The 226,115-nt window shown below is 72.9% G+C and carries 187 protein-coding genes and 9 pseudogenes (1 of these 196 running past the window's edge); 104 read left to right on the top strand and 92 right to left on the bottom strand.

Going from position 1 to position 226,115, the window contains the following annotated elements:
• The 3 genes from AC4OXY_RS43075 to AC4OXY_RS43065 all read left to right on the top strand — a co-directional run.
• On the top strand, positions 1 to 1,141 hold the 3' portion of the coding sequence (locus tag AC4OXY_RS43075) for an APC family permease (RefSeq protein WP_356037019.1). Its footprint begins 332 nt before the window's first position; only the last 1,141 of its 1,473 coding nucleotides appear in the window; the start codon falls outside the window, past its left edge; its stop codon occupies positions 1,139 to 1,141.
• Between the two features lie 45 nt (positions 1,142 to 1,186).
• Positions 1,187 to 2,758 carry an amidohydrolase gene (locus AC4OXY_RS43070; protein ID WP_491992428.1) on the top strand — a complete coding sequence of 524 codons (1,572 nt, stop codon included), beginning with the start codon at positions 1,187 to 1,189 and terminating at the stop codon, positions 2,756 to 2,758.
• 131 nt (positions 2,759 to 2,889) lie between these two features.
• Positions 2,890 to 3,282, top strand: coding sequence for a VOC family protein (locus AC4OXY_RS43065; RefSeq protein ID WP_491994730.1), 393 nt, complete (start codon positions 2,890 to 2,892; stop codon positions 3,280 to 3,282).
• A gap of 12 nt (positions 3,283 to 3,294) precedes the next feature.
• Here AC4OXY_RS43065 and AC4OXY_RS43060 read toward each other — a convergent pair whose 3' ends face one another.
• Entirely contained in the window at positions 3,295 to 3,987 is a 693-nt protein-coding gene (locus AC4OXY_RS43060; RefSeq protein ID WP_491992427.1) for an NAD(P)-dependent oxidoreductase, read from the bottom strand.
• Between the two features lie 195 nt (positions 3,988 to 4,182).
• Here AC4OXY_RS43060 and AC4OXY_RS43055 point away from each other — a divergent pair, with 195 nt between their 5' ends.
• Positions 4,183 to 5,178, top strand: a complete 996-nt coding sequence (locus AC4OXY_RS43055; protein WP_491992426.1) for a sigma-70 family RNA polymerase sigma factor — start codon at positions 4,183 to 4,185, stop codon at positions 5,176 to 5,178.
• Between the two features lie 5 nt (positions 5,179 to 5,183).
• On the opposite strand, the gene AC4OXY_RS43050 is transcribed toward AC4OXY_RS43055, so the two are convergent.
• Positions 5,184 to 6,380 (bottom strand): right-handed parallel beta-helix repeat-containing protein, encoded by a 1,197-nt coding sequence (locus AC4OXY_RS43050; RefSeq protein ID WP_491992425.1) that lies wholly within the window; start codon positions 6,378 to 6,380, stop codon positions 5,184 to 5,186.
• A 220-nt stretch (positions 6,381 to 6,600) separates the two neighbouring features.
• On the bottom strand, positions 6,601 to 7,539 hold the full coding sequence (gene bla / locus AC4OXY_RS43045) for a class A beta-lactamase (RefSeq protein WP_491992424.1): 939 nt from the start codon (positions 7,537 to 7,539) through the stop codon (positions 6,601 to 6,603).
• Positions 7,540 to 7,669: 130 nt separating this feature from the next.
• On the opposite strand from bla, the gene AC4OXY_RS43040 reads away from it, so the two are divergent.
• Both AC4OXY_RS43040 and AC4OXY_RS43035 read left to right on the top strand, forming a co-directional pair.
• A complete protein-coding gene (locus AC4OXY_RS43040) occupies positions 7,670 to 8,650 on the top strand; it encodes a LysR family transcriptional regulator (protein WP_491992423.1) in 981 nt (326 codons plus the stop codon).
• A gap of 8 nt (positions 8,651 to 8,658) precedes the next feature.
• A complete protein-coding gene (locus AC4OXY_RS43035) occupies positions 8,659 to 9,570 on the top strand; it encodes a serine hydrolase (RefSeq protein WP_491992422.1) in 912 nt (303 codons plus the stop codon).
• Positions 9,571 to 9,630: 60 nt separating this feature from the next.
• On the opposite strand, the gene AC4OXY_RS43030 is transcribed toward AC4OXY_RS43035, so the two are convergent.
• Positions 9,631 to 10,284, bottom strand: coding sequence for a response regulator (locus AC4OXY_RS43030; protein ID WP_356036999.1), 654 nt, complete (start codon positions 10,282 to 10,284; stop codon positions 9,631 to 9,633).
• On the bottom strand, positions 10,281 to 11,423 hold the full coding sequence (locus tag AC4OXY_RS43025) for a sensor histidine kinase (protein ID WP_491994729.1): 1,143 nt from the start codon (positions 11,421 to 11,423) through the stop codon (positions 10,281 to 10,283). The genes AC4OXY_RS43030 and AC4OXY_RS43025 overlap by 4 nt, the downstream gene beginning before the upstream one ends.
• A gap of 285 nt (positions 11,424 to 11,708) precedes the next feature.
• Between AC4OXY_RS43025 and AC4OXY_RS43020 the strand changes: the two genes are divergently transcribed.
• On the top strand, positions 11,709 to 12,284 hold the full coding sequence (locus tag AC4OXY_RS43020) for a GlcG/HbpS family heme-binding protein (protein WP_356036997.1): 576 nt from the start codon (positions 11,709 to 11,711) through the stop codon (positions 12,282 to 12,284).
• A gap of 89 nt (positions 12,285 to 12,373) precedes the next feature.
• Here AC4OXY_RS43020 and katG read toward each other — a convergent pair whose 3' ends face one another.
• The 3 genes from katG to AC4OXY_RS43005 all read right to left on the bottom strand — a co-directional run bounded on the left by katG (position 12,374) and on the right by AC4OXY_RS43005 (position 16,649).
• Positions 12,374 to 14,584: a catalase/peroxidase HPI gene (gene katG / locus AC4OXY_RS43015; protein WP_356036994.1), complete on the bottom strand. Its 2,211-nt coding sequence runs from the start codon at positions 14,582 to 14,584 to the stop codon at positions 12,374 to 12,376.
• Between the two features lie 33 nt (positions 14,585 to 14,617).
• A complete protein-coding gene (locus AC4OXY_RS43010) occupies positions 14,618 to 15,055 on the bottom strand; it encodes a Fur family transcriptional regulator (protein ID WP_071371518.1) in 438 nt (145 codons plus the stop codon).
• Between the two features lie 433 nt (positions 15,056 to 15,488).
• The gene (locus AC4OXY_RS43005; RefSeq protein ID WP_491992421.1) at positions 15,489 to 16,649 is read right to left on the bottom strand and encodes an abortive phage infection protein; all 1,161 of its coding nucleotides are present in this window, start codon (positions 16,647 to 16,649) and stop codon (positions 15,489 to 15,491) included.
• A 256-nt stretch (positions 16,650 to 16,905) separates the two neighbouring features.
• Here AC4OXY_RS43005 and AC4OXY_RS43000 point away from each other — a divergent pair.
• The 3 genes and pseudogenes from AC4OXY_RS43000 to AC4OXY_RS42990 form a co-directional block, all read left to right on the top strand.
• Positions 16,906 to 17,469 (top strand): annotated as a pseudogene (locus AC4OXY_RS43000) (Gfo/Idh/MocA family oxidoreductase); the annotation flags it as partial.
• 59 nt (positions 17,470 to 17,528) lie between these two features.
• Positions 17,529 to 17,990 (top strand): annotated as a pseudogene (locus tag AC4OXY_RS42995) (sugar phosphate isomerase/epimerase family protein); the annotation flags it as partial.
• 328 nt (positions 17,991 to 18,318) lie between these two features.
• Positions 18,319 to 19,485: an acyltransferase family protein gene (locus AC4OXY_RS42990; protein ID WP_356036988.1), complete on the top strand. Its 1,167-nt coding sequence runs from the start codon at positions 18,319 to 18,321 to the stop codon at positions 19,483 to 19,485.
• Between the two features lie 111 nt (positions 19,486 to 19,596).
• On the opposite strand, the gene AC4OXY_RS42985 is transcribed toward AC4OXY_RS42990, so the two are convergent.
• The 6 genes from AC4OXY_RS42985 to AC4OXY_RS42960 form a co-directional block, all read right to left on the bottom strand.
• Positions 19,597 to 19,848, bottom strand: coding sequence for a chaplin (locus AC4OXY_RS42985; RefSeq protein ID WP_491992420.1), 252 nt, complete (start codon positions 19,846 to 19,848; stop codon positions 19,597 to 19,599).
• 159 nt (positions 19,849 to 20,007) lie between these two features.
• Positions 20,008 to 22,191, bottom strand: a complete 2,184-nt coding sequence (locus AC4OXY_RS42980) for a pectate lyase-like domain-containing protein (RefSeq protein ID WP_491992419.1) — start codon at positions 22,189 to 22,191, stop codon at positions 20,008 to 20,010.
• A 144-nt stretch (positions 22,192 to 22,335) separates the two neighbouring features.
• Positions 22,336 to 23,691 carry an FAD-binding protein gene (locus AC4OXY_RS42975; RefSeq protein WP_356034103.1) on the bottom strand — a complete coding sequence of 452 codons (1,356 nt, stop codon included), beginning with the start codon at positions 23,689 to 23,691 and terminating at the stop codon, positions 22,336 to 22,338.
• Positions 23,692 to 23,735: 44 nt separating this feature from the next.
• Positions 23,736 to 24,551, bottom strand: a complete 816-nt coding sequence (locus tag AC4OXY_RS42970) for an inositol monophosphatase family protein (RefSeq protein ID WP_376292139.1) — start codon at positions 24,549 to 24,551, stop codon at positions 23,736 to 23,738.
• 56 nt (positions 24,552 to 24,607) lie between these two features.
• Entirely contained in the window at positions 24,608 to 26,404 is a 1,797-nt protein-coding gene (locus AC4OXY_RS42965) for an RICIN domain-containing protein (protein WP_376292142.1), read from the bottom strand.
• 122 nt (positions 26,405 to 26,526) lie between these two features.
• Positions 26,527 to 27,708 carry an FAD-dependent monooxygenase gene (locus AC4OXY_RS42960; protein ID WP_491992418.1) on the bottom strand — a complete coding sequence of 394 codons (1,182 nt, stop codon included), beginning with the start codon at positions 27,706 to 27,708 and terminating at the stop codon, positions 26,527 to 26,529.
• 264 nt (positions 27,709 to 27,972) lie between these two features.
• Between AC4OXY_RS42960 and AC4OXY_RS42955 the strand changes: the two genes are divergently transcribed.
• The 5 genes from AC4OXY_RS42955 to AC4OXY_RS42935 all read left to right on the top strand — a co-directional run bounded on the left by AC4OXY_RS42955 (position 27,973) and on the right by AC4OXY_RS42935 (position 33,991).
• Positions 27,973 to 28,980 (top strand): Ppx/GppA family phosphatase, encoded by a 1,008-nt coding sequence (locus AC4OXY_RS42955; RefSeq protein WP_362823023.1) that lies wholly within the window; start codon positions 27,973 to 27,975, stop codon positions 28,978 to 28,980.
• Positions 28,981 to 29,066: 86 nt separating this feature from the next.
• Complete coding sequence (locus tag AC4OXY_RS42950; RefSeq protein ID WP_491992417.1) at positions 29,067 to 30,035, top strand: ABC transporter substrate-binding protein; 969 nt, start codon at positions 29,067 to 29,069, stop codon at positions 30,033 to 30,035.
• Complete coding sequence (locus AC4OXY_RS42945; protein ID WP_356034087.1) at positions 30,032 to 31,612, top strand: ABC transporter permease; 1,581 nt, start codon at positions 30,032 to 30,034, stop codon at positions 31,610 to 31,612. Before AC4OXY_RS42950 ends, AC4OXY_RS42945 begins: the two co-directional genes overlap by 4 nt.
• Positions 31,609 to 33,216 (top strand): benzoylformate decarboxylase, encoded by a 1,608-nt coding sequence (mdlC, locus tag AC4OXY_RS42940; RefSeq protein WP_356034084.1) that lies wholly within the window; start codon positions 31,609 to 31,611, stop codon positions 33,214 to 33,216. Before AC4OXY_RS42945 ends, mdlC begins: the two co-directional genes overlap by 4 nt.
• A 4-nt stretch (positions 33,217 to 33,220) precedes the next feature.
• Positions 33,221 to 33,991 carry an ABC transporter ATP-binding protein gene (locus AC4OXY_RS42935; RefSeq protein WP_376292153.1) on the top strand — a complete coding sequence of 257 codons (771 nt, stop codon included), beginning with the start codon at positions 33,221 to 33,223 and terminating at the stop codon, positions 33,989 to 33,991.
• Positions 33,992 to 34,034: 43 nt separating this feature from the next.
• Here the strand turns inward: AC4OXY_RS42935 and AC4OXY_RS42930 are convergent, their stop codons facing one another.
• The 3 genes from AC4OXY_RS42930 to AC4OXY_RS42920 all read right to left on the bottom strand — a co-directional run bounded on the left by AC4OXY_RS42930 (position 34,035) and on the right by AC4OXY_RS42920 (position 38,918).
• Positions 34,035 to 36,668, bottom strand: coding sequence for a WD40/YVTN/BNR-like repeat-containing protein (locus AC4OXY_RS42930; protein WP_491992416.1), 2,634 nt, complete (start codon positions 36,666 to 36,668; stop codon positions 34,035 to 34,037).
• Positions 36,669 to 36,778: 110 nt separating this feature from the next.
• Positions 36,779 to 37,870, bottom strand: a complete 1,092-nt coding sequence (locus tag AC4OXY_RS42925) for a GNAT family N-acetyltransferase (protein ID WP_376292339.1) — start codon at positions 37,868 to 37,870, stop codon at positions 36,779 to 36,781.
• A 193-nt stretch (positions 37,871 to 38,063) separates the two neighbouring features.
• Complete coding sequence (locus AC4OXY_RS42920) at positions 38,064 to 38,918, bottom strand: helix-turn-helix transcriptional regulator (protein ID WP_356034073.1); 855 nt, start codon at positions 38,916 to 38,918, stop codon at positions 38,064 to 38,066.
• A 168-nt stretch (positions 38,919 to 39,086) separates the two neighbouring features.
• On the opposite strand from AC4OXY_RS42920, the gene AC4OXY_RS42915 reads away from it, so the two are divergent.
• The 9 genes from AC4OXY_RS42915 to AC4OXY_RS42875 all read left to right on the top strand — a co-directional run bounded on the left by AC4OXY_RS42915 (position 39,087) and on the right by AC4OXY_RS42875 (position 48,394).
• A complete protein-coding gene (locus tag AC4OXY_RS42915; protein WP_491992415.1) occupies positions 39,087 to 39,842 on the top strand; it encodes an SDR family oxidoreductase in 756 nt (251 codons plus the stop codon).
• Positions 39,843 to 39,909: 67 nt separating this feature from the next.
• Positions 39,910 to 40,818 (top strand): SDR family NAD(P)-dependent oxidoreductase, encoded by a 909-nt coding sequence (locus AC4OXY_RS42910; protein ID WP_491992414.1) that lies wholly within the window; start codon positions 39,910 to 39,912, stop codon positions 40,816 to 40,818.
• Between the two features lie 26 nt (positions 40,819 to 40,844).
• Positions 40,845 to 41,060, top strand: coding sequence for a tautomerase family protein (locus AC4OXY_RS42905; RefSeq protein WP_356034064.1), 216 nt, complete (start codon positions 40,845 to 40,847; stop codon positions 41,058 to 41,060).
• Positions 41,061 to 41,101: 41 nt separating this feature from the next.
• Positions 41,102 to 41,518, top strand: coding sequence for a PaaI family thioesterase (locus tag AC4OXY_RS42900; RefSeq protein ID WP_356034062.1), 417 nt, complete (start codon positions 41,102 to 41,104; stop codon positions 41,516 to 41,518).
• A 283-nt stretch (positions 41,519 to 41,801) separates the two neighbouring features.
• Positions 41,802 to 44,423, top strand: coding sequence for a glycoside hydrolase family 31 protein (locus AC4OXY_RS42895; protein WP_491992413.1), 2,622 nt, complete (start codon positions 41,802 to 41,804; stop codon positions 44,421 to 44,423).
• 128 nt (positions 44,424 to 44,551) lie between these two features.
• Entirely contained in the window at positions 44,552 to 45,760 is a 1,209-nt protein-coding gene (locus AC4OXY_RS42890) for a carbohydrate-binding protein (protein WP_376292166.1), read from the top strand.
• A gap of 114 nt (positions 45,761 to 45,874) precedes the next feature.
• Positions 45,875 to 46,651: a polysaccharide lyase family 7 protein gene (locus AC4OXY_RS42885; protein ID WP_356034058.1), complete on the top strand. Its 777-nt coding sequence runs from the start codon at positions 45,875 to 45,877 to the stop codon at positions 46,649 to 46,651.
• A gap of 103 nt (positions 46,652 to 46,754) precedes the next feature.
• Complete coding sequence (locus AC4OXY_RS42880; protein ID WP_356034056.1) at positions 46,755 to 47,216, top strand: hypothetical protein; 462 nt, start codon at positions 46,755 to 46,757, stop codon at positions 47,214 to 47,216.
• A gap of 200 nt (positions 47,217 to 47,416) precedes the next feature.
• On the top strand, positions 47,417 to 48,394 hold the full coding sequence (locus AC4OXY_RS42875) for an SMP-30/gluconolactonase/LRE family protein (RefSeq protein ID WP_356034054.1): 978 nt from the start codon (positions 47,417 to 47,419) through the stop codon (positions 48,392 to 48,394).
• A gap of 66 nt (positions 48,395 to 48,460) precedes the next feature.
• Here AC4OXY_RS42875 and AC4OXY_RS42870 read toward each other — a convergent pair whose 3' ends face one another.
• Complete coding sequence (locus AC4OXY_RS42870; protein ID WP_491992412.1) at positions 48,461 to 51,835, bottom strand: pyruvate carboxylase; 3,375 nt, start codon at positions 51,833 to 51,835, stop codon at positions 48,461 to 48,463.
• A 156-nt stretch (positions 51,836 to 51,991) separates the two neighbouring features.
• Entirely contained in the window at positions 51,992 to 52,915 is a 924-nt protein-coding gene (locus AC4OXY_RS42865) for a hypothetical protein (RefSeq protein WP_356034050.1), read from the bottom strand.
• Positions 52,916 to 53,545: 630 nt separating this feature from the next.
• On the opposite strand from AC4OXY_RS42865, the gene AC4OXY_RS42860 reads away from it, so the two are divergent.
• The 4 genes and pseudogenes from AC4OXY_RS42860 (at position 53,546) to AC4OXY_RS42845 (ending at position 55,636) form a co-directional block, all read left to right on the top strand.
• Entirely contained in the window at positions 53,546 to 53,986 is a 441-nt protein-coding gene (locus AC4OXY_RS42860; RefSeq protein WP_491994825.1) for a hypothetical protein, read from the top strand.
• Positions 53,911 to 54,135: pseudogene (locus AC4OXY_RS42855) on the top strand (cytochrome P450); the annotation flags it as partial. The gene AC4OXY_RS42860 and the pseudogene AC4OXY_RS42855, both read left to right, overlap by 76 nt.
• A gap of 139 nt (positions 54,136 to 54,274) precedes the next feature.
• A pseudogene (locus tag AC4OXY_RS42850) lies at positions 54,275 to 54,496 on the top strand (cytochrome P450); the annotation flags it as partial.
• Between the two features lie 150 nt (positions 54,497 to 54,646).
• On the top strand, positions 54,647 to 55,636 hold the full coding sequence (locus AC4OXY_RS42845) for an aldo/keto reductase (protein WP_491992411.1): 990 nt from the start codon (positions 54,647 to 54,649) through the stop codon (positions 55,634 to 55,636).
• A gap of 46 nt (positions 55,637 to 55,682) precedes the next feature.
• Here the strand turns inward: AC4OXY_RS42845 and AC4OXY_RS42840 are convergent, their stop codons facing one another.
• From AC4OXY_RS42840 to AC4OXY_RS42830, 3 genes are all read right to left on the bottom strand, one after another.
• Positions 55,683 to 57,086 (bottom strand): MFS transporter, encoded by a 1,404-nt coding sequence (locus AC4OXY_RS42840; RefSeq protein ID WP_362823007.1) that lies wholly within the window; start codon positions 57,084 to 57,086, stop codon positions 55,683 to 55,685.
• Positions 57,087 to 57,134: 48 nt separating this feature from the next.
• Complete coding sequence (locus AC4OXY_RS42835) at positions 57,135 to 58,613, bottom strand: NAD-dependent succinate-semialdehyde dehydrogenase (protein ID WP_491992410.1); 1,479 nt, start codon at positions 58,611 to 58,613, stop codon at positions 57,135 to 57,137.
• Positions 58,614 to 58,742: 129 nt separating this feature from the next.
• Entirely contained in the window at positions 58,743 to 59,531 is a 789-nt protein-coding gene (locus AC4OXY_RS42830; protein ID WP_491992409.1) for an IclR family transcriptional regulator, read from the bottom strand.
• Between the two features lie 236 nt (positions 59,532 to 59,767).
• Between AC4OXY_RS42830 and fae the strand changes: the two genes are divergently transcribed.
• The 6 genes from fae (at position 59,768) to AC4OXY_RS42800 (ending at position 66,366) form a co-directional block, all read left to right on the top strand.
• Complete coding sequence (gene fae / locus AC4OXY_RS42825) at positions 59,768 to 60,331, top strand: formaldehyde-activating enzyme (protein ID WP_491992408.1); 564 nt, start codon at positions 59,768 to 59,770, stop codon at positions 60,329 to 60,331.
• Entirely contained in the window at positions 60,328 to 61,440 is a 1,113-nt protein-coding gene (locus AC4OXY_RS42820; protein ID WP_356034038.1) for a mandelate racemase/muconate lactonizing enzyme family protein, read from the top strand. Before fae ends, AC4OXY_RS42820 begins: the two co-directional genes overlap by 4 nt.
• Complete coding sequence (locus AC4OXY_RS42815; RefSeq protein WP_491992407.1) at positions 61,437 to 62,957, top strand: aldehyde dehydrogenase; 1,521 nt, start codon at positions 61,437 to 61,439, stop codon at positions 62,955 to 62,957. The genes AC4OXY_RS42820 and AC4OXY_RS42815 overlap by 4 nt, the downstream gene beginning before the upstream one ends.
• An 80-nt stretch (positions 62,958 to 63,037) precedes the next feature.
• Positions 63,038 to 63,973: an NAD(P)-dependent oxidoreductase gene (locus tag AC4OXY_RS42810; RefSeq protein ID WP_491992406.1), complete on the top strand. Its 936-nt coding sequence runs from the start codon at positions 63,038 to 63,040 to the stop codon at positions 63,971 to 63,973.
• Positions 63,974 to 64,003: 30 nt separating this feature from the next.
• A complete protein-coding gene (locus AC4OXY_RS42805) occupies positions 64,004 to 65,161 on the top strand; it encodes an iron-containing alcohol dehydrogenase family protein (protein WP_402063729.1) in 1,158 nt (385 codons plus the stop codon).
• Between the two features lie 53 nt (positions 65,162 to 65,214).
• The gene (locus AC4OXY_RS42800) at positions 65,215 to 66,366 is read left to right on the top strand and encodes a PP2C family protein-serine/threonine phosphatase (RefSeq protein ID WP_362823000.1); all 1,152 of its coding nucleotides are present in this window, start codon (positions 65,215 to 65,217) and stop codon (positions 66,364 to 66,366) included.
• Positions 66,367 to 66,426: 60 nt separating this feature from the next.
• On the opposite strand, the gene AC4OXY_RS42795 is transcribed toward AC4OXY_RS42800, so the two are convergent.
• Together AC4OXY_RS42795 and AC4OXY_RS42790 are read right to left on the bottom strand one after the other, a co-directional pair.
• Complete coding sequence (locus AC4OXY_RS42795) at positions 66,427 to 66,939, bottom strand: hypothetical protein (protein ID WP_362822999.1); 513 nt, start codon at positions 66,937 to 66,939, stop codon at positions 66,427 to 66,429.
• A gap of 56 nt (positions 66,940 to 66,995) precedes the next feature.
• Complete coding sequence (locus AC4OXY_RS42790) at positions 66,996 to 67,184, bottom strand: hypothetical protein (RefSeq protein WP_491992405.1); 189 nt, start codon at positions 67,182 to 67,184, stop codon at positions 66,996 to 66,998.
• Between the two features lie 308 nt (positions 67,185 to 67,492).
• Here AC4OXY_RS42790 and AC4OXY_RS42785 point away from each other — a divergent pair, with 308 nt between their 5' ends.
• Together AC4OXY_RS42785 and AC4OXY_RS42780 are read left to right on the top strand one after the other, a co-directional pair.
• Positions 67,493 to 68,290, top strand: a complete 798-nt coding sequence (locus AC4OXY_RS42785; protein ID WP_362822997.1) for an SAM-dependent methyltransferase — start codon at positions 67,493 to 67,495, stop codon at positions 68,288 to 68,290.
• A 22-nt stretch (positions 68,291 to 68,312) separates the two neighbouring features.
• A pseudogene (locus AC4OXY_RS42780) lies at positions 68,313 to 68,675 on the top strand (GNAT family N-acetyltransferase); the annotation flags it as partial.
• Positions 68,676 to 68,830: 155 nt separating this feature from the next.
• Here the strand turns inward: AC4OXY_RS42780 and AC4OXY_RS42775 are convergent.
• Positions 68,831 to 69,289 (bottom strand): flavodoxin family protein, encoded by a 459-nt coding sequence (locus tag AC4OXY_RS42775; protein ID WP_356034022.1) that lies wholly within the window; start codon positions 69,287 to 69,289, stop codon positions 68,831 to 68,833.
• 121 nt (positions 69,290 to 69,410) lie between these two features.
• On the opposite strand from AC4OXY_RS42775, the gene AC4OXY_RS42770 reads away from it, so the two are divergent.
• Positions 69,411 to 70,127: a lipoprotein gene (locus tag AC4OXY_RS42770; RefSeq protein ID WP_491992404.1), complete on the top strand. Its 717-nt coding sequence runs from the start codon at positions 69,411 to 69,413 to the stop codon at positions 70,125 to 70,127.
• Between the two features lie 45 nt (positions 70,128 to 70,172).
• On the opposite strand, the pseudogene AC4OXY_RS42765 reads toward AC4OXY_RS42770, so the two are convergent.
• Positions 70,173 to 71,471 (bottom strand): annotated as a pseudogene (locus tag AC4OXY_RS42765) (DUF1996 domain-containing protein); the annotation flags it as partial.
• Positions 71,472 to 71,913: 442 nt separating this feature from the next.
• On the opposite strand from AC4OXY_RS42765, the gene AC4OXY_RS42760 reads away from it, so the two are divergent.
• Positions 71,914 to 73,875 (top strand): C40 family peptidase, encoded by a 1,962-nt coding sequence (locus AC4OXY_RS42760; protein ID WP_491992403.1) that lies wholly within the window; start codon positions 71,914 to 71,916, stop codon positions 73,873 to 73,875.
• A 9-nt stretch (positions 73,876 to 73,884) separates the two neighbouring features.
• Here the strand turns inward: AC4OXY_RS42760 and AC4OXY_RS42755 are convergent, their stop codons facing one another.
• Positions 73,885 to 74,949, bottom strand: coding sequence for an NAD-dependent epimerase/dehydratase family protein (locus AC4OXY_RS42755; protein WP_491992402.1), 1,065 nt, complete (start codon positions 74,947 to 74,949; stop codon positions 73,885 to 73,887).
• 216 nt (positions 74,950 to 75,165) lie between these two features.
• Between AC4OXY_RS42755 and AC4OXY_RS42750 the strand changes: the two genes are divergently transcribed.
• The 4 genes from AC4OXY_RS42750 (at position 75,166) to AC4OXY_RS42735 (ending at position 79,210) form a co-directional block, all read left to right on the top strand.
• A complete protein-coding gene (locus AC4OXY_RS42750) occupies positions 75,166 to 76,530 on the top strand; it encodes an FAD-dependent oxidoreductase (protein WP_491992401.1) in 1,365 nt (454 codons plus the stop codon).
• Between the two features lie 367 nt (positions 76,531 to 76,897).
• Positions 76,898 to 78,139: a hypothetical protein gene (locus tag AC4OXY_RS42745; RefSeq protein ID WP_491992400.1), complete on the top strand. Its 1,242-nt coding sequence runs from the start codon at positions 76,898 to 76,900 to the stop codon at positions 78,137 to 78,139.
• A 40-nt stretch (positions 78,140 to 78,179) separates the two neighbouring features.
• Positions 78,180 to 78,467 (top strand): DUF1232 domain-containing protein, encoded by a 288-nt coding sequence (locus tag AC4OXY_RS42740; protein ID WP_356034012.1) that lies wholly within the window; start codon positions 78,180 to 78,182, stop codon positions 78,465 to 78,467.
• 29 nt (positions 78,468 to 78,496) lie between these two features.
• On the top strand, positions 78,497 to 79,210 hold the full coding sequence (locus tag AC4OXY_RS42735; protein WP_491992399.1) for a 2-phosphosulfolactate phosphatase: 714 nt from the start codon (positions 78,497 to 78,499) through the stop codon (positions 79,208 to 79,210).
• A gap of 1 nt (position 79,211) precedes the next feature.
• On the opposite strand, the gene AC4OXY_RS42730 is transcribed toward AC4OXY_RS42735, so the two are convergent.
• Positions 79,212 to 80,837, bottom strand: coding sequence for a hypothetical protein (locus tag AC4OXY_RS42730; RefSeq protein WP_491992398.1), 1,626 nt, complete (start codon positions 80,835 to 80,837; stop codon positions 79,212 to 79,214).
• 229 nt (positions 80,838 to 81,066) lie between these two features.
• Between AC4OXY_RS42730 and AC4OXY_RS42725 the strand changes: the two genes are divergently transcribed.
• Positions 81,067 to 83,568 (top strand): PP2C family protein-serine/threonine phosphatase, encoded by a 2,502-nt coding sequence (locus tag AC4OXY_RS42725; protein ID WP_491992397.1) that lies wholly within the window; start codon positions 81,067 to 81,069, stop codon positions 83,566 to 83,568.
• Positions 83,569 to 83,765: 197 nt separating this feature from the next.
• On the top strand, positions 83,766 to 86,390 hold the full coding sequence (locus tag AC4OXY_RS42720; protein ID WP_491994728.1) for a SpoIIE family protein phosphatase: 2,625 nt from the start codon (positions 83,766 to 83,768) through the stop codon (positions 86,388 to 86,390).
• 225 nt (positions 86,391 to 86,615) lie between these two features.
• On the opposite strand, the gene AC4OXY_RS42715 is transcribed toward AC4OXY_RS42720, so the two are convergent.
• Positions 86,616 to 88,469 (bottom strand): glycoside hydrolase family 15 protein, encoded by a 1,854-nt coding sequence (locus AC4OXY_RS42715; protein WP_356034004.1) that lies wholly within the window; start codon positions 88,467 to 88,469, stop codon positions 86,616 to 86,618.
• A 153-nt stretch (positions 88,470 to 88,622) separates the two neighbouring features.
• On the opposite strand from AC4OXY_RS42715, the gene AC4OXY_RS42710 reads away from it, so the two are divergent.
• Positions 88,623 to 88,826 (top strand): hypothetical protein, encoded by a 204-nt coding sequence (locus tag AC4OXY_RS42710; protein ID WP_356034002.1) that lies wholly within the window; start codon positions 88,623 to 88,625, stop codon positions 88,824 to 88,826.
• Positions 88,827 to 88,910: 84 nt separating this feature from the next.
• On the opposite strand, the gene nicT is transcribed toward AC4OXY_RS42710, so the two are convergent.
• From nicT to efeU, 3 genes are all read right to left on the bottom strand, one after another.
• Positions 88,911 to 90,062 (bottom strand): Nickel transporter NicT, encoded by a 1,152-nt coding sequence (nicT, locus tag AC4OXY_RS42705; protein WP_376292208.1) that lies wholly within the window; start codon positions 90,060 to 90,062, stop codon positions 88,911 to 88,913.
• A 175-nt stretch (positions 90,063 to 90,237) separates the two neighbouring features.
• Entirely contained in the window at positions 90,238 to 91,509 is a 1,272-nt protein-coding gene (gene efeB, locus AC4OXY_RS42700; RefSeq protein ID WP_356039372.1) for an iron uptake transporter deferrochelatase/peroxidase subunit, read from the bottom strand.
• A gap of 59 nt (positions 91,510 to 91,568) precedes the next feature.
• A complete protein-coding gene (efeU, locus tag AC4OXY_RS42695) occupies positions 91,569 to 93,605 on the bottom strand; it encodes an iron uptake transporter permease EfeU (RefSeq protein ID WP_491992396.1) in 2,037 nt (678 codons plus the stop codon).
• A 238-nt stretch (positions 93,606 to 93,843) separates the two neighbouring features.
• Here efeU and AC4OXY_RS42690 point away from each other — a divergent pair, with 238 nt between their 5' ends.
• The 6 genes from AC4OXY_RS42690 to AC4OXY_RS42665 all read left to right on the top strand — a co-directional run bounded on the left by AC4OXY_RS42690 (position 93,844) and on the right by AC4OXY_RS42665 (position 98,832).
• A complete protein-coding gene (locus AC4OXY_RS42690) occupies positions 93,844 to 94,506 on the top strand; it encodes a DedA family protein (protein WP_356039361.1) in 663 nt (220 codons plus the stop codon).
• A complete protein-coding gene (locus AC4OXY_RS42685) occupies positions 94,503 to 95,105 on the top strand; it encodes a phosphatase PAP2 family protein (RefSeq protein WP_356039359.1) in 603 nt (200 codons plus the stop codon). Before AC4OXY_RS42690 ends, AC4OXY_RS42685 begins: the two co-directional genes overlap by 4 nt.
• Entirely contained in the window at positions 95,102 to 95,857 is a 756-nt protein-coding gene (locus AC4OXY_RS42680) for a phosphatase PAP2 family protein (RefSeq protein ID WP_491992395.1), read from the top strand. Before AC4OXY_RS42685 ends, AC4OXY_RS42680 begins: the two co-directional genes overlap by 4 nt.
• Positions 95,811 to 96,476 carry a response regulator transcription factor gene (locus AC4OXY_RS42675; RefSeq protein WP_356039353.1) on the top strand — a complete coding sequence of 222 codons (666 nt, stop codon included), beginning with the start codon at positions 95,811 to 95,813 and terminating at the stop codon, positions 96,474 to 96,476. Before AC4OXY_RS42680 ends, AC4OXY_RS42675 begins: the two co-directional genes overlap by 47 nt.
• A 44-nt stretch (positions 96,477 to 96,520) precedes the next feature.
• The gene (locus tag AC4OXY_RS42670) at positions 96,521 to 97,894 is read left to right on the top strand and encodes a sensor histidine kinase (RefSeq protein ID WP_491992394.1); all 1,374 of its coding nucleotides are present in this window, start codon (positions 96,521 to 96,523) and stop codon (positions 97,892 to 97,894) included.
• A gap of 278 nt (positions 97,895 to 98,172) precedes the next feature.
• On the top strand, positions 98,173 to 98,832 hold the full coding sequence (locus AC4OXY_RS42665) for a formylglycine-generating enzyme family protein (protein ID WP_491994727.1): 660 nt from the start codon (positions 98,173 to 98,175) through the stop codon (positions 98,830 to 98,832).
• 40 nt (positions 98,833 to 98,872) lie between these two features.
• On the opposite strand, the pseudogene AC4OXY_RS42660 reads toward AC4OXY_RS42665, so the two are convergent.
• A pseudogene (locus tag AC4OXY_RS42660) lies at positions 98,873 to 99,055 on the bottom strand (IS630 family transposase); the annotation flags it as partial.
• 794 nt (positions 99,056 to 99,849) lie between these two features.
• Between AC4OXY_RS42660 and AC4OXY_RS42655 the strand changes: the two are divergent.
• Positions 99,850 to 100,035 carry a hypothetical protein gene (locus tag AC4OXY_RS42655; protein ID WP_356039344.1) on the top strand — a complete coding sequence of 62 codons (186 nt, stop codon included), beginning with the start codon at positions 99,850 to 99,852 and terminating at the stop codon, positions 100,033 to 100,035.
• A gap of 821 nt (positions 100,036 to 100,856) precedes the next feature.
• Here AC4OXY_RS42655 and AC4OXY_RS42650 read toward each other — a convergent pair.
• Complete coding sequence (locus tag AC4OXY_RS42650) at positions 100,857 to 101,726, bottom strand: trypsin-like serine peptidase (protein WP_356039341.1); 870 nt, start codon at positions 101,724 to 101,726, stop codon at positions 100,857 to 100,859.
• Positions 101,727 to 102,527: 801 nt separating this feature from the next.
• On the opposite strand from AC4OXY_RS42650, the gene AC4OXY_RS42645 reads away from it, so the two are divergent.
• Together AC4OXY_RS42645 and AC4OXY_RS42640 are read left to right on the top strand one after the other, a co-directional pair.
• Entirely contained in the window at positions 102,528 to 103,868 is a 1,341-nt protein-coding gene (locus tag AC4OXY_RS42645) for a S53 family peptidase (protein ID WP_362819533.1), read from the top strand.
• A 75-nt stretch (positions 103,869 to 103,943) separates the two neighbouring features.
• Positions 103,944 to 104,102: a hypothetical protein gene (locus AC4OXY_RS42640; protein WP_356039336.1), complete on the top strand. Its 159-nt coding sequence runs from the start codon at positions 103,944 to 103,946 to the stop codon at positions 104,100 to 104,102.
• Positions 104,103 to 104,108: 6 nt separating this feature from the next.
• Here AC4OXY_RS42640 and AC4OXY_RS42635 read toward each other — a convergent pair whose 3' ends face one another.
• Complete coding sequence (locus tag AC4OXY_RS42635) at positions 104,109 to 104,645, bottom strand: transglycosylase SLT domain-containing protein (protein WP_491992393.1); 537 nt, start codon at positions 104,643 to 104,645, stop codon at positions 104,109 to 104,111.
• Positions 104,646 to 105,099: 454 nt separating this feature from the next.
• Here AC4OXY_RS42635 and AC4OXY_RS42630 point away from each other — a divergent pair, with 454 nt between their 5' ends.
• Complete coding sequence (locus tag AC4OXY_RS42630) at positions 105,100 to 105,558, top strand: RNA polymerase sigma factor (protein ID WP_356040238.1); 459 nt, start codon at positions 105,100 to 105,102, stop codon at positions 105,556 to 105,558.
• Positions 105,555 to 106,004: a hypothetical protein gene (locus AC4OXY_RS42625; RefSeq protein ID WP_491992392.1), complete on the top strand. Its 450-nt coding sequence runs from the start codon at positions 105,555 to 105,557 to the stop codon at positions 106,002 to 106,004. Before AC4OXY_RS42630 ends, AC4OXY_RS42625 begins: the two co-directional genes overlap by 4 nt.
• A 4-nt stretch (positions 106,005 to 106,008) precedes the next feature.
• Here the strand turns inward: AC4OXY_RS42625 and AC4OXY_RS42620 are convergent, their stop codons facing one another.
• The 6 genes from AC4OXY_RS42620 to AC4OXY_RS42595 form a co-directional block, all read right to left on the bottom strand.
• The gene (locus tag AC4OXY_RS42620; protein ID WP_356040233.1) at positions 106,009 to 106,914 is read right to left on the bottom strand and encodes an alpha/beta fold hydrolase; all 906 of its coding nucleotides are present in this window, start codon (positions 106,912 to 106,914) and stop codon (positions 106,009 to 106,011) included.
• 108 nt (positions 106,915 to 107,022) lie between these two features.
• The gene (locus tag AC4OXY_RS42615) at positions 107,023 to 107,571 is read right to left on the bottom strand and encodes a hypothetical protein (protein WP_491992391.1); all 549 of its coding nucleotides are present in this window, start codon (positions 107,569 to 107,571) and stop codon (positions 107,023 to 107,025) included.
• A gap of 151 nt (positions 107,572 to 107,722) precedes the next feature.
• Positions 107,723 to 108,166, bottom strand: coding sequence for a DUF6114 domain-containing protein (locus tag AC4OXY_RS42610; RefSeq protein ID WP_356040228.1), 444 nt, complete (start codon positions 108,164 to 108,166; stop codon positions 107,723 to 107,725).
• Positions 108,167 to 108,203: 37 nt separating this feature from the next.
• Positions 108,204 to 108,896 carry a DUF6230 family protein gene (locus AC4OXY_RS42605; protein ID WP_356040226.1) on the bottom strand — a complete coding sequence of 231 codons (693 nt, stop codon included), beginning with the start codon at positions 108,894 to 108,896 and terminating at the stop codon, positions 108,204 to 108,206.
• A 228-nt stretch (positions 108,897 to 109,124) separates the two neighbouring features.
• The gene (prcB, locus tag AC4OXY_RS42600; protein ID WP_356040223.1) at positions 109,125 to 109,979 is read right to left on the bottom strand and encodes a proteasome subunit beta; all 855 of its coding nucleotides are present in this window, start codon (positions 109,977 to 109,979) and stop codon (positions 109,125 to 109,127) included.
• Between the two features lie 74 nt (positions 109,980 to 110,053).
• Complete coding sequence (locus AC4OXY_RS42595) at positions 110,054 to 111,064, bottom strand: lysylphosphatidylglycerol synthase domain-containing protein (protein ID WP_356040220.1); 1,011 nt, start codon at positions 111,062 to 111,064, stop codon at positions 110,054 to 110,056.
• 215 nt (positions 111,065 to 111,279) lie between these two features.
• On the opposite strand from AC4OXY_RS42595, the gene AC4OXY_RS42590 reads away from it, so the two are divergent.
• Entirely contained in the window at positions 111,280 to 111,663 is a 384-nt protein-coding gene (locus tag AC4OXY_RS42590) for a BlaI/MecI/CopY family transcriptional regulator (RefSeq protein WP_356040217.1), read from the top strand.
• A complete protein-coding gene (locus tag AC4OXY_RS42585; protein WP_356040214.1) occupies positions 111,660 to 112,553 on the top strand; it encodes a M56 family metallopeptidase in 894 nt (297 codons plus the stop codon). Before AC4OXY_RS42590 ends, AC4OXY_RS42585 begins: the two co-directional genes overlap by 4 nt.
• A 46-nt stretch (positions 112,554 to 112,599) precedes the next feature.
• Here the strand turns inward: AC4OXY_RS42585 and AC4OXY_RS42580 are convergent, their stop codons facing one another.
• Both AC4OXY_RS42580 and AC4OXY_RS42575 read right to left on the bottom strand, forming a co-directional pair.
• Entirely contained in the window at positions 112,600 to 114,963 is a 2,364-nt protein-coding gene (locus tag AC4OXY_RS42580; protein WP_356029574.1) for a glycoside hydrolase family 65 protein, read from the bottom strand.
• A complete protein-coding gene (locus AC4OXY_RS42575) occupies positions 114,960 to 115,700 on the bottom strand; it encodes an HAD family hydrolase (protein ID WP_356029572.1) in 741 nt (246 codons plus the stop codon). The genes AC4OXY_RS42580 and AC4OXY_RS42575 overlap by 4 nt, the downstream gene beginning before the upstream one ends.
• Positions 115,701 to 115,807: 107 nt before the next feature.
• On the opposite strand from AC4OXY_RS42575, the gene AC4OXY_RS42570 reads away from it, so the two are divergent.
• Positions 115,808 to 116,470, top strand: coding sequence for a nucleoside/nucleotide kinase family protein (locus AC4OXY_RS42570; RefSeq protein ID WP_491992390.1), 663 nt, complete (start codon positions 115,808 to 115,810; stop codon positions 116,468 to 116,470).
• Between the two features lie 3 nt (positions 116,471 to 116,473).
• Here the strand turns inward: AC4OXY_RS42570 and AC4OXY_RS42565 are convergent, their stop codons facing one another.
• The 6 genes from AC4OXY_RS42565 to AC4OXY_RS42540 all read right to left on the bottom strand — a co-directional run bounded on the left by AC4OXY_RS42565 (position 116,474) and on the right by AC4OXY_RS42540 (position 124,774).
• Positions 116,474 to 118,303 (bottom strand): hypothetical protein, encoded by a 1,830-nt coding sequence (locus AC4OXY_RS42565; protein WP_491992389.1) that lies wholly within the window; start codon positions 118,301 to 118,303, stop codon positions 116,474 to 116,476.
• A gap of 71 nt (positions 118,304 to 118,374) precedes the next feature.
• The gene (locus tag AC4OXY_RS42560) at positions 118,375 to 120,093 is read right to left on the bottom strand and encodes a hypothetical protein (protein WP_491992388.1); all 1,719 of its coding nucleotides are present in this window, start codon (positions 120,091 to 120,093) and stop codon (positions 118,375 to 118,377) included.
• A gap of 2 nt (positions 120,094 to 120,095) precedes the next feature.
• Positions 120,096 to 120,998, bottom strand: a complete 903-nt coding sequence (locus tag AC4OXY_RS42555) for a carbohydrate ABC transporter permease (RefSeq protein ID WP_356029567.1) — start codon at positions 120,996 to 120,998, stop codon at positions 120,096 to 120,098.
• Positions 120,995 to 121,906 (bottom strand): carbohydrate ABC transporter permease, encoded by a 912-nt coding sequence (locus AC4OXY_RS42550; RefSeq protein WP_376292255.1) that lies wholly within the window; start codon positions 121,904 to 121,906, stop codon positions 120,995 to 120,997. The genes AC4OXY_RS42555 and AC4OXY_RS42550 overlap by 4 nt, the downstream gene beginning before the upstream one ends.
• A gap of 117 nt (positions 121,907 to 122,023) precedes the next feature.
• A complete protein-coding gene (locus AC4OXY_RS42545) occupies positions 122,024 to 123,352 on the bottom strand; it encodes an extracellular solute-binding protein (RefSeq protein WP_402063693.1) in 1,329 nt (442 codons plus the stop codon).
• Positions 123,353 to 123,628: 276 nt separating this feature from the next.
• Positions 123,629 to 124,774, bottom strand: coding sequence for an ROK family transcriptional regulator (locus tag AC4OXY_RS42540; protein WP_491992387.1), 1,146 nt, complete (start codon positions 124,772 to 124,774; stop codon positions 123,629 to 123,631).
• Between the two features lie 248 nt (positions 124,775 to 125,022).
• Here AC4OXY_RS42540 and AC4OXY_RS42535 point away from each other — a divergent pair, with 248 nt between their 5' ends.
• From AC4OXY_RS42535 to AC4OXY_RS42515, 5 genes are all read left to right on the top strand, one after another.
• The gene (locus tag AC4OXY_RS42535; protein ID WP_491992386.1) at positions 125,023 to 125,922 is read left to right on the top strand and encodes an N-acetylglucosamine kinase; all 900 of its coding nucleotides are present in this window, start codon (positions 125,023 to 125,025) and stop codon (positions 125,920 to 125,922) included.
• Positions 125,923 to 126,151: 229 nt separating this feature from the next.
• Positions 126,152 to 128,059: a phosphatase PAP2 family protein gene (locus AC4OXY_RS42530; protein WP_491992385.1), complete on the top strand. Its 1,908-nt coding sequence runs from the start codon at positions 126,152 to 126,154 to the stop codon at positions 128,057 to 128,059.
• 92 nt (positions 128,060 to 128,151) lie between these two features.
• A complete protein-coding gene (locus AC4OXY_RS42525) occupies positions 128,152 to 129,858 on the top strand; it encodes an ArnT family glycosyltransferase (protein ID WP_491992384.1) in 1,707 nt (568 codons plus the stop codon).
• 78 nt (positions 129,859 to 129,936) lie between these two features.
• On the top strand, positions 129,937 to 130,854 hold the full coding sequence (locus AC4OXY_RS42520) for a MurR/RpiR family transcriptional regulator (protein WP_362819550.1): 918 nt from the start codon (positions 129,937 to 129,939) through the stop codon (positions 130,852 to 130,854).
• Between the two features lie 429 nt (positions 130,855 to 131,283).
• Positions 131,284 to 131,664: a hypothetical protein gene (locus tag AC4OXY_RS42515; RefSeq protein ID WP_079173186.1), complete on the top strand. Its 381-nt coding sequence runs from the start codon at positions 131,284 to 131,286 to the stop codon at positions 131,662 to 131,664.
• 30 nt (positions 131,665 to 131,694) lie between these two features.
• On the opposite strand, the gene AC4OXY_RS42510 is transcribed toward AC4OXY_RS42515, so the two are convergent.
• On the bottom strand, positions 131,695 to 132,414 hold the full coding sequence (locus tag AC4OXY_RS42510; protein WP_491992383.1) for a peptidoglycan-binding domain-containing protein: 720 nt from the start codon (positions 132,412 to 132,414) through the stop codon (positions 131,695 to 131,697).
• 229 nt (positions 132,415 to 132,643) lie between these two features.
• Between AC4OXY_RS42510 and AC4OXY_RS42505 the strand changes: the two genes are divergently transcribed.
• Positions 132,644 to 132,778, top strand: coding sequence for a hypothetical protein (locus AC4OXY_RS42505; RefSeq protein ID WP_491992382.1), 135 nt, complete (start codon positions 132,644 to 132,646; stop codon positions 132,776 to 132,778).
• On the opposite strand, the gene AC4OXY_RS42500 is transcribed toward AC4OXY_RS42505, so the two are convergent.
• The 3 genes and pseudogenes from AC4OXY_RS42500 to AC4OXY_RS42490 form a co-directional block, all read right to left on the bottom strand.
• Positions 132,765 to 133,616 (bottom strand): ATP-grasp domain-containing protein, encoded by an 852-nt coding sequence (locus AC4OXY_RS42500; RefSeq protein WP_491992381.1) that lies wholly within the window; start codon positions 133,614 to 133,616, stop codon positions 132,765 to 132,767. The two genes, AC4OXY_RS42505 and AC4OXY_RS42500, sit on opposite strands and share 14 nt — an antisense overlap.
• Before the next feature lie 187 nt (positions 133,617 to 133,803).
• A pseudogene (locus tag AC4OXY_RS42495) lies at positions 133,804 to 134,030 on the bottom strand (hydroxyacid dehydrogenase); the annotation flags it as partial.
• 191 nt (positions 134,031 to 134,221) lie between these two features.
• Positions 134,222 to 135,331, bottom strand: coding sequence for a substrate-binding domain-containing protein (locus AC4OXY_RS42490; RefSeq protein WP_491992380.1), 1,110 nt, complete (start codon positions 135,329 to 135,331; stop codon positions 134,222 to 134,224).
• A gap of 234 nt (positions 135,332 to 135,565) precedes the next feature.
• On the opposite strand from AC4OXY_RS42490, the gene AC4OXY_RS42485 reads away from it, so the two are divergent.
• The 4 genes from AC4OXY_RS42485 (at position 135,566) to AC4OXY_RS42470 (ending at position 140,303) form a co-directional block, all read left to right on the top strand.
• Positions 135,566 to 136,306 carry a TetR family transcriptional regulator gene (locus AC4OXY_RS42485; RefSeq protein WP_356029552.1) on the top strand — a complete coding sequence of 247 codons (741 nt, stop codon included), beginning with the start codon at positions 135,566 to 135,568 and terminating at the stop codon, positions 136,304 to 136,306.
• Positions 136,307 to 136,467: 161 nt separating this feature from the next.
• Positions 136,468 to 136,929: a Zn-ribbon domain-containing OB-fold protein gene (locus AC4OXY_RS42480; RefSeq protein ID WP_362819503.1), complete on the top strand. Its 462-nt coding sequence runs from the start codon at positions 136,468 to 136,470 to the stop codon at positions 136,927 to 136,929.
• A 253-nt stretch (positions 136,930 to 137,182) separates the two neighbouring features.
• Positions 137,183 to 137,293, top strand: coding sequence for an FAD-dependent oxidoreductase (locus AC4OXY_RS42475; RefSeq protein WP_356029550.1), 111 nt, complete (start codon positions 137,183 to 137,185; stop codon positions 137,291 to 137,293).
• Positions 137,294 to 137,501: 208 nt separating this feature from the next.
• The gene (locus tag AC4OXY_RS42470; RefSeq protein WP_491992379.1) at positions 137,502 to 140,303 is read left to right on the top strand and encodes an alpha/beta hydrolase; all 2,802 of its coding nucleotides are present in this window, start codon (positions 137,502 to 137,504) and stop codon (positions 140,301 to 140,303) included.
• A 30-nt stretch (positions 140,304 to 140,333) separates the two neighbouring features.
• Here the strand turns inward: AC4OXY_RS42470 and AC4OXY_RS42465 are convergent, their stop codons facing one another.
• Together AC4OXY_RS42465 and AC4OXY_RS42460 are read right to left on the bottom strand one after the other, a co-directional pair.
• Entirely contained in the window at positions 140,334 to 140,720 is a 387-nt protein-coding gene (locus AC4OXY_RS42465) for a PPOX class F420-dependent oxidoreductase (RefSeq protein ID WP_356029547.1), read from the bottom strand.
• Positions 140,721 to 140,730: 10 nt separating this feature from the next.
• Positions 140,731 to 141,927 (bottom strand): MalY/PatB family protein, encoded by a 1,197-nt coding sequence (locus tag AC4OXY_RS42460; RefSeq protein ID WP_491992378.1) that lies wholly within the window; start codon positions 141,925 to 141,927, stop codon positions 140,731 to 140,733.
• 140 nt (positions 141,928 to 142,067) lie between these two features.
• Here AC4OXY_RS42460 and AC4OXY_RS42455 point away from each other — a divergent pair.
• A pseudogene (locus AC4OXY_RS42455) lies at positions 142,068 to 142,286 on the top strand (SAM-dependent methyltransferase); the annotation flags it as partial.
• Between the two features lie 278 nt (positions 142,287 to 142,564).
• Positions 142,565 to 143,947, top strand: a complete 1,383-nt coding sequence (locus tag AC4OXY_RS42450) for a S1 family peptidase (RefSeq protein WP_491992377.1) — start codon at positions 142,565 to 142,567, stop codon at positions 143,945 to 143,947.
• Between the two features lie 84 nt (positions 143,948 to 144,031).
• On the opposite strand, the gene AC4OXY_RS42445 is transcribed toward AC4OXY_RS42450, so the two are convergent.
• Together AC4OXY_RS42445 and AC4OXY_RS42440 are read right to left on the bottom strand one after the other, a co-directional pair.
• The gene (locus AC4OXY_RS42445) at positions 144,032 to 144,226 is read right to left on the bottom strand and encodes a hypothetical protein (RefSeq protein WP_071371440.1); all 195 of its coding nucleotides are present in this window, start codon (positions 144,224 to 144,226) and stop codon (positions 144,032 to 144,034) included.
• Positions 144,227 to 144,326: 100 nt separating this feature from the next.
• On the bottom strand, positions 144,327 to 145,475 hold the full coding sequence (locus tag AC4OXY_RS42440) for an ROK family protein (protein ID WP_376292281.1): 1,149 nt from the start codon (positions 145,473 to 145,475) through the stop codon (positions 144,327 to 144,329).
• A gap of 165 nt (positions 145,476 to 145,640) precedes the next feature.
• Here AC4OXY_RS42440 and AC4OXY_RS42435 point away from each other — a divergent pair, with 165 nt between their 5' ends.
• Positions 145,641 to 146,843 carry a Gfo/Idh/MocA family protein gene (locus tag AC4OXY_RS42435; RefSeq protein ID WP_362819497.1) on the top strand — a complete coding sequence of 401 codons (1,203 nt, stop codon included), beginning with the start codon at positions 145,641 to 145,643 and terminating at the stop codon, positions 146,841 to 146,843.
• 41 nt (positions 146,844 to 146,884) lie between these two features.
• Here the strand turns inward: AC4OXY_RS42435 and AC4OXY_RS42430 are convergent, their stop codons facing one another.
• The 4 genes from AC4OXY_RS42430 to AC4OXY_RS42415 form a co-directional block, all read right to left on the bottom strand.
• Positions 146,885 to 147,583, bottom strand: a complete 699-nt coding sequence (locus tag AC4OXY_RS42430) for a L,D-transpeptidase family protein (protein WP_362819496.1) — start codon at positions 147,581 to 147,583, stop codon at positions 146,885 to 146,887.
• A gap of 161 nt (positions 147,584 to 147,744) precedes the next feature.
• Positions 147,745 to 148,536, bottom strand: coding sequence for an SDR family NAD(P)-dependent oxidoreductase (locus AC4OXY_RS42425; protein WP_491992376.1), 792 nt, complete (start codon positions 148,534 to 148,536; stop codon positions 147,745 to 147,747).
• A gap of 101 nt (positions 148,537 to 148,637) precedes the next feature.
• Positions 148,638 to 149,267: an MBL fold metallo-hydrolase gene (locus tag AC4OXY_RS42420; protein ID WP_356029537.1), complete on the bottom strand. Its 630-nt coding sequence runs from the start codon at positions 149,265 to 149,267 to the stop codon at positions 148,638 to 148,640.
• Complete coding sequence (locus tag AC4OXY_RS42415) at positions 149,267 to 150,352, bottom strand: S-(hydroxymethyl)mycothiol dehydrogenase (protein WP_362819494.1); 1,086 nt, start codon at positions 150,350 to 150,352, stop codon at positions 149,267 to 149,269. The genes AC4OXY_RS42420 and AC4OXY_RS42415 overlap by 1 nt, the downstream gene beginning before the upstream one ends.
• Positions 150,353 to 150,585: 233 nt before the next feature.
• Between AC4OXY_RS42415 and AC4OXY_RS42410 the strand changes: the two genes are divergently transcribed.
• Positions 150,586 to 151,365: an acyltransferase domain-containing protein gene (locus AC4OXY_RS42410; protein WP_491992375.1), complete on the top strand. Its 780-nt coding sequence runs from the start codon at positions 150,586 to 150,588 to the stop codon at positions 151,363 to 151,365.
• A gap of 64 nt (positions 151,366 to 151,429) precedes the next feature.
• Here the strand turns inward: AC4OXY_RS42410 and AC4OXY_RS42405 are convergent, their stop codons facing one another.
• The gene (locus tag AC4OXY_RS42405) at positions 151,430 to 151,705 is read right to left on the bottom strand and encodes a hypothetical protein (protein WP_356029532.1); all 276 of its coding nucleotides are present in this window, start codon (positions 151,703 to 151,705) and stop codon (positions 151,430 to 151,432) included.
• A gap of 173 nt (positions 151,706 to 151,878) precedes the next feature.
• Here AC4OXY_RS42405 and AC4OXY_RS42400 point away from each other — a divergent pair, with 173 nt between their 5' ends.
• Positions 151,879 to 152,244: a nuclear transport factor 2 family protein gene (locus AC4OXY_RS42400; protein ID WP_356029530.1), complete on the top strand. Its 366-nt coding sequence runs from the start codon at positions 151,879 to 151,881 to the stop codon at positions 152,242 to 152,244.
• Positions 152,245 to 152,467: 223 nt separating this feature from the next.
• Here the strand turns inward: AC4OXY_RS42400 and AC4OXY_RS42395 are convergent, their stop codons facing one another.
• Positions 152,468 to 154,441 (bottom strand): ricin-type beta-trefoil lectin domain protein, encoded by a 1,974-nt coding sequence (locus tag AC4OXY_RS42395; protein ID WP_491994726.1) that lies wholly within the window; start codon positions 154,439 to 154,441, stop codon positions 152,468 to 152,470.
• Between the two features lie 249 nt (positions 154,442 to 154,690).
• Between AC4OXY_RS42395 and AC4OXY_RS42390 the strand changes: the two genes are divergently transcribed.
• The gene (locus AC4OXY_RS42390) at positions 154,691 to 155,923 is read left to right on the top strand and encodes a glycosyltransferase (RefSeq protein WP_402063822.1); all 1,233 of its coding nucleotides are present in this window, start codon (positions 154,691 to 154,693) and stop codon (positions 155,921 to 155,923) included.
• A gap of 132 nt (positions 155,924 to 156,055) precedes the next feature.
• Here AC4OXY_RS42390 and AC4OXY_RS42385 read toward each other — a convergent pair whose 3' ends face one another.
• Positions 156,056 to 157,081, bottom strand: coding sequence for an alcohol dehydrogenase (locus AC4OXY_RS42385; protein ID WP_356029527.1), 1,026 nt, complete (start codon positions 157,079 to 157,081; stop codon positions 156,056 to 156,058).
• Positions 157,082 to 157,263: 182 nt separating this feature from the next.
• The gene (locus tag AC4OXY_RS42380) at positions 157,264 to 157,941 is read right to left on the bottom strand and encodes a TetR/AcrR family transcriptional regulator (protein ID WP_362819490.1); all 678 of its coding nucleotides are present in this window, start codon (positions 157,939 to 157,941) and stop codon (positions 157,264 to 157,266) included.
• 164 nt (positions 157,942 to 158,105) lie between these two features.
• Between AC4OXY_RS42380 and AC4OXY_RS42375 the strand changes: the two genes are divergently transcribed.
• On the top strand, positions 158,106 to 159,359 hold the full coding sequence (locus AC4OXY_RS42375) for a YncE family protein (protein ID WP_491992374.1): 1,254 nt from the start codon (positions 158,106 to 158,108) through the stop codon (positions 159,357 to 159,359).
• 74 nt (positions 159,360 to 159,433) lie between these two features.
• Here the strand turns inward: AC4OXY_RS42375 and AC4OXY_RS42370 are convergent, their stop codons facing one another.
• Entirely contained in the window at positions 159,434 to 161,302 is a 1,869-nt protein-coding gene (locus tag AC4OXY_RS42370; protein WP_491992373.1) for a cellulase family glycosylhydrolase, read from the bottom strand.
• A 74-nt stretch (positions 161,303 to 161,376) separates the two neighbouring features.
• Complete coding sequence (locus tag AC4OXY_RS42365) at positions 161,377 to 163,359, bottom strand: GTP-binding protein (RefSeq protein WP_491992372.1); 1,983 nt, start codon at positions 163,357 to 163,359, stop codon at positions 161,377 to 161,379.
• A 281-nt stretch (positions 163,360 to 163,640) separates the two neighbouring features.
• Here AC4OXY_RS42365 and AC4OXY_RS42360 point away from each other — a divergent pair, with 281 nt between their 5' ends.
• Positions 163,641 to 164,744, top strand: coding sequence for an XdhC family protein (locus tag AC4OXY_RS42360; RefSeq protein ID WP_402063669.1), 1,104 nt, complete (start codon positions 163,641 to 163,643; stop codon positions 164,742 to 164,744).
• Positions 164,745 to 164,865: 121 nt separating this feature from the next.
• Here the strand turns inward: AC4OXY_RS42360 and AC4OXY_RS42355 are convergent, their stop codons facing one another.
• Positions 164,866 to 165,459 carry a GNAT family N-acetyltransferase gene (locus AC4OXY_RS42355; protein WP_362819486.1) on the bottom strand — a complete coding sequence of 198 codons (594 nt, stop codon included), beginning with the start codon at positions 165,457 to 165,459 and terminating at the stop codon, positions 164,866 to 164,868.
• A gap of 23 nt (positions 165,460 to 165,482) precedes the next feature.
• On the bottom strand, positions 165,483 to 165,983 hold the full coding sequence (locus AC4OXY_RS42350; protein WP_402063667.1) for a metallophosphoesterase family protein: 501 nt from the start codon (positions 165,981 to 165,983) through the stop codon (positions 165,483 to 165,485).
• 104 nt (positions 165,984 to 166,087) lie between these two features.
• Between AC4OXY_RS42350 and AC4OXY_RS42345 the strand changes: the two genes are divergently transcribed.
• The 4 genes from AC4OXY_RS42345 to ctaF all read left to right on the top strand — a co-directional run bounded on the left by AC4OXY_RS42345 (position 166,088) and on the right by ctaF (position 169,568).
• Complete coding sequence (locus AC4OXY_RS42345) at positions 166,088 to 166,525, top strand: MarR family winged helix-turn-helix transcriptional regulator (RefSeq protein ID WP_356029516.1); 438 nt, start codon at positions 166,088 to 166,090, stop codon at positions 166,523 to 166,525.
• Between the two features lie 284 nt (positions 166,526 to 166,809).
• Complete coding sequence (locus AC4OXY_RS42340; RefSeq protein ID WP_356029515.1) at positions 166,810 to 167,394, top strand: isochorismatase family protein; 585 nt, start codon at positions 166,810 to 166,812, stop codon at positions 167,392 to 167,394.
• 114 nt (positions 167,395 to 167,508) lie between these two features.
• Positions 167,509 to 169,188, top strand: a complete 1,680-nt coding sequence (ctaD, locus tag AC4OXY_RS42335; protein ID WP_491992371.1) for an aa3-type cytochrome oxidase subunit I — start codon at positions 167,509 to 167,511, stop codon at positions 169,186 to 169,188.
• Positions 169,185 to 169,568: an aa3-type cytochrome oxidase subunit IV gene (ctaF, locus tag AC4OXY_RS42330; RefSeq protein WP_356029514.1), complete on the top strand. Its 384-nt coding sequence runs from the start codon at positions 169,185 to 169,187 to the stop codon at positions 169,566 to 169,568. The genes ctaD and ctaF overlap by 4 nt, the downstream gene beginning before the upstream one ends.
• On the opposite strand, the gene qcrB is transcribed toward ctaF, so the two are convergent.
• From qcrB to AC4OXY_RS42315, 3 genes are all read right to left on the bottom strand, one after another.
• Entirely contained in the window at positions 169,504 to 171,039 is a 1,536-nt protein-coding gene (qcrB, locus tag AC4OXY_RS42325) for a cytochrome bc1 complex cytochrome b subunit (RefSeq protein ID WP_376292307.1), read from the bottom strand. The genes ctaF and qcrB overlap by 65 nt on opposite strands.
• The gene (locus AC4OXY_RS42320; RefSeq protein WP_362819482.1) at positions 171,036 to 171,311 is read right to left on the bottom strand and encodes a hypothetical protein; all 276 of its coding nucleotides are present in this window, start codon (positions 171,309 to 171,311) and stop codon (positions 171,036 to 171,038) included. The genes qcrB and AC4OXY_RS42320 overlap by 4 nt, the downstream gene beginning before the upstream one ends.
• Positions 171,312 to 171,391: 80 nt before the next feature.
• Positions 171,392 to 173,851 (bottom strand): SpoIIE family protein phosphatase, encoded by a 2,460-nt coding sequence (locus AC4OXY_RS42315; RefSeq protein WP_376292310.1) that lies wholly within the window; start codon positions 173,849 to 173,851, stop codon positions 171,392 to 171,394.
• 263 nt (positions 173,852 to 174,114) lie between these two features.
• Here AC4OXY_RS42315 and lanKC point away from each other — a divergent pair, with 263 nt between their 5' ends.
• From lanKC to AC4OXY_RS42295, 4 genes are all read left to right on the top strand, one after another.
• Positions 174,115 to 176,727 (top strand): class III lanthionine synthetase LanKC, encoded by a 2,613-nt coding sequence (gene lanKC, locus AC4OXY_RS42310; RefSeq protein ID WP_356029509.1) that lies wholly within the window; start codon positions 174,115 to 174,117, stop codon positions 176,725 to 176,727.
• A 36-nt stretch (positions 176,728 to 176,763) separates the two neighbouring features.
• The gene (locus tag AC4OXY_RS42305) at positions 176,764 to 176,877 is read left to right on the top strand and encodes a SapB/AmfS family lanthipeptide (protein ID WP_356029508.1); all 114 of its coding nucleotides are present in this window, start codon (positions 176,764 to 176,766) and stop codon (positions 176,875 to 176,877) included.
• A 125-nt stretch (positions 176,878 to 177,002) separates the two neighbouring features.
• The gene (locus AC4OXY_RS42300) at positions 177,003 to 178,709 is read left to right on the top strand and encodes an ABC transporter ATP-binding protein (RefSeq protein ID WP_491994725.1); all 1,707 of its coding nucleotides are present in this window, start codon (positions 177,003 to 177,005) and stop codon (positions 178,707 to 178,709) included.
• Positions 178,710 to 178,783: 74 nt separating this feature from the next.
• Positions 178,784 to 180,619, top strand: coding sequence for an ATP-binding cassette domain-containing protein (locus tag AC4OXY_RS42295; RefSeq protein ID WP_491992370.1), 1,836 nt, complete (start codon positions 178,784 to 178,786; stop codon positions 180,617 to 180,619).
• A 10-nt stretch (positions 180,620 to 180,629) separates the two neighbouring features.
• Here the strand turns inward: AC4OXY_RS42295 and AC4OXY_RS42290 are convergent, their stop codons facing one another.
• Positions 180,630 to 181,241, bottom strand: a complete 612-nt coding sequence (locus AC4OXY_RS42290; RefSeq protein WP_356029506.1) for a LuxR C-terminal-related transcriptional regulator — start codon at positions 181,239 to 181,241, stop codon at positions 180,630 to 180,632.
• A gap of 380 nt (positions 181,242 to 181,621) precedes the next feature.
• Between AC4OXY_RS42290 and AC4OXY_RS42285 the strand changes: the two genes are divergently transcribed.
• Positions 181,622 to 183,781 carry a SpoIIE family protein phosphatase gene (locus AC4OXY_RS42285; RefSeq protein ID WP_491992369.1) on the top strand — a complete coding sequence of 720 codons (2,160 nt, stop codon included), beginning with the start codon at positions 181,622 to 181,624 and terminating at the stop codon, positions 183,779 to 183,781.
• 69 nt (positions 183,782 to 183,850) lie between these two features.
• On the opposite strand, the gene AC4OXY_RS42280 is transcribed toward AC4OXY_RS42285, so the two are convergent.
• Complete coding sequence (locus AC4OXY_RS42280; RefSeq protein ID WP_491992368.1) at positions 183,851 to 185,278, bottom strand: S1 family peptidase; 1,428 nt, start codon at positions 185,276 to 185,278, stop codon at positions 183,851 to 183,853.
• 191 nt (positions 185,279 to 185,469) lie between these two features.
• Between AC4OXY_RS42280 and AC4OXY_RS42275 the strand changes: the two genes are divergently transcribed.
• The 5 genes from AC4OXY_RS42275 (at position 185,470) to AC4OXY_RS42255 (ending at position 192,646) form a co-directional block, all read left to right on the top strand.
• Complete coding sequence (locus tag AC4OXY_RS42275; protein ID WP_356029502.1) at positions 185,470 to 185,883, top strand: PaaI family thioesterase; 414 nt, start codon at positions 185,470 to 185,472, stop codon at positions 185,881 to 185,883.
• Positions 185,884 to 186,412: 529 nt separating this feature from the next.
• The gene (locus AC4OXY_RS42270) at positions 186,413 to 186,628 is read left to right on the top strand and encodes a hypothetical protein (protein WP_067044133.1); all 216 of its coding nucleotides are present in this window, start codon (positions 186,413 to 186,415) and stop codon (positions 186,626 to 186,628) included.
• Between the two features lie 153 nt (positions 186,629 to 186,781).
• The gene (locus AC4OXY_RS42265; protein WP_356029501.1) at positions 186,782 to 187,585 is read left to right on the top strand and encodes an HlyD family efflux transporter periplasmic adaptor subunit; all 804 of its coding nucleotides are present in this window, start codon (positions 186,782 to 186,784) and stop codon (positions 187,583 to 187,585) included.
• A complete protein-coding gene (locus AC4OXY_RS42260) occupies positions 187,582 to 189,819 on the top strand; it encodes an NHLP family bacteriocin export ABC transporter peptidase/permease/ATPase subunit (protein WP_376292320.1) in 2,238 nt (745 codons plus the stop codon). The genes AC4OXY_RS42265 and AC4OXY_RS42260 overlap by 4 nt, the downstream gene beginning before the upstream one ends.
• Position 189,820: 1 nt before the next feature.
• Entirely contained in the window at positions 189,821 to 192,646 is a 2,826-nt protein-coding gene (locus tag AC4OXY_RS42255; RefSeq protein ID WP_376292322.1) for an NHLP bacteriocin export ABC transporter permease/ATPase subunit, read from the top strand.
• On the opposite strand, the gene AC4OXY_RS42250 is transcribed toward AC4OXY_RS42255, so the two are convergent.
• The 3 genes from AC4OXY_RS42250 to AC4OXY_RS42240 form a co-directional block, all read right to left on the bottom strand.
• Complete coding sequence (locus AC4OXY_RS42250) at positions 192,643 to 193,509, bottom strand: ribonuclease BN (RefSeq protein ID WP_376292324.1); 867 nt, start codon at positions 193,507 to 193,509, stop codon at positions 192,643 to 192,645. The two genes, AC4OXY_RS42255 and AC4OXY_RS42250, sit on opposite strands and share 4 nt — an antisense overlap.
• 81 nt (positions 193,510 to 193,590) lie before the next feature.
• Positions 193,591 to 194,115 (bottom strand): SRPBCC family protein, encoded by a 525-nt coding sequence (locus tag AC4OXY_RS42245; protein ID WP_356029497.1) that lies wholly within the window; start codon positions 194,113 to 194,115, stop codon positions 193,591 to 193,593.
• 6 nt (positions 194,116 to 194,121) lie between these two features.
• Positions 194,122 to 194,466: an ArsR/SmtB family transcription factor gene (locus AC4OXY_RS42240; protein ID WP_356029495.1), complete on the bottom strand. Its 345-nt coding sequence runs from the start codon at positions 194,464 to 194,466 to the stop codon at positions 194,122 to 194,124.
• 212 nt (positions 194,467 to 194,678) lie between these two features.
• On the opposite strand from AC4OXY_RS42240, the gene AC4OXY_RS42235 reads away from it, so the two are divergent.
• On the top strand, positions 194,679 to 196,205 hold the full coding sequence (locus AC4OXY_RS42235) for an MFS transporter (RefSeq protein WP_491992367.1): 1,527 nt from the start codon (positions 194,679 to 194,681) through the stop codon (positions 196,203 to 196,205).
• A gap of 377 nt (positions 196,206 to 196,582) precedes the next feature.
• Here AC4OXY_RS42235 and AC4OXY_RS42230 read toward each other — a convergent pair whose 3' ends face one another.
• Positions 196,583 to 197,017, bottom strand: coding sequence for a subtilase-type protease inhibitor (locus AC4OXY_RS42230; protein ID WP_362819473.1), 435 nt, complete (start codon positions 197,015 to 197,017; stop codon positions 196,583 to 196,585).
• A gap of 421 nt (positions 197,018 to 197,438) precedes the next feature.
• On the opposite strand from AC4OXY_RS42230, the gene AC4OXY_RS42225 reads away from it, so the two are divergent.
• Positions 197,439 to 198,611 carry a lactate 2-monooxygenase gene (locus AC4OXY_RS42225; RefSeq protein ID WP_356029490.1) on the top strand — a complete coding sequence of 391 codons (1,173 nt, stop codon included), beginning with the start codon at positions 197,439 to 197,441 and terminating at the stop codon, positions 198,609 to 198,611.
• A 178-nt stretch (positions 198,612 to 198,789) separates the two neighbouring features.
• Here AC4OXY_RS42225 and AC4OXY_RS42220 read toward each other — a convergent pair whose 3' ends face one another.
• From AC4OXY_RS42220 to AC4OXY_RS42210, 3 genes are all read right to left on the bottom strand, one after another.
• Positions 198,790 to 200,532 (bottom strand): RICIN domain-containing protein, encoded by a 1,743-nt coding sequence (locus tag AC4OXY_RS42220; protein ID WP_491992366.1) that lies wholly within the window; start codon positions 200,530 to 200,532, stop codon positions 198,790 to 198,792.
• Positions 200,533 to 200,826: 294 nt separating this feature from the next.
• Positions 200,827 to 201,204 (bottom strand): toxin Doc, encoded by a 378-nt coding sequence (locus AC4OXY_RS42215; protein ID WP_071381958.1) that lies wholly within the window; start codon positions 201,202 to 201,204, stop codon positions 200,827 to 200,829.
• Positions 201,205 to 201,207: 3 nt separating this feature from the next.
• On the bottom strand, positions 201,208 to 201,447 hold the full coding sequence (locus AC4OXY_RS42210) for a hypothetical protein (RefSeq protein WP_356029487.1): 240 nt from the start codon (positions 201,445 to 201,447) through the stop codon (positions 201,208 to 201,210).
• Positions 201,448 to 201,625: 178 nt separating this feature from the next.
• Between AC4OXY_RS42210 and AC4OXY_RS42205 the strand changes: the two genes are divergently transcribed.
• The gene (locus tag AC4OXY_RS42205; RefSeq protein WP_491992365.1) at positions 201,626 to 202,174 is read left to right on the top strand and encodes a methylated-DNA--[protein]-cysteine S-methyltransferase; all 549 of its coding nucleotides are present in this window, start codon (positions 201,626 to 201,628) and stop codon (positions 202,172 to 202,174) included.
• Here AC4OXY_RS42205 and AC4OXY_RS42200 read toward each other — a convergent pair.
• Entirely contained in the window at positions 202,155 to 205,262 is a 3,108-nt protein-coding gene (locus tag AC4OXY_RS42200; RefSeq protein WP_491992364.1) for a glycoside hydrolase family 2 TIM barrel-domain containing protein, read from the bottom strand. The genes AC4OXY_RS42205 and AC4OXY_RS42200 overlap by 20 nt on opposite strands.
• 277 nt (positions 205,263 to 205,539) lie before the next feature.
• On the opposite strand from AC4OXY_RS42200, the gene AC4OXY_RS42195 reads away from it, so the two are divergent.
• Positions 205,540 to 207,918: a SpoIIE family protein phosphatase gene (locus AC4OXY_RS42195; protein ID WP_491992363.1), complete on the top strand. Its 2,379-nt coding sequence runs from the start codon at positions 205,540 to 205,542 to the stop codon at positions 207,916 to 207,918.
• 15 nt (positions 207,919 to 207,933) lie between these two features.
• Here AC4OXY_RS42195 and AC4OXY_RS42190 read toward each other — a convergent pair whose 3' ends face one another.
• A complete protein-coding gene (locus AC4OXY_RS42190; RefSeq protein WP_356029477.1) occupies positions 207,934 to 208,482 on the bottom strand; it encodes an RNA polymerase sigma factor in 549 nt (182 codons plus the stop codon).
• A gap of 47 nt (positions 208,483 to 208,529) precedes the next feature.
• Here AC4OXY_RS42190 and AC4OXY_RS42185 point away from each other — a divergent pair, with 47 nt between their 5' ends.
• The 3 genes from AC4OXY_RS42185 to AC4OXY_RS42175 all read left to right on the top strand — a co-directional run bounded on the left by AC4OXY_RS42185 (position 208,530) and on the right by AC4OXY_RS42175 (position 212,249).
• A complete protein-coding gene (locus tag AC4OXY_RS42185; RefSeq protein WP_491992362.1) occupies positions 208,530 to 209,927 on the top strand; it encodes a serine/threonine-protein kinase in 1,398 nt (465 codons plus the stop codon).
• A 152-nt stretch (positions 209,928 to 210,079) separates the two neighbouring features.
• Positions 210,080 to 210,781, top strand: a complete 702-nt coding sequence (locus AC4OXY_RS42180; protein WP_356029472.1) for a DUF4232 domain-containing protein — start codon at positions 210,080 to 210,082, stop codon at positions 210,779 to 210,781.
• Positions 210,782 to 211,004: 223 nt separating this feature from the next.
• Positions 211,005 to 212,249, top strand: a complete 1,245-nt coding sequence (locus tag AC4OXY_RS42175; protein ID WP_376293025.1) for a polysaccharide deacetylase family protein — start codon at positions 211,005 to 211,007, stop codon at positions 212,247 to 212,249.
• Positions 212,250 to 212,678: 429 nt separating this feature from the next.
• On the opposite strand, the gene AC4OXY_RS42170 is transcribed toward AC4OXY_RS42175, so the two are convergent.
• Both AC4OXY_RS42170 and AC4OXY_RS42165 read right to left on the bottom strand, forming a co-directional pair.
• A complete protein-coding gene (locus AC4OXY_RS42170) occupies positions 212,679 to 214,565 on the bottom strand; it encodes an RICIN domain-containing protein (protein ID WP_491992361.1) in 1,887 nt (628 codons plus the stop codon).
• 292 nt (positions 214,566 to 214,857) lie between these two features.
• Positions 214,858 to 215,742: a helix-turn-helix domain-containing protein gene (locus AC4OXY_RS42165; RefSeq protein WP_356029464.1), complete on the bottom strand. Its 885-nt coding sequence runs from the start codon at positions 215,740 to 215,742 to the stop codon at positions 214,858 to 214,860.
• A gap of 70 nt (positions 215,743 to 215,812) precedes the next feature.
• Here AC4OXY_RS42165 and AC4OXY_RS42160 point away from each other — a divergent pair, with 70 nt between their 5' ends.
• Positions 215,813 to 216,622 (top strand): phytanoyl-CoA dioxygenase family protein, encoded by an 810-nt coding sequence (locus AC4OXY_RS42160; protein WP_491992360.1) that lies wholly within the window; start codon positions 215,813 to 215,815, stop codon positions 216,620 to 216,622.
• Positions 216,623 to 216,637: 15 nt separating this feature from the next.
• Here AC4OXY_RS42160 and AC4OXY_RS42155 read toward each other — a convergent pair whose 3' ends face one another.
• Complete coding sequence (locus AC4OXY_RS42155; protein ID WP_362819464.1) at positions 216,638 to 217,606, bottom strand: aldo/keto reductase; 969 nt, start codon at positions 217,604 to 217,606, stop codon at positions 216,638 to 216,640.
• 469 nt (positions 217,607 to 218,075) lie between these two features.
• On the opposite strand from AC4OXY_RS42155, the gene AC4OXY_RS42150 reads away from it, so the two are divergent.
• Positions 218,076 to 218,939, top strand: coding sequence for a hypothetical protein (locus tag AC4OXY_RS42150; protein ID WP_491992359.1), 864 nt, complete (start codon positions 218,076 to 218,078; stop codon positions 218,937 to 218,939).
• Between the two features lie 4 nt (positions 218,940 to 218,943).
• On the opposite strand, the gene AC4OXY_RS42145 is transcribed toward AC4OXY_RS42150, so the two are convergent.
• Both AC4OXY_RS42145 and AC4OXY_RS42140 read right to left on the bottom strand, forming a co-directional pair.
• Positions 218,944 to 219,477: a flavoprotein gene (locus AC4OXY_RS42145; RefSeq protein ID WP_356029455.1), complete on the bottom strand. Its 534-nt coding sequence runs from the start codon at positions 219,475 to 219,477 to the stop codon at positions 218,944 to 218,946.
• Between the two features lie 25 nt (positions 219,478 to 219,502).
• A complete protein-coding gene (locus tag AC4OXY_RS42140; RefSeq protein ID WP_356029452.1) occupies positions 219,503 to 219,961 on the bottom strand; it encodes a nuclear transport factor 2 family protein in 459 nt (152 codons plus the stop codon).
• 145 nt (positions 219,962 to 220,106) lie between these two features.
• On the opposite strand from AC4OXY_RS42140, the gene AC4OXY_RS42135 reads away from it, so the two are divergent.
• The gene (locus AC4OXY_RS42135) at positions 220,107 to 220,694 is read left to right on the top strand and encodes a TetR/AcrR family transcriptional regulator (RefSeq protein WP_362819544.1); all 588 of its coding nucleotides are present in this window, start codon (positions 220,107 to 220,109) and stop codon (positions 220,692 to 220,694) included.
• On the opposite strand, the gene AC4OXY_RS42130 is transcribed toward AC4OXY_RS42135, so the two are convergent.
• Entirely contained in the window at positions 220,669 to 220,875 is a 207-nt protein-coding gene (locus AC4OXY_RS42130) for a ferredoxin (protein ID WP_071378342.1), read from the bottom strand. The two genes, AC4OXY_RS42135 and AC4OXY_RS42130, sit on opposite strands and share 26 nt — an antisense overlap.
• A 12-nt stretch (positions 220,876 to 220,887) precedes the next feature.
• Complete coding sequence (locus tag AC4OXY_RS42125) at positions 220,888 to 222,117, bottom strand: cytochrome P450 (protein ID WP_356029450.1); 1,230 nt, start codon at positions 222,115 to 222,117, stop codon at positions 220,888 to 220,890.
• A gap of 192 nt (positions 222,118 to 222,309) precedes the next feature.
• On the opposite strand from AC4OXY_RS42125, the gene AC4OXY_RS42120 reads away from it, so the two are divergent.
• A complete protein-coding gene (locus tag AC4OXY_RS42120) occupies positions 222,310 to 222,528 on the top strand; it encodes a hypothetical protein (RefSeq protein ID WP_491992358.1) in 219 nt (72 codons plus the stop codon).
• A gap of 107 nt (positions 222,529 to 222,635) precedes the next feature.
• A complete protein-coding gene (locus AC4OXY_RS42115; RefSeq protein WP_356029444.1) occupies positions 222,636 to 223,085 on the top strand; it encodes a nitroreductase family deazaflavin-dependent oxidoreductase in 450 nt (149 codons plus the stop codon).
• A gap of 141 nt (positions 223,086 to 223,226) precedes the next feature.
• Here AC4OXY_RS42115 and AC4OXY_RS42110 read toward each other — a convergent pair whose 3' ends face one another.
• Both AC4OXY_RS42110 and AC4OXY_RS42105 read right to left on the bottom strand, forming a co-directional pair.
• Complete coding sequence (locus AC4OXY_RS42110; protein WP_362819459.1) at positions 223,227 to 223,691, bottom strand: pyridoxamine 5'-phosphate oxidase family protein; 465 nt, start codon at positions 223,689 to 223,691, stop codon at positions 223,227 to 223,229.
• A 44-nt stretch (positions 223,692 to 223,735) separates the two neighbouring features.
• Entirely contained in the window at positions 223,736 to 224,455 is a 720-nt protein-coding gene (locus AC4OXY_RS42105; protein ID WP_491992357.1) for a TetR/AcrR family transcriptional regulator, read from the bottom strand.
• Between the two features lie 146 nt (positions 224,456 to 224,601).
• Between AC4OXY_RS42105 and AC4OXY_RS42100 the strand changes: the two genes are divergently transcribed.
• The gene (locus AC4OXY_RS42100) at positions 224,602 to 226,113 is read left to right on the top strand and encodes an APC family permease (protein ID WP_356029436.1); all 1,512 of its coding nucleotides are present in this window, start codon (positions 224,602 to 224,604) and stop codon (positions 226,111 to 226,113) included.
• Positions 226,114 to 226,115: the final 2 nt, after the last annotated feature.

Below are 226,115 nucleotides of genomic sequence, written 5' to 3'. Positions count from 1 at the left end.
CCTCCTCGCGCTGATCGGCTACAACGGCATGGAGATCGGCGTCTACGGCCTGCTCGCCACTACGGCCCGCGACACCCTGCACACCCTCACCGGCGCCGACGTGCCCTGGCTGCCGGTCTCGCTGGCCGGGCTCCTGCTCATCGGCTACGGCGGCTACCGCTCGATCGACTTCGGGGCGAAGGTGCTCGGCGTGCTGCTCGTCGCCGAGACCGGCATACTCGTGCTGCTCGCGGGCGGGGTGCTGGTGAAGGGCGGCGCGCACGGGCTGTCCCCGGCGTCGCTGGCGCCGTCGCACGTGCTGGTGCCCGGGATGGCGGCCGTACTCGCCTTCGCCTTCGCGGCGTTCACCGGCTTCGAGTCGACCGTGATCTACCGCCGCGAGGCCCGCGACCCCGGGCGCACCGTCCCGCGCGCCACCTACCTCGCCGTCGGATTCCTCGGTCTGTTCTACGCGTTCGTCGTCTGGATCGCCGTCCAGGCCTTCGGCGACGACCAGGTCGTACGCGCTGCCGGGAAGGACCCGGCCGGGCTGTTCTTCACCGCGATCACCACCTATGTGGGCGGCTGGGCCGCCGACCTGATGCACGTCTTCATCGTCACCAGCGTCATCGCCTCCCTGCTCGCCTTCCACAACGCCATCAACCGCTACGCCCTCGCCCTCGCCGAGGAGGGCGTCCTGCCACGCCGGCTCGGCCTGATCCACCCCCGGCACCGCTCCCCCTACCTCGCCGGTCTCGCCCAGACCGTGCTCGGCGCGATGGTCGTGCTCGCGTTCTGGGCGGCGCACGCCGACCCGTACCAGCAACTGCTCCTGTGGGTGAACACCCCGGGAATGATCGGCCTGTTGCTGCTCCAGTTGCTGGCGGCGCTCGCGGTGCCCTGCTACTTCCGGCGGGTGCGCCACACGGAGGGCAGGGTACGCACGGTCGTGGCACCGGTGCTCGCCGCCGTGCTGCTGGCGACCGCGATCACGCTGGTCGTGGCCCACATCGACCTGTTCACCGGCGCCTCCCCGGCGGTGAACACCCTCCTCGTCGTCCTGGCACCGGCCGTCTTCCTGCTCGGCCTGCCGCTGGCCCGGTGGCTGCGCCGGCACCGCCCGGACGTGTACGCGCGGTTCGCCGCCGAACCCGCCGACTGACCCCCACCACCGCCAACACCCGCCATCCGTAATGGAGTTGTCACCATGCCCGCTGCCGACCTCGTCCTCACCGGCGCCCAGGTCCGCACCCTCGATCCCGCCCGCCCCACCGCCCGCGCGGTCGCCGTGCGCGACGGGGTGATCACCGCGGTCGGCGAGGCGGCCGACGTACGGGACTGGCGCGGGCCCGGCACCGAGGTCGTCGACCTGCACGGTGCGCACCTCGTGCCCGGCCTGGTCGACGCGCACAGCCATCCGGTGTGGGGGCTGGACATGGCGACGGGTGTGGACCTGTCCGGTGTGACGGACCTGGCCGGGCTGCGCGCGGCGCTGGCGCGGGCCGAGCGGATCGGGGGCTGGGTCCTCGGGTACGGCCTCGACCACAACGCGTTCGAGGGCCGCCCGGTCCATCACGACCTGATCGCGGACGTCCTCGACGGCGCCCCGGCCTTCGTCCGCCTCTACGACGGCCACTCGGCGCTCGCCAGTGCCGCCGCGCTGGCCGCCGCCGGGGTGACCGGTCCGCGCGCCTTCGCCCAGCACGCGGAGGTGGTGTGCGACGCGACGGGACGGCCCACCGGCCATCTGGTCGAGCATGCCGCGATGGACCTGGTGGCGGACCGCGCGCCCCGGCCGTCGCACGCCGAACGGCGGTCCCGGCTGCTGGAGTTGCTGTCCGCCATGGCCGCGACCGGACTCACCGGCGCCCATGTGATGGACGGCGGCGACCTCGACCTGGTCGAGGCGGTGGCGCGCGAGACGGTGCTGCCGCTGCGGCTGCGGTTCGCGCCGTGGTGCATGCCGGGTGCCGACGCCGACGCGCTGCGGGAGCTGGTGCGGCTCCAGGGGCGGGGCGGGCGGCACTGGCGGGTCGGCGGGGTCAAGTTCTTCATGGACGGCACCGTCGAGGGCGGCACGGCGTGGCTGGAGCACCCCGACTGCCACGGGCAGGGCACCGCCGCGTTCTGGCCGGACCCGCGGGCCTACGCCGAGGCCGTCCGCACCGTGCACGCGGCCGGTGTGCGCACGGCCACGCACGCCATCGGGGACGCCGCCGTACGGCATGTCCTGGACACCGTCGCCTCCCTCGGGCCGGGCGGGTACGGCGCCCACCGGATCGAGCACGTCGAGACCGCTCCCGACGAACTCCTGCCCCGCTTCGCCGCGTTGGGGGTGGCGGCCTCGCTCCAGCCACCGCACACCGGATACACGCGCGACGACGGCACCGACGAGTGGTCCCGCAGGCTGGGCGGCGAACGGGCCGGGCGCGCCTGGCGGCTGCGGGACCTGCGCGAGGCGGGCGCCACCCTCGCCCTCGGCTCGGACTGGCCCATCGCGCACCACGACGTCCGCGCCGTCCTGGCCACCGCCCGCCGGCCGAAGGGCGCCGCGGCGCACCGGCCCGGCCTGACCCCGCTGCAGGCGCTGGAGGGCTGCACCAGCCACGCGGCAGCGGCGGCCGGGGAGTCGGACGTCGCCGGCCGGATCGCACCCGGCTGCCGGGCCGACCTCACCGCGCTGGCCGTGGACCCCGTACGGGCCCCCGGCGACGAGCTGGCCGCGGCCCCGGTCGCACTGACGGTGACCGGCGGGCATGTGGTGCACCGGGGCGGGTGAGGAAGGGCCGGCCCGACCCGTCCGGCGTCGACGCACCGGCGACGACCCGACTAAGATCGGAAGTGGCATCGCGTGCCGGTCACCGACCGGGTGAGGCATGGAGGTGTCAGGACATGCCCTGGAGGCATTCCTTGTCCGTCGAGTTGAACCACACCATCGTCCACGCCTGGGACAACCGGGAGTCCGCCGAGTTCTTCGCCGAGCTGCTCGGCCTGGAGATCGCGGGAGAGTGGGGCCCGTTCGTCGCGGTGGCCCTGAGCAACGGCGTCACGCTGGACTTCGCCAGCGTCCCCGAGGGCCAGATCGCCACGCAGCACTACGCCTTCCTCGTCTCGGAGGAGGAGTTCGAGGCCGCGTACCAGAAGATCAGGGAACGCGGCATCGAGCACTACGCCGACCCGCACCGGCAGAAGCCGAACGCGATCAACCACAACGACGGCGGCCGCGGCGTCTACTTCATGGATCCCGCCGGTCACGCCATGGAGCTGATCACCGTCCCCTACGGGGGCTGGCCGAAGGCGTGACCGGGCCCACCGTCACCCGCCGAACGCCTCCTTCCTGATCATGTCGAGGAGGCGCGGGGTGCCCTCGGTGGTGCGGACGTCGAGAAACGCCCGCACATGCTCCCCGGCGACGGCCTCGCGCACCAGCGCGTGCGCGAGGTCCGCCCGGGAGGTGAACCGTCCGGGCAGCCGGGCGGGCGCCAGCCGGTAGTCGCTCACCGCGTCGGTGTCGAAGAGACCAGCGGGCCGCAGCACCGTCCAGTCGCGGTCGCTCGCTCCGACGATCTTCTCCATCCGGCGCATGTCGTCGTAGACGGTGCGCCCGACGACCCGGGCGAAGAAGGGCTCCAGCACCTTCCGGAAGAAGACTCCCTCACCGGGCGCCGGCACGTCGAACATGATGGTGGAGGAGACGCACACCAGACGGCGGACGCCGTGCAGGGTCATGGCCCGGGTGATGTGCGTGAGGCCCGCCGAGTACACGGTGACCGGTGCCCGGCCGTACGGGACGCCGAGGGCGGAGATCACTCCGTCCTGCCCCGCGACGACGCGCTCCACCGCCGTTGCGTCCAGGACGTCGGCGGCCTCGATCCGCAGCCGGGGCCCGCCGGGCGGGAAGGCGTCGGGGTGCCGGGTCACGGCGGTGACGGTGTGACCTGCGGCGGTCGCCTGCGCGGTGACCTGCCTCCCGGTCGGCCCGTTCGCGCCGAAGACGACGAGTTTCATGGGCTTCTCCTCGCTGCGGGGTGCTGCTGCCGTGGACCGAGAGGGCCCGGACGGCGGCGGGTGTGACAGCCCCGGCGCGGGATGAGACCTACGGCACACGACCGCCCCGCGATGTCACACTCCGGGGACCGCGGCCCTCTGGGTGGGGAGAGTCGTCGCGAGGGGGACGTGAGGACGTGAGGAGAGGGGGACGCCATGGCCGACCGGCGGACGCCCGCGGGGACGGACACCGCCACGCAGGCCTTCCTCGACCACCGTGAGCTGCTGTTCGCGGTGGCGTACAACATGCTGGGCACCGTCGCCGACACCGAGGACGTGCTCCAGGAGACCTGGCTGTCCTGGGCGGGCCGGACGGGCGGCGGGGACAGCGGGGAGGGCAGGCACGGCGGGGAGAGCGGGGAGGGCGGACAGACAGCGGAGATCACGCATCCGCGCGCCTATCTGGTGCGGATCGCCGTGCGGCACGCGCTCGCGCGGCGGGCCCGGATCGCCCGGCGGCGCGAGACCTACGTCGGCCCGTGGCTGCCCGAACCCCTGCTCACGGACGGCCCCGGCAGCCCGGCGGCCGGTGCGGACGCCGCCGAAGAGGCCGTGCGCACCGAGTCGGTCTCGCTGGCGATGCTGGTCGTGCTGGAGACCCTGACCCCGCTGGAACGCGCCGTGTTCGTCCTGCACGAGGTGTTCGGCTACCCGCACCCCGAGATCGCGGACATCCTCGGCCGCAGCCCCGCGGCCGTACGGCAGCTCGCGCACCGCGCCCGTACCCGGGTGCGCGCCCGGCGCCCCCGCTACGAGGTCCGTCCCCGGGTCCGGCGGCAGGCGGCGCAGCGGTTCGTCGCCGCGGCGCTCGGCGGTGATCTGGGAGCGCTGCTGGAGATCCTCGCGCCCGAGGCCACCCTGTGGACGGACGGCGGCGGCAAGGCGCAGGCGGCACCCCGCCCGATCCGCGGCCGGGACAAGGTGGCCCGCGCCCTGACCGGCTATGCCGCACGCTCGGCGGCGGGACTGGAGTTCCGTCACCGGGACGTCAACGGCGACGCGGCCGTGGTGGTGTTCGAGGACGGCTCCCCGCACGCGGTCATGGTCATGGACCTCGACCCGGACGGCGAACGGGTCCGCGCGGTCTACCTCGTCACCAACCCGGACAAGCTGCCGGCCGTGCCGCCGGACGGGACACCTCTGCGGCCGTAGCGCCGTTACGGCGTCACGACCTTGCCGCCGAAGGTCACCACGAGGTGGCCGTCCGAGGCGAAGGACCAGCCGAGGGACCCGGAGTACGAGGAGCAGCGGGAGCCGTTCGTCCCGCTGTAGAACTGGTTGGAGCTGTCGGAGTCGCCGGAGATCTTGTCGTTCGAGCCGCTGACGGCGAAGCGGCACGAGGTGTTGCTCCGGAACACCGAAGTCCCCTTGTCGAAGGAGAAGTTGCGCTCGGTGTTGTCGATGCTCGCATTGCCGGAGATCGCCATCGTGCCCGGGTTGCCGTTGTAGGTGAACCCGTGGTGGCCGTTCCGGTAGGCGATGTCGTGCCGCACGACGCGATCGACCGCGATGCCGCCGCCGAGCTTGTAGCCGTTGCGGTCGCCGTTGGGGTTCGTGGTGCCGTCGGTGAGCGTCCCGTTGCCGTACGACAGGGAGTACTCGATGGTCACCGGGCCGATGGCACCGGTGTCGTTCTTGGCGTAGAGGTCCCGGCCGTCGTCGATGTTGTTGTGGGAGACGTCGTAGCGGAAGACGTTCCCGGTGCCGGTGGTGAGCTTGGAGGCGAAGCCGTCGGCGTTCTCGCCGGTGGAGTCCATGTTGTCGTGCGACTCCGAGCTGACGACCAGGTTGTTCGACGGCCACTGGCTGCTCGGTGTACCGGAGCCGATCCGGCCGAGCTGAAGGCCCGTGTCCCGGTTGTAGGCGGTCACCACCCGCTCGATGACGTTGTTGCTGCCGCCGACGTAGATCCCGTTGTCCCCGGCGTGCTCGACCGTGAGGCCGTAGAGGTGCCAGTAGTTCGCGTTGAGCTGGATCCCGCGGTTCGACGAACTCGCGCTCTGGCCCGAGAAGTTGAGCACCGGGGTCTCCCCCGGGTAGGCGGACAGCGTGGTGCGGGCACCGGAGGTGCCGTTGCTCCCGGCCGGGATCGTGACCGTGGAGGAGTAGCTGTACGTGCCCCCGCGCAGGTAGATCGTGCCGCCGGCGGCGATCCGGCCCATGGCCGAGGTGAGCATGGTCGGCGCCGACTGGGTGCCGGCCGCGCTGTCGGTGCCGCTCGGCGACACGTAGAGCACGGTGGCGGCACCGGCGGCTTGCGCACCGGTGGTCGCTGCCTGTGCCGTGGTGCCGGAGAACGCGGCGAGCGTGCCGGCGAGCAGACCGGCGCACGCGGCGGCTGGCCTGAGTGGCATCGGCTTGTCTCCTCAAGTCCGCCTCGGCAGTGCGGGATTCGGGCGAACCGAGGGGGTGAACTCCGCTGCCGGGCGTGACATCGTGAAGGCAGGAGGGAAGGCGCTTTCCCGGTCCCGCCTTCACGACGCCAGAGAGCAGCCACGCATGCGTCGACTGTCATGTGCATGATTAAAATTCACATGACAGAACGGCATGTGCGAGGAGCGGCGGCCGCCGCGGCTACTCGCCCGGGGCGAGCGCGCCGGCCAGGATGCGTGCCGCCTCGGCGACGAGCGCGTCGTCCGCCGGAGCGTCCTGAGCGCTCTTGGCCGACAGTACGGTCAGCAGCAGCGGGGTCCCGCGGGTCGTCCAGGCCACGCCGATGTCGTTGGCGGTGCCGTAGTCACCGGTGCCGGTCTTGTCCGCGAGGACCCAGTCGCGCGGGAGCCCCGCGCCGAACCGCGCGCCGCTGGTGGTGTTGCCCTTCAGCCAGCCGACGAGCCGCGCCCGGTCGGCCCGCGCGAGCGCGCGGCCGAGCGTCAGCCGTGCGAAGCTGCCGCCGAGCGCCTCGGCGGTCGTGGTGTCGCGCAGGTCGCCGGGGATCGCGCTACCCAGGTCCGTCTCCCACCGGTCGAGCCGGCTCACCTCGTCGCCGAGCGAGCGGAAGAAGCGGGTGAGTCCGGCCGGACCGCCGATCTCGCGCAGCAGCAGGTTGCCCGCCGCGTTGTCGCTGTACTGGATCGCCGCCGCGCACAGGTCCGCGACCGTCATGCCCGTGTCCACGTGCTCGGCGGTGCGCGGCGAGTTGGGCAGGATGTCGTGCGGGGGATAGTGGACCACCTTGTCCGGCGGGGCGCAGTCGCCGTGGTCGCGCAGGACGGCCGCGGCGGCGAACGCCTTGAACGTGGAACACATCGCGAACCGCTCCCCCGCCCGGTACGACACCGTCCGACCGGTGCGCAGGTTGCGGGCGAACACCCCGAGCCGGGCACCGTGCCGTTGTTCCAGTTCGCTCAACTCGGCCTGACGATCGAGTTGTTGGGCACGGGGCGCCGCCGACGCGGCGGGGGCGGAGAGGGCGCCGGCCGTCACGGCGGCAGTGGTGACGGCGACGCCCGCCCTGAACAGGCCGCGCCGGGCCAGGGTGTGCAGGTGGTCGGGGTGGTCGGGGCGGGTCATGGGCACAGTCCTCCCGGTCGAGCCGTCGCCGGCTTCCTGGATCTTCGACGGGGACAGCGAAACAGCCGGACAGCACTCATGTCCAAGAGGGAACTTTGAACACCTCATGCCTTATTGATATGAGTGCGGGATGGATCTCCTGGCGCACCTGGACGCGTACGTCGCGACGGCGGACGAGGCGAGCTTCTCCCGGGCGGCCGACCGGCTCGGCATCGCCCAGCCCCTGCTCAGCCGCCGTATCAAGACGCTGGAGGACCACTTCGGCGGCCTGCTGTTCGACCGCTCCCGGCGCCAGATCACCACCACCGAGCTGGGGGTGCTGCTGCTGCCGTACGCGCGTGACGTACTGGACCGGGCCCAGCGGCTGCGGCAGGTCGCCGAGACGGCCGGGCGGGGCCGGGTGCGCGCCGTCGGGGTGCCCGCGCACTGCGCCCCGGCGGCACTGGCCCGCGCCATCCGGGCCGGCGCCGAGCGCGGAGTGACCCTCGGCGTACGTGAACTGCCGCCTCAGGAACGGCTGTCGGGCCTGTCCGACGGTTCGCTCGCCTACGCGCTGGTGCGGGTGCCGCCGGAACAGGGCGCGCTGCGGGTGCCGCTGGGGGTGGCCGCGGCGCCGGACGCCGCGGATCTGCCCCTCGGGGGCTCCCGGCGCGTGCTCCATCTGGAGGAGCTGCGGCCGCGCCGTGCCCGCGGCGGCCGGCCTGTCGCCGCGTCGCCGGTGCTGACCCTGCCGGAGGACCAAGTGCCGTACCACGAGGACCGGTTGGAGCATGCCGTGGCCCGGGCTGGCCTGCCTCCGGGCCGGTTGCGGCCGGCCGGGTCCGCGGCCGCCGCGCTCGCCGAGACCCTGGCGGACCGGGCGCTGCTGCTGTGCGCCGAGCCGTTCGCGCGGCAGAACGGGGCCGACTGGATGCCGCTGGCCGACCGGTCGCTGCACCGGGGCTACGAGATGGCCGCGGCCGCGGAGCGGGGCGGTTCGGCGGCGGTGCCGGGCTGGCTGGCGGGGCTGCTGGCAGCGGCCGTGGGGGCCGCCGGTGACGGGGCGGGCGGGCCGCGGTCCGGGCTCGCCACGGCGGATGACCTCCCGGTGCGGCTGGCGGCACGCGGATGAGCCCGGCGGTGGTGTACGTGGGCGACGGCGGCGCGCTGACGGACGTGGCCGAGGCCATCGCCGCGGACTGGGCGGCGCTCGGCGTACGGGGTTCGTTCCTCGCCCGCAATCTCGACACAGGCGACCAACTCGGTTTTGACGTACAGGAGTTGACGCCGCTGGCGTCCGTGGTGAAGGTCCCGCTCGCGCTCGTCGTGCTGGACCGGATCGCGGCCGGGGACCTCGACCCCGGACACCCGGTGACTCTCGACCCGGCCCGCACCAGCGTCGGCCCCACCGGGCTGGCGGCGTTCCGGTACCCGGCGACGGTGGCCGTCGGCGACCTGCTGTTGTCGATGCTGTCGGTGAGCGACAACGCCGCCGCGGACGCCCTGCTCGATCTGGTGCCGGTGGCGGAGGTGGACGCGCGGCTGCGCGCCTGGGGGTGCGGGGAGCTGCGGATGCGGCACCGGATGAACCACATGTACGAGTGCGCGGCGGGCGCCGCCGGCAACGACTTCTCCCTCGCGCTGGACCTGGCGGTCCGGGACGACGGCACGGACCGGCAGACCATCGAGACCCTGGACCCGGCCCGTGCCAACGCCGGCTCCGCGGCGGCGCTCGTGGAGCTGCTGCGGCGCGTCTGGTGCGACGAGATCTCCGCTCCCGCGGCGACGGCGGAGTTGCGGCGGCTGATGGGGTTGCAGGTCTTCACCCAGCGGCTGGCGAGCGAGTTGCGGGCGGACACGTTGCGGTGGAGCGGGAAGACCGGGACGTTTCTCCATCTGCGGCACGAGATCGGGGTGGTGGAGGCGGCGTCGGGGGACCGGGTGGCGATCGCGGCCCTCTCGCGCGCCGGGCGTCGGGCGGGTGTCGCCGCGGACGTCGACTGGGCGATCGGTGTCGCGGGCAGGACGGCGTTCGAGGCGCTGCGGGGGTGAGAGGGCAAGGCGGGTGAGGGGTGCGGTCCGCGACAGCGCCGTCGGTGCGCCGGGGACCGTTCACGACAGCAGTCGTTGTTCCTTCGCCACGGCCACCGCCCCCGCCCTCGTGTCCACGCCCAGCTTGTCGTAGATGCGGCGCAGGTGGGTCTTGACCGTGGCCTCGCTGATGTAGAGGGCCTTGGCGATGGCGTGGTTGGGCAGCCCCTGGGAGAGGTGGGCGAGGATGTCGCGTTCGCGCGGGGTGAGCGCGGGGCGGGGGTTGCGCAGGCGGGACATGACGCGGTCGGCCACGGGCGGGGAGAGGGCCGGGCGGCCCTGGGCCGCCGCGTGGATCGCCGTGAAGAGGTCCTCGGCGCGTTCCGCCTTGAGGAGGTAACCGGTGGCGCCCGCCTCGACGGCGCGGGTGACGTCGGCGTCGGTGTCGTAGGTGGTGAGGACCAGCACGTGCGGGGCGGGGGTGAGGGTGCGCAGGCGGCGGGTGGTCTCCACGCCGTCGATGCCCGCGCCGAGTTGCAGGTCCATCAGGACGACGTCGGGAGTGGTCCTGCGGGCCAGGGCGAGGGCTTCCTCGCCGCTGCCCGCCTCGCCCACGACCTCGATGCCGGGGGCGCTGTGCAGCAGGGCGAGCAGCCCGGCGCGTACGACGGCGTGGTCGTCGCAGACGAGGATGCGGACCGGCGCCGGGGCGGCCGGCTGCGGGCGGGTGGTCATCGGGGCTCCAGGGGGATCGCCGCCGACAGGGCGGTGCCCTCGCCCGGTGCCGACTCGATGGTGAGGGTGCCGCCCAGCTGGCGCAGGCGGGCCCGGATGGCGGGCAGGCCGTGGCCGCGCTGTTCGTCCGTCGTGGCTTCGCGGATCGCCCGCCCGTGCGGGTCGAAGCCCTGGCCGTCGTCCGTGACGTCCAGGACGATCTCGTCGTCCAGGCAGGTCAGCGTGAGGGTGGCGGTCGTGGCGTGGGCGTGTTCGCGGACGTTGGCGAGGGCGCCCTGGGCGATGCGCAGCAGGGCCGACTCGACGGGGGCGGGGAGCGGGTCGGGCGGGGTGCCCTCGCTCTGGACACGGACGGTGAGCGCGCGGGTCGTCTCGCGCCCGGCGACGGCGCGCAGGGCCTGGAGCAGGCCGCCGCCCTCCGCGAGGTCGGCAGGGGTGAGGTCGTGGACGAAGCGGCGCGCCTCGGCGAGGCTGCGTTCGGCGATCGCCGCCGCCGTACGGACGTGGTCCCGGGCGGTGCCGGGCGCGGTGTCCCACAGCCGGTCGGCGGCCTGGAGCAGCATCCGCTGGCTGGACAGGCCCTGGGCGAGGGTGTCGTGGATCTCCCGGGCGAGCCGTTCGCGTTCGGCGAGGGTGCCCTCGCGCCGCTCGGTGGCAGCGAGGTCGCGCCGGGTGCGGACCAGGTCGTCGATCAGGGCGTCCCGGCGGGCGGCCTGGCGCTGCATGACGACGAACACGGTCGCGGCGATGGCCGCCACGGCCGGCGGTGCGAGCAGCACGTTCGGGTCGGGCCAGCCGGCCAGGCTGAGCTGGGCGGCCACCGCGAGGGCCGTCAGCAGCGCCACCAGCGAGAGCGCGGCGCGCGGCGGGAGGGTGCGCAGGCCGGTGTAGAACAGCGGGACCGCGCACCAGGCGAAGCTCGGCGCCAGGACGACGAGGAGGGCCCACGTCGCGACGACGAGCGCGAGCCAGGTCAGCCGGCGCGGGGTGGGGCGGGTGCCGAGGGCGGGACCGAGGACGTAGAGCACCGCCAGCAGCACGGACAGGGCGATGATCCAGGGGGTGTGGGGCCCTTCGGCGTGCCGGGCCAGGTACCGGGCGAGGGAGGCGGCCAGCAGCACGAAGAACGCCGTGTGCATGACGACGGTGAGGGCACGGGTGTCGTCCCGCTCGGGTACGGGGGCTGCCGATGCCTCTCCGGTCACCTGCCGACACCTCCCTGGACACCGCTCTGAACTGGGCAAACACCTTCCATTGTTCCCTGGTCCTGCGCATGCGGGGTCATCCGATCGGATGACCCCGGGGACGACCGGTCCGGCGACGGGGTGCGGGCGGCTCCGGGCCGAGGATCGATGGCGGAAGCGGTTGCGGACCTGGTCCGGACCCGGTTCCCCCGACTCACCCGCACAGGAAGGTTGCTCGTCATGTCCAGCCGTAGGAAGCCCTCCCGCCGTACCCGTGTCCTCGTCGGCGGTGCCGCTCTCGCCGTGATCGGCGCGGGCGTCGTCGGTACGGTCGCCGCCAACGCCGCCGACTCCACCGGCACCGCCTCCGCCGCCTCCGCCGCCGCTCCGGTGGCGGTCCGCGGCGGGGACCTCACCCGGAGCACGCATCTGACGCTGGCCGCGGCCGAGAAGGCGGCGCGGGCCGCGCTGGACGCCGCAGCGAAGGAGGGCCGGCAGGTCTCCGTGGCCGTCGTCGACCGCAACGGCAACGCCCTGGTCACCCTGCGCGGGGACGGGGCGGGCCCGCAGTCGTACGAGTCCGCCGAGCGCAAGGCGTACACCGCCGTGTCCTGGAACGCGCCCACCTCGGAGCTGGCCAGACGGCTGGAGCAGGCGCCGACGCTGAAGGACATCCCGGGCACGCTGTTCCTCGCGGGCGGCGCCCCGGTGACCGCCGAGGGTGTCCCGGTCGCGGGCATCGGGGTCGCGGGGGCGCCGTCCGGTGATCTGGACGAGCGGTACGCGCAGGCGGGCGTGGCGGTCCTCGGCCGCTGACGCACCGGGAAACGGACGGGACGTCCGGGTCCGCCCTGCTGGGCGGACCCGGACGTCCCGTCGCGCTGTTCAGGCGAGCCGGATCAGCCTCAGACGAGGTCGTACCGGTCCGCGTTCATGACCTTGACCCACGCGGCGACGAAGTCCTTGACGAACTTCTCCTTCGCGTCGTCGCTGGCGTACACCTCGGCGACGGCCCGCAGCTCGGAGTTCGAGCCGAAGACCAGGTCGGCGCGGGTGCCGGTCCACTTGACGGCGCCGGAGGCGTCGCGGCCCTCGAACTCGTCCTGCGCGGAGGAGGTCGACTTCCACTCGGTGTCCAGGTCGAGCAGGTTGACGAAGAAGTCGTTCGTCAGCGTGCCCGGCCGGTCGGTGAAGACACCGTGCTTGGAGCCGTTGTGGTTGGCGCCGAGGACGCGCAGACCGCCGACGAGGACGGTCAGCTCGGGCGCGCTCAGCCGGAGCAGGTTCGCCTTGTCCACCAGCAGGAACTCGGCCGGCAGGCGGTTGCCCTTGCCGACGTAGTTGCGGAAGCCGTCGGCGGCCGGCTCCAGCGCGGCGAACGACTCGACGTCCGTCTGCTCCTGCGAGGCGTCGACACGGCCCGCCGTGAACGGCACCTCGATCTCGACACCGCCGTCCTTGGCCGCCTTCTCGACGGCCGCGGAGCCCGCGAGCACGACCAGGTCGGCCAGCGAGACCTGCTTGCCGCCCTTGGCGTTGAAGGACTCCTGGACGCCCTCCAGGACGCGCAGCACGTGGGCCAGCTCGTCCGGGTTGTTGACCTCCCAGTTCCGCTGCGGCTCCAGGCGGATGCGGCCGCCGTTGGCGCCGCCGCGCTTGTCGCTGCCGCGGAAGGAGGAGGCAGCCGCCCAGGCGGCGGAGACCAGCTGCGAGACCGTGAGGTCCGAGCCGAGGATCTCCTCCTTGAGGGAGGCGACGTCCGCGGCGTCGATCGGCTCACCGGTGCGCTGCGGCAGCGGGTCCTGCCACAGCAGCTCCTCGCCGGGCACCTCCGGGCCGAGGTAGCGGACGATCGGGCCCATGTCGCGGTGCGTCAGCTTGTACCAGGCGCGGGCGAAGGCGTCCGCGAACTCCTCGGGGTTCTCGTAGAAGCGGCGCGAGATCGGCTCGTAGATCGGGTCGAAGCGCAGCGACAGGTCGGTGGTGAGCATCGTCGGACGCTGCTTCTTCGACGCGTCGAACGCGTTCGGGACGATCGCCTCGGCGTCCTTGGCCACCCACTGGTTGGCGCCGGCCGGGCTCTGCGTCAGCTCGTACTCGTACTCGAAGAGGTTCTTGAAGAAGTTGTTGCTCCACTGGGTCGGCGTCTCGGTCCAGGTGACCTCCAGGCCACTGGTGATCGCGTCCTTGCCGACGCCCGTGCCGTAGCTGGACTTCCAGCCGAGGCCCATCTGCTCCAGCGGGGCGGCCTCGGGGTCGGCGCCGACGTTGTCCGCCGGGCCGGCTCCGTGAGTCTTGCCGAAGGTGTGGCCACCGGCGATGAGGGCGACGGTCTCCTCGTCGTTCATCGCCATCCGGCGGAAGGTCTCACGGATGTCGCGGGCCGCGGCGATCGGGTCCGGGTTGCCGTTCGGGCCCTCGGGGTTGACGTAGATCAGGCCCATCTGGACGGCGGCGAGCGGGTTCTCCAGCTCGCGGTCGCCGCTGTAGCGCTTGTCGTCCAGCCAGACGGTCTCGGGACCCCAGTAGACGTCCTCGTCGGGCTCCCACTCGTCGACGCGGCCGCCGGCGAAGCCGAAGGTCTTGAAGCCCATCGTCTCCAGCGCCACATTGCCCGTGAGGATCATCAGGTCGGCCCAGGAAATGGACTTGCCGTACTTCTTCTTGACCGGCCACAGCAGACGGCGGGCCTTGTCCAGGCTCGCGTTGTCCGGCCAGCTGTTGATCGGGGCGAAGCGCTGCTGGCCGCCGCCGGCACCGCCGCGGCCGTCGCTGATGCGGTACGTACCGGCGCTGTGCCAGGCCATACGGATCATGAGCGGGCCGTAGTTGCCGAAGTCGGCGGGCCACCAGTCCTGCGAGGTGGTGAGCACCTCCGCGATGTCACGCTTCACCGCGGCGAGGTCCAGGGAGTTGAAGGCCTCGCGGTAGTCGAAGTCCTCGCCGAGCGGGTTGGCCACGGCCGGGTTCTTGGCAAGGATCTTCAGGTTGAGCCGCTCCGGCCACCACTGGCGGTTGCCACCGCCCTGGGTCGGGTGCGCGGCGCGGCCATGGGCGACCGGGCAGCCGCCCTCCGCCTTCGCGTCTGCGACGTTGGCGTCGATGTTCTCAGTCATGGCATTCCTTCCGAACTGTGCGGAACTCGGTGCTCAGGAACTGCGGCCGGTGGAACAGTCGGGGCAGGTGCCCCAGTAGACGACCTCGGCCTCCTCGATGGCGAAGCCGCTGTCGTCGGCGGCGGTCAGACAGGGCGCGTCGCCGACGGCGCAGTCGACGTCGACGACGGCACCGCACGACCGGCACACGATGTGATGGTGGTTGTCACCCACACGCCCCTCGAACCGGGCCGGGTGTCCGGCCGGCTCGATACGGCGGACCAGACCCGCCGCGGTCAGGGCGTGAAGAGCCTCGTAGACGGCTTGCAGGGAGATGTGGCCAACGCGGGCACGGACCCCGGAGGCGATCGCCTCGACGCCGAGGTGGTCGCCGTCCCGGACGGTCTCCAGCAGCGCGACGCGGGCTGCCGTCACGCGCAGGCCGGCACCGCGGAGCTCCTCGGCGGTGGTCGGGGTCGGGGAGGCGGTCATGAGGCCGAACCTACCCTCAAAAACACGAAGGGTTCAAGAAAACGAGCAGTGCAATTTTGGTTGCGCTCCGCAGACCGCCGGTCACCTGGGCGTCAGCCGCCGTCGCGTCTGCCTTCGCGGTCCCTCTCGCGTTTGCTTTCGCGTCGCTCTTCGGGCCGGCATGTGTACCGACACAGCCGCGAAGGAGGGTGGCGCGAACATGCACATGACGCCGCCCGGCGCGGCGGGCTGGGGCGGTCCGGGGGCCGGTCGGGGGCATGCCCGCATCATCCGGCCCCGGATCACCCAGGGCCGGACGGCAAGCCGGGACATCGCCCGAACGGGTGAGCCGGGACCGCGCGGGTCGACGCCCGGACGGGCCGGTACGTGGCCCGCCGCTGCCGGTACGAGGTCCACCGCCACCCGTACGAGGTCAGGTGCCGCCGGTGCGAGGTCAGGCCCCGGCGGTACGGCGGCGCCCTGCCCCGGCGTACCCGTAGCGGCGGCCCAGGGCGTGGAAGGCCTCCTTCGGTTCCCAGTGCCAGCCGGAGGCGGGGTCGTCCGGGCGGTCCTTGACGGTCCTGGTGATCGCGTAACTCGCCAGGTCCAGGTCATGACGCGGATCGCCCGGACGGTGCGGCAGGTCGGGAGTCACGAACTCGAAGGCCATCGCCGCGTACAGGCCCAACGACTCGAAGACGTCGAGGAGTTGGGTGAGGTAGGCGGCCTGGGTTCGCTCGCTGCGGACCAGGTCGCCCTTGATCTCCGGCGGCACCTTGTCGCGGTCCACGATGTCCCACCCCATGCCACCGGCCTTCGGCGCCCCGACGTACGCGCAGGTCCCGAACTCGGTGACGGGCACCGGCTTGCCCCACCGCGTATAGCGGCTCAACTCCCGCACGTAGTCGGCCCGGTGGGGGAAGTACGAGTAGTAGTCGATGCCCACGACGTCGAAGAGGCGCCAGTCGACCTGGTCGTCCTGTGCGGCGGCGTAGGCGAGCCGGCCGCCGAACACGGACCGGCCGACCTCGGCCGCCCGCGCCGTGAAGCGGTCCAGACGGCGCTGCATCGCCACGGGGTCCACCGTGCCGTCGAGCAGGTTGCGGATGCGTTCGTAGACGTCGGCGCCCGGGACGATGCCGGGCACGAACAGCCAGAACTCGCAGCCCACACTGAGGTCGACGGCGGCGCCCTGCCGGCGCAGCCGCTCCGCGAACCGGCCGGTCTCGGCCAGGTGTTCCAGGATGTCCCGCTCGGGCACGTCACCGAGGGTCGGCTGGAGCCAGACCCGCAGACCCCGTTCCGCCGCCTCGGCGGCCGTGGCCGTCAGGCGCTCCACTCCGTCCCCGGTGACGTCCACGGTGTCGGCGTGCAGCTCGTCCCTGATCACCCGGATGTCCTTGCGCATACGGGCCGCACTGAACGCCGTACCCGGCGTCTCGCCCTCCCCCACGGTGTACACGACGCCCCGGTGGCGCAGTCCGCGCCGCGCGTCGCGGGCCGGGCGGTCCTCGGCGGCCCGGGCCGGAGCCGACGGCAGCACGGCCGCGGCCAGCCCCGCGGACGCCATACCGGCCAGAAACTGTGCGCGCTTGATCCCCTTGGTCCTCTGCATACGGCCACCCTGCCGGGCGACACCCCGCCGGCACCGTCCGCCGACGGTCTACGGCAGGGGGCCCAAGGATGGTGATCCGACACCGAAAGTCGCAGGCGGCGGCCTGGCTCACTCCGCACTGCGCATGATCTGCACGGGCGAGACGGCGACACAGAAGACGATCACGCGGATGGCGGCCCGCTGGTCCCCCGCACGACGAGCTTGGCATCCAACTCGGCCTCCCGGCCGGGCAGTTCCGTCCTCTCCAGCCGCTCCCGCCCACCGCAATCCGACCGTTCCGCAGTCCTACACCTCCGGCATGGCCGCCCTGGACACGGCGGTGCACGAGGTGGACGTGCTGCGCCGGCCGCTGGACGACGAGATCGTCTCCGCTCAGGTGGCCACCCCGCGCGCCACAAGCAAGCGGTTCGAGCACCTGAAGGACCCGCAGATCATGTTGTCCGAGACCGTCAAGGGCGTTCGTATCGATCTGGAGGTCTTCGTCAGCTGCCGGTACGGATACGACATGCAGTGCGAGGCGGTCGGTGAGGAGGGTCTGGTGCGGCTGCCCGACCCGGCCGCGGTCGGGGTGCGCACGGCCGGACAGCACAGCACCGAGGTGCTGACGGACTGGGTCGGGCGGTTCGTGGACGCGTTCGACACCGAGTTCCGCGAGTGGATCGCGGGCGTGGCCGCGGGCGACGAGCCCACCGGGCCCTCGGCCTGGGACGGCTACGCCGCCACCGCGATCACCCCGGCGACCGTCGAGGCCCTCCGGTCGGGCCGTGTCGTCGCCACGGATCTCAGGCACCGTCCCGCGTTCTACGGAGGTGCCGCGTGAAGATCGCCATCGACCCCTACATGTTCCGCGCCCTGCCGTTCGACGACATGGTGCGCGGCTGCCCGCTGATGAACCCGGAGTTCAACGGCCGTCCCGAGCGGGCCGCGGAGAGCGAGGCGGCGTTCTGGCGCTCGCCGGAGGAGCTGCTGCCGCTGTTCGAGCGTGAGGGGATCGCGCTGAACCTGGAGGCTCACCCGGACGACTTCCGCGAGGAGAACGCCCCGGCGGTCGACCTGGTCCGTGCGATCAACAAGCCGTGGGTGAACCATCTGTACTGCGCCCCGCACTCCTTCCATCTGCCGGGGGCGGACCCGACGGCGGACATCGCGGCGATGGTGCGCTACGCGGGCGACCGGCTGGAGCACGTGCACATCGCGGACTTCTTCCACCACAAGGGCTCCAGCCTGCGCGAGCTGAAGTTCGACGGTGTGGCCACGGCCTGCGTGTTCGCCGGGGAGGAGCGGGCCCGTGAGTGCTCGGCGTTCATGCTTGAGCGAATCAGAAAGGAACTGCGCGTGTAGTTTCTCCTGCGTAATTCCTTCCTAGAAATTACCTTCCTGTAAAGCGGCCCGCGGGACGACACGGGCCGCTTTCCCGTTACCGATCATTGCATTGATTATGCGGAGATTTCGGGCACCCGGCATCAACTCGTATATACCAATTGTGACGATCAATACAGTACGGCGTGTCGTCACCCGTAGGGATGCACGGGTCCGGCCGTCCGTGGCATACAGAGGGGTGCGTCGTTCGGCAACGGTGTGATGTTTGCCATGTGACGCACATGATCGGAGGTGAACGGGCAACGTTCCCCTTCATGCCCCACGCCAATCCTCTGCGGCAGGTGATTCGATGACCACGGCGACGACCCGGACGATCCGGACGACGCCGCACTCCCCTGACGGCGAGAGCGCCGCCAGGGACTCCCCTCGCGCCGCCAACACCTCACTGCCGTCCCTGACGGGACTGCGGTGGATGGCGGCGCTGCTCGTGTTCGGACTGCACGTGAACAACTTCGGCTACTTCGGTGGCACCGGCGGCAGCCTGGTGTACTGGGCTTTCAGCTCCGGCGCCACCGGAGTGTCGTTCTTCTTCGTGTTGTCCGGTTTCGTGCTGACCTGGTCGGCAAGACCGCACGACCGAGCGCTCGGCTTCTGGCGGCGGCGCGTCGCCAGGATCTATCCGGTCCACCTCGTCACCGTCGGCCTCGCGTTCCTGCTGGCGCTCACGCTGGAGAGCAACGCACAGCCGACGCCGAAACAGGCGGTGGCCAATGTCCTCCTGCTGCACTCCTGGTGGCGCCCCTGGTGGCAGACGCTCAACCCGGTCAGCTGGTCGCTGGCCTGCGAGGCCTTCTTCTACGCCTCCTTCCCGCTGCTGATCCTGCTGCTGCGCCGGCTCGGCGTGCGCGGCTCGGTCGCGCTGGGCGGGCTGTCGCTGGTGGCGATCGTGGTGATCTCCCGGGCGGACGCCCACCACTGGTGGACCTACGCGCTGTACTCGTTCCCGGCCGCCCGGCTGCCCGAGTTCGTCCTCGGCGCGGTCACCGCGCGGCTGGTCCTGCTCGGCCGCTGGCGCGGACCCGGCCTGGAGGCCTCGCTCGCGCTGGCGATCGTGGGCTACTTCATGGTCCCGCAGGCCCCGCTCGGCTACTCGGCGACCATGTGCACGATCATCGGCTTCACCCTGCTGATCCCGGCGGCGGCGAACGCGGACCTGAAGGGCCTGCCGTCGATGTGGCGCGGTCCGCGGATGGTGCGGCTCGGTGAGCTGTCCTTCGCCTTCTACATGGTTCATCTGCTGGTGCTGCGCGCCGGGACGCACCTGCTGGGCATCAAGCCGCACTTCGGTGCCCTGGCGGGGACGGCGGTCACCGCGATCGTGTTCGCCCTCTCGCTCGGGCTGTCCTGGCTTCTCTACGAGATGGTGGAGCTCCCGGCGCGACGTCTGCTGCTGCGCCGCCGCCACCCGGCCAAGGCACCGGCCCCCCGCGAGACGCAGCCGGCGTCGAGAGGCTGAGCCACCGCTGCGAGCCGTGCGGTCCCGGCCGGGGCGCGCCGCGCCTTGCCGAGCGGTTCTGAACAGCCGTGCGCCGGCTCCCGCGGGGCGGGAGCCGGCGCACGGGCGGCGTCACTTGATGGAGCAGGTGTTCCCGGAGGCCGGGTTCAGCAGACCGATCAGGTCGATGGTGTCGCCGCACACGTTGGCGTCGATGCCGATCGGGACCTGGATGACGTCGCCGGAGATGACACCCGGGCTGTTGCCGGCGGTACCCGTCGTCGGGCCCGGGTTGTCGGCGGTACCCGTCGTCGGGCCCGGGTTGTCGGCGGTACCGGTCGTCGGGCCCGGGCCGGCCGCGAAGGCCGTCGCCGAGCCTCCCACGGCAAGGAAGCCTGCGAGCACGGCCGTTGTCGCAAAACTGCGAAGACGCATGATCTGCCTCACTGGTTGACGAAGGGGTGCTTCCATCACACCCGCACCCCGTCCCGTGCGCCTCTCGGGCTACGCCGTTCGGGGGGCCACGCGATCATGGAGTGCGGGTCAGGGAAAGGACGTCACCTTCGACGGGACGGTGCCGGTCCCCGAGGTCGGTGCGCCGGTGCCGTTCACGACGTGGGCGTACTGGCCGTTGCCGCCCAGCGAGATGACCAGCAGGTCGTGCATCCTGATGCCGCCGGTCGCCGGGGCCTCGAAGCCGTCGGCCTGGACGATCGAGGGATCGGCCGTGTAGTTGCAGTAGCTGCCCAGGCCCCAGGCCTCGTGACGGGTGACGGAGTCGGCGACCTTGTAGGCCGCGTAGCCGACGGTGCCGTCGTGGGTGACGGCGGCCGCGTTCGGGGCGTCGTACGCCTTCTCGTTCTGGAAGAAGATCGTCCTGCCGCGTTCCCCGTGCCAGTACACGTCGTACTTGTTGAAGTGTTCGACGAACAGGCCCGTGGCGAGTACGTCGTCACCGTTGACGGTGAGGCCGTAGTCGGCGCGGTTGGTGTCCCAGCCGACGCCGCTGCCGTGGTCGGCGCGCCAGAGCCAGGTGTGGTCGATGATCACGTCGTTGCTGTTCACCACGACGGAGTTGGTGGCGAGGCCGGGGCCCGCGCCGCCGATGCGGACGAAGACGTCCTGCATGGTGGTCGGGTCGGCGGAGTGGTCGGCGGTGGAGCCGGGGGTGCCGATCCGCAGCAGGGTGCCGGAGTTGACGGGGCCCGCGTCGATGAGGAGCCCCGCGAGCCGTACACCGTCGACGTCGGCCACATGCATCGCGTCGATGCCGTTGTCGGGGACCAGCGTGGCGAGACCGAGTCCGAGGACGACGGTGTCGGGGCGGGTGACGTCGATCGTCTGGTCGAGGTGGTAAATGCCGGGAGTGAACAGGAGGTTGAGGCCCTGGGCCAGGGCGGCGTTGATCGTGGCCGCCGTGGCGCCCGGCTTCACGACGTAGAACTGGTCGAGCGGGAGGGACGTGCCGGGGGTGTTCGGCCAGGAGACGCCCCGGGCGCCGGTGCGCTCGCTCGGGACGAACACCTTGTAGTCGTTGCCGTCGAGGTAGAGGTACGGCTTCTCGCGCGAGACGGGGGTGGTGTCCAGCGTGGTGTAGGGGCCGTTGTCGAAGTTGGTCGCGGGTGCGCCCTGGACTCCGGAGAAGGTCATGTTCCAGACGCCGTTGGTCCAGCCGCCGACCGAGCTGTCCCGGGTGTACCACTGCTGCTGGGAGTACGGGCCCACCGTGCCGTCGATCCTGGAGTCGGCGATGTAGCCGCCGGAGGCCCAGCCGTAGCCGGTCGGTGCCAGGTTCATGCCGCCCTTGACGTGGATGCGGCGGAAGGGAGAGGCCTGGGCGACGGCCCAGCGGTCGGTGCCGTTGGAGGGAGTGATGGCGAGGTTCTCCGCCGAACGCCAGAAGTTCTGGGTGGCGTTGCCGCCCGACCAGCCGGCGTCGACCGTCACGTCACCGTTGATCTGGGTGTCGTCGGGGTTCAGGCCGAGTCCGGAGACCGAGGTGTAGAAGCCGAGTTGGGCGTTGAGGCCGTTGTAGGTGCCCGGCTTGAGCAGGAACTGGTAGCGGCCGGTGCCGAACTGTGCCGACTCCTGCTGCTTGAAGACGTCGTCGAACTTCTGCTGGAGGTTCGGGGTGGAGGGGTCGGCCACGATGACGTTCGGGCCGAGGTCGCCGCCGCCCTGGACCGGGCCCGTCGTCCCGGTCGCCGTGGTGTGCACGGACATCTCCCACAGCGAGTAGCCGTAGCCGGTGCCGCGTGCGGTGCCGTAGACGCGGACGTACCGGCCGGAGCCGCTGACGTCGTACGACGTCGTGCCGCCGCTCGCGCCGGTCACGGTCCTGAGGGTGGTCCAGTTCTGCCCGTCGGTGGAGGCCTGGAGCTGGAAGTCCTTGCCGTAGGCGGCCTCCCAGTTCAGGTCGATCGCGCACAGGTCCCGGGCGGTGCCGAGGTCGACCTGGAGCCACTGCGGGTCGGAGAACCGGCTGGACCAGCGGGTCGAGGGGTCGCCGTCGAAGGCGGCGGAGGCGGGGGTGCCGGCGTTCTCGGTGGAGGAGGCCGTGGCCGGTCTGCCGCGGGCGGCGTCGGCCGGATCGCAGGTGGCCGCGCGGGGCGTGGCGGAGGCCGGGGTCGCGGCGGCGGCCGGGGCGTGGGCGAGGGGAAGGGTGAGCAGCGCGGCCAGGGCGGCGAGCGCGACTGCCGGGCGGGTCGGTCCTGTGCGGCTTCTCATCTGGCGGCTCCGAAGGGTGAGGGACGTCAATCAGCCGATCCCACGGCTTAGTTCATGTTTTGATTTAAGTGATGAGGCAAGCGGGCGGCAAGCCTTCGGGAGCCAAAACCTTCGGAAGGCGAACTCTCGGAGCCGCAGGAGCGCTCAGAACCGCAGACCGTGTCCCCGGGCCAGGACGTGATGCGGATCGTGGCGCTTCTTGGCCTCGGCGAGGGTCTGCCAGTCGCTCCCGTAGTGCTCGCGCCAGTCGGCGGCGGTCATCGCCAGGGCGTTGACGGGATAGGCGACGCCGCCCTCGGACCGGGCGAGGTCGTAGGCCCTGCGGTTGGCGGCCACCATCGCCTCGGCCGTCCCGGGGTGGTCGGGCGGGGCGGTGCGCAACAGGGCGAACAGGTGCAGGACCGCGCCGGACGGGCGGCGGAAGAGCGGTGCGCGCAGCGGGCCGGAGAGCAGCGGGTAGACCAGGACGAGGCCGGTGTCGCGCAGGTCGTGGAAGGCCGGGTCGGCGAGTACGGCACGCACGACGGATGCGGCGCGGTCGTGCGGGAGCAGCAGGTTGAGCCAGGGGTGCGGGTGCAGCCACTCCCCCGTCCCGGTGAGGACCGCCTCGTCCGTGTCCACCCTGTGAACGAACTCGGCGTAGTCGAGATCGGTCGTCTCCACGGTGGCGGGGTCGTGGCCCAGGCCGTCGAGGAGCGCCCGGTCGTCGGGCGCGAGTCCGTCCGCGTGCGGGGCCACCGCCTCGATCATGTACTGCCAGCCGCCCTGCTCGGCCGGGCGGGCCTGGCCCTCCAGGTAGGCGAAGCGCGGCTCCTCGGCGAGCATCCGCTGGTCGGCGAGGTAGCGGGCGAGATCGGTGTGGAAGAGGCAGTAGCGGCGGACCCGGGCGGGCGCGGGGACGAGGCGCAGGGTGGCGGTGACGATGACGGCGCACTGGCCGAGGCCCGCGAGCACGGCGTGGAAGAGCGCCGGGTCCCGGTCGGGCGAGCAGACGTGGTGCTCCCCGGCGCCGGTCACCACCTCCAGCTCCAGGACCTGGTCCGCGACCAGTCCGTGCCGATGGGTGGCGCCGCCGAGCCCGCCCGCCGACAGGACCCCGCCGACACTCGCGCCGAGGTAGTCCGTGAGGACCGGGGGCGTGAGCCCGTGCGGCAGGGTGGCGGCCAGTACCTCCCGCCACAACACCCCGGCGCCCACGGTGATCCGGCCGTCGGCGACGTCTGCGATCCGGCTCATCGGGCGCAGGTCCAGTACGACCCCGCCGCCCGCCTGCCCCTGGCCGTACATCGAGTGGCCGCCGCCGTACACGCTCACGGGGATGTCGCGGGGGCCGGTGAACCGCAGCAGGTCCGTGATCCCGGCGACGGACTCCGGGCGGAGCACACCGAGCGGTGTCTCCCGCACGAGGTGGCCGAAGTCCCGCGCGGACGCGCCGAGCGCCTCGGGGCGGGTGTCCAGCGCGCGGCCGAAGCGGGCGGCGAGGTCATGGGCCTGCGTCATGCCGGAATCACATCAGACGGAGGCGGCGGGCGTCGAGATCGCCGTCAACGTCCGCCCGTCGGCTGGTTCTTGACGAGTTCCAGCAGGGCGGCGTGGGTCCGCGCGTCGGCCGCCGCGACGAGTCCGTCGGCGCCGGTGAGCACGGGCTCGCCGCGCAGGCCGGTCACCGTGCAGCCCGCCGCGCGGCACAGCGCGATGCCGGCCGCGAAGTGCACGCTGTCGCGCAGGTCGCCGTCGGTGACATAGGCGGCCCGGCGCCCGGCGGCGACCCAGGCCACGGCGAGGGTGCTGGAGATCACCCGGGGCCGGAACCGCTCGGCGAACCCGGGGTCGGCCAGGAGGCGCACCGCCCGGAAGCCGGGGGCGCCCGGGAACGGCGGGTCGAGGTTGACGTCCACCAGCGCGGAACCGGCCGTCGGCGTCAGCGGCTCGTCGGTGCCGTCTGCGGCGCGCACCCGGGCCGCGGTGCCGTCGGTCCAGAACACCTCGGCGCCGAACGGGTCGGCGGTCGCGGCGGCCGTGACCCGGTCGCCGTCGCGCAGGGCGACGTTCACGCCGACGAGCATGCTGCGCACGGCGTAGTTGAGGGTGCCGCACAGGGGGTCGACGAGCCAGCGGCGGCGGGCGTCGGCGGCGCCGCGGCGCCCGCTCTCCTCGCCGGTCACGGCGTCGTCGGGGCGGGCGGCGCGCAGCACGTCCAGGATGGCCCGCTCGGCGGCCACGTCGGCCTCGGTGGCGAAGTCGCCGGCGGACTTGTCGTAGCGTGCGAGCCGGCTGCCGTAGAGGTCGCGGACCACGGCGGCGCCCGCCTGGGCCGCTCGCACGGCCAGGTGGGCGTCAGTTTCCCCGTTGGTGATCATGGGTGCAGGATAGCCAGAAGTCCCGTGCCGGCTGGAGGGGTTGGGTCTTCGGGCGCTCAGCTCGCGGTGAGGGACAGGGTCTGCTCGGCTGCGGTGCGGCTCCCGCCGACGGCGCTGTGGGTGCGGTCCGTCCAGGTGCGCACCGGCGTGGTCTCGGCGAGCCGCCCGGACGTGCCGGACAGACCGAGCACGAGGCCGCTGTAGCGGTTGACCAGCCGGTAGGTGCGGCCGCTCGCGTCCGGGATCACGAACCACTGCTGTCCGACGGCCGGACCGCCGGCCGGGGCCCGGGTGACGGTGGGCCGGGCGCCCCAGGCACGGCCCGCGGTGGCGGCGGAGTCGACGCCGAGCAGCCGGCCGCTCGCGGCGTTGGTGAGGGTGAAGGCGCCGTCGCCGGTCGGGGTGAAGACCCAGGTGTCCCGGCCGGATCCGGTGGGCCGGGCCAGCGAGGTGGTGCCGGAGCCGCCTGCCGCCTGGGCGAGGAACCGGCCCGTGCCGCCGCGGATGCGGTAGCGGCGGCTGGTGTCCACGGGCGCGGCGGCGGGCTTCGCGGAGTCGACGGTGAGGTCGACGTACTCGCCGGAGGCGTCGTGCGAGCAGCCGAAGGCGCAGTAGGAGCGGAAGGACCTGCCGACGACCATGGAGCTGGTGCGGTTGGCGCTGTCGAGGAACCAGCGGTACCAGGAGGCGTTCGTGTAGCTCCCGGTGTCCCCGATGAGGTGCCACCTCTGGGTCGTCAAGTCGGAGGTGGCGTACAGGTACTGGGGCGCGTTGCCGCTCTGGTCGACCGCCTGGGGTTCGCCGAGGTAGAGGCCGAGGTAGGCGTCGTAGGCGATGTTCATGACGAACAGCGGCGAGGTCGAAGGCATCTTCCCGGCCGCGATCTGCTGGGCCGCCGTGCCGGTGTTGGCCGGGTCGTACTCGGCGGCTGCCGGGGTGTAGCCGGTGGGGTGGTCGGCGTCGACGGGGACGATGTCGCTCTCCTTGCCGCCGGTGCCGGGCTGGGACCAGGCGCCGTCGTACCACTTGCGCCACGAGCCGGGGGCCATCTTGGCCGAGATCGGGGCGCGGGCGACGTGTTCGTAGAACGCCTTCCAGCCACCGCTCTTGTCGATGATCCGGGAGCCGTAATAGACGTAGAAGTAGCCGGAGGCGGTGTCGACGAAGAGACGCTGGTCGCCGTCGCCGTAGGAGTACGTCTGGTTCGGGAAGGCCGTGGTGTCGCCGCGCTCGGTGCTGTACGGCGAGGTGATGACGTGGTCCTTGACGGTCCAGGTGCGGCCGTGGTCGGTGGAGACGGCGTAGTCGACGGCGTCGTAGTGCAGTCCGTCGCCGAAGGGCTGCGGGGTGAACTCGTTGTGCACCAGGCCGTACCAGTCGCCGGTGTCGGGGTCGACCCACATCCCGGACAGGTCGCAGTAGTTCTTCTGGGCGTAGCCGGAGCCGCTGGGTGCGTAGGTGGCCTCGCGGCCGGTGGGGCTGTTGTTGCAGCGCCAGGTGGTGTCGTCGTTGCGGTCGGCCGGGTTGGCCGGGTTCACGGCCTTGCTGAGCTTGTTGTCGAAGCCGGCGGTGTCGAAGTCCTTGCCGGTGTAGAAGTCCCAGGTGCGCGGGTCCTTGGCGCCGTAGAGGGCGGCAGACTGCTGGTAGTGGAAGGTGCCGTCCCGGTCCAGGTACGGGGTGGCGGGGGTGTCCGTGGGGTGGGTGAACGGCACCGGGCTGCCCACGGTCACGCGGTAGGCGGCGTCGGCGGGTGCCGCGGTGGCCGCCGGGGACGTGAGGGCGCCGCCGAGGACCAGGGCGACGGCCGCCGAGGTCACTGCCAGGGTGCCGCCCGCTCTGTTCAAGAGTCGCACCTGTGCTCCTTGTTGCCGAAGGGCCGGTTGCACGGAACGATCCGGCCCCGCCGCTCTGTCCGGCAATGGACTCCAGTGCTGCGCCTCTTGCACTTTCGCGCGCGGCCGCGCGGTGGTGCCGCTCAGGACTCCTCGGGCGGGGTCGCGGACAGCGGTGTGTCCCAGGCCAGTTGGCGGATGAGCGCCGCGTCCGGATCGGCGGGCCGGGCCACGACCGCGCCCGGGCGGGCCGACTGGTGCCCGGCGCGGGAGATGCCGCCGCTGACGGCGACGTTGCGCTCCGCGCGCGGGCGGCGGTGCGCCTCGTAGGCGGCGAGCGCGGCGGGCACGCCGGGCCGGTCGCGCAGCGCCTTGGCGAGGACGACGGCGTCCTCCAGGGCCATCGAGGCGCCCTGGCCGGTGGCCGGGGAGGCGGCGTGGGCCGCGTCACCGACGAGCAGCACGCGTCCGGTGTGCCACACGGAGCCGAGCGGCAGGTCGGTGGCGTTGGTGGCGAGGACCGGGCCGACGGAGGCGGCGACGATGTCCGCGGCCGGTGTGGCGTCCTCGGCCAGCAGCGGCAGCAGCTCCGCGTGCGGGTCGACCTCGTGGGCGGAGCCGTCGGCGGGCAGGGCCTCGGTGTCGACGCGGGCGAACCAGTACGTCTGCCCCGCCGGTGACACCGCGTACCCGAAGGTGGTCCCGGCGCCGCGGACGAAGGTGATGAGGCCGGTCGGATCGGCGCTGGGGGCGGTTTCGGTGTAGCCGTAGTAGATCCGCTGGCCCGCGTAACCGGGCTGCGCCTCGGGGGCGATGAGCGCGCGCACGGTGGAGCCCAGTCCGTCGGCTCCGACGAGGAGGTCCGCGTCGGCGCTGGTGCCGTCGGCGAAGTACGCGGTGACGCCGCCCGGCCCTTCGCTCACGCCGGTCAGGCGGACGCCGTGGCGCACCGGGACGCCGCGCCGGGCCGCCTCGCGCTGGAGGGCGGCGTTCAGCTCGCCGCGGCGCAGGCACCGGTAGTGCAGGTCGGGATCGGTCACCTCGCCGAGCGGCGCGTGTGCCTGCTCGGTGCCGCGGCTGTCGAGCAGCCGGAGCGACGTCAGCGGGAACCCGATGGCCGTGACCGCGTCCGTGGCGTCGAGCTCGGCCAGGGCGCGCATGCCGTTGCTGCCCAGGGTCAGGAAGGCGCCGATGTCCTGCGCCGTGTCGGGGTGGGCCTCGTACACGGTGACGTCGTACGCGGCCTTGTGCAGCCCGAGCGCGGTGGCGGTCCCCGCGATGCCGCCGCCGATCACCGCTGTTGTCGTCGTGTGCGTCCCGCTCACGTGCCGCTCCCCGTCTCGACCGTGCCCCGTTCGATGTCGGTCACCCTACAAGGGCAGTGCCGGGGGCCGCGGGGCCGAAACGGTCGAGATCCGGACAGCGCGCGACCGGCGGCGCCGAGGGCCCGCCGCCCCTCCGCGCACGCGCCGCGCCTCCGTCCCGCGCGCCGCACCCGGGGGGCACGCTGCGGGGAGCTGTGCACAGGCGTCACCCGGTGCGCCCGTGCCGTGACGGGTTTTTGACGGGGAAGTGGGTACGTCCCGGCCATGCGGTTGAGCGTGGTGGATGCGGGGTCGAACACCGTCCGGTTGGTGATCGCGGATGTGGAGGGAGGTGTTCCGCTGCCGGTGCACACGGTCAAGTGGAAGCTGCGCCTGTCCGAACACGTCGGTCCGGACGGCGCCATCGCCGACGAGGCGGTGGAGAGTCTGGTGCAGGCGGTGGCCGCGGCGGGGGCCACGGCCCGGCGCTGGCATGCGACGGGGCCGCTGGCCTTCGCTACGGCGGTGGTCCGCGGTGCCCCGAACCGGCTGGAGGTGCTGCGGCGGGTGGCCGCCGGAACCGGAATCCGGATGTGCACCCTGCCGGGTGAGACCGAGGCCGAGCTGACCTTCCTCGCGGCGCGGCGCTGGCTCGGCCTGCGCGCGGGCCCCCTGGCGCTGCTCGACATCGGCGGCGGGTCGCTGGAGGTGGCCTTCGGCCGGGGCCGGCTGCCCGACTTCGCCGCCTCGCTCCCGCTCGGTGCCAGGCGGCTCACCCGGGAGCACCTCGGTCTCCAGGATCCGCCGGGCCCGGCCGAGTTGAAGGAGCTGCGCCGCCGCATCCGGCACGATCTGCGGGACGTGGCCACGCGGATCCGCTGGGAGGCGCCGCGCACGGCGGCCGTCAGTTCCCGTACGTTCCAGCAGCTGGCCCGGCTGTGCGGGGCGGCACCCGGGCGCCACGGGCCGTTCGCACGGCGGGAGATGCGCTGCCGGGACCTGAGCGAGGCGGTGCGGACGCTCGCCGCGCTGCCCGCCGCCGAGCGGGCCCAGCTGCCCGGCATCTCCGCGCCGCGGGCCGAGCAGAGCCTGGCGGGGGCGGTCGTGGGCCACACCGCGCTGAAGCTCATGGGGCTGCGCCGGGTCGTCGTGCTGCCGTGGGCGATCCGCGAGGGTGTGCTGCTGCGCTACGTCGAGGACGGCGCCGACTGGTGGACGGAGGTCACCGGGGCCGCCGACGCCGCCCTCCTGCCCCCGGCGGCGACCCTGCGCATCGCGGGCCCGTCGGCGTAGCCGGGGCCCGCCGCCCACGTCACCCGACGGCAACGAATCGCGCCACCCTGTAGCGATCATGACAAATGAGGGGTAGGCATGCCCGTATGGCATTACGTCGATCACGATCGGGAACGAAACGCCTCGCCGCCCTCGTCGCCGCGGCGGCACTGGTCCTGGTGGGCTGCGACAGCGGCGGCACGTCGTCCGCCGGGGACGGGCGCGAGCGGCTGACCGTGGCGGCGCTGCCGCTCACCGACTCGGCCGCACTCTATCTCGCCCGGGACCGGGGGCTGTTCGCCAAGGAGGGCCTGGACGTGCGGGTCCAGCCCGTGCAGCAGAGCATCCAGGCGCTGCCCGCGCTGCTCAACGGCCAGGTCGACGCGATCGCGAGCGCGAACTACGTCACCTACTTCCAGGCGTACGAGAAGGGCACCCTGGACCTGCGGATCCTCGCCGAGGGCGTGCGGATCGCCCCGCACATGATGGACGTCCTCGTGCCCAGGGACTCGCACCTGACGTCGCCGGGGGACCTGGCCGGCAAGAAGGTCGCCGTCGCCGTCCTCAACAACATCCAGTCCCTCACCCTGAACGCGATCCTCGCCGCCCGGGGCGCGGGGCGGCCCGTCTACCGGCAGATCCTGTTCCCGCAGATGGGCCCCGCGCTGGAGCGCAACCAGGTGGCCGCCGTCCACGCGGTCGAGCCCTTCGACTCCGCGATCCAGGACCAGGTGGGCGCCCGGGTGCTGCTGGACGGCGGCTCCGGGCCGGCGGCGGGCCTGCCCGCCAGTGGGTACGTCACCACACGTGCCTTCGTCCGCGAGCACCCGAAGGCCGCCGCGGGTTTCCGGCGGGCGATCGAGGCGGCCTCGAAGCTCGCCGCCGCCGACCCGGACGCGGTGCGCGCGGAACTGCCGAAGTACGCCAAGGTGACGGCGCAGGAGGCCAAGTCCCTCCATCTGCCCGCCTATCCGGCGACCGCCGACGCGGCACAGCTGCGCCGGCTGATCCACCTCATGCGACAACAGGGAATGCTGACGAAGGACATCGATCCGGCGCCGCTGCTGGTGGCATGACCCGGCGTCAGGACCTGGCGCTCGGCCTGCTCGGCGCGGCGCTCGCCTTCGGGGTGTGCGAGGCGGTGTCCCGGGCCGGGATCGTCCGGCGCGACTATCTGCCGCCCGCCTCCGAAGTCCTCGTCCGCGCCGTGCGGTTGGCGGGTGACGGGACGTTCCTCGACGGGGTCGGGGCGACCCTGCGGGCCTGGGCGCTGGGCCTGGCCCTCGCCTGCGCGATCGCCGTACCGCTCGGGCTGCTGCTGGGCGCGGTGCCGGGGGTGGAGGCGGCCGTGCGCGCGGTCGTCGAGTTCCTGCGGCCGCTGCCCTCGGTCGCGCTGATCCCACTGGTGTCGCTGCTGCTCGGGTCGGGCACGCGGACCGAGGTGACGCTGATCGCGTACGCCTCGCTCTGGCCCGTGCTGTTCAACACCCTCTACGGCCTCGGCGAGACCGACCCGTTGGCCGGGGACACGCTGCGGGCCTTCGGTTTCGGACGGTTCGCGGTGCTGTGGCGGGTGGAGCTGCCAAGCACCGCCCCGTTCATCGCCGCGGGGCTGCGGATCTCCGCCGCCGTCGCCCTGATCCTGGCCGTGGCCACCGAGATCCTCTCCGGCTTCGGGCAGGGCCTCGGCATCTTCATCGCCCAGGCCCAGACCGCGACGGACGGCACCCTGGACGTCCTGGCCGCGGTGGTGTGGGCGGGCGGTCTCGGCCTGGTCGTCAACGGCGTACTGGTCGCCGCGGAACGGCGGTTGTTCGCCTGGGCGCGTGAACGCCGGGGCGTGGAGGGGCAGTTCGCCAAGGAGGGAGCCCGGCACGCCGCCGTCCCCGTGCTGTTGCGCTGGTCGGTGCTCCTCGGCGCCGTCGCCTGCTGGGAGCCGGCCGCCCGCGCGCGGGGCAGCGTCTACTTCCCGCCGCCGCTGCGCATCGTCCGGCACGCCCGCGACCTGTGGTTCTCGGGACCGGCCCGGCATCTCTTCCTCACCTCGGCCGCCGAGGACACGATCCTGCCGAGCCTTTGCCGGATGGCGGCCGGGTTCACGCTCGCGGCGGTCGCCGGAATCGCCCTCGGGCTCGCGGTGGGCCGCTCGCGGCGGGCGTACGCGCTGTGCGATCCGGTGCTCCAGTTCGCGCGGGCCGTCCCGCCGCCCGCGCTGGTACCGGTGTTCGTCGTGGTCTTCGCCCTCGGCACGCCCATGCAGGTGGCGTCGATCGCGTTCAGTGCCGTCTGGCCGGTGCTGGTCAACTCGGCCGAGGGCGCCCGCGCGACCGACCCGCTGCGGCTCCAGGCGGCGGCCGTGCTGCGGCTGACGGCGCCCGAGCGGCTCTGGTTCCTGATCCTGCCCTCGGCGCTGCCCCGGATCTTCGCGGGGCTGCGGCTCAGCCTGTCGCTGTCCCTGATCCTCATGGTGTTCTCGGAACTGCTGCCAGGCAGCGACAACGGCATCGGCTTCACCCTCACCGACGCGCAGACCCGCTCCGACCTGCTCACCGTGTGGGCGACGCTGGTCCTGCTGGGCGCGCTCGGCTTTCTCCTCAACTCCGGTCTGCTGGCGGTCGAGAAGCGGCTCGTCGGCCCAGGGAGGACGGCATGACGACGACCACGGTCCGCGAGGCGGTCGTACGGTTTCTGCGCGACACCGGTATGACCACGGTCTTCGGCAATCCGGGCTCCACGGAACTGCGGATGTTCCGCGACTGGCCGGACGACTTCACGTATGTGCTCGGCCTCCAGGAATCCGTCGCCGTCGGTATGGCGGCCGGACACGCGCTGGGCACCCGGCGGGCCGCGTTCGTCAGTCTGCACTCGGCCGGCGGGGTGGGCCACGCCCTCGGCGCGGTGTTCAACGCCTACCGGGACCGGGTACCCCTGGTGATCGTGGCGGGCCAACAGGCGCGCTCGCTGCTCCAGCTGCGGCCGTTCCTCGGCGCCGACGAACCGGCCCTGTTCCCGCGTCCGTACGTGAAGTCCGCCCGCCAGCCGGAGCGGGCCGAGGACGTGCCCGCCGTGCTGGCCGAGGCGTACCGGACCGCGATGACCCACCCGCGCGGGCCGGTGTTCGTGTCCGTGCCCGAGGACGACTGGGACCGCCCCGCCGAGCCCGTCCCGCCCCGCACGCTGCACACGGCGTTCACGGCCGCCCCGGACGCCCTCGCCGCGCTCGCCGGCCGGCTGGACTCCTGCGCCCGCCCGGCGCTCGTGGTCGGCCCCGGGGTGGACGACGAGGACGCGCTGGACGAGGTGCGGGTGCTGGCCGAGCGGCTCCGGGCCGGGGTGTGGATCAGCCCGCTCTCCGGCCGCTCCGGGTTCCCCGAGTCGCATCCGCTGTTCCAGGGCTTCCTGCCGCCGGTGGCCCGCCGGCTGGCCGCGCGCCTCGCGCCGTACGACGTCGTCGTGGCCCTCGGCGCGCCGGTGTTCACCTACCACGTGGCCGACGACGGTCCGCCGCTCGCGCCCGGCACCGAGCTGTTCCACCTGGACTGCGACGCCGGCCAGGCCGCGTGGCTGCCCGTCGGCACGAGCGTCGTCACCACCCTGCGGCCCGCCCTGGCCCGGCTCACGGAGCTGCTGAAGGAGTCGGACCGGGAACCCCCGCCGCCCCGGCCGGCCCCCGCCCCGGCAGCGGCGGACGCGCACATCACCCCGGAGTTCCTGTTCGACCTCCTGCGGGACCGGCTGCCGCGCGACCGGGTGCTCGTCGAGGAGGCGCCGAGCCACCGGGACGCGCTGCACGCGCGCGTGCCCGTCGATGCGGGCGGCGGCTTTCTCACCACGGGCAGCGGGGCGCTCGGCTGGGGACTGCCGCTCGCGGTCGGCCGGGCCCTCGCCGACCGGCGCCGGGTGGTGTGCGTGGTCGGCGACGGCTCGGCGCTGTACTCCGTGCAGGCGCTGTGGAGCGCGGCCCGGCACGCGGCCCCGGTCACCTATGTGCTGCTGGACAACGGCGGTTACGCGGCCGTCCGCGCGCTGGGCCGCCGGATCGGCATCGGGGGCGTCCCCGGCACGGACATCACCGGCATCGACTTCGCGGCCCTCGCCCAGTCCTTCGGCTGCCCGGCGGCCCGCGCCGAGGACCCCGGCGAACTGCCGGCCGCCCTGGACCGCGCGCTGGGCCGGGGCGACGACGCGGGCCCCTTCCTGCTGCACCTGCGGGTCACCGGCAGCGCGGGCACCCTGTACGAGCCGTGGGCCGGGTGAGGGGATGCTGCGCCTCGACGCGGTCAGCCGGCACTTCGGCGACCAGCGCGTCCTCGACGGCATCACCCTCACCGTGCCGGACGGACAACTCCTGTGCGTCGTCGGGCCGTCCGGCTGCGGCAAGTCCACGCTGCTGCGCACCATCGCCGGGCTGCTGCCCGTGCAGGACGGCACGGTCACGGTGGACGGCACAGCGGTGGCCGGGGTGCCGGACCGGCTCGCGGTCGTCTTCCAGGAGTACGGCCGCTCGCTGCTGCCGTGGCTCACCGTGCGCGACAACGTGGCGCTGCCGCTGCGCCGGCTCGGCCTTCGCCGGGCCGCGCGCCGCGCCGCGGCCGAGGCGATCCTCGACCGCGTCGGTCTGGCCGGGGCCGGGCGGCGCCGTCCGCCCGAGCTGTCGGGCGGGATGCAACAGCGCGTCGCCATCGCCCGGGCCCTGGTCTGCCGCCCCTCACTGCTGCTCATGGACGAGCCGTTCGGCTCGCTCGACGCCCGCACCCGGGAGGATCTGGAGGACCTGCTGCTGGAGGTGCACCGGGCCGACGGCACGACGATCGTGTTCGTCACCCACGACATCGACGAGAGCGTGTACCTCGGCGACCGCGTCGTCGTCCTCTCCCCCGGCCCCGGCTCCCGTGTCGTCCTCGACCTGCCCGTCGGACTGCCCGCCGACCGCGACCAGATCACGACGCGCGGCCTGCCCGCTTTCGTCGCACTGCGCACGGAGGTGGGCCGGGCGGTGCGCGGCCACGGCCAAGACGGCCGAAAGGGGTGACCCCGGGCCCGCCGGGATCACCCCTTTCTCCTTCACCGGATGCTCAGCGCAGGTCGCGCAGCTGCACGGTGTAGATCCCGCGGCCGTGCGTCGCGGCGTACAGCGTGCCGCCGTCCGGGCTCGCCTTGAGCTGGAGGACGGCGACGGCCGGCAGGCTGCCGACGCGCTGCCAGGTGGTGCGTCCCGGTGCGCGGTAGGCGACGCCCAGGTCGGTGGCGACGGCGAGGCCGCCGTCGGCCGTCAGCAGCGCGGAGTCGCTGGGCACGTCGGGCAGGTTCGCCGAGACGTCCTTCCAGGTGGTGCCGCCGTCGGTGGACTCGAAGACGTGGCCCACGCCCGCGCCGGGGCCCTCGGTCCAGGCCCGGGAGAAGCCGCTGACCGTGAGGAAGACGTGGTCGGCGTTGTGCGGGTCGACGGCGAAGCCGCTGAGGTACCGGTTCGGTACGGTTCCGTCGACGGGCAGGCCGATGTCGTGCCAGCCGGTGCCGTCCGCGTTGCCGACGGCGATGCCGCGGGCGAAGCCCTGGTTGTTGCAGGGGCCGCACCAGGCGGCGTAGACCTTCCCGCCGGAGGCGGCGACGGCGGTCGCGGTGCGGCCCTTGCCGAGGTCGTGGACGCTGGTCCACTCGGAGCCGCTGCGGATGGCGTAGCCGTGGGTCTGGACCCAGATGTGGCGGCCGCCCGCGACCCAGGTGCTGCCGTTCTTCAGGTCCGTGGTGAGCGGGGCGATGAAGCGGGCCTCGCTGGTGGCGTTGTCGGGCGGGGCGACGGAGTACGAGGTGGCCTTGGTCGGGTCGGTGGACCAACTGCCGTCGTTCATCGCGCAGTTCTGGGTGACCTGCACGGCGAGGTAGACGTACTCCTGGGCGATGTCGCACCCGTTGGCCGGATCGGTGAGCGTGTCGCCGCCGTCGCCGCCGAAGTCGGAGCCCATGACCGTGTCGTTGCCACGGAGGATGGACTGGCCGTTGTCCTGGAGGCCGCCGGTGACGGACACCCCGCCGTGGTCGAGGTCCTTGCCGATGCCGACCGAGTAGTACTGGAGGGTGTCGATGGTGCCGTCGTTGAGGGAGGTCCAGTCGGTGGCGTGGCCGGAGGCGTCCTGGGCGCCGTCGACCGGGCGTTTGTAGATGCCGCCGTCGTTGCCGACGTAGACGTAGGGCTTTCCGTGGTAGCTGCCGATGGCGACGCCGTGCTGGTCGGAGTGGGTGGTCTGGCTGCAGGACCCGGTCTGCCGGGAGGGGTCGATGCTCCAGCAGGAGAACGGGAAGTTCCAGTACGGGCCGACGGTCGACCAGGTGGTGCCGCCGTCCTTGGTCTCGTAGACCTCCTCCAGGCCCGCGTACAGGTGCTGCGGGTCGGCCGGGTCGACGGCGAGGAACTGGTTGTACCAGGCCTGGACGCCGGGCATGTAACCGGCCGTCGTCAGCGCGGAGTTGTCGGCGGCGAGGCCCTTGTAGTCGGCGATCTTCGTCCAGGGGCCGGTCGGGGAACCGGACGGGGCGACGTAGATGCCCTCCAGGCCGCTGTCGGGGTTGGTGCTGAGCTGCTGCGGCGACTGGTCGATGGCGTAGTAGCGGGAGCCGTCGGCGGAGCGGGCGAAGGTGACGTTGCCGACGTTCGCGGCGTCGGCCGGCAGGTCACCGAGGCCGCTGGTGATGCGGGTCCAGGCGCCGTTCACCCTGGTGTAGAAGCCGTTGTAGTCGTCGCCGCTGCGCCAGCCGACGGCCAGGACCACCTTGGAGGGGTCCTTGGGGTCGATGGCGATGTCGTTGGCGATGTTCTTGTACGGGGCCGCGGCGTCGTGGGCCTTGGACCCCTTCGGCAGGTAGTCGGGGTTGGGCGCGAACTCCAGCTTCCAGGGGCCGCGCAGGTCACCGGTGGAGTGGCTCCACACGCCCTCGCTGGTGGCCGCCCACACCCGGCCGCCGCCGAAGCGCAGCTCGTGGATGGTGGTGCTCTCCAGCTCGCTGCCGCCGACCCGGCTGCGGACGGAGAAGGCGCCGTGGTGGGGGTGGGTCAGGACGTAGACGCCGCTGCCGAGGTGGGCGTCGGAGTTGGTGGTGGCCTCGCCGGTGCCCAGCCACAGCCGGCCCGCGCCGTCGAGGGCCAGGGCGCCGGTGGACTGGGCGGGCAGTCGGTCGCTGATGGGCTGCCAGTGCCCGCCTCCGCTGCCAGAACGCCACACGCCGCCGCCGGCGCTGCCCGCGTAGACGTAGCCGTCGTCGTCGGCGGCCACCGCGGCCATCCGGCCGGTCACGTTCCCGGATCCGCCGCTGGAGTTGGAGTCGACGTCGCGGTAGCGCGGATCGTCGGAGTTGTAGGGCAGGTTCGTGATGTTGTGCCAACGGCCGCCCGCGCTGCGGAGGTTGGCAAGGCTGTTCCAGGCCGCGCCGTACGCGCCCGGTGCGACGACACCGGGCGAGGTGCGCGCCTCGGCGTACTGGTCCGCGCCCTCGGCGATCTCGTCCGCCTCGTTGCCGCCGTCCCCCGCCTCGTGCGGGGACGTGGCGCCCACCGACTGCACGCGTTCCTTGGCCAGTTGGGCGAGGACGCGGGCGCCGAAGGGGCTCGGTGAGCGCCCGGACGCGGCGGACGGGGGGATGGCGACGAGCGCGGCGGACGCCGTGAGCGCGCAGACGGTGAACCACCGTCTTCTGCGGGTCGGCACGGACACCAGGGACCTCCAGGAGCGTATCGACACTGACCGACGCTGGAGACCCGATCACGCGGACACGGAAACATCCGCCGCTTGGCAAAGTTTTGGCGAGAACCTGTCAGTAGCTGTCAGTGGCTGCCGTTCCGGCGGGTACGCAGCCTGCCGACCGTCTTGAGGAACTGGTCCGCCGGATCGCGCAGCCCGGGGTGGGCCAGCACCGTGTTGCGCAGGCCCCTGACCGGCCTGCGCCACAGCCGCTGGGCCATGGCCACCGGATGGGCGCGGGCCGCGAAGCCCTCCCCGACACGCAGGTCCCGGGTCTTGAGCCACTCCTTGTACTCCTTGTCGCCCCGGCCCAGGTCGACCAGGGTCACCCCCGCCCGCGCGGCCGCCTCGGCGGTGCGCAGGTGCATCATCAACCCCGGGGAGTAGTAGTGCAGTTCGGGGTCGTAGGCGGTGAACCAGGCGGCCAGTACGGTGCTCGACCGGGGGCCGAAGTGCGCGGCCACCGGGCGGTCGCCCGCGTACAGGACGGACAGCACCCCGGTGAAGTGCTCCTCGCGGACGTGGAAGAGATGGTCGACGAGGCCGACGATCCAGGGCCGCGAGAACCGGTCCATGCGGCCGGTCCTGCGGTACTGCGCGGACTTCCAGCGCATCAGGGCGCGCAGGATCTCGGGGTCGCGCTCGTCGAACTCGAACCGCACCTCGCCGATGTCGCGGCCGAGCCGCCGCTCCTTCTTCAGCGTCGTCTTGGCCAGCCCCGGATAGGTGGCCCGCAGCCACTCCGGATAGCCGCCGTCGCCGGGTTTCACGTCGATCACGGGCGAGGCGAAGGTGCCCGTGACGTGCGGCGCGAACGGCCGCTGTTCCTGCACGAGATGGTCGAACTCGAAGATGCTGAGCCCGCAGGCCCGCAGCAGCTCGTCCGTGTCCCAGGTGACCCCGGGCCGGTGCACGAGGGCCTGGCAGTCGGACAGGCCGAGCCCGATGGCACGGCCGGTGCCCAGCGGCCCGCGCTCGTAGGGGAGGAAGCCGGCCGGCTCCCCGCCCTCGCGCAGCACCGCGATCCGCGCGCCGCCCCGGAAGAGGCCGACACCGGCCGCGAACTCCGGTGCCAGAAAGGGATTGGCGTACTCGGGCGACTCGTCCATCGCGCGGTGCCAGGCGGCCCGCAGCTCGGGCGTCAGCTCGCCGGGTCTGTGGTTGGTGATCTCCATGACGGATCGTGAAGCACGGCTGATGGATCGCATGCGCGACCGCTCCCCCCATGACGCGCCGGGCGCGTCCTGCCATTCGTACCGTTGTCTGCGTCCCCACCGCGTGCGACTGCCCAAACCGCGCGAAACAGTACGCACGCCCTCAAGGGTGCCCCAGGCGACGGACGGTCCGCCATGGGTCTGCGGACATCGGTCAGGACTCCACCCCGGTACTCAGGTCCTGCGTGCCGATGACCGAGAGCAGTTCCAGCTGGGCGTGTCCCTCGGTGCCGGGCGGAGCGCTGAACCACAGCAGCCGCTGCCGGCCGTCCTCGCTGAAGAGGTTGTGGCAGTCCAGCTCGATGACGCCGAGCGCGGGGTGGACGATGCGCTTGTGGTCGGTGCGGCGCAGGGCCACCTCCCGCCGCTCCCACAGCTCGGCGAACTCCGTGCTGCGCCGGCGCAGCGCCGCCACCATCCGGGTCACGTCGGCGTCCTTCGCGCGCCGGGCGGCGACGGCCTGGAGGTCGGCGGTGAAGACGCGGGAGTGGTGCGGATGGTCCTCGGCCGGATACAGGCCGCGGGCGGCGGGGTCGGTGAACCAGCGGTAGACGAAACTCCGCTCGGGCCCGCGTCCGGCGGGCATCGCGCCGAGCAGCGCCACGGCGAGCGGGTTCTGCGCGAGGGGCTCGTGCAGATCGGTGATGACCTGGGCGGGGGTCGTGGTGAGCCGGTCCAGCAGGCCGAGCAGGGCGGGCTGGACGAGTGCGGTGGGGCCGCCGGCGGCGAGCGCCGGCGGGCGGTCGGCGAGATGGAAGAGGTGGTCGCGTTCGTCGCCGCTGAGCCGCAGGGCGCGGGCGAGGGCGGCCAGGACCTGCGCGGAGGGCTGTGCGCCCCGGCCGCGCTCCAGCTCCGTGTAGTAGTCGGCGGACAGTCCGGCCAGCTGGGCGACCTCCTCGCGGCGCAGGCCCGGCACCCGGCGGCGGGGTCCCGCGGGCAGGCCGACGTCGGCGGGGCGGACCCGGTCGCGCCGGGACTTGAGGAAGGCGGCCAGCTCTGCGTGGTTCACGCCCTCCATGGTCGCGCCCGCCGCCCCGCGTATCCAGGGGTTGCCGACCCCAGGGTGAGCGCAGCCGTGGCTGCTCCGGGCACGACGGCGCACGGTGGAGTCACCGAGCAGGTCACCGACCGGGGGCGACGCCCTCAGCGACTGACGCCCTCAACGACTGGAGATCTCATGTCCACCGAAGCCACCGCCCCCTCGACGCCCCGCGTCGCCGTCGTCACCGGAGGCTCGCGCGGCATCGGCCGGGCGACCGCGCTCCGGCTCGCCGCCGAGGGACACGCCGTGGTGGTCGGGTACGCCGGCAACCGCGAGTCGGCCGAGGCCGCTGTCGCGGAGATCACCGCGGCCGGCGGCCGCGCGCTCGCCGTGCGCGCCGATGTCGCCGACGAGCGGCAGGTCGCCGCGGTGTTCGAGGCCGCCGCCGAGGAGTTCGGCGGGGTGGACGTCGTGGTCCACGCGGCGGGCCGGATGTATCTGGCGCCGATCGCCGAGCTGGACCTCGCGGAGCTGGACGCGCTGCACCGCACCAACGTGCGCGGCACGTTCGTGGTCGCCCGGGAGGCGGCTCGCACGCTGCGCCGGGGCGGCGCGTTCGTCGGGTTCTCCAGCTCCGTGGTGGGCCTGGCGTTCCCGTCCTACGGCGCCTACAGCGCGAGCAAGGGCGCGGTCGAGGCGCTGACCCTGGTGCTGGCGCGCGAGCTGCGCGGCCGGGACGTCACCGCCAACACCGTCGCGCCGGGCCCGACGGCCACCGATCTGTTCCTGGACGGCAAGGACGAGGCGACCGTCGCCGCCCTGGCCGCCCAGTCCCCGCTGGAGCGCCTCGGCACGCCCGAGGACATCGCCGGGGTGGTGTCCTTCCTCGCCTCCCCGGCCGGCCACTGGGTCAACGGCCAGGTGGTCCGCGCCAACGGCGGCATCATCTGATCCCCCCCTCACCCCCGGCCCATCCCCCTGTCTCCCCCACCCCCACTCCCACCCCCAGCGAGGCATCATGACGACCGACACCCCCCGGACGATCCTGGTCACCGGCGCCTCCAGCGGCTTCGGCGCGCTCACCGTGCGCGCGCTCGCCGACGCCGGTCACACCGTCTACGCGGGCATGCGCCACACGGCCGGCCGCAACGCGCCCGCCGTGGCCGCCCTGGAACGGTACGCGGCCGGACACGGCGTGTCCCTGCACGCGGTCGACCTGGACGTCACCTCCCAGGGCGGCGCCGACACGGCCGTGGCCCGGGTGCTGGCCGAGCAGGGCCGCCTGGACGTGGTGGTGCACAACGCGGGCCACATGGTCACCGGGCCCGCCGAGGCCTTCACTCCCGAGCAGCTGGCGGACCTGTACGACGTCAACGTGCTGGGCGCCCAGCGCGTGAACCGAGCCGCCCTGCCCGCACTGCGGGAGCAGGGGGCGGGACTGCTGGTGTGGATCGGCAGTTCCAGCACGCGCGGCGGCTGCCCGCCGTTCCTCGGGCCGTACTTCGCGGCGAAGGCGGCGATGGACGCGCTGGCGGTCTCTTACGCCGGCGAGCTGGTCCGGTTCGGCATCGACACCGCGATCGTCGTACCGGGCGCCTTCACCTCCGGCACCAACCACTTCCTGCACGCCGGCACCCCCGCCGACACCGGCCGCGCGAACGCCTACGACGAACGCTACGGCGCCCTCCTGGCGGGGCTGGACGAGCGCCTCGCGGCGCTGGTGCCGCCGGACGCGGACGTGCCGGAGGTCGCCCGGGCCGTCGTACGGCTGGTGGCCCTGCCCGCCGGCCGGCGCCCGCTGCGCACGCATGTCGACCCCTCCCGGGACGGCAGCGAGGTCGTCTCCGCGGTCGCCGACCGTGTCCGCGCCGACTTCTTCCGCCGCGTGGGCCTCGACGACCTGCTCACCGCCGGAAGTTCCCTCTGATACACCGTCATCGAAGGAGAAACACCATGCCGTTCGCGAATTTCAAGGTGCCCGCCGGAAGCCTGGACGAGCAGCAGAAGGAGCTGATCGTCACCCGCGCCACCGAGCTGTACGTCGAGATCTACGGAGAGCGGGCCCGCGCCGCCACGATGGTCCTGGTGGAGGAGGTCGCCGACGGCGGCTGGGGCATCGGGGGCGGCGTACTGACCCTGGCCAAGCTCCAGGAGACGGCGCAGGATTGACGACCGGCCGATGTGATCCGTTGCGCGAAAGGCGGTATGCCATGTCACCCGTCCCCCAGCCCGCCGACCTGCTGGCCGCGATGCCCTTCGCGGCCGGCCTGGGCATCGAACTGCGCGAGGCCACGGCCGAGCGGGTCGTCGGCGCTCTGGCCTGGTCCCCGCAGCTGTGCACGGCGGGTGGTGTGCTGCACGGCGGGGCGCTGATGGCGCTGGCCGACAGCGTCGGGGCGGTGTGCGCGTATCTGAATCTGCCCGAGGGGGCGTCCGGTACGTCGACGGTGGAGTCCAAGACCAACTTCCTGCGGGCGGTGGCCTCCGGGCACGTGCACGCCACGGCCCGGCCCCTGCACCTCGGCGGCACGCTGCTGGTGGTGCAGACCGATCTGCGCGACGACCGGGACCGGCTGGTCGGCCAGACGACGCAGACCCAGATCGTGCTCCGGAAGAACACCGCCTGAGGCGGCCCACGAACGACCCCGCCGGGAAGGCCGGCCCCCGTCCACGAGGGGGCCGGCCTTCGTCATGCCCGCCCCGCGTTCCGTACCGCGCTCTTGACATGAACCTGCGCCACCCTTGAGGCTTCGTGCTTGAAGTTGCTCGATTGGAGCTCATTTCAAGCGTTTCCGAGCACCATTCGGCGCGTCATCCGCACGAACAGTCAGTCCGCAGTGCTGCGAGGGGAGCTGTTCCGCCGTGCACAGACCGCAAAGACCGCGAGGACTGGAAAGACCGCGTCACCGTGTGCCCTGGCCGGCCTGGGTACCGCTGGGGCTGGCGACCGCCCTGGCGGCGACCGTGCTCACCGGCCCGGCGCCCGCCCAGGCCGCCGCCTCCGCCTCCGGCGCCCTGCTGGACACCGCCCACAGCAGCGTCAGCTGGCAGAGCCCGGTCTACGCCAAGGGCACCGGCGGCGGCACCGAGAGCTGCCCGGCCGCGGGCAGCGACCCGGACGACAAGGTCTGCGACCGCTTCGACCTCACCGTCTCGGTGCCGGCCGGCTACTGGGACGACAACCCCGAGGGCGGCGTTCCGCTGTCGATCACGTGGGCCAAGCCCTCCGACGACTTCGACCTGTACGTCTACGACGACCAGGGCAAGCAGGTGGCGTCCAGCGCGGGCACCGCCGACCCGGAGGCCACGGTGATCCCGCGGGCGTCGGGGACGTACCACGTGCTGGTCGTGCCGTACGACGTGCACGACAACTCCTTCACGGGCACGGCGTATCTGCCCGCGACCACGGACGCCGGCGACCTGACCTCCTTCTCGGGCGGCGACGGCAGCTACACGGTGCGGGCCGGGCGGCTGACGGCGCGGGCGGACTTCCTGACGAATGGTCAACTCCGGCTCCAGGCAGATCCGTCCGGCTCGCTGAGCGACCCGGCGGGCACCGCGATCGTGCGCAAGGAGCCCGCGCTCCAGCGGCACACCTCGTCCTTCGACGCGGGCGACTACTACGGCGTCCGCTCGCCGCAGGCCGTACTGCGTGTGTACAAGAAGCCGTTGCGCTTCGGTCTGTACAGGCCGGACAACCGCACCCGGATCTGGCAGGAGGACAAGCCGCTGCGCTGGTCCACCGGCGGGATGCGGCAGAGTCTCACGCGCGGGGCGGACGAGCAGTTCTTCGGCGGCGGCGAGCAGAACGGCAGTTTCTCGCACCGGGGCCGGACGATGTACGTGGCCAACAGCTTCGACTGGGACGAGGGCGGCTACAACAACTCCCAGCCGTTCTACCTCTCCAGCGCGGGCTACGGCGTCCTCCGCAACACCTTCGCGCCCGGCGTGTACACCTTCGGCCAGCCGGTCACGACCGGTCAGCAGGAACGGCGCCTGGACGCCTACTACTTCCTCGGTGACGCCAAGCAAGTGATCGGAAAGTACACGGCGTTGGTCGGCAGGCCGTTCATGCCGCCGGTCTACGGCCTCGAACCCGGCGACTCCGACTGCTACCTGCACAACGCCAACCGGGGCGAGCGGCACACCCTGGACGCGTTGAAGGTCGCCGACGGGTACACGCAGCACCGGATGCCGCTCGGCTGGATGCTGGTCAACGACGGCTACGGCTGCGGGTACGAGAACCTGGAGCAGACCGCGAAGGGCCTCCAGGACCACCACGCCCAGCTCGGCCTGTGGACCCAGGACGGCATCGACAAGCTCGCCGACCAGGTCAAGGCCGGTCAGCGGGTGGCCAAGCTGGACGTGGCCTGGGTCGGCAACGGCTACAAGTTCGCCCTCGACGCGTGCGACGCGGCGAAGAAGGGCATCGAGGACAACAGCGACGCCCGCGGATTCGTGTGGCTGCCGGTGTCCTGGGCGGGCGCGCAGCGCTGCGGGGTGCTGTGGAGCGGCGACCAGAAGCTGTCGTGGGACTACATCCGCTGGCAGATCCCGGCCTACGCCGGGGCGACGATGTCCGGCATCGCGTACGACACCGGCGACGTGGGCAGCATCTACCGCCACGACCCCACGATGTACGCCCGCGACCTCCAATGGAAGGCGTTCCTGCCGGCCATCATGACCATGGACGGCTGGGCCACCGACCTCACCACCAAGAAGCCCGCCGACCAGCAGCCCTGGCTGGACGGGGAGCCGTACACCTCGATCAACCGGAAGTACCTCCAGCTCAAGGAGCGGCTGCTGCCGTACATGTACACCCTGTCCGCCGAGGCGGCGAAGACCGGGGTGGGGGCGATCCGGCCGCTGTGGCTGGAGTACCCGGACGACCCCAATACCCTTTCGGATCAGGCGAAGTACGAGTTCCTGTCCGGCCCCGACTTCCTCGTCTCTCCGGTCTACCAGGACTCGGACACCCGCGACGGCATCTATCTGCCGAAGGGCACCTGGACCGACTACTGGACGGGCCGCACCTACCAGGGTCCGACCACGGTCAACGGCTACCACGCGCCGCTCGACACGCTCCCGCTGTTCGTGCGCGAGGGCGCGGTCGTGCCCATGTGGCCGAAGGGAACGACGAGTTGGCAGACCCGGGACCGGCACGAACTGGACTGGGACCTGTACCCGGCGGCCCGCGGCACGAGCCACTACACGCTGTACGAGGACGACGGCGTGACCCGTGACTTCGCCAAGGGCGCCGCGGCCGCCCAGCGGGTGTCCCTGCACGCCGACGGCAGGGGCACGACCGTCTCGGTGGGCGCGAGCGAGGGCGACTACGCGGGCAAGGTGGACGCCCGTGCGTACCGGTTCACCGTGCACGGCGCCGCGGCGCCCGCACGCGTCCTGCTCGACGGCCGTCAACTGCCCGCGTCCGCCTGGTCGTTCGACCCGGACACGCACGTCACGACGATCAGCACGGCGAGCCTGCCGCTCGACCGCGGGTTCACGGTGCGACTGGTCGACGGCAGGTAAAGGAATCGTATGGTCTAGTCCAAAGAGCGCGCTGGTCTAGTCCAGCTTATTGACGTGGCCGCAACAGCTCCCGGAGGGTGGGGCTCCCCGCATGGGGACTCCCCACCCCCACCCTCTGGAGGCACGCAGTGAAACGGCTTCGCGCATGTCTGGGCGCGGCGGCGGCCGTCACCCTCGCCGCCGCCGGCACGACCGCACTCGTCGCGGGCAACGCCTCGGGCGCGACCACCGCGCTGAGCAACCGCTGGTACGCCGCGGCCCCGTATCTGATGCCGCTGGACAACGACCCACCGGACCCGTCCGCCATCATGGACGCGACCGGCCTGAAGGCCTTCCAGCTGGCGTTCGTCCTCGCCCCCAACGGCGGCGGCTGCTCGCCGACGTGGGGCGGCACCGCACCGGTCTCCTCCGACACGGCCGTGCAGTCGATGATCAACACCATCCGCGGCAAGGGCGGGGACGTGTCGGTCTCCATCGGCGGCTACGGCGGCACGAAGCTCGGCCAGGCCTGCGCCGACCCCGCCGCCACGGCGGCCGCCTACCAGCAGGTCATCACCAAGTACGGCCTGCACGCCATCGACTTCGACCTGGAGGAGCCGGAGTACGAGAACACGGCGGCGATCCACAACGAGATCGGCGCGGCCAAGATCCTCCAGCAGGACAACCCGGGACTGTACGTCTCCGTGACGACGGCCGGCACCGCGGACGGCACCGGCTGGTTCGGCAAGCAGATGCTGCTGGAGGCCAAGTCCCAGGGGTTCACGCCGAACAACTTCTCCATCATGCCGTTCGACGGCGGCTTCAACGGCGCGGCGAGCCAGACCAGCGCGCTGACCAACTTCAACGCGATCCTCCAGTCGACCTTCGGCTGGGACCAGGCGACCGCGTACGCCCACGAGGGCTTCTCCGGCATGAACGGCCGCAGCGACACCGGCGAGATCTTCAGCCAGGCGGACTTCCAGACCGTGCTGGACTACGCCACGAGCCACAACATGGACCGCTTCACGTTCTGGTCCCTGAACCGCGACCGGCAGTGCAGCCCGCCGGACAACGGGGGCCGCACGTCCGGCACCTGCTCCAGCGTGGCGCAGGGCGACTGGGACTTCGCGAAGTACTCGGTGAAGTTCGCGGGCGTCACCCCGCCGACCACCACACCGACCCCCACGCCGACCCCGACGCCCGGCTCCTGCAAGCCGGCGTGGAACGCGTCGACGGCGTACACGGGCGGGGACGAGGTGTCGTACGGCCAGCACGACTGGAAGGCCAAGTGGTGGACCCAGAACGAGGTGCCCGGCGCCTCGCAGTGGGGGCCGTGGCAGGACGAGGGCGCCTGCTGAACCTCTTGACGGGTCTGGTCCGGACCTCTAGCTTCTCGGGTCACCAGCGACCAAGTATGCGGCCACTGTTCATACACATGAACAGTGGCCGCATACCGGCCCGAAGGGACCCCCATGACCCGAGCACGACTCCTCGCGGTACCGGCCGCCGCGGGTCTCGCCCTCGCGCTCGCCCTCCTCGGCAGCCCCAGCGCGCTCGCCGCCGATCCGCATGTCGCCCCCGGCGGCAACTTCGACCTGTCCGTGTGGCAGCTTCAGGAACCCGTCGGCTCCCCGGGCAGCCCGACCACCATCCCCTCGTCCCGGCTCCAGGGCGCGAACGGCTACCAGGACGCGTACTTCTACACCGACACCCGCGACGGCGCGATGACCTTCTGGGCGCCCGAGAAGGGCGTCACCACCCCCAACTCGAACTACGCCCGCTCCGAGTTGCGCGAGATGAACCGCGACGGCAGCGCCGCCGACTGGGCGTTGTCCGGCGCGCACAGGATGAGCGCGACGCTGCGCGTGGTGTCGGTGACGAAGAACGTCTGCGTGGGCCAGATCCACCTCGGCAGCGGCGGCTCGTCCACCAAGCCGCTGCTGGAGCTGTACTACCGCGCGAACGGCGACATCGTGCTCGGCACCGAGAACTCGCCCTCCGGCGGCCAGACCTCGCACGCCGTCGGACATGTTGCGATCGGGAAGACCTGGAGCTATACGATCGCGGTCTCCGGTGGGAACACGATCGACCTGACCGTCAACGGGACGACCACCCACTACCCCGTCGCGTCGTCGTTCCAGCAGTACAAGCAGTACTTCAAGGCCGGTTCCTACAACCAGTCCTCCTCCGACAGCACCACCGACGGCGCCCGTGTGGCGTTCTACGCACTGACCGTGAAGCACGGCTGAACACCGCCGCCACGCCGTCCGACCTGCGCGACTGGTGCAAATGGCCGTACGGTCGTAGCGTCGAGTGGACGCGGTCGGACACAGCACAACGGTGGGAGCGGCCATGCGCGGATCAGTGGTGGGAACGGCGGTGACCCTGGCGGCAGGAACCCTGCTGACAGCGGCGATGACGACGGCGTCGGCCAGCGTGCCGACCACGGCCACGACACCGGTCAGGGCGAGGCCCGGGCAGCCCGTACTCGTGGACTGCTTCTTCCACCGGAACGTCCGCCCGAACGACTTCATCCTGGCCTGCGGCGACGGCAACAGCCGGCTGACCGGACTCCACTGGACCCAGTGGGGTCCGGACGGGGCGAAGGCCGTCGGCGTCAACATGGTCAACGACTGCAAGCCGTACTGCGCGGCCGGCACCTTCCGCGCGTACCCGGTCGTCATCCGGCTCAACGGCGAGCAGGCCTGGAAGAAGCACCCGTACTTCCTGCGCTTCGCGAACCTCAGCCTGACCTACCCCGGCGCCCGGCCGGACACGTTCAAGCCGGTGATGAACTACCCGCTCTGGGACTGACACTCCGGGACCGATGCCCGGGTGAAGGCCGCACAGCCCGGCGACCGCAGCGGCCGTCACCCGGGCGCGCCGCTCGGCGCGGCGGGTGCTGAGCCGCGCGGGCGATCCCGCGGCCCGGCGGCCGCCCCGGCGACCGGCGCAGCCGCATGGTGGTGTGACCCCGCACGCCGGCGCCCGCGCGCCGTCCCGAGAGAGGTCACATGCCCCGACTCCCCCGCCTGGCCGGTGCCGCCACGGCCGCGCTCGCGTCCGGCGTGATCGCGGCGGCGCCCGCGACCGGCACCGAGCCGGTCGTCACCGACGCCCGCATCACCGCCCACTTCGGCCTGGCCGCCGGACAGACGCCCGACAACATCGCGCTCGAACCCGACGGCTCCGCCGACCTGACCCTCGCCTACGCCCGGCAGATCGCCCATGTCACGCCCGAGGGCACGACCCGGATCAGCGCGACCCTGCCGGCCGTCACCCACCCGGACACCCCGCTCGTGCACCAGGCCGTCGTGACCGGCATCGCCCGCGCCCACGACGGCACGCTGTACGTCAACTACGCGACCGGCACGAGCAGAACGGGCATCTGGCGCCTCGCCCCCGGCGAGGAACCCGAGCAGATCGCCCAGTTGCCGGCGAACGGCTATCCCAACGGCCTGGCCCTCGACGAACGCCAGGGCGTGCTGTACGCCGCCGACTCGGTGCTCGGCACCGTTTGGCGCGTCCCGCAGCAGGGCGGCCCGGCCACCGCGTGGGCCCGGGACACGGCGCTCAAGCCGCTGACCGGCCCCTCGGCGAGCGGCTGTGGCGTCAACGGCCTCAAGGTGCACCGCGGTGCCGTGTGGGTGTCGAACACCGACCGCGGCACGCTGCTGCGCATCCCCGTCGGCCAGGGCGGTTCCGCGGGCCGGGCCGAGACCCTGGCCCATGGGCTCGACGGCATCGACGACTTCGCCTTCACGGGCTCCGGACGCACGGTGGTGGCCGCGCTCAACAAGGCCAACCAGGTGGTCCTGGTGCGCCGCGACGGATCGCGCACGGACGCCCTCGGGCAGCGGGACGGGCTGTCCAACCCGGCCTCGGTCGCCGTACTCGGCCGGATCGTCTACGTGCCCAACGCCGCGTACTTCACACGCAAGGACCCGAACCTGCTCCTCGCACGGCTCCGGGAGCGCGGCGACCGGCTGTAGCCGCGCCGGAGACACACCTGCGCCGCGACCGGCAGGGCATCCGGTCGCGGCGCATCCGTGTACGGGTCAGCCGAGTTCGACGAGCAGGTCCCCGCCCTCCACCTGCTGGATGCGGTTGATGGCCAGCCGGGAGACGCGGCCCGCCTTCGGCGCGGTGATGGTGGCCTCCATCTTCATCGCCTCGATCGTGGCGACCGTGGCACCGGCGGCGACCTCGTCGCCCTCGGCCACCGCGAGGGTCACCACACCGGCGAACGGCGCCGCCACGTGGCCGGCATTGGCGCGGTCGGCCTTCTCCGTCACCGGCACGTCCGAGGCGGCCGCGCGGTCGCGGACCTGGATCGGGCGCAACTGGCCGTTGAGCGAGGACATCACGGTGCGCATGCCGCGCTCGTCGGCCTCGCCGACCGCCTGCAGTTCGATGAGCAGCCGGACGCCGGGCTCCAGGTCGACGGCGTACTCCTTGGCGGGGCGCAGGCCGTAGAAGAAGGCCTTGCTGTCCAGCACGCTGGTGTCGCCGAAGGACTGCCGGTGGGCGTCGAACTCGCGCGTCGGGCCGGGGAACAGCAGCCGGTTGAGCGTCGCCCGGGTGTCCTTCGCGAGCCCCTCGCGGTCGTCGGCGGACAGCTCGGGCGCGGGCTTGGGCTCGCCGCGGCCCTTGAGGGCCTTGGTGCGGAACGGCTCGGGCCAGCCGCCGGGCGGGGTGCCCAGCTCGCCGCGGAGGAAGCCGATGACCGAGTCGGGGATGTCGAACCGGTCGGGCGTCTCCTCGAAGGCGTCCGGGGAGACCCCGGCGCCGACCAGGTGCAGGGCGAGGTCGCCGACCACCTTGGACGACGGGGTGACCTTCACCAGGCGGCCGAGGATGCGGTCGGCGGCGGCGTACATCGCCTCGATGTCCTCGAAGCGGTCGCCGAGGCCGAGCGCGACGGCCTGGGTGCGCAGGTTGGACAGCTGGCCGCCGGGGATCTCGTGGTGGTAGACGCGGCCGGTCGGGGAGGCGAGGCCCGCCTCGAACGGGGCGTAGATCTTGCGCACGCCCTCCCAGTACGGCTCCAGGTCGCCGACGGCCTGGAGGTCGAGGCCGGTGGGGCGCTCGGAGTGGTCGGTGGCGGCGACGAGCGCGGACAGCGACGGCTGCGAGGTGGTCCCGGCCATCGAGGCCACCGCTCCGTCGACCGCGTCGGCGCCCGCCTGGATCGCGGCGAGGTACGTGGCGAGCTGGCCGCCCGCCGTGTCGTGGGTGTGCAGATGCACCGGCAGGTCGAACTCGCGGCGCAACGCCGAGACAAGCTTCGCGGCGGCCGGGGCGCGCAGCAGTCCGGCCATGTCCTTGACCGCGAGGACGTGCGCGCCGGCCTCGACGATCTGCTCCGCGAGGCGCAGGTAGTAGTCGAGCGTGTAGAGGCGCTCCGACGGGTCGCCCAGGTCGGCGGTGTAGCAGAGGGCGACCTCGGCGATCGCGGTGCCGGTCTCGCGGACGGCCTCGATGGCGGGCCGCATCTGGCCGACGTCGTTGAGGGCGTCGAAGATGCGGAAGATGTCGATGCCGGTGGCGGCGGCCTCCTGCACGAAGGCGTCGGTCACCTCGGTCGGGTACGGGGTGTAGCCGACGGTGTTGCGGCCGCGCAGCAGCATCTGCAGACAGATGTTGGGTACGGCCTCGCGCAGCGCGGCCAGCCGCTCCCAGGGGTCCTCGGCGAGGAAGCGCAGCGCCACGTCGTACGTCGCGCCGCCCCAGCACTCCAGGGAGAGCAACTGCGGCAGGGTGCGGGCGACGACCGGGGCGACCGCGAGGAGGTCCTTGGTGCGCACGCGGGTGGCGAGCAGCGACTGGTGGGCGTCGCGGAACGTGGTGTCGGTGACGCCGAGGGTCGGCGACTCCCGCAGCTGCCGGGCGAAGCCCTCGGGGCCGAGGTCGACCAGGAGCTGTCGGGAGCCGGCCGGGGGCTCGCCGGCCGGGAGCGCGGGCAGCTTGGTGACGGGGTCGAACAGGTCGGGGCGTTCGCCGTGCGGCCTGTTGACCGTCACGTCGGCGAGGTAGGTGAGCAGCTTGGTGCCGCGGTCGGCCGAGGAACGCGCGGTGAGCAGGTGCGGGCGCTGCTCGATGAAGGACGTGGTGACCCGGCCCGCCTGGAAGTCCGGGTCGTCCAGGACGGCCTGGAGGAAGGGGATGTTCGTGGCCACGCCGCGGATGCGGAACTCGGCGACGGCACGCCGGGCGCGGCCCACGGCCGCCTTGAAGTCCCGGCCCCGGCAGGTCAGTTTGACCAGCATCGAGTCGAAGTGCGCGCTGATCTCCGTGCCGGCGTGGGTGGTTCCGCCGTCGAGGCGGATGCCGGAGCCGCCCGGGGAGCGGTAGGCGCTGATCCGGCCGGTGTCCGGGCGGAAGCCGTTGGCGGGGTCCTCGGTGGTGATACGGCACTGCAGGGCGGCGCCGCGCAGGGTGATGGTGTCCTGGGCGAGGCCGAGGTCGGCGAGGGTCTCGCCGGCGGCGATGCGCATCTGGGTCTGGACCAGGTCGACGTCGGTGACCTCCTCGGTCACGGTGTGCTCGACCTGGATGCGCGGGTTCATCTCGATGAAGACGTGGTTGCCGTCGGGGTCGAGGAGGAACTCCACGGTGCCCGCGTTGCGGTAGCCGATCTCGCGGGCGAAGCGGACGGCGTCGGCGCAGATGCGGTCGCGCAGGGCCGGGTCGAGGTTCGGCGCCGGGGCCAGTTCGATGACCTTCTGGTGGCGGCGCTGGAGCGAACAGTCGCGCTCGTACAGGTGGATGACGTTGCCCGTGCTGTCGGCGAGGATCTGCACCTCGATGTGGCGCGGGTCCACGACGGCCTTCTCCAGGAAGACGGTCGGGTCGCCGAAGGCGGAGGCGGCCTCGCGGGAGGCGGCCTCGATGGACTCGCGCAGCTGGGCGCGGTCCTCCACCCGGCGCATGCCGCGACCGCCGCCGCCCGCCACCGCCTTGACGAAGACGGGGAAGCCGATCTCCTCCGCGGCCCGCACCAGTTCGTCCACGTCGGTGGTGGGCTGGGAGGAACCGAGCACGGGCACGCCCGCCGCCCGGGCGGCGGCGACCGCGCGGGCCTTGTTGCCGGTCAGCTCCAGGGTGGCGGCGTTCGGGCCGACGAAGGTGATGCCCGCCTCCTCGCAGGCGCGGGCCAGTTCGGGGTTCTCGGACAGGAAGCCGTACCCCGGATAGACGGCGTCGGCGCCCGCCCGGCGGGCCGCGCCCACGATCTCCTCGACGGAGAGATAGGCCCGCACCGGGTGCCCGGGCTCCCCGATCTCGTACGCCTCGTCGGCCTTCAGCCGGTGCAGCGAGTTGCGGTCCTCGTGCGGGAACACGGCGACGGTGCGCGCCCCGAGTTCGTAGCCCGCCCGGAACGCGCGGATCGCGATCTCTCCACGGTTGGCGACCAGCACCTTGCGGAACATCCTGGAATCCCTTCGGCTGCCTGTCGGGCGACGAACACCACGGTGTCTGCCACGCCTGCCGTTCCTCGCGGCAACCCTAGGGGTTCCCACCGGCACGGACGTGCGAAAACCATCACACCACCGGGGTGGCCGACGCCACAGTCGGGCGCCGGCCGGTCAGCGTTCCGCGGAGGTCATCGCGGCGTCCCCGCGCCGGTCGGCCCGCGCCGGCGCGGGCACCGTCCGGGACTGCGCGGGAGCGGGGGGTGCGGGGGCGGAGGGTGCGGAAGGTGCAGAGGGCGCGGAGGCGGGCGGCGTGGCGGCCGGCGCCGTCGGGGCGGTCACCGGGGCTCGACGGCCCGTCGGGAACAGGGAGCGCACCCGTGCCCGCAGCCACGCGCGGCGGCCGTGCAGCAGGCCGAGGACGAGCGCCGAGCCCACCGCGATCACATGCTCGCGGCCCGCCAGGTTGGGGATGGCGATGGACTCGACGACCATCGAGCCGCCCGTCAGTGTGAACACCACCGGCGCCCGCTTGATCACCGCGAGATAGGTGAACAGGCCGACGACGGCGGCGGAGGGTCCGGTGTCGAGCACGTGGGCCGCCGCGGGCGGCAGCCCGAGACCGCCCCAGCCGGGGCCCATCGCGATCATCAGGCGGGCGGTGAGCGTGCCGGCCAGCGTGGTGATGTAGGAGATCGCCAGGGTCCGGGCCCGGCCCAGGGTCAGCTCGGCCCAGGCGAAGGCGAGGAACAACTGGGTGATGCCGGCCCACACCGGCAGGTCGAGCGCCGGCACGTACAGCGACACGGGGGTGCGCAGTAACGACAGCCACAGCGGCAGGTCGGCCTTGACGCCGCCGAGCCGGGTCACCCAGAGCCGGCCGAGGGGGTGCTGGGCGATGCCCTGGAAGAAGATGACGCCGAAGGCGGCGACGAAGGCCAGCAGCAGTCCGGACAGCCCGCGGCGCGCGAGGCGCTGCACCGGCTCGACGACGATCGCGTGCCACTCGCCGCGCAGCGTGCGCCCGGCGAACCGCGCGAGCCGGGCGATCAGGGAGCGGCAGGTCTCGACGCGCCCCTGCGTCGTCTCAGTCGTCATGAGACACGGCAGCCCGTCGCCTTCTGCTCCCCGGTCATGCGCATCGCCCCCTTCGCCACGCTTCCGGCATACGAACCATGGCTGGCGTTTTTCCAACATCTCCGCTTTTCAGGCGCCATCGTATAGATGTGCGGTTCTCGCCCGGTCGGCCTACCCCCTCCGTGCGGGTCACGCCGTGCATGCCCGGTCCCTCCCCCGGTGTGGGCCTCTGTGGTGGTGAGGCCCGGTCGGTGACAGTTCAGCGATCCGGGAGGCGGTCGTCAAGATCCGTTGCGGATGCCCGGGGGTATGAAAAGACCCACAGGTCACAGGCGCGGAAATCCGGCCCGCCGAGGCAACCCGAGGGGCCCCGTTTCCGTCCTCCTGTGCAGGCTCCCCTGCACCCGCACCGGCGCGCCGCCCCGGCACTCCGCGCCGCTCGCACGGGTCCGGATCGCCCGGTTCGTCCACTTGCGTCCAACGCGCGACTCTGACCGCCCACTTCATGGATCGAATGCGGAACCTTCCACTTCCGATTACGAACTCTCGTACACTGACCGCCAGTTCACCACCCTGCGTCACGTCTCACCACCCGATTGTTTCCGTTCTCCTCCACCTGCCCGCCCCTGCCGCGAGGACCGGACCGGAACGATGACCCCGCCCACGCATGCCGGCGACCGACCCTCTCTCCGCACCTTCTTCTCCGTCCTCGCCGCGACCGGCGCCCTGTCGGCGCTCGTGGTCCGTGCGGCGGTGGCGGCGGAGCCGGACCCGGTGCGCACCCCGCTGGCCTGGGGTGCGGGCACGGCGGCGGCCGTGCTGGGCGCGGCGGTCGCCACGGCCGCGCACAGCCTGCGCGCCGCGCTCGGTCTGCGGCACCGGCTGGACTCCGTGACCCAGGATCTCGGCTGGCTCCTGCACCAGCAGGCCCGCACCAGCGACGAGACCCGCCAGGAGCACCAGCGGCTCATCGACGAACTCGCCCGGCAGGGCGCCGAGTTCACCGAGACGTTCGAGGCCGAGCGGCGCACTTCTCCTTCGGCCACGGCGAGCACCGCTGTCCGTTCCCCGCGCAGGAGACCGCCGAGGTGATCGCCCGGACCGGCGTCGAGGTCGTACTGGACCGGCTGCCGGACATCGACCTGGCGGTGCCCGCCGAGTCCCTCACCCGCCGCCCCTCGCCGTGGCTGCGGGGCCTGACCGAACGGCCGGTCCGGTTCACCCCCGTACCGGCCCTGTGATCCCGGCCGCGGCCGCACTCCTCTCGCCCTGCCCCGCCACCCCCGCCCTGGCAGGCACGTCACGATGACGACCGGTACCGAAGCATCCCGGATCACCCTGGACGCCGAGAGCGCGGCGCTGCGGGCGGCCGGTCCGCTCGCCGCCGTCGAACTGCCGGTCGGCGACCGGGTGATCCCGGCCGGGAACGCGCTGATCGTGTCGTACGGGGCGATCGGCCGCGACGAGCGGGCGCACGGCCCGAGTGCCGGGGAGTTCGACGTCACCCGGGAGACGAGAAACCGGCACATCTCCTTCGGCCACGGCCCGCACGTGTGCCCGGGCGCCGCCCTGTCCGGGCTGGAGGCGGGCGTGGCGCTGCCGGTGCGGCTGGATTCCTGACCCGGAGCGGAGCGTTGCTTGACTTGGAGAGCGCTCCAACTCGTAGCGTCGCAGACGTACGGCGCACCAGGGCACACGCCCGCGTGCCGTACGGGACGACGACCGCGTGTACGGGAAAGGCTGGGACATCACATGCAGAAGCGCAGTCTGCGGGACCTCCAGGTATCGGCCATCGGCCTCGGATGCATGGGCATGTCCGCCTTCTACGGCTCCGCCGACCAGGACGAGGGCGTCCTGACCATCCGGCGCGCCCTCGAACTCGGCATCGACTTCCTCGACACCGCGCAGCTCTACGGCCCGCTCACCAACGAGTCGCTGGTCGGCGAGGCGATCCGGGGACACCGGGACGAGTACGTGCTCGCGACGAAGTTCAACTACCGGATGGACAACGCCGTACCGGGAGACATGAGCACGATCGGCCCGCAGGACGGTTCCGCCGCGCACGTGCGCGCGTCGGTCCACGGCTCGCTGCAGCGGCTGGGCACCGACCGCATCGACCTGTACTACCAGCACCGCGTCGACCCGAACGTGCCGATCGAGGAGACGGTGGGCGCGCTGAAGGAGCTGGTCGAGGAGGGCAAGGTGCGCTGCATCGGGCTGAGCGAGGCGAGCGCGGAGACCATCCGGCGCGCGAACGCCGTGCACCCGATCACCGCCGTGCAGAGCGAGTACTCGCTGTGGACGCGGGACGTGGAGGCCGAGGTGCTGTCGGCCTGCCGGGAGCTGGGCATCGGCTTCGTGCCGTACTCCCCGCTCGGCCGCGGCTTCCTCGCCGGCCGCTTCAGCTCGCCGGACGAGCTGAACGCGAACGACTTCCGGCGCAACAACCCGCGTTTCACGGACACCAACCTCGACGCGAACCAGCGCCTCGCGGCGAAGGTCAAGGAGATCGCAGCCGAGAAGGACGTCACCCCGGCGCAGCTGGCCATCGCCTGGGTGCTGGCCCAGGGCGAGGACGTGGTGCCGATCCCGGGCACGAAGCGGCGCACCTACCTGGAGCAGAACGCGGGTGCGGTCGGCGTCGAGCTGACCAAGGAGGACCTGGCCCGCATCGACGCCGAGCTGCCGCCGGTGTCGGGTGAGCGGTACGACGAGGCGGGGATGCGGTCGGTCAACCGGTAGGCGCCGCCGGGTCAACTGCCGTCCGGCGCCCATGAGTTCGCCGCGGCTAGTCGCGCCCGCGCGGCGGCAGCCGCACATCGGGCGCGGCACCGCGTCCCTTCGGGGCGCGGGCCGCCTCCGCCAGGTCGAGGTCCGTCGTCTCCGGGGCCAGGACATGGGAGACCAGGCCGCCCAGGGCCAGGACCACCGCGCCCACCAGCAGGACGAAGCGGGCGCCGAAGCGGTCGAGGCCCATCGGGAGGAGGAAGGTGCCGATGGCCGCACCGACCCGGCTCATGGCGCTGGCGAAGCCGACGCCGGTGGAGCGCAGGGAGGTCGGGAAGACCTCCAGCGGGTAGACGGCGGTCAGCGCGCTGGAGGCGGCGTTGAGGAAGATGAAGAAGAGGAAGCCGCCGACGATGACCGGCGTGGACGTCGGCCACACCGCGACCGTGGCGAGCGCGGCGGCGGTGATCCAGAACGGCGGGATCAGCAGCCTGCGCCGGCCGATGCGGTCCACCACCAGGCAGCCGACGGTGACGCCGGCGACCGCGGTGAAGGAGTAGACGAGCAGCGCGGCAACGGCGTTGTCGCCCATGTTGAGGGCGTCGAAGACCTGGGTCCAGAAGGTGCCGATGGCGAAGTACGGCAGCACCAGCGCGGCCCAGAACACGCTCGCGAAGACCGTGCTGCGCAGGTGTCGGCGGCTGAACAGGGCGCGCAGGCCCTGCTGTTGGGGTTCGGCCGTCTCCGCCAGTTCGGCGGTGACGTCGATGTCCATGCCGTAGCGCGCGATGAGTCGCTCGGCCTCCTCGCGGCGGCCCCTGCTGAGCAGCCAGCGCGCCGACTCGGGGATGCCGCCGCGCAGCGCCACGCACACCAGGGCGATGACCGCGCTGCTGGCCAGTGTGTAACGCCAGCCGCCGTGCACGCCCTGGAACGCGGCGCCGACGACGGTGGCGAGCGCGTAGCCGACGTACCAGCTGATCTCCAGGCTGGCCAGCAGCCGGCCGCGGCCCTTGGTGGGCGCGTACTCGGACAGCAGCGGGGCGCCGATGGCGTACTCGCCGCCGATGGCGATGCCCATCACCAGCCGGATGAGGAAGAGCTGGAGGCCGTCGGTGACGAAGAACTGGAGCACCGAGCCGATCAGGAAGATCAGCATGTCGACGAGGAACACCGGGCGTCTGCCGTAGCGGTCGGCGAGCCGGCCGAACAGGGGACCGCCGACGAAGATGCCGATGAGCGGGGAGGCGCCGACCAGGCCCTCCATCACGGTGGAGAGATGCAGATCGGTGGTGAGGGCGCCCATCGCCATGCCGATGCCGCCGATGATGTAGCCGTCGATGCCCTCGCCGATCTGGGTGGCGAGCTTGAGCTTGGTGTGCAGGCGGCGGCGTTCGCGCAGCAGGTCCGGGGACGGGACGTCAGGTGTGTCGAACTGGTGTTCAGTCGTTGGTGTCGTTGCCATGAGCGGTCCTTGCTCCAGGGGGACGGAGTCCAGCGGGACGGAGAGGGATCAGTCGGTGGGCCAGTCCAGCGCGATGTACTGCGTCTCCAGGAACGCCTCGATGCCCTCGCGGCCGCCTTCGCGGCCGAGGCCGGACTGCTTGACGCCGCCGAAGGGCGCGGCCGGGTCGGACAGCAGGCCCCGGTTGAGGCCGACCATGCCCGCCTCCAGGCGCTCGGCCAGCCGCAGGGCCCGGGCGACGTCGCGGGAGTAGACGTAGGCGGCGAGGCCGTGGACGGTGGCGTTGGCCCGGGCCACGACCTCGTCCTCGTCGGTGAAGGTGGTGAGCGGGGCGACCGGCCCGAAGACCTCCTCGTGGAGGATGCGGGCGTCGTCGGGGACGTCGGTGAGGACGGTCGCGGGGTGGTAGAAGCCAGGGCCGCGCGAGACGGTGCCCTGGGCGGCGATCCGGGCGCCGCGGTCGAGGGCGTCGTCGACGAGGGAGCGGACCTTGTCGACGGCGGCGCGGTTGATCAGCGGGCCGAGGGTGACGCCCTCCTCCCCGCCCGGTCCGGTGCGTACGGCGGCCATGGCGGCGCCGAACTTCGCCGTGAACTCCGCGGCGACGGCCTCGTGGACGTAGAACCGGTTGGCGGCGATGCAGACCTCGCCGCCGCCGCGCATCTTGGCGTCCATCGCCCCGCGCACGGCCGCGTCGACGTCGGCGTCCGCGCACACGACGAAGGGCGCGTTGCCGCCGAGTTCCATGGTCACGTTGACGACGTGCGCGGCGGCCTGGCCCAGCAGGACCTTGCCGGTGGCGGTGGAGCCGGTGAACGAGAACTTGCGGACCCGTTCGTCGCCGAGCCAGGCGGAGACGACCTCGGGGGCGCGGTCGGTGGGCAGCACGTTCAGCAGGCCGTCGGGGAGTCCGGCCCGGGCCAGCAGGGCGGCGACCGCGAGCGCGGTGAGCGGGGTCTCGGGGGCCGGCTTGAGCAGGACCGGGCAGCCTGCGGCGAGGGCCGGGGCGATCTTGCGGGTGGCCATGGCGGCCGGGAAGTTCCACGGGGTGACGAACGCGGTGACGCCGACCGGGTGCCGGCGTACGACGTGGCGGAAGCCGCCGCCGGGCGCGTCGGCGAAGGAGGAGCCGATGCGGACGGCCTCCTCGGCGAACCAGCGGAAGAACTCGGCCGCGTAGCCGACCTCGGCGAGCGCGTCCCGGCGGGCCTTGCCGTTCTCCCGGACGATCAGGTCGGCGAGCGCGTCGCGGTGTCCGGTCATCAGCCGGAAGGTGTCGTACAGGATCTCCGAGCGGCGCCGGGCCGGGGTGGCCCGCCAGCCGGCCGCGGCCTGTTCGGCGGCGGCGAGAGCGGCGCGGGCGTCCTGTGCACCGGCGTCGGACACCCAGCGCACCGGCTCTCCGGTGGCCGGGTCGTAGACGGGGTACGTCCTGCCGTCGGCGGCCGGGAGCCAGCGGCCGCCGAGGAACACATCACCGTCGGCGAGCGGGGCCACCGCGAGGGTGTCGATGCCGGCGAGGTTCATGAGCTGCTCTTTTCCTCCGTCCCGGACGGGGTTCCGTCCGATGCGCGGTGAATTTACGAGCGCGTCACACGGCGGACAAGGCCACTCAGCCGGATCGCAATCGGGGTTGCTGTGAGGGCAACTCGCCGATCACACGGGCATGTTCCGGCCGGGCGGTGCGGAACGCGGCTCCCAGCCGAGCAGCACGGACACCCGCGCCGCCGCCCGCGCGGTGGTCCGTCCGGCCTCGTCGAGCCGCTCGCCGAGGCGGGACGCGGGCGCCGAGATGTTGAGCGCGGCGACGACCCGGCCGCGGAAGTCCCGCACCGGCGCGGACACTCCGACCAGGCCTTCCTCGAACTCCTCGCTGACCCGGGCGTATCCGCGCCGTCGGGCCTCCTGGATCAGCGACCACAGCTCGGGCACGGGCATCTCGCTCGCGGTGCCGAAGCGGACGTACAGCTCGTCCGGGGTGGCGTCGGCCAGCAGCACCCGGCCGGCGGAGAGCCGCCAGGCGGCCACGCCGCGGCCCTCCCAGCCGTGCACGCGGAAGGAGTGGCCGGAGACGGACAGCAGGGTGAGCACCTCGCGGTCGCTGAGGACGCACAGATGACTGGTCTCCTCCAGGTCCGCCGACAGGGCATGCATGACCGGTTCGGCGACGCGCACCAGACGGCTCTCGGAGGTGCGGGCGACCAGCGAGAACAGCCGCCAGCCGAGGCGGTACTCCAGGGTGTCCGGGTCCCGTTCGACGATCCCCTCGGCGGCCAGCGCCTTCAGGGCGCGGGAGATCTGGGACTTCTCGCGGCCGACGAGCTGGGCGAGGCGGATCACGCCGAGGCCTCCGGCGTGCTGTGCCTCGTCGGAGGCGAGGGCCTCCAGCAGATCGATGTCCCGGCGCAGGCCGTGCCCGCGCACCGCGGAGGGGGTGTCCGTCACGGCGTCATCCTAGGCACGCCGAACCCGGAGAGAACCACCAGGTCAGGGACGCAGTTGTCAGGACAGCAACCGGCATTTCGATTCCCGGGACCGTCTTGCCGACGGCAGGTGACGGACCTAGATTCACCGCATCGGGCCGGAGGGACTTGCCCTGAATGCGAGGTTCATCCTTCTCCGGCCGTCATCGCGTCCTGGTTCGCCCGTCGAACCCCGCCACCGAAGGTCCTGGAGTCTCGATGCCTTCCCCGGATTCATCCGCCGCGACGCACTCCTTCGCCGCGACCGCGCTGATCGGCGAGTCGTTCACCGGCGACGGCGTGAACGCCGCGCACACCAACGTCGTGATCGGCCGCAAGGGCGGCCCGGTCGAGACGGCGTGGGCGACCGCGCTGGCCACGCCGAGCGCCGGGCATGTGCCGTTCCTGGCCGTCGTACGGCCCTCGGTCCCGGTCAAGCCGGCGACGCTGTTCGTCACCAAGGCCGCTGCCGTGGGCGAGTTGCACGAGCGGGCCACCTGGGGCAGCGCCCAGGCGGGCCTGGCACAGGGTGTGCTGGACGCCGTCACCGAGGGCCTGCTCCTGGCCGAGGAGGCCGAAGAGCTGCTGGTCATCGCGGCGGTCTGGGTCAACCCCGGTGTGGACGACCTCGACGTCTGCTTCCGCAACCAGCGCGCGGCGGGGTACGGCGCCGTCCGGGCCGCCGTGACGGGCGCGCCCTCGATGGCCGACGTGCTGGAAGCGGCGAAGGAGGGTCCGGCGAACCCGTTCTACACGCCGTCCGCGGAGGTGCTCGCCCGATGAAGATCACCGACATCACGCTCGACCGGCTGCGGCTGGAGCTGGACCCGCCGTTCCGCGCGGCCTGGGACCCGGTGCCGCGCGGCCACTTCGACGCCACGATCGTGCGTGTGCACACCGACGAGGGGATCACCGGCATCGGCTCCGGCGACCTCATGGACGGCTTCGACACCTACAGGCACCTGTTCGTCGGCGAGGACCCGCTCGCCATCACCCGGCATGTACGGGCCATCGAGACGGCCAGCTTCCACGGCGCCCCCTACTGGCCGCTGGAGGCCGCGCTGTGGGACATCATCGGGAAGGTGCACGGCCGCCCGGTCGCCGAACTCTTCGGCAACGCCGCGAAGAAGCTGCCCGCGTACGCCTCGTCCGGTGAGCTGAAGTCCCCCGAGGAGCGGGTCGCGACCGCGCTGAAGGTGCGCGAGGCCGGGTTCCGGGCGCTGAAGATCCGCATCGACCGGGACCGGGTCGACGAGGGCGTCGCCGCGGTCCGGGCCGTACGCGAGGAACTCGGCGACGGCTTCGACATCATGGTCGACCTCAACCAGTCCTGGCGGATGGCGGGTGACACCGCGAACGCCTCCGACCTCGCCAAGACCCGCAGGATCATCGCCCGGCTCGCCGAACTGGACGTGTTCTGGGTGGAGGAGCCGCTGCCGTACGCCGACCTGGACGGGTTCAAGCGGCTGCGTGCCGAGAACCCGGGGGTGCGCATCGCGGCCGGGGAGATGCACCACTCGGTGCCCGAGCTGCTGCGCTGTCTGGAGGAGGACGCCCTCGACGTCTACCAGATGGACGTCGTCCTCGCGATCGGCATGCACCGCGCCCGCACGCTCGCCGAGCTGGCCCTGCTGAAAAACCGTCAGTTCACCCCGCACAGCTGGACGAACGGCATCGGGGTGCTCGCCAACCTGCAGGTGTCGGCGGGTGTGGGCGGCGGCCCGTACTTCGAGTTCCCCTACGACCCGCCCGGCTGGACTCCCGAGCGCCGCGACTTCATGCTCGCCGAGCCGCTGCGCGTGGACGCCGACGGCTGTCTCGAAGTGCCGGACCGGCCGGGGCTGGGCGTGCAGCTGGACGAGGACGCGATCGACCGGTGGAGGGTGAAGTGACCTACACCATCGAGGAGTTGCTGGCGCGCTCCTACGACGAGTGGCTGGCCGCGGCCGACAAACTCGTCTTCGAGACCCGGCCGTTCATCGACGGCGCGTTCACGGTCGCCACCTCCGACGACTGCTTCCCGACGGTCTCGCCACGCGACGGCAGGCTGCTGACCCGGGTGCGGGCCGCCTCCGCCGAGGACGTCGACCGTGCCGTACGGTCCGCGCGGGCCGCGTTCGAGGACGGCCGCTGGCGCGACCTCGCGCCCAAGGAGCGCAAGCGGGTCCTGCTGCGCTGGGCGGAGCTGATCCTCGCGAACGCCGAGGAGCTGGCGCTGCTCGACACGCTGGAGATGGGCAAGCCGATCACCGAGTCGCTGCGGGTGGACGTGGCGAAGGCGGCCGAGACGATCGCCTGGTACGCGGAGACGATCGACAAGACCTACGACGAGGTCGCCCCGACCCCCGGGAACGCGCTCGCGCTGGTCACCCGGGAGCCGCTCGGCGTCATCGGCGCCGTCGTGCCCTGGAACTACGCGCTGCTGATCGCCAGTTGGAAGCTGGGCCCGGCGCTCGCCACCGGCAACAGCGTGGTGCTGAAGCCCGCCGAGCAGACCTCGCTCGCCGCGCTGCGGCTGGCCGCGCTCGCCGCCGAGGCGGGCCTGCCGGAGGGCGTGTTCAACGTGGTCCCGGGGCGCGGCGAGGTCGCCGGGCAGGCGCTCGGGCGGCATCCGGACGTCGACAAGATCGCCTTCACCGGCTCGGCGCGGGTGGCGCGGCTGTTCCAGGTGTACGCGGGCGAGTCCAACGGCAAGCAGGTCGCCGTGGAGGCGGGCGGCAAGTCGCCCCAACTCGTCCTGCCGGACGCCGACATCGAGGCCGCCGCCTCCGCCGTGGCCTGGGGAATCTTCTACAACGCGGGCCAGACCTGCAACGCGGGCTCCCGAGTCGTCGTGCACAGCTCCGTGAAGGACCGACTCCTCACGGCCGTATGCCGGATCACCAGGGAGACCTTCCGCGTCGGCGACCCGCTCGACCCGGCCACGGTGCTGGGGCCGATCGTGGACGAGACACAACTGGCCACGGTCCGGGACTACATCGCGCGCGGGGTCCAGGACGGGGCGAGCGTGCTGCTGGGTGGCGAGCGGGTACTCACCGAGACCGGCGGCAGCTTTCTGGAACCCACGATCCTCGACGGCGTGGCGAACACCTCCGTGGTCGGCCAGGAGGAGATCTTCGGACCGGTGCTCGCGGTGGTGTCCTACGACGGTGACGTGCGCGAGGGCGTACGGCTCGCGAACCAGAGCGACTTCGGGCTCGTCGCCTCCGTGTGGACCCGGGACGTGACCGTGGCCCACCGCACCGCGCGGCGGCTGCGGGCCGGCACCGTGTGGATCAACACCTTCGACGCCAGCGACGTCATCACCCCGTTCGGCGGCTTCAAGGCGACCGGCGCGGGCCGCGACAAGTCCCTGCACGCGCTGGACGCGTACACGGCGCTCAAGACGACCTGGATCGACCTCGCCTGAACCGACCGGGCGAACCAACCCTTTTCCCCTCCCCTCTCTCCCTCTCCCCTTCATTCTTCTCTTCTCAGCGAGGACAACTGATGAGGATCGGTTTCATCGGCCTGGGCAACATGGGACGCCACATGGCCCGCCATCTGATCCACGCGGGGCATCTGGTCACCGTGCACGACAGCAGGCCGGAGGCCGCCGTCGAGCATCTCGCGCTGGGCGCGCGCTGGGCGGACTCCCCCGCCGAGTGCGCCCGGGGCGCCGAGTTCCTGATCACCATGCTGCCCGACCCGCGCGTCGTGGAGGAGGTGCTGCTGCGCGGCGGGGCCGCCGGGGCGCTGCCCGAGGACGCGCTGTGGATCGACATGTCGACCTCCACTCCGGCCGCCGCCGCACGGGTCGCGGCCGAAGCGCTCGACGCCCGGCGCATACGCCGGCTGGACGCGCCGGTCAGCGGGATGGCGCGGGGCGCGGAGGCGGGCACGCTCCAGATCTTCGTGGGCGGCGCCGACGACGACTTCCGGATCGCGCTGCCGGTCTTCGAGGCGCTGGGCGATCCCGACCGCGTGCTGCACGTCGGCCCGGTGGGCGCCGGCTACACCGTCAAGCTCATGATCAACCTGTTGTGGTTCAGCAACCTGGTCGCCACCAGCGAGGTGCTCGCGATGGGCGTCCGGGCGGGCGTCGACCTCGGTGTGCTGCGCAACTCGCTGCTCGCCTCCCCGGCGGCCTCGCACTTCCTGGAGCACGACATCATGTGCGTGCTCGCCGACGGCGACTACGACGACTCCTTCGCGATGGCGCTGGCCTGCAAGGACCTCGGACTCGCCGTCGACCTCGGCCGTGATGTGGGGGTCTCGACGGAACTGTCGGCGCTGGTCGAGCAGATCTACCGCCGTTCCAAGGCCCACCACGGCACGTCGGCGGGCGAGATGAGTCCGATCCGGCTCTACGAGGCGCTGGCGGGGCGGGAGTTCAGGCTGCCGTCGCCGGCCGCCGCCCTCGACGCCACCACTCTCACGGTCTGACGCCACCGAGTCCCTGCGAGGAGCCGCACCATGACCGACCCTCTCACCGCCTTGAGCCTCGACGCCGTCTGCCGGGTCGAGTTCGGCCCCGGCCGGATCGAGCTGCTGCCCGAACTGATCGCGGCCACCGGTCACCACCGGGCGTTCGTCGTCACCGACCCGGGACTGCGCACGGCGGGCGTCGCCGGGCGCGTCCTGAAGATCCTCAGCGCGGCGGGAGTGGAGCACGCCGTGTACGACGAGGTGGCGCCCAACCCGTCGACCGGGAACGTCGACGCGGGCGCCGCCCGGGCCCGGGTCTTCGGTCCCGCGGTGGTCGTCGCGCTCGGCGGCGGCTCGGTGCTGGACGCGGCGAAGGGGATCTCCCTGCTGGTGGGCAATCCGGACGCGGCCGCCGCCGATGCCGACCGGCTGTGGGAGGCGGCCGACGGGCTGCCGCTGATCGCCGTACCGACGACGTCGGGGACGGGCGCCGAGACCAACGGGTTCGGCGTCATCGAGGACACGGCGGCCTGCCGCAAGGTGTACCTGGGCCACCCCTCCGTCAAGCCGCGTGTCGCCCTCCTGGACCCGGAGCTGACGCTCGGCCTGCCCCCGGCGGCGACGGCCGCGACCGGCATCGACGCGCTCGTGCACGGCATCGAGTCGCTGGCCTCGCGCGGCGCGAACGCGTTCTCCACGGCATACGCCGCCCAGGCCGTGGCCATGATCGGCCACGCCCTGCCCCTCGCCCACCGGGACGGCTCGGACCTTCAGGCGCGGGCCGAGCTGATGATGGGCGCGCATCTCGCGGGCCAGGCCCTGACCCTGTCGGGACTCGGCCTGGTCCACGGCATCGGGCACGCGCTGACCGCGCATACCGGCACCCCGCACGGAGTCGCGCTCGCCGCCGTACTGGAGGAGGTCATGGAGTTCAGCACGCCCCGGGCGCGGGAGCCGTACGAGCGGGCGGCCCGGGCGCTGGGCGTGGCACCGCCGGCCGACGGCGACTGGGCGCGGGCGGCCGTGACCGCGGTGCGGGAGCTGTCCGGCGCCCTCGACGTCAAGCGCCCGCTGCGCGCGCTCGGCGCGGACCGCTCGCTGCTGCCGTCGATCGCGGCGGGCGCGGTCGCGGACGCGGTGACGAAGAACGCGCCCCGGCTGCCCGAGGAGCGGGAGGTCCTGGAGCTCCTCACCGGGGTGTACTGACCCGTCGGGGAGCCTGACGTGCGGCGGGTCCGGCCCGGGAGCACGCTGGAGGCATGAGACCCCCGTTCGGGACGGGGGGTTCGCGGCATCCCTGGCTGTCGTCGCACGCGCTGCTGCTGCTCCCGGTCCTGCTCATCGTGGTGATCACGGTGGTGGACCTGCAGACCCCCACCAACGTGCACCTCGGCCCGGCACTGGTGATCGCCCCCGCGCTCACGCCCTCCTTCGCCGGCCCCCGCACCACGGCGGCGATCGGGGCGCTGGCCCTGGCGGCCCAGATCCTCATCGGCGTCGCCCACGGCGGCATCACCACCACGAACCACGTCGTGCAGATCATCACGCTCGCGGTGCTGTCGGTGATGGTGGTGGTCTACAGCGTCGTGCGGGAGCGCCGGCAGGCCCAGCTGGCGCAGGTCCGCTCGGTCGCCGAGGCCGCGCAGCACGTGCTGATGTGGCCGCTGCCCGAGCAGATCGGCCCGCTGCGGATCGCCTCGCTGTACCTGGCCGCGGAGGACGAGGCGCAGATCGGCGGCGACCTGTACGCGGTGACCCAGTACGAGGGCGGGGTACGGGTGATGATCGGCGACGTGCGGGGCAAGGGGCTGGCCGCGATCGGCGAGGCCGCCCTGCTGCTCGGCTCGTTCCGGGAGAGCGCGCACCGGCACATCCCGCTGCCCGAACTGGCCGGGCTGCTGGACCAGAGCATCACCCGCTATGCGGCGGATCTGGAGCCGTTGGAGGAGGCGGGCGAGCGGTTCGCGACCGCGCTGCTGGTGGAGATACCGGACCGGGATCCCCTCACCCGGATGACCAGCTGCGGTCATCCCCCGCCGCTGCTGCTGAGCCCCGGCAGCGCGGTCACCGTGCCGAGCCTGCACCCCTCGCCGCCGCTCGGCGTGCACGGCGGCGCGGAGCACACGCTGGACGTGTTCTCCTTCGAACCGGGCGACACCCTGCTGCTCTACACCGACGGCGTCGTGGAGGCCAGGGACGTCCGCGGCCTGTTCTATCCGCTGACCGAGCGGGCGGCACACTGGACCGAGGACAGCCCCGAGGCGCTGATGCACCATGTGCGCCGCGATCTGCTCACGCACGTGGGCGGCCGGCTGGACGACGACGCCGCGCTCATCGCCCTGCACCGCACGGTGGTCGAACGGCGTCGGCACCATGGCCGGGCAGGCGACGACGCCTACCGGCACGGCTGACGGTATGAAGGGCGCGCGCCCCGCCCCGAGTGGGGCGGAGCGGGATCGCACGCCCTGGCTTCAGCGGACCGGCTTGAGGTCCGTGATCTTCAGGGTCCTCAGGTCGGACTGGACGTCGATCCGGGTGACCTGCGGGTGCTTGGCGTCGCTCCAGGTGAGCGTGACACGGCTGGTGGCGTGGCCCGCGCCGGAACCGGTGTAGGCCACGTTCCACTTCACGGGCACGCTCTGCGCGAACAGGATCCCGTCGGCGTGCTCCTTCTTCTCGAAGGCGGCCACCTTCTTCTGGGCGGCGGCGGACAGGTAGAAGCGGCGCAGGGCGTCGGCGGCCGGGCCGGCGGACCTGTCGTCAGTGGCCCAGACGGCGTCGATGTAGGCGCCGTAGAAGTCGGCGACGTGCTGGGTGACGTTGCGCGGGTCGCCCTGGGCCGAGGACACGGCGGCGGCCCGGGTGGTGTGGCTCGCGCCGGTACCGGCGAGGGCGGGCGTCACGGCGGCCAGGGTGAGTCCGCCGGTCAGGGCCACGGCGGTGAGCAGGATCTTACGGCTGTGCGTGCGGCTGCGAACGGACATGTGTCTCATTCCCCCGGTTAAGGAACGACCAGGCTGATCCCGGCCTTCGACGGACCTTAAGACCGCAATTCCCTCGCGGTGGTTCCGTCGTTCGAGACCTTTTTCCCGGAGTGCGGACGGTTCTCGACGCACCGGTTCTCGACGAGTTCGCTGTCCTCTCGGGGGATGCCGTCGGGGACGCCCTCGCGCAGGATCTCCACGTCCGTGCCGCCGTCGGCCGCGGTGGGCTTCGTCGTCTTGGTCATGGTGGCGCACGGCGTCGTCGTAGCTGAGAGAGACCCGGAAGGTGCCGCCCTCCCGGGCGTCCGCACCCGCCGGGAGATCCGTGTGGCGTACATGCGCCCACGCTACCGGTCCGCCCCCTCCGCCGGTCACGGTTTACGCGCGACGGCGCCGGCGAGCTGACCCGGGCCGCGGGTCAACCGACGTGCCCCGGCGTTCCGTTGGCGGAGACCGTCCCCGAATGCCCCTTTGAAGTACGGCAGTTCACACGCCACGATAGATTCACAGGCACCACGAGGCACCCACCCCCCGATCTTCACGGAGAGCCGACGTGACAGACACCGGATTCAGCCCGGAGCGGATCGACACCGGCAGGCCGCACCCCGCCCGGATATACGACTGGTTCCTGGACGGCAAGGACCACTACCCCGTCGACGCCGAGGCCGCGGGCGCGGTGCTGGAGGTCTTCCCCGGTGTGAAGGACACGGCCTGGGCCAACCGCGAGTTCATGCACCGCGCCGCCCGTCACGTCGCCCGCCAGGGCGTCGACCAGTTCCTGGACGTGGGCACGGGGATCCCCACCGAGCCGAATCTGCACCAGGTCGTGCAGGCGGTCGAGCCGCGTGCGCGGGTGGTGTACGCGGACAACGACCCGATCGTGCTGCGGCACGCCGAGGCCCTGCTCCAGGGCACCCCGGAGGGGCGAACGGCCTATCTGCACGCCGACGTCCGCGAGCCGGAGCGGATCGTGGAGTACGCCCGCGAGCACCTGGACCTGAGCCGGCCCGTGGGCCTGTCGCTGATCGCGCTGCTGCCGTTCGTCCCCGACGAGCAGGATCCGTACGGTGTCGTCCGGACCCTGCTGGATCCGCTGCCGGCCGGCAGTCATCTGATGCTGTCCCACGTCAGCGCCGCGTTCGATCCGGAGGTCTGGGCGCGGATCGAGGCCGTCTACCGCTCCGGCGGCGCGACGGTCCGGGCGCGCTCGCACGCCGAGGTGACACGGTTCTTCGACGGTCTGGAGCTGTGCGAGCCCGGCGTCGTCGCGGCCAGCGACTGGCATCCCGGGCCGGAGACACGGGTGCGCGAGGTGCAGCCGGTGTTCGTGGGAGTGGCGCGCAAGCCCTGACGGTCACGGACGGCCGCGCCGGATGCCCGGTACGGACATGTGCCGCGACATTCCGCCCGGAGGGAGTGCCCATGACCGACGCGCCGCCCTCGCCCGAGGAACTGACGCTCCAGCCTCTCGGTTTCAAGCATCTGTCTGCGCCTGTCTGGTGATGCTGGACGGGGACCGGGTGGCCGGGTTCGTGCTGGGCTCGCCGGCGTTCGAACAGCGGGCCGACTGGGGCTACCTGGAGGGGATCGCGGTCGACCCGGCCTTCCAGGGGTGCGGGGTGGCCTCCCGGCTGGTGAAGGAGTGCTGCGCTCGGCAGGCCGCGGCCGCAGCGCTGTGCGTGGTCACGGACGTGGAGGGGCGCAACACCGCCACCGCCGCGCTGATGCGCCGCAACGACTTCACGGAGGAGGCCGCCGTCAGCCTCTTCGTGCGGGCGGGGCACGTTGGTGACGACGTCCAGGTCCGGGTCGAGGGTGTCCAGGTCGGCCGGGGGCGGGATCAGCCGGTGGCGCAGGGTGAGCACTGTGCGGACTCCCCCGCTCCGCGACGTCACGCGTCGGGCATCAGCCCGGCCGCGACGGTGGCTCCGAGCTCCCAGCACGCCTGGGTGTCGGCCTTGGCGGGCTCGCCGGTGACGGTCACCGGCTCGGCCGCGCGGCGCCAGCCGAGGCCGGTGGTGACCGCCTCGACAGCACGGACGGCGCCGGTGACGTCGTTGCCGCCGTGCACGTAGTAGCCGAAGGGCCGGCCCCGGGTCTCGTCCAGGCAGGGGTAGTAGATCTGGTCGAAGAAATGCTTGAGCGCACCGGACATGTAGCCGAGGTTCGCGGGTGTGCCGAGCAGATACCCGTCGGCTTCCAGCACGTCGGAGGCGGTGGCGGCGAGAGCCGCGCGCCGGACGACGCGAACGCCCTCGATCTCCGGTGTCGTCGCGCCGGAGAGGACGGCCTCGAACAGCGTCTGGCAGTTGGGCGACGGCGTGTGATGGACGATCAGCAAGGTAGGCACACCCCGCACCCTAGTGAGCGGACCACCGGGTCGGCCGGGGCGGACCCGCGAGGCATCGTGCGGTCGGTGCCGTCCGTGTCCTCGGTTACAGTTGCGCCCCTGTCCAGGAGGGGAGACAACAATGCAGGTCAGAGTGGGGTCCGTGGGCGGCAGAGCGGTCGTGGCGGTGGCGCTCGCGGCGGTGCTCGGCGGATGCGCGGAGTCGGCGGACGCCGACGGGAAGAAGGCGTCGGGCGCGTCGGCGTCCGCGAAGGGCGCGGGGCACACGGGGAGCGGAGCGACCACGGGGACGGCGTCGGCGAGCGGCGGCACGATCGGCGCGGCCGGTTCGGACTGCCCGCTGCCGGTCCGTTTCGACATCGCCCGGCACTGGAAGGCCAAGTCGATCGACGCCGAGGCGGAGCTGTCGAAGGCGTCGAAGGGGTCCGGCGGCGATCCGGCCGGAGCGCTCGCCGACAGCTTCCTGCGCCAGGGACCGGTCACCGCGGCCTGCGAGATCGACGCCAAACCGGCCGGCCACATCGGCTTCCTGCGCGTGTGGACCGGCAGGCACGGCAACGCCGACGCGGGCACGGTGCTCCGGCAGTTCGTCGCCGCGGAGGAGAACACCAGCAAGGCGACGTACCGCACGGTCAGGACGGGCGGCGGCCTGTCCGGCGTGGAGGTGGAGTACCTCTACACCAGCAAGCTCCTGGAGGAGACCAAGAAGGAGACCGCCCTCGCGGTGAGCACGCCCGACGGGCCGGTCGTCCTGCACCTCGGCGGCATGGACACCGAGGAGCACGAGGCGATGCGTCCGGCGTACGAACTGGCCAAGCAGACGCTCACGTCGGCCTGAGCACCACCGGGTTCGTGTCCCGGCCGCGGCCCGACCCGGCCAGATTCAGTAGCGCAGGCGCCTGGCCCGGAGGAACATGATCAGGCCGGACAGGGCGAGCAGGGTGCCGAGGACCGAGGACCACACATGGGCGCCGGTCCCGGCCGATCCCCCCTGCGCCGACCGGAGTGGGGACTGCACGGGGGCCCCGGCGAGGACGGTCGGGGACGGTGCGGGCGACGCGTCGGGACTCGATGCCGCACTCGGTGCCGCGCTCGATGTCTCACTCGGGGTGGCCGTCAGCGCGGCCGCCGTACCGGAGCCGCCGTGGCCGGGCGCGCAGGCGCGGCCGGAGTTGATGCAGTCGACCATCTCGCGCATCAGGCTCGCGTCGAAGACGTCGATGAAGTCGCTGTGGTCGGTGACGGGCTTGTGCAGCTGATCGGGGAAGGAGTCGATCGCGAACAGCGGGACCGTACGGCCGCCGTCCCGCAGGCTCGGCGCGCGGACGTCGTAGACGAGGCGCTGCACCAGCTGGGGGATCGCACGGAAGCCGACCGGGCACGCGCCGTCGGGGCCGGCGAAGGCCATGTGTGCACGGTGGTCGGCGCTGTCGGTGTTGCGGCCGTCCCAGCAGCTCTGGAACCGGAAGGTGCGCACGACGTCGCTGCCCGCCGGGCACAGCGGGTACTTGTCCGTCAGCTGCCGGTCCTCGTAACCGGTGCAGCTCCAGGAGGCGTTGGCGTTGCCGGGGCCGTTGACGACGGCCTTGGCGTCGCCGGTGATGATGCGCAGCAGCCGGGGCATGGCGGTGACCTTGCCGCGCGGGTTGCCCACGAACGTCAGCGTGACCTGCTTCGGCGTGACGATCTGCCCGGCGTTGCCCTCGGTGCCGCCGCCCGGGGATCCTGCGTCGCGCTCGCGTGTGCCGTTCTGGAGGCGCAACACCGGCCAGTAGTACGAGGACTTGTCGCCCCGGTCCACACAGCTCGTGCTCGCCTTCGCGAGGTCGTCGTCGCTCGCGAAGGCGTTGTCGCCCTGGTTGCCGACGTAGTCGTGGACGTGGTGGGCGCCATTGGCGACGCCGGGCGCGACGATGACGTTGTCGGAGTTGAACAGCCCGCCCGCGTTGACGCCGCAGTCGGACGTGAAGCTGCCGCGCGAGGCGCCGGACCGCTCGGGCGGGCCCGGCAGGGCGGGTTCCGCGGAGGTGATGTCCGCGTAGTCGGAGACGACTGGCCCGTTTCCGCCCTGCCCGGCGCCGTTCACGCCGTGGGCCGGGCCGGTTCCGCTCCGCCCCTGGCCGACGGTGCCTTGTCGAACCGTGGCGCCCGGCCCGGCGGTTGCCCGGCCGGCCCCCCGCCCCTCGGTCGCCGAGGAGTGGACACCGGCCACGACCAGCGCGGCGCCGCCCAGGAGCAGGACGGCCGCGGCGAGGGTCGTACGGCGAGCACCGGACGGAGGTCTACGGCTGCGGCTACGGCTACGGCTGGTGCGTGCCAAGGTCGTCCTCTGTGGTTCGCCGGTCTGGGTTCACCGGCCCGGGATGGAGATCCCCCGTTTCCTACGGAGGACGGCTGCGCGATGTTCAACAGGATCGCGAATTCACCAGAATCTCACAGGACATCGCGGTCCTCGGCTCTTCCCCCTCGAACGTCACTGCGAACATCACAATTACGTATCGGACATTCCGCACTTCAACCTTCACACGAGGTACACACCTTGGCTAGGTTGACGCCTGGCCGCCCGGCTCAGCCGGACGAAACGGCCCAACTGCCCTGCGGGGCAAGGAAGGAGCACGTCTTCCATGGCGCCGGAAAGCCGCGACGAGGTTCGCCAGCGGATCGAGTCCCTCTACGACCGCGCGGAGAACGAGACCGGGAACTTCAACGCGACGCGGGCCATGGCGGCGGTGACCCGCTCCCGGGGCGTGCCGCTCGCCAAACGGTCGGTGCGGCGGCCGGAACCCGCGCTGGACGAGATGACCCGGCAGTGGTTCGACGCGGCCCGCGCCAAACTCGGCCCGACCGTCCCCGCGGCCCTTCCCGCGGACCGGCTTCCCGGCCGCTCGCCGGCTCCCGCGCGTTCCCGGGAGCTGCCCCGCGGCGGCACACCGGATGCCCGACGCCCTCTGGAACTGGAGCAGTCCCCCGCCCGCCGCGCCGTGGCCGAGCTGACCGCAGGCGGCTCCGCCCAGGACGCACCGAGCGGCCTGCCCACCGAACCGGCCGGCGGGCGGGCGGCCCTGCCGGTCCCCCGACAGGCCGAACTTCCGGTCGCGACAGCGGACTTGGGCGACTTCGGGGGCGACGGAGCGGGACAGTTCTGGACGCTGGGCACGTCGGAGCCGACGGCACCTGGCGCGTGGGGGGCGTCGGCTTCGATGACGCCGGACGCACGGGAGCCGGCACCCTCGCCGGCACAGTCGATGACTCCCGGTGCGACTCCTGGTGCGCTGGAGGCGACGGCCATGATGGCGCCCGTTGCCCCAGGGCCCGAGGCGTCGCCGGCTCCGGGCGCACAGGGCGTGGTGACCCTGATGGCCCCCGCAGCGCAGGGCGCGTCGATGCTGATGACCCCCGGCGGGCAGGATGCCACGGCCTTGATGACACCCGGCGCGCTGGAAGCGACGGCCATGATGGCGCCCGTTGCCCCAGGGCCCGAGGCGTCGCCGGCTCCGGGCGCACAGGGCGTGGTGACCCTGATGGCCCCCGCAGCGCAGGGCGCGTCGATGCTGATGACGCCCGGCGGGCAGGATGCCACGGCCTTGATGACACCCGGCGCGCTGGAAGCGACGGCCCTGACGGCACCTGGCGTGCAGGGTGCGGCGTTCGAGCGCGGCTCTGTCGAGACGGCCCTCGCCCCGGTCGCCGGACCGCCTGCCGCCCTGGCCACGCCCCTACCGGAACCCAGGACGCTCCCCGGCGCCGCCGCGCCCGGCCGTCCCTCCCTCGCCAACTCGAAGGCGAGCAGCCGGCGCAAGCTCGCGGCGGCGAGCGACGTCCTCTCCCGGTACGCCGCCCGGCTCGCGGCACCCGCACCGGCCGTACCGGCAGCGCCCGTGCCGACGGATCCCCCCATGGCCGCGCCCGCCCGGCCCGACGCGGCGCAGCCCGGCGCGGCCGTGACCGGCCCGGCCACCGGTCAGTGGCAGGCGTCGACCGGTCAGTGGCAGCAAGCGCAGTGGGGGACGGCGCCGCAGCTACCGGCCGGGACCGTCTGGCCGGATGCCGCCGCCTCGGCCCTCGCCACCAGCTCCTTCCCGCCCCCGGCGTTCGCCGAGGCGGGCGTGCTCCAGTCCCCGGCCATGCCCACGCCCGGCACCGGCACCGGCACCAGCCCGATCCCGTACCCGACGGCGCCCGCCACGGCTGCCACCGCCCCCTCCCCCACCCCCGAGTCGTCCCGGGCCGCCCGCGCCGCCGCGGCCATCGCGTTCGCTCGGGGGCAGATCGGGAAGCCGTGTGTGTGGGGTGCGATGGGGCCGGGCTCGTACGACTGCTCCAGCCTCACGCAGGCCGCCTGGCGGTCCGCCGGGGTCACCCTGCCGCGTGCCGCGCACGAGCAGGCACTCGCCGGCGCCCCGGTCACGCTCGCCGGTGCCGAACCCGGTGATCTGGTCCTCTTCTTCGACGACGACCGGCACGTGGGTCTGCATGTCGGCGGCGGCATGATGGTCCACGCGCCGGGCCCGGGCTCGACGATCCGCGAGGAGTCGATCTACGGCGCCGGGGAGGCGGCGATCCACCGGATCGTACGACCCGCCTGACCCCCTGGCTCAGCCGTGGCGCCGGCGCCGGTGTGCGCGTCGGCTCTCGTAGTGGTCCAGCAGGGTCTCCTCCAACGGCCGGTAGGTCAGGCCGAGTTCACGGACACCACGGCTGTTGTCGACGCGGAAGCGGATGCCGAGGTGTTTGCTGATGTAGTCCTGGGTGAGGCCGAAGGCGGGGCCCAGGATCCGTACCGGCCAGTGCGGGAGTCCGGTGCGCGGCAGCCGCAGGTCGCGGGGGTGGTGGGCGCGGATGATGCGGGACATCTCGTGGAACGACGCCATGGTCTCGGCGGCCACGATGTACCGGCCCTCGGCCGCCGGGTTCTCCGCCGCCGCGATGTGCGCGTCGGCGACGTCCCGGACGTCGGCGGTGGTGAAGCTGAAGTCCGGTGCGCCGTAGCAGAAGCAGCCCCGGAACAGCTCGTCCAGCAGGAAGAGGCTGCCGGAGTCGGAGGCGGGGGTGAACGAAGGGCCCAGGACCAGACCGGGGTTGACCGACACCATGCGCCAGCGGTCCTGTGCGGCCGCCGCCTCCCAAGCGGCGTGCTCCGCAAGGGTCTTGGCGTAGTGGTAGGGGTTGTTCAAGGCCGTGCTGGTCGTGTTGACGTAGCGCTCCGACAGCACCTGGCCGTCCATCGCGAGCACGTCGGCGTAGTCGCCGAAGATCGCGCCGACGGTCGAGGTGAACACCAGGGTGCCGACGTCGGGGGTGCGCCCGACGGCCGCGAGGACGTTACGGGTGCCGAGCAACGCCGGGTCCACGACGTCCCGCCGGCCGTCCCGGATGCGTTCCGGCATGAGGAAGGGCGAGGCCGCGTGGAAGACGGTCGAGCAGCCGCCGAACGCCTCGTCGAACGAGCCCTCCGTCAGCAGGTCGGCCGCGAAGAGGGTGAGCCGGCCGGGGAACTCCTCCTGCAACTCCCACAGGGGCCGGACCTTGCGGGCGTCGGCGAGGTTGCGCACGGTCGTGTGCACCGCGCAGCCCCGTTCCAGCAGACGCCGTACCAGGTGACTGCCGGCGAAGCCGCTGCCACCCGTCACCGCTACCGTGGTCCCCGCGAGTCCGCCCACGCCGTCCCACCCCGCCCTCCACGGCCGGCATCCGCCGCCCCCGAAAGGATCCTCGCGGCCGCCCCCGCAGGGAACCCCGCGCATAAGGATTTCCTGAACAAGCCATAAGATCACCTTATGGGGTCATAGACGGGACCCCCGTACTAACTTAGGGCTGCCTTAGCTTAGGCTTCTTCCCATTCGAGCCGCCTGTCCACGTTCGAAGGGAACCTGATCATGCCGCGCCCCCTGCGGGTAGCCATCGTCGGAGCCGGTCCCGCCGGGATCTACGCCGCCGACGCCCTGCTCAAGTCCGAGGTGGCCGCCGACCCCGGCGTGTCCATCGACCTCTTCGAGCGGATGCCCGCACCGTTCGGTCTGATCCGGTACGGCGTCGCCCCCGACCACCCGCGCATCAAGGGCATCGTCACCGCCCTGCACCAGGTGCTCGACAAGCCGCAGATCCGGCTGTTCGGCAACGTCGACTACCCGACCGACATCAGCCTGGACGACCTGCGCGACTTCTACGACGCGGTGATCTTCTCGACGGGCGCGACGGCCGACCGCGAACTGCCGATCCCCGGCATCGAGCTGGACGGCTCCTACGGCGCCGCCGACTTCGTCTCCTGGTACGACGGCCACCCGGACGTGCCGCGCACCTGGCCGCTGGAGGCCGAGAAGGTCGCCGTGCTCGGCGTCGGCAACGTCGCCCTCGACGTGGCCCGTGTGCTCGCCAAGACCGCGGACGAACTGCTGCCGACCGAGATACCGCCGAACGTCCACGACGGTCTGAAGGCCAACAAGGCCGTGGAGATCCACGTCTTCGGCCGCCGGGGCCCGGCCCAGGCCAAGTTCAGCCCGATGGAGCTGCGCGAGCTGGACCACTCCCCCAACATCGAGGTCATCGTCGACCCCGAGGACATCGACTACGACGCGGGCTCGATCGAGACGCGGCGCGGCAACAAGCAGGCCGACATGGTCGCCAAGACGCTGGAGAACTGGGCGATCCGCGACATCGGCGAGCGGCCGCACAAGCTGTTCCTGCACTTCTTCGAGTCCCCCTCGGAGATCCTCGGCGAGGACGGCAGGGTCGTCGGACTGCGCACCGAGCGGACCGCCCTCGACGGCACCGGCAACGTCAAGGGCACCGGCGAGTTCAAGGACTGGGACGTCACCGCGGTCTACCGCGCCGTCGGATACCTCTCCGAGAAGCTCCCGAAGCTGCCCTGGGACATCGACTCGGGCACCGTCCCGGACCAGGGCGGCCGGGTCATCGAGGAGGGCGGCGACCACCTCCAGTCCACCTATGTCACCGGCTGGATCCGGCGCGGTCCCGTCGGCCTGATCGGCCACACCAAGGGCGACGCCAACGAGACCGTGGCCAACCTGCTGGACGACCACGCGAACGGCCGCCTGCACACCCCGGTCTCGCCCGAGCCGGTGGCCGTCGACGACTTCCTCGCCGAGCGCGAGGTCCGCTTCACCACCTGGGACGGCTGGTACAAGCTGGACGCCGCCGAGCGTGCGCTGGGCGAGCCGCAGGGCCGCGAGCGCGTGAAGATCGTCGAGCGTGAGGACATGCTGCGGGAGAGCGGGGCGTAGGTCCCTGATCCGGGGGAGGTCCCTGATCCGGGGGAGGTCCCGGATTCCCGTACGGCTCCGAGGGGGCCGGTGCCGTCGCGCCGGCCCCCTCACCCCGTTCCCGATGCGTGAGAACGGGGTCCACCCCTACGCGGATGGGCGGGCGGACCCCGTTCGCCGACCATTGTGGGGACCGGAACACGCCCCCACCATGTGCGTAGGGCGCTCACCCGAGGCGTTCCGCGCGCACCCCGTGTGCACGGCGCGCACCTCGTGCACGGGGGCGCGCACCCCTGCGGCACGCGCTGCCTCCCGGCCCCGGACGACACGCTTGCCGGCCGAGCGGTGATACTGGGAAGCTCACCCGCCCCCATCAGCAGATTGGCCCATGTCGAACTCCGCCACCGACCGCGCCGCCGCCCCGCAGACCGTCTGGGCGGTCCGCGGCCGCCATACCGGTACCGCCCCCGACGAGGTCGTGCGCCGCACCCTGCGCCGGCACCGGGAGAGCGGGGACATCGACGACTTCGCCGAGCCCGCCGTGCCCGAGGGCACGGCCGGGCGGGTCTTCGAGGCGCGCTGGCGGGCCGCCGGCACGGTGACCGTGCGGGCCCGCCTCACCCTCGTACCGCACGACGGCCGGCCGCAGGGCCACGAGTGGCGGCTCGTCGCCGAGGCGGAGCGCCCCTGGGACGAGACCTGGCCCTCGCCCGCCACCCTGTTCTGGCCCGAGGGCGCGGCCGACGAGGGCGACGAGGGCGCCTGGGACCACCACGCCACGGTCACCGGCGTACGCCTGCGGCAGGTCAACGCGCTGCCCGAGGACGACAAGGAGATGCGCCGCAGGCTGCGGGACGTCGCCCGCGAGGGGTGGTGCGTCCATGTCGTCGTGCACGAGGCGATGACCCCGGACGCGCGGGGCCGGCTGCCGCTGGCCCGGCTGCTGCCGCCCGGCCTGCGGCACCGCGTGGTGGAGCACCGCGCGGCCCCGCACCAGTTCCGCGCGGTCAACTACGCGCTGAAGGACCTCGGTGTCGAGGTTCCGCGCGGCGGTGCCGTCGTGCTGCCGCCGGACCCGGCGCCCAAAGGCTACGACGGCGCGGAGCACCGCGTGCGCAGCGTCTTCCTGGACGGCACCGAGCCGACGGAACTCTTCGCCGCGCTGCGGCACTTCGCCGCCCTGCCCCGGCCCCTGCCGCGGGAGGCCGAGGCGGCGCTGGACGATCTGCGCGAGCACTGGACCCTGCTGACCCTCCAGGAGGAGCTGGAGCGCGAGCGGCGGCTGGTCGCCCGGTACGCGGAGGCGCTGGAGGCGATGACGAAGTCCCGGGACCTGTACAAGGACGCGGCCGAGCAGGCACTGGAAGCCCTGGCCGCGTACCGCGACGTTCCCGCCCCCGCGTCGGCGCCCGAACGGCCCGCGGCCCGCACGCCGGGGGCGTTCCAGCAGCTGACGCGCACGTTCGAGCGGCTGCGGTTCACCCCCAAGGGGCAGCGACAGCAGGCACCCGCCCCGGACGACGACGCACCGGCGGACGCCGCACCGCACGCCGCACCGGACGCGCCCGCCTCTCACGCGCCCGGGAACAGCGGCGCGGACCCGGCCGACGCCACGGACCGGACGCCGTGACCCGCGGACAGCGCGCCGGACAGGGCCGGAAGGAGACGGCTTGGACACCGCCACGACCCTGCTGGTGACCGGCGCCGTCGTCGCGGCGGTGCTGCTCGCCGTCGCGGTCGGCCTGCTGGTGCGGCTGGTGCGGGCCCGGAACGCGCTGCGGCGGGCCGGGCTGCCGACGGGCCCGCGCTGGGTGTTCTGGGGCGCCGTCGCCTATCTGCTGCTCCCCACCGACCTGCTGCCCGACCCCGTCTACCTGGACGACATCGCCGTCCTGCTCCTCGCACTGCGCAGCCTGCGCGCCGCCCGGCCGCTGCCGGCGACGCCGAACGGGCCCTGACCGGCCGCCGGATGCCGCACCATGGAGCGATGCGGACCGAGTTCACCGGTATACCCGGCACGCCGAGCGCTCCGGACGTGGCCGTCGTCGTCGATGTCATGCGGGCGTTCACCGTGGCCGCGTGGGCGTTCCGGCGCGGCGCCGAGCGCATCGTGTTCGCCGGTACGCAGCAGGAGGCCCTGGAACTCAAGGCCCGTCACCCCGGCTGGCTTGCCTTCCAGGACGGCGCCCCGGTACCGGGCTTCGACCTGGCCAACTCGCCCGCGCGACTGCGGACGCTGGACGTGCGCGGCCGTACGGTCGTGCAGAAGACCACCGCCGGGACGGCCGGGGCGCTGGCCGTGGCGGACGCCGGGCTGCTGCTGTGCGCGAGCTTCGCGGTGGCGGGCGCGACCGCCGGACTGCTGCGGCGGGACCGGCCGCGGGCGGTGACCTTCGTCGTCACCGGGGACGGCGGGCGGGCCGAGGAGGATCTCGCCTGCGCCGAGTACATCGCCGCCCGGGTCCGCGCGGACGACACCGACCCCGGCCCCTATCTCGACCGGGCCCGGCGCTCCAGCGGCGCCGCCCGGCTCGCGGAGGCCGTACGGCGCGGCTGGGCCGGCGTCCACCCCGAGGACGTCGCGATGTGCCTGGAGGCGGACGCCTTCCCGTTCGCCATGACGGCCGCCCGGACGGACGGCCGCCTGGAGCTGCGACCGGTGTACGCCGGCGGGGCGGAGCCGGCCCCCGCGGCGCGCTGAGTCAGCTCGCGGCGCTACGCCCGGCACGCCCGCCGACCAGGACGACCACCAGCACGGCCAGGGCCGCCAGCGCGGTGGCCAGCGCCGCCGTACCCGCGAGCCACCACGGGGCCAGGGTCACGTCCCACAGCCGGAACGCATCCGGCAGGCCGAGCCGTCCGCGGAGCAGTTGGCCCGCGGCGAGTGCGGCGCCGACGCCGAGCGCGGCGGTCGCCGTACCGAGCCGCACCATCGCCGTGCGCGGCGGCAGGACGAGTACCAGCGCCAGCAGCAGGCACAGCCCCGCGGCGACGGCCCCGGCCACGAGCACTCCCTGGCGTGGTCCGGCCCAGGAACGCGGGGCGTGGGCCACCCCGCACAGCAGGACGAGCAGCGCGGCGCCCCGGGCGGGCCACAGGGCCGCGCGCGAACTCCGGCGGCCCCGCGCCTCGTAGGTCCCAGAGCCTTCCACGGCCCGCTGCCCGGCCGACCCGCCCGTCAGCGGCCGGGCCTTGGTCCGTACGTCCGCTGTCGCGACGTCCGACGTCGCTACCTCCCTCGTCGGCTCTTCCCTCGTCGCCACGTCCGCGGCCGCCACACCTCTCACCGCCACGCCCGCCGTCGCCACGTCCGCCGCCACGTCCCTCATCGGCTCGTCCCTCGCCGCCACATCCGTCACCACGTCCGCCGTGCTCGGGGTCGGCGCGGCGTCGTCCGTCACCGGCCCTGCGGCCGTCGGACGGTCCGCTTCCCGTTCTGTCGCCGTCGGCCGCTCCGCCGCCCACTGTGCTGCCATCGCGGCGGCCACCCACCGGTCCCGCACGACCCTGCGCCTCGCCGGCCGCGGCTCCTCCCGTCCGACCGCACCGTCCGCCGGCCGGTCCTGCCGTTCGCCGGCCTGCATCGACATGGTGCCGGTGCCGCAGACGGCCGCGGCGGGCACGAGGCGAACCGGGCCGGACTCGAAGGCGGTGCGGTCCGTGGCCAACCGGCCGATCAGCTCGGCCAGTTCCTCCAGGGGCAGGTTGACGGCCGCCGCCTGCAGGACGGTCTCCCGGCAGTGGGGCTCCACCGACGCGTGGTGCAGCAGCCGTATGAGCCGGGTGACCTCCTCCACGGGACGGCCCTGGGCGGCGGCGCGGATCGCTTCGTCGGCGCTGTCGGTCCCCCGGGGCGGCCGGGTGAGCAGGGCGACCAGGCGGGCGAGATCCTCCACGGAACGGCCGAGGCCGATCGCACGCAGTGCGTCCACCGTGGCCCGGGAGTGCTCGGGCGAGCTCTCCAGCAGCGTGATGAGCCGGACGACGTCCTCGATCGGCCGGTCGGCCACAGCCGAGTGGACCAGGCCGCGCAGGGGATCGCGGTCCGGCACACCGCCGCCGTCGTGCCCGCCCCCTTCGGACGTTTCGCCCTCGACGTCCCGCACACTGTCGCGCAGGCCCTCGTACGGGAGCTCGTACGGGATCGCGTACGGGAGCTCGTGCGGTATCTCCTCCGGGCGCCGCTCGAAGCTCTCGGGCACCGGCCGCGGTGACAGCGCCGCCGGTGTTGCCAGGAGGTCCGGGAGAGGGGCGTGGACGCCGAGGGTGGCCGGTGCGGGGGCCGTGAGGGCGTCGTCAGGGCGGGGGGACGAAGAGCAGGTGGTCATCTCGGCTCCAGTCGACGGGGTGCGGCCACCTCTGCGCCCCCCTCGTACGGCAGCAGCAGTACGCCTCCATTACGCCTCCATTAGGAATTGCCGTCCGCCGGACGTGCCACCCGGGCCTCCCCGTGAATAGGCCAGGTGAGTGGCGCGCATCGGAGGTGCGTTCCGTACTCCTCCTGGCGCATTCTTGCTGTGTCAGCCACCCGGAGGCGCAGGGCACGAGGTAGGACCGATGGCTGGGAGCGGCGGCGAGCACGTGGTCGGTACGCGAGCCAGACTGGCCGCGCTGCTGACCGATGCCTCGACCAGCGCGCTCGGTGTGGCGGGCGGCGGGGTGGCGGGGGTGTATCTGCGCTCCGGCACGCCGGGCCTGCTGCGGCTCGCGGTGCTCTGCGGGCTGCCCGGCCCGCTGTTCCGCCCCTGGTGGCGGCTGCACGTCGGCCGTCCCTTCCCCGTGGCCGACGCCTACCGCCTCGGTGTCCGGGTGGTGCTGGCGAACGCCGCCGAGACGGTGCGCCGGTATCCGCAGTTCGCAGCGGGCCTGCCCTTCCCGCTCGGGTCGGTGCACATCCCGGTGCCGGGCGGCAGCGAGCCGCTCGGCGTGCTCACCGTGCTGCGCCCGGCGGAGACCGACACCCCGGCCGGGGAACTCGACCAGGAACTGCTCGCCCGGATCGCCGAGGGGCTCGGCGCCGAACTGCTGGCGCTCGCCGCCGGGGACGCGAGCGCGATCGTCTGGGACGCCGAACCGCTTGGTGTGCGGCCGCCCTCCAGCCGGCCCGTGCGGGCCGGTGTCGGGCGGTTCAGCTGGGATCCGGAGACCCGCGCGGTGCACGCGGACGACTGTTTGCACGGCCTGCTCGGGCTGCGGCCCGGGGAGTTCGCCGGGACGGACACGGCGCTCGCGGACGCCGTGGCCCCGGTCGACGCGGACCGGATCCTGGCCGCCCTGCGCGAGACCGCCGCCGGGAAACCGCCCGGCGCGCCGCTGAGTCTGCGGGCGCCGGACGGCACGCCGCGGCTGCTGGACCTGTGGCCGGCCACGGAGGAGTCCGCCGGTCGGGTCGGTGGGGTGGTGTTCGATCCCGGCCCGGGCGCCGCCGCGGACGGCGCGGCGGATCTGCTGCCGCAGGGGGTGTTCTGCCTGGACCGGCTGGGCCTGGTCGTGTACGTCAACGAGGCCGCGGTCCGGCTCACCGGGCGGGAGCGGGACCTGCTGCTCGGGCGGCCGCTGTGGGAGGCGCTGCCGTGGCTGACCGGCCCGCCGTACGACGATCATCTGCGCGGTGCCCTGCTGGCCGCGGATCCGGTGCACTTCCACGCGCTGCGCCCGGCCGGTGCGGGCGGGGAGCCCGGCGGGGGCGACTGGCTCGCCGTGTCCGCGCATCCCGGGGCGGACCTGCTGACCTGCACGCTCGTGCCGGCCAGCCGGATGGAGACACCGGTCGGGCCGGTCTCCGAGGCGCAGCCGCCGAAGAGTCCGCCGGACCACTCGATGACGCCGCTGTACCGGCCGATCGCGCTGGCCATCGCACTGACGGACGCGGTGACCGCCCGGCAGGTGTCGGCGGTGGTCGTGCAGGAGCTGCTGCCGGCGTTCGGCGGCCGCCGCCTCGCCATCTACGTGCTCCAGGACCGGCATCTGTATCTCGCCTGGGAGACCGGCTTCCCGCAGGGGTTCCTCGCCCCGTTCGAGGGCACCGGCCTCGACGCGCACCTGCCCGGTGTGGAGTGCCTGACCACGGGACGGCCGCTGTTCTTCGAGTCGATGCAGCAGATGGCGGCCGCCTATCCGGAGATGCCGCTGGACGCCGACGAGGGCGCCCGCGCCTTTCTGCCGATGATCGCCTCCGGCCGGCCGGTCGGCTCGTGCATCCTCGGCTTCGACGGCAGGCGCTCCTTCAGTACCGAGGAGCGCACGGTGCTCACCGCGCTCGCCGGGCTGATCGCACACGCGATGGAGCGGGCGCAGCGTTACGACAGCGAGGCCGCCCTCGCCCGCGGCCTCCAGCAGGCCCTGCTGCCGCACCGGTTGTCGGCGCACCCCCGGGTGGAGACGGCGGGCCGCTATCTGCCCGGTACACAGGGCATGGACGTCGGCGGCGACTGGTACGACGTGGTCGAGGCGGGTGACGGGATCGCGCTGGTGATCGGCGACGTACAGGGGCACGGGGTGCAGGCGGCGGCGACGATGGGCCAGCTGCGCAGCGCGGTGCGCGCGTTCGCGCTGGGCGACCGGCCGCCGGACGAGGTGATGAGCGGTACCAACCGGCTGCTGATCGACCTCGACCCGGGCCAGTTCGCCAGTTGCTGCTATCTGCGGCTGGATCCGGCCACCGGCCGGGCCGTGGTCGCCCGGGCCGGGCATCCGCCGCCGCTGCTGCGCTGCCCCGACGGCAGCACCCGGGTGCTGGACCTGCCCGGCGGGGTCGTCCTGGGCGTGGATCCGCACGCCCGCTACCCCGTGGCCGGGCTGCTGCTGGAGCCGGACGCGATCCTCGCCCTGTACACGGACGGGCTGGTGGAGCGGCCCGGTGCCGACATCGACGACGGCATCACCGCGCTGCGGCTGGCGCTCGGCAGGGCCGGGGCCGCCGCCGGGCAGCGCGGCGGGCGGTCGCTGGCCGGGGTCGCCGACCGGCTGACCGCCACCGCACGGCTGGCCACCGACCGCCCCGACGACGTGGCGCTGCTGCTCGCCGCCCGCCGGTCGGCCCGGCCGTCCGGCCCGTGACCGGACGGCGCGGACCGCGGCCGCGACCATCGACGATGGTCATGGTCTCGCCTGAGCGGGCCGGGCAGTGTAGACATGGGCACATGGTGCGACTGTCCGGCCGAAACTCGACGCGGCCGCCCCGCGCGTCCGGGCGCCCGGACGCATCGCGTGGTCCCGCGCCGGACGCCCCGGGCACCGACGGCGGCGGGGCGGGCATGCTGCGCGCGGCCGTGACCGGTCGCAGCGTCGCCGGGCAGGTCTTCCTCCTCCAGGTCGTGATCGTGCTGCTGCTGGTCGTGGCGGCCGTGGTGGCGCAGGTGCTCCAGGTGCGCCGCGACAGCGACACGGAGGCCGGCAACCGCTCGCTCGCGGTCGCGGAGACGTTCGCCAACGCACCGGGCACGGCGGCCGCGCTGCGTACCCCGGATCCGACGAAGATCCTCCAGCCGAGGGCGGAGGCCGTACGCAAGTCGACCGGCGTCGACTTCGTCGTCGCGATGAACACCGACGGCATCCGCTACACGCACCCCAAGCCGGACCGCATCGGCAAGAAGTTCGTCGGCACCATCGCGCCGGCGGTGGCCGGGGGCACGGTCACCGAGCACGTCAACGGCACGATAGGTCCGCTGGTGCAGGTCGTCGTGCCGGTGAGGGACTCCGCGGGCAAGGTGGTGGGCCTGGTCTCGGCCGGGATCACCACGGCGCACGTGGGCGGGACCGCCGACCAGCAACTGCCGCTGCTGCTCTGGGCGGCAGCGGCGGCGCTCGCGCTCGCGACCGGCGGCACGGCCCTGGTCAGCAGACGGCTGCTGCGCCAGACGCACGGCCTCGGCCCGCACGAGATGACCCGGATGTACGAGCACCACGACGCGGTGCTGCACGCGGTCCGCGAGGGCGTGCTGATCGTCGGCGACGACGCCCGGCTGCTGCTCGCCAACGACGAGGCGCACCGGCTGCTGGGCCTGCCCGAGGACGCCGAGCGGCGCAGCGTGCTGGAGCTGGGCCTGGACGACGAGACGGCGGCGCTGCTGGCCTCGGGGCGGGTGGCGACGGACGAGGTGCACCTGGTCAAGGACCGGCTGCTGGCGATCAACCAGCGCCCCACCGATCTGCGCGGCGGCCCGGCGGGCAGTGTGACCACGCTGCGCGACTCGACGGAGCTGCGGGCCCTGTCGGGGCGGGCGGAGGTGGCGCGCGAGCGGCTGAACATGCTGTACGACGCGGGCGTGGGCATCGGCACCAGCCTGGACGTGACCCGCACCGCGGCGGAGCTGGCCGAGCTGGCGGTGCCCCGGTTCGCGGACTTCGCGACGGTGGACCTGTTCGACGCGGTGCTGCACGGGGAGGAGCCGCGGCCCGGCACCGCGCTGCGCCGCGCGGCCGGCGCCGGGGTGCGCGAGGGTTCCGCGCTGTACCCGGTGGGCGAGCACATCCGGTTCGTGGCCACCTCGCCGCAGGCGCGCAGTCTGACGACGGGGCAGTCGGTCCTGGTGCCCCGGCTGCGCGACGCGCCGGGCTGGCGGGCCCAGAATCCGGAGCGCACCGACCAGGTGCTGGAGTTCGGCATCCATTCGCTGATCACCGTGCCGCTCAGGGCGGGCAGTCTGGTGCTGGGGGTGGCGAACTTCTGGCGCTCGGAGAAGCCGGAGCCGTTCGACTCCGAGGAGCTGGCGCTCGCCGAGGAGCTGGTCGCGCGGGCGGCGGTGTCCATCGACAACGCCCGCCGGTACACCCGCGAGCACAACATGGCGGTGACCCTTCAGCGCAGTCTGCTGCCGCGCACGCTGCCCGAGCAGGGCGCGCTGGACATCGCGTACCGCTATCTGCCGGCGCAGTCCGGGGTGGGCGGCGACTGGTTCGACGTACTGCCGCTGTCCGGTGCCCGGGTGGCGCTGGTGGTGGGCGACGTGGTGGGGCACGGGCTGCACGCGGCGGCCACCATGGGCCGGCTGCGCACGGCGGTGCACAACTTCTCGTCGCTGGATCTGCCGCCGGACGAACTCCTCGGGCTGCTGGACGAGCTGGTGGGCCGGATCGACCAGGACGAGACCTCCGCCGACGGCTCGGCCGCGATCACCGGCGCGACCTGTCTGTACGCCGTCTACGACCCGGTCTCCCGGCGCTGCACCCTGGCCCGGGCCGGCCATCCGCCGCCCGCGGTGGTGCACCGCGACGGCGGCGTGGAGTTCCCGGAGGTGCCGGCGGGTCCGCCGCTGGGCCTGGGCGGGCTGCCGTTCGAGACGGCCGAGCTGGAGCTGGCCGAGGACAGCCGGCTGGTGCTCTACACGGACGGGCTGGTGGAGGATCGCGACCGGGACATCGACGAGGGTCTGGAGCTGCTGCGCGACGCCCTGAGCCGGACGCCGGACGCCTCCCCGGAGGAGACCTGCCGCACGGTCCTGGACCGGCTGCCTGCCCGGCCGAGCGACGACGTCGCGCTGATCGTCGCCCGCACCCGGGTGCTGGGCGCCGACCGGGTCGCCGAGTGGCAGGTGCCCTCGGACCCGGTGGCGGTGTCCGAGGTGCGGGCCGCGGTGACACGGACGCTGACCGAGTGGGGGCTGGAGGAGCTGGACTTCACGACGGAGCTGATCCTGAGCGAGCTGGTCACCAACGCCATCCGTTACGGCCGCGCCCCGATCGGGGTACGGCTGCTGCGTGAGCGCACGCTGATCTGCGAGGTCTCCGACGCCAGCACGACCTCGCCGCATCTGCGGTACGCGGCCAGCACCGACGAGGGCGGCCGGGGGCTGTTCCTGGTCGCGCAGCTCGCCGAACGCTGGGGCACCCGCTACACCCCCAACGGCAAGATCATCTGGGCGGAGCAGCCGCTGCCGTGACGGCCGCCGCCGTCCCCGTACTCCGCAGGGCGGTGCGCGAACTCCCCCGGTACGAAGGGCCGTTGACGGACCGGCCGGACCGCTGTCTGCGGAGGCAGCCCGCCCGGGAGCGGCAGAACCGGGTGCTCGCGCGGGCGGCCGACGCGCAGCGGGCGTCCTCGCTCGGCCCGCCCGACCCGCGCGGCCGGCCGTACGTGAGCTCCGGCCGCTCTTCGAGCGGACCGGTCAGCCGAGGGCGCGGTCGAGGTTGAACGCGGCGCTGATCAGGGCCAGGTGGGTGAACGCCTGCGGGAAGTTGCCCTGTTGCTCGCCGGTGCGGCCGATCTCCTCGGCGTACAGGCCGAGATGGTTGGCGTAGGTGAGCATCTTCTCGAACGCCAGCCGGGCCTCGTCGAGCCGGCCGGCCCGGACCAGGGCCTCGACGTACCAGAACGAGCAGATGGAGAAGGTGCCCTCGTCGCCGCGCAGCCCGTCGGGGCTGGACTGCGGGTCGTAGCGGTAGACGAGGGAGTCGGAGACCAGATCGTCGCCGAGGGCGTCCAGGGTGGACAGCCACTTGGGGTCGGTGGGGGCGATGAACTTGGCGAGCGGCATCATCAGCAGCGAGGCGTCGAGGACGTCGCCGCCCTCGTACTGCACGAAGGCGCCGCGCCGCTGTGACCAGCCGCAGTCCATGATCCGCCGGTAGATCGCGTCGCGGGCCTGCCCCCAGCGGAGCAGGTCGGCGGGCAGGCCGCGGCGGCGGGCGAGGCGCATGGCCCGCTCGATGGCGACCCAGCACATCAGCCGCGAGTACGTGAAGTTCTTGCGGCCGCCGCGGGTCTCCCACACGCCCTCGTCGGGCTGGTCCCAGTGCGCGGTGACCCAGTCGACCAGTTCGCACACGTCGTCCCACTGGTCGCTGGAGATCGGCTGGGCCCACTTGTCGTAGAGGTAGATGGAGTCGATCAAGGCGCCGTATATGTCCAGTTGGAGCTGGTCCGCGGCGGCGTTGCCGATCCGGACCGGCGCGGAGCCGAGGTGTCCCTCCAGGTGGGGCAGCTCGCGTTCGGGCAGGTCGGTGCGGCCGTCGATGCCGTACATGATCTGGAGCGGTGCGGAGTCGTCGCCGTCGGCGCGGGGGCTTACGTGGGTGGTGAGGAAGCGCATGAACGCCTCGGCCTCGCCGCTGAAGCCGAGCCTGAGCAGCGCGTAGACGGCGAAGGCGGCGTCGCGCACCCACACGTACCGGTAGTCCCAGTTGCGCTCGCCGCCGAGTTGTTCGGGCAGGCTGGTGGTGGGCGCGGCGACGATGGCGCCGGTGGGGGCGTAGGTGAGCAGCTTCAGGGTCAGGGCGGAGCGGTGCACCATCTCGCGCCAGCGGCCCCGGTAGCGGGACTGGTGCAGCCAGCGCCGCCAGTAGGCGACCGTGGTGTTGAACTCGTGCTCGGCCTCGGCGCGGGCGCAGCCGCGGGGGGTCACCGTGCCGCCGAACTGGTCGAGGGCGAACACGGCGGTCTCGCCCTCGGCGAGCTTGAAGTCGGCGCGGGCGTCGCGGGCGTCGCACTCCAAAGTGACCGTGGAGGTCAGGGCCAGGGCCTGCACGGCGGACTCGAAGACCACGGTGCCGCCGTCGACGCTGCTCAGGGTGTGCGGGACGGCGCCGTAGTCGAAGCGCGGCGCGACCAGTACCCGGAAGGGGACGGTGCCGCGGACGCAGACCACGCGCCGGATCAGCCGGTGCCGGCCCGCCTCGCCGGGGCGGGCCGTGCCGTCGCAGGTGACCGGCATGAAGTCCTGCACCTCGCCGACGCCGTCCTCGGTGAAGAAGCGGGTGATCAGGACGTTGGTGTCGGGGAAGTAGAACTGCTTGGTGCGCGCGGGTACGGCGGCGGCCAGTTCGAAGGAGCCGCCGCGCTCGGCGTCGAGGACGGCCGCGAAGACGCTGGGCGCGTCGAAGGACGGGGAGCAGTACCAGTCGATCGTGCCGTTGGTGCCGACCAGGGCCACGCTGCGCAGGTCACCGATGAGCCCGTGCTCGGCGATGGGCAGATAGCGGGGCCCGGGGCGGGCGCCCTCGGTGAACGGGGTCTCGGCCATCGGTGGCCTCCCGGAGTACGGAGCGAGATGTTTTCCAGCTTAGGAGCGTGTGCGCTCCGGTGGCGTGGGAAGGCGCTGCGGGCAATGGTGAGAGTGTGCCCCGTTCGGCGGCACCGGCACGGATGCGGTCATCCGGACCGAGGAGGAGGCATCATGTCGACCAGCACACCCGACGAGTCCCGGTCGTCCGACGACCACTGCACCCCGGACGCCCTGCTGCACACCGCGCCCTCCCGGGATGTCACCCCGGAGGACTTCGTGATGGCGGCGGGCAGGGACGTCACTCCGAAGAACCTCGACTGGGCCCGTCGCAAGATGGAGACGGACCCGACGGCCGTCGAGAGGCTGCTGCCGTAAGGCGTCCGGGGAGCCGGATACAGGGGCGCGGGGCCGTGTGCGGCACACGGCCCCGCGCCCCTGGCTCGCGCCGGTCCCGGCGGGTCAGTCCGCCGACTGTTCGGCCAGGCCCGCCGTCCACTTCTCCTCGATGCGGCCGGCCTTCCAGATCAGCAGGGCCACGGCCCAGGTGGCGAAGAACAGGCCGACGATGACGAAGCCGACGGTGTTGAGGTCGAGGCCGGAGATCCAGTCCCAGAAGACGCCGTGCAGGTTCATCTTGTCGGCGAGGAGGCCGAGCAGCTCGACGGTGCCGATGATCAGGGCGACGGCGACGGACAGGCCGGTGATGGTGAGGTTGTAGTAGACCTTGCGGACCGGCTTGGAGAAGGCCCACTCGTAGGCGAAGTTCATGAACGAGCCGTCGATGGTGTCCAGCAGTGACATGCCGGCGGCGAACAGCACCGGCAGCGTCAGGATGGCGTACCAGGGCAGGCCGGAGGCGGCGCCGGAGCCGGCGAGGACCAGCAGGGCGATCTCGGTGGCGGTGTCGAAGCCGAGGCCGAAGAGCAGGCCCAGCGGGTACATCTGCCACGGCTTGCGGATGGTGCCGGTGACCCGGCCGAGCAGGCGGTTCATGAAGCCGCGGTTGTTGAGCTGGGTCTCCAGGGCGGCCTCGTCGTAGTGGCCCGAGCGCATCCTGCGGAACACCTTCCAGATGCCGGCCAGGATGACGAGGTTGATGCCGGCGATGAGGTAGAGGAAGGCGCCGGAGACCGTGGTGCCGATCAGGCCGGTGACCTCGTGCAGGTGGGAGTTGTCGTCGCGGACCGGGCCGGCCAGGGTCTTCAGGCCGAGCGAGAGCAGCAGGGAGAGGCCGAAGACGATGCTGGAGTGGCCGAGGGAGAACCAGAAGCCGACGGAGAGCGGGCGCTGCCCCTCGCCCATCAGCTTGCGGGTGGTGTTGTCGATGGCCGCGATGTGGTCGGCGTCGAAGGCGTGCCGCATGCCGAGCGTGTAGGCGGTGACGCCGATGCCGATGCCGAAGGACTCCTTGCCCACGCTGAAGTGCTGCGGTGCGATGATCCCGACGAGCGTGCCCCAGCCGATGACGTGCAGCGCGAGCACGAAGCCGGCCATCCCGCCGACCCTGGTCCACTCCTGCCGCGTCATGGAGCCGCGGACGCGGTGCCAGAGCGACGGTCTGCCGTCGGCCTGGGCGGGGAGGGACGGAGCGGAACCAGGGGCGGCCGTCATCGGGAGAGTGTGTCCTTCGGTCGTACGGGTGCGGCTGCACCGCGCAGCCTCGCGCCATCCTCTCCTACTTGCAACTCGTGTGCAATAAAGGGGGTGGCAGGGCTTTCTCATGGAAACGGAAAAGAAACGGGAAAGCCCTGCCCCTGACCTGCAGAAACGATGAACCGGAGGGGGCTCAGGCGGAGAACATGCCCCGGCCGAGCCAGTCCTTGTCGTCCTTCACACCGGGCAGGGCGAAGAAGTAGCCGCCGCCGGTCGGGGAGATGTAGTCGACGAGGGGCTCGTCGATGAGCCGGGTCTGCACGGCCTCGAACTGGCGCTTGACGTCCTGGTTGTAGCAGGCGAACACCAGGCCCATGTCGAGGTTGCCGACGTTGTCCACGCCCCGGTCGTAGTTGAACCCGCGGCGCAGGATGCGGGAGCTGTCGCTCTGCGCGGTGCGCGGGTTGGCGAGCCGGATGTGGGCGTCCAGCGGGATCGCGTTGCCCTTCGGGTCCTTGGCGTACTGGGGGATGTCGGTCTCCTTGGCGCCGTCGAGCGGGGCGCCGGTGTCCTTGCGGCGGCCGAACATCTTCTCCTGCTCGCTGAGCGAGACCCGGTCCCAGAACTCCACCAGCATCCGGATGATCCGGATCACCTGGTAGCTGCCGCCGGTGGCCCAGGCGGGCTCGCCCTGGCCGGCGCCGACCCAGATCAGCTTGTCCGTCTCGCGGGCGGAGGTGACGTCCGGGTTGGCTATGCCGTCCTTGAAGCCGAGCAGGTTGCGCTGGGCGCCGGTGGGGCGCGGGGCGTTCTGGAAGCCGTCGATGCGCCACTTGATCTGCATGGCGCCGCGGGTGTGGCGGGCGATGTCGCGCAGCGCGTGCAGCACGGTGTCGGTGCTCTGGGCGCAGATCTGGAGCGACAGGTCGCCGTGGCACTCGGCCGCGTTCAGGTTGTCGTTGGGGAAGGTCCGCATCGGGGTGAGCCGGGCGGGCCTGGCCTTGGCGAGACCGTAGCGGTCGTCGAAGAGGGAGGCGCCGACGCCGACGGTGACGGTGAGGGCGTCGGAGGGGACCTCGGGGCCGAGGATGCCGTTGTCCGAGGGCGGCGCGCCGACGCCGAGGTCGGCCGGGGCGCCGCCGGAGGTGAGGAAGCGGGCCCGCTCGGTGATGGTCTTCAGCAGGTCGGTCAGGCCCGCGCGGTCGTCGGCGATGACGTTCAGCGAGACGAAGGTGGCGGCGGCCGGCGCGGGGGTGACGATGCCGGCCTGGTGGGCGCCGTGGAAGGGGACCTTCGCGCTGCTGTCGGCGTTCGAGGTCTGCGCCTCGGCGGTGCCGCCGCTCTCGCCCAGGGCGAAGCCGCCGCCGGCCAGCACCGCTCCGGCGGCCCCGGCGCCCAGCGCCGTGCGCACGAAGGAGCGGCGGGCGGGGCCGACGGGGCAGGTCGGCTGGTCGGCGGTGGACATCGGCGGGGTCCCTTCGGGGTGCGGGTGCGCGGACGGCATCGGGCAGGCGTGGTCGGTCATCAGGCGGACTTCCGGATCTCAAGCAGGTCCGGGATCGGGGCGAGGTCCTCCAGCAGCTGGCCGGTGGCGCCGTTCAGCCGCTGCCGGTCGCTCGCGGCGAGCTGGTCGACGGGCGTCCAGTGGCCGCCGTCGTGGGCGGCGTCCAGCAGCTTCTGCACGCGCGCGATGTCCGCGTCGACCGTCGGGAGGACCTTCGGGGCGCGGCCGGTGAGCAGCGGCTTGAGGACGGTGAGCAGCTCGCGGGTGCCGGAGAGGTTGGCGTCGGCGGTGGCGAGGTTGGTTCCGCTGCCCTCGTCGGTGTCGCCGGTCAGCTCGAACTGGAGGGCGTTCTCCAGGATCTCGTGGGCGCGCAGCGGCAGGTCGCCGGGGTCGAAGTCCTGGCCCGGGAACGCCTTGCGCAGGCCGACGACGTCCGCGGCCAGCTGCTGGGCGGGGCCGGTCAGGTCCTTGGCGGACTGTCCGTGCCACAGGCCGTACTCGATGCGGTGGAAGCCCGCGAAGTCCTTGTCGTGCACGCCGTCGGTCAGTCCGTCGGCCCGGCCGTTGATCTTCTTGTCGAAGTCCTCGAAGGTGCCGTAGGCGGCGCCGAGCGAGGAGTAGGTGCGGTGGGCGGTGAGCCAGTCGGTGCGGGCCTTGTCGAGGTGGCCGCCCGCGATGTCGTCGGCGAGCGTCTTCGTCTGGCCGGCCAGGGTGTCCAGGCCCTGGCCGACGTACGCCTTGTACTGCTTCAGCGGCGTGGCGAGGTCCTGCTCGGAGACGGGGACGACCGGCTTGGCCGCGCCGCCGCCGGTGACGGTGACGGATTTGGAGGTGACGGCCTTGCCGCCGGTGGGCACGCAGCGCCAGGCGTAGGTGCCGCCGGCGACGGTGGCGACGAGGTCGCGGGTGGTGCCGGGGGCGAGGCCCTCGATCTCGCCGTAGACCGCGCTGGTCGACGGGTCGATGAGGTACACCTCGGAGGTCTTGCCGCCGGTGTTCTTCATCTGGAAGGTCTGCCGGCCCGGCTTGGGCGCCGTGAAGCCCTTGCCGCACTCGCTCTCGGAGACGGCGACGGTCTGGTCGCCGGCGGGCTTGGGCCGGGAGAGGGCGACGACGGCTCCGGCGATGACGGCGGGTACGGCGACCACGGCGGCCGGCACGACCCAGACCGGGCGGCGCCGGGCGGGCCGGTCGGCCTTCGGCTGGCCCTCGGCCTCGGTGCGCTCCTTGGCCGGCTTCGGCGTCGTGGCCCGTACGCCGCGCACGAACAGGGTCATGACGACGGCCAGGTAGCCGACGTAGGCGACCGCCTGGAGCCAGGTCATGGTCGGGGTGAGGTTGAAGACGCCCTGGACGAGGGTGCTGTACCAGGAGCCGGCGTCGACGCTGCTGCCGAGGTCGACCGCGTAGGCGGTCTTGCCGGGCAGCACGCCGCCCTCCTGGAGGTCGCGCAGGCCGTAGCCGAGGACACCGGCCGCGATGACGATCAGGACGGCGCCGGTGGCGGTGAAGAACTTCGTCAGGTTGATCTTCAGCACCCGGCGGTACAGGCCCCAGCACAGGATCGTGGCGAGGACCAGGCCGATGCCGGCGCCGGTCAGCGGGCCCGCGGACTCGCCGGCCGCCTGGGCGGTGGTCCACAGGAAGAGGGCGGTCTCCAGGCCCTCACGGCCGACGGCGAGGAAGGAGGTGAGGATCAGCACACCGGAGCCCATGGCGAGGGCGCCGGTGACCTTCTCCTTCAGCTCGCCGGACAGGCTGCGGGCGGAGCGGCGCATCCAGAACACCATGGCGGTGACGAACGCGACGGCGATCACGCTGAGGGTGCCGCCGAAGGCCTCCTGGGCGGTCTGCGGCATGGAGGCGGCGGTGAAGGTGAGCACCGCGCCGAAGCTCATGGCCACCGCGACGGCGGCGAGGACGCCGGTCCACACCTGCGGGAGCCGCGAGCGCGCCTCGGCCCGGACCAGGGTGGCGACCAGGATGGAGACGATGAGTCCGGCTTCGAGTCCCTCCCTCAATCCGATCAGGAAACTCGGAAACGCGTCGTCCCACATGACCTGCTGCCCTCCCAGACCTACTTAGTGAAGGCATGCCTAACCTTCGCGGACCATCATGACGATGGCCATGCAATCAGTCAGTCATGAAATAGTAATGGCAAGGCAAAGCCCGGGAACGATCCGCGCTCTCCGTTCGTCTACACCTCCGTCGACCGTCTACAAATATGTAGTCGGATGTAGTCGAGATGTCCTTCGAGACGTACGTCGAAGGAACCCGAAGGAAGGGCGTACGGCGATGGCCACTCCCCCACACCTGGCATCGCAGCTCGCGGTCAACGTGCTCGACGCCCACTCCCTGCTCGCCGCCTTCGGCGTGCTCGGTGTCGGCGTCGTGCTCTTCGCCGAGACCGGCCTGCTGATCGGGTTCTTCCTGCCCGGGGACTCGCTACTGTTCACGGCTGGCCTGCTGTGCACGGGCTCGGCGAGCAGCGGACTGCATCTCTCCCTCGGCCCGCTGCTCACCGCCGCGGCCGTCGGCGCGCTGGCCGGCTCGCAGTGCGGCTTCCTGATCGGCCGCAAGGCGGGCGGCGCGCTGCTGGCCCGCACCCGGTCGGCCAAGCTGCGCGAGGGCGCGCAGCGCGCCGAGGAACTGCTGGAGCGCTACGGCCACGCGAAGGCGATCGTGCTGGCCCGCTTCGTCCCGGTGGTGCGCACGGTGCTCAACCCCATGGCGGGCGCGCTCGGCGTGCCGGCGCGCACGTTCACCGTCTGGCAGACGGTGGGCGGGCTCGTGTGGAGCCTCGGCCTCACCCTCGCCGGATACGCGCTGGGCTCCTCGATCCCCAACGTCGACAAGTACCTGCTGCCGGTGATCGCGCTGATCGTCGTGGTGTCCCTGCTGCCGATCGCCGCCGAGCTGCTGCGCTCCCGCCGCGCCGCCAAGGAGGCGCGCGGATGAACCTCGCCCTGACGGGCTCGTCGGTCGACGGGCCGCTCTACCGGGACGTGGTGGACCTCGCCCACCGGGCCCCCGGCTGGCTGGACGGCGTGATCGCGGTGTGGTCGGCGTACGGGCTGGCGGTGTTCGCGCTGCTCATGCTCGCCGGCTGGTGGCGGGCCCGCCGCGAGGGCACCACGGCGGCCCTGACCGCGCTGGCCGTCCCCGCGGTGGTGGTGCTGGCCTACGCGGTGACCAGCGTGGTGAAACCGCTGGTGGCCGAGGACCGGCCGTGCCGGCATCTGGCCTTCCGCACGCTGGAGGCGTGTCCCGCGCGGGGCGACTGGTCGTTCCCGAGCAACCACGCCACGATCGCCTTCGCGGCGGCGGTGGCCCTGTTCTTCGTCTCCCGGCGCCTCGGCGTCGTGGCGGCCGTGTGCGCGGGCGCCATGGGGGCGTCCCGGGTATGGGTCGGGGTGCACTATCCGCACGACGTCGCCGTGGGGGCGGCGGTCGGCGCGGCGGTGGCCTTCCTTGCCATGACCGCCCTGAAGCGACTGCCGGAGGATCTGCCGAGACGGCTGTCGGGAACGCGGCTGCGGCCCTTGCTGGTGTCATGAACCGCGGCCGGTTCACCGAGTCGGCGGGCACCGTCGCCCTGGCCGCCTGGCTGGCGTTCGCGGTGCTGACCGCCGTACTGATCAGCGACCAGGCCGGCCCGCTCTACCTGGACCGGGGCCTGCTGTCCTGGTCCGTCGCGCACCGCCCGCCGGCCGCGGTGGCGCTCGCCCGCGGGCTGACCTCGACGGGCACGGGTGCCGTGCCCTACGTCCTGGCGGCCCTGGCCGGGCTGATCGCGGGGCGCACCGCGCGGCAGCGGCTGACGGCCGCGCTGCTCGGCTTGGCCTGCCTCGTCGCGGGCCAGGCGGTGCGCTACGGCGTCATGGACCTGGTCGCCCGCGCCCGGCCGCCGCGCCACGACTGGCTGACCCAGGCCTCCGGCTGGTCGTTCCCCTCCGGCCACACCACCACGAGCGCGCTGACGGCCGGGCTGCTGATCCTGGCCCTCGCCCTGCGCGCCCCGCGGGGCCGGACCGTGCTGTGCGCGCTGGTCGCCCTCTGGGCGGCGGGGGTCGGCCTGACCCGCGTCTACCTCGGCGTCCACTGGTTCACCGACGTCGTCGGCGGCTGGCTGTTCGCGGTCGGCTGGCTCGCCGTGTTCGCCGGCACGGCGGCCCGCCTGCTGCCCGCGCGCCACCTGCCCGCTCCCCCGGAGCCAGGCCCACCCCACCCGAGCGATCCGGCCGACGGGCCGGTGGAGAGTGATGCGCCAGAGGATCCTCATCGTCGAGGACGATCACGCCCTGCGTGACGTACTGCGCCGAGGTCTGCACGACGAGGACTTCGACACGGTCACGGCAGCCGACGGCGCGACCGCCCTGCGGCTGGCGACACCGGACATATCCGCCGTCGTGCTGGACGTCGGCCTGCCCGACGCCGACGGACGCGACGTCTGCCAGGCGATGCGCGCGGGCGGCTTCCTCGCCCCGGTCGTCTTCCTGACCGCGCGGCACGGGCTGAGCGACCGGCTCTCCGGCTTCTCGGCCGGCGGCGACGACTACCTGCCCAAGCCCTTCCACCTCGCCGAGCTGGCCGCCCGGCTGCGCGCCGCGCTGCGCCGGGCCGCCCCGCCGCCCGTGGCCGCCACGCCGGGCGGCCTGGTGCTGGACGCCGTCCGGCACAGCGCCACCGTGAACGGCGGCCGCCTCGACCTCACCCCGACCGAGTTCCGGCTGCTGGCGGCGCTCGCCGCGGCGGGCGGGGAACTGGTACGGCGCCGTGACCTGCTGCGCGCGGCCTGGCCTGAGGGCGCCCAGGTCAGCGACAACACGCTGGACCAGTATCTGACCCGGCTGCGCCGCAAGCTGCGCGCGGCGGGCAGCGAGCTGAGCATCGCCACGGCCCGCGGAATCGGCCACCGCCTGACATGACGACCAACTGGCATGAAGACTTCCTGACATGAGGACTCCCTGAGATGAGGGCCCCGGCACCCGCCCGCCCGCTCCGCCTTCTCCTCGCCCGGCTCGCCCCGCGCACCCTGCGCGGGCGGCTCTCGCTGGTCGCGCTGACCACGGCCGCGCTGCTGATGGTGATCCTCACCGTGGTGTTCAACACCGTGGTCCGCCATCGCCTCGACCAGGAGGCGGACGACACGCTGCGCACCCGCGCGGCGGCCGTGGCCACGACCGTCGACACCCGGCACGGCCGGGTGCGGGTGCTGGAGACCTCGGGCGACCGCCTGCTGGACACCAACGCGTGGATCTACGCCGGCGGCCGGCTGCTGGAGCGGCCCCCGTCCGGACCGGGTGAACTGACCGGTGCCGCCGACGGCCTGGCCGCCCTGGGCCGGCGCGCGTGCCGCACGGCGCACGGCCCCGACACGATACGGCTGTGCGCGGAGCCGGTACCCGGCGGCGCGACGCGGGCCACCGTGGTCGCGGCGCTGGACCTCGCCCCGTACCGCAGCTCGGCCCGGACCCTGCTGCTCGGCTCCTTCGCGCTGGACGCGGTGATGCTCGGCTGCACCTACGCGCTGACCCGGCTGGCGGTGGGACGGGCACTGCGGCCGGTGCGGGCCATGACGGACCAGGCGACGCAGTGGAGCGCCGTGGGCTCCGCGCAGCGGTTCACGGGCCGCGGCGGGCCGGCCGAACTGACCGCGCTGGGCACCTCGTTGGACTCCCTGCTGGACCGCATCCGGGCGGTGCTGCGGCACGAGCGGCAGCTGACCGGCGAGCTGTCCCACGAACTGCGCACCCCGCTCAGCCGGATCGTCGCCGAGCTGGACTGGTGGCACGCCCGCCCGCGCTCCGACGCCGACACGAAGGCCTCACTCGGCGTCGTCGCCGAGGCCGCGCAGTCGATGCGCACCATCTGCGACACCCTGCTGGCCGAGGCCCGCGAGGGGATGACGACGGCTCCCGGCACGGCCGACGTGCCGACGGTGCTGCGCCAACTGGCCACGCAGCCGGACGCCTCCCCGTCCGTGCGGGTGACCGTCCCTGAACCGCTCACCGCCGGGGTACAGCCGGCGCTCCTCGAACGGATCGTCAGTCCGCTGCTGGCCAACGCGGTGCGGTACGCCCGTACGACGGTCACGCTCGCCGCGTCCCGCTCGGACGACGGCATCCGGATCGAGGTCACGGACGACGGCCCGGGCGTACCGGCCGCCTTCACGGACCTGCTCTTCCAGCCCGGCAAACGGGCCGACCCCGCCGACGGGCACTCCGGCGCGGGCCTGGGCCTGCCGCTCGCCCGGCGTCTGGCCAGGTCAGCAGGGGGCGAGGTGTCCTACGACCCGGGGCACGGGCCGGGGGCGCGGTTCGTGGTGATCCTGCCGACGGGCTGACCGGACCCGGCTCGGCCGGATGGCTCGGTGCGCGGTGACGTCCTTGCGGATCGTCATCGGGTGGAGTGACGTGGTGCGCTCGGCGCAGCGTCAGGGCTCGGAGACGATCATTGTCAATGCCCTGCCGGCATCCGCCCATTGCCCTTGGGCTACTGGTCCTTCCTCCCCTCCGCGGTGTACGAAGTTGATCTGGCTCCACCGCCGATCGGAAAGATCGGCAGAGCGGTGGGCAGACGCCGGTAGGGTGGCCTGTTGTGGACGCGGGGGCAGGGAACGAGATGGTTGCGGTCCCGTCGGGACGGGTGACGCTGTCGGACCGGCGGACGCAGAGCAGTTGGCCGGTCGAGGTCGCGCCGTTTCAGATGTCGGCGTTCCCGGTCACGCAGTCCTGGTACGCACGAGTCACGGGTCGACGGCCGAGCAGCGCCCAGGGTGAGCGGCTGCCGGTTGAGGGTGTTTCGTGGTGGGACGCGGTCCAGTTCTGTAACGCCTCGTCCCAACGGGAGGGGCTGACGCCCGCGTATCGCCTGTGCGTCGACGCCGAGACGGCCGAGTGGGACGCCTCCGCAGACGGGTACCGGCTGCCGACCGAGGCTGAGTGGGAGCACGCCTGTCGTGCGGGCACTACTGGCCCGCGGTACGGCCGGCTCGACGAGGTCGCCTGGTACCAGGGCAATTCCGATGGGCGGATCCACTCTGTCGGCGACAAGCAGCCCAACGCATGGGGCCTGTACGACATGCTGGGCAATGTGTGGGACTGGTGCTGGGACGTCTACGACGCCGAGGTGTATGGGGCCTACCGGGTGCTCCGTGGTGGTGGATGGGCCGACGAGCACTGGAGCTGCCGGGCGTCGGTGCGGCGGCGCAGTCACCCGGCTTTCCGGATCGACGACGTGGGATTTCGCGTCGTGCGCTCCACACCACCGCCTCGGCCGTAACAGCCTCATTCCGTACCGCCCAGTTACTGACTTCGGCTCGTCAAGGTGACGCAGACTCATCGAGAGTCAGGCCGGTGCCCGCCATGAAGCCGTCGAGGGTGTCGAGCCGGTACTGAAGGCGTTTGAGCCGGTTGCGGACGAGCACTTCCAGACGGTCGAGAGCGACGACGGCGACGTCGACCAAGCTGCGTTTGACGTGTGCCCCCACGCCCTCGACGGGATTGTGGACTCTTGCCGGCGTCCGCCTCTGCTCCTGCGAGCCGTCGAAGGTGACGCCGGCCTTCTCCGCGGCACCCGGCCTCTCAGCGGTGGTCGGCTGGGCAGGCTGCCGGGCGTGTGGCTGCGATGGCTGTGGCTGCTGTGGCTCGCGGCCGTCGTGCAGGTCGCGCAGCCGGCTACCGCCGGCCTTCCCGGCGCTGCCAAGAACGTGCCAGCCGGGCGCGGCACCGGTCCGCTCGCCCTGGGCGACGCCATCCCCGTTCCCCTCTGCGCGCCGTCGTCAGCATCGGAGACGTGCTCCTGATCGTCGCCGCGGCCCTGCTCGGGGCAACCGCCATGCACCACCCAGCCAACGCCGCTCAAGCAGCGCATCAGCCATGTCCCACACCCTCACCTGGCAGCGCTTGACGCTGATCGTGTTCACCCTGGCCTCGGTCGCCGTCCTCCTCCACACCCTCGGCGCCCCCAGCTGGACCGGCGGCTGACCAGTCGGTTTGCTGTACGCCCAGGCTCCGTCCTCCGCCGAACATCGCATTCCCGACGCTGCCGCCTTCGATCGTGCCGGAAAAGTGCGGCGAAGTCGCTGCTGATCGATCTCCTGGTCCGTATCCGATATGGAGTCGATCAATCCCGCAACGCGGAGGATTCAATCAAGCTCGGGTACGCGGTGAGGCTGAAAAGAGAGTTCATGCTGGCGGGTAGTCAACTATCCTGCTACGTAATAGACTTTGTGTAGATCTGAGCCCAACTGGTCCAAAAAAATCCACGGGGGAACTGATGAGGCTCCGCACTTCTGTCATGCTCGGCGCCAGTTTGCTCGTCGCCATTTTGCTCTCCGTCGGCGGCGGGGGCGGTACCAGCGACACCGCCCATGCCGTGCAGGGCGGCACACAGTACGTCAAGGTCAGCCCGGACGCGTCCGCGACGGAGTACGGCCTTCTGGCCACCCCGGACGCGACACCCATGGAATACGGCCTCTTGTAGACCACCAACCCGCCAAACTGCCCGTGGCGGTGAACCAGTTCCGGGCCATTCCAGTGCCGCATCAGGCAACGTCTGGCTTGTGATGACGCGCCGTCCGGATGTGATCCGGGCGGCGCCTTGTCGGTCCGGTGCCACCGCGGCCCCGGCTTGTGGGCTGGGGCCGCGGTGGTGGTCAGAGGGCGCGGAGCGTGGCTTCGTCGAGGCGGCCGTGATGGCACGGGCGGCGGGCTGGCGCCGGCAACGCCGTACGGCAAGCGAGCGCAGCAGTGGGGGCGGGCAGCGACATCGGCTATGACCAGTGCGTCGATGTAGCCGTTGAACCCGAAGCCCGGGTTGTCGTTGTGAACGGGGTGGGCGCGCAGCTTCACGGTCACCTGGACCTGGCGGCCGACCATCTCCACCTTCACTTCCTCACGCCCGATCATGTACTCCCCGCCCCTGCCGTCCCGCAGTGCGGTGATCCTGAAGTCCTGCAGCGCCACGTCGATGACGGGCGTGCCGTCGTTGGGGTCCTGGGTGTTGCTGGTCGTTGATGTCGAAATGAACCCGCTCGAATGCCAGTGCCATTACGTCCGCCTCCTTGCGGAACTGGCAATCCGGCCGACTCCATCACAGAAGACCTGTCGCCGGATTCGGCGAGAGCGAGCCACACCTTCCTGGCAGGCCCGTCAAAGCCGGGGAGTTGGGGATGCTTGGCCGGCAACGTCGACGAGTCTTCCTCAGGCTTGACCAATTCCCAATTGTGTCAACGTTTCACCGTCATGATCCAGTCGCTGAACCTGTTCCATCCTGTCTCAGGACGGCGAACGGGCAAGTCGGGCTCAGTCCTCGTCCTGGGCGTGGTGGTAGAGCTTGGCGATGTCGTCGTCGAAGTACGCGGCGTAGGAGACATCGTCCTGCTCGCCGCCGCCTTCATGGCCGCCCAGGACGCCGATGACCGTGCCGGTGTGGCTCTTGGGGTCGTAGTCGGCGAGCCAGGGGCTTCCGCTGGTCCCGTCCTCAAGGTTGGCGCACTGGATGCGCAACTGGGTGTCGCTGAACTTCGTGGTGCGGTTCTGGCACGAGACCGGGGTGTCACGGCTGCTGGGATAGCCAGTGATCTTGACCTTGTTGTCGAAGCCGCGGTCCATGCCGAGGGTGTTGCCGCCCAGGACGTCCTGGATGTCCTTGCCGTCCTTCTGGTCCAGGACAAGGAAGGCGACGTCGAGGTCCTCGTCCTGCGACGCGGCCCAGCGGTCGTCGACGACCACCTTCCTGACCTTCCACAGGCCGGCGGGTTCGTCGCCCTTGCGGTAGCCGGGGGCGAAGACCAGGTCGTTCACCGGCTGTCCGGATTCGGCGTCGAAGGCGCAGTGGGCCGCGGTGATCAACATGTTCCGGCCCCGGCTCCGCACCACGCTCGCCGTGCAGAAGTGGGCACCCTGGTCGTCCTTCTGGAAGATCGCGCCGATCCGGGCGTTCTCCTCGGTCCTGCGGGGGGTGTACGCGTTGCCGTCCTTGGCCGGGGCCGACGCGAAGAGGTCCTGGTCCTGGCCCTGCGAGGGCTGGCCCGGCTCGCCGGACTTGCCGAAACCGCTGCGCCCGCTGCTCTTGGCCGTGTGGATTTCCTCCGCGGCGTCGCCCACCACTGCGGCCGCCCCGACGATGACCAGCGTCAGGGGCAGTATGGAATTCCTGATCAGCGAGCGCACAAGGTCATTATCGACGCGGGCCCGTGATGTGGGAGGTGCATCACCGGGAGGCTCCCGTCACAATCCACCGTCCGGATCGCCCATCGGCACCCTGGTCCAGCGTGCCACCCGCCACGTCGTGCTCCTGCACCTGCCCGGCGACCAGGGCGCTAGGCGTCCGGGACGCCGTCCGCGCGCGGGATACGCCGGACACATCCGGCTCAAGGCATCCCCCCGGTGACATCGGCTCGTCCGGTCGGCCGGTCAGGCGTGGTGGCGGGAACGCGATTCCCATGTCCGTCTGGCGGATCGGAGTCCTCGGGCGCCGGTCAGGACTTCGGGATGCCCGTGCCCGCACGTGTCGTCGGTACCGTCCGTGTCCCAGGCAACGTCCACAACCGTCCGGGGCGGAAGGGCGAGCTCCATGACCCTGCCGGGCGCGTTCCAGGTCGAAGAGTCCGGTGCCCGGGACGATGCACACCGCGGGGGTCCGGGCCACGCTCGGCGAGCTCGTTGCCGCTTGTCAGCTCGGGCAGGAAGGTGGCGGCTTCCCGTCACCTTCCTGCTCTCACCCCACGGGCGGTGCAGGCATGTTCGTTGTCCTGAAGTGACCACCGCCGCGGGCACACCAGCACCAACGGCGGTTCACTCGGTCGCCGCGGCAGCCTCACAAGACCTGCATTGGCATGACCTTGACCAGCGCAGGAGAGCGGCCGCATGGTGAACCAACCGGCCCGCAGCTGAACCGACATGCCGTTTGTCAATGCTGCTTTTCGTCACGTCCGGACCCGTCTGAACCGCCTGAAACCGCACGGAGGTTTGATGCACCGAAGCGAGATACCCTCCGGATCCCTGGTGATCCACCACCACCAACCGAGACGCCGGGTGCGGCGGACGGCAGGTGCCCTCACCGCGGTGCTCTCACTCGCCGCCACCACCCTCACCATCGGCCTGGCCACCGGGGCCCAGGCCGCCGCTCTCTCGCCCGCCCCGCGCTCGTCCGCCTCCACGGGCACGACGGACTTCGGCTGCGACCATCCTTCGAAGGTGGGACAAGCCCGCTGTTTCGGGGTCATGAAAGCCCACCGCACCGCCTCGGGCCGCATGTCACCGTTCACCAGCGGGTCCCCGACCACGGCGGGGTACATGCCGTCCGATCTGCGTTCCGCCTACAACCTGGGCGGCACCTCGGGATCCGGCCGCACGGTGGCCATCGTCGACGCCATGGACGATCCGCACGCCGAGTCCGACCTGGCCGCCTACCGCAGCGCCTACGGTCTGCCGTCGTGCACCACCGCCAACGGCTGCTTCCGCAAGGTGAACCAGAGCGGACAGGCGGCTCCGCTGCCCTCCGGTGACTACGGATGGGCCGAGGAGATCAGCCTCGACCTCGACATGGTCTCGGCGACATGCCCCGGCTGCCACATCCTCCTGGTCGAGGCGAAGTCGACGAACGTGCCGGATCTGATGAAGGCCGAGGACACCGCCGCCGCCACATCGGGCGTCGTCTCCGTCTCCAACAGCTGGGGCGGGTCCGAGGACAACACCGTCTCCTCCGTCGACTCACATCTCGACCATCCCGGCGTCGCGATCACGGCGAGCTCGGGTGACTCCGGTTACGGCGTCTCCTGGCCGGCGTCCTCCCCGTACGTCACCGCCGTGGGCGGCACCTCGCTGAGCAAGGCGTCCAACTCCCGCGGCTGGAGCGAGACCGCCTGGAGCGGCGCGGGCTCGGGCTGCTCGGCGTACGAGGCCAAGCCGTCCTGGCAGCACGACTCCGGATGTGCCAGGCGTTCCGTCGCCGATGTGTCCGCGGTCGCCGACCCCAGGACCGGGGTGGCGGTCTACGACACGTACAGCAGCTGCGGCGGCGCGTTGTTGTGCGACACCGAGCTGCAGCTCGGTCTCGCGCAGGGTGCCGACGGATGGGTCGAGGTCGGCGGCACCAGCGTCGCGTCGCCGATCATCGCGAGCGTCTACGCACTGGCCGGAAACACCTCCCAGGTCGTCAACGGCTCGTACCCGTACAGCCACACGTCGGCGCTCAACGACGTCACCTCGGGCAACAACGGCTCCTGCGGCGGTAGTTACCTGTGCACCGCGAGGCCGGGATACGACGGGCCGACCGGCCTCGGCACGCCCAACGGCACCGGGGCCTTCTGACGGCGCCTTCGTGCCGACAAGGGCTGGGCCGCGTCGCACTGGTGCGGCGCGAGCCCAGCCCTTGCCTTGTACGGGATGCTCGGCTCGGCGGACACGAAGCACATCGCCTCTGCCGGTGCGCGGCTGTTTGGCGACCACCTGGCCGGAGCCGTCGCGCAGGCGATCACCGACGCGATGGTCGAGCGCGGCCTGGCAGGCCGAGGGCGGTATCACGGTGCCGGGGCGGGCCTGTGACCGGGGTCAGTAGGCGGAGTTGACGTTGTCGATGGAGCCGTAGCGGTGGGCGGCGTAGTTGGCGGCCGCGGTGATGTTGGCGACCGGGTCCGTGACGCTGTGGGCGGTGCCGGAGACGTGGTAGGCGTTGAAGGTGGGGTCGATGACCTGGAGCAGGCCCTTGGAGGGGGTGCCCTTCTGCGCGTTCACGTCCCAGTTGTTCTGGGCGGCGGGGTTGCCGCCGGACTCGCGCATGATGTTGCGCTTGAGGCCGTCGTAGCTGCCCGGGATGCCCTTGGCCTTCATGATGCCGAGGGCCTGCTTGATCCAGCCGTCGAGGTTACCGCTGGTGCCGGACTTCTGCCGGGAGATGGTACGGCTTTCACTGCCCGCGACCTTCTTGGAGGCCGTGACCGCGTGGGAGGCGGGCGCCTGCGTCGCTTCGGCGGCCTGCGCGGTCGTCGGCATCAGGGTCAGGGCCGCGGCTGCGGCGCCGGTCGTGGTGATGCCGGTGAGGGCGAGAGTGCGCAGGCGGGCGATGCGGCTACGAGCGGTCGTGGTCATGCGAGAGCAACCCTCCGGTGGGGGACATCGTGGGGTGGCGGCCGCTGCTGACGGCTGCGCGTGGGACGGGGCGGGCGCCCCGAACCGCGGACGGGAGCGGTCGGGCCCGGCGGGGATCCGCCCGGCTGCCGCCTGGCTCCCGGCGACGAGAAACATGGTTAGCGGTGGTCGAGGCGGGACGCAATGATGTGACGTACTACCCCAGATCGGAGGAATGGCCGATATGGATGTGTATGTCAGCTTTAAAGCCTGTTCAGGGCATTCTGCTGGTACGACGCCGGATAGGATGTGATCTGGCTCCTATGGGTGGCGTCACGCCTCACGGCCCCTGAGGAGGGGCGGCCCGCGCGCTGTAGTGTCCGCGGTGATGGACGGCTCAGCAGGAGAACCCCGGCCGCCGTGGGATGCCGTGGCCCCACTGGTGCGGGCGGCGCGGGCGGGCGATGCACTGGCGATGGACGAGGTGCTGACCGTGGTGACGCCGTATGTGACCCGGTTGTGCCGGCCGATCGCTCTGTCGGATTGCGAGGATGCCGTCCAGGAGGCGTTGACCGCGGTCTTCGTCGGGATGCGGGGGCTGCGCGATCCACAGGCGTTCTACGGATGGGTGCGCACCGTCACCGTGCGCGAGGCGGTGCGGGTGGCGCGGCGAACCGCCGTCGAGCGGGCCGTCGATCCCGACGAAGTCGCCCGCCTGAGCGGCCTCGTCGACGTCGGTGACGGCGAACTGTCGGCACAGGTGCGGGACGTGCTCGCGCGGATGCCCGTGCATCATCGTGCCGTACTCGTCCTGCGCGAGCTTGAGGAGCTTGATGAACGACGTGCGGCCGAGATGCTGGACATCGCGCCGGGTACGGTCAAGTCCCGGCTGCACCGCGCCCGTTCGGCGTTCCGGAAGGCATGGCAGCAATGACCGTTGATGCCGTCACCCGGCTCCGGCTGCTGGCCGCGGGCCTGCACACCACGATGTACGAGGAGCAGCGTCTGGAGCTGCCGTACGACAGGGTGTGGGCGGTCGCCTCGGATCTTGCGGGCGAGCTGCCCCATCTGGTGCCGGGGTTGCGCGAGTTCCGCGTGCCGCCCGGCGACGCCGATCGCAAGCGCGCCCTGGCGGTGGGCCCGCTGGGCTGCCGCAGCGCCTTCGAGGTACGGCTCGCTCCCGGCTGGTGTCTCATGCAGTCGCGACTCGTGGTCGGGGGTATGGCCGCCGTGCCGGATGGCGACGGCACACGCTTCGCCATGCTCGGCGCGGCGCGTCCCGCCGCCCTGCGGCCGGTCCAGTGGGCGTACGCACTCGGGGCCCGCCGCAGCCGGGCCTTCATCGGGAAGGTCGCACTGCGGGCGGCCTTGCGTCCTTAGCCGTTCAACGCCCTGTCGCGAACAGCTCCCTCATCGCCCCGGCGACCGCGTGGGGACTCTCCCGGGGCAGGAAGTGGCCGGCGCCCGGCACGATCCGTACGGTCAGATCGTCCGCGTGGCCCTCGCCCCCGGCCAGCATGGACGGCGGTATCACGTTGTCCCGCTCGCCGCCCAGCAGCACCGTCGGGACGGTCAGCCGCTGCCCGCGCCGCACGCCGCGCAGCAGCGCCGGGATCTCGCGGACCACGTACTGCCAGAACATGGCCTGCCCGGCATGCGCGCTGACCTGCGCCGCGGCACTGAACTCCGCGAGCTCGCCGGGCTGCCAGACCGAACGGTCGGCGACCTGGTGACGCAGCAGGCAGCGGCAGAACGCCGGCCAGTGGCGCAGCACGGCCCGGCCGATCACCGGATACTCCACGAAGGCGGTGTACCACTGCCGCCACAGGTTCGGCAGGACGGCCCGCTGCCGCGGCCACGGGTGCGCCATGTTGAGCGCCAGGTACCCACGGAAGCGCTCCGGGGCCCGCAGACACATCCGGAAGCCGATCTGGGCGCCCCAGTCGTGCCCGACGAGATCCACACGGTGGAGCCCGAGTACGTCCAGCAGCGCGAGCATGTCGTCGGACAGGCCGTCGATGTCGTAGCCGCGTCGGGTCTGCTCCGACCAGCCGAAGCCCCGCAGATCCGGGCAGATCAGCCGACGGCCCGCGGCGGACAGCTCGGCGACCCGGTGCCAGGCGAACCAGTGCTGCGGAAAGCCGTGCAGCAGCAGGACCGGCGCCCCGGTCCCGTACTCGGCGACGTGCAGCCGGATGCCGCGCACCTCGGGCCAACTGTGACTCGCTCCTTGGGCGTTCGGGAGCGGCCTGCCGACGGTTGCCGTCATCGGGCCGGTACGTGATGTCATCGCGAACACCTCTCGCCTCCGGCAGGCCTCCTGAGGACCCGCTTCGGCATGCCAGGAGGAGGAGCCGGGCCAGAACGTTCCCTCGGCAGCACGCTCGTCTGCCGGCGGCTACGTCGTCGTGAGGTGGGGCCTGGGCAGTTTCAGAGTTCCGCCGGTCAGGCGGATCCGGTAGAGGGCCGCCCCTTCGATGATGACCGCTCGACGGCGGACGTTCCGCGCGGCCGGAAGCCGAGGAGAGAGCCAGTGCGGAACGGAGCTCGGGCTGATCACGACTCGTCCGCGCGGCGCGGCCGTCCTGCGGCCCGGTCCGAAGCCCGTGCCGACCAGCTTTTCCGCGTACAGCGTCGCCGGGCCCCCGGCGGTGGCGACGGTGCCGGCGCCGGCCTTCAGGTGCCAGGTGGTGAGACCCCTTCGGACCGTCAGGTCGAGGTCGGCGGCTTCGAAGGAGCGGACGGTGAACTTGAGCAGGCGCTCGGTTCCCGCCGGGGTCCTGACGGTGACCACACCCGCGAACCGGGTGCCGTGCAGCACGAGCCGCCGCGAGGTGAGGGTCCAGGAGTCCTCGGCGAGCACCTGGCCCCGCTCGTGCGGTCGTGTGCGGTGGCGCGAGGGATGGTGGGCGGGGGCCGGTCCCGTTCCCGGTGGCCCGGCCGTCATCGCCAGGAGAGCGAGAGGCAGTGAGCCCAGCAGCAACAGCTGCCCGACTGGTCCGCGAATTGCGGGACATGGGGTGCGCGCGCTCGGGACGCGTGCCGTGCGCAAGCCGATCGCGACCGGCGTGCCGTCGCGGGGCGGGACGCCGGAGCGGTCACCGGGCACGAGGTCCGCCGTCCGCCGGTGGCTCCGAGGTGTCCTCGGGTGCCATCCAGGCGCAGGCGAGGGAGCCGCCGATCAGGCCGGGGAGCGTACCGAGCAGAAGGCCACCGAAGTTGGCGAGCGGCAAGGCGACCAGGGACATCAGGATGGCGGCGATTCCCGCGAAGAGGCGCGCGTTCTGCTGGAACCACAGCAGGAGGCCGAGTACGACGAGAAGGACGCCGATGACCAGCGACGCGGCACCGGCAGTGCTGGAGAGCGCCAGGGTGACGCTGCCCCAACTCAGGTGTGCGTAGGGGAAATAGATGATCGGCAGACCCGCTGACAGAGTGATCAGGCCTGCCCAGAAGGGTCGGGTGTCGCGCCAGATGCGACATCCGTGTCTCGCACGGGAGAGGGCGTCACGCCACTCGGCCGGCATGGTCGGGGTTTTCATCGCAGAGGGCTCACCACTCTTCGGGCACGCCGGCGGGTCAGAAGCATTCGTGGGCGCCCGATGTGAACGACAGGCGCGCTCCGGGCAGGTCGAGAGAGCCGAGGGAAGCCGCGACGCTGTTGACACGGAGGTTGCGCATGGTGGTGGTCGTACTCTGCATCGCGACGCTGTTCGGGTCGAAGAATTTCGAGTCCCGGTCGCCGGGGGACACTTCCCCCGAGGTGAGCGACCCGGCTGCGACGCCGATGTCCAGGTTCTTCAGGTTCGCCTCGCCGGCGTTGAGCAGGCTGATGTCGAAGAACATGTCCCGTGCCGTGGCGGGACGTTCGTGGTCGCCGGTCAGTCGCAGGGTGTAGGTACCCAGTACGGGGATCGGGAAGCGGACCGACAGGCACAGCCCGTCGATCTTCGCGGTCCTCACCCCGGTGACGGTGACCGGCACGAGTTTGCCCTTGCGGGTCACGTCCACCATGCCGTAGACGCTCATGCCGCTGCCGGTCAGGGAGTCCGCGGCCATCTTGAAGGTCTCACCGGAGATGAAGAACGATGCCGCGAGGGCGCCTTGAGCCACGCTCACGGTCAGGACGGCTGCGCCGGCAATGCTCGGGGCCAGGATGGCGGCAAAACGCTTCCAGCGCGTCCTTCGCATTTTCCCACTCCGCACGGCGATCGTCCTTGAATATCTGCCGAATTCCCCATCCACTTCGTTGAACGGCGACGGGTCGAGCATCGGACACTCCGGGATGGTCCGCAAGCCCGGCGCCGCCGTTCTCGTGCGAAGCCGCCCGGATGACCTATCGTGCCGCCCGGGTACGCGACAAAGGCGGCACCCCGAATTTCACCACCGGCGCGGCCGACAATCATATGAGGATTTCTCCGTCACCCGCGCTTCGGCGTGCTCTCCGAAAAGCCCGATCTCGAATTGTTCGAGAATGCGGGCCAAAGGGGCCGGGCGGGGTCAGGGCGCGGCGTGCGGGCCGTCCGGGCGGTCCTCGCGGCGCAGGATCATCTCCCGGCTCAGCTCCTCGGTCTCCTCCTCCGGCAGCCGTGCGAAGCCGTCCGCGGTGATCACCGAAACGACGGGGAAGATACGGCGGTTCAGGTCGGGTCCGCCGGTGGCCGAGTCGTCGTCCGCCGCGTCGTACAGCGCCTGGAGCGCGGCGAGCACGGCCTCGCGGCGGGTCAGCCCCGGGCGGTACAGCTTCTTCAGGGCGCCCCGGGCGTACGGCGAGCCGGAGCCCTCGGCGTAGAAGTCGTGCTTCTCGTAGAGGCCGCCGGCCGGGTCGAAGGCGAAGATGCGGCCGCGGCCGCCGTCGGGTGCGGTGAGGTCGTACCCGGCGAGCAGCGGGACGACGGCGAGGCCCTGCATGGCCTGGGCCAGGTTCTGCCGGATCATGGCCGCGAGCCGGGTCGCCTTGCCCGCGAGGGTCATCGCCGTGCCCTCTATCTTCTCGAAGTGCGTCAGCTCGACCTGGTACAGGCGGACCATGTCGACGGCGAGTCCGACGGTGCCGGCGAAGGCGACGGCCGTGTAGTCGTCGGCGGGGTGCACCTTCTCCAGGTCGCGCTGGGCGATGAGGTTGCCCATGGTGGCCCGGCGGTCGCCGGCGATCAGCACGCCGTCGCCGTAGGTCAGGGCGAGCACCGTGGTGCCGTGCGGGAAGCTGTCGGGTGCCGTCCGCACGCCGCCGGGCAGCCGGGGCGTGGTGGGCAGGAGTCCGGGGCGGTGTGCGGCCAGGAACTCGGTGAAGGACGACGACCCCGGTGTGAAGAACGCCTCGCTCGGCAGCCCCGCTGTCTCGGTCCCGGTCATGGCTCTCCCCCTCCAGTACGGCATACGACACCCGACTCCTACCTGAAGTGGCCGCGCGGGAAACTCCCCGCCCTTCACAGGGCCTTGCGTCGCACCATCACCGCGAGCACCAGCAGGCCCGGGACCAGGGGCAGCCACACGGTCAGCAGCCGGTAACCGAGGACGGTGGAGGCGGCGGCCGCGCCGGGGGCGCCGGCGATGGTGAGGGCGAGGGCGAGCGCCGCGTCGAGGGAGCCGAGCCCGCCCGGTGTGGGCAGCAGCGCGGCGGCGCTGCTCGCGGTGAGGTACAGCAGGGCCACCTGGAGCGGGGGCAGCGGCAGTCCGACGGCCTGGCCGACGGCCACGACGACCAGGGAGTGCAGCCCGGCGAAGGCGAGGGAGCCGCCCCACAGGGCCGCCGCGCGGGCGGGGCGGGCGTGCAGGGCACGGATGTCGGCGAGGACGGTGGTGAGGGCCCGGCGGCACCGCGGCCACCAGGGGGTCACCAGCAGGACGGCCAGGAGGAGTACGGCGCCCAGGGCGCAGGCGAGGACGGTCGTGGACAGGTGCGGCAGCCGCAGCAGGCCGGGGCAGGCCGGGACGAGCAGCGCGATCAGTGCGAGGCGGACGACGGCACCGGTGGCGGCCTTGACGGCGAGGGCGCCGGCGCTGCGGGCGGCGGGCAGTCCGCAGCGCATCAGGAACCGTACGTTGACCGCGCCCGCGCCGAGGCCCGCGGGCAGCAGGTGGTTGGCGGCGGAGGCGGCGAACTGGGCGGCGACCAGCCGGGGTCGGGGCAGCCGCCGTACGACCGCGCCCTGCTGGGCGAGCGCCGAGGCCGCCCAGGTGCCGAGGGCCGCGGTCGCGCCGACCAGCATCCACCCCTGGTCGGCACCGGCCAGTCGCCCGGCTCCGCTCTCCAGCGCGGGCCAGTGCCGGCGGGCCAGGTAGGCCCCGCCGAGCAGGACGGCGAGCAGGACACCGAAGTGCCAGGGCGCGGGCCGGTGGACGACGGAGGAGGAGGCGGCGAGTTCCGCGGGCAGGGCCGTCGCCGTGGGCGGGGACGATTGCGTGCCCGCGGTCGTTTCCGTTCCGGGAGCCGTCATCGGCCGCTCCGGGCGTGGGCATCGCGCGATACCGCGTGTGTGGCGTGCGCACTGGCGGCCATGATCACCCCTCTTGCCCCGTGGCGGGCCGAGCCCCTGCAACCCTACAGCCTGTAGGGCCAAGGGAAAACACCCCCAAACTACCCCGTATCGCTGCCTCTTGTCGGACGGACAGGCCCATCCGGCCCACGCACTACGCGCTGTAAGGTGGGGGCATGGCTGGCACGGAGTCCCGCGGCAGGGCGGAGCGGCGCAGCGCCGGGGAGCTGGAGAGCGAGGTGCTGGCCGCGCTGTGGGCCACCGAGCGGCCGCTGACCCCGGCGGAGATCCAGGCCGAGGTCGACGGGGCGCTCGCCTACAACACGGTGCACACGATCCTCAAGCGTCTGTACGACAAGGGGCTGGTGCTGCGCGACGCGGCCGGGCGGCGCGGCGCGTACCGGCCGGCGAAGAACGCGGCCCAGCTGACCGCCGAGGCGATGCACGAGGCCCTGGACCGAGGCCCGGACCCGATCGCCGCGCTCCAGCAGTTCGTCACCGGGCTGAGCCCCGAGGAGGAGCGCGCGCTGCGCGAGGTGCTCGCCGGGGGCGGCGCATGATCTTCGACGTGTACGGACCGCTGGTGCTGTCCCTGCTGCTGGCACTGGTCGGACCGGTGATCGCCCGGCGCGTCGCCCCGGCACTGGCCGCACCGGTACTGGCGTCGGCCGGCGTGCTGACGGCCGCGGCCACCACCTGGTCGCTGGTGCTGCTGGCCGCCGCGCTCCTCGGGGACGCCCCGCCGGTGATCCGTGAGGCGCGCGAGGCGGGCCGTCCGGTCATGGACCCGGTGCCGGAGGTGATCGGGCTCGGCGCGAGTGCCGCGCTGCTGGTCGTCGCCGTACGGCTGCACCGGGCGGTGCGCGCCGAGCGGTCCACACGGCGGGCGCTGCGGCGGCTGTGCGCAGGGCAGCCGGCGGACACCGAGCTGATCGTCGCGGCCTCCGCGGTGCCCCAGGCGTTCGCGATTCCGGGCCGGCCCGGCCGGATCCTGGTGACCTCGGCGATGCTGAGCGCACTGACCCCGGCCGAACGCCGGGTGCTGCTCGCGCACGAGCGCGCCCATCTCAGGTACCGGCACGGGGCGCTGGTGACGGCGGTGACGCTCGCCGCGGCCGCCAATCCGCTGCTGCGCCCGGTGCGTACGGCCGTCGCGTTCCTGGTGGAGCGCTGGGCGGACGAGCAGGCCGCGGACCTGGTCGGGGACCGCCGGACCACCGCCCGCGCGCTGGCCCGGGCCGCGCTCACGGCGGGCCGCGCCCGGGCCGCCTGCGCCCTCGGCTTCACCGACCGGGCCGTCACCCGCCGGATCGCGGCCCTCCAGACCACCCCTCCCCCACGCCTGTGGACCGCCGCCGCGGCCGTCCTCGCCCTGGGCGCCCTGCCCGCCCTGCTGGCCGCCGACGCGACGGGCGACCTGATGGGGCTGCTGTCCGGCGCACTGAGCTGAGGCCCGGCGGCACACGTCGCGCCCGCGCGGCGTGTGCCGCCGGGCCTCAGTCCGCGTGCGGCGTCCGGTGCGGCGGCTGCTCGGGGGCCGGGCGGCGCACCGGTGGCGGAACGGCGCGGACGGCCGGGTCGGCGGTGGTCACCGTCAGCGGCTCGCCGTGGTGGCGCAGGGTCAGGGGCGGGCCGGCGAGGAGCGCGTACGTCGCCTTGTCCGGTCCGATGTCCACGCGCAGCGTGCGGCCGCGGAACCGGACGTGGAAGGCGAGCCGGCTCAGCCGCTCGGGCAGCCGGGGTGCGAAGCGCAGGTTCTCGCCGTCGCGGCGCAGTCCGCCGAAGCCCGCCACCAGCGCCATCCAGGTGCCGGCCAGCGAGGCGATGTGCAGCCCGTCGCGGGTGTTGTGCTCCAGGTCCTGAAGATCCATCAGGGCCGCCTCGGCGGTGTAGGCGTAGGCGAGGTCGAGATGACCGGTCCGTGCGGCCATGACGGCCTGGCAGCAGGCGGACAGCGAGGAGTCCCGGACGGTCAGCGGCTCGTAGTAGGCGAAGTTCCGGGCGATCTGCTCCTCGGCCGCGCCCGCGTCGCCCCGCTCGAACCAGTCGCCGCAGGTGTACATGGCCAGCACCAGGTCGGCCTGTTTGACGACCTGCTTGCGGTAGAGGTCGAAGTAGGGGAAGTGGAGGAGCAGGGGGTACTGGCCGGGGCGGGTGCCGGCGAAGTCCCAGCGCTGGTAGCGGGTGAACCCGGCGTGCTGTTCGTGGACGCCGAGTTCGGCGTTGTAGGGGACGTGCATCGCCGCGGCGGCGTCCCGCCAGGCCGCGCTCTCCTCCGCGTCCACACCGAGCCGGGCGCCCTGGTCCGGGTGGCGTTCGACGGCGTCGGCAGCCGCGAGCAGGTTCCGCCGGGCCATCAGGTTGGTGTAGGTGTTGTCGTCGGCGACCGCGCTGTACTCGTCGGGTCCGGTGACGCCGTCGATGTGGAAGTCGCCGCGGGTGTCGTGGTGGCCGAGCGAGCGCCACAACCGGGCCGTCTCCACGAGCAGTTCCGCGCCGACCTCGCGCTCGAAGCCGTCGTCACCGGTGGCCTCGACGTACCGGACGACGGCGTCGGCTATCCCGGCGTTGACGTGGAAGGCGGCGGTGCCGGCCGGCCAGTACGCCGAGCCCTCCGGTCCGGCGATGGTCCGCCAGGGGAACGCGGCGCCGGCGAGGCCGAGTTGGGCCGCGCGCTCGCGGGCCTCGTCCAGGGTGTTGTACCGCCAGCGCAGGGCCTCGGCGACGGCGGTGGGCGCGGTGTGGGTGAGCACGGGCAGCACGAACATCTCGGTGTCCCAGAAGGCGTGCCCGTCGTATCCGGAGCCGGTCAGGCCCTTCGCCGGGATCGCGCGCTGCTCGGCGCGGGTGCCGGCCTGCAGGACGTGGAACAGGGCGAAGCGGACGGCCTGTTGGATCTCCTCGTCGCCCTCCACCTCGACGTCCGCGCGGGCCCAGAAGTCGTCCAGGAAGGCCCGCTGGTCGGCGAGCAGCCCCGCCCAGCCGTCGTGCGCGGCGGCGGCGAGGGCGGCGTCGACCTGGTCGGCCATCGCGGGCAGCGAGCGGGTGCCGGACCAGCCGTGCGCGACGAGCTTCTCCACCCGCAGCGTCTGCCCGGGCTCCAGCACGGAGGTGACGGTCAGCCGGGCCACGTCGAAGCCGCTCTCGCTGCGGGTCGTCGTACGCTCCGGGCCGCTCACGACGTGGTCGGCGGCCACGGCGACGCGCAGACCGCTGCGCTTGGTGCGGTGCACCAGCCGCAGCCGCTGGTCGGCGGCGAAGTGGTCCTCCTGCTCCAGCGGCGACTGGAGGGCCATGGCCGCGCGCGGGTCGCCGTCGGAGGCGGGCAGCGTCTCGTTGGCGACCAGTTCGGACTGGATCACCACGCGGCTGCGGCAGCCGACGGCCTCGACCTCGTAGGCGACGGCGGCCACCGCGCGCTGGGTCAGCGACACCAGCCGGGTGGAGCGCACCCGGACCGTGGAGCCGGCCGGCGAGGTCCACTCGCAGGTCCGCTCCAGCACCCCGCGGCGCAGGTCCAGGACGCGTTCGTGGGCGACGAGCCGACCGTAGCGCAGGTCGAACGGCTCGTCGTCCACGAGCAGTCGCAGGATCTTGCCGTTGGTCACGTTGATGACGGTCTGGCCGGACTCCGGGTAGCCGTACCCGGCCTCGGCGTACGGCAGCGGGTGCACCTCGTGCACGCCGTTGAGGTAGCTGCCGGGCAGGCCGTGCGGCTCGCCCTCGTCGAGGTTGCCGCGCCAGCCGACATGGCCGTTGGACAGCGCGAACACCGACTCGCTCTGGGCGAGGACGCCGAGGTCGAGGGCGGTCTCGCGGACGGCCCACGGCTCGACGGCGTACGACCGGTCGGTGATCATTCCTTGCCTCCCAGCTCCGCGAGGTCGTTCACGACGATCGTCGCGCCGTGCGCGTACAGCGCCTCGCGCTGGCCGACGCGGTCGACGCCGACGACGTACCCGAACCCGCCCGCGCGGCCCGCGTCCATGCCGGCCAGGGCGTCCTCGAAGACGGCGGCACGGGACGGCTCGACACCGAGGTCGCGGGCGGCGGCGAGGAAGGTGTCGGGGTGCGGCTTGCCCGGCAGGTGCCGCTCGGCGGCGACGACCCCGTCGATCCGCACGTCGAAGTAGTGCTCGGCGCCGACCGCGCGGAGCACGTCGCGGCAGTTGGCGCTGGAGGACACGATCGCCGTGCGCAGCCCCTCGGCGCGCACCGCCTCCAGATAGCGCAGGGTGCCCGCGTAGGCCTCCACGCCGCCGGTGCGGATCTTGTCGAGGAGCAGGGCGTTCTTGCGGTTGCCGAGGCCGTGGACGCTGCGGGTCCCGGGTGGGTCGTCGGGGGTGCCCTCGGGCAGGTGGATGCCGCGCGAGTCGAGGAAGGCGCGCACGCCGTCGGCGCGGGGGCGGCCGTCGACGTACTCGTCGTATTCGGCGTCCGCGTCGAACGGCCGCCCCGTCTCGCCGTCGTAGTCACGCAGGAACGCGTCGAACGTCTCCTTCCAGGCGGCCGCGTGCACGAGGGCCGTCTTGGTCACGACCCCGTCGAGATCGAACAGACAGGCCTGGATCGCTTCTGGCAGACCGAGCTGAGTCATACCGGCACTCTTCCCCACGATCGGCGTTCGAGGGGTGGCGCACGCCACACCGCAGGGTACTTCTCGGCAAAGTCCGAGGCGCGCGCGGCGGTGCCACACTGTGCGGTGTGCCGCTGACCTTCGACGACCTTCTCGATCGCGCCCGTGGCCTCGTCCGGGACGGCCGGCGTGCCGTGCTCGGCATCGCGGGCGGCCCCGGCGCGGGCAAGACGACCCTGGCCGAGCAGGTGGTGCGCGCCCTGAACAGGGACGGACCGCCCTGGGCGGCGCACGTCCCGATGGACGGTTTCCATCTGGCCGACGCCGAGCTGGACCGCCTGGGCCGCAGGGACCGCAAGGGCGCCCCGGACACCTTCGACGCGGCCGGGTACGCGGCGCTGCTGCGCCGGCTGCGCGAGGACACCGGCGAGGTGGTGTACGCGCCCGGGTTCGAGCGGGTCCTGGAGCAGCCGCTGGCGGGCGCGATCCCGGTGGCGCCGGCCGCCCGGCTGGTGGTGACCGAGGGCAACTACCTGCTGGTGGCGGAGGGTTCGTGGGCGCGGGTGCGGCCGTGTCTGGACGAGGTGTGGTTCTGCGAGATCGCCGAGGACGAGCGGATCGGCCGACTGGTCGCGCGGCACGAGGAGTTCGGCAAGGACCACGAGAGCGCCGTGGCCTGGGTGCTGGACACGGACCAGCGCAACGCCGACCTGGTGGCGGCGACGCGGGGGCGGGCGGACCTGGTGGTGCCGCCCGCCGCGCTCCCGGCCGTCGTGCTCCGCGAGCGCTGAGGCTCAGCGGCGCAGGGTGAGCGCGGGCTCGCCCCGCTCGTCCCCGGCCACAGGGCCGACAACCGCCGTGAACTCCTCGGTGCGCACGGTGAGTTCCTCCCCGGCCGCTTCCAGGACGGGCGCGAACGCTCCGCCCGGCCCGTACCGTACGGCGAACACGTGCAGCCCCTGCGGCGCGCCCGGGGCCGGGCCGGCCTCCAGGGCGGTGGAGGAGACCAGGTGCCGCCAGCCCTCGTCGGGGTTGCCGTAGCCGCGCGGGTCGGCGGCGAGCGCGAACGCGGCCTGTTCCTGGGTGAGTTCGGCGCGGGCGTCGAAGTGGTCGTCGCCCGCTGCCGCCGGGTGGGTGAGACGCAGGGCGCCCGCCGACGTCACCTCGCCCTCGGCGACGCGGCGCACCCGGTCGCCGTCGTCGGCGGCGTACGGCAGCCCGCACAGCAGGTACGGCGCTGCGTCGAGCCGTTCCAGGGCGACTGTCACCCACAGGCGCGTGCCGTCGGTGACGTACAGCGAGCGGACGTGGCGCAGGACGTGGTCGCGGCCGACGACCGGCTTGGTGACCAGCTTGGCGGCGAGCCCGTCGGCGCGGACGTCGCGGACCCGTACCTCGCCCATCGGGCGGCACAGCAGGAAGCCGTCGGTGACCGGGCCGAAGCCGTGCTGGCGGTGCACGGCGGCGGGCAGGTAGTAGGTGCCGGCGGCCTCGATCAGGGCCGGGGTCATCCGGCTGTCGAAGGCCACGGAGACGGTGCCGGAGCGCAGTTGGTGGCGGGCGACGGCGGTCGACGGGGTGCGGTGCCAGCGCGTGGGGTCCTGGATCTGCCAGACCAGCATGAAGGCGAAGTGCCCGTCGATCCGGCCGTCATCCTGGACCGCGTGCCGGCCCCAGCGGGTGTCGCCCCGGTAGCGGCCCAGGTCGGCGCCGATGCGCGCGCCGAAGTAGCGCAGGCCGAGGACGGATTCGAAGCCGGAGTGCTGTTCGCTGTAGCGCGGGCCGCCGTAGTCGTAGCCGCCGCTGGTCAGCCGGGCGTCGAGGTAGCGGGCGAGGGTGTCGCCGTCCTCGGCGAACATCTCCGCGCCGCTGACCCGGTGGGCCTGGGCGAGGAAGGACAGGGAGATGGGGCCGTAGTTGTTGTCGTAGGCGCCGCCGTGCTCGGGCGGCAGCAGGACGCCCCGGTCGCGGATCCGGTGGGCGCGGATCTCCTCGGCGTACAGGCTCAGCGCCCGTGCCCGTACCGACTCCCCCTCCCTTTCCGGGAGATGGCGGGCGAGCATCAGGCCGCCGACCACGCAGCCGATGGCCTGGTTGCCGGCCTCCTGCGGGTTGAAGAAGGTCGCCTCGGTCAGCCAGCGCCAGTAGCCGTGTGCCAACTCCCGTAGTTCGGCGCGCTGTTCGTCGTCAAGGAGGTCACCGGCGGCGTCGAGGACGTTGACCGCCTGGAGCAGCGCCCAGACCGTGCTGGGCCAGTCGCCGATGGGGTGGGCGCCCGCTTCGAGGACGTAACGGGCATACGGCAGACACGAGTTGGTCAGGCGCAGGTTGGGGTATCCGGGGTTGTCCCCGGTGTAGACACGCTTGCGGAGGTGGAAGGCGAGGCTGCGGCGGACGGCCTCGGGCAGCCGGGGGTCCTTGCCGCGCTGCCAGGCGAGGGCGAGCAGGGCGGTGATGCCGAGCGAGGTGTCGCCGATGTCGTCGAGGGCGTCGGGGTGTTCGAGGCTGCCCTCGGGGGTGAGGCGGGCGAGGGCCTGCTCGACGACATCGGCGAGGACGGCGTCGTACGCCTCGGGGGTGTCGGGCAGGTCGTGCAGGGGGCGGAGCTGGCGGGGGAGGTGCACGGGAGGGGGCGGGAGGCGCAACGGGGATCAGCCCTTCATGCCTGAGGTGGCCATGGCGTGGGTCGTCGGGGTCACACGACAGGTGCGGGCCGGCGGGCGCGCAGTGCGACGGTCAGTGTGTGCGGGCCGTGTCCACCAATGTAGACGCGGTTCCCGGTCGTCGCATCGGTGCCGCCCACCACGGTGTGGTCCTGACCCGGGTCGTACCGCAGTACGTCGCTCCGGTCCGGCCCGGCAAGCGGTTCGCCTGCCTCGACGCCGGCCTCGACCCGGATCTCGTCGTCGCCGGCCCGGTAGGTCATCGGCCCCCTCGTCAGGCACCAGCGTCCGTCGCCGATCGGTACGGCGCCCTCTGGCACGCCGCCCGGCCGGAAGGTCAGTTCGAGGGCCCAGGGCACCCGTGGTCCGCGGATGTCGATCCGCAGGTCGGCACCGTCCTCCCGCAGGTCCACCTCGACGCGCGTCGTGTGGGAGACCTCGTCCCGAGGCCGGTCCGGGAAGGCCATCGCGGCCGAGAAGCGTCCCTCGTCCGCGATCCGGTAGGCGCCGTCGTCCCGGCGCCGGCCCGGCGGGAGCGGCTGGTAGTAGGCGGCCGAGAGGGTCTCGGTGAGCCGGTAGCGGCTGTCGGCGAGGCGTTGCATGCCGGCGGCGCGGAACGGGCCCATGTCGAAGAAGCCCCGCGAGAGACGGACCGCGTCGAGGACGGCGTCGCCTGCGAACAGACGCAGGAAGGTGGGATTGCAGGCGAGGCCCGAGCGGATGCGCCGGTGCTCGGGCACGTCGGAGCCGCCGTACACCACCGTGTGCACGCCGGCCGAAGCGCGGGCGGCGAGGCGTGCGGTGGTGAGGTACCGGTCACGGGGCAGGGTCTCCGCGGCCGGTGCGGGCAGTGCGCGGCACAGGTCCGGGGTGAGGAGGGTCTCGGCGAGCAGGCCGGGGTCCTCGATGCCGCCGGCGGCCGCCAGCCGGGCCGCCCGGCTGAAGTCGCCCCGGCCGGTGCGGATCGCGAGCAGCCGGTAGTGCGGCAGGTAGGGCGCCAGCGGGAACGGGTGGTTCTGGTCCTGCCGTCGCGAGTGGACGGTCTCCACCGTGCCGTCCGGCCTGATGAGGTCCAGGGTCGTGGCGAGATTGCGTTCGACGGCGTCCAGCAGGTCGGCGCGGCCGAGCACGCCGGCCAGCAGCAGGAGGGAGGGGTTGGACACGTGGGCCGCGTAGTTGGCGCTCCGTTCCGAGTACAGGCCCTCCGCGTCGATGTCGACGCCCTCGGCGAGCCACTCCTCGACGCGGTCGAGCAGCCGGCCGTCGGGGAACGACCGGTGCAGCCGGGCCAGCGCCGCGCACAGCTCCCAGCGGTGGTTCGGGGTGTGCACCCCACCGGTCAGGAGACTGCCGGAGGCGGAGCGGGCGATCTCGGCGAGCGCGGCCGTGACGTCGCGCAGTTCGGGCCCGGCGCCGGCGGCGAGGACGTGCGCGTCGCACACGTCGTTGACGGTGAACGCGGAGTCCGGCGGTGACTGCACGTTGTCGCCGCCGGCGAAGAGGCCTGAGGGCGTCTGCGCGGCCCGCAGGGCGCGGAGGTGGGTCAGCGTGGCGGCGACGGCCTGCCTGCTGCCGTGCAGTGCCGAGTGCGGGGAACGGTACGCCGCGACCAGGGTCTTCGCCCGGCGTGCCAGGCCGCGGTGCGGTACACCGGCGGGTTCCTCGTCGGGGCCGGCCGCCAGCGGCGCGGCCAGCCGGTCGGCGGCGCGGGCCACCGCGCGGACGAACTCGTGGTCGAGCGGGGTGGGCACGGTCAGTCCTTCAGTCCGGCATTGATGTCGGCGCCCATGACGTAGCGCTGGAAGACCAGGAAGATGACGATCAGCGGGATCATGGAGATGACCGATGCGCCGAGCAGGACCGACCAGTTGATGTTCTGCGCGCCGACGATGCTCTGGATGCCGATCTGCACGGTGAACTTGTCGGGGTCGTTGAGCATCAGAAGCGGCCAGATGTAGTCGTTCCACCGCCACTGGAAGGACAGGATGGCGAGGGTCAGCATGATGGGCCGGGAGAGCGGCACCATGATCCGCACGAAGATCGACAGTTCGCGGGCGCCGTCGATGCGTGCGGCTTCGACGAGTTCGTCAGGAACCGTCAGGAAGAACTGGCGGAACATGAAGCATCCGGTCGCGGTGAGCACGGCCGGGAGGATGATGCCGGTGAAGGAGTTGTAGAGGCCGAGGTTGCGGACCACCAGGAACTCCGGGGCGAGCATGACCTCGGACGGCAGCATCGTGGTGGCCAGGATGCAGATGAAGAAGACCTTGAGCCACTTGTTGTCGTACTTGGCCAGCGCGTACCCGGTGCAGCAGCTGGCTCCCACCGTGAGGATCGTCGTGATCACGCACACGAGGGTCGTGTTGACGAAGTACTGGGAGAAGTTGGCGCTGCGCCACGCCGTCAGGTATCCCGACAGGGTGGGGTGGTGCGGAACCAGCGTCAGCGGATAGGAGAACAGGTCCCCGGCCGGTTTGAGGGAGCTGAGGATGAACCACAGCACCGGCAACCCGTAGAGGCACGCCAGGATCCACAGCAGTGTCGTCGCGGACACCGCCCGCCGGACCCCTCCGCTGCCCGCGCTGCGGGTCCGCTTCTTCGAGACGGCCCGTCCGGGACCTGCGTCGACCGGGCGTGGCATGTCTGTGGTTGTCATCGGTTCTCCACCCGCCGGTTGACGATCAGCTGGACGATCGCGACGGCCATCAGGATGAGCATGAGCACGAACGACGCGGCGCTCGCGTAGCCGATCTGGCCCCGTTGGAAGCCGGTCTGGTAGATGTACTGGACCAGCAGGTTGTTCGACGTTCCGGGTCCGCCGTTGTTGAGGGAGACGAACAGCGGGTATTCCTTCATCGCGTTGATCGTGTTGAGCAGGATGACGATGAACGAGGTGGGCGCGATGCTCGGCAGCGTGATGCTGATGAACTGGCGCCAGGGGCCGGCGCCGTCGAGCGAGGCCGCCTCGTAGTACGACACCGGTACGTTCTTGATCGCCGCGATGAACAGCAGCATCGAGAAGCCCGTCCAGGCCCAGGACGCCGCCATCACCACCACCAGCAGCGACAGGTCCGCGTTCGACTGCCACGGCACGGCGTGCCCGCCGAGCTTCTCGACGACGTAGTTGACCAGTCCGAAGTTCTCGCCGAACAGCCACCGCCACAGGACACCCACGACGATGGGCGACAGCAGCCACGGGATGAAGAAGACGACGCGGGCGACCGACGTGCCCTTGGCGTGCTTGCTCACCAGCATGTTGGCGATGAGCAGCGAGAGCGCGAAGTTCAGCGGAACGAAGAGGACGGTGTACAGCAGCGTCCGGGTGAGCGCGTCGTAGAAGGAGGAGTCCCCGAACAGGTTGCTGTAGTTGTCCAGTCCGACGAACTGGAACGCCCCCACCCCCGTGTAGTTCGTGAAGGAGTAGACGAGCCCGATCACCGCCGGCCACACGAAGAACAGCGCGAAGAGCACGACATTGGCCGCGATGAGGACGAGCGGCGCGATCGTGTAGCTGCGGCGTCTCCTGGGCGGGCTCGCGGACACGTCCGAGGCGCGTTTTGTCATCTTCCTGACTCCGTGCTGGTGGAAGGGGTTCCTGTGGGCTCACGCCATGAGCCCGGCGTCACGTGGGCGGCCGGGGCCGGGCGGCGGTGTCTCGGCCCCGCCGCCCGGCCCTGTGGTCTACGACCCGCCGCCGACCTGCTGGTTGTAGCCGGCCACGATGTTCTCCAGGGCCTTGTCGGCCGACTGCTGGCCGTTGATCGCCTTGCCGAGCTCCGTCTTGGTCGGGTCGGTGGTGAGGCTCTTGCCCTTCAGCACCCAGTTCGTCTGCGCGGTGTTGAAGTACCCGGAGATCGGGGCGTAGAGCGGGATCTCCTGGTTGTACAGCTTGAACGCCGCCTGCGCCGCCTCGGAGGTGAAGGGGTACTTCGGGTTCAGGCCGCTCTCGACGGGGAGGAACCCGGAGGACTCGACCAGCTCGGTGTACTGCTTCGGCGCGTACACCCAGGCCAGGAACTTCTGCGCGGCGGTGGCCGCGGCGCCGTTGTTGTTGAACCCGACCATCATGCCGCCGCTGTTGACGTCGCTCGCCTGGACCGGCTCGGCGGGAGTCGGGACGCTCGCCCAGGCGAACTTCTTGATGCTCTCCGCGAAGGCGGGAACCTGCCACACGCCGGACCAGTAGGCGACCACGTCACCGCTCTGGAACATGGCCGACGGGTCGGCGCCGCTGGTCCACACCGACTTCGGCATGGTCTTGTCGTCGTTCAGTCCGACGAAGTAGTTCACGGCCTTCTTGGTCGCATCGTCCACCGAGAACTTGCCGGAGGAGTCGGCGTGGACGTACTGCCCGCCCATCTCGTACACCATGGCGCGGAGCCGGGACGGCGACTGGTCGAACGTCAGGGAGTACTTGGCGCCGGTCTTCTCCCGGACCGTGTTCGCCGCCTTGATGAAGTCGGTCCAGGTCCAGGTCTTCTGGGGCGAGGCCGGGAAGGAGACGCCGGCCTTCTTGAACAGGGTCTCGTTGATGTACAGGCCGGACGCGGTGACGTCCGAGGGGATGGACAGCACCTTCCCGGACGAGTCCTTGGCGAGGAAGTTGCCGTTGATGTTGTTGCTCTTGTCGTTGGCGACGGAGCTGAGGTCGAGCAGCTTGTTCGACCAGATCGGGTCCAGCGCGGGCACGTCCGCCACGTCCGGCAGGGCGTTCGCCTGAGCGGCGTTGTGGAGCTTCGCCGGGTAGCCGTCGTAGGGGATGTTGACGAGCTTGACGTCGACGCCGGTTTCCTTCTTGTACTGCGCCACCAGCTTCTTCCAGCCCGCGTCCTGCCCCGGAACCGTGGAGATCCAGAACGTCAGCGACTTGGAGTTGCCGCCCGAGCCGGACCCCGACCCGCAGGCGGAGAGCAGAAGGGCACCTGCCGCGGCCACGGCAGCGAGGGGAACCACGCGGCGTATGCCGCCGCGGCCGAGTCGGCGGGAGCGCCGCACACCCACACTGGTCATCTTCGATCCCTTTTCGTCGTAGGGGGACGGAGCACGGCGCCGACCGAGGCGGCACGGGTGCATTCTGCAGGTGAAATTTCGCTTCCCGGGGGCGCGGCCTCGCCCGGCCGCGTCGCCTTCGCGGGTGGGATCCCCGGCCATGAGTGCCGTCGTCGCACAAGCTCGCCCTCGTGCGGCTGCCGTACTTCGCGTACGGTCGGGACGCCGACCCAAGCCGACGTCCCGACCGGCTTAGAAAGCGCTTGTCCGGACATTGGCAGAACGGGCCGGAAGCCGTCAATCCTTCCGCCGCCCGGGCTCGGTCACGGTTCGGACACCTCGGGCCACCGCGAGGCGGGCCGCGCCCACGACGGTGCCCAGGTCGCCGACCGTGCTGCTGACCACCTCGGTGGGCCAGCTCAGCCGGGCCAGTTCGGCCCGCACCCCGGGCAGCAGCCGGGGGTCCGCGCCGGTGCTGCCGCCGAGCACGATCAGCCCGGGGTCCAGCACGGCGGTCACGGCGGCGGCCAGCCGGCCGACGTCGGCGGCGTGCCGGGCGACGACGGCGCGGGCCGGCGCCCGTCCCTCGCCGGCCAGTGCGAACAGCTGCTCGGCGGTCTCGGGGCACGGCCCGTCCGTCTCGCGCCAGGCCTCGGCGGCGCGGCGCAGCAGGGAACGCGCGCCCATGTACTCCTCCAGGGCCTCCAGGCGCGGCTCGCTGCCGTCGTCCCAGGGGTAGGGCAGCCGGGCCAGCTCTCCGGCGGCGCCGTTCGCCCCGCGCACCACCTGTCCGCCGATGACGATGCCGAGGCCGACGCCCACGCCGACGCGCAGATACGCGAAGGTGGCACGGCCCTGGGCGGCGCCCTCGTGCAGCTCGGCGAGCGCGGCGCAGTTGACGTTGTTCTCCAGGTGCACGGGGACGCCCGGGGGCAGCGCGACGGCCACGGCGTCGAAGACGGGACCGGCCTTGGCGGTCGCGGGACGCATCTGCGCGCCCTTCCCGGACGGTGCGGTGACATCGCCGACGGCGACGACGATGGCGCGCGGCGGGAGCGCGGCGGGCAGCGCGCCGAGTGCCTCGCGGACGGCGTCCGCGGCCTCGGCCCGGGGCGCGGTGACCTCGGCGAGCAGGCTGCCGTCGAGCGCACAGCCGCGGACCCGGGTGAGGTCCGGGCCGAGGTCGACGGCGAGGACGGCGCCGGCTCCGGGGCCGAGCCGGTAGACGGCGGCGCTGCGGCCGGTGCCGCTGGAGGCGGTGCCGGAGGGGGCGGCGAGCCCGGCGCTCTCCAGCTCCGCGACGGCCGAGGACACCGTCGGTTTGGACAGTCCGGCCAGGCTCGCCAGTTGCGGCCGGGTCGCGCTGCCCGCCTGCGCGAGCACGGCGAACACCGCGCTCGCGCTCTCGGTCAGCCGGGGTGTCGCCACCACGTCGTGTTCCACGGTTCTCCCACAGGTCGCGAGGACTCTTGACGCACTGTACTTCGTTAGTTAATTTCCTAACGAACTTCACGGTACTCGCCTGCCGTGCTCCGCCAGAGGCCCGTCCCGGGGCTTCCCGACCGCTGCGACCACCCCGTTTCCCGGCTTTCACCGGCTTGCCCCCGGCTCCCCCGGCACGGTTCGCCCGCCGTCGCTGCACCGCGCGCACGAAGAACACAGCGCACACGACGCACGACGAAAGAGGTCCCGTGCAGGACTCCACGCCCGTCCTGGTCGGCATCGACGTGGGCGGCACCAAGACCCGGCTGCGTGCCGTGGCCGGGGACACCCCGCTCGCCGACCACGTCCGTACGAGCGGCGGCTGGCGGCCGCACGACCCGGTCGCCGCCGCCGGCTGGCTGGCCCGGCTGATCGCCGAGGCCCTGCCGGCCGGCCCGCGTCCGGCGGCGCTGGCGGTGGGCGGCCACGCCTGCGAGTCCGCGCGCCAGTGCGAGCAGCTCCGCACCGCCCTGCACCTCCACTTCGACGTGCCCACGCTGGTCGTGGGCGACGCCGAACTCCTCGTCCCCGCCGCCGGGTTGGACAAGGGCGCCGGCCTCGTCGCCGGCACCGGCTCGGTGGCGGTGGGCCGGCGCGCCGACGGCACGGCCGTGCAGGTGGGCGGCTGGGGCGCGGTGCTCGGCGACGAGGGCGGCGCGGCCGGGCTGGTCCGCGAGGCGCTGCGCGCCTGCTGGGCCGCCCACGACCGCGGCGAGGCACCCGACGCGCTGGCGGCGGCCCTCCTCGACGCGTTCGGCGTGCCCGAAGTGCCCGCGCTGGGCGCGGCGTTGGAGAGCGCCCCCGAGCCGTCCGCCGCCTGGGGCCGGCACTCCCCGGCCGTCTTCGCCGCCGCCGAGGCGGGCTCGGCGCTCGCCCATGACGTCATCACCGCCGGCGGCCGCTCGCTCGCCGCGCTGGTCGAACTCCTCGACCGGCGGGGCGCGGCGACCGACGACGTGGTGGTCGCGGGCGGCACGATCCTCGCCCAGCCCGCGCTGTACGACGCCTTCGCCGCGGCCCTCGCCGCGTCCCTGCCGTCGGCCCGGCCGCGCCCGCTGCGGGTGCCGCCGGTGGCGGGGGCGGTGACGCTCGCGCGCGGGCTGCTGTGAGCACGGCGCCGGAACCGGGGTGTGCCGGGAGCCGGTTGTCGGTTTCTGTGTGCCGAACGCCCCGCGTTCACCTGCCGACCGGACGCACATCACCCGGACCTTCCCGACGGGTCACACCCCACCCCTAGATATTCACTCGTTCAACTTCTTCCTCCTTCTTCTCCACGGTTTCGCACACGTCGGCACATCGCGCCCCGCGTTCCGTGGACCGCTTCCGAGAGGCACAGGCATGCCGTCACCTGCCGGGCACCCCTCCGCCGCGCTGAACCGGCGCGGGTTCCTCACCACCACGCTGGCCGCGTCGGCGGGCGTGCTCGCCGCCCCGGCCGTCGCCGTCTGGCTGCCCGCGGCCGACGCCAAGGCCGCCACCGCGCCGGCCGCGTTCGTGGACGACTACCGGACCAACGTCGCCGCCAACCTGACGCCCGAGACCAACGCCGTGGTCCGGGTCCTCGGCGGCTTCTCCCAGGTGTGGAAGACCGGCGCCGCCTGGAACACCGGCACCCCGCTGCGCCCCGAGATCCTCCGCGCCGACCTGCGCTACTGCGCCCGCACCACGGCCGAGCGCACCGACGCCCAGGCGAAGGAAGCGTTCGTCTACGACCGCCAGCACCAGAGTTACGCGATGATCGCGGGCCTCGGCCCGCTGGCCGGCCTGTACAAGACGGGCGCCAAGGCGGTCACTTCGATCACCGGCGCCCCCGACGGCACTCCGGCGACCACCGTCAGCGACGCCGTGCCCGCCGACGCCCCGGCCGGCTCGGCGCTCGGCGCGGGCGCCCACGACTCGGCGCTCGGCAAGGTCGCCGAACTGGTCGACACGGTGCGCGGCCCGTACGCCTCCGGCAACCCCGCCAAGTACGCCTACCAGTACCCGCGTCCGTGGCGGCTGAACGAGGACAGCGAGGTCGTCGACACCGGCAGGACGGACGCGTTCGGTTTCCCGGTGTACGACTCCCCGGTGTCCGTCGCCCCGCAGCTGCTGCGCCAGCGCGGCACCTCCGCCACCGACGACGGCGGCTTCCCGAGCGGCCACACCAACGCCTTCCACCTGGCCGCGCTGGCCTACGCGTACGCCGTGCCGGAGCGCTTCCAGGAGCTGGTGACGCGGGCCGTCGAACTGAGCCACACCCGGATCGTGGCGGGCATGCACCACCCCGTCGACGTCATCGGCGGCCGGATCATGGCCACCGCGCTCGCCGCGGCCACCCTCGCCGACCCGGCGAACGCCCAGCTGAAGGCCGCCGCCCGCGCCCAGGCCCTCGCCTGGTTCACCGAGCGGACCGGCACCACCGCCGACACCCTCTTCTCCTACGCGCACACGGGCACCGATCCGTACGCCGACCCGGCCGCCAACGCCCTCGCGGTCCGGCCCCGGCTGACGTACGTCCTCACCCGGCAGGGCCCCGACGTGCCGCTCACCGTGCCGAAGGGCGCCGAAGTGCTGCTGGAGACCCGGCTGCCGTATCTCAGCGCGGACCAGCGCCGCGCGGTGCTGCGCAGCACCGCGCTGCCCTCCGGCTACGTGCTGCTCGACGGCTTCGAGCAGTGGGGCCGGCTGGACCTGTTCGCCGCGGCGGACGGTTACGGCGCCTTCGACACGGACGTCACCGTCACGCTGGACGCGGCGGCGGGCGGCTTCTCGGCGGCCGACGCCTGGCGCAACGACATCGACGGCCGCGGCGGCCTGACCAAGCGCGGCACCGGCACGCTCACGCTGACCGGCCGCAACCGCTACACCGGCGGGACCGTACTGGCCCAGGGCGCGCTGGTCGCGGGCGGCGAGGACGCCCTCGGCCAGGGGGACGTGCGGATCACGGACGGCACCCTGCGGGTGGCCGGGCGGCTGCGGGTGCGCGGCGCCTACGCCCAGGACGCGGGCACGCTGGAGATCACCCTGCGCGCGGGCCGCAAGGCGCCGCTGACGGTCCGTCACCTGGCGGTGCTGGGCGGTGGGGCTGCGCTGTCGCTGCGCCTCGACACCGAGCGGCCGCCGGCCGCGGGCAGCACACTGCCGGTCCTCGACGTGCCGCGGCTGCGCGGCCGGTTCGCGCGGATCGAGGTGAACTCCGACCGGCTGCGGGCCGTACCCGTGTACACGGCAGAAGGTCTGTCGGTACGACTCGTGCAGCGGTGACGCCCCCGGTGGCGGGAGCGGTGCGACAGTAGGGCCATGATCCGGCCCACGCACGCTCCCGCCGCCGTACGGCCGGTGCCACCGCGGGGCGGATGATGGCGCGCGAACAGCACCTGGTCCTCGGCCCGGCGGCTCCCGCCGCGGCCCCGGCCCGCCCGTACGCCGGGCTGCACCGGCACCGGCGGTGGCTGGTGCCGCTCGTGGCGCTGCTGCTGCTCGCCCAGATGGCCGCGGTGATGGTGACGACGGCCGTGCAGCAGAGCCCGACCATCGACGAGCCGGTGTACGTCGCGACGGCCACCGACTATCTGCACGAGCACCGGATCCGCTACAACCCCGAGCATCCGCCGCTCGGCAAGCTGCTGATCGAGGCCGGGGTGGCGGTGGCGGACCCGCGCTACGACGCGTCGTACCCCGGCACGCAGGGGGACGTGGGCCGGCATCTGCTGTACGAGTCGGGCAACGACCCCGGGCGGCTGATGCTGTGGGCACGCCTGCCGGTGATCGTGCTGACGCTGCTGTTCGGGCTGGTCGCCTTCGCATTCGCCCGCGACCTGACGGGCACGGCGGGCGCGGTGGTGGCGCTCGCCCTGTACGCCTTCACGCCCGACCTGGTCGCCCACGGCTCCCTGGCCACGCTGGACATGCCGGTGACCGGCTTCGTCCTGACCGCGGTATGGCTGCTCTGGCGGGCGCGCCGGCGGCCCAGGATGTACGTGCCCCTGGCGGGCGTGGCGCTGGGGGCGGCCGTGGCGACCAAGATGAGCGCACTGCCGGCGGTGCCGGTGCTGACGGGGCTCGCGGCGGTGTCCGTGGGCGTCGCGTGCGCGGGGGCCGGCCGGCGGCGCCGGGTGCTGACCGCGCTCGCCGCCGCGGGCGGCATGGCGCTGGTGGCGGTGGCCGTGGTCTGGGTCGCGTATCTGGTGGTCGATCCCCGGCTGCGGTTCTCCCCCGCCGAACCGGTCCCGGCGCTGCACGGACCGCGCGGGACGCTGGTCGACCTGCTGCCACTGCCGTCCGCGTACCGGGCCGGGATGCGGGTGCAGTTCGGGCTGGAGGACTACCCGTGGCAGGGCTATCTGTTCGGGCACGTGTACACCGGCCGGCGCTGGTACTACCTGCCCGTCGCCCTGCTGGTGAAGACACCGCTCGGCCTGTTGGCGCTGGGCGCGGCCGGTGCCGTGGCGGTGGTCGCGCTGCGTCGGCTGCGGGCCGCGGCGCCGTACCTGCTGCTGCCGCCCGCCGTGCTGCTGGCGGCGGCGATGACGGGATCGCGGGACTTCGGTACGCGGTACGCGCTGTGCGTGCCGGTGTTCCTCGCGGTGACGGCGGCCTGCTGCGTGCCGGCGGGTATGCCGGGCCGGGTGCCGTGGCCGCGAAGGCGGTGGGCGGCCGCCGTGACAGCCGTGCTCGCGCTGTGGACGGCGGTGAGTTCGCTGCGGACCTTCCCGTACTACCTGCCGTACGCCAACGAGGCGTTCGGCGGACCCGCGCAGACCCACCGGCTGCTGCACGACTCCAACGTGGACTGGGGACAGGACCTGGGCCGGCTCGCCGACCGGCTGCGCCGGGACGATCCGGGCGAGCGGGTGTGGCTGGTGTACAAGGGCAGTGGGGTGCCGTCGTACTACGGCATCCGCGCCGCCGATCCGCGCGGCGTGCCGCCGGACCGGGTGCACGGGCTGCTCGTGGTGTCGGATTCGGCGGTCGCCAAGGCACGCGGCCGGCTGGCCGAACTGATCGCTTCCAGTCATCCGGTCGGCGATGTGGGCTATTCGATCAGCCTCTATCGTCGGTGAGCACGTACGCTCAACCCGCTGGTCAAGACGGCAGGTGAGCTATGTTGAGTGGTCGTGGCAGACAAAGGAGGCGAGCGGGTGCCCTCGCCGCAGCAGGCACGTGCACAGGCATCAGCGATCACCTCGGGCAAGACCGTGCCCGAGGCCGAGCCCGCTCCGACCTCCCGGCTCCGGGAACTCTTCGACGGCCCCCGTCTGTCGCCGGGGCAGCGGCGCATCGCCCAGTATCTGATCGAGCACATCACCGAGGCCGCGTTCCTGTCGATCACCGAGCTGGCCGACCGGGTCGGGGTCAGCCAGCCCTCCGTCACCCGGTTCGCCGCCGCCGTCGGCTTCAGCGGCTATCCCGCGCTGCGCGAGAGGCTCCAGTCGATCGCGCTGAGCACGCTGGCGGGCGGCCCGGGCGAGGAGGACCGGGCCAACGAACTCCAGGCGGCCGTCGACGCCGAGATCGAGAACCTGGAGAACCTGCGGCGCGACTTCGCCGACCCCGACCGGATCATCCGGGTCGGCCGCGCGCTGTCCCGCTCCACCCCGCTGACCGTGCTGGGCCTGCGCATCTCCGTGTCCCTCGCCGAGTACTTCGGCTACGCGGCCCGCCGGATCCATCCCGACGTACGGCTCGTCACGCGCGGGGGCAGCGTGGCCTACGACGCCCTGCTCCAGTCCCGCGAGGCCGGCGGCACCTGGGTGCTCGCCTTCGCCATGCCCCGGCACTCCCACGAGACCCTCCAGGCCGTCCGGGTGGCCCGGGACGCCGGGCTCAAGGTCGCGCTCGTGACCGACCTGGCACTCGGGCCGCTGGCCGAGGCGGCCGAGATCACCTTCGCCACCGGCACCGGTTCGCGCATGGTGTTCGACTCCTACGCCGCGCCCGGCGTGCTGGCCGCCGCGCTGCTCCAGGCCATGACCGACGCCGATCCGGAGCGCACCCAGGCCCGGCTGGAGAAGTACGAGCAGCTCTCCGAGCAGCACCAGTTCTTCATGAAGGACTGACGTCCGCGCGTGGGATCCGTGAAGATCCTGCACCCCCCGATACCCCCGGACAGGGATCATCCACCACAAAGCACGCATGAATGTTTTCATACGTCTTGCAAACCGGACGGCATATATAAATACTGCTCACGGATCGCGCCCGGCCCACTCCGGGCACGTTCCGCGCACGCGGACCCACCGCTCGCGCCACCGCCCCGAGAAAGCCGACGGACCAGCCATGCGCACGCAACATCACCCGCAGCGCCGGTTCCCGATGGCCGGGGCCCCCGTACGGACACCCCCGGCCGCCGGCTCCTACCCACGTCGGCATGTGTGGTGTTCCGGGGCGCGCCGTCTGCGTGACGCGCCCGTGGCGGCCCCGGCCATCCCCTAGACCGGGGCCGCCCCGCATTCGTCGGACCACCCTCACGACGCCGCACACCGGAAGCGATGATCATGCCCCTGACCAGCACGCGCATCAGTCCCGACTGGCCCTGTCAGGTCAAGACGCCGGGCTCGTACGACTGGGAGCGCTCGGCGGCCAAATGGCTGCGGGAGCTGATCCCCGCGCGCTACGCCAGCTATCCGGCGCTCATCCGCCACCCCGTACTGCTGGCCCGGCACGCCCAGCTCCAGGTCCAGCAGGAGGTCCGGGTGGCCCGGACCGCCCTGCAGACCGCGCGCGCCGAGCTGCCGATGCTGGGGCTGCCCGAGTCGGTCATCGAGCACACGATCAAGCTGTACGCCGCCGAGGTCCTGCAGCTCCAGCACATCGCCCGCAGCGTACGAGCGGTCAGCGAGGCCCTGTCGGGGCGCGGCCCGGGACGCTGATCCCCGCGCCGCCCGTCACTCCGGCCGGTCTCACGAACCCTCGCCGGGGGTCGTCCGTGACTCCAGGGCCCGGCGTGTGTCGTCGCCGTAGACGCCTCGCTCGTCGCCGCTGATGCCGTACCAGACTTGGAACCGGGCCACGGCCGCCGTGAGGGCGGCGTCGAAGGTGCCGTCGGTGGATCCGTCGCGGTAGACGTCCGGGATGCGCAGCAGGCGTTGCTGGAGTTCGGTGACGTCAGGCCCGGTGTCGCCCTGGCGGAGGGTGCCGGGGCCGTCGGGGTCGGTGGCCGCCGTGGGGGCTCCGGGAGTGGTGGGGGCTGGCGCGGCGGCGGGCGGTGCGGTGGTCGCAGGCCGCGCGGTCGCGGCGCTCGCGGTGGACTCCTGGCCGGAGGGCAGCAGCATCGCGCAGCCGAAGCCGACGAGGGCGGCAGCGGCAACGGCCCCCGCGACGCTGGCCCGGCGCAGCCGGGGCGTCGCGGCGGGGGCGCCGGGGGCGGGGGCGCCGGGGGCGCGGGCCCTGACTGCCGGTACCGGCGGCAGCTCCTGGGTGTCCTCCTCCGCGACGGGCACCGCTCGCCCGGCGGTCGGGCGCGGCCCGGCGGCCGTGCCGACGGGCTCGTACGTCACCGGGTCCGGGCGGATCTCCCGCATCAGCTCCGCGAGGGCGTCGAACCGGCGGGGCCGCAGCACCCGGACGGGTTCCAGGACCGGCCCGGACTGCGGGCGTTCGGGATCGGGCGGTGTCGGCACCTGACTCTCCTTCCGTCCCCGCCCCGTCGCGGACGGGCGGGACTCATGAGGTCCTCGTGCTCAGATACGGCGTGTACGGCGGCCCCGTTCACGCCCGGTCCCCGTTCGCGCTCCGGTCGACGCGCCGATCCGGAGCACCCCACGCCACACCGCCCATCAACCGATCGAATCGCTCAACTCGGTAAGAACTGTTGAGCGTTCGAGAAAGCGCGTGCTGGAAAGCGCTGTCATGACGACTCCTTGGTCACGCCGTGGTCGGTCACGCTCGGCGGCCGCGGCCGCCGGCACCGCGCTGACGCTGGTCTTCGGCGACCTCACGGGCACGACGGGGGCCACCCAGCGGGTCACCGTCAGGCTGCGGTGAGAGCGCCTTGCGCGAACCGGCCCAGGGAGGCCGTGAACGCGCCGACGAAGGCGTCCCGGGCCTCCTCCGGCAGGGCGTCCAGCGACAGATAGGGGTTCAGGTCCTCCAGCTCGACCAGCAGCAGTCCGCCGTCGCGGGTACGGCAGGCGTCCACGCGCTGGATGCCGTGGCCGAGGTCGTTCCAGTCGATGAAACGCCGGGCGAACTCCAGGTCGGCGGCGGTCGCGGCGTAGGGCTCCAGCGCCCAGCGGCGCTCCGGGTCGGGGGCGTACAGGGCGTACTGGAAGTCGTCGTCGACGAAATAGAAGGACACCTCGTGGAGGAAGTCGACGCAGGGCTGGATCAGCACCTCCCCGCCGGCCGCAGCGGCGGCCGCGGCGACCTGGCCCGCGGGCACGACCCGCAGGCCGACCGAGTCCGCGCCGAGCTTCGGCTTGACCACGTACCGCTCGGCGGACGGCAGCCGGTGCAGGTCCTCGGCGCCGCCGACCGTCGGTATCACCGGGAATCCGGCGGCGCTCAGATCGAGCAGATACTGCTTTCCGGCCATGTCGGCCTTGCCGGTGAGCGGGTTGTACACCCGGGTGCCCGTTTCGATCGCCTGCGCGCGGAAGGCGTCGTAGGTGCTCTGGTAGCCGAGGACGGGCCCGCTGTTGCGGACGACGACGGCGTCGTAGCCGTCCATCAGCGCGGCCGCGTCCAGCGGGTGGCACAGGGCGAGGTCGAAGCGGGCGCGCAGCCGGGAGGTGAGGAAGATGTCCTCGTCGCAGTAGCGGCGCCCGCGGGCCCGGTACGCCAGGTCCGTGACGTAGAGCAGGCGGGGGCGGGCGGCGGGCATGCGGGATCTCCTCGGACGGGCCGGTGCGGGAACGGCCGGTGTCCCGCGGCCGTAGGCGATGCCTGGCGGCGCGGGCCGGTCCCGGCACGGTGGAGAAAGGTTACGTCGCAGAGTGGGGACGACCGTCGGCGGGGGCGGGTCGGTGTGCGGCGGTCGGGCCGGGTTCGGGGCCGGTGCGGGCCGGGGTTCAGGCCGAGCGGGTGAGTTCCTCGGGGCCGACGGGGTGGGCGAAGGGCAGACCGCAGGCGTAGCGGGCGAGTTCGTCGACGGCCCACTCGGTCATGCGGCCCGGTTCGGTGCCGAGGGAGCCGGCGATGTGCGGGGTGAGCAGGACGTTCGGCAGGGTGCAGAGGGGGGAGTCGACGGGGGTACGTCGGGTTCGGTGACGTAGAGGACGGCGTGGAGGCGGCCGGTGAACCGTGCGGAACGATCGTGGCGTACGCGTCATGCACGGCTCCTACGAGACCTCGTACGGCAGAGGCCGTCGCAGGACATCTCTTACGCACAGGCGATCAACGTCAACAGCGTTCGCGCAAGATAATCAAAACGATCGACTATTGATCGAGTCTCGATCACTTCGGTGAACCGGAGTGGTGCGGTGGCGGTCAGGAGCCGTCGGCGGGCGCCCGGCCTCCGCAGGAGGAGCGGATGCGCAACTCCGGGAGCAGGTCGAGGTGTTGGCGGGGTCCGGGGTGCTGCTGCCCGCCCCGCTCGGCGAGGCGGCGCAGCAGGAGTTTCGCGGCGAGTTCGCCGACCGCGCGGGTGGGCGGGGCGATGGCGGTCAGGGGCACGTCGGCGAGCGCGGCGACCTCGTCCTCGTAGGCGATGAGGGCGAGGTCGTCGGGCACCCGCACACCGTGCGCCTGGAGCCGGGGGACGAGCACGATGGCGTCCTCGTCGCTGTGCACCAGGGCCGCGGTGACGCCGCGTTCGCGCACCGCCCGGACGAGGTAGTCGACGGAGGCGTCGTAGTCGCCGTGTTCGCGCACGCTCGGGGCGCCCTGGTCGACGTCGATCCCGCGCGCGCGTACGGCCGCGTCGAAGCCGGTGCCGATCTGGACGGCGTGCGGGCCCTCCTGGAGCACGGCGGTGATCCGGCGGTGGCCGAGCGCGGCCAGGTGGCCGACGGCGACGGCGGCGCCGTGGGCGCGGTCGGTGCGGACCCGGTCGAGGTCGGCGGCCGGGTTGCCGGGCGGGGCGGAGCGCTCCACCAGGACCGTGGGCACCCCGCTCTCCATCAGCCACTTCTCCTGCCCGTCCTGGGGAACGCCGGCGAACCAGCTGGGCGCCACCAGCAGTCCGCGCGCACCGCCCGCGATCAGGTGTTCCGCCTGCACGCTGTCCTCGGTGTCGACGTAGCCGGAGACACCGAGGACGAGCCGCCCGCCCCGGGCCGCGACGGCCTCCCGGGCACCACGCACGATGGCGGCGAAGAGGTTGACCGTGGTGGGCACGATCATGCCGATGACGGCGCCTTCGAGGGAGTCCGGCCGCGGTGCGGCGGCGGCGGCCGGCGCGGGGGACTGTTCGCCGGGCCAGACGACCGCGCCGTGCAGCCGCCGCACCCGCCCCTGTGCCGCGAGGGTCTCCACGTCGCGGCGCAGGGTGACGGCGGAGACGCCGAGTTCGGCGGCCAGTTCGGCGACGCGGAGGCTGCCCCGCTCCCGGACGATTTCGAGCACCCGCTCATGGCGCTGGTCGACGTGCAGTCGCATGGGGTTCCCCCTGGAACGGTGGTCACGCGGGTTCGGTGATCGCGAATCGCATACTCTACGCCCACAATCGTATCGATCGATTCCAATCAATTCGATCGATCCGATGTTCGGAAAACGCCCGCACGGCGCAGCCATCGCCCTCCCGTCCCCCTCATACAGCACTCAGTTCCCCCTCGGACCTGCTCTTCCTGCACTGAGTGTCATGACATCCTCGCGGGTGCTACGTTCCCGTTCATGAGCTCCAGCAGCGCGGCACCGGCCGCGAAGCCGCCGATGCGGGAGGCCCTGGTCGCGGCCGCGTTCCGGCTCTTCGTGGAACGCGGGTACGAGCAGACGACCGTCGACGACATCGTGGCCCTGGCCGGGGTCGGCCGGCGTTCGTTCTTCCGCTACTTCCCCTCCAAGGAGGACGTGGTCTTCCCCGACCACGAGCGCTGCCTGGCCGACATGACCGCGTTCCTCGCGGCGGGCGGCGCGGAGCACGAACCGGTGCGGCGGGTGTGCGACGCGGCCCGGCTGGTGCTGCGGATGTACGCCGAGAACCCGGCGTTCTCGGTGCAGCGCTACCGCCTCACCAAACAGGTGCCGGGCCTGCGCGCCTACGAGCTGTCCGTGGTGTGGCGCTACGAGCGCGCGCTCGCCGAGTATCTGCGCGGACGGTTCACCGGACTGCCCGACGGCACGCTGCGGGCGGATGTGATCGCGGCCGCCGTCGTCGCGGCACACAACAACGGGCTGCGCTCCTGGCTGCGGTCGGACGGCGAGGGCGACGCGGGCGCGGCGGTCGACCACGCGCTCGGCTATGTACAGAGGGCGTTCGGGCGGTCCGCCGCCGCGGCGCCCCCGCGCGTCAACCCGGTGCCGGTCGGCGCGCCTGCGGAGGATCCGGACGACGTCGTGGTGCTGGCCTGCCGCCGGGACACCCCGCTGTGGCGCGTGGTGCAGGAGCTGGAGACGGCGCTCGACCGGACCTGATCGCGAACGCCATCTGCCAGATGGGGGTACGCAGTGCCTTTACGAGTGACACTGAGTGCCATACGCTGTCGGCGTGCGCGGCAGCACGGCTCCCGCCCACACGTGTGCCCGGTGCGCGCCGGACACGCAGGATTCCGGCCGAGCGCAGGGAGTTGACCAGCGTGTACCACCACTCAGCAAATGCCTCGTTTCCGGCGGCCGGCGCCGCGACGGGCGTGCTCGATCCCGTCCCCGTAGCCGTCTCCGTCCCCGCGGCCGTCTCCGGCTCCGTGGACGCCAAAGACATCAAGGACGCGATCCTCTTCCAGCGCTGCACCTGGTGTGCCACCGCGATGTACCACCGGCTGCTCTGTCCGGTGTGCCAGGGCAGCGAGCTGCGTACGGAGCGCAGTGAGGGAGTCGGGACGGTCCGGCACTCCACGGTGCTGCACCGCAACACACCCGCCGCGCGCAACGTGTCGCTCATCGAGATGGCCGAGGGCTTCGTGGTCCGGGGCCGCGTCATGGGACCGCCGGTCGGCATCCACAGCGGCGACCGGGTCCGGCTGTCCACGGCCAAGGACCCGGTGCGGGGCGAGCCGGTGTTCCAGCTGATGGACGAGCCGTACCGGGCCTGGACCTGACGCACCTCACCGGTGCCACACATCCCCGGCACCAACTCCCGTACGCCACCGGCTGTCCGGTCTCGAACGCGCGGCCGGCGGCGAGCCCGACGCCGAGCGCGAGAGCGCCGTCGCGCGCGGTGGCCGTCGGCACGGCACCGCCCCTGGCACGCGCGCAGCCACCGGTGGCCGGGTCCAGTGGTCCAGTCGGGGGGCGGGACAGAGACGAACAAGGGACGGCCGCGAGTAAGTCGCCCGGGTGAGAGGCGACTTGATGTCGGTCGTCGTCGTGGGCGCCGGGATGCTCGGGGTGTCGGTCGCATATCACCTGGCGGGCCGGGGTGTGCCGGTCGCCCTGCTGGAGCGGGCGGCGCGGCCGGTCTGAGCTGGCCGGTCCTGGCGGACCGGCGGGCGGCTGGAGGCGGAGCCGGCCGGACAACCGCGTGGATCCAGACCATCATTGTCTTGATCGCATCATCCGAACGATCACTCTTCTTTCACAGGCAACCCACAGTCTCCGCCTTCCGTCCTCCGGAATCGAGGGGCTCCCGGGACGGCCTGGGCGCCCGGGATTCGGGGGTCGAGGAGGAACAGTGGTCCGTGCCCGGCACATATGGGTGACCGCCGCCGCGTTGGCCGCGGTGGCGGGGGCATCCCCAGGGGCGGCAGTCGCCCAAGGCCAACCACCGTCACATGACGCGCAGTTGGCCGCGTCGGCCGACGGTTCGCTGCCGCCGGGCTGGCGGATATCCGGGCAGCGCTCGCAGCCGCAGCTGGAGTGGCGCTCGGACCGGCCGGTGCCGATGGGTGACGCCCGGATCGAATTCCGGGCGGGCGAGCGCCTGTTGGGAGTGCCGCGGGAAGGTGCGGACGGGCGCACCTTCCGGCTGCCCCTGGACGAGCGGCGCGCCGACGAGCTGCGCGAGCTGCAAGGGCTGCGCGGACCGCAGGGCACGCAAGGACTGCGGGGGCTGCATGTCTGGTCGGGCGGACGGCAGTTGGACGCGCCCGCGACCGGCGGGGCCGCCACCGCGGCGCAGCCGCCTGCCCCGCTGCCCGCGAACTCCGTCGACCCGGGCAAGCCCGGCACGTACCGCACGACGAGCGGCGAGTACAGCCTCGCGTCCGTGAAGCTGCCCGGCCTCCCGGTACCGGTCGAGATGCGCGGGGTGGTCGTCGCCCCGGTCGGCGCGCCCGGCAGGCGGCCGCTCGCGCTGTTCCTGCACGGCCGCCACTACACCTGCTACCAGGGCGAGCAGATCGGCGGCGACTGGCCCTGCAAGACCGGCTGGAAGCCGGTGCCGAGCCACCGCGGCTATCTGCGTGACCAGCAGCTGCTGGCCTCGCAGGGCTATGTGACCGTCTCGGTCTCCGCCAACGGCATCAACGGCCAGGACTTCGCGGCCGAGGACGGCGGCGCCCAGGCCCGCTCCTCGCTGGTGCGGCTGCATCTGGCCCGCTGGGCCGACTGGGCCGCGCACCCCGCCGCCGCGCCGGCGGTCGTCCGCCAGGCGCCGCGCGCCGATCTGTCCCGGGTGCTGCTCGTCGGTCACTCGCGGGGCGGTGAGGGGGTCAACCGGGCGGCCCTGGACAGCCTTTACCCGCCGCCCGCCGACCAGGACGGCTACCACGGCCCGGTCCGCTGGACCGTCCGCGGCATGGTCCTGATCGGTCCCACGGTCTTCGGCCAGAACCCGGTGCCCGACGTCCCGTCGATGACGATCCTGCCCGGCTGCGACGGCGACGTGTCCGACCTCCAGGGCGAGGTGTACGTCGACGGCACCCGCGCGGTCAGCAACGGCAGCGCCCTGCACAGCGCCGTGTACGTGATCGGCGCCGACCACAACTTCTTCAACTCCGAGTGGACGCCCGGCCGGTCCGCGGCGCCCTCCGAGGACGACTTCTACGACGACCCGGACCATCCGGACGCGGTGTGCGGCAAGCGCGCGGCGACCCGGCTCACCGCCGACCAGCAGCACCGGGCCGGCTCGACGTACATCGCGGCCGCCGCGCGGCTGTTCCTGACCGGCGACGACCGGGTACGGCCGCTGCTCGACGGCTCCGGCAGGCGGGCGCCGTCGGCGGACCCGGCGCGGGTCCTCAGCCACGCGGTGGGGGCGCGCCGGAGCGCCGGGTTCCTGCCGGACGGCGGGGTGGGCGTGACCGGCGCCCGGCTGTGCGACGCGGTGAACCCGAGTGCCGCCGAGGCCTGTCTCGGACAGGGCGCGAAGGGGGCCTCGCCGCACTTCGCCCAGTGGGAGACCGGCCGGGAGAGCGGCCGCCGGGCGATCGCGCTGCGCTGGACGCGCGCCGGCACGCCCGCGCGGGTGAGTGTGCCGCACCCGGTGTCGCTGGAGGGCGGGCAGGCGCTGGCGCTGCGGCTGTTCGTGCCGCCGAACTCCCGGGGCGCGCAGTGGGACGTGTCCCTCACCGACACCTCGGGACGGAAGGTGACGCTGGGCCGGGTGCGTGCCGACGGGCTGCCCGGCAGCGAGCGCACCGCGTCGTACTGGGCGCGTGAGTTCCGGCTGCCGCTGACGGCCGCAGCCCGTGCCGGGTTGCGGCTCGGCTCGGTCAAGTCGATGGAGCTGACGGCGCGTTCGGCGTCCGGGCAGGCCTGGCTGATGGACGCGTGGGGCTGGCGGCCGGGGACGCGGGCGGTCCGGGCGGCCGCGCTGCCCCGGGTGGACCTCGGCCGGATGACGGTGGCCGAGGGCGACTCGGGTGTGCGCACCTATCACGTGCCGGTGCGGGTGAGCGGCCACGGCAGCGGGCAGGTCCGGGTGTACGTCGTCGACCCGGCCACCGGGAAGGCGAAGGACCGGCTGGTGACGGTGCGGCCGGGCGGGCACGGCATCGACGTACCGGTCGAGGTGAAGGGCAACACGCGCTACGGCACGGACGTTTCGCACGATGTGCTGGTCAAGGCGGTCCACGGCGCGGTCGTCGGCTCCTACCGGGGCGGCATCACGGTCCACGACGACGACCCTGCGCCCACGATGAAGGTCACGCCGGTCGCGGACCGGGTCACGGAGGGGCGGTCCCTGACGTGGCGGCTGTCCCTGTCACAGGCCGTGGACGTGGACATGAACGCGATGTTCGCCGCGGTGCCGGCCACCGGGCCGGAGCTGTCCACGAAGGACGTCCCGGCGCGCTGGCTGGAGGAGACCGCGGGGGCCAAGCCCGACCCGGAGCGTCCGCTGTCGAAGGCCGGTGTCTCGCTGTGGGTGGACGTGCCGGCGGGGAAGACGAGCGTGGACATCACCGTGCCCACGGTCGGGGACACGGTGAGGGAGCCGACGGAGTCGGTGCGGTTCCAGCAGGTCGACGTGACGACCGGCAAGCCGGTGCCCGACGGGCTGGTGCTGTCCGGTTCGGTGCTCGACGCGTCGTAGCGATCCCGTTTCCGGGTGGCCCCGCCGGTGTCAGTCGGTGAGGGTCACCCGGATCCCGACGGTGCCGTCCAGGCCCCGCCGCAGCCGGCTGCCCAGCAGGGTGAGACGGCCGAGGATGCCGTACTTGCGGGCGATCAGGTCCCGGTAGCGGGCGGTGGTGGCGCCGTCGGCGAGCACGGCGGTGGCCGGGAAGAGGTCGCCGGTGGGGTTGCCGCGCACGTCGCAGGGGCCGACGAGGACGTCCGCGCGGCGCCGGATCCGCTTGACCTTGTAGCTGTCGGCGGCCGTCCACACCCCGAGGGTGTCGCCGTCCCGGACCACCCACACCGGGGTGGCGACCGGGGTGCCGTTCTTGCGGTAGCTGGTCACCAGCAGGTATTTGCCGGATCCGAGCCGGTCCAGTCGCGTGTCGTCCATGCCGGGCAGTCTAGGAGCCCGGCCGCGCGGCGGGCAGGGCGGCCGCCATGCGCCGTACCGCCTCGGTGAGGATCTCGGGCGAGGTCGCCAGGTTCAGCCGTACGTGCCCCGCGCCGCCGGTGCCGAAGGGCAGGCCCGAGCTGAGGGCGACGCGGCCGCGGTCCAGGAAGACACGCGCGGGGTCGTCGCCGAGGCCGAGGGCGCGGCAGTCGAGCCAGGCCAGGTAGGTGGCCTCGGCGGGGTGGAGGCGGATCGCGGGCAGGTGGTCGGCGAGCAGGTCGCAGAGCAGCCGCCGGTTGGTGTCGAGCCCGGTGAGCAGGGCGTCCAGCCAGCCTCTGCCGTCGCGCAGGGCGGCGGTGTGGGCGATGACGCCGAGGTGGCTGGGGCCGTGCCCGACCTCCTCGGGCAGGCGGGCGAGGTCGTCGGCGGCGCCGGGTCCGGCGAGGGCGAGCGCGGCCTTGAGGCCGGCCAGGTTCCAGCCCTTGGAGGCCGACATCAGGGACAGGCCGCGCTCGGCGCCGGGCACGCCGAGGTACGGCACGAAGGCGGCGGTGGGGGCGACGAGCGGGGCGTGGATCTCGTCCGCGACGACCCGGACGCCGTACCGCTCGGCGAGGGCGGCGACGGCGGCCAGTTCAGCGGCGGTGTGGACGGTGCCGGTGGGGTTGTGCGGGCTGCACAGCAGGAAGGCGGCCCGGCCGGTGCCCGCGGTCGCCTCCCGGAACCTCTCCTCCAGGGCGGCCGGGTCGAGGCGTTGTCCCGGCCCGAGCGGCGCTTCGACCACCTTGCGGTCCATGTGGCCGATGAACTGGAAGAACGGCGGATAGACCGGCGGGTTGACGATGACCGGATCGCCGGGCCCGGTGACCAGTTTGATCATCTCGACCACGCCGAGCATCACGTCGGGGACGATCGCGGTGCGCTCGATCGCGATCCCGTCCCAGCCCCAGCGGTCGGCGGCGAACGCGGCGAGCGCCTCGGCGTAGGCGGTCCCGGCCGGGTACCCGGTGTCGCCGAGGGTGAGCGCGTCGGTGACGGCGCGGACCACGGGTTCGGCGAGGGGGACGTCCATCTCGGCCACCCACAGCGGCAGCACGTCCTCGGGGTAGGTGCGCCATTTCATGCTCGTACGGCGGCGCAGCCGCGCCAGGTCGAGGGCGCGCAGGGGGTCCGGTTCGCCGTGGGTGTCGCGCGGTGTGCCGCTCATGGGGCTCACGATATGCGGCAGGGGCGGCGGCGGGAACGCTCCGAAGAGCCGGAATGCCGGAGTGCCGGAGTTCAGGGTGGTGATCAACTCAAGCGTCTGGATTGCGCCATGAACGAATGACCGCATCGCTCGCCCGGCTTTCCTACGAGGTCGACCGCACGGCCGGTGACCGGATACGCCAACTGCACCCGGGCATCGGGAAGTACGCGCGCGCCGACCGGCTCTTCCTCGGCCGTGCCGTGCGCCATCCGGCCGCCGAGGCGGGGATCCGGCAGTTCCTGGACATCGGCACCGGGCTGCCGACCGCCGACAACACGCACGAGGTCGCCCAGGGCATCGCGCCCGAGACGCGGATCGTCGAGGAGGTCCGCCATGTTCGGCGGGATGGCGCGGAAGAACCGAGCCGGGCGGGCGGGACCTACCGGCCTCAGCGAACATCGGGCCCCCGAACACCGGTCTCCCTGAACACCGGTCTCCCTGAACACCGGGCTCCCCGAACACCGCTTTCGCCGAAGACCGGTTGCGCTGAACGCTGGGGCGCCGGGCCGCGTATGGAGGTGCGGGCCCTCGACGAGCCGGGGGTCTCGCGCCGTCGGCACGGGCGGCGCGTGGTCGGGTTCGGCTTCGGGAGCCACGCATGCGGCACGCACGACGACGCATCGTCCGGCGGGTGACACGCCTGGCGGCGGTCGGCGGACTCCTCCTGGGGGGCGTGATGGTCACCCAGGCGGCCATGGCGAGCGAGACACCTCGCGCCGCCACGAGAACGCTGTCCGCCGCCGGCGGCGGAAGGGACACCGGCGCCGCGCTGGTGACGCGGCTCGGCACGGCCCGTACGGCGGGCAGTTGGATCGGCGCCGACGGGCGGCCGGTGGTGGCGGTGACCGACGACGCGGCGGCGCGGGCGGTGCGCGGTGCGGGGGCCGAGGCGAAGGTCGTCGCGCACAGCATGGACCAGCTCACGTCGGCCACGGCCACGCTGCGTTCGGCGCCTCGGGTGGCGGGCACCGCGTGGGCGGTGGACTACCGGACCAACGAGGTGCTGGTGAGCGCGGACAGCACGGTGTCCCGGGGCGACTGGTCCCGGATGAGTCAAATGGCCGCGGGAATCGGTGACTTCGTGCGGATGCGGCGGACGGGGGGCTCCTTCACCACGCGGCTCAACGGCGCCCAGCCGATCCTGTCGACCGGCGGCCGCTGCTCGGCGGGGTACAACGTGACGAACGGCCAGAGCGACTTCATCCTCACGGCCGGGCACTGCGGTCCGGCGGGGTCCACGTGGTTCGCCGACAACCAGGGCGACCGGCAGCTGGGGCAGACGGTGAGCAGCACCTTTCCCGGCAACGACTTCTCGCTCGTGAAGTACGCCTCCGGCAGGGCCGGTGACGGCGCCGACGTCGTCGCGATCGGCGGCGGCAACGGGGTGCGGATCACGGGGGCCGCCGATGCGACGGTGGGGCAGCGGGTGTTCCGCAGCGGCAGCACCAGCGGGCTGCACGACGGCACGGTGACCGCGCTGAACGCGACCGTCAACTACCCCGAGGGGACGGTCACCGGGCTCATCCAGACCACGGTGTGCGCCGAACCGGGCGACAGCGGCGGCCCGTTGTTCTCCGACGGCATCGCGCTCGGTGTCACCTCGGGCGGCAGCGGGGACTGCACGGCGGGCGGTACGACGTTCTTCCAGCCGATCACCAAGGCGTTGACGGCGCTGAACGTCAAGCTGATCGTGTCGGCCCAGAACGCCGGCGGTGCGCAGGGCGCCGCCCCCTCCCCCGCGCCGTCCGCCGCGGCCACGCAGGCCGCGATCGCCCCGAGCGGCGTGACGCCGGGCTCGGCGGCGCCGGTGGCGGGCGGCGGGAACGAGACACTGCTGGCGCGGCTGACGGACACCCGGAACGTCGGTCCCGGGCTGCTGGTCATCGCGGGCAGTCTGATCGCGCTCGTCGCGACCCGGTACATCCGGGCCGAGCAGGATCGCAAGGCCTATCAGCGGTACTACTCGGCGACCTGGGGCTGACGGGACACGAGAAGGGCACCCGTGCGGTCACGGGTGCCCAAGGGTTCAAGCGGTGCGGTGGCGGCGCGGTCGACGCGAGGCCGGTCAGGCCGCCCGCTTCGACCGCGGGGTCGCGGCGGCCCACTCCAGCACGAGGCGCTGGTACTCCGCGCGCTGCTCGGTGGTCAGTGTCCCGCCCGACCGGCGCCACAGGGCCCTGATCTCCTCGTTGACCTCCGCGGCCGATCGCGCAGAGCGCTCGGTGACGGCTTCAACAGTGGTGGACATGCTGTGAAGCATATGCCGCTCGACGTGAAGACGTCGTGAGTAAGTACCCTCGATACGGACATTTCGGACCGTGTTACTCATCACGTCGATCTGTCAATGCGCACACGGGAGTTCACACTCTCCCCTCACCCAGCACGAGGACCTGGATCGCCAGCACCGCCGCCCCGCGCGCCCAGTCGTGGAAGTCGGAGACCTTCGTCTCCAGATCCACCGGTTCGGCGAGCGGATGCCGGTGGGCGCGGACGGTCTCGCGGACCGTGGCCCCGGCCACGTCCATCAGTCCGACCCCCTCCCCGGCGAGCAGGATCTTCTGCGGCAGCGCGAAGTTGGCGATCTGCGCGACCAGGACGCCGAGCGCCCGCGCCGCCTCGCCGACGACCCGGGCGGCCATGGGCTCGCCCGCGGCGGCACCGGCGAGGATGTCCTCGTAACCGACGTCACGGCCGGTCGCGGCGCGGATCTGGTACTCGATGCTGGGGATCGTGAGCAAGGACACGGCGCTGCCGCGGGCGCCGTCCGGGGTGAGCGGGCCGTGCGGGTCGACGATCCAGTACCGGCCGGGGGCGCGGCCCTCCTCCGCGAACGGCACGCGCCTGCCGCCGAGCACCAGCCCGTAGCCGAGGCCGGCGCCGATGGTCAGGACGGCGAAGCGGTCCAGGCCCCGGCCCGCGCCGAACCAGGTCTCGGCCTCGGCCAGGGCGGCGACGTCGTTCTCGACGACGACCGGCAGCCCGCTGCGGTCCCGGACCAGCGCGGCGAGCGGCACGTCCCGCCAGCCGAGAAACGGCGAGTCCGCCACCACCGCGCGCTCGCGCACCAGACCGCCCACGCCGATGCCGATGCCGGCCGGGACCGGCCGCCCCTTCGCGAGGTCGGCGGCCAGCCGCGCGACCACGTCGGCGACGGCGTCCGGGCCGTGGCCGGTCAGCGGCCGGTCGAGACGGGCGACGACCTCGCTGCGCAGGGTGGTGACAACGCCGTAGACCCGGTCGGCGGTGATCTTGAAGCCGAGGAAGGAGCAGGAGTCGGCCACGACGCCGAGCGGCCGGGAGGGGCGCCCCTGGCGTGCCTCCGCGCCACCGTCCGGCTCGGCCGCCTCCACCAGCAGCCCCGACTCGATGAGGGGCTTGGTCAGGCGGGTGAGGCTGCCCTGGGAGAGCCCGAGACGCCGGGCCAGCTCGGTGCGGGACAGCGGCCCGTGCACGAGCGCCTCGATCGCCACGGAGCGCTCCGCGGGGCTCAGCGGAAGCCAGTCGGTCACAGCACCCCTGTTCTTTTGAGCATCTTCTTCTGGCGCATCTTCTTCTGGCGCAGATTTTCTTTTGGCTCAGAAGCAACCAGGTCACCCTACTGTGCACCGTGCGCGCTGCAGAAGCTTCCTCCCGCCCCTTGACGATGCAATTCTTCCGCACCAAAAGTAATCGTCATGACTTTCTCTCTCGGCATCGTCGGCGCCGGACAGTTCTCCGGTCAGTTCGCCACGCTGTTCCAGGCCCATCCCGGCGTCCGTGACGTGTACGTCACCGACCTGCTGCCCGAGCGGGCCGAGCGGCTCGTCGCCGCGCAGGGGCTCGCCGGCACCTTCCCGTCGTACGAGGCCATGCTGGAGTCGGCGGCGGTCGACGCGGTCGCGATCTTCACCCAGCGCTGGACGCACGGCCCGCTCGTGCTCCAGGGGCTGGGCGCCGGCAAGCACGTGTACTGCGCCGTGCCCATGGCGATCACCACGGAGGAGATCGGCGCGATCATCGACGCGGTCCGGGCGACCGGGCTGACGTACATGATGGGCGAGACCAGCCACTACCACCCCGCGACGGTGCACGCCCGCGACCAGCTCGACCAGGGCGCCTTCGGCCGGCTCTTCTACGCCGAGGGCGACTACGTCCACGACATGGACCTCGGCTTCTACGACGCCTACCGGTACAGCGGCGGCGAGAACTGGCGGGCGACGGCCAGCTATCCGCCGCTGCTGTACCCGACGCACGCGGTCGGCGGGGTGCTCGGGGCCTGGCGGACACATGCGGTGAGCGTGTCGGCGCTCGGGGTGCGCGACGATCGCGGGGACGGCGTTTTCGACCGTTCGGTCAGCCAGTTCGACAACGACGTGTCCAACGCGACCGCCCTGTTCGAAGTGGCGGGCGGCGGATCGTTCCGTACGAACGAGTTCCGGCGGGTCGGCTATCCCTCGCACATCCGCGAGTCCCGCTTCCGGTTCTTCGGCACCGAGGCCAGCATGGAACAGCTGGCGACGGTGGCGCTGTGGCAGGACAAGAAGGGGGTGCGGGACATCAGCGAGCTGCTGGAGCCCAAGCAGACCCTGGCCCCTGACGACCCCTCACTCGCGCACATCGCACCGGAGCTGCGGGCCGCCTTCACCTCCGGCTCGGCCCCGGTGCACGACCGGTCGAGGCTGCCCAGGGAGTTCGACCACCTCCACAACGGCCACGAGGGCAGCCATCACTTCCTCGTCGACGACTTCGTCACCGCCGTCACCACCCGCGGCCTGCCGACCGTGAACGCGTGGACGGCCGCCCGCTACACCCTGCCGGGCGTCATCGCGCACGAGTCCGCGCGGCAGGGCGGGGTACGGCTGCGGATCCCCGACTTCGGGGACGCGCCCGAGGCGTGACGGCCCGGGCGACGACGGCCCAGGTGCCGCTCGGATGCCGCTCAGGTACCCGGCTTGCGGCCGTAGACGAAGACGTCGTCGCCCGTCCTCAGCAGCGACCAGTACGTCTGGGCGTCCTTGGTCGTCATGTTGACGCAGCCGTGCGAACCCGGCGGGTTCCACATGCTCAGGCCCACCGAGTGGAAGGCCTGGCCGCCGTCGAAGAACTGGCTGTACGGCATGGGCACGTTGTAGACGGTCGAGACGTGGTGGAGGTCCCGCCAGTAGACCTTCTTCAGACCGGTGCGGGTGACGTAGCCCTTGCGGCCGGTGCGCACGGGCACCGGCCCGTAGACGACCTTCTTCCCGTCCTGGATCCAGCTGAGCTGGAGCGTGAGGTTCACGCAGGCGATCCGGCCCCTGTTCACGGGGCACGCGCCGTCCTTGTTCGGGTTCTTCCCCACGGCCCGCTGCTTGCTCACCAGATCCATCACGCCCCAGGTGACGGGCCCGGCGTAGCCGATGTCGGGCGTGATGCCGTGCGTGTCCTGGAAGGCCTTGATGGCCCGGCAGTCGGCGGCGGACTGCTTGCCGTCGACGGGCCGGCCGAGGAACTTCTCCGCCTGCTTCTGATACGGCCCCGCCTGCGTGGTGCAGCTCGTGGCCGCCTGGGCCGGCGCCGTGGTGAGGGCGAGCGTGAGCGGCGCCACCAGTCCCGTGACCCCGAGCGCGACAACGCCCCGTCTGCGTGTGTCCCCCATGTCCGTGTCCCCTTCTCCCCTTGTTCTCCCCTGCCGCCCGGGAGCCGCCCCGGGTGCTTACCACTCGCTTCCCGCGATGTCGGACTCCTAGACCTGCGCGGGGGCGGCGGGGTTGTGGTTCCGGCCGGACTGTGACGAAACGGTGAACTTCGTCGCGTTCGTCAGGACGGGCGCTTCACGGCCGCGAGGAAACCCGTGTTCACCGCCGTCAGGCCGCCGTCGACGACCAGCGTCGTCCCCGTGATCCAGGCCGCGTCGCGGGAGGCGAGGAAGGCGACCGCGGCGGCGACGTCCTCGGGCTCGCCGATGCGGCCGAGCGGGTAGAGGGGCCGGACGGCCTCCAGTTCGTCGTCGCGGCCGTCCCACGCCGAGGTGCGGACCGTGCCCGGCACCACGAGGTTCACCCGTACCCCCCGGGCCGCGGCGTGGCCGGCGAGGGTACGGGTCAGCGAGGCGAGGCCGGCCTTGGCGGCGCTGTAGGCGTGGTTGCCGAAGTCCTGGCCGCCGTTGACGGAGCCGATGCTGACGATCGCCCCGCGCCCGGAGGCGACGAGGTGCGGCAGCGCGGCCCGGCAGCACCGGCGCACGCCGGTCAGGGTGATGTCGAGGTCGCGTGCCCACGCGTCGTCGCTGTCGTCCTCGAACAGCGGGGCGTCCGGGGTGCAGTGGGCGGCGCAGTTGACGAGCACATCGAGCGAGCCGAACGCGGTGACGGCCCGCGCGACGGCGGCGTCCACCGCGGCGCGGTCGGCGACGTCGCACGCCAACGCCTCGGCGGCGAGCCCCTGTTGGCGCAGGGACTCGGCGGCCCGCTCGGCCTCGGGCAGATCCTGGTCGGTCAGCAGGACGCGGCCGCCCTCCTCGGCGAGGCGCCGGGCGACGGCCGCGCCGATGCCGCGGGCCGCGCCCGTGACGAGTACACCGTGTCCGGCGAATCGGGTGTGATCGGTCATGGGGCGACCGTACGGCGCCCGGGCCGCCGTTTCACCGGGTACGGCGGGAACGGCCGCTGCGGAGCGCCGGGATCACCGGTGTCCGCGGGGCCTCGGACGGTTCAGTGGCCCCGTTCGATCCACTCCTCCAGGTGCGGTGCCTCGGCGCCGATGGTCGTGGGGTCGCCGTGCCCGGTGAGGACCTTGGTCTGCGGGGGCAGGGTGAGGAGCTTGTCGCGGATGGAGTCGATGATCGTCGGGAAGTGGGACCAGGACCGTCCGGTGGCGCCGGGGCCGCCCCGGAAGAGGGTGTCGCCGGTGAAGACCGTGCCGAGCCCGGGGTCGTACAGGCAGACGGCGCCGGGGGCGTGGCCGGGCGTGTGGAGCACGGTGAGGTCGGCGCCGGCCGCCTCGATGACCTGGCCGTCGACCAGGTGCCGGTCGGGCTCGCGGTGCGGGTGGGTCTGCTTCCACAGCGGCAGGTCGTCGGGGTGCAGCCAGATGACGGCGCCGGTGAGGTCGGCGAGGGCGGGAGCCGCGTCGATGTGGTCGTTGTGCGCGTGGGTGCACACGATCGCGGTGAGGCGGCGGTCGCCGACGGCGGCGGCGATGGCCTCGGCGTCGTGGGCGGCGTCGATGACGATCACCTCGTGGTCGTCGCCGACGATCCACACGTTGTTCTCGACCTCCCAGCTGCCGCCGTCGAGGGTGAACCGGCCGGAGGTGACGAGGTGTTCGATGCGGGCGCTCATCACAGCACCACCACCGAGCGCAGCACGTCGCCGTGGTGCATCCGCTCGAACGCCTTCTCCACCTCGTCCAGTTGGACGGTCTCGGTGACGAACGCGTCGAGCGGGAGGCGGCCTTGCAGGTGCAGGTCGACGAGCATGGGGAAGTCCCGGGAGGGCAGACAGTCGCCGTACCAGCTGGACTTGAGGGCGCCGCCGCGGCCGAAGACGTCCAGCAGGGGCAGTTCGAGCTTCATCTCGGGGGTGGGGACGCCGACGAGGACGACGGTGCCGGCGAGGTCGCGGGCGTAGAAGGCCTGCTTGTACGTCTCGGGGCGGCCGACGGCCTCGATGACGACGTCGGCGCCGAAGCCGCCGGTCAGCTCGCGGACCGCCTCGACGGGGTCGGTCTCCTTGGAGTTGACGGTGTGGGTGGCGCCCAGGGTGCGGGCCTTTTCCAGCTTGCGGTCGTCGATGTCCACGGCGATGATCTTCGCGGCGCCGGCGAGGTCCGCCCCGGCGATCGCCGCGTCGCCGACGCCGCCGCAGCCGATGACGGCCACCGAGTCGCCCCGTCCGACGTTGCCGGTGTTGAGGGCCGCGCCGAGGCCGGCCATGACCCCGCAGCCGAGCAGTCCGGCGACCGCCGGGGAGACGGCCGGGTCGACCTTGGTGCACTGGCCGGCGGCGACGAGGGTCTTCTCGGCGAACGCGCCGATCCCGAGGGCCGGGGACAGCTCGCGTCCGTCGGTGAGGGTCATCCTCTGCTTCGCGTTGTGGGTGTTGAAGCAGTACCAGGGCCGGCCGCGCAGACAGGCCCGGCAGTTCCCGCACACCGCACGCCAGTTGAGGATGACGAAGTCGCCGGGCGCCACGTCCGTGACACCGGCGCCGACGGACTCCACCACGCCCGCGGCCTCGTGGCCGAGGAGGAAGGGAAAGTCGTCGGAGATGCCGCCCTGCTTGTAGTGCAGGTCGGTGTGGCAGACACCGCAGGCCTGGACGCGTACGACGGCCTCGCCGGGCCCCGGGTCCGGCACCACGATCGTCTCGACCCGTACGGGCTCGTCCTTCCCCGGTGCGATCACGCCGCGGACTTCCTGCGCCATGGTCTGGCCCCTTCTTTCGATTGCCTTCGCTGCCGACCCTACGCGTGACCGATCGGTAGCGGCGGGGACCACGGCGGTGATCGTGGATCTCTCGCCTGACCGGGTTTCTTCGCGAGCGTTCCGCAGGTCCCGGGATGTGACTGGAAAAGGTCATTCCATGATGGCAATTTTTTTGCAGGGTGCAGGAATCTGCCTGGTGTCTGCTCCCGGTCCGGCCGTGCCTCAATGGGGGCATGCCCCTTGACGGCTGCACGGGACGTACCGCCTTCCTGTTCTCGGCCGGTGCCTCACCACGGCCCGGAGCCGGCGCCAAACTCCGGGAGGAGTTCCCGGTGTTCGCCGAGGCGCTGGACGACATCTGCGCGCGCCTCGACCCGTATCTCGAACTCCCGCTGGCCTGTGTGATGTTCGCGGCCGACGGCACCCGGACGGCGGCCCTGCTGGACCGGGCGACGTACGCCGGTCCGGCGCTGTTCGCGCTCCAGGTGGCACAGTGCCGGCTGCTGCACAGCTGGGGAGTCAGGCCGGACGTGGTCTACGGCCAGGCGGCCGGTCGGATGGCCGCCGCGTACGCCGCCGGTGTCTTCTCCCTGGCGGAGGCCTGTCACGCGGTCGGCACCCTGGCCCGTCTCCTCGGCGCCCTGCCCGGCCCGGCCCCGGGGCGCCCCGCTCTGGAGGGCGTCCTCGGCGCCTACGGCCGTACGCTCGCCACCCTGCACCCACGTGCCCCGCGCCTCCCCCTCGTCTGTGACAGCACCGCCCGCCCGGTGGGGGCGGAGACCGCCGAGCCGGAGTTCTGGGTACGGCGCACACCGCAGCGGTTCGCGGACATGGCCGGGGTGCTGCACCGCGCCGGGGTCCGCGTCTGGCTGGAACTGGGCCCCGCCGACCTGCTCGTCCGCCTGCTGCCCGGCTGTCTGCCGGACGGCCCGGCGACGGCCTTCGCCCTGACGCGGGACTGGGCGGTGCTGCGGGCGGGGCCGGGGACGGGGTCCGGCAGCGGACAGACGTGAGGGCCGCGGCCGGCGAACGGGCCTCGGGCGGCGGTTCAGGCCGCGACGGCCGGCAGCACGCCCGTCAGGGGCCCGCGAGGTCGGTGACCTGGTGCAGTGCGTCGAGCTTGTTCAGCTGGTCAACCCGGTTCAGCGCGCGCATCTGCTCGGACACCTTCGGGACCTCCTTGCGGTGCGCGGCCGGGATGTCGCTGACCGCGATGGCGTCGAGCGTGGTCATGGGGTTGAGCAGCGCCTTGTGCGGTGCGCCGGTGGGCGCCGCGTTCGCCGTCGGGACGGCGAGGCCCGTGATCCCGGCGGCGAGGCCGAGGGCGGCGACGATACGTCGAGAGGAGATCATGCCCTCAACAACGCTCCCGGACCCCGGCCGGACACGGGTGGCGGGCCGCGGCCACCCGCGAGGCGGAGGCGCCCGGCTGCGCTTGCCGTGCCCGCCGGGCCGGAGGAGCCTCGAAGAGTGGAGCCCGCGCGGCCCGATCCGCGCCGGGCCGCGGGCGTCCGAAGGAGGTCACCATGGGGACCGTGACAGGTTCCGGCTTCGACACCGAGACACTGCGCCGGGCCGTGGAGGGGAACACCGGCAACTCCCTGCTCGCGCTCTACGCCGACGACGCGGAGATCCGCATCGTCGACCACGACCACCAGCCCAGCCACCCCACCGTCCTGCACGGCCGGGCCCAGATCGCCGAGTTGCTGGACGACATCTACCGCCGCGACATGACACACAAGCTGGACCAGTGCGTCGTACAGGGCGATCACGTCGCCTTCAGCGAGAAGTGCCAGTACGGGGACGGCACCAAGGTCCTCGCCGAGTCGATGCTCACGCTGCGCGACGGCAAGATCACCAGCCAGCTGATCATCCAGGCCTGGGACGAGTAGGCGGCCCCAGGCATGACGGGCGCCGGAAGGAGAAGTGCGAGGGTCCAGGTCACCTCCCGGCTGACCTGGACCTTCTCTGCCCGCGCGAGCCTGGGAGGGCTACGGCTGCGGTCGGTGCGGGCGCTGCGGTCGGTGCTCGGGCAGGCGCGACCCCGCCCCGCGCCGCACACCCGGCGCTCCCGACGCCGCTGAGCCGCGACGACGGCGACCGCCCGGGCAGTGGTCAGGTCTGCGACCACTTCTGGTTGTCCTGACCGTTGCAGGTCCACAGGACCAGGGAAGTGGCGTTGCCGGTGGCCGCGTTGGAGGCGTCCAGGCACAGTCCCGCGTGGACGTTGGTGATCGTGCCGTCGGTGTGCAGCGTCCACTTCTGGTTGTCCTGGCCGTTGCAGTCCCAGATCACGACCTTGGTGCCGTCGGTGGTGCCGCGGTCGTAGGCGTCGAGGCACTTGTCGCCGTAGACGACCAGTTCCCCCCGGGAGGTGAACGTCCAGGCCTGGTTGGCGCCTCCGTTGCAGTCCCACAGCTCGGCCTGGGTGCCGTTGGTGAGCGTGTTGTCGTAGACGTCGGCGCAGCGGCCGGACTGCTTGCCGGTCAGGAGGGTGCCGTTCGCGCCCGGCAGGGGGCGGACGGTGAGGGCGCCGAGGGACGGACCGCCGGTCAGCGCGAGGGAGTTGCCGGCTCCCTTGATGAGGTTCACCTGGACCGAGACGGTGCCCTGGGACGAACCGGTCGGCGGGAAGGAGACCGCGGTGGCCGTCTGTCCGTCGACCCGGAGGGTGCCGGTGAGGGGTGTGGAACCGGTGTTGGTGTAGGCGATGTCGGCCACGGCCAGGCCGGTGCTCGCGGCGCTCACGCCGGTGTAGGTGCCGGTGGAGGTCGTGCCGTAGTCGCTGCTCGCCGCCTCGGTGCCGCTGACCTTGAGCATGACCGAGCCCCCCGCCGGGACAGCAGCGGTGTAACTCGTCGCGTACGAGCCGAGGGTGGAGCGCGCCCACAGGTCGCGCACCGTCGCCGAGGCACCGGTCAGGCCGAGGTCGGACCAGCGGACGGTGATGTTCCGCGCGGCGGAGGTGCGGTTCAGCAGGACGACGGCCCGGTTGCCGGTGCCGGACAGGACCTTGCCGTAGACCTGGAGTCCGGTGGTGTCCTCGGCGACCTTGACGCCCTGGAGGCCGCGCGGGTCCTGGTCGACGGCGACGACCTCGGGGTTCGTGAGGATCCCGGCCGTCTCGCTCGTCATCGTCGTCAGGTCGTTTCCGGCCAGCAGCGGGGCGCCGGAGACCGCCCACAGGGCCATGTGGGTGCGGTTCTGCGCGGCGGTGAGGCCGGGCATGCCGGTCATCAGCATGTCGGGGTCGTTGTGGTACCCGGTGTGCTGGGCGGCCGGGTGCTGGGCCTGGTCGAAGTTGGCCAGCATGTTCGCCTGGGAGGGCGCGTTGCCGTAGTAGATGATGTCCGTGCTGGTGCGCCACATGGTGGCGAGGCCCGGCGCCCAGTTCCAGGGGTTCTGCCTGCCCCAGTTGCACGCGGACAGCGTGAGCGGGCGGCCGGTGGCCGCGGTCGCCCTGGTGACGGCGGAGCTGATCGAGGTGTACGCCGTCTTCGCGTCCAGGCCCTCGGCGTCGCCGCCGCACCAGTCGACCTTGACGAAGTCGAAGCCCCACTTCGAGAACTGGAGTATGTCCTGGTCGTAGTGGCCCTCGCTGCCGGTGTTCGGGGCGGCGGGGCGGCCGGTCGGGTAGTAGTAGCCGCAGCCGTTCTTGCCGGCGTCGGTGTAGATGCCGGCCTTCAGGCCCTTGCTGTGGATGTAGTCGGCGATGGCGCTCATGCCGCCGGGCCACTCACCGGTGTCGACGGTGATGTCGCCGGCGCTGTCGCGGGTGCCCTGCCACCAGCCCTCGTCGATGTTGATGTACCGGTAGCCCGCGGCGGGCAGACCGGCCGCGACGAACGCGTCGACCTGCTGTTTGATGACGTTGTAGTCGATCTTCGCGGCGAAGCTGTTCCAGGAGGCCCAGCCCATCGGCGCGGCGGCCACCGCGATCTGACGGGCCGTCACCGCAGCCCTGACAGGGCCGGGCTGGGCGAAGAGGAGGGCGGCGGCCGCGGTCAGCGCCAGGACGAGCGCGCGGACGGCGCCGGCTCTGCACCGGAGCAGCAGGCCTTCGGCGGTCGGACGGGGTGAGGGATACATCGGCGCCTCCGTGTGCGGAACGGAATCCACGCCGAGTGATACGTCGACCGGTTCGGTCGTCGGCATCGTCGACATGGTCGGCATTTCGAACATAGATCGACACTCCGAACATGTCGCGGGCCGACCGTAGAGCCGCCCGGGGGTGAAGTCAACGGCTGTGACGGGGGCGAACCGGCCGTGCCCGCAGGGCCGTTGGGTCCCGCGCGAGGGGCCGTGCCGCCATACTGGGTCATCGTGCGCATTGCGATCATGACGGCCGGATCCCGGGGCGACGTCGCCCCCTACACCGGACTGGGGCACCGCCTCGCCCGCGCCGGGCACGAGGTCACCCTGGTCACCCACGCCCGCTTCGGGCCGTTGCTCTGCGGCTCGGGCGTGCGCTTCCACCCGCTGCCGGTCGACCCCCGGGCGGAGCTGGAGTCGCCGCGCGGCCGGGGCCTGCACCGCAGCGCCGGCGAGGCCACGAAGCTGCTGCGCCTCGCGGACATGGCGCGCCGGCTGGTCGGGCGGATGACGGAGGACCTGCTCACGGCGGCCCGGGACAGCGAGGCACTGCTGCTGTCCGCCTCGCTCGCCCCGCTCGGCCACACGATCGCCGAGGGACTGCGTCTGCCGAGCATGGGGGTGTACCTCCAACCCCTCGCCGGAACGCGGGAGTTCGCGCCTCCCGTGCTCGGCGGCGGCTCCTGGGGGCCGGTCGTGAACCGGGTCGCCGGGCACGGGGTGTGCCTCGCCACGGAACACATCTTCTCGGGTGCCCTGCCCGGTGTGCGGGGGCGGCTCGGACTGCCCCCGGTACGCTCCGGTGCCGCGCTGCGGGCCCGGGAGCGGCGGCTGTGGCCGGTGCACCACGGCTTCAGCCCGCTGGTGGTGCCCCGGCCCCGGGACTGGCGGCCGGGGCTGACGGTGAGCGGCTACTGGTGGCCGTACGACACCGAGGACCAACTCCCCGCTGGCGTACAGGAGTTCCTCGACGCCGGTCCGGCGCCGGTCTTCGTCGGGCTGGGCAGCGCCACGGTGCCGGACGCCGCACGGCTCAGTGCCCAGGTGGTGGCGGCGCTGCGGCGGGCCGGGCTGCGCGGGGTGATCCAGCGCGGCTGGGGCGGGCTCGCGGCCGACGGCGAGGACATGCTGACCATCGACGACGTGCCGCACGCGCTGCTCTTCCCGCGCATGGCCGCCGTGGTCCACCACGCGGGTGCGGGTACGACCGCGGCGGGCCTGCGCGCCGGGGTGCCCGCCGTGCCGGTGCCGATCCAGTTCGACGCCGGCTTCTGGTCCGCCCGCCTGGTCGCCCTGGGCGTCGCCCCGGCCGCCGTACCGCTGCGCCGCCTCACCGTGGACGCCCTCTCCTGCGCCCTGCTGCGGGCCACCCGCCGGCCGGGGTACGGGCAACGGGCCCGCTCCCTGGCCGCCCGTATCCGCGCGGAGGACGGGGCGGCCCCGGTCCTGGCCGCACTGGAGCGGCTGGCCGACGGCTGACCCGCCCGGCCGGGGCACCTTCGCCAGGCAGCCGCGGGCCGACCGGGAGGCGGCTGGGTGTGCCGCCGGGGCCGCTCTCGGTCGTCGCCGCCCGGGAGGATCCCGCCGTGGCCCGGGTCGGCGTCGCCCGGGTCAGCCGTTCGTGAGGACCATGCGGAAGCGGGCCTTGCCGGCCATCATCTTCTGGAAGGCGCCGTCGACGTCGTCCAGCGGGACCGTCTCGGTCATCGGGCGGATGCCGTGCAGGGCGCTGAACTCCATGGTGTCCTGCACGTCCTGCGCCGTGCCGGACGGGTGTCCGCGCACGACCCGGGCGCCCATGATCAGCTGGAGCGGGCTGATGCCCATGGCCTCCGGGTCCGCGCCGATCACCACCAGCTCACCGCGCGGTGCGAGACCGTCCACGGTGGCCGTGATGGCGCCGGAGTTCCCGGCGGTTGCCAGCACGACGTTCGCCCCGCCCAGGGACTGCAGGGCCTCGGCGACCGGGGTGCCCGCGGTGCTGTCCACGTAGTGGTGGGCGCCCAACTGCTTGGCGAAGTCGGCCTTCTCGGCGCCGCGGGCGATCGCCACGGTCTCGAAGCCCATCGCCGCCGCGTACTGCACCCCGAGGTGGCCGAGGCCGCCGAGGCCGAGCACCGCGACCAGGTCCCCGGGGTGGGCGGAGCTGTGCCGCAGGCCGTTGTACGTGGTCACGCCGGCGCAGGCCATGGGGCCCGCGTCGCCCGCCGCCAGCGCGTCCGGGATCCGGGCCAGGGCGTCGACGGGCGCGATCATCTTCTCCGCGAAGCCGCCGTCGTAGGCCCAGCCGGGCACCTTGAGGTTGGCGCACACGATGAAGTCGCCCCGCCGGCAGGGCGTGCAGTGGCCGCAGCTGCCGCCGAACCAGCCGACCGCCACGCGGTCGCCGATCTGCCAGCCCCAGTCCTGGGTGCCCTCGCCGAGCGCGTCGACGCGGCCGGCGATCTCGTGCCCGGGGACCTCCGGGAAGGTGATGCCCGGCACCGCGGCGTGCACGAACATGGCGTCGCTGTGGCAGATGCCGCACGCCTCGACGGCGATGCGCACCTGGCCCGCCCCGGGCTCCGGCACCTGACGCTCGGCCAGCTCGAACGCGCCGCCCGCGCTCCTCACCTGCGCGACTCGATACGTGCTCATCACGCTCCCTCTTTCCCTCTCTCCCGCTCTCCCATGTCTCGCGGTGGCTGTGCCGCCCGGCGCACGGGTACCGCACGGGTACGACGCCCCCGCACCAGCAGACCAGCTCCGGGCCGATCCCGCGCGCCGAACGGCACGGACCGGCACTGACCTGCGCCGACAGGCGAGCAGCAGCCGGGGGCTCAGACAGCGCCCGGCGCGTCGGGTGCGGGGCGCCAGCCCTCGGGCCGGAGCATCCCGAGCAGCAGCCGCACCAGCTCGTCCACCAGCTGGTCGAGCGTGGCGTCCACCCAGCCGGCGCTCCAGTCGTGCAGCAGGCCGTTGACGCTGCCGATGAAGGCCGTCGCCGCCAGCCGGTAGTCCCGCGGCGCCGCCTCGCCGCGTACGACGGCCGCGTCCGCCTCGGCGCGGATGAGGTCGACCCAGCGGGCCCGGCGGGCCAGCCGCTGCTCCTCCAGCCGGGAGCTCACGCCGACGATCTCCACGAAGGCGATGCGGATACGGCGCGGATCGCAGGTCACGTCGCGGGCGTAGGCCCGGAAGAGCACCGTGGCCCGCTCGGCCAGTGGCAGTCCGTCCGCCGCGCCGAGGGCGTCCAGCACCGCCTGCTCGGCCCAGCCGTTGACCTCCAGGTGCAGCGCGGCGAGGACGTCCTCCAGGGTGCGGAACTCCTCGTAGAACTGACGGGTGGACAGTCCGGCGGCCTGGCTGAGTGCGGCGACCGTCGTGCCCCGGTAGCCGGGCGGTCCGCCGAACAGTTCCAGGGCCGCGTCCAGGAAACGCCGGCGCCGTTCGGCCTGCCGTTCCTCGGCGGACCGACCGCCGTAGCGGCCCGTCGGCGCCCTGAACCTTCCCGCCACCTGTCCCCCTCCGTCTCCCCGCCGCCGGCCCGCCCTCGCCGCACCGGCTCTCAATCCTGTCGTGCACACCTCTTGTCGAGTAACCCACCCCCTCCTTACTTTTCAGTAAGTTCACTGTGAAAGCACGCGTGTTCAGACTTCTCCCCCGAGGAAGGAGAGCAGTCATGCCTGCCTCCAGAACCAGGCACCTGTGCTCCGTGGCCGCCGCGCTCGTCCTGACCGTCGCCGCTCCGGCGACCGCCGCCTCCGCCGCCACGCCCGGCTCCGACGGTCTGCGCGAGGTGATGTTCGTCGGCAACAACTGGGACGGCACCGCCGACGTCATCAGGTCCACGGGTGACTTCGCGAAGATCGGCCGGATCGATGTCGTCCCCGACAAGGCGGCGCGACTGGCCGAGATCAACGCCGACCCGATCAAGTGGATCTACTACACGTCCATCCGCAACGAGGTGGGCCAGGGGCACGACCAGTACGTGGACGACATGTACTCCACGCCCGACGGCAGGTCCGTGGTCGTCTCCCGGCCGAGCTTCGCCGACGTGGTCTCCATCGACCTGGCCACCGACAGGATCAACTGGCGCTTCCCGGTAGCCGGTTACCGCGCCGATCACATGGCGGTCTCCCCCGACGGCACCCGGGTCGCCGTCTCGGCGTCGACCGCGAACAAGGTGCAGGTGCTGGACATCGACACCGGCAGGGAACTCGGCGAGTTCGCCACCGGCGACAAGCCGCACGAGAACTTCTTCACCGACGGCGGGAAGTACCTCTGGAACATGTCCATCGGCGAGGTCACGACCTCCCTGGACGATCCGGGCTGGGACTGGACCAAGGGCGACCGGCACATCACGATCGTCGACGCGACGACGTTCAAGCAGGTCAGGACCATCGACATGCGGCAGCGGCTGGACGCGGTCGGGCTGAAGGACTTCTCCAGCGCGGTCCGGCCCGCCGTCTTCACGCCCGACTGGTCCAAGCTGTACTTCCAGGTGTCGTTCTTCAACGGCTTCCTGGAGTACGACGTGGCCGCGGACAGGATCACCCGGGTGAAGACGCTGCCGGCGAACCCGGCGACGAACCCGGACCGCACCACGTGGCTGCTGGACTCGCGCCACCACGGCATCTCGATGAATCCCGAGGGCACCAAGCTGTGTGTCGCCGGGACCATGGACAACTACGCGACCGTGGTCGACCGGGCCTCCTTCGACGTCGGCCCGCTCATCACCGCCTCGACGCCGTACTGGGCGACGGTGAGCGGCGACGGCAAGGACTGCATCATCTCGGAGGCCGGCGCCGACCAGGTCACGGCCATCGACTTCGCCACCGGCCAGAAGGTGCTGTCCGTACCGGTCGGCGACCATCCGCAGCGTGTCCGGCTGGGGCATGTCCAGGCCGACTGGACGGGCCCGACGGGGAGTTGAGCGCCGGCGGCCTCCGGGGGGACCCCACTCTCCACGGGGGCCGCTCGGCTTCCTCGTCAGGGGTCACGGGCGTCTCAGAAGTGCGCCCCCGCCCACGCGGCCAGCTCGGACCGGGCCGCGCTCAGCAGGTCCGCCGAGGGGGACGTGGCCCCGTCGGTCACCAGCGCGTAGTGCAGGACGCCCGAGTCGGTGTCGCCGAGCAGCAGCCGGCGGCTTCCGGTGCCGCCCGGTTCGGGGGCGACGGCGACCGGTGTGCCGGCCCCGGTGTAGGCGGGCGGGGCGTACACGGTGCCGAGGTCGGAGACGACGGTGGTCGACGCGGCCGGGAAGGACGCCGGCAGGTGCAGTTCGGTCGGCGCGGTGCCGTCCCCGGAGCGCCACACGAGCAGCCCGTACCGGCCGGAGCCCACCAGTCGGGCCACGTGCGGCAGGCTGCTGGGCACCGGGTTCCAGGTGAGGGTGGTGGAGCCGTCGCGGGAGCGGTCCTCGTAGGTGAAGGCCAGGGCCGTACCGGCCGTGGCGCTCGGGTACAGGCGGTCCAGCAGCCGCGCGTCCTGCCGGAGGGTGACGTTGCCGGACTCGTCCAGGTCCACGGCGGAGAGGTCCTCGCCGTTCCAGGCGTCGCCGGAGGTCTGCACCTTGTCGGGACTGCCGTTCATCAGCTCGTGATGCCGGCCGCTGTAGATGTCCCACTGCCACTGGGTGCCGGACAGGACCGGGCCCGAGGCGGCGGGGTCCGACCACCAACTCGCCCCCGGCAGGCGGGAGTCGAGGGACTGGTACATGGCCTTCAGGACGGTCGGCGCCTTGTCGGACACCGTGCCGGACAGGGGGTGCCCGAACTCGCTGACCACGGCCGCGGTGCCGGCGGAGGCGGCGCGGTCGCGGACGGCGGCGAAGTCGGAGGCGTACTGGCCGTCGGCCGCCTTGCCCCACATCAGGATCCCGGAGATGGCCTTCTGGTCGTAGAAGTGCGTGTTGAAGACGTACCGCGGGCCGAGGGTGCCCGCGTCCAGCAGGCCGCCCTCCTGCTTCTGGGTGGAGATGTCGGAGTTCCAGAAGAGGCCCGGCTCCACGAAGGCGGGCTTGTCCTGCCAGCCGGCGGCGTCCATGGCGGCGCGGAACCTCACGTAGAACGGCCACAGCAGATCGCGTTCCCAGGTGCGGGAGGTCTGTCCGGAGTCGTAGCTTCCGGCGTAGGGCTCGTTGTACGGGTCGAATCCGGCGACGGCGGCGAACTCGGCGGCGGTCAGGTGCTGTTGGAGGTAGGCCATGGCCGTCCGCGCGGTGGCGAGGAAGGCGTCCTGGAGACCGTAGGTGTCGTGCCAGAAGTCGTACTGGGCCTTCTGCACGGCCGCGTTCTGGGTGATGTTCTGGCCCCAGAAGAGGCAGAGGCCGCAGGATTCGGCGGGGTAACTCCCGGCGTCCACGGCCCACTCGGGCGCGCCGTCGCCGGTGTACCAGCTGCCCGTGTGGAACAGGTGGCGGGAGTAGAGGTCCTGGTGGAAGTCGGGGAAGACGCGGATTCCCTCGTCCAGGAAGGCGCGCATCTGGTCGGTGACGGCGGCCAGATAGGCGGTGTCGGCCTGGCCGCGTACGGGTTCGGCGTGGGCCCAGGAGAGCAGGAAGCGGACCGCGTTGCCGCCGCCGAGGGCGCGCAGCGCGGTCGCGGACGTGCGGGCGTCGGCGACGGAGGCGAACGGCAGGCCGCTGTTCTCCTCCAGTTTGGTCTCGCCGGAGACGTTGTAGCCGCGCAGGACGATCTCGCGCCCCTGGCCGTCGGTGAACCGGCCGTTCTGCACGGTGAGGGCGGAGCCGTCGAACCAGAGGGAGTCGGAGGGGAGAGCCGAGGTGGCGGCGGTGGCGGGCGGGGCGCCCGCCACCGTCAGGAATCCGCTGAGGACGACCAGGACAACCAGCAGACGTGCCCGGGTGTTCGACATGTCCACCACAGTCCGGCCCGCCGAAAGCCGCGTCAATACCACCTGACTCACAAGTAAGTTGACTCTCAGTCAGTTCACACCGCCCCGTCCCCGGTCCTGCGCATCACGTTCAGCAGGTACTCCTTGCGGTTGAGCGGGTTGTGGTCGGTGCGCGGCCGCTCGGGGACGGCGCCCCGGGTGATCGGCGCGTAGTGGTCGAACGCCGTCTCCAGCTCGCCCTCGCCGCGGGTGAGCCCGGGCAGCCGCTGCTGCAGCTCGTGCATCCGGGCGGCGGGCACCGTGCCCTCCAGTACGGCGGCGGCTCCGGCCGCGGCGGTACTCTCCGGTACGGCGCCGAGCCGGGCGAGCACCGGCAGCAGTGCGCCCAGCGTGTCCGCCGGGGCGTCGAGCCGGAAGCGGTGCACCGGCTCGTGCACGACGGTGTCCGCGCGGCGCAGCGCCTCGGCCAGCACCAGCGGGGTCAGGCCCCGGAAGTCGTAGCCGGTGCTCGACATGCTCTTGTCGAAGCCCTGGTGGGCGTGGCTCTGCCGGGGCGAGTACCCGCTGTGGGTCATGGTCACCGTGCAGTCGGGCACCTGCCAGCCGTGCAGCCCCTGGCCGAGGCTCTCGCGGACGGTGTCCTCGACGGCCTTGAAGAAGGCGTACGGCATCGAGCCGAGCTCCACCTCCAGCCGGAACGCCACGCCCGCGCCGGGCGGTGCGGGCTCGACGCGCAGGCCGACGGTGGCGAGGAACGGGTTGCCGTCCTTGTTGTTGAACTCGACGGCGTGCCCGGTGCCGGCGGGCCGTTCGACGCACAGGGTGGTCGTCTCGCGGAAGGTGACCTCCAGGCCGAACTCCTCGGCGAGGGTGGCCTGGACGACCTCCTTCTGGACCTCGCCGTAGAGGGACACGGAGGTCTCCCCGCGCCGTTCGTCGTGGCGGACGCCGATGAGCGGGTCCTGTTCGGCGAGCTGGGTGAGCACCAGGTGCAGGGCGCGCCGGTCCGTGCCGGGGCCGGGGACGACGACGGTCTCCAGGGTCGGCGGCGCGAAGTGGTGCTCGTACGCCCGTCCGGGCGTGCCGAGCGTGTCCCCGATCCGGATGCCGTCGAGGCCCCACACCCTGACGATCCGCCCGGCACCGGCGTGGTCCTGCCGGGTGTCGGTACCGCCGTCGAAGACGCTCAGTGCGGTGACCCTGCCCGTCACACGGCGGGCGGCTCCGTACGGGACGCGGTCACGCACGCGCAGGGTGCCGGCGCGGAGCCGCGCGTAGGCGATCTTCTCGCCCGCCGGACCGCGTTCGACCTTGAAGACCGTGCCCGACAGCGGGCCGTGCGGGTCGCCGTCAGCGGGGGGCAGCAGCCGTTCGACGCCGCCGACCAGTTCGGGCACCCCGGCGCCGGTGATCGCGGAGCCGAAGTAGACGGGATGGACACGGGAGCTGCGGGTCTGGGCGGCGAGGGCCGCGTGCAGACGGCCGTCGGGGATCCCGCCGTCGAGGTAGGCCGCGAGCAGTTCGTCGTCGTGCTCGGCGAGCACCTCCGCGGCGGCCGGGGCGAGGTCCGGCACGAAGCGGGCGGCGCGGGTGCCGGGCGCGGCGGGGCGGCCCATCGGGACGAGCGGCACGGCCAGCCGGCGCGACAGCTGGTCGAGCACGGCGGAGCCGTTCGCGCCGCGCCGGTCGATCTTGTTCACGAAGATCAGCGTGGGGATGCCCAGCCGGCGCAGGGTGCGCATCAGCACCCTGGTCTGCGCCTGGACGCCCTCGACCGCCGAGACGACCAGGACGGCGCCGTCGAGGATGCCGAGCACGCGCTCGACCTCGGCGATGAAGTCCGGGTGACCGGGGGTGTCGATGAGGTTGACGGTGACGCCGTCGAGCGGGAACGACACGACGGCTGACTTGATCGTGATGCCGCGCCGGCGTTCCAGCGCGAGCGTGTCGGTCCGGGTGTTCCCGTCGTCGACGCTGCCGATCTCCTCGATGACCCCGGCCGTGTGCAGCAGCCGTTCGGTCAGGCTGGTCTTACCGGCGTCGACATGGGCGAGAATTCCGAGATTGAGCAGGTGCACTGAGCGTGATGTCCTTCGGCATGGGGTGGATTCCTTCCTGGGCGGACATGCACGCAGCGCGCATCGCTGGACCTTCCTGTGTGACGTACGTCGGAACCCGCGCAGTGCAGCAGACTCCGCTACCCGGCGGCAATGGATTAACATTCAACGAAACCCCCTCCGCCGCGCTCGCCGCACCCCGGACGCGGCCGTAATGTGACGTACGGCCACCATTGGGTCGCTGTCTCCACGGTGCCGACCCGGCGGGCGGTGTTCGCGCGGGGCAGGGAGAGGAGTGGAGCGTGCGGGAGATCCTGCCGACGTTGGCGCGCTGGCACGCGGCCGGGGCCCCGTTCGGACTGGCCACGGTCGTCGCGGTCAGCCGCAGCGCGCCGCGCGGTCCCGGTGCCGCGATGGCGGTGGGCCCGGACGACGAGGTGGTGGGGAGCGTGTCCGGGGGCTGTGTGGAGGGGGCCGTGTTCGAGCTGGCGCGGGAGGTCGTGGCGAGCGGCGAGGCGCGGCTGGAGACGTTCGGGTACAGCGACGCGGACGCCTTCGCGGTCGGCCTCACCTGCGGCGGCGAGATCACGCTGCTGGTGCGGCCAGTGACTCCCGCGTCGGATCCGGCGTTCGGGGCGCTCGCCGCGTCCGTCGCGGCGGGCGAGCCGGTGACGGCGGCCACGGTGGTGGACGGGCCCGCGCCGCGCGGCGCCACGCTCGCCGTCCGGCCGGACCGGGCCGAGGGCACGCTCGGCGCGCCCGGCCTCGACGTCGCCGTCACCGCCGACGCGCGCGGCGAACTCGCCCTCGGCGCCTCGGTGATGCGGCACTACGGTCCCCACGGCGAGCGCCGCGAGGACGACGTGACGGTGTTCCTCCAGTCGTTCGCGCCGCCCCCGCGCATGCTGGTCTTCGGCGCGATCGACTACGCGGCCGCGGTGGCCCGCGTCGGCGACTTCCTCGGCTACCGGGTGACCGTGTGCGACGCCCGCCCGGTCTTCGCCACGCCGAAGCGTTTCCCGGCCGCGGTCGAGGTCGTGGTCGACTGGCCGCACCGCTACCTTGCCGGCACGCGGACCGACGACCGCACGGTGATCTGCGTCCTCACCCACGACCCGAAGTTCGACGTCCCCCTGCTGGAGGAGGCCCTGCGCCGCCCGGCCGCCTACGTCGGCGCGATGGGCAGCCGCAAGACCCACGACGAGCGGCGCGCACGGCTCGCCGAGGCCGGTCTGGGCGAGGCCGAGCTGTCCCGGCTGCGCTCGCCGCTCGGGCTCGACCTCGGGGCCCGTACGCCCGAGGAGGTCGCGGTGTCCGTCGCCGCCGAGATCGTCGCCCTGCGCTGGGGCGGCTCCGGCGCACCGCTGACCACGACCGCCGGGGCCATCCATCCGCCCGCCGCGTGATCGAGGCCACCGCGTCCGGGAAGCGCGGGTCGCGGAGCAGCGCCTGGCGCAAGGCATGGGCAGGTCGCGGGGCAAGTCGTGGGGCCGCGCCACGAGTTCGCCGCCCCGCGGTGGCGGCCCGCTACGCGGTGTCGCCCGCCACGCGTGCGTGCAGGTGCTGGTCGTGCCAGCCGTCGGCGTGCAGGAGGGCGCTGCGCTGGGTGCCCTCGTAGGTGTAGCCGGCCTTCTCGGCGACCCGGCAGGACGCCGGGTTGGCGACCGAGTGGCACAGGCGCAGGCGGTGCAGGCCCAGGTCGTCGAGGGCCCACTGGCTGAGCCTGCGCGTGGCCTCGACGGCGACGCCGCCGCCGCGTGCCTCGGGCAGGAGCCAGTAGACGATCTCGGCACTGCCCTCGTGCAGATCGATGTCGCCCCATGCGCACAGTCCGACGGCGGGTCCGCCCGGCGCGGCGACGGCCCACACCGCGAAGGTCTCGGCTCGCCAGCGCGCGTGCATCCGCTCGATCCTGGCGAGCGCGTCCTCACGGCTGTCGACGGCGAGCCGGTTCCACCGGCGGATCGCGGGGTCCTGGGCAGCGGTCAGCAGGGTGCCGGCGTCGTCGGGGCGCCAGGGGCGCAGCTGAAGTCCGCCGGGCAGGGCGAGCACGGGCTGCTCGCCGCCGGCCATGCGACCCGCCGGAACGACGTCCCCCGGTATGCCGTTGTCAGAGATCATCCCGGCATCCTGGCACAGGGCCGCTACCGCTGCGGCAGCCGGTGCAGGGTCACGTCGGTGAGGGTGCCGTCGGCGAGCGTCGCGGTGAGGTAGGTGCAGTGCGGCTGGCGGCGGCGGTCGGTCGGGGAGCCCGGGTTGAGCAGGCGCAGGCCGGTCGGGGCGGTGGTGTCCCAGGGGATGTGGCTGTGGCCGAAGACCAGCACGTCGAGGTCGGGGAAGCGGGCGGCGCAGCGGGCCTCGCGGCCCTGGGCGGGACCGGTCTCGTGCACGACTCCGAAGCGCAGGCCGTCCAGTTCGGCGTGGGCCACCTCGGGGAGCCGGGCCCGCAGCTCGGGGCCGTCGTTGTTGCCGTGGACCGCGATCAGACGGCGGCTGCGGCTCTCCAGCAGGTCCAGGGTGGCGGTGTCGACCCAGTCACCGGCGTGGAACACCACGTCCGCGCGCGGGAGTTCGGCCAGCAGTTGTTCCGGGAGCCGCTTGGCGCGCCGGGGCAGGTGGGTGTCGGACATCATCAGCAGACGCACCCGGCCAACCTAATCGAGTCACGGCCGGCGGACGCCAAATCAATCAGCCGGAACTGAACAGTTCGAGCTGGACAGTTTCGGCTGTCGGACCTACGCTGGTGGGCATGGCTGACACCTCCGACTCCGCCACCCGCGCCGCGCGCGATCTGCGCGTGGTCTTCAGCCGGCTGCGGCGCCGGCTCCGCGAGGTCGCGCAGGACACCGATCTCAGTCCGTCCCAGGAGTCGGCGCTCACCCTGGTCGGCAAGCACGGCGCCGCCACGGCCAGCGCCCTCGCCGCCACCGAGGGCGTACGCCCGCAGTCGATGGCGACGACACTGGCCGCCCTGGAACAGCAGGGGCTGATCCTGCGCGCCCCCGACCCGGCCGACGGCCGCCGCCAGCTGGTCACGCTGACCGAGGCCGGCCGGGCCCGCGTGGAGGGCAACCGGCAGGCGCGCAGCGAGTGGCTGGCCCGCGCCTTCCAGGAGCGGTACACGGAGGAGGAGCGGCAGGCCGTCCTCCGGGTGCTGGAGCTGATGGACCGGCTGTCGGAGCCCTGATACGACCGTGGCGGCGAGGCTCGCCGGACGCACGGAGCGGACCAATCCGCCCCTGAGGTCGACTCCTCGATGACCGCCGTATATGACCGCCGTGGCGCTGGTGCCCATCGGCGCGACCGGCGTCGCCTGCGGCGCCCCGCCCGCCGAGGCGCCCGGGCCGTTCCGCGCCCGGCCCCCTTCCCGCTCGCCCGCTCCGTCCTGTTGCCGGCGACGACCTTGCCGGACCGTTTCCCCGGTCGGCTCACCCCTCCCCCACCGCACCGCTCGGAAAGGCCTGACCGATCATGTCGCTCACCACGCTCGACCCCCGTACCGCCCTCGTCGCGATCGACCTCCAGAACGGCATCGCCGCCATGCCCACCCAGCCGTACGCCGGCCCCGAGGTCGTGGCGCGCACGGCGGAACTCGCCGACGCCTTCCGCGCCCGGAACCTCCCGGTGGTCCTGGTCCGCGTCTCCTTCTCGGCCGACGGCGGGGACGTCGTGCCCGGCCGTACCGAGCGCCAGGCCCGCGGCCTCGCCTTCGCCGAGGGCTGGGACGTCATCGTCGACGAACTGAACGGCCACGCCGGCGATATCCGCGTCACGAAGCACAACTGGAGCGCCTTCCACGGCACCGACCTGGATGTCCAGCTGCGCCGGCGCGGCATCACGCAGATCGTGCTGACCGGCATCGCCACCAGCATCGGCGTGGAGTCCACCGCCCGTGACGCGTACGCGCACGGCTACCACGTCACCCTCGCCACCGACGCGATGGCCGACGCCGACGCCGAGGCGCACGCGAACAGCGTGGAGCGGATCTTCCCGCGGCTCGGCGAGAGCGGCACCACCGCCGAGGTCCTGGAACTGCTGGCCAAGACCCACGCCTGAGCACCGCCCGACCGCCCCGGCCCCTGCGCCCCGGACATCGACGGCGGTTTGCCGGGCGGTGCCCAGGCGTGGCGCGGGCGGGGCGTTCGGGCACCCGGAGTAGCGTCGCCCGGGATGACCGAACTACCACAGATGTCCGACAGCCGTGAGGCCGTCGAACGGTACACGGCCCCCGCCCCGCGGCCCGGCCGGACCCTGCTGCGCTGGGCGGCCACGACCGACCACAAGGTGATCGGCCGGCTGTACATGGTCACGGCGTTCTGCTTCTTCCTGTTCGCCGGGCTGCTGGCGCTCGGCATGCGGGCCGAACTCGCCCGGCCGGGGCTCCAGTTCCTGAACGAGCACGGCTACGACGAGTTCTTCACCATCCACGGCACGATCATGATGCTGCTGTTCGCGACGCCCATGTTCGCCGGGTTCGCCAACGCGGTGATGCCGCTCCAGATCGGCGCCCCGGACCTGGCGCTGCCGCGGCTGAACGCGATGTCGTACTGGATGTACCTGTTCGGGGCGCTGATGGTGGTGTCCGGCTTCCTGGTGCCGGGCGGGGCCGCCGCGTTCGGCTGGTTCGCGTACGCGCCGCTGAACAGCGCCTACTTCTCGCCCGGGGCGGGCGGCGACCTGTGGGCGATGGGGCTGGTGGTCACCGGTGTGTCGACGACCCTGACCGCGGTCAACTTCATCACCACGATCCTGTGTCTGCGCGCGCCGGGCATGACCATGTTCCGGATGCCGATGTTCACCTGGAACGTGCTGTTCACCTCGATCCTGGTGCTGCCCGCGTTCCCGGTGTTCGCGGCGGCGCTGCTCGCGCTGGAGGCGGACCGGAAGTTCGGGGCGCACGTCTTCGACGCGGCGAACGGCGGCGCGATCCTGTGGCAGCACCTGTTCTGGTTCTTCGGGCATCCGGAGGTCTACATCGTGGCGCTGCCGTTCTTCGGGATCATCTCGGAGATCGTCCCGGTGTTCTCCCGCAAGCCGCAGTTCGGCTATCTGCCGATGATCGGCGCGACCGTCGCCATCACGATGCTGTCGGCGGTGGTGTGGGCGCACCACATGTTCGCCACGGGCGCGGTACTGCTGCCGTTCTTCTCCCTGATGTCGTTCCTGATCGCGGTGCCCACCGGGATCAAGTTCTTCGCGTGGATCGGGACGATGGTGAACGGATCGGTGTCGTTCGAGACGCCGATGCTGTGGGCCATGGGCTTCCTGGTGTCGTTCCTGCTCGGCGGGTTGAGCGGGGTGCTGATCGCCTCCCCGCCGCTGGACTTCCACGTGACCGACAGCTACTTCATCGTGGCGCACCTGCACTACGTGCTGTTCGGCACCGTGGTGTTCGCGATGTTCGCCGGGTTCTACTTCTGGTGGCCGAAGTTCACCGGGAAGATGCTGGACGAGCGCCTCGGCAAGCTGCACTTCTGGCTGCTGTTCCCGGCGTTCCAGCTGACCTTCCTGGTGCAGCACTGGCTGGGCGCGGGGGGCATGCCGCGCCGGTACGCGGACTATCTGCCGACGGACGGCTTCACCCTGCTCAACACGCTGTCCTCGGCGGGCGCGTTCCTGCTGGGGATCTCGACGCTGCCGTTCCTCTACAACGTCTGGCGCACCGCCGCCCGGGGCGTGAAGGTCACCCTCGACGATCCGTGGGGCTGGGGCCGGGGCCTGGAGTGGGCCACCTCCTGTCCGCCGCCCCGGCACAACTTCACGGCCCTGCCCCGGATCCGCTCGGAGTCGCCCGCGTTCGACCTGCACCATCCGCAGGCCGCCCGGGCCGGGGAGGAGACGGCCGGATGAGGACCGAGTCGATGCTGTTCGGCGGGGTGGCGCTGTTCTTCGGCGGGTCCGCCGCGCTGTACGGGGTGTGGTCCGGGGACGAGACGGGCACGGTCGCGCTGGTCGTCGCGTGCGGGATGGCGGCGCTCGTGTCGTTCTTCTGCCTGATCCAGTACCGGCGGCGGGGCAGCCGGGCGCAGGACCGCGCGGAGGCGGAGGTGGCCGACGGGGCGGAACCGGTGGCGTTCTTCCCGGACGAGAGCATGTTCCCGATCATCACCGCGCTCGGGTTCGCCCTGAGCGCCGGCGGGGTGGTCTACGGGCTCTGGCTGTTCCTCATCGGTCTGGGGGTGCTGGCTCGCGGGGTGTTCGGGATGGCGTACCAGTACGCGCGGCGGTGAGGGGCCTGCGCGGGGCGCCGGGCCGGAAGGACGCCACGGGTGCGTGGTCGCTCTCGTAGCCGCCGGCGATGTTCTGCCGGATCTCGCCGGTGGACACACCCCGCGCCAGCCGGTCCCGCTCGGCCTCGGTGAGGGCCCGGCACAGCCAGCGGGTCACCAGGAACGCGAGGACGGGCAGGACGACCACGGCGACGCGCAGCACCCAGGTGAGGGCGTTGACGGAGATCCGGAAGGTCTGCGCGACGACGTCGTTGCCGCCGGCCAGCAGCAGCACGCCGTACCAGACGATGCCCGCGACGCCGAGGCCGGTGCGGACGGGGCGTTCGCGCGGGCGGTCGCAGAAGTGCTGCTCGCGCCGCCACTCCCCGGTGCGGCGCTGCTCGACGAACGGATAGGCGTACAGCACCGCGAAGAGCAGGCCGGGCAGGACCACGGCGGGCAGCAGGACGTTCCACATCAGGGTGTGTCCGGCGAGGTTCGTCTCCCAGGCCGGCATCAGTCGCAGCGCGCCCTCCAGGAAGCCGACGTACCAGTCGGGCTGGGCGCCGGTGGAGGCCTGGTCGGGGCGGTAGGGGCCGTAGTTCCAGACCGGGTTGACCTGGGCGAGTGCGGCGAGGAGCACCAGGACGCCGAAGACGATGAGGGACAGCCCGCCCGAGGAGGCCGTGAACTGGGGGAAGAAAGGCTTGCCGGCGGCGTTGTCCACGCGGCGGCCCGCGCCGCGCCACTGGGTGTGCTTGAGGTGGACCACCAGGATCAGATGCACGGTGACCAGGGCGATCAGGGCGCCCGGGAGCAGCAGGACGTGCACCGGGTACAGCCGGGTGACGATGTCGTGCGCGGGGAACGCGCCGCCGAAGACGAAGAAGGCCACGTACGTGCCGACCAGCGGGATCGAGGTCATGATGCCCTGTGCGATGCGCAGTCCGGTCCCGGAGAGCAGGTCGTCGGGGAGCGAGTAGCCGGCGAAGCCCTCGGCGAGCGAGACCACGAACAGGGTCAGGCCGATCACCCAGTTCAGCTCGCGGGGGCGGCGGAAGGCGCCGGTGAGGAAGATCCGCAGCAGGTGCACGCCGATCGCGGCGACGAAGACCAGCGCGGCCCAGTGGTGGGCCTGCCGCAGCAGCAGTCCGCCGCGCACGTCGAAGCTGATGTGCAGGGTGGAGGCGAAGGCGGTGGACATGCGCACCCCGCGCAGCGGCGCGTAGGGGCCCGCGTAGACGACCTCGCGCATCTCGGGCGTGAAGAACAGGGTCAGCCAGACGCCGGTCAGGAACAGCACCAGCAGGCTGTAGAGCGCGAGTTCACCGAGCAGGAAGGACCAGTGGTCGGGGAACGCCTTGCGCAGCAGCGGGCCGCCGTCGAGGACGGGCAGCCGGGCGTCGGCGGCCCGTACCAGCCGCTCGGCGCGGCTCACCTCCCCGCCACCCCCACGGCCGACGCCGCTCGTGTCGCCTGCCGCCGTGCTCATGTCTCCTGCGGCTCCGCGGCCGCCCGGGCCACCTCGGCCTCGATGTCGGCGCGCGTGCGGCCGGTCTCCCTCGCGTAGTCGCTCAGCGCGGTCTGCGCCTCGCGGGCCAGGTCCCGCGAGGCACGCAGCGCCGTTTCGTAGGTCTCCGACTGGGCGCCCGTCATACCCCGCTCGGCCGGCGGGCCGTAAGCCTCCCGCAGTTCGTCGACCGTGCGCTGGGCCGCGTCGGCGGCGCGCTGCTTCGCGACCAGTTCTTCGAAGGTGTGTGCCACGCCGATCGACCCTAGGCACGGCCGTCGGGCGAGCCCCTTCGACCTGCCGGGGGCGCGCGTACCCGTACCCGAGTGGCGGGTCAGCCGCCGGGCACGAGATCGGCCCACACCTGTTTGCCGCCGCTGACCGGGACCGTCCCCCAGGCCGCCGAGACCGCCTCCACCAGCAGGATGCCGCGCCCGCCGGTGGCCTCCCAGCCGATGCTCGTGGGCTTGACCGGGCTGCGCGGCGAGGCGTCGGCGACGGCCAGCCGGAGCCGGTGGTTGACCAGGCTGAGGTCGAGGCGGACCTGGCCGTCGGTGTGCACGAGGGCGTTGGTGACGAGTTCGGAGACCACCAGCAGGGCCGTGTCGAGCGTGTCCGGGCTCACGCCCCAGGTGCGCAGGGTGCGCCGGGTGAAGCGGCGGGCGTGCCGGACCGCCTCCGGTACGCGCCACACCGTCCAGCTCTCGCGCAGGGGTCGTACGGCCATCCCGTCGTAGCGCATCAGCAGCAGGGCGACGTCGTCGGCGCGGTGGGCGTCGGTGAGCAGCGCGTCGGCGACCAGGCCGAGGTGGGCGGGGTCGGCGGCGGACAGGGCGTGGGCGAGCCGCTGCATGCCGGTGTCGAGGTCGGTGTCCGCGGACTCCACCAGGCCGTCGGTGGTCAGCGCGACCACCGTGCCGGGTGCCAGGCGCAGCGGGGTCATCGGGAAGTCCGCCTGCGCCGTCACGCCGAGCGGCGGCCCGCCCTCGGTGCGCAGGATCTCGGTGCTGCCGTCCGGGTGACGCAGGACCGGTTCGAGATGGCCGGCGCGCACGATCCAGGCGGTGCCCTCCTCCATGTCGACGTCGACGTAGGCGCAGGTGGCGAAGAGGTCGGTCTCCATGTCCAGCAGCAGCCGGTTGGCGTGGGCGACGACCACGTCCGGGGTGTGGCCCTCGGCGGCGTAGGCGCGCAGCGCGGTGCGCATCTGGCCCATCAGGGTGGCGGCGCCCGCGTTGTGGCCCTGTACGTCGCCGATGACGAAGGCCACGTGGTGGTCGGCGAGCGGAATGACGTCGTACCAGTCGCCGCCGACCTCCAGCCCGGCGGTGGTGGGCAGGTAGCGGGCGACGGCGACCGCGCCGGGCAGCCGGGGCAGGCGGCGCGGCAGCAGGGTGCGCTGGAGCATGCCGACGAGTTCGTGCTCGGCGTCGAAGGCGTGGGCGCGCAGCAGGGCCTGGCCGGTCAGGGCGGCGCAGGCGGTGAGCAGGGCGCGTTCGTCGGGGCCGAAGTCGTGCGGGTCGTCCCAGCCGATCAGGCAGGCGCCGGCCACCCGGCCGGCGGCGGGCAGCGGCAGCACGGCGAGGCCGCCGGGGCCGACCTCGCCGAGGGCGGGCTCCAGGGTGCTGCCGGCGGGCCAGATCCGGGCGCGGCCCTCGCGCAGCGCGGCCGCGAGCGTGGGCATGGCGCGCACCGGCGCGTCGGGCCACTCGGTGCGCCATTCGGTGCGCCACACCTCGGGCCACGCCTCGGGTTCGGGCGGGTCGAGGACGGTGACGACGAGGCGGTCGTGCTCCAGTTCGGCGAGCGCGATCCGGTCGGCCCGCAGCGGTACCCGCAGGGCGTCGACGACGGCCCGGCCGACGTCCTTGACCGTGCCGGCGGTGGCGAGGGCGGCGGCCAGGCGCTGCACCCGGGCCACGTCGGTGACGTCGGAGCGCAGAGTGGAGGCGTCGGCGACCGTGCCGACCAGCCGGGCCGGGCGGCCCTCCCCGCCGGACAGCAGCCGGCCGCGCAGCCGCAGCCACAGCGGCGCGCCGGAGGGCTGCAGGATGCGGAACTCCAGCTCACGGTCGCCGATGGACATGTGGTCGGCCTCGACCACGGACATCAGCGCGGGCAGGTCCTCGGGCACGGCGCGCGCGAGCAGGGTCTCCACCCGGCCGTCGAAGGAGTCCCGGCCGAGCCCGAACAGCCCCAGGATGGCGGCGCCGACCTCGACCCGGCCGGTGTCCATGGCCAGGTCGAAGGCGTTCTCGGAGAGCTCGCCGGGCTCCCCCGCGGCGGCCGGGGCGGGGACGGCGACCGCGCGGGCGACCAGCTCCAGGCAGGCCCGGTCCTCGGTGCCGAAGCCGCCCGGACGCTCGCTGACGGCCACCAGCACGCCCGCGCCCGCCGGGTCGAGCGGCAGGACGGCCACGGAGAAGTCCGGGGAGGGCGTGCGCCGCGCCTCGGGGCACCCGGCCAGTTCCTCGGGGCCGAGCCACCGCGGGCGGCCGGTGCGGTGGGCCGCGGCGACCGGCGACGTGCCGGCGGCCGGGTAGCCGTCGCGGAGCCCGTACAGGGTGCGCGGCAGACCAGCCGATTCGGCGAGGGACAGCTGCGCGGGATCGTCGCCGGGCGTGTACACGCCGACGAAGGCGGCGCCGGCGAACACCAGCGCCTGTTCGAGGACGCGGTGGAGCCGGTCCGGGGTGCCGGGCGAGGCGCCGAGGGCGTCGAGAGCGGCTGCGGCGCGCTCCGGCCCCGTCCTCGTACCGCCGACCGCCGCGCCCTCGCTCACCACGTTCGCCATTACAGCGCGTGTGAGGCTCCTGCGCAGCCCCTGTGAACGCTACGGGTGGCCCTGGGGAACGCCCGGGGCCGCGCGGGCCCGGATCCGCTCGAAAGCCGCCGAACACATCTTGACCCGTGAGTTCCGCACGGTGACCTCGTGACAGTCGTGACTGTCCGCGGCCGTGCGACGCCTGCGAGTGTCTCTTCCGGTCACCGGGTCGAAGGTCCGGTGACCGAGGACAAGGGTGCCGAGGGTGCCGGGGACGACGCGGGCGGAGGGGCATGGACAAGCGGTACGAGGTGTACGCGCTGGCCGACGGGCACTTCTACGACACGCCCGACCGGCTCGCGGACGCCGGCGGTGCGCAGACCGCCCAGTTCACGGCGGCGCGCCGCACCGTCCCGGACGGCTGGCACGCGTCCCGCTCCGGAGACTGGCTGAATCTGACCCCGCTCGGCGCGGACGGCGCGCCGCTGCCGGCGCCGGCCCAGGGCTGGAAGATCCACTCCTCGGCGACCGCCGCGAACGCGGAGCGGATCGCCGAGATCGTCTGGGACTACTGCGTACCGCGCCGCATCCCCTTCAAGTTCGTGCCGGGCCCGCAGCTGCTGCATCTGCGCAACGCCAAGTACGCGGGCCGCGACACCAGTGGCAAGTTCGTCACCGTCTACCCGGCCGACGAGACGCGGCTGCACGAGGTCCTGCGCGAACTGGGCGCCCTGCTGGCGGGGTTCGAGGGGCCGTACATCCTCACCGACCTGCGCTGGGGCGAGGGTCCGCTCTACGTCCGCTACGGCGCCTTCGCCCGCCGGTACGTCGTCGACGAGCGCGGCACGCTGGTCCTCGCGGTGGCCGACGGCGAGGGCAGGCTCGTGCCGGACCGCAGGGCGCCGTCCTTCCAGGTCCCCGAGTGGGTGACCCTGCCCGCGTTCCTCCGGCCGCATCTCGCGGCCCGCAACACCACGACGGTCGGCGAGCTGCCGTACCGCATCGAGAAGGCGCTGCACTTCTCCAACGGCGGCGGGGTGTACGCCGGCACCGACACCCGCGACGGGCGCAAGGTGGTGCTGAAGGAGGCCCGGCCGCACGCGGGGCTGGCGGCCGACGGCGCGGACGCGGTGACCCGGCTGGAGCGGGAGAAGGCGGCGCTGGAGCGGGCCGCCGGGACCGGTGTGGTGCCCGGGGTGCGGGACTGGTTCCTGCTCGGCGAGCACCGGTTCCTGGTCATGGACTTCCTGGCGGGCCGCCCGCTCAACTCCTTCTTCGCCGAGCGGCATCCGCTGCTCACCCCCGACCCCGACCCGGCGCGGGTCGCCGCGTACACGGCGTGGGCGCTGCGGATCCACGCGGCGGTGGAACGGGCGGTCGAGGCGGTGCACGCGTGCGGGCTGGTCTTCAACGACCTGCACGTCTTCAACATCATGGTGGCCGAGGACGAACAGTCCGTGCATCTCATCGACTTCGAGGCCGCCGCCCCCGCCGCCGAGAACGCCCGGCAGACCGTCGCCCATCCCGGCTTCTTCGCCCCGCCGGACCGCCGCGGCCCGGACGTGGACCGCTATGCGCTGGCCTGTCTGCGGCTCGCCCTGTTCCTGCCGGTGACCACGCTGTTCGTGGTGGACCGCGGCAAGGCCGCCCATCTCGCGGACGTCATCGCGGACCAATTCCCGGACGTACCACGGGAGTTCCTGGACGAGGCGGTCGCGGAGATCACCCGGGACACGGCGGGCGGCCGACGCGCCCGCACCGCCCCGCCCGTGGTGCCGGGCGACTGGCCGTACAGCCGCGACTCGATGGTGAAGGCGATCCTCGCCTCCGCCACCCCGGAGCGCGACGACCGGCTGTTCCCCGGTGACATCGCCCAGTTCTCCGACGGCGGCGGCCTCGGCCTCGCGCACGGCGCGGCCGGGGTCCTGTACGCCCTGGAGGCGTCGGGCGCGGGCCGCTACGACGAGGGCGAGCGCTGGCTGCTCGACCACACCGCCCCGCCGCCGCCCGGCACCCCGCTCGGCCTGTACGACGGCCTCGCCGGCGTCGCCCTCGTCCTCGACCGGCTCGGCCACCGGCAACGGGCGTTGGACCTGGTCGACGGCATCCTGCGGGAGAACTGGCGCAATCTCGCCTCCGACCTGCACGGCGGGCTCGCCGGACTCGGCCTGGTCCTCGGCCGGCTCGCGGACACCACCGGCGAGCCGTCCTTGCGGCAACACGCCGCCGAGGCCGCCGACATCGTCGTACGACGGCTCGCCGAGCCCGTGCCGGACACCCCGCGCCGACGCGCCGGGCTGCTGCGCGGCGCGAGCGGTCCGGCGCTGTTCCTGCTGCGGCGCCACCAGGAGACCGGCGAGGACCGCTATCTGGCCGCGGCGGCCGTGGCGCTCCGCCGTGACCTGGACTGCTGCGTGACCCAGAAGGCGGGCGGCGGCCTGGAGGTGGATGAGGGCCGGCGGACGCTGCCCTATCTCGGCGACGGCAGCGCGGGCATCGGCCTGGTCCTGGACGACTACCTCGCGCACACGGACAACGAGGCGTTCGCCCGCGCCCGGGCCGGCATCCTCACCGCCGCCACCTCACGCTTCTACGCCCAGCCCGGCCTGTTCCAGGGCCGCGCCGGAATGATCCTGCACCTCGCCCGCTCCACGGCGCCCGGCGCCGACCGGGAGCGGCTGGCGCGGCAGATCGAGGGGCTCGGCTGGTTCGCCATGGACTACCAGGGCCAACTCGCCTTCCCCGGGCACCAGATGATGCGTCTGTCCATGGACCTCGCCACCGGTACGGCGGGCTGTCTGCTCGCGCTCGCCGCGGCCTGCGACGACCCCCGCACCGCGCACCTGCCGTTCCTCGCGCCGCCTCCGGCGGCCCCCGCACGCGGCTCCGCACGGACGGAGCCGTGATCCAACCCCCGTCCCCGACAAGGAAAGGACCCTGCCATGGCACTGCTCGACCTTCAGACCCTCGACTCCGACGAGCACGACGGCGGCGGCGCGAGCACCGTGAGCCTGCTCTCCTGCGTCTCCGCCGCGAGCATTCTGCTCTGTCTCTGACCGAGCGGGTGATCCACCGGCTCCGGACGGCCCCCTTCCGCCGGGGAGGGGCCGTCCGGGGCCGCCCCGGTGCGCCGCCTGCCGACTCCCGCCCCGACGGCGGCACTTCGGCGGCAGCCCGCGCCCTGTCGCGGGCGGTGCTGCGCCACGGCCGCGCCCGCTGTGCCGCGCTGTGCGCCGTGAGTACGGCCGCCACGGCCGCCGGCCTGCTGCTGCCGGCCCTCCTCGGCCACACCCTGGACCTGCTCCTCGCCCATGCGCCGGCCGCCCGCTGGGTCGCCTGCTGTGCCGGTGTCGTCCTGCTGCTCGCCCTGCTGGACGGCTGCGCGGGCGTGCTCACCGGCACGGCCACCGCGCACGCCACCGCCTGGCTGCGCCGCCGTGTCACCGGGCACGTCCTCGCGCTGGGCCCGCGCGCGACGGCCCGGTTCGGCGCCGGGGACCTGGTGGCGCGCGGGGTCGGCAACGCCGCGCAGGCCGGGACGGCGCCGGGCGCGGTGGCCGTGCTGCTCTCCGCGCTCGCCGGGCCGGTCGGGGGCGTGGTGGCGCTCGGCGTCATCGACCCGTGGCTGGCGGCCGTGTTCCTCGCCGGAGCACCGGTCCTGGCCCTGCTGCTGCGTGCCCTCGCCCGGGACACGACGGAATGCGTGGCCGAATACCAGCGGGTGCAGGGCCGGATCGCCGGGGCGCTGGCCGAGGCGATCGGCGGCTCCCGGACGATCCGGGCGGCGGGCGTGGCGGACCGGGAGACGGCCCGCGTCCTGGCGCCGCTGCCCGAACTCTCGCGCGCCGGGCGGCGGATGTGGCAGGTGCAGGGGCGGGCCGCCGCGCAGGCGGTCACCGTGGCACCGCTGCTGAACCTCGCGGTTCTCGCGGTGGCCGGGCTGCTGCTCGCCCGGCACCGGCTGTCGGTCGGCGACCTGCTGGCCGCCTCCCGGTACGCGGTGCTCGCGACCGGCGTCGGCGCGCTCGTCGGCCGGCTGACCGCGCTCGCCCGGGCCCGCGCGGCGACCGGCCGGCTCGCCGAGGTGACGGCCGTACCCCGCCCGGAGCACGGCACCCGCCGTCTGCCCCCCGGACCCGGCCGGCTGGAGCTGCGGGCGGTGACCGCCGTCCGGGGCGGCCGCGCGGTCCTCGACGGACTGGATCTGACCGTTGCGGGCGGTACGACCCTGGCGCTCGTCGGCCGCTCCGGCGCCGGGAAGTCCCTGCTCGCCGAGGTGGCCGGCCGGCTCACCGACCCGGACGCGGGCGAGGTCCTGCTGGACGGCGTCCCCCTCCGCAGCCTGACCCACGACGAGTTGCGCCGCGCGGTCGCCTACGCCTTCGAACGCCCGGCCCTGCTGGGCACGACGATCGAGGACGCCCTCGCCCTCGGGCTCGCCGACCGGACCCCGGCCGCCGTCCGGTCGGCCGCCCGGCGCGCCCACGCCGACGACTTCGTCCGCAGACTGCCCGACGGTTACGCGACCCGCGTCGCCGACGCCCCCCGCTCCGGCGGCGAGTCCCAACGCCTCGGCCTCGCCCGGGCGTTCGTCCGCGAGAGCCGCCTCCTCATCCTCGACGACGCCCTGTCCAGCCTCGACACGGTCACGGAACACCGCATCACCCAGAGCCTGTTGGCCTCCGGCCCGGCCCGTACCCGCCTCCTGATCGCCCACCGCCCGACGACAGCGGCCCGCGCGGACCTCGTCGCCTGGCTGGACGACGGCCGCGTCCGGGCTCTGGGCACCCACCGGGAACTGTGGCGGGACGCGGCGTACCGGGCGGTGTTCGGGGTGCAGGGGGAGAGCGACGCCGGGGCCGCGCCGCGAAGCGAGGAACGGGGCTGATGGGGGGCACATGGGCCGGACAGCCATCGGAACGGAGCGACCGAGTGCTTCATGTGCCGTGCCGAGGAGGGGAGTTGAGCGGCGTGCGCGGTGAGGAGGACCGGCGCGAGGTGGCAGCGGATCCGGCCGGCGGGCGTCCGGCACCGCTGCGCGGGCGGGTGGCCCGGTTCCTGCGGGACCGGTGGCGGGTCCTGGTGCGGCTCGGGGCGTGGTCCGTGCTGGAGGCGGGGCAGACCTTTGTCGTCGGTTACGCGCTCGCGCGGGCGCTGGACGCCGGGTTCCTGGCCGGAAGCGTACGGACCGGGCTGGGGTGGCTGGGGGCGGCGGGACTCGCCGTGTGCGCCGGGGCGTACGGGACCGGGCGGGTCTACGGCGTGGTCGCCGAGCTGGTCGAACCGGCCCGGGACCGGCTGGTGACCGCCGTGGTCGGGCGGGGGGTGCGGGAGGCGGACCCGGGCGCGCTGTCCGGGCTCACCCAGCAGGTGGAACTGGCCCGGGACACGCTCGCGGGCGTGGTGATGGTGTCGCGCTCGTTCCTGTTCACGGCCGCCGGCGCCCTGATCGGTCTGCTCTCGCTGGCCCCGCTGCTGCTGACCGTCGTGCTGCCCCCGCTGCTGGCCGGGGTGGGCCTGTTCGCCGTGACGCTGCGACCGCTGGCCCGCCGTCAGGAGGCGTTCCTCACCACCGACGAGGCACTCGCGCGGGAGCTGGGCGCGCTGTGTCCCGGACTGCGGGACGTCACGGCGTGCGGCGCCGAGGAGCGCGTCGCGGCGGACCTGGGGCGACGGATCGACGCCGAGCTGGCCACCGCACGCGCCCTGGCCCGCTGGAGCCTGGCGCGCACGGCGGCGCTGGCCGTCGGCGGCGAGCTGCCCGTGGTGCTGCTCCTGGTCACGGCCCCCTGGCTGCTGCGCCACGGCGTGACCGCGGGCGCCCTGGTCGGCGCGCTCGCCTACGTCACCCAGTCCCTGCTCCCCGCACTCCAGAACCTGGTCCACGGCCTCGGCACGAGCGGCTCGCGCCTGACGGTGGTGCTGCGCCGCCTGACGAGCCGAGGACCGCGCACCGTTCGACTCCGGGAGGCGCAACCGGCCCAGGGGCGCGGGGCCGCGTCCCTCAGCGGCTCCGCGGCGGGGCGCGACCAGCCACCACGGACCCGCACCCGCCCGCCCATCGCAAGCACCCGGTCCGCGCCCGCCCTCGCCCTCACCTCCCTCACCTTCGCCTACGGCTCCGCCGGCGAGCCGATCCTCGACGGCCTCGACCTCACCCTGCCCACCGGCGCCCACCTGGCCGTCGTGGGCCCCAGCGGCATCGGCAAGTCGACACTCACCAGCCTGATCGCCGGCCAGCTCACCCCGGACCACGGCACGATCCGCGTGCACGGCCACCCCGTGCCCGCGCCGCAGGCGACCGTCCTCATCCCCCAGGAGGCCTACGTCCACGGCGGCACCCTCGCCGAGAACCTGGCCCTCTTCCGGCCGGGCCCCGTACCGGAGGCCGAGCTGCTGGCCGCGGCCGACGCCGTCGGACTGACCCCTTTGCTGCGGGCGCTGGGCGGGCCGGACGCCCGGGTCGAGCCGACGGCGCTGTCGGCCGGCGAGCGCCAACTGATCGCGCTGACCCGGGCCTATCTCTGCGCCGCCCCGCTCGCCCTACTCGACGAGGCGACCTGCCATCTCGACCCGGCGGCGGAGGCACGCGCCGAGCGGGCCTTCGCCGGGCGGCCGGGCGGCACGCTGCTGGTCGTCGCCCACCGGCTCGGCTCGGCCCGCCGGGCCGGGCGGATCCTGGTCATGGACGGCGCGCACACCGCCTGCGGCACCCACGACGACCTGCTGCGCACCTCGGCCCTGTACCGGCAGCTCACCACCGGCCGCCCCCCGTCACCGACCGCACTCCCCCGCTAGCCGGTACCGGTCACAGCCAGCCTTCCCCCCGCGATATGCGTATGGCGTCGATCCGATTCCGCGCGCCCGTCTTGCGGGTGATCGACGCCATGTAGTTGCGGACCGTGCCGTGCGACAGGTGCAGGCTTCCGGCGATCTCCGCGATCGACGCGCCCCCGGCCGCCAGCGACAGCACGCTCAGCTCGCGTCTGGTCAGTGGCATCTGGGCCGCCTTGAGGAAGCCGAAGCCCAGTGAGGCATCGACGAAACGTTCCCTCGCGGCGACGCTGCGGATCGCGCGCAGCAGCCGGTCCGGTGAGCCCGCCTTGTCGACGAAGCCGAGGGCGCCCGCCTCGGCGGCCCGCTTCAGCAGGCCCGGCCGGTTCGCGTGGGCCATGACCACCAGCGCCGGCGGCCGGCCCGCCCCGGCCCGCGCCGGGGACAGATCGCCGAGCGGCGGTATGCCATGGCCGTCGACGCAGTCCAGGTCCGCCGCGCACACGTCCGGCGACGACGACCGTATCCTCGCCGCGGCGCCGCGCCACGGTGTGTCGTCCACGTCCAGCCCCGGTTCCCGGCCCAGCCACTCCGCCAGCACCGCCCGCACCAGACACGCGTCGTGCACCAGAAGCAACCGAATCACTGCCCGCCCCCTCGCAAGCTCGTCGTACCCCGCGCTCATCGCCCGGCCCCACCGTCGCGATCCGCCCCCGCGTACCCGCCCGCCCGCTCGTCCCCTCGCTGTGCGGTCGGTGCGGAAAGCGCCTGCCCATTCTTGGGCGCGTCCTGCGTTCACGGGCGCGGAGAATCGGCCATCAGGGTGCGCGGGGGCGCACGCGGAGCGCCCGTACGCCGCCCGCGCTTCCGATGTCTGCGGCACATGTCCGGGCGGACCGGTTGGCCAGCGGCTCCGTGGCACGGGCGAGCAGGGCGGGGCTGGGGGCGCTCGCCGTGCGCGGCGCGCTCCCGCGAGGGAGTCTGGTCCCCGGGGCACGACGCGCGGCCGTACGAGGAGGTGGTGGCGTGTCCGACGGGCCGGGCTCAGGGCCGGTACCGGCACCGGCGGCCGAGGACACGGTGGCCGCCCGGCCGGTGCTGTCGCTCGCACTGGCCTCGATGCTGGAGGAGGTGCGCGCCCACTCCGGCGCGGTGTATCTGCTCCGCCCCGACCAGCAGGTCCTGGAGATGGCGGTGCACGCGGGCATGCCCCGGGCGTTCGCGGCGCCGTGGGAGCGGGTCGGGCTGGGCGCGCGGATCCCGGTCGCCGACGCGGCGCGCGAGCGCCGGCTGGTGTGGGTGGGCGGCGAGGAGGAGATGGCCGGCCGGTATCCGCGGATCGCGCTGGTGCTGCCGTACCCGTTCGCGCTGGCCGCGATGCCGGTGGCGACCGGGAACCGGCTGTACGGCGCGGTGTTCGTGACGTGGCCGGGTGCGCATCCGCCGGAGCTGTCGGATGTCGAACGCGCCGATCTGACCGCGGCCTGCGACCGGCTGGCGCTCCGGCTGGAACGGGACGCGGCACAGAACCGGCCGCTCGGCCCCGAGGTCGACGTGCTGGCGGCGCCGCTGCCGGCGGTCGCGGCGGGCACGACGGGCACGGCGGGTTCGGCCGAGGCGGTGCGGATGGTGGCCCGGCTGCCCTACGGGCTGCTGTCGCTGGATCTGAACGGCCGGATCGCGTTCGCCAACGCGGCCGCCACCGAACTGCTCGGCCGGACGGCCGGGGAGCTGCTCGGGACGCTGCCGTGGGCGTCGGTGCCCTGGCTCAACGACCCGATGTACGAGGACCGTTACCGGGGAGCGCTGCTCAGCCAGCAGGTGACGTCGTTCGTGGCGCTGCGTCCGCCGGGCGAGTGGCTGTCGTTCCGGATGTATCCCAGCCGCAGCGGGCTGAGTGTGCGGATCACCCGGGCCCGGGCCGTGGCGGACATGGCGCAGGAGGCGCCGCGGGCCGGTCCGGCGCCGTCCCGGCTGGTGACGATCTCGCAGGTGCTGAGCCTCGCGGGCGCGCTGACCGAGGCGGTGGGCGTGCAGGACGTGGTGCAGCTGGTGTGGGACGAGGTGACCCCGGCGGTCGGCGGGCAGGCGATGGTGATCCTCGGCTCGCAGGGCGGGCGGCTGCATGTGCTGGGCCACCGGGGGTACGACGACCCGCACATCGTCGAGCGGTTCGACGGGCTGCCGCTGGCCGAGCGCACCCCGGGCACCCATGCCCTGACCAGCGGGGTGCCCGCGTTCTTCGACTCGCGGGAGCAGTTGGAGCGGCTGTATCCGCAGCGGCACGAGACCCCGGACGGCTTCGCGGCCTGGGCGTATCTGCCGCTGATCGCGTCCGGCCGGCCGGTGGGCACGTGCGTGCTGGCGTACGCCGAGCCGCATGTCTTCCCCGCCGACGAGCGGGCCGTGCTGACCTCCCTCGGCGGGCTGATCGCGCAGGCGCTGGAGCGGGCCCGGCTCTACGACGCCAAGCACCGGCTGGCGCACGGCCTCCAGCAGGCCCTGCTGCCCAGTTCGCTGGTGCCGCCGCCCGGCATCGAGGCCGCCGCCCGCTATCTGCCGGCCATGCACGGCATGGACATCGGCGGCGACTTCTACGATCTGGTGCCGACGCTGCCGCTGTCGTCGGCGGTGATCGGGGACGTCCAGGGGCACAACGTGACGGCGGCGGGCCTGATGGGGCAGATCCGTACCGGCGTGCGGGCGTACACCACGGTCGGGCAGGAGCCGCACGAGGTGATGAGCAGCACCAACCGGCTGCTGATCGACCTCGGCGCGGACCTGTTCGCCAGCTGTCTGTATCTGCGGCTGGATCCGGCGCGCGGGCGGGCCGTGATGGCGCGGGCGGGGCATCCGCCGCCGCTGCTCAGGCGGCCGGACGGCCGGGTGCGGGTGCTGGACCTGGCGGGCGGCCCGCTGCTCGGGATCGACGCGGGCGCCGTGTATCCGACGACCGAGGTGTCCCTCGCACCGGGTTCGGTGCTGCTCCTCTACACCGACGGCCTGGTGGAGTCCCCCGGCATCGACATCGAGGACGCGCTGGTCGACCTCGGCGGTCTGCTGTCGGAGTGCGGGCAGCGGCCGCTGGAGGACCTGGCGGACGAGGTCGTACGGCACAGTGCGGCGGCCCGGGGCCGGGCGGACGACGTGGCGGTGCTGCTGCTGCGGGCCTGCCCCGTTGTCTGACTCCCCGTGACGGGAGAGGAGTCCGGCCCTCCCGCCGGAGGGCCGGACCGTGAGCCGGTCGGCTCGGGGTCAGTTCGAACCGGTCACGGACGAGCCGTTGTTCGCGGTGCTCGCGGTGCCGCTGCCGGACTGATCGCCGGTGCCGGTACCGGTTCCTGCGCCGGACTGGTCGCTGCCACCGGCGCCGGCCCCGGCGCTGCCGGACGGGTCGGTGGCCGAGGCGGACGGGTCGGCGGAGCCGCCGATCTGGGCGCCGCCGGCGCCGGCCGGGTCGCTCGCCGAGGCCGACGGGGCGGCGGAGCCGGACTGGCCGCCCGCGCCGCCGTTGCCCGCGTTGCCGCCGGCACCCAGCGTCGCACCGGTGGCCTGGAGGGCGGCGGTGACCGGCTGGAAGAAGGTCTCGCCGCCGCTCGTGCAGTCGCCGCTGCCGCCGGAGGTCAGGCCGACCGCGCTGCCGTCCTGGGTGAACAGGGAGCCGCCGCTGTCGCCGGCCTCGGCGCACACGTTGGTCTGGATGAGGCCGTTGACGGTGTCGGTGCCGCCCGGGACGGTCTCGCTCGCGAAGTTCACGGTGGCGTCGAGGCCGGTGACCTGGCCGTTGTGCAGGCCGGTGGTGGAGCCCATGCGGAACACGGTCTCGCCGACGGTGGCGTCCGCGGCCTTGGTGATCTGCACGGTCTGGCCGTTGCCGGCGTTGACCTCGCTGGGCGCCTGGGTGGTCTTGTCGTTGTACTTGACGAGCGAGAAGTCGTTGCCCGGGAACTTCGCCTGGTCGACGGTGGCGATGGGCTGGCCGGTCTGCGAGTCGGACCAGTCCTTGGCCGCGACCCCGCAGTGACCGGCCGTCAGGAAGGCGGGGCTGCCGTCGGAGGCGGTGACGTTGAAGCCGAGGGAGCAGCGGACGCCGCCCTGCTGGGTCTGGGCGAAGATGGCGTCGCCGCCCGAGACGAAGGTCTTGAAGGTGCCGGCGGACTTCTTCAGGGTCGCTATGTTCGAGCCGAGGCTCTGCACGGTCGACTGCAGCCTGTTCCACTTGGCGCCGGTGACGCTGGAGTCCGCGGTGACGAGGATCTTGTTGGTGCGCGGGTCGACGGCCCACGAGGTGCCGGGGATCGTCGCCCTGGTCTTGAGCGTCCCGGCGGCGGTCCTGAGCGCCTTGGTGCTGTTCTGCACCTCGCGGACGATCGCGCCCGCCTTCTTCGCCTGTGCCGTCAGGGTGTTGTCGCCGTTGACCACGTTCACGACGAGCTGCTGCTTGGCGCTGTCGTAGTACGAGCCGGCGAAGGCGGTGCCGAGGGTCTTTTCGAGCTGGGCGGCGAGGCCGGAGGCGTCCGAGGCCTTCAGGGTCCGCGCGGTGCCGAGGGTGCCCGCGGCGTTCGTGTCGTTCTTGTCCTGGGACGCCATGGCGTTGGGCAGCAGGAGAGCCGCCGCTCCGAGCGCCGCGACACCGCCCACCGCTATCGCGGCCTTGCGCTTGGGCATTCGCTTGTGACTCAACTTCTCGACCTCCTGGGGACGGGGGTCTGCCGCTCTTGGGCAGTTCGATTCGGCGCCTGGATGGCCGTACGTACGCACCGGGCGCGCGCCGTGTTCAAACGGGCGGCGCAACTGCCGTACGGGGTGGGGGAATCGGCCAGGGTCGGCCGCGGTGGGCGTGGTGGCGGGGGCAGCTGGGAACAATCGCCCATATGACGATGACCACCGCCGAAGCCGACACGATCCTCGCCGACCGCTTCGCGCCCTGGGTGCGCGATCTCGGGCTGAGTGTCGAAGGCATCGGCGAGGACCGGGCGGTGCTGCGTCTGCCCTGGTCGCAGCGGCTGGCCCGGGAGGGCGGCGGGCTGTCGGGGCAGGCGCTCATGGCGGCCGCCGACACGGCGACGGTGATCGCGGTGTCGGCCGCGCGGGGCGCCTTCGTGCCGATGACGACGGTGCAGCAGTCCACGTCGTTCCAGCGGCCGGTGACCGGCGCGGATGTCCTGATCGAAGCGGTCCTGACGAAACTGGGCCGCCGGATGGCCTTCGCGGACGTCACACTGTCCGACGCGGACTCGGGGGCGCTCGCCGCCCGGGCGAGCACCGTGTACGCGATCCTGGACTGACGCCCGGCGGCTCCCCGGCCGGCTCCCCGTCGGCCCCGAGTCGGCTCTCAACCGACTCCGATCCGACACGGTCCGCTACCGATCAGTAACGGTCCGTTTCACGCGCGTAACGGAATCCCGGCTTCAGCGAATCTGCACATCCAATACCCACGCGGGTCACCGACGGCGACGGATCTGCACATCCCCGCGTCCCCGGACACGGCTTTGGCGCGGAGTGCCGGATTCGCCGTCGGTAAGACAAGGGGAAGACCAGCAAGCGATTGCGACGATGCCGCGCGGCTTGTGAAGGAGTCGCCGACAAGCCGTGCGCGTACCTGCACGGATGAGCCCGTTCCCGAGCCAAGTGCCCTGGTGAGCGCGTGGATTGATTGGAAGCGTGCCCAGCCTGCGTGCTTTGATCCATCGCACCGCAGGGCGCTGCGGCCTCCGGGCCACGGGGGTCGGCCGCCCGCGGTCGCGGCCGTCCGTCTGTCCCCAGAGGGGGCCGCTCCCCCCTTGTGAAATATCCTTTAGGAAGGGAAGTTCCATCATGAACTCCACCCCCCAGGTCGAGACCGTCGAGATCTCGGACGCCGAGCTGGACAACGTCTCCGGCGGTCTGTCCGTGAACGCCCTCAACACCGTGACGGGCGCCGTCAACGGCATCGCCCCGGTCTCCGGCCTGGTCAACACCGGCATCAGCACCGTCGAGGGCGTCACCGGCCTGAACGTTCAGCCGGTCACCGACCTGGTCGCCGGTCTCTGATCGCACCCAGTGTCAACCGAAGTCCCGGAGCCGTTTCCCGGCTCCGGGGCTCTCGGGTGCCCGCCCGCGGGAGCCGGACCGTGTCCCTCGGTTCCTCGGCGGGTGCCGGTCCCTTCGTCGTAACGCTGTCTCATCTCGGGTGAGGGAAGTCCCGTGCAGTTCCGCCAACAGGCCCTCGCCAAGCTCCAGTCGCCGGAAGAGCTGGACCTTCCGGTGCGCCTGGCCCGTCCCCAGGGCTGGCTCGCGCTGGGGGTCACCGTCGTCGTCATGGCCGCGGCCTCCGTCTGGGCGGTGACCGGTTCGGTCGCCTCCACGGTGAGCGCGCCCGCCATCCTCACGCACGGCCAGGGCAGTTACCTCCTGCAGAGCCCGGTCTCCGGCCAGGTCACGGCCGTCCTCGCGCAGCAGGGCGAACAGCTGCCCGCGAACGCGCCCGTGCTCAAGGTCCGTACCGTGCAGGGCGACTCGGTCGTCCGCACCGTCGCCGCGGGCCGCGTCAGCGCGCTCGCCGCCACCATCGGGCAGATCATCCAGACCGGCACGAACGTCGCCTCCGTGGAGAAGGTCGCCCACGCCTCGGACCCGCTGTACGCGACCGTCTACGTCCCCGCCGAGGACGGCGCCTCCATCCCCGCGCACGCCTCGGTCGACCTCACCGTCTCCTCGGTGCCGACCCAGACGTACGGCGTGCTGCGCGGCCGGGTGAAGTCGGTGGACCGCGAGGCGCAGTCCGCCCAGTCGATCGCCGCGTTCCTCGGCGACAGCCAGCTCGGCCAGCAGTTCACCCGCAAGGGCCGCCCGGTGGCCGTCACGGTGCTCCTGGACACGTCGGCGACGAAGAGCGGCTATCGCTGGTCCACCTCCGACGGGCCGCCGTTCGGGCTCGACTCGATGACCCTCGCCTCCGCCTCGGTCAAGCTGGCCGACCAGCGTCCGATCGATTGGCTGCTGCCGTGAGCCCTCAGACAGGAACCGGCCAGGACACCCGCGGCCGCAGAAGGGCCGCCCCGGCCAAGCGGCCGGTGCCGAGGCCCCGCGGCGGCACCGTCCGCACCCCTACGGTCCTCCAGATGGAGGCCGTCGAGTGCGGCGCCGCCTCGCTGGCCATGGTCCTCGCCCACTACGGCCGGCACGTCCCGCTGGAGGAGCTGCGCATCGCCTGCGGTGTCTCCCGGGACGGCTCACGCGCCTCCAACCTGCTCAAGGCGGCCCGCAGTTACGGCCTGACCGCCAAGGGCATGCAGATGGACCTGGCCGCGCTCGCCGAGGTCGCGGCGCCGGCCATCCTGTTCTGGGAGTTCAACCACTACGTCGTCTACGACGGCATGGGCCGGCGCTTCGGCCGCCGCGGGGTGTACATCAACGACCCCGCCAAGGGCCGCCGGTTCGTTCCCATGGAGGAGTTCGACGGCTCCTTCACCGGTGTGGTGCTGGTGCTGGAGCCGGGCGACGGCTTCAGCAAGGGCGGGCGCAAGGCGGGCGTGCTCGGCGCGATGCCGGCCCGGCTGCGCGGCACCGCCGGCACCCTGCCCGCCGCCGTCCTCGCCAGCCTGCTGCTGGTCGCGGTCGGCGCCACGGTGCCCGCGCTCAGCCGCACCTACATCGACACGTTCCTCATCGGCGGCCGGACGTCCCTGCTGGGCGTGCTGTTCGCCTCGATGGGCACCTGTGTGCTGCTCACCCTGGTGCTGACCTGGCTCCAGCAGGCCAACCTGCTGCACGGCCGGATCATCTCCTCCACCCTGTCCAGCGCCCGCTTCCTGCGCCATCTGCTGCGGCTGCCGGTCACCTTCTTCTCCCAGCGCTCCCCGGCCGACCTGGTGCAGCGCCTGCAGTCCAACGACCAGGTCGCCGAGACCCTGGCCCGCGACCTCGCGGCGGCGGGCGTGGACGCGATCGTCGTCGTGCTGTACGCCGTGCTGCTCTACACCTACGACCCGCAGCTGACGTTCGTCGGCATCGGCGTGGCCCTGCTCAACGTGGTCGCCATGCGCCTCGTCGTACGGCTGCGGGCGACCCGGACGGCGAAGCTGCGCGCGGACACGGCACGGCTGACGAACACCTCGTACACCGGTCTGCAGCTGATCGAGACGATGAAGGCGACCGGCGGCGAGGACGGCTACTTCCGCAAGTGGGCCGGGCAGCACGCCACCACGCTGGAGGAGCAGCAGCGGCTCGGCGTGCCGAGCGCCTGGCTCGGCGTGGTCGCACCCGCGCTCGCGACGTTCAACAGCGCGTTGATCCTGTGGATCGGCGGCATGAAGGCCGTCGAGGGGCACATCTCGGTCGGTCTGCTGGTCGCCTTCCAGTCGCTGGTGACCCGCTTCACCGCCCCGCTCACCCGGCTCAACGGCGTGGCGGGCCGCATCCAGGACTTCGCGGCCGACGTGGCCCGCCTGAAGGACGTGGAGAACTTCCAGGCCGACCCGCTCTACGCCCGCCCCGGTGGCGGCGGCGACTCCACGCGCCGGCTGCACGGGCACATCGAGCTGGAGAACATCACCTTCGGCTACAGCCCGCTGGACAAGCCGCTGCTGAGCGGCTTCGACCTGACCGTGGGTCCCGGGCAGCAGGTGGCGCTGGTCGGCGGCTCGGGCAGCGGCAAGTCGACGGTCTCCCGCCTGATCTCGGGCCTGTACGCCCCCTGGGACGGCGTGATCCGCATCGACGGCCGCCGACTGGACGACATCCCGCGCGGGGCGCTCGCCTCCTCCGTCTCCTTCGTCGACCAGGACGTGTTCCTCTTCGAGGGCTCGGTCCGCGACAACATCGCCCTGTGGGACCCGTCCATCCCGGACGAGGCCGTGGTGGAGGCGCTGAAGGACGCGGCGCTCTACGACGTCGTCATGCGAAGGCCCGGCGGCATCCACAGCAAGGTCGAGCAGGACGGCCACAACTTCTCCGGCGGGCAGCGCCAGCGCCTGGAGATCGCGCGGGCGCTGGTGCGCCGGCCGAGCATCCTCGTGCTGGACGAGGTGACCAGCGCGCTGGACGCGGAGACCGAGCTGGTCGTGATGGACAACCTGCGCCGGCGCGGCTGCGCCTGTGTGGTGATCGCGCACCGGCTGAGCACGGTCCGCGACAGCGACGAGATCGTCGTGCTCCAGCACGGCACGGTCGTCGAGCGCGGGCGGCACGAGGAGCTGGTGGCGCACGGCGGCGCGTACGCGGCACTGGTCAGGGAGCGGTGAGATGACGACTGTTCAGGAGGGGTACGACGGCGACCTCGTCCTCGGCGCGCTCGGCTCGCTGGGCGCGCGCGTGGACTGCGCGGGCTTCAACCGCGTGGACCTGGAGGGCCCGCAGGTGCTGTGGCTGGTCGCGGCCGGCGCGCTGGACCTGTTCGCGGTGGACGCGGCGCAGCAGGGCCACTGGCACCACCTCGGCCGGCTGGAGGCGGGCACCCTGCTGCTCGGCCCGGTCGCCGGCCCCCAGCACACCCTCGTCGCCCGCCCGGTGCGCGACTGTGTGCTGCACCGCGTCAACCTGCGCGAGCTGTACCAGCCCGCGAACACGCAGACCTGGTCGTACGACGAGTACGGCAACCCGCAGTACGTCCCGCCCGCCACCAGCCCGCTGGAGTACGCGGTCGCGCTCGGCGTCGGCCGCGGTCTGTCCGTCCTCTTCCAGGCCCCGATGGCCGAGGACCGCTCCCAGGCGCCCACCGACGACGACGTGTTCTGGATGCAGGTGCCGCCGGGCAGCGTGCAGTACGGCTCCCTGTACGGCGCGGAGGCCGCCGCCGATCTGCTGATGGACCCGGCGCTGTGGCAGTCCATGGTGGACCAGCAGTACCGGCTGCTGACCGCGCTGGACCGGTGGATCGAGCAGCTGGAGCGCACCCACGAGACGCGGGCCGCCGCCGGCATCAAGGCCGGTGAGGAGGTCCGCGCCCAGGCCGACCAGACGCTGCTCGCCTCCATCGGCCGCCGCTCGGCCCGCCGGACCACGGCCGCCGACGCGGACGCCGGGTACGCGGCCTGCAAGCTGGTCGCCGAGGCGGCCGGGATCACCCTCGCCGAGCCCGCGCAGAGCGGCACCGAGAGCGAACGCCTCGACCCGGTCGAGCGGGTGGCCCTCGCCTCCCGGGTGCGCACCCGCACCGTACGGCTGGACGGGCGCTGGTGGCGGGAGAACGTGGGCCCGCTGGTCGGGCACCGGGCGCTGTCCGGGGCGCCGGTCGCGCTGCTGTGGCGGCGCGGCGGCTATGTGGCCGTGCATCCGGGCACGGGGCGCGAGACGCCGATCGAGAAGGCGAACGCGGAGGAGTTCGAGCCGCGTGCGGTGATGTTCTACCGGCCGCTGCCCGACAAGGCGCTCACCCCGTTCGGACTGCTGCGGTTCAGCCTCCAGGGCACCCGCGGCGACCTGGTCGGGCTGCTCCTCGCCGGGCTGGTGACGGTGGCGATCGGCGCGCTGGTCCCGGTCGCGACCGGCAAGGTGCTCGGCGAGTACGTGCCGACGGCGCAGTCGGGCCTGATCGTCCAGGTGTGCCTGGCCGTGATGGTGAGCGGCGTGGTGGCGGCGGCCTTCACCCTGCTGGAGAACCTGTCCATCCTGCGCCTGGAGGGCCGTATCGAGGCGGCGCTCCAACCGGCCGTCTGGGACCGGCTGTTGCGCCTGCCCACCCGGTTCTTCACCCAGCGCTCCACCGGTGAACTGGCCAGCGCCGCCATGGGCATCAGCACGATCCGCCGGCTGCTGGCGGGCGTCGGACCCGTGGTCGCGCAGTCGGTGACGATCGGCGCGATGAACCTGGGCATGCTGTTCTGGTACAGCGTGCCGATGGCCATGGCCGCGCTCGGCATGCTCGTCGTCATCGGGGCCGTCTTCCTCGGGCTCGGGCTGTGGCAGGTGCGCTGGCAGCGGCGGATCGTGGTGCTCGGCAACAAGCTGAACAACCAGGCCTACCAGACCCTGCGCGGGCTGCCCAAGCTGCGGGTCGCGGCGGCCGAGAACTACGCCTACGCCGCCTGGGCGCGGGAGTTCGCGCGCAGCCGGGAGCTCCAGCAGAAGGTCGGCCGGATCAAGAACCTTTCGTCGGTGCTCGGCGCGGTCTATCTGCCGATCGTCACGCTGCTGATGTTCATGCTGCTGGCGGGCCCGGCGAAGGGCGCGATGTCGGCGGCGGACTTCCTCACCTTCAACACCTCGGTGACGATGGTGCTGACCTCGGTGACCCAGCTGACCGGCTCCTTCGTCTCGGCGGTGGCCGCGCTGCCGCTGTTCGAGGAGATCAAGCCGGTCTTCGAGGCGACCCCCGAGGTGCGCTCGGCGAGCACCCGGCCGGGCCGGCTGTCCGGCGCGCTGGAGGCCCGGCGCCTCTCCTTCCGCTACGCCGACGACGGTCCGCTGGTCCTGGACGACGTGTCCTTCGCGATCCGGCCGGGCGAGTTCGTCGCGGTCGTGGGCCCGAGCGGCTGCGGCAAGTCCACCCTGCTGAGGCTGCTCATCGGCTTCGACAGGCCGGTCTCCGGCAGTGTCCTCTACGACGGCCAGGACCTGGCGGCCCTGGACCAGTCCGCCGTCCGCCGCCAGTGCGGAGTGGTCCTCCAGCACGCCCAGCCGTTCACCGGCTCGATCCTGGACGTCATCTGCGGCACCGAGCCGTACACGCCGGAGGAGGCGATGGCGGCGGCCGAGATGGCGGGCCTCGCGGAGGACATCAAGCGGATGCCGATGGGGCTGCACACGATCGTGTCGGCGGGCGGTGCGATCTCCGGCGGCCAGCGCCAGCGCCTGATGATCGCCCAGGCACTGATCCGGCGCCCGCGCATCCTCTTCTTCGACGAGGCGACCAGCGCGCTGGACAACGACACCCAGCGCATCGTCATCGACAGCACCCGCAAGCTGAACGCGACCCGCGTCGTCATCGCCCACCGGCTCTCGACGGTCCTGGACGCCGACCGGGTGATCGTGATGGAGGACGGCAAGGTCGTCCAGCAGGGCAGCCCGGCCGACCTGCTCGCCGACACCGGCGGGCGGCTGCACGAGCTGGTGCGCAGGCAGATGGCCTAGGGGGTGTCGTCGGGGTCGCCCCGCCCCCGGGGGGCCTTTCCGGCCCGGTGGGGGCGCAGGGACGGCCAGTGGTGCGCGCAGAACCAGCGGCCGAGCAGGGCTCCGCCGTAGATGACGAACCCGACGCCGATCAGCCAGGACTCGACCACGAGGACGGTGCCGACCGCGCCGTAGCTGAGCGCGTTGGTGACGATCAGCGGGGTGAAGACGAGGTAGGAGAAGGCGCGCAGGCCGGAGAGGCCGAGGACGGTGGCGACGGCGCCCGGCAGCAGGGCGCGCCAGTGGACCTGGCCGCCGAGCAGGAAGCGCTGCCCCCACCAGAAGAAGAGCACGCCGGTCACCGCGGACAGCACGATCCGCCGGCCCCCGGACAGCGCCGTCTTCGTGGCGGCTTCCTGGTAGAGGTAGGCGGTGAGCACCACGAGCCAGGTCGCCTGCCGCCACACCCGGTGCCAGGGGCCGGAGGTCAGGCCCCAGATCCGTTCGTAGGCGTTCTGCACGCTGCCGCCGAAGGTGACACCGAAGACGCCGAGCAGGACGAGGCTGAAGACGCTCGTCGTGCCGATGACGTTGCGCGACGGGCTGATGACGTCCGTGAGCGCGCGGGCGGACGCGCCGGACAGGCCCATGCCGTCGGTGAGCCAGGCGGCGAAGCCGCCCCGGGCCAGCGGGTCGGCGGCGGCGACCACGATCAGCAGCGGGGCCAGCGTCACCAGGGCCAGGGTGGCGAACCCCATGGCCCGGTGCAACAGTTCCAGCTCACGGCCGTGCACGAACAGGGCCCGCACCCGGAGCCACCGCCAGGCGCGGTGCAGGCCGCGCCGCCACCGCTTCACGGCTCCTCCCGGGCTCGCCACCGCCATGCTCTCCTGAGCCGATTCATCCACCCCCACGCGCTCCGGGCAACTCGCGGGCACCCCCGTGCGGCGGCCGGCCCGCCCCCGTCAGTCCAGCCCCGGCACCGGCGCCCCGGACGGCACGCCCGCGTCGAGGTAGGCGGCGTAGAACTCCTTCCAGGGCGCGCTCACCCCGGCATGCGGGCCCTCGAAGCGTTCGCCGCGTGCCTTGGCGTCGAGGGCGGCGAGGCACACCTCCCAGCCGGCGCCGTTGCGGGCGGCGGTGTTCGTCTCGCCGAGCACGTGGGTGAGCGTGAACCGGGTGCGCCGTTCCCCGACGGCCTCCAGGTCGAAGTGGAGTTCGTCGCCGCCCCACTCGAAGGACAGGTGCCGCAGCGGTTCGACGGCGAGCACCGTGCCGGTGAACTCGGGCGTCTTCGGGTCGGTGAAGCGGATGGTGCCGCCGGGGCGCAGCTCCATCTCGGCGCGGAACGGGAACCACTGCTCCAGTTCCTCGGGATCGGTGGCGAACTGCCAGACGCGGTCCACCGGGTGGTCGTAGGTGCGGGTGAACCGGACGGCGGGGCGGCCGTCGTCGAGGGTGAGATAGGTGCCGGTGAGGTCGACGGGCATGGTGTCTCAGTCCTTCGGTGGTGGGGGGTGCGGGGTGTCGTCCGAGGTCGCGTCGAGGCGCCGGCCCAGGGCGTCCAGGCTGCTGTTCCACAGCCTGCGGTAGGGCGCCAGCCAGGCGTCGAGGGCGGCGATCGGGGCCGGGTCCAGGGCGTGGACCCGGCGCTGGGCGTCCTGCCGGACCCGGACCAGGCCCGCCTCGCGGAGCACCTTCAGATGCTTGGACGTGCTCGGCTGGCTCAGCCCGCAGGCCTCGGCGATCTCTCCGACCGGCCGGGGGCCGGCCAGCAGGAGGTCCACGATCGCCCGCCGCTGGGGGTCGGCGAGGGCGGACCAGAGCGCTGCATCGGACATACAGCGAATATGCGTCGCCGGTTATATGCCTGTCAAGGAATACACACGCACGTGACGCGCGACACCCAGCGAAACGTTGCCGTTTCGCAGCGAGTGTTCTAATCTCGACCTGTACGAAACCGTTTCGTTTACGTGCCGTTCACGTCGGCACGTTCGCTATGCCCCTGCCCTGTCCCGAAGTTCTGTCCCGAACGACTTCCCTGGAGTGGTTCATGTCCCAGAAGACCCTCGCCGAGGGCTCCCGCGCCGGAGCCGTCGGGATCGACAAGGCCGGTGCGGACGCCGGACCGGGCACGGCCCCGGCGAAGCGCTGGTGGATCCTCGCGGTCGTCGCCGTCGCCCAGCTGATGGTCGTGCTCGACGCCACGATCGTGAACATCGCCCTGCCGTCCGCCCAGACCGACCTCGGCTTCTCCGACGGCAGCCGGCAGTGGATCGTGACGGCCTACGCCCTCGCGTTCGCCTCACTGCTGCTGCTCGGCGGCCGCATAGCCGACCTCTTCGGCCGCAAGCCCGCCTTCCTCGTCGGTGTCGTCGGCTTCGCCGCGGCCTCCGCGCTCGGCGGCGCCGCGAACGGCTTCACCATGCTGGTGATCGCCCGCGCCCTCCAGGGAGCCTTCGGCGCCCTGCTCGCGCCCGCCGCGCTGTCGCTGCTCAACACCACCTTCACCAACGCCCGGGAGCGGGCCCGCGCCTTCAGCGTGTACGGCGCGATCGCCGGCGCCGGCGGCGCCGTGGGCCTGCTGCTCGGCGGCGTGCTGACCGACGCCCTCGACTGGCGCTGGACCCTGTACGTGAACGTGGCCATCGCCGTCGTCGCCTTCGTGGGCGGCTGGCTCCTGCTGAGCAACCACCGCGACGCGGCGAACGCCAAGCTCGACGTGCCCGGCACCGTCCTGGTCGCCGGCGGACTGTTCTCCCTGGTGTACGGCTTCTCCAACGCCGAGACCCACCACTGGGGTTCGCCGCTGACCTGGGGCTTCCTGACCGCCGGCGGTCTGCTGCTCGCGGCCTTCGCCTGGTGGCAGACCCGCGCCGCGCACCCGCTGCTGCCGCTGCGCATCCTGCTCGACCGCGACCGCGGCGCCTCCTACATCGCGGTGCTCATCACCGGCGCGGGCATGTTCGGCGTGTTCCTCTTCCTGACCTACTACCTCCAGCTCAACCTCGGCTTCAGCCCCACGAAGACCGGTGTGGCGTTCCTGCCGATGGTCGGCGCGCTGATGGTGACCGCCCAGGTGGGCACCACCCTGCTGCTGCCCCGCGTCGGTCCCAAGGCCGTCATCCCGCTGGGCTTCGCGATCGCCACGGCCGGCATGGCCTGGCTGACCGGCATCGGCCTCGGCGCGCACTACGCGAGCGCGGTGCTGCCCCAGCTGATCGTGATCGGAGTCGGGCTCGGCCTGGTCATGCCGCCGGCCATGCAGCTGGCCACCGGCGGGGTCGCGGCGGAGGACGCCGGCGTGGCCTCCGCGGCCGTCAACGCCATGCAGCAGGTGGGTGGTTCGATCGGTACGGCGCTGCTGAACACGCTCGCCTCGACCGCCGCCACCCATTACCTGACCGGCCGCGACGCCACCAGCAAGCTGGTCCGGGCGCAGGCGACCGTCGAGAGCTACACGACCGCGTTCTCGTGGTCCGCGGGACTCTTCGCCGCGGGCGCGCTGATCGCCTTCCTGCTCTACCGGCGCGGGGTGCCGCAGCAGGACGCGGGAGCCGCTCCGGTCGTCCACATGTGACCGCCGGAAGCCGATGAAGCCCGAGGGGCCGCCGTCAGCAGGGAGACGGCGGCCCCTCGGCCCGTTTTGACCCCGGGCCGGACCTCAGCCGTGTCGCTCTGCGTGTCCGAAACGTCCGGCATGTGAGACGCCTCTTCAGGGCGGTGCCGACGGCCCTGATTGAAACCGGTGTTTTTTCGCCGCTCCCCGGGAAGGCCCCCCACGGGCCGTACCCGGGGAGCGGCTGTGTGCCCGGAAGCCGGCGGGCGGCCCCACTCCGCCCGTCGGCCCCGGCACGAGATCGCTGGTTCCCCGCTCCAGTGGCCGCACTCCCCAGTTGCGGACCTGCTCCGGCGCGTACGGGTACCCCGCGATCCCGGTCCTGGCAGGCGGGTCGTCTAGAAGGCGAAGACGCCGCCGGTGATGGAGTCCTTGATGCAGGCGTTGCCGAAGGTCCGCTCGTAGGAGACGCGTTGGCCCTGCCAGACACCCTGGACCGTGACGACGACCGGGTTGTACAGCTCGGTGCACCACACGCCCTCGGCGGGCTTCAGCGCGTTGAAGTCACCACCGGTGCCGCGCAGTTCCGCGCAGGCGCGGGCCGCGTCCGGGTGGGTGCCGGAGGCCGCGGGGGCACAGGTGAGGGTGACGGCGCGCTCCGGCGTGGCCGTCGCCGCGTCGTTGCCGTGCCCCACGGTGAGTACCAGCGCCGAGGGGGCGTACAGCGACGACGGGGCGGCGCCCGGTGCAGCGACGGCGGCCCCGGTCAGGGGTCCGCAAACGGCGGCGGCCGTGAGGCCGAGGGCCGCTGCCCAGCGCGCGGTGTTCCGCATTGTGTGCATCCTTCCGCTCAATCGGACGAGGTGCCACCCCGTGCCCGGATCGGACGCCGGAGCGGCGAGCGCCACTCTGCCGAGTCCCCGGTCGAAACACACATCGAACGCATGGGTTTCGGTAACCTTTCGTGTTGAATCAGTGGCGTGATGTCACGGAATTTGCACACCGTGACCCGGGAACTGAGCGGGTTCCACGCTCTGCGAGCCATCCAATGGCCGAAAATCACCGCATCGTTAATCGTCCTGAAACACTCCGGCCCGGTCGCCGTTGAAGCGATTCATGACTCCTCGTGTTCATGTGGCGATCATGAAGTGATCACCGGCCCCGGGCCCCGGCCGGCGCCCGCCCGGCTACCCGCCCGTATGGTCGGGCTGCACCTGTACCCCATCTCATCGGCGACGAGAGGCGGACGGCCGGATGGCGAAGCACTGGGCCGACTTCCAGTACGAGATCTATCTGAACGGGATGACGGGTGCCGTGCCCCGGCTGCCCACCGACCTGACCCGGCTGGAAGAGCTGGCCGAACACCGGCTCGCCCCGGGTCCGGTGGGGTACGTGGCGGGCAGCGCGGGCGACGGCAGCACGGCCCGCGCCAACCGGGCCGCGCTCGCGCGGCGCCGGATCGTGCCGCGCATGCTGCGGGACGTCGGCGAGCGCGATCTGTCGACCGAGGTGCTCGGGCGGTCCCTGCCGGCGCCGCTGGCGCTGGCCCCCGTCGGCGTACTGAAGATCATGCATCCCGATGCCGAACTGGCCGCCGCCCGGGGCGCCGCCGCGCAGGGCGTGCCGTACATCCTGTCGTCGGCGTCCAGCACACCGATGGAGCAGGTGGCGCAGGCGATGGGGGACGCCGAGCGGTGGTTCCAGCTGTACTGGGGCAAGGACCGCGAGGTGACCCGGAGTTTCCTCGGCCGGGCGAAGGCCGCCGGGTTCTCGGTGCTGGTGGTCACGCTGGACACCCAGCTGCTGGCGTGGCGGCCCCGCGACCTGGACCAGGCGTACCTGCCGTTCGTGCACGGGGTGGGCACCGCCAACTACTTCACCGACCCGGCCTTTCGCGCGGGGCTCGCCCGGCCCGTGGAGGAGGATCCGAACGCGGCGGTCCTGCACTTCCTGGGCCTGTTCGGGGATCCGGGCAAGTCCTGGCCCGACCTGGCCTTCCTGCGGGAGCACTGGGACGGCCCGATCGTCCTGAAGGGCGTCCTGCACCCGGACGACGCGCGGCTGGCCGCCGACGCCGGGATGGACGGCGTGGTGGTCTCCAACCACGGCGGCCGGCAGGTGGCCGGGGCGGTCGCGGCGGCCGACGCGCTGCCCCGGGTCGCCGCGGCCGTCGGCGACCGGCTGACGGTGCTGTTCGACAGCGGGGTGCGCACCGGCGACGACGTGTTCAAGGCGCTGGCTCTCGGCGCGCGGGCGGTGCTGCTGGGGCGGCCGTACGTCTACGGGCTCGGCCTGGACGGACAGGCCGGCGTCGAGCATGTCGTCAAGTGCCTGCTGGCCGAGTTCGACCTGACCCTCGCCCTCTCCGGGCACACCAACCCGGGAAGCGTGTCAGCGGCCGACCTCGCCCCAGACCCCGCGCGCTGACGGCCCGTTGGCCGCACGGCCACCCACCCTCCCGGAGCACCACATCGCACTCGGCCGCCTGGCCCTCGCCCTCTCCGGGCACACCCGCCCGGGGAGGCTGTCAGCGGCCGGCCTGACCCCGGGCGCCGCGCGCTGACGGGCCGTTGCCGGTGGCGGGCGGAGCGCCACCGGCGGGGGGTCAGGCGTCCTTCTCCGGCGGTCGCGCGGGCCGTGCGGAGGGGGCGCCCGTGCCGGCCACGGACAGGGAGCCGGGGCTCGCCGACGGCGTGTCGGTGACCCAGCGCTGGCCGGCCGACCGGTCCCGGACCTTGACGACGAGGTCGGCGCCCGGGGCCGCGCCGGCGCCCGCGAGGGCCAGGGTGCGGTCCCAGCGGGTCAGCAACTCGCCCTGGGCGGTGCGGTCGTAGCGCACGTCGGCGGCCCGCTGCGAGCCCTCCGCGGCGCAGTCGCCGAGGAGCACCACCCCGGCGTCGGCGTGCGAGTCCAGGCACAGACCCGAGTCGGCCGCGCTGCGCAGCAGCCCGTCCGTGCCGTACGTCCACTGCTGGGTGGCCGCCGGGGAGCAGACGGCCAGCACCGCGCCCGCCCCGGCCTTCGGCGTGCCCCTGATGTCGAGGCACAGGTCGGAGTCGGCGTTGCGCAGCCGGGTGGGCCGGCCGGACGTGGGCAGGCCCGCGGTGCCGGGGGCGCCGGCGGAACCGGCGGCCGAGGTGCCGTCGGTGCCGGGGACGGCGCTGGTGGAGGCGACCGGGTCGGTGCCGTCGCCGCCGCTCGGCCACACGCTGATCACCAGCACGGTCGCGAGCAGCCCGGCCGAGACCAGTCCGACCCCGGTGAGCAGCGTCCGGGAGGAGACGGCGGTGCCGGACACCCGGAGCACGGCCGCCGGTGTCCGGGCGAGCGGTCCGCTCGCGCCGCCGCCGTGCCGCCGGCCGCGGGGCGCCCGTGCGCGGGCGCGTGGTTCGCCCGGTTCGCCGTCGGCGTCGCCGCGCCCGCCGGACCGGGCGACCCGGTCGAGCAGCCCGGGTCTGCCGCCGCCGCGGCGGCGTCCGCCCGTGCGCCGGGAGCCGCCGCGGGCGGGGCCACCGCGGCGGCCGGGGCGGGAGTCGAGGTAGCGGCGGGCGCCCCAGCCCAGCACGGCCTCGGCAAGCAGCACGCCGGGCGCGGCGTCGGCGTGGCCGAGTTGCTCGGCGGCGTGCCGGCAGTAGGGGCAGGCGGACAGGTGCTCCTGGACGTCGGGCAGCAGGGCACCGCCGCGGCGGATCGGGACGTCGAGCAGGCGGTTGTAGTAGCGGCAGTCCTTTCCCGGGGCGAGCTCCCGGTGGGCGCGCACCAGGCCCTCGCGGAATTTCTCCCGCGCCTGCGCCAGCGCGGCCGTCGCGCTGTCGGTGTCGATACCGAGCAGTGCGGCGGGGACGGCTATCGGCTCGGCCTCGACCTCGGTGTGCCAGAGCAGCGTCTGGTCCGGCCGGGGAAGGGCGTGGAAAGAGCGGTCGGACAGGGCGCGGTTTTCCGGTATCAGCGTCTTGGCCGCGCGCATACCGCGGCCCCCGGCGGGCTTTCCGAGACCGGGCAGTACGGCGGTGATCCGGTCCGTGGCGGACCAGTTGACGACGGTGTCCCGGACTGCCACGAGCAGCCGGGGACGCAGTGCCTCGGCCGGTTCGCCGAGTGCGAGGCGCCCGAGGACCTGGTGGAAGGCGGTGGCGGTGACCATGTGGGCGAGCGGCCCGGACAGGGCGAGGCAGATGACCGCGTAGTCCTGGGCCGGCTGCCAGTGCCGGGCCATGAGCAGGGCGGCGGACCGCGAGCCTTCCGCATCGGAACCGGCCCGCAGCGGGCCGGCGAGGGACTCGTCCGGTTCCCCGGGATCTCCGCCGGGCGGCGGATAGGGGGGACGAGGAGGGTGGGGGGTGGGCACTGAGCGGATTCCTTTGATGCGTGATGCGTGATGCGTACCTCTGCGGCGCGCACGGGGAGGCGAATTCATCGGCGCTCGGCCGGTGAAGGATCCGCAACTGCCGGAAGAACTCCGGACTTTACCCCCCGCACGGGCGTGTCAACCCTCGCACAACTTCCACACGAGCAACAAGGCGCCCGCACAACATCGACAGTTTTGAAAGAAAGTCAGAAATCAAACGCTCACGGCTGTTCACGGGTGACCGCATTCGGCATTTCGAGCACCCCGGTCGCGCTCGGATCCGCCAGGCACCGTTCAGATCTGCCAGGAACGCAGCCGGTCGGCCGCGCCGTACACGTCCGCCTTGCCGGAGATCAGGTCGCGGGCGAGGTCGACGAGGGCGCCGTAGGGCGGGTCGATGCCGACGCCGCTGACGAACATGTAGGCCACGGCGGTCGCGCAGGCGAAGCGGGCGTTGGCCGCGGGCAGCGGTTTGAGCAGGGCGAGGGTGTGCAGCAGGGCGGCGGCCCGCCAGGCGGGGTCGGAGTCCACGCCGAGCCGGGGCGGGTCCACCCGGTGCCGGGCGACGGCGGCGACCAGCGCGGAGAAGTCGTCGACCGCGGGCTGGTCGGGCAGGACCTCCTCATGGCGCTGAAGCAGCCAGGGCACGTCGATATGGATGACGGAGGGCATCGATCAGGCGGCCTCGTCCTTGGTGGTGGGTTCGTCGTCCGGGAAGGCCGCCGCGAACTCCTCGGCGTGCGCGGCGAAGAACTTCCGGAAGGCCTCGGCGCCCTCCTGGAGCGCCCGGTGCCGTGCGATGTCGGCGGCGGCGGCCTCACGCACGAGGGCCTTCATCGACGTACCGCGCTCCTTGGCGATCTGCCGCAGGTCCTCAAGTTCCCGGTCGCTGAACTCCACGTTGAGAGCTGGCATGTCCCTCACGGTACCGCGCGGGTACTTACCCGTAAATACCAGCAGGTCAGACGCTCCCCGGCACGGTACCTGCAGCGCCCGACAGCCATGTCCGATTCCCGCCGGTCCCGGGGCGCGCGACGCACCAGACTCGGCAGCGGAGGACAGGAAGAGACACCGGGAGACGGAAGGAACCGCCATGAACACCCGAACCCGCACCGTGCACACCGTCCACCCGAGCCCGCTGGGCGATCTGCTGCTGACCGGCACCGTCTCGGCGGCCGGCTGCGCGCTCACCTCGCTCACCCTGCCCGGGCAGCGCGGCGCGCCCGCCGTGCGTGCCGAGGACCGTGACGACGCGCCGTTCGCCGCGGCGCACCGGCAGCTCGACGGCTACTTCGCGGGCCGCCCGATCCGCTTCGACCTGCCGTTCGCGTCCGCCGGCACCCCGTTCCAGCGGGCGGTGTGGCAGGCCCTGGACGGCATCGCCCACGGCACCACGACGACGTACGGCGAACTGGCCGCCCGGCTGGGCGTGCCCCGCGCCGAGCTGCGCGCGGTGGGCCGGGCACTCGGCGCCAACCCGCTGCTCCTGCTGCGCCCCTGCCACCGGGTGATCGGTGCGGACGGCTCGATGCGCGGGTACGCGGGCGGCGTCGAGAACAAGGTGTGGCTGCTGACGCACGAGGGTGCGCTGCAGCCCACCTTGTCCTGGGTGGACGATCTCGCTACACGTCCAGCCGGCTGATGCGCACGGCGCCCTGCGCCGTGCCGGGGTCGGCGCTGGTGAGCGTCAGCCGCAGCCGGGAGCCGCGCACCGCGTCGAAGGTGATCACCGTCGGCGTGTCCGAGGCCGTGGCCCACTGCGTCCTCGCGCCCGTCACCGGCACGTACGCCCGCCCGTCCCACACCGCCACCTCGGCCCGCGCGGGCAGCGTGTGCCCGGCGTCCACGGTGAAGGAGACCTCCACCCGGTCGAAGGCGCGGGTCCGCCCGGCGTCGACGCAGACCCAGTCCGTCGCCCGGGCCCCGCTGAAGGCGGGCAGCAGCCCGGTGGCCTGCTTCACGAAGGCGTTGGACCAGCCGGTGGCCGGATCGCCGTCCAGCATCGCGGCGGGCGGGGTGTCCTCGCGGCCGGAGTAACTGGCGTCCGCGTAGGGGTAGTTGACGGACGCCGGGTGGTCCGGCCGGAACTGGGACGGCGGGGTGCGGGACGCCTCGCGGGCCGCAGCGGCCCGCACGCTCACCCGCCCCGTGCGCAGACCGGCCACGCGCGCGGTGACCGTCAGCTCCCCCGGTCCCGTGCCGGACCGCACGATGGCGAGGGCCTTGCCGTGGAACGCGGTGCGGGTGCTCGCCTGGTAGCGCTCGGCGCTCTCCTCACGGCCGTTGTCGACCCCGGCCAGTGAGCCGCCGGTCACGGCGAAGGTGATCAGGTGCTCGGCGTCGGGCACCACCACCCCCTGTGCGTCGACGATGTCGGCGGTGACGAAGACCAGGGAACGGCCGTCCGCGGCGACGGAGTCGCGGTCGGCCGTGAGGCGCACGGCGTGCGGGGCGCCGGCGGTGCGCAGCACGTCGGTGGCGACGACCCTGCCGTCCCGCCGGGCCACCGCCTTCAACTCGCCCGGCCGGTACGGAACTTTCCACATCAGGTGCAGTTTGCCCGCGCTGCCGTTGGGGCTGGTGTAGCTGCCCGGGTAGGGGCCGTCGGTGAAGGTCTTGTCGTCGCCGGTGGCCTCGGTGGTCTCCAGGTACGCGCGACCGTCCGTGGTCCTCTTGACGTCGAACTCCCTTGTTCCCAGGGACTTTCCGTTGAGGAACAGCTCGACGGACGGCACGTTGGCGTACGCCCAGACCTCCACCGTGTCACCCTCGCCGAGGTTCTCGTGGTTCCACGTCATCGGCAGCAGATGGACCATCGGCTCGGTCGTCCACTGGCTCCTGAAGAGGTGGTACATGTCCTTCGGGAATCCGGCCGTGTCGACGGCGCCGAAGAAGGACGCCCTGACCGGGAAGACGTCGTACGGCGTCGGCTCGCCGATGTAGTCGATGCCGGACCACAGGAACTGCCCCGCGAACCACTTGCGGTCCCGGTCCTTCTTGTGGCCGTACTCGCCGCTCATCGTCCAGGAGGCGAGGTTGTTGTCGTAGGAGGAGGTCTCCCGTCGGCCGGGGGTGTGGTTCTCTCCGGTGTTGAGGTGCTCCGGCTCCTGGTAGGCGCCCCGGGTCGAGGTCTCCGAGGAGGACTCGGACTCGAAGAGGAACAGGTGCGGGTACTTCGCGTGCAGGGCGTCGACCGACTTCGCGGTGTTGTAGTTGAGGCCGAGGCCGTCGAGCTTGGCGAGCATCAGGTCGGCGGGCGAGCCGGTGGCGGGCACGCCGTGGTACTTGTTGGAGCCGATGACCACCGGGCGGGTGTCGTCGGCGGCCGTGATCGCGCCGATGATCCGGTCGGCCATGGCGAGCCCGGCCGTGGTGGTGGAGTCGGGGATCTCGTTGCCTATGGACCACAGGACGACGGCGGGCGAGTTGCGGGCGGCCAGCACCATCTCGGTGGCGTCCCTCTCGCACCACTCGTCGAAGAACCGGCCGTAGTCGTATGCCGTCTTGCCGGTGCGCCAGCAGTCGAAGGCCTCGACCATCATCACGATGCCCAGTTCCTCGCAGGCCTGGATCATCTGCGGCGAGGGCGGGTTGTGCGAGGTACGGAAGGCGTTGACGCCCATCGACTTCATGATGCGCATCTGTCTGCGGACCGCGTCGAGGCTGATCGCCGCGCCGAGCGCGCCCTGGTCGTGGTGGAGGTCGACACCCTTGATCTTGGTGGCGGTGCCGTTGAGGGAGAAGCCCTCGTCGGGGTCGAAGCGGTAGCTGCGTATGCCGAACGGGGTGCGGTAGCTGTCGGTGGTGCGGCCGCCGGCGCGCAGCTCGGTGTGCAGGGTGTAGCGGTGACCGGGGGTGCCGAAGTCCCACAACTGCGGCTCGGGGACGGTCAGTTCGTGCGTCTCGGTGGCCTGTGCGGAGACGGCGACGGTGGTGGCCGCGCGGGCGACCGTACGGCCGTCGGGCCCGACGATCCGGGAGAGCACCTGGACGTCCGTGCCCGTGCCGGACTCGTTCACGACGGTCGTCGCCACGCGGACCCGGGCCCGGTCCGCCGCGATCTCGTCCGTGGTGACGTACGTCCCCCAGCGGGCCACGTGCACCGGGTCGGTGATCACGAGGCGGGCCTCGCGGTAGATGCCGCTGCCGGAGTACCAGCGGCTGCTCGGCAGCCGGTTGCGCACCTTGACGGCGAGGACGTTCGGCGTACTGCCGTCGGTGTGCACGAGGCCGGTGAGGTCGAGGGCGAACCCGGTGTAGCCGTAGGGGTGGCGGCCTGTCTCGGTGCCGTTGCAGGAGACGTACGCGTCCATGTAGACCCCGTCGAACTCCACCGAGATCCGCCGCCCCGCGCAGGCGGGCGGGAGGGTGAAGGAGAGCCGGTACCAGGCGAGCCCGCCCGGCAGGAAGCCGGTGCCGCTGGTGGTGCCGTGGCCGGTCGTCGGGGTCTGCTCGATGCTCCAGTCGTGCGGGACGGCGACCTCGCGCCAGTCCGTGTCGTCGTAGCCGGGGTCGGCGGCCCGGTCGGGGGCACCGGTCGGGTCGGTGCTGCCGTCCGGGTCGACCAGCGTGAAACGCCAGCCGTCCCGCAGCGGCACGGTGAGGCGGCCGCCGGCGCCCGCGGACGCGTCGGCGGCGAGGGCGGCCGGAGCCGCCGCGGTGCTCAGCAGCGCGCCGGCCGCGGGCGTTGCCGTGGCTGCGAGCAGTACCGATCGGCGCGTGACCGTCATGGCGGCTCTCCCTCATCAGGGCCCAGAAATACTCACAACTGATCGTGAACAAACAGATTCTGACGGTCTGCCACACACGATCGTCAAGGGTCCGGCACCTTGCTTCCGCCCCCGGCCACGCATCGGCCGGATTTCCCCCTTGACCCGGTTCGACCCACCGGCCGACCGGCCCGGAGCGGCGCCCGGGGCGGCGGTTCACGGGCGCGCCGGAAGCACTACCCTGGAACGGAAGCGGTGCCACCTGTTCACTGTGAGTGTGCGCTTGGGAGCGGCGACGATGAGCCGGGTCTATCCGTTCGACGACGCGGCGACGGCCCGGGCTGTCATCGACGACGCCGGAACAGTGGTGGAGTGGAACGAGGGTGCCCGTCACCTGCTCGGCCACCCCGCGCAGGCCGTGGTGGGCCGACCCGCCGCCCTGCTGCTGGCCGACGAGCCCCCGGCCGTCCCCACGGGCCGCCGCTGGGAGGGAACGCTCGGATTGCGTCACCGGGACGGCCGTACGCTCCCCGTCTGGCTGCTCGCCCACCGCAGACCGCCGCGCGGCGCGCACGCCGGCGGCTGGCTCGTGGTCACCCCGCTGACCGGCGGCGAGCCGCCCGCCGCGGACGACCCGCTCGCCGAGGCGGTCCTGGTCCAGTCGCCGTGCGCCCTCGCCGTGTACGACGACACGCTCCGCCTGCGCCGCATGAACGACGCCATGGCCGAAGTCGTCGGCCTGCCGGAGGACCGGGTGCGCGGACTGCGGCTCGCCGAGATCGGCGGCAGGGCGCAGAGCGAGGACCTGGAGCAGGCCCTGCTCCAGGTCCTGGTCGACGGCCGCGCGCAGGACGTGCAGACCGTCACCCGCACCGGCGGCGAGGACCGCTCCCACGCCTGGCTCGCCCGGCTGGCCCCGGTCCGGGACGGCGACGGCCGGGTGCGCGGGGTGTGCCTGGCCGCGCACGACATCACCGACAACTACCGGGCCCGGCAACGGCTCCAGCTGGTCAACGAGGCGAGCGTGCGCATCGGCAGCACCCTCGACGTGAGCCGGACGGCCGAGGAGCTGGCCGACGTGTGCGTGCCCGCCCTCGCCGACTTCGTCACCATCGACCTGCTGGACCCGCAGGAACAGGGCGGCGAGCCCCCGGCCCGCGTCACGGCGCCGGTGACCCTGCGCCGGTTCGCCCACCGGTCGGTGCACCCGCACGTGCCGGAGGCCGTGATCAGCCCCGGGCAGACCGAGGAGTACCCGGCCGGCTCCCCGCAGGCCGACTCGCTGACCGCGGGCCACACGATCGTCGCCTCCGTGGCCGAGGGCGACATCGACGAGTGGCTGACCTGGCACACCGCGCGCGCCCGGCGGGTGCGGGAGTTCGGCATGCACTCCTCGATGTCAGTGCCGATCCAGGCGCGCGGGCTGACCCTCGGGGTCGCGGTCCTCACCCGGTACCGGCACCCGGACCGGTTCACCGCGGACGACGTGCTGCTGGCCGAGGAGATCACCGCCCGCGCCGCCGTCTGCGTCGACAACGCCCGCCGCTACTCCCGTGAGCGGGAGACCGCCCTCGCGCTCCAGCGCAGCCTGCTGCCCCGCACCCTGCCGCGCACGGCCGCGCTGGACGCGTCCTCGCGCTATCTGCCGGCCGCGCGGGCCGGGGTGGGCGGCGACTGGTTCGACGTGATCCCGCTGTCCGGGATGCGGGTCGCCATGGTCGTCGGGGACGTCGTCGGACACGGCGTAGAAGCCTCGGCCACCATGGGCCGGCTGCGCACCGCCGTGCGCACCCTCGCCGACATCGACCTGGCCCCGGACGAGCTGCTCACCCATCTGGACGACCTGGTGGTCCGGCTGTCGCAGGAGTCCGGCGGCGAAGGCAGCCCCGGCGAACTCGGCGCGACCTGCCTGTACGCCGTCTACGACCCGGTGTCACGGCGCTGCACCGCGGCCCGCGCCGGGCATCCGCCGCCGGTGGTGATCCGGCCCGGCGGCACACCTCAGGCGCTGGAGCTGCCCGCCGGTCCCGCGCTGGGCCTGGGCGGGCTGCCCTTCGAGTCCACCGAGGTGGAGCTGCCCGAGGGCACCGTCCTCGCGCTGTACACGGACGGGCTCGTGTCGGCGCGGGAGCAGGACCCGGAGACGAGCCGGGACACGCTGTTCGAGGCGCTCGGGGCGTACGCGGGCTCCCTGGACGAGACCTGCGACCGCGTCCTGCACCGCCTGCTGCCGCCGGGCGGCTGCGCCGACGACGTGGCGCTCCTGCTCGCCCGCACCCGGGGCCTGCCCGCCGCGCAGGTGGCGACCTGGCACGTCCCGGCCGACCTGGCGCTGGTCGCGCCGATCCGCAAGCAGGTCGTGGAGCAGCTGGACGCCTGGAGGCTGAGCGAGGCGTCGTTCACGGCGGAGCTGGTGGTCAGCGAGCTGGTCACCAACGCCCTCCGGTACGGCGCCCACCCCGTGCGGCTGCGGCTGATCCACGACGCGGCCACGCTGATCTGCGAGGTCTCCGACACCAGCCACACCGCCCCGCACCTGCGCCGCGCCAAGATCTTCGACGAGGGCGGCCGGGGTCTGCTGCTGGTCGCCCAGCTCACCCAGCGCTGGGGCAGCCGGCACACCCCCGACGGCAAGACGATCTGGGCGGAACTGCCGCTGTACGAGGAGGACCGGTAGTCCGGGACGGGGGTGCTACGACCCGGCCAGCCAGGGCCGTACCTGCTTGCGGGCCTCGTGCAGGCGGGACTTGAGGGTGCCGAGGGGGATGCCGACGCGCTCGGCGACCTCGGCGTAGTCCAGCTGGCAGATGTCCCGGTAGACCAGCGGTGCGACCAGGTGGGGGTGGGTGCGCTCCAGCCGGTCCAGGGCCTCCAGCAGGTCGACCCGGGAGCCGGCGATGACGCTGGTGGTGCGCGGGTCGACGGCGTACGCCGGCTCGATCGTGGCGGGCTGCTCGGCGGCGCGCCGCTTCAGCTCCCGGTACTTCTGCCGGCAGCAGTTGGCGACCACGGTGTACAGCCAGGTGCCGAAGCGGCTGCGGCCCTCGAACGCGGTGATGTGCCGGGCGACCTGGAGCAGCACGTCCTGCGCGGCCTCCTCGGCGTCCTCGCGGCAGGGCAGGAAGCGCGCGCAGCGCCGCACCACCTCCGGGCGGATCTCCGCCAGCAGCCGCTCCAGGGCGACGTGGTCGCCGGCGGCGGCCCACCGGGCGAGGTCTTCCAGCGGCGTCTGGTCCTGCACGGACAAGCCCCTCTTCGAGTCGATCTCAGGCCAGGCATGATAGTCGTATGCACCCCCTGGAGCGGATCGGCCGCTACCGACTCGAACGGCCGCTGGGCAGCGGCGCCTTCGCCACGGTGTGGCTCGCCCTCGACGAAGAGCTCCAGGCGCCGGTCGCTGTGAAGGTCCTCGCCGAGAACTGGACGCACCGGCTCGACATCCGCGAACGCTTCCTGTCCGAGGCCCGGCTGCTGCGCCGGGCCGGCTCCAGCCGGATCGTGCAGGTCTACGACATCGGTCAACTCCCCGACGGCAGGCCGTACTTCGTGATGGAGTACGCCGACGGCGGCACCCTCGCCGATCTGCTGGCCGGCGGCCCGCTGCCGGTGCGGGACGCGCTCGCGCTGACCGCGGAGGCCGCGCGCAGCGCCGCCGCGCTGCACGAGGCGGGCATCGTGCACCGGGACATCAAACCGACCAACGTGCTGCTGCACACCGCCCCGGACGGCACCCGGCGGCTGCTGCTGGCCGACCTGGGCCTCGCCAAGAGCCTCGCGCAGGCCTCGGTGCTGACCCTGGCCGCGGGCTCGGCGGGCTATCAGCCGCCGGAGCAGGCCGAACCGGGCGAGGGCATCGACGAGCGGGCCGACGTCTACAGCCTGGGCGCGGTCGGCTACGAGCTGCTCACCGCCACCGTGCCGGGCCCCCCGGGCCGGGTCGTACCGCCCCGGCGGCTGCGGCCGGACCTCGGCGAGGACGTGGAGCGGGCGGTGCTGCGGGCCCTGGAGCCGGACCGGTCGCGGCGCTGGCCCGGCGCGCAGGCGTTCGCGCGGGAGCTGGACCGGCTGGCGGCGGCCTCGGCCGTGGCGCCGGGCGACGCCCGGCGGCTGGACGGCGTGCGCGGGCGGCTGAACGTCGTGACGATGTCGCTGGCCGCGGTGCTCGCCGCCGCGGCGGCCGCGGTCACGGTGACCGTCGTCCTGCACCACCGCGCCGCCTCCTCGGACGGGACGCGCGTGACGGACTCGACCGGGCGGGTCGTCGTCCAGGTGCCCGCGGGCTGGGGCCACGAACTGCGGGACTCCGGCTGGGACCCGGGGGCACTGGGGCTGGCCAGGGGGCACGAGCCGGGGCTGGTGGTCGCCGACGACCTGACCCGGTGGTCCGACCTGGCCAAGCCGGTGAACGGCGTGTTCGTCGGGGTCAGCGAGCACGGCGACCTGGCCGGGAAGGTCGAGGCCCTCACCCACTCCGGCTGCCGCTACTCCGGCAGCCGCACCTTCGCCGGCACCGGCTTCCACGGACTGGTGCGGACCTGGAGCGGCTGCCCCGACGGCGGCTCGATCACGGAGTCCGCGCTGACCCCGGCGAACGGCTCGGGTCAACCACAGGTGTACGTACAGGTGCGCGAGCAGGGAACCGGTGACGCCACGGACGGGATACTCCGTTCGCTGCGGGTCGGCTGAGGGACGCCTGCCGGGGGTCCCGGCGGGGAAGAAACCCCGCGTGTGCCGAACTTTTCGGGCACTGTGCGCATCGGATCCCCATGACGGCGCACTCGGCGCCTCGGGCACCCGTTCCCTCGTGTGCCCTGACCCCCACAGGAGTGTTGAGCGACATGGTGTACGCACCCCGGTCCACGCGGCACGGGGCCCTGCTCGTCGGTACGTTCGCCGTGCTGGGCCTCCTGACCGCCTGCGGCAGCAACAGCCACGACGTCCACAGCAACCCGCCCCTGACCGCGCCCGGCACGGCCGCGCCCGCGACGGGCGACACCCAGAGCCCGGGGTCGGCCGCGTCCGCCCCGGGCTCCGCCACCACCGGCCCCGGCGCCGCCGCGTCGTCCGCCCCGCAGGCGACGACCACCAAGGGCGGCGGTACGGCCCCCTCCGGGGCTTCCTCCGACCGCTGCCACACCTCGCAGCTGCGCGCCTCCGTGGGCGGCAACGACCCGGGCGCCGGCCAGGAGAACTTCCCGGTCGTGCTCACGAACACCTCCGGCCGCACCTGCACCCTGCACGGCTTCCCGGGCGCGGCCTTCGTGAGCGCCTCCGGCGGCCGGCTCGGCCCGGACCCGAGGCGCGAGTCGGGCTCCCCGGTGACGGTCACGCTCAGGCCGGGGCAGAGCGCCTGGGCGGGGCTGTCCTTCTCCAACCCCGGTATCAGCGGCGCCAGGACGGCCACCCCGGCCGCTCTGCTGGTCACCCCGCCGGACGAGCGTGACTCCCTGAAGGTCACCTGGACGGGCGGGGCGGTGCCCGTGGGCGGAAACTCCTCGTCCGTCTTCCTCTCGGTCCTCGCCCCCGGCACGGCTCCCTGACCTACCGGCCGACTGACCTGCTGACCTGCTGAAACGACTCCCGCGACGAACCCCGCCGCCCCTGCCGGGCCGGCGGGGTTCGTCATGAGCGCGCCACAACTGTCACAGGACGGCAACAGCCGCCGTCCGCCCCGATCTTTCTCGCCGCTTCCGCGATCGAACCCGACGACCGCACGGTGAACAGGCCCCGCAGAGGGCCTTGGAGAAGGAATTCGGGGACAAGATGAGCGGGATCTCACGCAGGCGGGTGCTGACGGCGGGCGCGGCGGCCGGCGCCCTGGGCACGCTGGCCGCGTGCTCCTCCGGCACCGGCCTCTCGGTCGGCGGCCCGGACTCCTCGGGCGACAAGGCCACCGCCCAGGCGCGGCCGGCCAAGCTGATAGGCGACGGCTCCACCGCCGACACCGGCCCCCAGCCGCACCAGCCGACGCCCGACCGGCTGAAGCCGGGCCAGAAGCCGCCGCAGTTCGTGGTGTTCTCCTGGGACGGCGCGGGCGAGCTGAGCAACAAGCTGTTCTCCCGGTTCCGCAAGGTGGCCGCCGACCACGGTGCCGGGATGACGTTCTTCCTCAGCGGCATCTACGCCCTGCCCGAGTCCAAGAAGACGCTGTACCGCCCGCCGCAGCACGCGGTCGGCGCCTCCGACATCGGCTACCTCGCCGACCGGCACATCCACAACACGCTCCAGCAGGTCCGGGCGGCCTGGCTGGAGGGCCACGAGATAGGCACCCACTTCAACGGCCACTTCTGCGGGGCGACCGGGGTGCGCAACTGGTCCTCGGCCGAGTGGCGCAGCGAGATCGACCAGGCGATGGCCTTCGTGACGCAGTGGAAGACCAACACCGGCTTCACGGACCTCGACCCGCTCCCCTTCGACTACCACAAGGAGCTGATGGGCGGCCGTACTCCGTGCCTGGAGGGCCAGTCCAACCTGCTGCCCACCGCCGCCGCGCTCGGCTGGAAGTACGACGCCAGCTCCCCCGGCGGCCTGCAGATCTGGCCGGGCAAGGTGCAGGGCGGGAAGATCTGGGACTTCCCGCTCCAGTCGATCCCGTTCCCGGGACACTCCTTCCAGGTGCTGTCGATGGACTACAACATGATGTTCAACCAGTCCGCCGGCAACCCGAACGGCGACCGCGCCCAGTACGACGCCTGGCGCACCCAGGCCCGCGACGCGTATGTCGCCGGCTTCGACCGCGCGTACACGACCAACCGCGCCCCCCTCTTCATCGGCAACCACTTCGAACGCTGGAACGGCGGCATCTACATGGACGCCGTCGAGGAGGCGATCGGCAAGATGGCCGCGTACGGCGACGACGTGCGGTTCGTGTCGTTCAAGCAGCTCGTGCACTGGCTGGAGGCGCAGGACCAGGCGGTGCTGCGCAAGCTGCGCACCCTGGTGCCCGGGCAGTCCCCGGTGGGCGGCTGGGCGGAGTTCCTGGGCGCGGCGGGCAGCCGGTCCTCCTGAGCCGTTCAGGACGACAGGTCTTCATGGGCGGGCACCACGTGATCCACTCGGGAATTCTCCGAGAGGGGGTCGAGACCCGGGGAGGCCGGCCGGATGCGTGTGTTCGCCCGGCTCGTCGAGGGCACCTGGCCCGCCTGCGTGGACGCCGTGCGCGAACACGCGCCGGACGGCGCCGAGGTGGTCCTGCTGCACGTCACCGGCACCGAGGTCCCGGGGCTCGCGCACGGCGCGGCGCTGCGCGGGACGTCGTCGGCCGAACTACTCGACGCGGCCGCCGAGCGCCTGGGCCGCCCCTGTGTGCGCGAGGAGCGGTCGGGCCGGGTCGAGCGGGAGGCGGTGGCCGCGTGCGAGGGCGCCGGCCTGCTGGTGTGGCCGGAGCCGCCCCTGCCCCTGGGAACCCTCCCGCCCCGCCGCCGCACCACCCCTGAGTCAGCGGTGGTGCCACCCTCCGCCCTCGTAACCCCCGCCGCCCCAGCCGCACTGGTACGGGTACGCCGCACAGGGATCGGACGGGACGGACGGTGTGGGCGTCGGGGCCACCGAGGTGGGCGTGGGGGCCGGTGCGGCGGTGGTGCCGGACGCCGTGGGGCCGGGCTTCGGTGCGGGGGGTGCGGGGTGGCGGGTGGCGGCCGGTGAGGCGGGCCTGTCGCTGTCCCAGTTGACGTTCTGCATCTGGAGCTCGGGCTTGGCGGTGTCGACGGACCAGCGCTGGTCGGTGCCGGTGGCGCGGTTCTTGGTGACCAGGGCGCCGGAGCCGTCGGTGGCGGCCGGGGTGAGCGCCAGCTCCTGGTTCCAGCGCGGCACGAGCACGCCCTGGAGCGTGAAGTCGTAGCGGATGGCGCGCGCGGCCGCGCCGGTGGCCGAGCAGGGGGCGAGGCGCACCGAGTAGCCGAGGCTGGAGTCCAGGCACAGGTCGGGCGCGGCGGAGTCGCGCAACAGCCCGTCGGACTCGTATGTCCACTGCTGGCTCGGTGTCGCGCCGCAGGCGGCGAGTTCGGTCTCGGCGCCCTGGACGGCCTTGCCGCCGACGACGCCGATGCAGAGCCCGGAGGCGAGGTTGCGCAGCCGCCCGCGCACCGCGCCCTGCCCGGCCGCGCCCGTCCCGGCCCAGGAGGCGCCGGGGCTCGACGTTCCCGTACCCGGCGCTCTGGACGCGTCACCGCCCGTGCCCCGCGCCGGGTGGTCCCCGGAGCCGAGCACCGACCACAGCAGCAGGGGCAGCACGACCAGAGCACTCACGGTCCCCACGGCCAGGGCGACGTTGCGGCGCCGGGCGCGTCGGGCGGCGCGCCGGTCCGAGCGGCGCGAGGGGGCGGGCTCGCCGTCGGAGCCGGCGGGGGCGGACGTGCCGGGCTCGGCCGGGGCGGTGGTACGGCGGCGGCCCGGGACCGGTACGGGGCCGCGACGACGGGTGGGAGCGGCGGGGCCGGCGTGGTGGCCCGTGGCGGCGGCCGAGGTGAAGGACTCGCCGGACCGGGGTGTCAGGGACGCGGGGTCCGGGGCGGGCGGGGGCGGCTCCTCGGTGCGGCGCGCGCGGGACTCGACGTAGTCCCGGGCGCCCCAGCCGAGCACCGCCTCGGCGAGCGCGAGCCCCAGCCCGGTGTTGAAGGCGGCGAGCTGGTCGGCGGTGCGACGGCAGTGGGTGCAGCGGGCCAGGTGCCCGGCGAGGTCCGGGTCCAGGTCGATACCGCCGCGCCGGTAGGTCACGTCGAGCATGCGCAGATAGCTCCGGCACTCGGCCTCGGGGGCGAGTTCACGGTGGACCTGGAGGCACTCCTCGCGCAACCGCTCGCGCGCCCGGCGCAGTTCGACGCGCGTGTCCTCCTCATCCAGGCCGAGCAGCGCCGCCGGTACGGCGAGCGGTTCGGCTTCGACCTCGGTGTGCCACAGCACGGCGCGGGAGGTCTGCGGCACCCCCTGGAAGGCGCGGGAGAGCAGGCGGCGGCCGGGCGGGGGCAGCAGCCGGGCGGAGGCGCGCTCACCGGTGGCGCTGGAGCGCAGTGCGGGGTGCAGGAGTTCCTGGCGGCCGTCGGCGTCCCACTCGGCGGCGATCCGGCGGACGGTGACGAGCAGCTGCGGCCGCCAGGCGGCGCTCGGGCCGGCCTGCCGGAGCGAGGCGCCGAAGAGCCGGGTGAAGGCGGCGGTGGTGAGCATGCCGGCGCCGTGCGTGCCGTCCGTGCACAGCCGGGCGTAGGCGAAGGCGGCCTCCCAGTGCCGGTCGAGCAGTTCACCGACGGGATGCAGCGCGGGAGTCGTGCCCGTCCACTTCTTCAGCTCGGCGCTCAGTTCCTCGTCCGACAGGCCTGCCTCATTCACGGCCGCAATTCCTCCAGACGGATACGGGAATTAGTCCATACCAACTGGTATGGCGAGGTGATGGGGCAGCTCGGACGTCCACCTGAGGCGGCTCTTTTGAAGCGTGGGGGTGTACGGGGAGCGGCCTGGCGCATGCAGCGGGGAATGTAATTGTCTGCACGCGGACAGCGCACACTTTTGCACAGCGCGGCACTTTGGAACAAGGGATCTCGCGCTTCTCGCGATTCCGGGCGGAAGGTCTTCGGTTGACTATTTGTCAAAAGCGGTCGGCCCGGGCAAACCAATTCCTCTCCTACCGCCGCTCACCCGCCCGGTAGGCGCCGGGCGGCATCCCGTGGTGTTCCCGGAAGATCCGGCTGAAGTGGTAGGGACTCGGGAATCCCGAGGCCGCCGCCACCCGCTCCACCGTCAGGTCGGTGCTCCGCAGCAGCCGGGCCGCGTGCCGCAGCCGGGCCTCGCGCAGCGCCCGCATCGGGGACCGGCCGGTGCACAGCGTGAACAGGTGGGCGAAGCGGGACGGGGACAGCGCGACGCTCTCGGCGAGCGAGCGGACGGTGTGCGGGGCGCCGGGGTCGGCCGCGATCAGTTCCTCGGCCCGGCGCACCCGGGGATCGTCCTGCGCTACGGACGGCACGGCCCGGGCACCGGACACCGCGAGCAGGACGGCCTCCTCCAGCGCGCAGAGCGCCAGTTCGCGGGCCGGGAAGCCGTCGGCCACGACCACGGGATCCGGCCCGCGCGCGGCGCCCCGGTCCGTGAGCATCCGGGCGAAGGCCGCCGCGATCCGCTCGTGCGGCGCGGCGGGGGCGGAGGGTACGGCATACAGCCCGTCGCCCACGGCGTACGGCGCGAGCCAGGGCGTCCAGGACGGGCGTGCCCCGCAGTGCGCCCACCAGAACCGCCAGCGCTCGGCGCCGGGCGCGACGGCGTACCGGTGAGCGGTGCCGGGCGCGAGCACCACCAGGTCCCCGGCGCCCGCCCGGGTGCGGGCGCCGCCCTGGCGGAGCAGGCCGTGTCCGCCCGTGGTGAAGGTGAACAGCCAGCTCGCCGAACCCCCGGGCCGGTGGACGCGGTAGCCCGGACCCTGGTCGTAGCGCCCGGTCACCACCAGGTCCGGCGGCGGGGACGGGGCACCGGCGGCAGCCGTCACGGGCAGGTCCTCAGCACACACGGACATCCTCCCCTCGGGCACATGCGCCTAGCGTGCCGGACGGACGACCGGGCCACCCGACTTGAGGAGCGGACACATGACAGCCACGGACGACGCCGGCAGGCTGCCCGGGACACTCCGGCAGCGGTTCGAGGAGGACGGATTCACGGTCGTACGCGCCCTGTTCGGCCGGGCCGAGACCGAGCGGCTGTGCGCGCACTTCGCGGCGCTGCACGCGGCCGGTCCGGTGCCGGGCCGCTTCGAGCCCCGCCCGGCCGATCCCGACCCGCTGCGCCGCCATCCCCGGGTGATGCAGCCGCACGAATTCAGCCCGCCCGCCCGGGAGTTCCTGCTGGACGCCCGGCTGCGGGCCGTGCTGGAGGTGCTGTTCGGCGAGGAGGTGCTGGCCGCGCAGAGCATGTTCTACTTCAAGCCGCCGGGGGCGCGCGGGCAGGCCCTGCACCAGGACAACTTCTACCTCCGGGTCGAGCCGGGCACCTGCATCGCCGCGTGGGTGGCCTGCGAGCCGATCGACCGGGACAACGGCGGCCTCGACGTCGTCCCGGGCACCCACCGGATGGACCTGTTCTGTCCCGAACTCGCCGACGAGGAGGCGTCGTTCGCCCGCGAGTACGTGCCGCCGCCGCCCGGACTCGTGCCGGTCCCGGTGGATCTGGCGCCGGGTGACGTACTGTTCTTCAACGGCAGCCTGGTGCACGGCTCGGGGCCGAACCGCACCGCCGACCGCTTCCGGCGCTCGTTCATCGGGCACTATGTCGGCCGGTCGGCCGAGCGGATCGGCGCGTACTACCGGACGCTGACGATGAGCGGCGAGCGGGTGCCGCTGCCCGTGAGCGAGGGGGCCGGTCCGTGCGGCACGGAGTTCGTACCGCACGGACCGCACTGACCGGTCGGTGACCGTTCAGTGGCCGCTGATCGCCCGTGCCGTGTACGGCTGTTCCAGTTCCTCGATCTCCTTCTCGCTCAGCTCCAGTTCGACGGCCGCGACGGCGTCCTCGATGTGGTGCGGCTCGGCGGCGCCGACGATCGGGGCCGCCACCGTGGCCCGGTGCAGCAGCCAGGCGAGGGCGACCTGGGCGCGGGGGACGCCGCGGGCCTCGGCGATGCGGGTGACGGCCTCGACGATCGAGCGGTCGCTCTCCAGGTACAGCCTGCTGCCGAAGTTGTCGTTCGCGCTGCGCTCGGTGACCGTGCCCCAGTCACGGGTGAGCCGGCCGCGCGCCAGCGGGCTCCACGGCAGCGCGCTGACGCCCTGGTCCGCGCAGAGCGGCAGCATCTCCCGCTCCTCCTCGCGGTAGAGCAGGTTGTAGTGGTTCTGCATGGACACGAACGGGGTCCAGCCGTGCCGCTCGGCCGTGTACTGCGCCTTGGAGAACTCCCAGGCGTACATCGAACTCGCGCCGATGTAGCGCACCTTGCCCGCCTTGACCAGGTCGTGCAGGGCCTCCATCGTCTCCTCGACCGGGGTGGCGTGGTCGTAGCGGTGGATCTGGTAGAGGTCGACGTAGTCGGTGCCGAGGCGGCGCAGACTGTGGTCGATCTCGGTCATGATGTTCTTGCGGGACAGTCCGGCGCCGTTGGGGCCCGGCCGCATCCGGCCGTGCACCTTGGTGGCCAGCACGACCTCGTCGCGGTTCGCGAAGTCGCGCAGGGCCCTGCCGACGATCTCCTCGCTGGTGCCGTCGGAGTAGACGTTGGCGGTGTCGAAGAAGTTGATGCCCGCCTCCAGCGCCTGCCGGATGAGCGGGCGGGACGCCTCCTCGTCGAGGGTCCACTCGTGGACGCCGCGGTCGGGCAGGCCGTAGGTCATGCAGCCCAGACAGATCCGCGAGACGTCCAGGCCCGTGGAACCGAGCTTCACGTACTGCATCGATGCTGCTCCCGCCGTCGGAAACGATGGTCGGGACCGAGCCTACGGCCTGACCGGGCCCGGACTTGACGGGGCGAACACGCGGGCGACGTGATCCTGACACGTGCCGCGCCGCGGGTTCCTTGAGGACCGCAGGCGCCCTGACACTGAGGTGACCGCTGGGGTGAGAGGCTGAGCATCGTCCGCCGGGACCGGGACGTCTCCGCTCCGGGGAACGCGCAGTACGTCCGAAAAGCACGGTGGCGCTCCGCTGGGGGGCGGATGCGCCGTCGGGGTGCCCTGACATGCCGTCCGGCGCCCGCGCGGCGGAGCCGCACATCGATCCGGCCCCGCGCTCCTTGAGGGCGCTGTGGTTGCTGCCGTCAGGTGATCGTCCGGCGTGGGAGGCGCGGATCGTCGTACTGTCGGCTCATCCTCGGCGGCAGACGACCGGCGTCCGGCCGGTCACGGCCGCCTCGGAGGAAACGCGGTGCCGACACGTTCCACCACGTTCAGAACCCTGGCCGGGGCAGCGCTGCTGCCCCTGGCCCTCGTCACCCCCGCCTGCGCGCAGTCCACTGCCGCATCCGCATCCGCCCCCGCGCCCGAGACGCCGGGCACACTGTGCGCGGCCGCGGGCACCCTGCGCGGCTCGCAAGGCGAGCAGGCCCAGGTCAGCCTGTGCGCGGACACCGGCTCCCCGAGACTGAACATCACGGCCCCGGCCACCTGTCGGGGCACGGACGCCAAGGTGCAGTACGTCTGCCGCACCGAGGGTTCCTGGGAGGTGCACCGCGCGGGCAAGTCCCTGGGCACCGGGTCGCTGCCCGGCTCGCGGCTGTACGCCGGTCCGGGCGCGTACGACATCTCCGCCACGGTGCGCGTGAGGTCGGTGCCGGCCGGGGTCGACCTGAAGGGCACGGTCAAGGCCACCGTGTCGCTGACCGCACCGATGGCGAAGGCCACGCACGTGGTCAGCGCCGACAACACCGTGCTGCGCCGCAACGCCACGACGACGGTGACGTACACGATCCGCCGCAACAGCGACGAGGGCGACGGCAACGCGCGGCTGGGCATGATCGGCGAGGAGGGCACCGGCGTGCAGATCCGCAGCGCCGACCGCCGCTGTGTGAACCCGCTGGTGGGCCGCTACCCGTCGAAGACCCGGCTGGCGAACTCCCTGGACTGCACGGTGACCGAACTCCAGCCCGGCCACCCGGAGAAGCTCCGGGTCAGGGTCACCCTCGGGGCGAAGTGCTCCACGGTGGTCTCGAAGCTCGGTTACTGGGTGCCGCAGGGCCAGAGCATGTACACCGGAGCCATGCTGGAGGGCCCGAAGCTGACCTGCCGTTAGGCCCCTAGAGCGGCCCGAGCAGGTCCAGGGCCCGCTCCCATGCGAAGTCCGGCCGGCTGCCGTCCGGCCGGACTTCGCCGTTGTACGGCTCGCCGAAGCGGACGCCCATGCCGCGCAGCCGGGCCAGGCTGTCGAGGTAGGCCGGGTGGGCGGCCAGGGCGTCGGCCACGCAGGGCAGGACCGCCACGGGTATGCGGAGGCCGGCCGCCTCGCACAGGGTGCCGAGGGCGAGCGTGTCGGCGATGCCGGCCGCCCACTTGTTGACGGTGTTGAAGGTGGCCGGTGCCACCGCCACGGCGTCCGGCGGCGGGAAGGGACGCGGGTCGGCCGGGGTCCGCCAGGCCGAGCGCACGGGACGGCCGGTCTGGGCCGCCGCGGCTTCCAGGTCGAAGAAGCCGCCCGCCGCGACGGGGGTCGCGATGACACCGACCGCCCAGTCCCGCGCTTGCGCGGCGGTGATCAGCCGGTCGACGCCGGCGGCGACGCCCGCCGCGCAGACGACGACGTAGAGGAAGGGTTTCTCGGCCTGTCGGGTCATCCGGGAACCCTACTGAACGCCGGACCTACCGGAGGGGGAAGGACGCCCCGCGCTCGCTCCCGGGCCGGGGTCCGGCGATGCGGCGCTCGTGCTCCTCGATGGCGACGTCGTTGATGCTGGCCTCGCGCCGGGTCATCAGGCCGTGCTCGTCGAACTCCCACAGCTCGTTGCCGTACGAGCGCCACCACTGCCCGGCGGCGTCGTGGCACTCGTACTGGAAGCGGACGGCGATGCGGTTGCCGTCGAAGGCCCACAGGTCCTTGCGCAGGGCGTAGTCCAGCTCGCGCTCCCACTTCGCGGTGAGGAACGTGACGATCTCGGCGCGTCCGGTGACGAAGGTGCCGCGGTTGCGCCAGACCGAGTCCTCCGAGTAGGCGAGCGCCACCGTGTGCGGGTCCCGGGTGTTCCAGGCGTCCTCGGCGGCCTGGACCTTCTGTACGGCGGTCTCACGGGTGAACGGCGGCAGCGGCGGGCGGTCGGCCATGGTCTCCTCCTGGGTTCGGACCGCGCCTGGGCAGCGGCCGAGTCGACAAGAGAACGTGCGTTCTCCATGTGTCTGCTACCGTAGGAGAACGATCGTTCTCACGTCAAGGAACCTGTCAGGGAGTCAAGGAGTGCCGATGCCGCCGATGGACACCGCGGTCGCCCGGGACCGCGCGCTCGACGCCGCGGAGGAGCTGTTCTACGCCCGCGGCATCCAGGCCGTCGGCATGGACGAAGTGCGGGGCGCCTCGGGGCTGTCGCTCAAGCGTCTGTACCAGCTGTTCCCGGCCAAGGAGCAGCTCGTCACGGCGTATCTGGCCCGGCGGGACGAGCGCTGGCGCGGGCGTCTGGCCGAGCACGTGGCACGGCAGCGGGACCCGCGGGAGCGGATCCCTGCCGTGTTCGACTGGCTCCAGGAATGGTTCGGCGAGGCCGGCTTCCGCGGCTGCGCCTGGCTCAACGCCTACGGCGAGCTGGGCCCGGCGTCCGCCCCGGTGGCCGAGCAGGTCCGTGCCCACAAGGAGGCCTTCCGGGGTTACCTCGCCTCGCTCGTGGACGCGGCCGGACTGCCCGCCGCACTCACCGGCCCCCTCTTCCTGCTGGCCGAGGGGGCCATGGTCACGGCGGGTGTCACGGGCGACGCGCGGCCGGCGGCCGAGGCCCGCGAGGCGGCGCGGGCGCTGGTGGCGGCCGCCGGCGCGGACGGGATCAGCCGGTGGTCTCCGACACCGTGATCGCCGAGACCGGGCAGGCGCGGGCCGCCTCCTTGACCATCGGCTCGTCCGTGCCGTCCTCGTGGCCGGGGAGCAGCGTGCTGAAGCCGTCGTCGTCCTGGGTGAAGACCTTCGGGGCGGCGAGCGCGCACTGCCCCGCGCCGATGCAGACGTTCGTGTCGATGCTGACCTTGAATCGCATGAGCTGAGCCTCTTACCAGGTCACGGGGAGTTCCAGCATCCCCTGGATCGTGTCGCCGCGCTTGAAGGGGATTTCCTCGGCCGGCACGGCGAGGCGCAGGCCGGGCAGCCGGGACAGCAGCGTGCCGAGGGCGATCTCCAGTTCCGCGCGGGCCAGGTTCTGCCCCAGGCACTGGTGGATGCCGAAGCCGAACGCCACATGGTGGCGGGTGCCGCGGTGGAAGTCCAGGCTGTCGGGGTCCTCGTACTGGGCCGGGTCGCGGTTGATCACCGAGGTGGAGAACAGCACGCCCTCGCCGGCCCGGATCGTCTCGCCGCCGATCTCGATGTCCTCCAGCGCCACCCGTTGCAGCCCCTCCGCGATGGAGAGCATCCGCATCAGCTCCTCGACGGCGGCGGGCAGCAGCGCCGGGTCGGCGCGCAGCTCGGCGAGCCGCTCGGGGTGCTGGAGCAGGGTGAACGTGCCCAGCGAGATCATGTTGGCGGTGGTCTCGTGGCCCGCGACCAGCAGGATCAGGGCCAAGGAGACGACGTCGGCACGCTCCAGGACGCCGTCGCGCAGCTGCTGGTGGACGAGGTCGTCGAGGATGCCGTCGCCCGGCTCGACCGCCTTCGCCTTGTCGTCGACCAGCCCGCCGATGTACTCCTCCAGGCGGGCGCGGGCGGCCACGGCCTCGTCGGCCGTCCGGCCGCGCAGCAGTCTGCGGGACTGTTCCTCGAAGAACTCGTGGTCGGCGTACGGCACGCCGAGCAGAAAGCAGATCACCGTCGACGGCACGGGCAGCGCGAAGGACGAGACCAGTTCGGCGGGCGGGCCCTGGGCGATCATGTCGTCCAGCAGACCGTCCACGACCCGCTGGATCCAGGGCCGCAGCTCGGTGGCGCGCCGGACGGTGAACTCCGGGATCATCATCCGCCGCTGCCGGTTGTGCTCGGGGTCGTCCAGCCCGAGCAGGGCCACCCGGCGGTCCTGGATGCCCTGGAAGCGCTCCGCGGGCACGGGGAACTCGGGGCGGCGACGGTCGGAGGAGAGCCGGGGGTCCGAGAGCAGGGCGCGGGCGGCGGCGTGTCCGGTGACCGCCCAGACCTCGCGGCCGTCGAAGAGGGTGACGCGGGACAGGGCACGCCCGTCCCGCAGTGGCGCGTATCCGGTGGGCGGGTGGTAGGGACAGGTGCGGTCCTGCGGGAAGGCGACGGGGTCGGCCGGGGTTGCCGGGCCGGTCATGTCCGTCAGTTCCGTCATGAGTAGACCTCGCAGACGAAGAAGTGCGTGGTACCGATCTTCATTAGATGCCCGAGGCACCTATAGGTCCACGACAAGTTCGGCCACTTCGGTGAACCGTGGGATCTGGCTGAAGATGAGGGGTGCGAGGGAGGACAACCGGCCGGATTCCGGGGCCCTGGGCCGCCGGCCGGCCGTCGCGGGTCCACCCGGATGGCCGGTCATGACTCCAGGGTACGGCTCTCCTGCGACGCGAAGGCGCAGGATCCACGGGGTGCCGGCGCGGCCGCGCTCCTCCTCCGGCCGGTCCGGTCGCCCGTCGCAGCCGTCCGCGTACGGCTCGGCGATCCGCCGCGGTTCGCCCTCGCCGGTGGTGCGCGGCCGGGACGGGACCACCGTGCCGCCGGGGCGGTGGAGTTCGACTGCCTGTGAGGTGAGGGCCGTACGGGGGAAGGGATCCTCGGTGCGGATGATCCGCGCGGCCGCCGGTGTTGTGCGCGGTGGCAGACAGCCGTTGAACCGACGAAGGGGATGAACCCGTGCCTCTTGAGGGTGAGTACGAGCCCAGCCCGACCCAGTGGGTGCGCGAGCAGGTCGAGCTGTACGAGGGCTCCGGCGGGACGAAGGGAACGACGCTCATGGACACCGGGCTTCCGGTGATCATCCTGACGACCCGGGGTGCGAAGAGCGGCAAGATCCGCAAGACGCCGTTGATGCGGGTGGAGCACGACGGGACGTACGCGGTGGTCGCCTCGCAGGGCGGTGCGCCCAAGCACCCGGTCTGGTACTTCAACATCACGTCCGATCCGCACGTCGAACTCCAGGACGGCCCGGTCAAGCGGGACCTGCGGGCGCGTGAGGTCACCGGCGGGGAGAAGGAGCTGTGGTGGGAGCGGGCCGTGGCCGCGTACCCGCCGTACGCCGAGTACCAGGAGAAGACCTCGCGGGAGATCCCGGTCTTCGTTCTGGAGCCCGTCGACGGGAGCTGATGACGCGCCGGGAACCGGCGGAATTTAGAAAAATCTGCGCCGGGGAGGTGTGACCCCGTATCGGGGTGGGCAGTCGTGCAGCAAGGCCCCGCCGCGTTCCCCCGTCGCGGCGGGGCCGCATGTCGATGCGGCCCCGCGCCGCTACGGGGCGCTGAGCCACGCACCGTCTCTCATCAGCTCCCTGCCCTCCTGTTCGTTCTCCTCGCGCCAGGCCTGCACGCGTCGCGGAAGGACTTTGAAATACAGGTAACGGGTGGCGAGTTGGCGGGGGTCGAAGCCGGTCTTGCCGGCGAAGACCTCCGCGTCCTCCTCCGGGAGGTCCTCCGGGGGCACCGTCTGGACGGTGCCCTCGATGACGACGACGTCCCGGGTGGAGCCGAGGCCGAGGCGGGTGCGGCCCGTCGCGGCGAGATTGCGGCCGGTGGGGCTTTCGGCCGGGGTGGCGAGCAGCAGCGTGGCGCCGTCCCACACGAAGGACAGCGGCACGAGATGGGGAGCGCCGGCGTCGGGGCCGGCGGTGGCCACCCAGGCGTCGACGTCGTGTTCCAGCCGGTGCAGGGTGTCCTTCGTGCGCTCCGCGGTGGTGCGGGCGGGCGGTGGGGTCATCGCGTACGGCCTCCTCGGGATACGGATCCCGTCCAGTGTGACCGTCAGCCCGCCCCGTCCGCACGGACGTCGTCGAGGCGTGTCCGCGCGGCCGTCAGGAACAGATCGAGGGCGGCCGGGTAGGAACTGGCGCGCATGGTGGCCACGAGGTGGCGGGACGTGGCCGCGATGTGCGGGTGGGTGGCGGCGGGCAGCCGGCCGTAGGTCTCGCGCCACACCTCCGCCTCGGCCTCGCGGGCGGCCCGGGGCAGGGCGGTGCCGGCGGAGTCCAGGGCGCCGAAGGCGAGGGCCTGGTCGACGAAGGCGTGGTAGATCCGCACCGCCTCCCGGTCCGGGAACCCGGCCCGCCGCAGCACCCCGAGGATGGTCTCCACGGCCTGGATCTCCTGCGCGCGGCCGGTGACCCGGTGGGCGCTGAGCACCGCCGCACGGGGGTGCGCGAGGGCGCCGGCGTGCATGCGCAGGCCCAGGTCGCGCAGGTCGGCCAGCCAGTCGCCGGTCGGCCGCCAAGGCCGCATGGAGCGGCCGATCAGCTCGTCGGCGACGGCCAGCATCAGGTCGTCGGTGTGCCGGAAGTACCGGTACAGGGAACTGGGATCGGCGCCGAGGGCCCGGCCCAGGCGGCGCACGGACAGCGCCTCGGAGCCGTGCTCCTCGATCAGCCGCAGCGCGGTCTCGACGATCAGCTCCGCGGACAGGACGACGCCCTGTTTGGTGGGGCGCCGGCGCTGCCGCGCGGCGGGCGGGACGACCCGTTCGCTCATCAAAGCCCTCCCTCGGATCCCGGGAGCCCTCCCCCGGACGTGCCCGGCACCTTATGACAACACCGTTGACCTGTGAAGTGCACCGGCGGTTTCATCTGCGGTCACCGGGGCCGACCAGGCCCCCCGGTGCGAGCGGAGAGCCGGCGATGAGCGATACCCCCCTCGGTGTGGATCCCCCCGCGCAGCCCGAGCTGCGCAAGTCCCTGGGCGTGCTGGACGGGATCGCCGTCGCCGCCTCCAGTACGGCCGCGACCACGAGCATCGGCATCGGTCTCGGGGTGACGGCCGGGGTGGTCGGCCTGCACCTGCCGGCCATCATGCTGCTGGCGTTCCTGCCGGTCCTCGGCATCGCCGGGGCCTACTCCCGGCTCAACCGGGTGGAGCCGAACGCCGGCAACGGCTATGTGTGGGTGGGCCGTTCGCTCAGCCCCTGGCTCGGCTTCATGGTCGGCTGGGTCAACTGCGTGGCGAGCGTGGCGTTCCTCGCCTACACCACGGCGGTCACCGGCTCGGCGCTGCTCCAGCTGGCCGGGGAGGCGGGAGTGCACCGGATCGGCTCGCTCGCGCTCGATGCGGGGTCGACGGCGCAGACGACGGCGGTCGGCATCGTGGTGCTGGTCGCGGTCACGCTGACCGCCGTGACGGGCGTGCGTACGGCCGCCCGGCTGCAGACGGGACTGCTCGTCTTCGAGTACGCCGTGCTGCTGGGCTTTTGCGGGTACGGCATCGCCGTGGGCCCGCACCCGTTCCGGCTCTCCTGGTTCGACCCCTTCGCGATCCCCTCGGCGTCCGCCCTGGCCCAGGGGATGCTGCTGTCGGTGTTCTGCTACTGGGGGTTCGAGGCCGCGTTCACCGTCAACGAGGAGGTGCGCGACCCGCGGGACGCCTCCCGGGCCGGGACGATCACCCTGGTGACCATGCTCGGGTTGTTCCTGCTCGGCTCGATCGCCTTCCAACGGGTGCTCTCCGAGGGGGAGTTGGCCGGGCACGGCGCCGAGGGGCTGGCGTACTTCGGGGACCGGCTGGCCCAGCAGCCGCTGGCCGCGCTGCCGCTCGTGGCGCTGATGTTCTCGGCCGTGGCCTCGCTCCAGGCGGGCGTCATCCCGACGGCCCGGGGGATGTTCGCGATGAGCCGGGACCGTACGCTCGGGCCGGTGTGGTCCCGGGTCAGCCGCCGGTACGGCACCCCGGCGGCCGGGACGCTGCTGATCGGGGGGCTGTCGGTGGCGGTGGCGCTGCTCGCGCTGGTGATCCCGCGCCTCGCCGACATGATCGACGCGACGGTGAACGCGGTCGGGATCGTGGTCGCGCTGTCGTACGCGCTGACCGCGCTCGCCGCCGCCGTGCGCTTCCGCGCCGCGCTGCGAAAGGACTGGCGGCTGGGCCTGCGCGCGGTGGTGCTGCCCGCGCTGAGCGCGCTCGCGCTGCTCGGGCTCGGCGGCTATCTCGGCTGGTCCTTCTACCGCTCGGCCGACCATCTGGAACTGCGCGCGGACAACGGCTGGTTCCTGCTGCTGATGCCGGTGGCGATGATCGCCTCCGGGTTCGGGGCGGCCGCGTGGGCCAAGTGGGCGCGCAGATCGCCGTACTTCCGCACGGGCGCGGGCACCGACGCCGACGCACCCGAGCTGCTCCCCTCCGCCCCCACCTCCAACTGACC

Source organism: Streptomyces sp. HUAS MG56 (assembly GCF_058673395.1).
This window is presented reverse-complemented; position numbering and strand designations above follow the sequence as displayed.

Bases quoted from the DNA above. Each gene is read 5' to 3' on its own strand.
- AC4OXY_RS43070 (WP_491992428.1), top strand. From the start codon at position 1,187: ATGCCCGCTGCCGACCTCGTCCTCACCGGCGCCCAGGTCCGCACCCTC.
- AC4OXY_RS43060 (WP_491992427.1), bottom strand. From the start codon at position 3,987: ATGAAACTCGTCGTCTTCGGCGCGAACGGGCCGACCGGGAGGCAGGTC.
- AC4OXY_RS43055 (WP_491992426.1), top strand. From the start codon at position 4,183: ATGGCCGACCGGCGGACGCCCGCGGGGACGGACACCGCCACGCAGGCC.
- AC4OXY_RS43050 (WP_491992425.1), bottom strand. From the start codon at position 6,380: ATGCCACTCAGGCCAGCCGCCGCGTGCGCCGGTCTGCTCGCCGGCACG.
- bla (WP_491992424.1), bottom strand. From the start codon at position 7,539: ATGACCCGCCCCGACCACCCCGACCACCTGCACACCCTGGCCCGGCGC.
- AC4OXY_RS43040 (WP_491992423.1), top strand. From the start codon at position 7,670: ATGGATCTCCTGGCGCACCTGGACGCGTACGTCGCGACGGCGGACGAG.
- AC4OXY_RS43030 (WP_356036999.1), bottom strand. From the start codon at position 10,284: ATGACCACCCGCCCGCAGCCGGCCGCCCCGGCGCCGGTCCGCATCCTC.
- AC4OXY_RS43025 (WP_491994729.1), bottom strand. From the start codon at position 11,423: ATGCACACGGCGTTCTTCGTGCTGCTGGCCGCCTCCCTCGCCCGGTAC.
- AC4OXY_RS43020 (WP_356036997.1), top strand. From the start codon at position 11,709: ATGTCCAGCCGTAGGAAGCCCTCCCGCCGTACCCGTGTCCTCGTCGGC.
- katG (WP_356036994.1), bottom strand. From the start codon at position 14,584: ATGACTGAGAACATCGACGCCAACGTCGCAGACGCGAAGGCGGAGGGC.
- AC4OXY_RS43010 (WP_071371518.1), bottom strand. From the start codon at position 15,055: ATGACCGCCTCCCCGACCCCGACCACCGCCGAGGAGCTCCGCGGTGCC.
- AC4OXY_RS43005 (WP_491992421.1), bottom strand. From the start codon at position 16,649: ATGCAGAGGACCAAGGGGATCAAGCGCGCACAGTTTCTGGCCGGTATG.
- AC4OXY_RS42990 (WP_356036988.1), top strand. From the start codon at position 18,319: ATGACCACGGCGACGACCCGGACGATCCGGACGACGCCGCACTCCCCT.
- AC4OXY_RS42980 (WP_491992419.1), bottom strand. From the start codon at position 22,191: ATGAGAAGCCGCACAGGACCGACCCGCCCGGCAGTCGCGCTCGCCGCC.
- AC4OXY_RS42975 (WP_356034103.1), bottom strand. From the start codon at position 23,691: ATGACGCAGGCCCATGACCTCGCCGCCCGCTTCGGCCGCGCGCTGGAC.
- AC4OXY_RS42970 (WP_376292139.1), bottom strand. From the start codon at position 24,551: ATGATCACCAACGGGGAAACTGACGCCCACCTGGCCGTGCGAGCGGCC.
- AC4OXY_RS42955 (WP_362823023.1), top strand. From the start codon at position 27,973: ATGCGGTTGAGCGTGGTGGATGCGGGGTCGAACACCGTCCGGTTGGTG.
- AC4OXY_RS42950 (WP_491992417.1), top strand. From the start codon at position 29,067: ATGGCATTACGTCGATCACGATCGGGAACGAAACGCCTCGCCGCCCTC.
- AC4OXY_RS42945 (WP_356034087.1), top strand. From the start codon at position 30,032: ATGACCCGGCGTCAGGACCTGGCGCTCGGCCTGCTCGGCGCGGCGCTC.
- mdlC (WP_356034084.1), top strand. From the start codon at position 31,609: ATGACGACGACCACGGTCCGCGAGGCGGTCGTACGGTTTCTGCGCGAC.
- AC4OXY_RS42935 (WP_376292153.1), top strand. From the start codon at position 33,221: ATGCTGCGCCTCGACGCGGTCAGCCGGCACTTCGGCGACCAGCGCGTC.
- AC4OXY_RS42925 (WP_376292339.1), bottom strand. From the start codon at position 37,870: ATGGAGATCACCAACCACAGACCCGGCGAGCTGACGCCCGAGCTGCGG.
- AC4OXY_RS42915 (WP_491992415.1), top strand. From the start codon at position 39,087: ATGTCCACCGAAGCCACCGCCCCCTCGACGCCCCGCGTCGCCGTCGTC.
- AC4OXY_RS42910 (WP_491992414.1), top strand. From the start codon at position 39,910: ATGACGACCGACACCCCCCGGACGATCCTGGTCACCGGCGCCTCCAGC.
- AC4OXY_RS42905 (WP_356034064.1), top strand. From the start codon at position 40,845: ATGCCGTTCGCGAATTTCAAGGTGCCCGCCGGAAGCCTGGACGAGCAG.
- AC4OXY_RS42900 (WP_356034062.1), top strand. From the start codon at position 41,102: ATGTCACCCGTCCCCCAGCCCGCCGACCTGCTGGCCGCGATGCCCTTC.
- AC4OXY_RS42885 (WP_356034058.1), top strand. From the start codon at position 45,875: ATGACCCGAGCACGACTCCTCGCGGTACCGGCCGCCGCGGGTCTCGCC.
- AC4OXY_RS42880 (WP_356034056.1), top strand. From the start codon at position 46,755: ATGCGCGGATCAGTGGTGGGAACGGCGGTGACCCTGGCGGCAGGAACC.
- AC4OXY_RS42875 (WP_356034054.1), top strand. From the start codon at position 47,417: ATGCCCCGACTCCCCCGCCTGGCCGGTGCCGCCACGGCCGCGCTCGCG.
- AC4OXY_RS42870 (WP_491992412.1), bottom strand. From the start codon at position 51,835: ATGTTCCGCAAGGTGCTGGTCGCCAACCGTGGAGAGATCGCGATCCGC.
- AC4OXY_RS42865 (WP_356034050.1), bottom strand. From the start codon at position 52,915: ATGACGACTGAGACGACGCAGGGGCGCGTCGAGACCTGCCGCTCCCTG.
- AC4OXY_RS42860 (WP_491994825.1), top strand. From the start codon at position 53,546: ATGACCCCGCCCACGCATGCCGGCGACCGACCCTCTCTCCGCACCTTC.
- AC4OXY_RS42845 (WP_491992411.1), top strand. From the start codon at position 54,647: ATGCAGAAGCGCAGTCTGCGGGACCTCCAGGTATCGGCCATCGGCCTC.
- AC4OXY_RS42840 (WP_362823007.1), bottom strand. From the start codon at position 57,086: ATGGCAACGACACCAACGACTGAACACCAGTTCGACACACCTGACGTC.
- AC4OXY_RS42835 (WP_491992410.1), bottom strand. From the start codon at position 58,613: ATGAACCTCGCCGGCATCGACACCCTCGCGGTGGCCCCGCTCGCCGAC.
- fae (WP_491992408.1), top strand. From the start codon at position 59,768: ATGCCTTCCCCGGATTCATCCGCCGCGACGCACTCCTTCGCCGCGACC.
- AC4OXY_RS42820 (WP_356034038.1), top strand. From the start codon at position 60,328: ATGAAGATCACCGACATCACGCTCGACCGGCTGCGGCTGGAGCTGGAC.
- AC4OXY_RS42810 (WP_491992406.1), top strand. From the start codon at position 63,038: ATGAGGATCGGTTTCATCGGCCTGGGCAACATGGGACGCCACATGGCC.
- AC4OXY_RS42805 (WP_402063729.1), top strand. From the start codon at position 64,004: ATGACCGACCCTCTCACCGCCTTGAGCCTCGACGCCGTCTGCCGGGTC.
- AC4OXY_RS42800 (WP_362823000.1), top strand. From the start codon at position 65,215: ATGAGACCCCCGTTCGGGACGGGGGGTTCGCGGCATCCCTGGCTGTCG.
- AC4OXY_RS42795 (WP_362822999.1), bottom strand. From the start codon at position 66,939: ATGTCCGTTCGCAGCCGCACGCACAGCCGTAAGATCCTGCTCACCGCC.
- AC4OXY_RS42790 (WP_491992405.1), bottom strand. From the start codon at position 67,184: ATGACCAAGACGACGAAGCCCACCGCGGCCGACGGCGGCACGGACGTG.
- AC4OXY_RS42770 (WP_491992404.1), top strand. From the start codon at position 69,411: ATGCAGGTCAGAGTGGGGTCCGTGGGCGGCAGAGCGGTCGTGGCGGTG.
- AC4OXY_RS42760 (WP_491992403.1), top strand. From the start codon at position 71,914: ATGGCGCCGGAAAGCCGCGACGAGGTTCGCCAGCGGATCGAGTCCCTC.
- AC4OXY_RS42750 (WP_491992401.1), top strand. From the start codon at position 75,166: ATGCCGCGCCCCCTGCGGGTAGCCATCGTCGGAGCCGGTCCCGCCGGG.
- AC4OXY_RS42745 (WP_491992400.1), top strand. From the start codon at position 76,898: ATGTCGAACTCCGCCACCGACCGCGCCGCCGCCCCGCAGACCGTCTGG.
- AC4OXY_RS42735 (WP_491992399.1), top strand. From the start codon at position 78,497: ATGCGGACCGAGTTCACCGGTATACCCGGCACGCCGAGCGCTCCGGAC.
- AC4OXY_RS42730 (WP_491992398.1), bottom strand. From the start codon at position 80,837: ATGACCACCTGCTCTTCGTCCCCCCGCCCTGACGACGCCCTCACGGCC.
- AC4OXY_RS42725 (WP_491992397.1), top strand. From the start codon at position 81,067: ATGGCTGGGAGCGGCGGCGAGCACGTGGTCGGTACGCGAGCCAGACTG.
- AC4OXY_RS42720 (WP_491994728.1), top strand. From the start codon at position 83,766: ATGCTGCGCGCGGCCGTGACCGGTCGCAGCGTCGCCGGGCAGGTCTTC.
- AC4OXY_RS42715 (WP_356034004.1), bottom strand. From the start codon at position 88,469: ATGGCCGAGACCCCGTTCACCGAGGGCGCCCGCCCCGGGCCCCGCTAT.
- AC4OXY_RS42710 (WP_356034002.1), top strand. From the start codon at position 88,623: ATGTCGACCAGCACACCCGACGAGTCCCGGTCGTCCGACGACCACTGC.
- nicT (WP_376292208.1), bottom strand. From the start codon at position 90,062: ATGACGGCCGCCCCTGGTTCCGCTCCGTCCCTCCCCGCCCAGGCCGAC.
- efeB (WP_356039372.1), bottom strand. From the start codon at position 91,509: ATGTCCACCGCCGACCAGCCGACCTGCCCCGTCGGCCCCGCCCGCCGC.
- efeU (WP_491992396.1), bottom strand. From the start codon at position 93,605: ATGTGGGACGACGCGTTTCCGAGTTTCCTGATCGGATTGAGGGAGGGA.
- AC4OXY_RS42690 (WP_356039361.1), top strand. From the start codon at position 93,844: ATGGCCACTCCCCCACACCTGGCATCGCAGCTCGCGGTCAACGTGCTC.
- AC4OXY_RS42685 (WP_356039359.1), top strand. From the start codon at position 94,503: ATGAACCTCGCCCTGACGGGCTCGTCGGTCGACGGGCCGCTCTACCGG.
- AC4OXY_RS42680 (WP_491992395.1), top strand. From the start codon at position 95,102: ATGAACCGCGGCCGGTTCACCGAGTCGGCGGGCACCGTCGCCCTGGCC.
- AC4OXY_RS42675 (WP_356039353.1), top strand. From the start codon at position 95,811: ATGCGCCAGAGGATCCTCATCGTCGAGGACGATCACGCCCTGCGTGAC.
- AC4OXY_RS42670 (WP_491992394.1), top strand. From the start codon at position 96,521: ATGAGGGCCCCGGCACCCGCCCGCCCGCTCCGCCTTCTCCTCGCCCGG.
- AC4OXY_RS42665 (WP_491994727.1), top strand. From the start codon at position 98,173: ATGGTTGCGGTCCCGTCGGGACGGGTGACGCTGTCGGACCGGCGGACG.
- AC4OXY_RS42655 (WP_356039344.1), top strand. From the start codon at position 99,850: ATGCTCGGCGCCAGTTTGCTCGTCGCCATTTTGCTCTCCGTCGGCGGC.
- AC4OXY_RS42645 (WP_362819533.1), top strand. From the start codon at position 102,528: ATGCACCGAAGCGAGATACCCTCCGGATCCCTGGTGATCCACCACCAC.
- AC4OXY_RS42640 (WP_356039336.1), top strand. From the start codon at position 103,944: ATGCTCGGCTCGGCGGACACGAAGCACATCGCCTCTGCCGGTGCGCGG.
- AC4OXY_RS42635 (WP_491992393.1), bottom strand. From the start codon at position 104,645: ATGACCACGACCGCTCGTAGCCGCATCGCCCGCCTGCGCACTCTCGCC.
- AC4OXY_RS42630 (WP_356040238.1), top strand. From the start codon at position 105,100: ATGGACGAGGTGCTGACCGTGGTGACGCCGTATGTGACCCGGTTGTGC.
- AC4OXY_RS42625 (WP_491992392.1), top strand. From the start codon at position 105,555: ATGACCGTTGATGCCGTCACCCGGCTCCGGCTGCTGGCCGCGGGCCTG.
- AC4OXY_RS42620 (WP_356040233.1), bottom strand. From the start codon at position 106,914: ATGACATCACGTACCGGCCCGATGACGGCAACCGTCGGCAGGCCGCTC.
- AC4OXY_RS42615 (WP_491992391.1), bottom strand. From the start codon at position 107,571: ATGACGGCCGGGCCACCGGGAACGGGACCGGCCCCCGCCCACCATCCC.
- AC4OXY_RS42610 (WP_356040228.1), bottom strand. From the start codon at position 108,166: ATGAAAACCCCGACCATGCCGGCCGAGTGGCGTGACGCCCTCTCCCGT.
- AC4OXY_RS42605 (WP_356040226.1), bottom strand. From the start codon at position 108,896: ATGCTCGACCCGTCGCCGTTCAACGAAGTGGATGGGGAATTCGGCAGA.
- prcB (WP_356040223.1), bottom strand. From the start codon at position 109,979: ATGACCGGGACCGAGACAGCGGGGCTGCCGAGCGAGGCGTTCTTCACA.
- AC4OXY_RS42595 (WP_356040220.1), bottom strand. From the start codon at position 111,064: ATGACGGCTCCCGGAACGGAAACGACCGCGGGCACGCAATCGTCCCCG.
- AC4OXY_RS42590 (WP_356040217.1), top strand. From the start codon at position 111,280: ATGGCTGGCACGGAGTCCCGCGGCAGGGCGGAGCGGCGCAGCGCCGGG.
- AC4OXY_RS42585 (WP_356040214.1), top strand. From the start codon at position 111,660: ATGATCTTCGACGTGTACGGACCGCTGGTGCTGTCCCTGCTGCTGGCA.
- AC4OXY_RS42580 (WP_356029574.1), bottom strand. From the start codon at position 114,963: ATGATCACCGACCGGTCGTACGCCGTCGAGCCGTGGGCCGTCCGCGAG.
- AC4OXY_RS42575 (WP_356029572.1), bottom strand. From the start codon at position 115,700: ATGACTCAGCTCGGTCTGCCAGAAGCGATCCAGGCCTGTCTGTTCGAT.
- AC4OXY_RS42555 (WP_356029567.1), bottom strand. From the start codon at position 120,998: ATGACAACCACAGACATGCCACGCCCGGTCGACGCAGGTCCCGGACGG.
- AC4OXY_RS42550 (WP_376292255.1), bottom strand. From the start codon at position 121,906: ATGACAAAACGCGCCTCGGACGTGTCCGCGAGCCCGCCCAGGAGACGC.
- AC4OXY_RS42545 (WP_402063693.1), bottom strand. From the start codon at position 123,352: ATGACCAGTGTGGGTGTGCGGCGCTCCCGCCGACTCGGCCGCGGCGGC.
- AC4OXY_RS42530 (WP_491992385.1), top strand. From the start codon at position 126,152: ATGCCGTCACCTGCCGGGCACCCCTCCGCCGCGCTGAACCGGCGCGGG.
- AC4OXY_RS42525 (WP_491992384.1), top strand. From the start codon at position 128,152: ATGATGGCGCGCGAACAGCACCTGGTCCTCGGCCCGGCGGCTCCCGCC.
- AC4OXY_RS42515 (WP_079173186.1), top strand. From the start codon at position 131,284: ATGATCATGCCCCTGACCAGCACGCGCATCAGTCCCGACTGGCCCTGT.
- AC4OXY_RS42505 (WP_491992382.1), top strand. From the start codon at position 132,644: ATGACGACTCCTTGGTCACGCCGTGGTCGGTCACGCTCGGCGGCCGCG.
- AC4OXY_RS42500 (WP_491992381.1), bottom strand. From the start codon at position 133,616: ATGCCCGCCGCCCGCCCCCGCCTGCTCTACGTCACGGACCTGGCGTAC.
- AC4OXY_RS42490 (WP_491992380.1), bottom strand. From the start codon at position 135,331: ATGCGACTGCACGTCGACCAGCGCCATGAGCGGGTGCTCGAAATCGTC.
- AC4OXY_RS42485 (WP_356029552.1), top strand. From the start codon at position 135,566: ATGAGCTCCAGCAGCGCGGCACCGGCCGCGAAGCCGCCGATGCGGGAG.
- AC4OXY_RS42475 (WP_356029550.1), top strand. From the start codon at position 137,183: ATGTCGGTCGTCGTCGTGGGCGCCGGGATGCTCGGGGTGTCGGTCGCA.
- AC4OXY_RS42465 (WP_356029547.1), bottom strand. From the start codon at position 140,720: ATGGACGACACGCGACTGGACCGGCTCGGATCCGGCAAATACCTGCTG.
- AC4OXY_RS42460 (WP_491992378.1), bottom strand. From the start codon at position 141,927: ATGAGCGGCACACCGCGCGACACCCACGGCGAACCGGACCCCCTGCGC.
- AC4OXY_RS42450 (WP_491992377.1), top strand. From the start codon at position 142,565: ATGCGGCACGCACGACGACGCATCGTCCGGCGGGTGACACGCCTGGCG.
- AC4OXY_RS42445 (WP_071371440.1), bottom strand. From the start codon at position 144,226: ATGCTTCACAGCATGTCCACCACTGTTGAAGCCGTCACCGAGCGCTCT.
- AC4OXY_RS42435 (WP_362819497.1), top strand. From the start codon at position 145,641: ATGACTTTCTCTCTCGGCATCGTCGGCGCCGGACAGTTCTCCGGTCAG.
- AC4OXY_RS42430 (WP_362819496.1), bottom strand. From the start codon at position 147,583: ATGGGGGACACACGCAGACGGGGCGTTGTCGCGCTCGGGGTCACGGGA.
- AC4OXY_RS42425 (WP_491992376.1), bottom strand. From the start codon at position 148,536: ATGACCGATCACACCCGATTCGCCGGACACGGTGTACTCGTCACGGGC.
- AC4OXY_RS42420 (WP_356029537.1), bottom strand. From the start codon at position 149,267: ATGAGCGCCCGCATCGAACACCTCGTCACCTCCGGCCGGTTCACCCTC.
- AC4OXY_RS42415 (WP_362819494.1), bottom strand. From the start codon at position 150,352: ATGGCGCAGGAAGTCCGCGGCGTGATCGCACCGGGGAAGGACGAGCCC.
- AC4OXY_RS42410 (WP_491992375.1), top strand. From the start codon at position 150,586: ATGCCCCTTGACGGCTGCACGGGACGTACCGCCTTCCTGTTCTCGGCC.
- AC4OXY_RS42405 (WP_356029532.1), bottom strand. From the start codon at position 151,705: ATGATCTCCTCTCGACGTATCGTCGCCGCCCTCGGCCTCGCCGCCGGG.
- AC4OXY_RS42400 (WP_356029530.1), top strand. From the start codon at position 151,879: ATGGGGACCGTGACAGGTTCCGGCTTCGACACCGAGACACTGCGCCGG.
- AC4OXY_RS42395 (WP_491994726.1), bottom strand. From the start codon at position 154,441: ATGTATCCCTCACCCCGTCCGACCGCCGAAGGCCTGCTGCTCCGGTGC.
- AC4OXY_RS42390 (WP_402063822.1), top strand. From the start codon at position 154,691: ATGACGGCCGGATCCCGGGGCGACGTCGCCCCCTACACCGGACTGGGG.
- AC4OXY_RS42385 (WP_356029527.1), bottom strand. From the start codon at position 157,081: ATGAGCACGTATCGAGTCGCGCAGGTGAGGAGCGCGGGCGGCGCGTTC.
- AC4OXY_RS42375 (WP_491992374.1), top strand. From the start codon at position 158,106: ATGCCTGCCTCCAGAACCAGGCACCTGTGCTCCGTGGCCGCCGCGCTC.
- AC4OXY_RS42370 (WP_491992373.1), bottom strand. From the start codon at position 161,302: ATGTCGAACACCCGGGCACGTCTGCTGGTTGTCCTGGTCGTCCTCAGC.
- AC4OXY_RS42355 (WP_362819486.1), bottom strand. From the start codon at position 165,459: ATGATCTCTGACAACGGCATACCGGGGGACGTCGTTCCGGCGGGTCGC.
- AC4OXY_RS42345 (WP_356029516.1), top strand. From the start codon at position 166,088: ATGGCTGACACCTCCGACTCCGCCACCCGCGCCGCGCGCGATCTGCGC.
- AC4OXY_RS42340 (WP_356029515.1), top strand. From the start codon at position 166,810: ATGTCGCTCACCACGCTCGACCCCCGTACCGCCCTCGTCGCGATCGAC.
- ctaD (WP_491992371.1), top strand. From the start codon at position 167,509: ATGACCGAACTACCACAGATGTCCGACAGCCGTGAGGCCGTCGAACGG.
- ctaF (WP_356029514.1), top strand. From the start codon at position 169,185: ATGAGGACCGAGTCGATGCTGTTCGGCGGGGTGGCGCTGTTCTTCGGC.
- qcrB (WP_376292307.1), bottom strand. From the start codon at position 171,039: ATGAGCACGGCGGCAGGCGACACGAGCGGCGTCGGCCGTGGGGGTGGC.
- AC4OXY_RS42315 (WP_376292310.1), bottom strand. From the start codon at position 173,851: ATGGCGAACGTGGTGAGCGAGGGCGCGGCGGTCGGCGGTACGAGGACG.
- lanKC (WP_356029509.1), top strand. From the start codon at position 174,115: ATGGACAAGCGGTACGAGGTGTACGCGCTGGCCGACGGGCACTTCTAC.
- AC4OXY_RS42305 (WP_356029508.1), top strand. From the start codon at position 176,764: ATGGCACTGCTCGACCTTCAGACCCTCGACTCCGACGAGCACGACGGC.
- AC4OXY_RS42275 (WP_356029502.1), top strand. From the start codon at position 185,470: ATGACGATGACCACCGCCGAAGCCGACACGATCCTCGCCGACCGCTTC.
- AC4OXY_RS42270 (WP_067044133.1), top strand. From the start codon at position 186,413: ATGAACTCCACCCCCCAGGTCGAGACCGTCGAGATCTCGGACGCCGAG.
- AC4OXY_RS42255 (WP_376292322.1), top strand. From the start codon at position 189,821: ATGACGACTGTTCAGGAGGGGTACGACGGCGACCTCGTCCTCGGCGCG.
- AC4OXY_RS42250 (WP_376292324.1), bottom strand. From the start codon at position 193,509: ATGGCGGTGGCGAGCCCGGGAGGAGCCGTGAAGCGGTGGCGGCGCGGC.
- AC4OXY_RS42245 (WP_356029497.1), bottom strand. From the start codon at position 194,115: ATGCCCGTCGACCTCACCGGCACCTATCTCACCCTCGACGACGGCCGC.
- AC4OXY_RS42240 (WP_356029495.1), bottom strand. From the start codon at position 194,466: ATGTCCGATGCAGCGCTCTGGTCCGCCCTCGCCGACCCCCAGCGGCGG.
- AC4OXY_RS42235 (WP_491992367.1), top strand. From the start codon at position 194,679: ATGTCCCAGAAGACCCTCGCCGAGGGCTCCCGCGCCGGAGCCGTCGGG.
- AC4OXY_RS42230 (WP_362819473.1), bottom strand. From the start codon at position 197,017: ATGCGGAACACCGCGCGCTGGGCAGCGGCCCTCGGCCTCACGGCCGCC.
- AC4OXY_RS42225 (WP_356029490.1), top strand. From the start codon at position 197,439: ATGGCGAAGCACTGGGCCGACTTCCAGTACGAGATCTATCTGAACGGG.
- AC4OXY_RS42215 (WP_071381958.1), bottom strand. From the start codon at position 201,204: ATGCCCTCCGTCATCCATATCGACGTGCCCTGGCTGCTTCAGCGCCAT.
- AC4OXY_RS42210 (WP_356029487.1), bottom strand. From the start codon at position 201,447: ATGCCAGCTCTCAACGTGGAGTTCAGCGACCGGGAACTTGAGGACCTG.
- AC4OXY_RS42205 (WP_491992365.1), top strand. From the start codon at position 201,626: ATGAACACCCGAACCCGCACCGTGCACACCGTCCACCCGAGCCCGCTG.
- AC4OXY_RS42200 (WP_491992364.1), bottom strand. From the start codon at position 205,262: ATGACGGTCACGCGCCGATCGGTACTGCTCGCAGCCACGGCAACGCCC.
- AC4OXY_RS42195 (WP_491992363.1), top strand. From the start codon at position 205,540: ATGAGCCGGGTCTATCCGTTCGACGACGCGGCGACGGCCCGGGCTGTC.
- AC4OXY_RS42185 (WP_491992362.1), top strand. From the start codon at position 208,530: ATGCACCCCCTGGAGCGGATCGGCCGCTACCGACTCGAACGGCCGCTG.
- AC4OXY_RS42180 (WP_356029472.1), top strand. From the start codon at position 210,080: ATGGTGTACGCACCCCGGTCCACGCGGCACGGGGCCCTGCTCGTCGGT.
- AC4OXY_RS42175 (WP_376293025.1), top strand. From the start codon at position 211,005: ATGAGCGGGATCTCACGCAGGCGGGTGCTGACGGCGGGCGCGGCGGCC.
- AC4OXY_RS42165 (WP_356029464.1), bottom strand. From the start codon at position 215,742: ATGTCCGTGTGTGCTGAGGACCTGCCCGTGACGGCTGCCGCCGGTGCC.
- AC4OXY_RS42160 (WP_491992360.1), top strand. From the start codon at position 215,813: ATGACAGCCACGGACGACGCCGGCAGGCTGCCCGGGACACTCCGGCAG.
- AC4OXY_RS42155 (WP_362819464.1), bottom strand. From the start codon at position 217,606: ATGCAGTACGTGAAGCTCGGTTCCACGGGCCTGGACGTCTCGCGGATC.
- AC4OXY_RS42145 (WP_356029455.1), bottom strand. From the start codon at position 219,477: ATGACCCGACAGGCCGAGAAACCCTTCCTCTACGTCGTCGTCTGCGCG.
- AC4OXY_RS42140 (WP_356029452.1), bottom strand. From the start codon at position 219,961: ATGGCCGACCGCCCGCCGCTGCCGCCGTTCACCCGTGAGACCGCCGTA.
- AC4OXY_RS42135 (WP_362819544.1), top strand. From the start codon at position 220,107: ATGGACACCGCGGTCGCCCGGGACCGCGCGCTCGACGCCGCGGAGGAG.
- AC4OXY_RS42130 (WP_071378342.1), bottom strand. From the start codon at position 220,875: ATGCGATTCAAGGTCAGCATCGACACGAACGTCTGCATCGGCGCGGGG.
- AC4OXY_RS42125 (WP_356029450.1), bottom strand. From the start codon at position 222,117: ATGACGGAACTGACGGACATGACCGGCCCGGCAACCCCGGCCGACCCC.
- AC4OXY_RS42120 (WP_491992358.1), top strand. From the start codon at position 222,310: ATGGCCGGTCATGACTCCAGGGTACGGCTCTCCTGCGACGCGAAGGCG.
- AC4OXY_RS42110 (WP_362819459.1), bottom strand. From the start codon at position 223,691: ATGACCCCACCGCCCGCCCGCACCACCGCGGAGCGCACGAAGGACACC.
- AC4OXY_RS42105 (WP_491992357.1), bottom strand. From the start codon at position 224,455: ATGAGCGAACGGGTCGTCCCGCCCGCCGCGCGGCAGCGCCGGCGCCCC.
- AC4OXY_RS42100 (WP_356029436.1), top strand. From the start codon at position 224,602: ATGAGCGATACCCCCCTCGGTGTGGATCCCCCCGCGCAGCCCGAGCTG.